This window comes from Arthrobacter sp. MYb213 (assembly GCF_002979915.1).
GTDB lineage: Bacteria > Actinomycetota > Actinomycetes > Actinomycetales > Micrococcaceae > Glutamicibacter.
Window position 1 is genome coordinate 344,627 of record NZ_PCQA01000001.1, and the last position, 230,686, is coordinate 575,312.

The following is a 230,686-nucleotide window of genomic DNA, read 5'->3' on the forward strand; positions in this document are numbered from 1 at the left end:
TCGGGTGTTGGCCCTCGCACCGGCCTAGCGATCTTGGCGGTACACACCCCCGAAGAGGTCCGCGTCGCGGCGAACACCAAAGACACCGCCGCCTTCACCAAGGTCTCGGGCATTGGTCCCAAGGGCGCCAGCCGAATCGTACTGGAGCTCAACGGCAAACTGATCCCCACCGGCGTAGATACCGCCACGGCCCGTACGAGCACCGGATCGGTCTGGGAACCACAGGTCATCGAGGCGCTCACCGGCCTAGGCTGGACCGAAAAGGACGCACAATCTACGTTGAAGGCACTGGGCAAGGCGAACCCTGAAGTTGTCGAAACCGGTAACGTCTCCGAAATTCTACGTGCGGCGCTACGTAGCATGTCCACCGGCACTCGTGCCCGATAGGATAACCCTGTGAATGATTCCTCGCAGCTGACCAACGCCGGCAGTGAACCCGAAGAGCGGGTGATTGAGGCAGCTCTGCGCCCGCGCAACTTAGACGACTTCGTCGGTCAGGGCCGGGTACGCCAACAGCTCTCACTGATGCTTGAAGCGGCGAAGATCCGCGAGCGCACCGCCGACCACGTGTTGCTCTCGGGTCCTCCCGGATTGGGAAAAACCACACTCTCGATGATTATCGCCGCGGAAATGAACGCCCCGCTACGCATATCTTCGGGCCCCGCCATCCAGCACGCGGGAGATTTGGCCGCGATTCTCTCCTCGCTCACCGAGGGTGAAGTGCTCTTTTTGGACGAGATTCACCGGATGTCTCGGCCTGCCGAAGAAATGCTTTACATGGCCATGGAAGATTTCCGCGTGGACATTATTGTCGGTAAGGGCGCCGGGGCTACCGCTATTCCCTTGGAACTTCCGCCATTTACTTTGGTGGGGGCGACCACCCGTGCCGGGCTGCTTCCTGGTCCGCTACGCGACCGCTTTGGCTTCACCGGACACCTAGAATTTTATGCGGTTGAAGAACTCGAACTGGTCCTTCGCCGTTCGGCAATGATGCTTGATCTACGCGTGACTTCCTCGGCCTTCAGCGAGATCGCTGGACGTTCGCGTGGCACCCCACGTATCGCGAACCGCTTGCTTCGTCGCGTGCGGGACTGGGCGCTGGTGAACAAACTTGAAGAGATCGATCACGGGGCTGCCGCTGCAGCACTGGAGATGTACGAGGTGGACCCCAAGGGGCTTGACCGCCTGGACCGCTCGGTACTCGAAGCGCTGTGTCTTAAATTTGGTGGGGGACCGGTAGGACTGTCGACCCTGGCCATCGCGGTGGGTGAAGAAAGCGAAACCGTAGAAACCGTCGCCGAGCCCTTCTTAGTTCGTGAAGGACTCATGGGACGCACCCCGCGCGGACGCATCGCGATGCCAGCGGCTTGGGAGCATTTGGGCCTCGCGGTGCCTAAGGATGCGATCTTTGCCGGAACTCAAAGCTATGAATCCGATGAGGATTAGATGAATACATCTACTCTGCCCGCGTAAATGGCTTGGTGCTTTGCTTCTAGCCATTAGACTGGAGACGCCCGACACACGCCCTGACTTTGGCGTGCCCGGGCGTCTTAGCTCTTTAAACGAATCGTTAGCAGGTATTACAAGTGAATTCCCTCGTCCTTGCACAGGGAGCCGGTGGCGGCTTCAATCCATCCATGATTCTGATGGTCGCGCTCTTCGCAGTGCTGATCATCATGATGATCCGTGGTCGCAAGAAGGTTTCTAAGCAGCAAGAAGCACTGAAGACCAAGTCGGTTCCAGGCGCCAAGGTGATGACCAACTCGGGCATCTTCGGCACCATCATTTCTATCGATGAGCAGGATCGTGTGCTTGTCGAGGTCGCCAATGGCGTGGTGCTCACCTTGCACCGCCAGGCTATCTCCACCTTCTTGGATCCAGAAGTAACCGAGGCTCCTGCCGAAGAAGCCGCTGGCACTCCTGCCGTCGCCGAATCCCCAGAAGAGAGCCTTCGTCGTTTGAACGACCAGGGCAAGGACGACCGCAACGCCTAAGGCAGGCACCATCGTGGTGGCTGTCTAGCACGCCACCAGTTCAAGAAAGCACAATAGATGTCATCAATTGGACCTGTAAAACAGGCACGCAAGGCGTTGCTGTGGTTACTGGTCGTCCTCATCATTGCAACCGGTGTTCTGGTTGCTGGTGTGTCGACGGGCAAGACCGGCGCGGCCCCAAAGCTGGCGCTCGACCTCGAAGGCGGCACCCAGATGATCCTGGCGCCCCGAGTTAAGGGCGACGTAGCTATTAGCCAGGAGCAGCTCGATCAAGCGGTGGAAATTATCCGCCAGCGCGTCGATGGTTCCGGTGTTACGGAAGCCGAAATCACCACCCAGTCTGGACGTAACGTCGTCGTGTCGATGCCTGGAACCCCGGATGCTGAAACGCGTCAGCTGATCCAGGCCTCGGCGAACATGGAATTCCGTCCGGTGCTCATTACCGGTTCCTACGAGGCAACTCCAAAGGAACAGCGCACCGCTGACAAGGACATTCCAGCACCGACGGCAAAGCCGGAGAATCCTTCGGATACCAGCTGGATCACCAAAAAGCTCTATAAAGAGTTCGAGGCCTACGACTGCCCAGTCGAGGTCGAGAAGCGTGAAACTGCGGAGCACGATCCAAAGGCCGCAATGATCTCCTGTGACCCGCGCCAGGGAGTGAAGTACATCCTCGGCCCGCAGGAAATTCCAGGTGACCAAATTTCTGATGCCTATGCCAACTTGGCACGCGGTGTTCAGGGCGCGGTGACCGGCGAGTGGGTCGTGGTGATCGAGTTCAACAATCAGGGCGCCGCAACCTTTGCGGAAACGACTCAGCGTCTCATCGCGTTGCAGGGTTCACAGAACCAGTTCGCCATCGTGCTTGATGGAACCGTCATCTCAGCTCCAACCACCAATGCGGTGATCTCCGATGGTCGCCCACAGATTTCTGGTGGCTTCACCGAGGAATCCGCGCAGGCGTTGGCCCAGCAGCTCAAATACGGCGCACTGCCGATTAGCTTTGATATTCAGTCTGAGCAGCAGGTGTCAGCCACACTCGGTGGGGACCAGCTCAAGGCAGGTATTATCGCGGGCATCATTGGTCTAATCTTGGTGTTCATCTATTCGCTCTTCCAGTACCGTGCGCTGGGTCTGGTCACGATTGCTTCGCTGATCGCAGCTGGCGTATTGACCTATCTTTCGCTTGTACTTCTTGGCTGGGGGATGAATTATCGTCTATCTCTGGCAGGTGTCGCGGGTCTGATCGTGGCCATTGGCTTGATCGCTGACTCCTTCATCGTGTACTTCGAACGTGTCCGTGATGAGTTGCGTGATGGCCGTTCGTTGGCCAGTGCCGTGGATGTGGGCTGGTCTCGCGCTAAGCGAACCATTCTGGTTTCCAAGGCTGTCAACGTACTTGCTGCCGTGGTGCTCTACCTCGTGGCCGTGGGTAACGTGCGAGGCTTCGCCTTCACCCTAGGCTTGACCGCAATCATCGACCTCGTCATCGTTTACGGTCTGACCCACCCAACGCTAATGCTGCTGGCACGCACGAAGTTCTTCGCAGATGGACACCGCCTCTCCGGCCTGGATCCATCGCTGCTTGGCGCGGTACCGCTGTACCGCGGTGCCGGCAAGGTGCGCAGCTTTAATGAAAATGCGCAGGAAAACCGCGGCAAGAAGAACTCTAAAGCGAGCGGTGAGGCAGCCAAGCGGTTGACCATCGCAGAGCGCCGTCGCGCCGAAGCAAACCGGGAGGAGAACAATGAATAATCTCGCAGAGTGGGGCAATCAGCTCTACACCGGGAAGCGCTCCTACCCGTTCACCCAGAAGCACCGCCTGTGGTTCTTGATCGCTGCTATTCTGGTGATCGCCTCGATCCTGGTTCCGGTGGCCAAGGGCGGGTTCAACCTCGGAATTGATTTCCGTGGCGGTTCGGAATTTATGGTCTCTGGTGTACAGAACACCGAGGTCAGCGTCGGCGAAGATGTAGTGAAGAACGCTGCAGATGGTGCCGCCGCTACGGTCACGAATATCGCTCCGGGCACCATGCGCGTGCAGACCGATCGACTCAACGATGATCAGACGCTCACCGTGGCGGGCGAACTGGCCAAGGCTTACCAAGTCGAATCCAGCGAGGTGACCAGTAACTTCATCGGTCCAACCTGGGGCCAGGACGTCTCCAAGCAGGCTCTGATCGGCCTAATCGTGTTCATCGTGTTGGTTGGCTTGCTGATGGCCGCGTACTTCCGCACGTGGAAGATGTCTATCGCCGCAATTGTTGGCCTGTTTGTCGTGATCATCATTACCGCGGGAATCTATTCGCTCTCCGGTTTTGAAATCACGCCCAGTGCGATTATCGGGTTCCTGACGATTCTGAGTTATTCGCTGTACGACACTGTGGTGGTTTTCGACAAGGTTCGTGAAAACACCAAGGACTTCGAGCAGCAGAATAAGCGCACTTTCCAGCAGAAGGTGAACCTCGCGGTGAACCAGACTCTGGTGCGTTCAATCACCACCTCGGTGGTTGCAGTGCTGCCAGTAGCTTCGATCCTGTTCATCGGTTCCTACCTACTCGGTGCCGGTACGCTTAAGGACCTGTCGCTGGCTTTGTTCGTCGGCATTATCATCTCCACCTTGTCCACCTTGTTCATTCAGGCGCCGGTCTACAGCTGGTTGCGTGAACGAGATATCGACGTGGTCAAGCACAATAAGAAGATGGAAGCGCTGGACGCCTAAGCACTAAAAACCTTCTTGGCATCAAGCCACGAGCGAAGTGCCCCGGATCAACCGATCCGGGGCACTTTTTTATAGTAGTGTCGAACGGGTAATTAGTTGTCATCACGCGAATGTGCTATAACGAATGAACTAAAACATTGCACGGCGCCGGCATCGCGAGCTTGGCACCTAGCACCGTTAGGACCGGCAACGGTGGGAAGGAGCGAGGCATGGCTAACACGCCGACCCCAAACAATTCGAAGCGACGCTCTATCTCACGTCTAGTACGCTTTGCGGGCCGAGGTAGCACTCCGAGCACCTCGCCAACTTTGGAACCGTTGCTACGCACGGTCAAATCCAAACACCCCAAGGCTGATCTTGATCTGCTGATCCACGCCTACGAGGTGGCAGAAAAGTACCACGAGGGTCAAAAACGTAAAAGTGGAGACCCCTACATCACCCACCCGGTGGCCGTAGCGACGATCCTTGCAGAAATGGGTATGACAGGTTCGATCCTGGCTGCCGCGTTGCTGCACGACACCGTGGAAGACACCGACTACTCGCTAGAGTCGGTCACCAAGGAATTTTCCGAAGAGATCGCGATGCTCGTCGACGGGGTGACCAAACTCGACAAGGTCACCTATGGGGATGCCGCCCCGGCGGAAACCGTCCGCAAAATGGTTGTCGCGATGTCCCGCGATATCCGTGTGCTGCTCATCAAATTGGCCGACCGCCTGCACAACGCGCGCACCTGGCGTTATGTCTCTGCCGAGTCCAGCTCGCGCAAGGCGAAAGAGACCTTAGAGATCTTCGCTCCGCTGGCGCACCGGCTGGGCATGAACGCGGTTAAATGGGAACTGGAAGACCTTTCCTTCGCAGCCCTGCACCCACTGGTGTACCAAGAAATTGTTCGGATGGTGGGGGACCGCACCCCGGAACGCGAAAAATACCTCGCAGGCATCCGCGAACAGCTGAACAATAAACTGGGCGAACTCAACGTTCACGCCCAAGTCTCGGGCCGACCGAAGCACTATTACTCGATCTACCAGAAGATGATCGTGCGCGGTAAAGACTTCGACGACATTCACGACCTGATGGGCGTACGGATCACCGTGGACTCGGTGAAGGACTGTTATGGCGCCCTGGGCGTAGTGCACTCCGAATGGAATCCGCTGCCCGGACGTTTCAAAGACTACATCGCGCTGCCGAAGCTAAACCTTTATCAGTCTCTGCACACCACCGTAATGGGCCCAGAGGGCAAGCCGGTGGAAATTCAGATCCGCACCCATGAGATGCACCTACACGCCGAGAATGGGGTGGCAGCGCACTTCCAGTACAAGCATGGGGACCGCTCCGATGCGATGCTCTCGCCGGAGAAGAACATGGAGTGGCTGCGCTCCTTGATGGAGTGGCAGGAGGACACCACCGACTCCGAGGAATTCCTCGACGGACTGCGCTACACCATCAACTCCGCCGAAGTTTACGTGTTCACCCCCAAGGGTGACATCATGTCCCTGCCGGTGGGTGCTACGCCGATCGATTTTGCCTATTCCATCCACACCGATGTTGGACACCGCACCATTGGCTCCCGGGTGAACGGCAAACTCGTTCCACTGCATACCGAGTTGAAGCAGGGCGACGTGGTGGAGGTCTTCACCTCCAAGGCCGAAGACGCCGGCCCTTCGCAGGACTGGCAGCACTTCGTCAAGTCCCCGCGAGCCAAGGCTAAGATTCGCGCGTACTTCTCTAAGGAACGCCGCGAGGAAGCGATTGAAAAGGGCAAGGAGCTACTCACTAAGGAGTTGCGCCGCAATCAATTGCCACTGCAGCGGTTGATGACCCATGAGTTGCTGACCACCGTGGCCACCAACCTGCACCACGTGGATATTTCGGCGCTCTACCAGTCGGTGGGTGATGGGCACACCAGTGCGCAGAACGTTATCGAACACCTGGTCTCGCTCACCGGCCCTCCGGCGGGAGAACAGGTCGATGAAGAAGCAGTCGTCAGCACCAGCCTGTCCAAGCCCACCACGGGCAACGACGCCGGCGTCATCGTGCAGGGCGTCGGGGATGTGCTGGTCAAGCTCGCTCGTTGCTGTACACCGGTCCCACCGGATGAGATCCAGGGCTTCGTGACCCGCGGCGCCGGAGTTTCGGTGCACCGCACCGACTGCCTCAACCTCGCACAGCTTGCCCAACAGCCTGACCGCTTGGTTCAGGTATCCTGGGCGGAAAAGCACCACGGGGTATTCCTGGTGGAAATCCAGGTGGAAGCGCTGGACCGCAAGTCACTGCTCTCAGATGTCACCCGGATCCTGTCCGAAAGCCACCTGAACATTCTCTCGGCCAGCGTGCAAACTAGCCGCGAACGAGTGGCGATCTCACGGTTCTCCTTCGAAATGGGCGATCCAAAATTCCTGAGCCATGTGCTCAACCAGGTCCGCCGCATCGATGGAGTCTACGACGTCTACCGCACCACCGCAGGAAGTCGACGCTAAACACCAAACCCTGCGTAACGCCAGCTACAATCTGGGTCGTTACGTGGGGTTTTGTGTACCCTGGGCGGTTTTAGGCAGCACGCGCCTCATAGGACTGCACCAAGCGCAGTGCACGCGCCACAGGGGGACTGGCCTCCAGTTGGGCCAGGCTTTCACCCACGGCGTCCAGATTCAAAAACGGATCACCAAGGCGTTGCACTTGATTAAACACCGAGGTGGCGATCGGCAATGGGTCATAACAGGCCACATCGCAGACCGTGCGCAAGGAACTGCTCAGCCTGACCCGTTTACGATTGACCACATCCGCATCGTCAATCGGCAGCTGCACAAATTCAAAGTGCAGCCCGTTGCCCGGCCGGAAAGGCCGATGATAGAGATCCGATGAAATGCAGACGGTGTTCACATGTGGCAGTAAGCCATGGATCCAGGCGGCGGTCTGCTGGCAGAAAATATCGGTTCTACCAAAATGTCGACCGGCAAGAAACGCGGCTATTTGCGCCCGCGCGGTCGAGTCATAACGAAACCTGCTCTCCACAAAACACCCACCAATGGATTCGCGCAGCAGCCCATGGCTAGCCATGGCGCCAAGCTCATTGCGGGTAAAAGGTTCGCCGACGATAAACAGGTCTTCGGGGATACGCAACGCGGCGACGCGCTGTCCGGTAACTTTTTCCATAAAGCTACTGAACCAGCAAGCGCCGCCGCGTAGGGGGTGTTTGTGCGATCTGTGGATTCTAGTCGAGATCCGCCGCAGACTTCTCCAGGGTGTTCAACCACATCTGGCGAGCCTCCAAGGCCTCCTGAGCCTTCGCGATCCGCTTGGCATTACCCTGCTTTTTCGCTGCTTCAAGGTCCTCTTCCAAAGCTGCAATGGTGTCCTGCAGCTGCGAAAGCATCGAGTTCGAGCGGGCCTTGGTCTCTGGATTTGACCGGCGCCACTGCTCTTCTTCGGCGCCCTTGACTGCCTCTTCCACCTGACGCAATGCCGATTCGACTCGCTGGAGGTCCGCGCGTGGCACCTTGCCAGCTACTTCCCAACGGCTACGAATTGAATCGAGCTTCTGCTTGGTGATGGTCAGATCCTTCACCGGCACCAAGGTGCGAGCCTCTTCAAGCAGCGCCTCCTTGACGATCAGGTTTTCAGCGTATTCGGCATCAACCTTCGCATTTTCCGCGGCACGCGCCTGGAAGAATACGTCCTGCGAAGCACGGAATCGGCTCCACAGCGCGTCGTCATCCTTGCGTGAGGCACGGCGGGATTTTTTCCACTCGTCCATCAGCTTGCGGTACTCGGCGGCGGTGCCTGCCCAGTCGGTGGAGGTTTGCAACGCCTCGGCGCGGCTGATCAGCTCCTCCTTGGCAGACTTTGCCTGCGCGTTGGTGGCATCGAGCTGTGAGAAGTACGCCCGGCGGTGACGGTCAAAGGTGGTGCGCGCAGCACGGAAACGCTTCCAGAGCGCATCTTCGGTGGCACGCGGCAAACGTACGGCCGAACGCTGAGTGCCCTTCCACGTTTCGAACAGTTCGTTCATCGCGGTGGAAGCGGTCTTCCACTGGATCTGCTCGGGACGCTTCTCAGCCAAGGCTTCGGCCTGCTCAACAAGGGCTTCGCGCACCTTGAGCTGTTCGGCACGGGCGGCCTCGGTGACCTGACGCTGTTCGCCAGCCAGAGCACTCACCGCGGTGCGTGCAGCGGCGATCCGCGCTTCCAGCTTCGGAATATCGCCGACCAGATGGCGCTCGGCCACGGTGGCGGCCAAGGTATCCAAGGTCTTTGGCATATCGCCACTTGGTGCCTTCGCGCTCACACGCTGTTCGAGTAGCATCAATTGGGACAGCACATCGTCGTATTTGCGCACAAAGTAGGCCAAAGCCTCATCCTTTGTGGCATCCGGGTACTGTCCAACCGGGTGCTCGGCGCCGTCAATGATGACAAATACATGCCCATCGTCGGTGACGCGGGCAAATTTTGCCGCTTCTTCAAGGGGGGTACTGTGGTCGACGGGCTGAGCCACAACCTGCTTTGCCACTGGCTTATGCGCCTGTGGCAAGGGGATGTTCGGGCTGTCGTCGGATTTCTGACTGGTGGTCACCGCTGAAACTCTTTCGCTTTACTGTTCGCTTGCTTTGCCTAACTCTACCTGTGAGCTGCACTTCTTAGTAAGCCGACGTGCACAGTATTGCTACCTGATGCGTCGTAAGATGGATAGGCAACCATTTTGTATGAAGGAGTTTCATGGCACGCAAGGCCTCATTATCAGGTTTCCCCGAATGGCTTCCCGCCGAGCGGGTCGTCGAACAACATGTGTTAGACACCTTGCGTCGCACCTTTGAACTGCATGGTTTTGCCAACATTGAAACGCGCGCGGTGGAGACCCGCGGGCAGCTGCTGCGCAAGGGCGAGATCGACAAGGAAGTTTACGGCCTCTCGCGGCTAGCGGCTGAAAATGAAGATAAGCACGATCCGAACGCACTAGCCCTGCACTTTGATCTGACGGTGCCTTTTGCCCGCTACGTGGTAGAAAACGCCGGACACCTAGCTTTCCCTTTCCGCCGCTACCAGATGCAAAAGGTGTGGCGCGGCGAGCGTCCGCAAGACGGCCGCTTCCGTGAATTCACCCAGGCAGATATCGACGTGGTCGGCGACGGCACGCTCGCCTTCAGCTACGACGTGGAGCTGGCACTGACCATTGCCGATGCCCTGTCCGCACTGCCGATCGGCGACTTCCGTCTGCGCGTAAACAACCGCAAGCTGGCCGAAGGCTTCTACCGTGGTCTGGGTCTAGATGATCCGGATGCGGTGCTGCGCGCCATCGACAAGCTGGAAAAAATTGGCAACGAGGCGGTGGCCACGATCCTCATCGACGAGGTTGGCGCCACCCGTGAACAGGCCGACGCCGCGCTGGCCCTGGCCGCCATCCGTACGCTGGACACCAGCTTCGTGGAGCAGGTGCGCGCCCTAGGCGTCGAACACGAGCTGCTAGATACCGGGCTCGATGAACTCTTCCAGGTGATTGACGCCGCCTCTAAGCGTGCCCCGGGCAAGGTGATGGCGGATCTGTCCATCGCCCGCGGCCTAGATTATTACACCGGCACCGTGTACGAGACCGTGCTGGTGGGCCACGAATCTTTGGGTTCGATCTGCTCCGGCGGGCGCTACGAATCCTTGGCGTCCAAGGGCAAGAAAAATTACCCCGGCGTAGGACTGTCCATCGGCGTGACTCGTTTGGTCTCCCGGATCCTTGCCGAGGAGCTGGTGAGCGCCGCGCGCACCGTGCCGTCGGTGGTATATGTCACCTTGCTCAACGACGATTCCTGGCACCAGGCCCAAGACGTTGCTGCCGCGCTACGTGGCCGGGGGATCGCCTGCGAGGTCGCTTCGAGCGCCGAAAAGTTCGGTAAGCAGATCAAGTTCGCAGACCGACGCGGAATTCCGTTCGTCTGGTTCACCCAGGAAGACGGCACCCACGAGGTGAAAGATATCCGCACCGGTGAGCAAATTACCGCCGATCCAAGCAGCTGGACCCCACCGGCAGAAGATCTGCACAACACCGTCAACTAGTCACGGTGCACTAAACTCGTCAACGAGAAGAACTGAAGAGATTTCTAGTCTCAACCGACCGAAAGGATCGTAGTGCTACGCACTCATCAGCTGGGCGAACTTCGCGCCGAGCACATTTCACAGCAGGTCACCCTCACCGGTTGGGTTGCGCGTCGTCGCGACCACGGTGGCGTGGCGTTCCTCGATCTGCGCGATGCCTCGGGGTTCGCCCAGGTAGTCGTGCGTGATGAAGAGGACTTCCACCCGCTGCGCAATGAATTCGTGTTGCAGATCAAGGGCACCGTTGAGCGTCGTCCGGAGGGCAACGAAAACCCGAACCTGCCCACAGGCGAGATCGAGGTGATCGCCGAAGAGGTGAGCGTGCTGAACACCGCAGCCCCGCTTCCTTTCCAGATCGATGAGCACGTTGAGGTTGGCGAGGAGGCGCGTCTGCGTCACCGCTACCTTGACCTGCGCCGTCCGACCCCGACCCGCAACCTGCGTTTGCGTTCCGAGGTCAACCGTGCCGCACGTAACCTGCTGCACGATGAGGGCTTCGTCGAAATCGAAACTCCAACGCTGACTCGTTCCACCCCGGAAGGCGCCCGCGACTTCGTCGTACCGGCACGCCTTTCCCCGGGCTCCTGGTACGCGTTGCCACAGTCCCCACAGCTGTTCAAGCAGCTGTTGCAGGTCGGCGGCTTTGAAAAGTACTACCAGATCGCTCGTTGCTACCGCGATGAGGATTTCCGTGCGGACCGCCAGCCAGAATTCACCCAGCTGGATATCGAAGCCTCGTTCGTTGAGGAAGATGACATCATCGAGCTCGGTGAGAAGCTGGTTAAGGAAATCTGGTCGTTGATCGACGTGCAGGTTCCTACCCCGATTCGCCGCATGGCGTACTCCGAGGCTATGGCCAAGTACGGCAGCGACAAGCCAGATCTGCGTTTCGGTCTGGAATTGACCGAAATGACCGAATACTTCGCGAACACCTCTTTTAAGGTGTTCCAGTCCGCGTATGTCGGTTCCGTGGTCATGCCAGGTGGCGCATCCCAGCCACGACGCACCCTGGATGCTTGGCAGGAATTTGCTAAGCAGCGCGGTGCCAAGGGTCTTGCCTACGTGCTGCTCAAGGAAGATGGCGAGCTAGCTGGTCCAGTGGCGAAGAACCTGTCCGACGAGGAGAAGGCCGGCTTGGCGCAGGCGACCGGCGCGAAGCCCGGCGACTGCATCTTCTTCTCCGCGGGAGACAAAACCGAATCGCGCGCACTGCTTGGCGCGGTCCGCGTGGAAATCGGTCACCGCACCGGTCTGATCAAGGACGGCGACTGGGCATTCGTCTGGATCGTCGACGCACCTATGTTCGAGCCAGCATCCGCGGCCGTTGCCTCCGGCGACGTGGCAGTGGGCGCCGGCGCCTGGACCGCCGTGCACCACGCGTTCACCAGCCCGAAGCCAGAGTTCATGGACACCTTCGACACCGATCCTGGTTCGGCGCTGTCCTACGCTTATGACATCGTCTGCAACGGTAACGAAATTGGTGGCGGTTCGATCCGTATCCACCAGCGTGAGGTGCAGGAACGTGTCTTCAAGCTGATGGGCGTGTCCGACGAGCAGGCACAGACCCAGTTCGGCTTCCTGCTGGAGGGCTTCAAGTTCGGCGCCCCTCCACACGGCGGCATCGCCCTGGGTTGGGACCGCGTACTGCAGCTACTCACCGGTTCCGAGTCGATCCGCGACGTCATCGCTTTCCCGAAGACCGGTGGCGGTTTTGATCCGCTGACCGCCGCGCCTGCGCCGATCACCCCGGCACAGCGTAAGGAAGCCGGCATCGACTTCAAGCCAGAGAAGAAGAAGGTCGAAGAGACCGCGAAGGCCGAAGCCAAGTAGGCTTAGGGCACTTCGAGAAGCCGGATGGAACGCACTTGCGCGTTCCATCCGGCGTTCTTTTTTAAAAAATAGGTCAGAAGGTGGATTAAGGCCGATTTTAATACTAGGTTAGTTTTCAACCTAGATATTTCGATCCGAGGAGACCACTTGGCCCCGGCAGAACCCAATGCCATCATCGAGCAATACCCCGAAGGCGATCGCCCGTGGGCGGAGGACTTCAGCCTTGCCATGTGGCTCAATGACCTCAACGATTCGCAGCGCGTCCAAGAACTGGAAAATGCGCTGGCTGCCGTTGGTGATAGTGGCCAAGGCGCGGAAGATCTCTTTGGTGATGCAGATGAATACGGCGAAGTCCGGGCCTACTCTCGATTAACACCACAGCAGCTCGCGGATTCGGAGATGTCTATCAACAGCAGCATGCTGTTGCTCGTTGGTTTCGGGCTTGTTGTTGGCCTACTGTGCGCCGGATTTGGCGCTTGGGTCGGATTTCGCGACGGATGGGCTTCGTATTCGTGGCACTTTTGGCAGCTAGCGGCTTTGAGCGCAGGCTCGGGAATCGCCTTATCCGGGCACCTGTGGTGGTTGTACCGACTCAAAGGAAAATTTGCACGATCATGGTCGCTGGGGTTGTCCGGAATAGCAGTTTCCATCGCGGTGGCCGCGCTTATCGCCACATTCGGCGGTGAACAAGCACTGCCCATGCCTAACTGGCTGGCACCGATTCTCGGTATAGCCCTGGCTGTCAGCGTGTTTTGGCTGCCATTTAATGAAGAGCCTGCGGTACCAGGTGATGGCGCCCTAACATTCGCAGAGCCAGAAGCGTGGTTTGCCGAATCCACGCGTTTGCTACGCGGACGTTATGGAATGCGAGCTAAAGAGGCGGCCTTCGTTATGGCACCGGCCCGCGAACACTGGTCCAATATCAGCATGCTGGGAGAGGAAGCCTCGATTCAAGAAGAATTCGGCACTCCGGGCGAATTTGCCATCGGCCTGGGAGTGAACACCGCAAAGGCGTTGCAACGGCGATGGTTAATGCTCCGGTTGCTGCCACTGGCGCTCGTCGGCCTATACGCCCCCAGCCTCGTGGAAGGGTTACTTGCCCCGGACCGCAGCGGATGGGATATCTTCTTCACGGTTTGTATCGTGATTTATGCGGCGCTTTCTTTGTACGAGTTACGCCCAGCAAATCGCGCAGAATATGTGGAATCAAAACTAGCTCAAAGGCGCGCCCATGCCCGTGGCCTGGAAGAAGGCCGCGATGAGTAAGGAGTCGCCATTTCCCGGCAGCTGGCAGCGAGCCATGCTTCCGATGCTTTTGTTGGCTGAACTATCCACGGGGCCAGCTCACGGCTATGCACTGTCCAAATCCCTGCAGGAGCGAAGTTTCGGGCCGGTCAAGGGCGCGACACTTTATCCCGCGTTGGCGAAATTAGAAGCTTCGGGATTTGTGGAAACTCGATGGGAAGAAGGCCAAGGCGGGCCCGGGAGGAAAGTCTACGAACTCTCCGTTGCTGGTCGTACCGAGCTGGACAAGCAGAGCGCAAACTTCGAAATGCTCGCACAATTGGTGAAAGCTATCGTTCGCTAAGCTAACTCGGCCGAATCAACGATCACCGTGAATGGGCCGGTGTTGGTGAGCGACACGTTCATCATCGCGCCAAATTTTCCGGTCGCAACCGTGGCACCTAATTCGCGCAGATAGGTCACGAAGTACTCGTACAGCGGTTCGCTGACCGGACCGGGAGCCGCGTTAGACCACGAGGGGCGTCGGCCCTTGCGCACCGAACCGTAGAGGGTGAACTGGCTGATCACCAATAGCGGAGCGTTGAGGCCAGCGGCCGAGGTTTCATCCTCCATAATGCGCAGTTGCCAGATTTTCTCTGCAACCTTGCGTGCGGTGCCCTGATCATCGTCATGGGTCACACCCAAAAGAATCACCAACCCCGGGGCATCAAGTTTGCCGACGATTTCCCCTTCGACCTCGACGTGGGCGTTGCTGGCAACCTGGATGACGGCGCGCATAGGGCAGGTCCTTTCAGAAGCTGGTCGGTGGCAGCGGTGAAGTGTTGGCCTGCACCGCGCAACTATCAGAATATCGGTAGGGTGGGTGTGTGAACGATTTGCTGGATGCCCTGGATGAAGGTTCGATCAAGCGGCCGCGCCCACCCCTTGCGGTCCGTATGCGCCCCAAGACGCTGGATGAACTAGTCGGCCAAGCGCATCTGCTGGGTCCCGGCTCCCCGCTGCGGCAACTCGCCGAGCATCCCGAAACCGGTTTGGCCGGGCCTGCCAGTGTGATCTTGTACGGCCCGCCAGGTATCGGCAAGACCACCATTGCGCACGTGATTGCCCGCGCCACGGATCGAAAATTTGTGGAGCTTTCGGCGATCACCGCCGGGGTGAAAGACGTCCGCCGAGTCATCGAGCAGGCCAAGGATGACCGCGATCTGCGCGGGGTCACCACGGTGCTTTTCCTCGATGAGATCCACCGCTTTAACAAGGCTCAGCAAGACTCATTGCTTCCCGGGGTAGAGAACCGGGTGGTGGTGCTGGTCGCAGCCACCACCGAGAACCCCTCCTTTTCGGTGATCTCCCCGCTCCTGTCACGTTCCTTACTGCTGACCCTGCGCCCGCTGACCGATGCAGATCTCGCGCAGCTCCTTGACCGTGCGGTGCAGGACGAGCGAGGTTTTGACGCACAGGTAGTTCTACCCGAAGCGCAGCGAGACGCAATCGTCCGGCTAGCTCAAGGCGACGCGCGACGTTCCTTGACGGTGCTGGAGGCCGCCGGGGCAGTGGCCTGGAACGCGTCCGGGACCAAACCGGAACCGCCGATCGAAATCCAGGACGAACACGTCCAGCTCGCCATGGATCAGGCGGTGCAACGTTATGACAAAGACGGCGATCAGCACTACGACATCATCTCCGCGTTCATCAAATCCATTCGCGGCTCCGACGCCGATGCGGCCCTGCACTATTTGGCGCGCATGCTCTCCGCCGGGGAGGACCCGCGGTTTATCGCCCGCCGGCTGATGATCAGCGCCAGCGAGGACATCGGTATGGCCGACTCCAGCGCCCTGCCGTTGGCGGTGGCAGCGGCCCAATCGGTAGCGTTGATCGGCATGCCTGAGGCGCGGCTGATCCTTGGGCACGCCACCGTGCATCTGGCCACCGCGCCGAAATCAAACGCCGCCTATACCGCAATCAATGAGGCCATCGCCGACGTGAACGCGGGCAAGGGTTCGCTGGTCCCGGACCACCTGCGCGACGCGCACTATCCGGGAGCCAAGCAGTTGGGCCACGGCGTCGGCTACATTTATTCGCACGACGCCCCGCATTCGATCGCTAGCCAGCAGTATTTGCCCGACGATCTGCTCGGCACCAACTACTACCGGCCCACGGCCAATGGCACCGAACGAACGCTCGGTGATCGGCTGGCTAAACTACGCGAAATTATCCGACGTAAAGACAAGAAGAAACGATAGCGAGCTACGTTACAAGAGTCCGTTGTGGGGTTCGCATTCGTGTAGACTTGATCTTTGGCTGGCAAGCCTTGTCGTTGTTGCGAGTAATCGTAGGGTCGGCAGGTTGTAGTGGTCGAGGGCCGCGACGCCCCAACACTCTCCGTCCCGGAGGCCAGTAGATTCCGTCGCTAAAACGAAAAGGACACACTTATGGCTAACGCCCGTGCCCGCCGTACCGTGCGCCTCTCGCGCGCACTCGGCCTTGCCCTGACTCCAAAAGCTGAAAAGTACATGGAGCGTCGTCCCTACGGTCCCGGCCAGCATGGTCGCGCCCGCAAGAAGCAGGACAGCGACTACGCGGTACGTCTGCGCCAGAAGCAGCGTCTTCGTGCCCAGTACGGCATCCGCGAAGTTCAGATGCTTAACGCTTTCAAGGAAGCAAAGCGCCTCGGCGGCCAGACCGGTGACAACCTGTTGGCACTGCTCGAGTCCCGTCTAGACGCTCTGGTTCTGCGTGCAGGCTTCGCCCGCACCATCCAGCAGGCTCGTCAGCTAGTTGTGCACCGCCACATCCTAGTTAACGGCCAGCGCGTGGACCGTCCATCGTTCAAGGTGCAGCCGGGTCAGATGATCCACGTGCACGAACGCAGCGAGACGATGGTTCCTTTCCAGATGGCAGCAGCCGGAGAGCACGCAACCGTGCTTCCAGCAGTTCCTGCTTACCTGGACGTAAAGCTGGAAGCCTTGCAGGCTACCTACCTGCGCACTCCTGAGCGCGCAGAGATCCCAGTGACTTGCGAAGAGAACCTCGTGGTCGAGTACTACGCACGCTAAACTTAGTGTGTGTTTGGTGGCCCGCAACCGACTCGGTTGCGGGCCACTGGCTTAACTACCTTTAATCGCCTTCGGTTCGATAAGGTGGACTGGCAGCAAGCACCCAAAGCAGAAGAGGAAGCACATGTCGGGTTCGGATATTGCAGGGCTCATCGCGGCCGGCGTCTTTGCCATCTTGGTGGCACTGTTGGCCGTACCAATTATCAAGTTGGGCAAGGTGTTTGATGAGCTTCGAAACTCGATCAAAGACATTTCCGACGGGACCACTCCGCTGATCGGCGAGGTTGCTAACACGGTGGCCACGACCAATGACCAGCTCAAGAAGGTCGACGCGATCACCTCAAACGTCTCCGATGCGAGCGCCAACGTCTCCGCGCTGTCCTCCTTGGTGGCAGCCACGGTGGGTAAGCCACTGATCAAGGTCGCAGCTTTCACCTCGGGTGTGAAGGCTGCGATGAACGCGAATGCCAGCGGCAAGGGCCGCCGTAGCCGTTAGGGGAGACTAGAATGAAGAAGCTTTTGTGGGTTGTTATTGGCGTGGGCGTCGGAGTCCTCGCCACCAAGAAATACACCGAAGTATCCTCCGGGGCGGCACTAAACCGTCAGGTCGGTAAGTATGCCGACCGCATCTCGGAGGTTGTGGGAGCATTCCGTGAGGGAATGAACTCCCGCGAAGTAGAACTACGTTCCGCCTTAGGCGTGGACACCGCTAAGTGAAGGGACCATCCGTAACACGATGAAAACGCAGGAAATTGCACGCCGCTGGGTAGACTTCTTCGTCTCCAAGGGGCACACGGCGGTACCCAGCGCGTCGCTGGTCTCATCTGACCCTTCGCTGCTCTTTACGGTGGCCGGCATGGTCCCGTTCATCCCTTACCTCACCGCGCAGGAAGAGCCGCCATACACGCGTGCCACCTCGGTGCAGAAGTGCATCCGCACCGGTGACATCGAAGAGGTCGGTAAGACCTCACGCCACGGCACCTTCTTCCAGATGTGCGGCAACTTCTCCTTCGGCGATTACTTCAAGCGCGAAGCAATCCACTTCGCCTGGGAACTGCTCACCGGTTCGATCGAAGACGGCGGCTACGGACTAGATAAGGCTCGGCTCTGGGTCACCGTCTACGAGGACGGCGACGAAAAAGACACCGAGGCTCGCAGCATCTGGGAAGACGAGATCGGTATGCCTACCGAACGCGTGGTAGGTACCGGTAAGGAAGATAACTACTGGAACACCGGCCAGCCGGGCCCCGGTGGCCCCTGCTCGGAAATCTACTACGACCGCGGCCCAGCCTACGGTGTAGATGGCGGCCCAGCCGTCGACGAGACCCGTTTTGTCGAGATCTGGAACCTCGTCTTCATGCAGTACCGACTTTCCGCGGTACGCTCCAAAACCGACTTTGATGTTGCCGGCGAACTGCCTAAGCGCAATATCGATACCGGTCTAGGTCTGGAACGTCTGGCAATGATCTTGCAGGGCGTGGAGAACATGTACGAAACCGATCAGCTGCGCCCGGTGCTTGACAAGGCCGCTCAACTGGCCGGCATCGAATACACCTCCACCGAGGACCCGGAAGATCCGAACCACGCCAACGACGTGCGCCTGCGCATGATCGCTGACCACACCCGCTCCTCGCTGATGCTCATCTCCGATGGCGTCACCCCGGGTAACGAAGGCCGCGGCTACGTACTGCGCCGACTGATCCGCCGTGCCGTGCGCGCGCTACGTCTCATGGGCGTGGACACCGCGGTACTGCCAGAGTTGCTGCCGGTCTCACGTGACGCGATGAAGGGTGTTTACCCTATCGTCGCCGAAGACTTCGAACGTATTGCACGTATCGCTTACGCAGAAGAGCGCGCCTTTAGCCGCACCATCGCCTCGGGCACCATCCGACTCGACGACGCGCTGAAATCCGCTCGAGCCGAAGGACATAACCTCTCCGGTGATGACGCTTTCGCCCTACATGACACCTTCGGATTCCCGATCGACCTGACCTTGGAAATTGCTTCCGAGGCCGGGCTTGCGGTGGATGAGAAGCGCTTCCGCGAACTGATGACCGAACAGCGCACCCGCGCCCAGAAGGACGCCAAGTCCAAAAAGGGTGGGCACGCTGACCTGAGCGTCTTCAACCAGTTAGCGCAGGCCGGCAAGGTCAACTTCACCGGTTATGACACGCTTGTGGGTGAATCAAAGATCCGCGGCATCGTCTCTAACGGTGCGGTGGTGAACTACGCCGAACAGGGTCAAGAAATTGACCTGGTACTCGACGAGACCCCGTTCTACGCCGAATCTGGCGGTCAAGCCGGCGATATCGGCTTGATCACCGGCGACGGCTTCGTGCTGGAGGTCACCGATGTGCAGGCTCCGGTGAAGGGGCTCAACGTCCACAAGGTGATCGTGCGCGAGGGTGAACTTCCCGCCGACGCACTGGTGCGCACCCAGGTAGATGCGATCCGTCGTCACTCCGGTGAGCAGGCCCACTCGGCCACCCACCTGGTGCATGCGGCCTTGCGTCAATTACTAGGCGACACCGCTACCCAGGCCGGTTCCTTCAACAAGGCAGGCTACCTACGCTTTGACTTCTCCTGGACCGAGGCACTCTCGGCTCAGGCACGCACCGAGGTGGAAGAGGTCGTGAACCTCGCGATCGCCGCCAACCACCAGGTGGTCACCAACGAGATGGCTTTGGCCCAAGCGCAGCAGCTGGGTGCGATGAGCCTGTTCGGTGAAAAGTACGGCAGCGCGGTGCGCGTCGTTGAGATGAACGGCGCCTGGTCCCGCGAGTTGTGCGGTGGCACCCACGTGCCAACCACCTCACGCATCGGCCAGCTCACCTTGCTTTCCGAAGCATCGGTCGGTTCGGGCAACCGCCGCGTCGAAGCGCTGGTAGGCATGGAGGCCTTCCGTCACGGAGCGGCCGAACGTGCCCTCGTGTCCGAGCTTTCCGGCCTCTTCCGGGTGCCGTCAAATCAGGTTTCCGAGCGGGTCAATGACACCGTGGCGAAGCTGAAGGCAGCGGAGAAGCAGATCGCCGAGCTGAAGAGCCAGGCGATGCTCGCACAGTCGGCCAAGCTGTTGGAGAAGGTCGAGACTATCGGCCAAACCCGGCTCTTGGCACACAATGCGGGGGCCATCGATTCGGCCGACGCGCTGCGCACCATGGCGTTGGACCTGCGTGGCAAGCTCGGTAGCGAAGCGGCGGTCATCGTGCTGATCGGCGAGTCAAACTCCCGTCCGCTGGTGCTCGCGGTGACTAACGATGAGGCGCGCAGCAACGGCTTTAAGGCCGGCGCGCTGGTTCGTACCGCAACCGGGGTACTCGGCGGCGGTGGCGGCGGCAAGGACGATATGGCTCAGGGCGGCGGTCAGGACGTGTCAAAGATCGATGACGCGCTGGTAGCAATTCGGGCGGCACTTGCCAATGGCTAATATTGCGTTCGGCGTCGACGTGGGTCTGGCCCGCGTCGGCGTCGCCGTGTCCGATCCCTCCGGAATCCTCGCCACCCCGGTGATGACACTGCGCAGGGACCTGAAGAAAAACTCTGATCGACGCATGTTATTACGCATGATCGTTGACCGGGGGGTCTCAGAGGTATTCATCGGTGAACCGAAATCACTGGCTGGAAACTCAACCGAATCCACAAAAATGGCGCGTGACTACGCGATTGCCTTGGCGGAAGAGGCAAATGAGGCTAATATCGAGGTTGGAATTTTTTTGGTTGATGAACGTTTGAGCACGGTTAGTGCCCATCGTTCATTGCATGCCTCAGGTCGTCGCATGCAAGATCACCGCCAGGTCGTTGACCAGGTGGCAGCCGTCGAAATCCTGCAACAAGTGCTTGAAATGCGTCGCAACTCCGTGCGTGTGCAAGCCAGCCGTATCGTGTTGAAATAACGGCGCGACGCGAGAAACCACTTGGGAGAATTAATGCGAGATGAAGCCCGCCGCAAACGGCAGCGTGAAACCCACTCCGAGCTTTACGCACGTTTTGCTGCCGGGCAACGCTCGGTTTTACCCGATGCATCCAGCCCTGAGCTGACCGGTGGGGGAGTCTATCTTGATGCCGCCGCTGGCGCGCCAGAGCATGCTCCACTTCAATCTGCACCAGTGGCACAGGATTTCTCGCAGTCCGAACCCGAGTATCTCGACGAGACCGGCACGCAGCAGGCGTTGCGTGCCGGCTCGGCGGGCACCGGCGGCAAGGCGCGCAAAAAACGTAGCAAACGCCGCCGTAACCTGGTGATGCTGGCAACTTTCCTCATTTTTGCCCTGGTGGTTGCCGGATCTTTCTACTTCATTCGATCGCTGTACAAGCAGTTTAATCCCGATGATTACCCAGGCCCCGGCGGCCAAACGGTGGAATTCACCGTGGAAGACGGGTGGGGTCCGGCACTGATTTCGCGCAAACTCGACGACCTTGACGTCGTGGCCAGCGACAAACTGTTCATGTCGGCCATCGACAATTCGGATGCCAAAAGCAAACTCATCCACCCCGGCACCTACCTGCTCAAAACGCAGATGCCTGCCGCTGCGGCCGCCGACGAGTTAATCGACAAACGACCAGACAAGGTCTTCTACATCGGGCTGAAGGCAAATATGCGCCTAAGCGCTACCTTGGAAGAGATTGCCAAGGGGTCGGGCCTGAAACTTGAAAGCCTTCGTAAACTGGCTGATCAACCAGAAAAGTTTGGGCTACCCAAGGAATCACCAAACCTTGAAGGCTGGTTGCACCCCGGAGAATACCGTTTCCCGTTGGACACCAAGGCCAACGAGGTACTAACAACGATGGTTGACTCCACCAAAAAGGCGTTGACCGACGCCGGCGTGAGCGACCTCAGCGAAGGTTACCAGGCGCTGAAGATCGCCTCCATTTTGCAGGCCGAAGCCACCCCGAAGGATTACGAGGTCGTCTCCGGAGCCATCCGGAACCGGCTGGACCCAAGTAATAACGAAACTCATGGCCTGCTGCAGACCGACTCCACCGTGATTTATGGGCTGAACCGCTACTCACTGCAGTTCACTAAGGCGGAGAAGAAAGACGCGGGCAACAAGTACAACACCTACGTACACACCGGTCTGCCACCCACCCCGATCGGCTCCCCGGCCAGCTCAGCGATCAACGCCGCGGTGAACCCACAGGATAACGGCTTCTACTATTGGGTCACCGTGAACACCCAAACCGGAGAGACGAAATTTGCCTCCACCTACGCCGAACATCAGGTCAACCACGCACAGTTCAGCGCCTGGTGTGACGCAAACCCTGAGGTCTGCAAGTAATGCGCGCGGCGGTACTCGGCCAGCCGATCAGCCATTCCAAGTCTCCGACCCTGCACCGGGCCGCCTATGCGTTGCTCGGCGCAGACATTGCCTACGAGGCGATTGAGCTAGCTCCGGGTGACGCCGGCGAATTCGCGCAACAGCTGCGTGTTAACCAGTGGGCCGGCTGCTCGGTGACGATGCCGCTCAAAGATGTCTTCGTGCCCCTGATGGACGAGGTCTCGGACCGCGTGGCTCGGCTCGGCGCGCTGAACACCATTGTGGTGCGCAGCGACGGGCGACTCTTCGGCGAGAACACGGACGTTGATGGAATCGTGTTGGCCTTATCCGACGCGGGCGTGAAGCACAGTAACCAGGCCACCCTACTTGGCGCGGGAAATACCGCGTTGGCGGCTATTGAGGCCGCCGGTGAACTGGGCACTACCGAACTGAAGCTTGTAGTCCGTGATGCGGCCCGCGCGATCCGCGCCAGCCACTTAGCCCAAGAGCTCGGAATGCGCGTAGAACTGCTTGAGGTCGACCAGCTCGTCGAGCACGGAATTACCGCCGATCCACTGGTGATCAGCACCTTGCCCCCGCGTGCGGCGGATAGTTGGGTGAATCAACTGGGCGCCGGAGACGGCGTGCTCTTGGACGTCGCCTATGACCCTTGGCCCAGCGCACTGGCACAAAACTGGACTGGAACGGTGATTTCCGGGCTTCACATGCTGGTGCATCAAGCGGTGGAACAAGCCCGATATTTCAGCGCTTTACCCTTCGACGGGCCAACCCGTGAAAACGTCACAAATGCGATGTATCACTCACTTGGGCTTCATCGACGCGGTTAAAGAAGCCATGTCATGGCAAAATAGAATCCATGTTGCGTTGGTTGACGGCGGGCGAATCACACGGCCCGGCACTCGTTGGAATTCTTGAAGGCCTACCCGCCGGAGTCTCGGTGGACAGTGAAGTGGTGCGCGATGCGCTCGCTCGGCGACGTCTTGGCTACGGCCGAGGCGCGCGAATGAAATTTGAAAAGGATCAGGTCAGCTTCCTCGGTGGCGTGCGCCACGGTAAAACCCAGGGTGGCCCGATCGCCATTGAAATCGGGAATACCGAATGGCCTAAGTGGGAACGCGTGATGAACGCGGACCCGGTAGACCTCGACGAACTGGCCTCGATGGCGCGTAACGCCCCATTAACCCGGCCACGTCCGGGCCATGCCGACTTCACCGGCATGCAAAAATACGGGTTCGACGACGCCCGTCCGGTGCTCGAGCGCGCCAGCGCCCGAGAGACCGCCGCCCGCGTCGCCCTCGGCTCGGTAGCCCAAGCGTTCCTCGCGGGCCTTGGCATCGAACTTGTTTCACACACCACCGCTATTGGTGCGATCGCCGCCCCGGTGGACGCACCGCTGCCAACCCTGGCCGACGTAGCTGCACTAGACGCCGATCCACTGCGTTGTTTCCACGGCGAAACCAGCGCGGCAATGGTTCTTGAGGTTGATGACGCGCATAAGGCGGGGGAGACCCTGGGCGGTGTGGTTGAGGTGCTCGCCTACAACCTGCCTCCGGGCATCGGCTCCTACGTACACTGGGATCGCCGCTTAGATTCACGTCTGGCCGGAGCCCTGATGGGGATCCAGGCCATCAAGGGTGTTGAAGTCGGCGACGGTTTCCTTACCGCAGCGCGTCGCGGCTCGGCCGCGCACGATGCAATTATCCCGGCCGAATCCGGCGGAATTAAGCGTGAGACCAATCGTGCCGGCGGCATCGAAGGCGGCATGTCCATCGGCGAGGTGCTGCGCGTACGCGCTGCCATGAAGCCGATCGCCACCGTGCCTCGCGCGCTAGCCACCATCGACACCGCCACCGGTGAAGAAACCACCGCGCACCATCAGCGTTCGGACGTCTGTGCGGTTCCGGCCGCCGGTGTCGTCGCCGAGGCAATGGTCGCACTGGTCCTGGCGCAGTCGTTGCTAGAAAAGTTCGGCGGCGACTCGCTGAATGAAACTAAGCGCAATATCGACAGCTACCTGGCGAATATTCCTAGCTCGCTGGGCTCGACCGGGGTCTAAATGATTTACCTGATTGGTCCGATGGCCAGCGGCAAGTCCACCGTGGGCAAGTCGCTGGCTAAGGCCTTGGGCACCAGCTTTGCCGATTCTGACGCGCATATTGTCGCCCAACATGGGTCGATCGCACAGATTTTCGCCGAACACGACGAGGCTTACTTCCGTGACCTTGAGGTCGAGGCGCTGACACAACTGCGTGCAGGGGTGATCGCCACCGGTGGCGGCGCGGTATTGCGCGAAGAAAATCAACAGCTGTTGCGCGGCGGTACGGTCATCTATTTAGCGATGAATTTGGAGACCGCAAAGCGCCGCCTCGCGGGGGATACGCACCGCCCACTGCTGGCTGGTGATCAAACCCTCACTACCTGGTCTCGGCTCTATGAGACTCGCAAAGAAATTTACAAAAACCTCGCTGATCTGACCTTACAGGTTGATAATTTGAGTCTCGCGCAACTCGTTGAGGCGATCGAGTCTCATGTGATTCACGCCACGAGATAGCAAAACCTGCAACGCTCCCGCGTAGGCTGGATAGATCAGCACCATCAGGAGGAACGTCAAGGATGCCACTCGCACCAACCACACTTCAGGTCACCGGAGCCACTGCGGCGGAGTCATATCCGGTGATGGTCGGTAACGGCTTACTGGGAGAATTGCCCGCACTTTTGGGTCCGGCAGTTAAAAAGGTTCTGGTTATCCATCCTCGTGCCTTGCGCGCCACCGGTGACGTCGTTCGCGACGATCTGGAAAAGGCCGGGCTCACCTCGCTGACCGCGGAAATTCCCGACGCTGAAGAAGGCAAGCACATTCAGGTTGCCTCCTTCTGTTGGGAAGTACTGGGCAAGAACGACTTCACCCGCAGTGACGCAATTGTCGCCGTGGGCGGCGGAGCGGTCACCGACCTCGCAGGCTTCGTGGCTGCCACCTGGCTGCGCGGAGTGAAGGTTATCCACGTGCCAACCTCGCTGTTGGCTATGGTCGACGCCGCCGTGGGCGGCAAAACCGGTATCAACACCGCCGAGGGTAAAAACCTCGTCGGATCCTTCCACCCTCCGGCCGGCGTACTGGCTGACCTCGACGCGCTAGCGACCCTGCCTAAGCACGAGCTGGTCACCGGCCTAGCCGAGGCAGTGAAGTGCGGGTTCATCGCCGATGAGCGCATCTTGGAACTGATCGAAGAAGATCCCGAAGATGCGATCCGCGCCGACAGTGACCGGCTACGCGAAATTATCGAACGCACCATCGCGGTGAAGGTTGAGGTGGTTTCGCGCGACCTGAAGGAAGCGGGGGACCGCGAGTTCCTGAACTACGGCCACACCCTGGCCCACGCGATCGAACTATCCGAGCGCTACAACATGCGTCACGGCGCGGCAGTGTCCATCGGACTGTGCTTCGCCGCAGAGCTGGGCCGCTCCGTGGGGCACACCCCCGACGCGGTCACCGATCGGCACTTCAGCATCCTGAAGTCCTTGGGCCTGCCGACCAGCTACCGCAACGACAAGTGGATGGCGTTGCTAGACGGCATGAAGCGCGATAAGAAGACCCGTGGCGATCAACTACGTTTTGTAGTGCTCGACGCCATCGGTAAACCACGTATTTACGAGGTGCCGGATAACTCGCTGTTATTCGCCGCCTACCAGGAAATCGGAGAGTAAGCATGAGCGAGTTCACCGCATACGCCATTGACGTCGCATCGGTAAACCACGAAGGCGTGGGAACCTCCATCGACGGCGTACTAATCGACCCGAACACGCTGCGCCCTTTCATCAACGATGAGCAGGCCGCCGATCGTTCGATGGCCAACGGCACGCCTACCGACCAAGTGGTGATCCACATGGCTCGTGGCGAGCTCGCGCTGGCCGGTAATCTGATTGCCGAATCACGTTTTGAAGACCCCACCAATGCGCACTTACGCGTGCTGGACACCGAATTGACCCGTTTACAAGGTGATTTCGATCGCGCTATCAACCGCTTGCGCAAGCTGGTGGATGAATTTTCGGGCACCTACTACGAGCCTCTGATGCAGCACCACCTGGGCATGTCATTCTTTGCAAAAGGTGACTACAAGGCAGCAGTGACCCGGTTCCGCACCGCATTGGAGCAGCGTGAGCAGATGGGTTCTTCGCAGCATTTGCTCAACGCGTCGGCCGGTTGTTTACGACTGGCCGAGGAACGTGCACAAAATTAGTCATTAGCGCGGTTTGCTATAGTGATAAATGGATTTTTGATAATGCCGGTGTATGCCGGCAAAAAATAGAGGATTGAGGACCCGTGGCGGATACAACTGACATCAAAAATGGTCAGGTCATCAAGATTGACGGCCAGCTTTTTACCATCATCGACTTCCAGCACGTTAAGCCAGGCAAGGGCGGCGCTTTCGTCCGTACCAAGATGCGCAACGTGATGTCCGGAAAGGTCTTGGATAAGACCTACAACGCCGGCACCAAAATTGAGCTGGCCACCGTTGACCGCCGCGATTACCAGTACCTCTACCAGGACGGTGAAGACTACGTCTTCATGAACCTGGAAGATTACGACCAGATCACCGTTTCCGGAGTTACCGTTGGCGACGCAGCAGGTTACCTGTTGGAGAACCAGGAACTGACCATCGCAATGTACGACGGCAGCCCACTGTACCTGGAACTGCCAGCATCGGTCGTTCTGGAAATCACCTACACCGAGCCGGGCCTACAGGGCGACCGCTCCTCGGCTGGCACCAAGAACGCAACCTTGGAGACCGGTCTGGAAATCCAGGTTCCACTGTTCGTTGAGCAGAACACCAAGGTGAAGGTTGATACCCGCACCGGCGATTACCTGGGACGTGTCTCCTAGTGAGGGCTCGCGCTAAGGCGCGACGTCGTGCACTTGAGTTTCTGTTTGAAGCCGAGGCCCGCGACGTTGATGCGCTTAGTGTAGCGATCGGCCGCCGCGACAATTCTGACATCGTACTTAACGAGTACTCGTTGACGATCCTTGAAGGCGTTATGGCCCACCTGGACCGCATCGACGAGGTCCTTGAGAGCTACGTCAAGGGCTGGACCATCGAGCGTATGCCAGGCGTTGACCGCATGGCGCTGCGTATCGGTGTCTGGGAAATCCTGTACAACGACGACGTTCCGGACGCGGTTGCCGTGGCCGAGGCGGTTGTGAACGTACGTGAACTATCCACCGACGAATCTCCAGAATTCGTCAACGGTGTGCTCGGACGCATTCAGAGCGTCAAGGACACCCTGATCGACTAATCCTCGACTTCATAATCTACCGAGAGCCGGAACCTGCTGGGTTCCGGCTCTCGGTATTTAAGCCGGGCTTACCCGGCGCGCAGCACGAAGAAGACGAAACTCAAAAACGCGTCACGATCCTTTAAATTCTCCGGGATTAGCTCATCGGGCGCGTCCTTGGAGTAGGGCGGCTCGCTGATCAGCTCGATGCTGAACCCGGCCTGCGCAAAAGCATCGGACATCGCATGCAGCGGTCGGTGCCAGTAGCTCAGGCTGCCTGGCTGACCGTTAAATTCGAGTTCATCGGTGTACTTCGTGGTTTTAAAGTACTGGACACCCTGATGAGTGAGCGGGTAGAGCAGTGGGTGGTTCACCGACATCAGTAGCCGCCCGCCAGGCTTAAGCACCCGGCGCATCTCGGTCAGCGAGGGTCCCCAGTCTTGCAAATAGTGGAACACCAATGATGCGCAGGCATCGTCAAAAGTGTTCTCCGCGTAGGGCAGTGGTGCACCAAGGTCAGCGCGTTGCAGATCGACTTGGTCGCCGAGCCTGCGTCGGGCAATATCGAGCATGGCTTCACTAGCATCAAAGCCGTCAACCGTGGCCCCACGCCGGACCAATTCTTCGATGAGCACCCCACCGCCGCAGCCGACATCAAGAATTGTTTTGCCGCGCACTTGCCCGGCGAGCTTCAGCATCGCCGGGCGTTCATAGTAGGCGTTGAGCAGGCTGGTTTCATTTTCGGCGTTGTACACCTTAGCGAAAGTGTCGTAGTTAGTGTCTTGACTCATTGGTGAAACCGGTCCATTCCTCGCAGGTCGCTGAATTTTTCAGGCTAACAGCCATGCCGGTGAGTCAGCTTCGAAGATCTTGCCGGTCAGCTGATAGTTCTTTGTTAGTTTGGGTTTTGTTACGCCGGTGTGTGTCGCTCGTGAACGACAAACCTTGAGGAGCTACATCACACTCTGCGGTCCTCTCTGCCCCTGCCGGTGTGCTCAAAGCGACAGGAATATGCTCATCGAGCACGACAAAGAGCGCGAATTAGCGCACTTTGTCGTGGATCATTGCGGCGCGAACCGTGCGCTGTGAAAGAAGTCATAGGCTATTCACGGGTATGCATAGGTTTCCGCTAGGGAATGATGGGCGGATCGTGATAATTTGAACTAGCAATATTCCTTTAAATCCCGTCCCGTGAGGCGGAGAAGGGAGAGGTGCACACCGATGAATGAAAATTCACAGCACGATGTGGCTCGCACGGTTTTGACCGGCGAAGACATCGAACGTGTACTGACCCGTGTGGCCTTCGAAATTATCGAAGCCAACAAGGGCACCGAAGATCTGGTGCTGCTAGGCATTCCGAGTCGCGGTTATCCGCTGGCCCAACGACTAGCCGAACGCATCGCCGCTTCGACGCCGAACCAGCTAGACCCCGCGTCGTTGGTCGGACAGCTAGACATCACCATGTACCGTGACGATCTGCGTCACTCCACCACCCGCACCCCGGCGCCTACGCGCCTGCCTGCAGGTGGTATCGACGGCAAGGTGGTCGTACTGGTGGACGATGTACTTTATTCCGGTCGCACCATTCGCGCCGCGTTGGACGCGCTCTCGGACTGGGGACGGCCACGCATTGTGCGTCTGGCCGTACTTATTGATCGCGGGCACCGCGAGCTGCCGATTCGTGCGGACCATGTAGGCAAGAACCTGCCCACCGCAAAAAGCGAAAAGGTGCGTGTACACCTGGCCGAAATCGACGGAAGCAACGAAGTGATCATCGAGGCCAGCGCATGAAGCACCTGCTATCCACCGCGGATTTGAGCCGCGAAGAAGCCATCGCCATCTTGGATATTGCCGAAGAAATGCGCGAAACCGGCACCCGTCAGGTGAAAAAACTTCCGGCCTTGCGTGGACGTACCGTGGTGAACCTATTTTTTGAGGACTCCACTCGCACCCGCATCTCCTTCGAAGCGGCCGCCAAGCGGTTGAGCGCCGACGTGATCAACTTTTCGGCGAAGGGCTCCTCGGTCTCCAAGGGCGAATCGCTGAAGGACACCGCGCAGACGCTGCTGGCCATCGGTGCGGACGCGGTAGTGATCCGCCACCCTGACTCCGGGGCGCCGGCACGACTGGCTGCCACCGACTGGATCGGGTTGCCGATCGTCAACGCCGGAGATGGCACCCACGAACATCCCACCCAGGCCTTGCTCGACGCGTTTACGCTGCGCCGCCAGTTAGCGCTGCGCGAGGGCGTCTCTCCGGTAGGCCGGGGCTTGGACGGGCTGAAGGTCGCGATCGTCGGTGACATCCTGCATAGTCGGGTGGCCCGCTCAAATTTGTGGCTACTAAACACGCTGGGCGCTTCGGTGACCATGGTAGCCCCGCCCACGCTCCTGCCGGTCGGCGCGAGCGCTTGGCCGTGCAAAATTAGTTACTCGCTGGACGCGGTGATCGAGACCGGGGTCGACGCGGTGATGATGTTGCGTGTGCAAGGTGAGCGGATGCGGGCAGCGTTCTTCCCAAATCCCCGAGAATACTCGCGCTACTGGGGACTGGATGACACCCGCCTCAAAGCGCTGGAAGCCAAGGGGCACGACACGCTGATCTTGCACCCTGGCCCGATGAACCGTGGTCTTGAAATATCCTCGGCTGCCGCCGATTCGCCACACTCGATGGTCCTGGAACAGGTCACCAACGGCGTTGCGGTCCGCATGGCTAGCCTCTACATGCTGCTTTCCGGCGACCTGATCTAAGGAACCTAAGATGAAGTATTTGATTCGACAGGCCGCCGTTCTCGGTGGTCAAGCTACCGACGTGCTAATCATCGACGGTAAGATCGCACAGCTCGGCGAGGTTACTGACGCCGAGGCCACGGTGATCGAAGCCGCCGGGCTGGTGCTGCTGCCGGGACTAGTTGACCCGCATACGCACCTGCGCGAACCGGGCCGTGAAGACGCCGAAACCGTGGAAACCGGGTCCCAGGCCGCAGCGCGCGGCGGTTATACCGCGGTACACGCGATGGCCAACTCCACCCCGGTGGCAGATAACGCCGGCGTCGTGGAGCAGGTTTACGAGCTGGGCCGCAAGGCCGGCTGGGTGGATGTTCGCCCGGTGGGTGCGGTCACCGTCGGACTGGGCGGGCAGCAGCTCTCCGAGATCGGCGCCATGGCAGATTCCCGCGCGAAGGTGCGGATGTTCTCCGATGACGGGATCTGTGTCTCCGATCCGCTACTGATGCGCCGTGCACTGGAATATGTGAAGGCCTTCGACGGGGTCATCGCCCAGCACGCCCAAGAACCACGGCTCACCGAGGGTGCCCAGATGAACGAGGGCGAGGTGTCTGCGGTGCTGGGTATGACCGGCTGGCCGGCGGTCGCCGAAGAGTCGATCATCGCCCGCGACGTGCTGCTTGCCGAACATGTCGGCGCCCGCTTGCACGTGTGCCACGTGTCCACCGCCGGATCGGTGGAGATTATCCGCTGGGCCAAGGCACGCGGCATCGCCGTCACCGCCGAGGTCACCCCGCACCACCTGTTGCTCACCGATGAAAAGGTGAAGACCTTTGATCCGGTCTTCAAGGTCAACCCGCCGCTGCGCCGCGAAGAAGATGTGCTGGCGCTGCGTGCAGGCGTCGCCGATGGCACCATCGACGTGATCGGCACCGACCACGCCCCGCACCCAAGCGAAGCGAAGGACTGCGAATGGGGTGCGGCCGCCATGGGCATGACCGGGTTGGAAACCGCGCTGTCCATCGTGCAGCACACGCTGGTGGAGACCGGGCTGCTTTCCTGGGCCGACGTGGCACGCATTACCTCGTTCACCCCGGCGAAGATCGGCAGCCTGGAAGATCAGGGCCGCCCGATCGCCGTAGGTGAACCGGCCAACCTGACCCTCGTGGACCCGGCGGCACGCTGGATCGTGGACCCGTTCACGATGGCCACCAAGGGGCGCAACTCACCGTTTGCCGGAATGGAGCTGCCAGGTGCGGTACGCGCCACCTTCTTCCACGGTCACCCCACCGTGCTTGACGGTGCGCTAGCTACCCCGCGGGTGGCTAATGACTAGCGGGGAACTGACCAGCGTGCTGGTCACCATCGGGATCGCGGTACTTTTTTGTGCGCTGATCCTGATTGGCTGGCGCAATATGAAACGACGACAGACCGACATCCCGGCACCGTATGCGCAGTTCGATGACGAACCTGAACACCAGTTCATCGGCATGTACGTGGCCACCACCCGGTATGAAGACTGGTTGGATCGGATCGCGGTCCATCAACTCGGAGTGCGTTCGAACGCCACCTTAGAACTGGGTAGCGCCGGGGTGCATCTGGTCCGTCCAGGCACCACCGACCTGCACATTCCGTGGAACGCATTTGTGAAGGTGGCCCGGTCCGCCGGCATGGTTGGCAAGTTCGTCGAACGTGACGGGCTGATCGTGATCACCTGGACGAAGGATGATTTCACCTTCGATACCGGATTCCGTCCTCGCTACCACGAGGACACCCAAAAGATTTATCAGTTGCTGGCGTCGCACCAAGCCGACGCGGCCGAGCAGGAGACAAACTAAGTGAATTCCCTGAGCAACCTACCAGCAGTGTTGGTACTCGAAGATGGCCGCATCTTCCGTGGACGTAGCTACGGCGCCGTAGGCACAAGCCTTGGCGAAGCAGTGTTCACCACCGGAATGACCGGGTACCAGGAAACATTGACCGACCCTTCCTACGCGCACCAGATCGTCGTGCAGACCTTCCCACACGTGGGAAACACCGGCGTGAACAGCGAAGACCCGGAGTCCACACGGATGTGGCCGGCCGGCTATGTAGTGCGCGACGCGGCCCGACGGCCCAGTAATTGGCGCAGCGAACGCACCCTGGATGAAGACCTGGTCGAATACGGCATCGTCGGTATCCGCAACGTGGACACCCGCGCGCTGACCCGTCACCTGCGTGACGCCGGCGCGATGAAATCCGGCATCTTCTCAGGTGAGGCCGCCGAGAAGTCCGACGCCGAACTGATCGCCGCCGTCAAGGCGCAGCCAGCGATGGCCGGACGCAACATCTCCGCCGAGGTGTCGGTAGCTACCGCGTACACCGTGGAGCCGGCCGATCACGGATTTAGCGGTGCACCGCTGCACAACGTGGCCGCCGTGGACCTGGGCATGAAGTCGATGACCCCGCACCGTCTGGCCGAACGTGGCCTGCGCGTACACGTTCTGCCGTACAACGCGACACTTGAACAAATCAAGGCCACCGGCGCCACCGGTGTGTTCTTCTCCAACGGCCCCGGTGACCCGGCGGCAGCTACCGCACAGGTGGAACTGGTCCGCGAGGTGCTCGACGCCGGCATGCCATACTTCGGCATCTGCTTCGGCAACCAGATCCTAGGCCGCGCACTAGGTTTTGACACCTACAAGCTGCGCTTCGGACACCGCGGAATCAACCAGCCGGTCATGGACAAGTCCACCGGCCGGGTAGAGATCACCAGTCAGAACCACGGCTTCGCCGTCGACGCACCACTAGAAGGCGCCGTCACCGCACCGGTAGCCCGCTTCGGCAAGGTAGAAGTTTCACACTTCTCGCTGAACGACCACGTGGTGGAGGGCCTGTCATGCCTCGACATCCCAGCCTTCTCCGTGCAGTACCACCCGGAGGCAGCATCCGGTCCACACGATGCCGCTTACCTCTTTGACCGTTTCGTTTCCGCGATGAATTCCGCCGCAGATAAGGACAGCAAGTAATGCCTAAGCGCACCGATCTCACCTCAGTACTCGTCATCGGTTCGGGCCCGATCGTCATCGGCCAGGCCGCCGAATTCGATTACTCCGGCACCCAGGCACTACGCGTGCTCAAGGAGGAGGGCCTGCGGGTCATCCTGGTGAACTCCAACCCCGCCACCATCATGACCGACCCGGAATTCGCCGATGCCACCTACATCGAGCCGATCACCCCGGAAGTTGTCGAAAAGATCATCGCCAAGGAACGCCCGGACGCGATCTTGCCGACCTTGGGCGGGCAGACCGCGCTGAACACCGCCATCGCCCTAGACAAGTCCGGCGCCTTGGAGAAGTACAACGTCGAACTGATCGGCGCGAATATCGAAGCCATCGAACTGGGCGAAGACCGCGAGAAGTTTAAGGGCGTCGTCGAACGCTGTGGCGCCGAATCGGCCAAGTCGCAGATCGTGCACACGCTGGATGAGGCTTTTGCCGCCGTCGAGATCCTGAACTACCCGGTGGTAGTGCGCCCCTCGTTCACCATGGGTGGCCTGGGCTCGGGCATGGCTTATGACGCCGAGGACCTGCGCCGTATCGCCGGAGCCGGGCTGCAGTACTCGCCGACCACCGAGGTGCTCCTGGAGGAGTCCATCCTGGGGTGGAAGGAATACGAGCTGGAAATGATGCGCGACAAGAACGACAACGTCGTCGTCGTGTGTTCGATCGAAAACTTTGACCCGGTAGGCGTGCACACCGGCGACTCGATCACCGTCGCCCCGGCGATGACGCTGACCGACCGCGAATACCAGAACCTGCGTGACATCTCCATCGCGGTCATCCGCGAGGTCGGCGTGGACACCGGTGGCTGTAACATCCAGTTCGCCATCGAACCGGACACCGGACGTGTGGTGGTCATCGAGATGAACCCGCGCGTTTCGCGTTCCTCCGCGCTGGCCTCCAAGGCCACCGGCTTTGCGATCGCGAAGATCGCTACCAAACTCTCCCTGGGTTACACCCTGGATGAGATTCCGAACGACATCACGCAGAAGACCCCGGCCTCCTTCGAGCCGGCGTTGGACTATGTGGTTGTGAAGGTCCCACGCTTTGCCTTCGAGAAGTTCCCGGCAGCGGACAAGACGCTGACCACCACCATGAAGTCTGTGGGCGAGGCGATGGCGTTGGGCCGTAACTTCACCGAGGCGCTGCAGAAGGCGTTGCGCTCGCTGGAGCAGAAGGGTTCGGAGCTTTCCTTCGAACCGATTCCAGAAGAAGAGCATGAGGCGGTCCTCGCCTCGATCGTGAAGGGCTCCACCGAGCGCCTCTCGCTGGTCCAGCGTTTGCTGTTCTCCGGGGTCTCCATTGAAACGATCTTCGAAACCAGCGCGATCGACCCGTGGTACCTTGATCAGCTCGCGCTGATCAACGAGACCGCACAGCTGATCTCGGCGAATAAGGACCTGTCCGAGGAGGTCTTGCGCGAAGCGAAGCGTCACGGTTTCTCCGACGCGCAGATCGCGCAGCTGACCGGCAAGCCTGAGGCGGTCATCCGCGGGATCCGTCACGCGTTGGGTGTGCGCCCGGTCTTCAAGACCGTGGACACCTGCGCGGCCGAGTTCGAGGCGTTCACCCCGTACATGTACTCGACCTACGACGAAGAGACCGAGGTTGTCGCCCACGAGAAGCCATCGGTGATCATCCTCGGTTCCGGTCCAAACCGGATCGGCCAGGGTATCGAATTTGATTACTCCTGCGTGCACGCGGTGATGGCCTTGCGTGAAGCTGGCCACGACACCGTGATGATCAACTGCAACCCGGAAACCGTGTCTACCGACTACGACATTTCCGATCGTCTCTACTTTGAGCCGTTGACCTTGGAAGACGTGCTGGAAATCATCCACGCGGAAGAAGAAACCGGCGGAGTACTCGGGGTGTTTGTGCAGCTTGGCGGCCAGACCCCGCTGAAGCTCGCAGCCGAGTTGAAAGCGGCCGGGGTGCCGATCCTGGGTACCTCCCCGGAGGCCATCGATCTGGCCGAGCACCGTGGCGCCTTCCAGCAGGTGTTGGATAACGCCGGGCTGATCGCCCCGAAGAATGGCACCGCGGTGTCCTTCAACGATGCGAAGAAGATCGCCGACTCGATCGGTTACCCGGTCTTGGTTCGTCCTTCCTACGTGCTGGGCGGACGCGGCATGGAGATCGTTTACGACGAGGCAAACCTGGAACGCTACATCGCTAACGCCACCGAAATCACCGTGGACCACCCGGTCCTCGTTGACCGGTTCTTGGAAGACGCGATCGAGATCGACGTGGATGCCTTGTTCGACGGCACCGACCTGTACGTCGGCGGCATCATGGAGCACATCGAGGAAGCTGGCATTCACTCCGGCGACTCAGCCTGCACCCTGCCTCCGATCACCCTGGGCCCAGACGTGCGTGACCGTGTGGCAGCCGCTACGCGCGCCATCGCCGAGGGTGTGGGGGTACGCGGCCTGATCAACATCCAGTTCGCACTCGCCTCAGATATTCTCTACGTGATCGAAGCGAACCCACGCGCCAGCCGCACCGTGCCGTTCACCTCGAAGGCTACCGGCGTGCAGTTGGCCAAGGTTGCGGCCTTGATCGGTGTGGGACACACCATCGCCGAGCTGCGTGGCAGCTCCCTGCCGGCGACCGGAGACGGCACTCATCTACCAGATTCGGCGCCGATCGCGGTGAAGGAAGCGGTGCTTCCGTTCGCTCGTTTCCGCACCCCGGAGGGCAAGGTTGTTGATTCGCTGCTCGGCCCAGAGATGCGTTCCACCGGCGAGGTCATGGGTATCGACAAGTACTTCGATACCGCTTTCGCCAAGTCCCAGGCCGCGGCGAATAATCCACTGCCTACCGGCGGCAAGGTCTTCGTTTCGGTGACCAACCGTGACAAGCGCTCCATCGTGATCCCGGTCAAGCACCTGGCGGATAACGGATTTGAGATCCTGTCCACCGGTGGTACCGCCGAGGTACTGCGCCGCAACGGCATCCCAACCCAGGTGGTGGGCAAGGTCCATGAGGGCGGCGAGTCCATCGTTGATCTGATCAACGCCGGGCAGATCGGCCTGATCTTGAACACCCCAACCGGTTCCGAGGCCCGCGGGGATGGCTACGAGATTCGCGCCGCCGCGGTATCGGTGGGCACCCCAATTATCACTACCGTCGCCGAGTTTGGTGCCTGCGTGCAGGCTATCGACGCGCTACGTGAATACGAGTGGGATGTCACCAGCTTGCAGGTGCACGATCAGAACCTGCGCGGTGCGCGCAATGCCTAACTTCGGAACCCGCCTTCGGGCGGCGATGGAGACGGCCGGGCCATTGTGTGTGGGAATTGACCCACACCCAGCGTTGCTTGAGGCGTGGGGACTGGAAAATACCCCCGCTGGGGTGCGATCTTTCTCACTGACCGTGGTGGAAGCCATGAGCGGTGTGGCGGCAATCTTGAAGCCTCAGGTCGCGTTGTATGAGCGTTTTGGGTCCGCCGGATTTGCAGTTTTGGAGGAAACTCTCAGCTTGGCCAAATCTGCGGGAATATTAACCCTCGCAGATGCCAAGCGTGGCGACATTGGTTCGACCATGGCCGCCTATGCGACGGCGTGGTTGGACGACGCTTCGCCGCTGGCTTCGGACGCGGTGACACTGAGCCCATACCTGGGTTATGAGTCGCTTCGACCGGCCATTGATCTGGCCGCGCAGACCGGTCGCGGAGTGTTCGTTTTGGGTCTCACCTCGAACCCTGAAGGACCTTCCGTGCAGCACGTTGGCGGTAAAAAGTCGGTTGCAAAGTCGATTATTGACCAAGTCACCGCAGAAAATGCGGGCGCTGAAGATATGGGCCACGTGGGTCTGGTGGTAGGCGCAACCATTGGCGATGCACCGGAGAAATTGGGCATCGATCTGAGTGCAACGAAGGCGCCATTGCTCACCCCAGGGCTCGGCGCCCAAGGCGCCACGGCACGTGATATTGCCACCGCTTTTGCCGGTAGTTATTCACAGGTGTTGGGTACCAGCAGTCGGGACATCCTCAAAGTGGGGCCAAGTGTAAACACCTTGCGGGCTAAAGCGGCGCAAGTTCGTGATGAATTATTGGCCGCGGGCTAAATAACTAGCACAATCGCGTTGTGGCTACTACAGTTTCTGGTAGCCACAACGCGATTACTCTTGCAAAATGCGCGTTTGATCGCTATGTTCACTCTCATAGCCTTAGTCCACTACACATGAAGGATGGCTGAACGATGGTACTGCGAGAACTCTCAGACGAAGACCGTATTCGGGCTCGTGCCAAGGCATTGGCAGCTCGCACACGCCGTGCAGAACTTAAAGCCCAGTTCAGTACCGGCAAGATCTCCATCACGGAGGTACTAGACTTGGTATACGAAGACGAGGCTGTGGGACGCATGCGTGTCATGGACCTTCTGGAGTCGGTGCCGGGTGTTGGTGAAGTTCGTGCAGCAAACCTGCTGGAACGTCTTGGCATTTCCCCTTCCCGTCGCTTGCGCGGTTTAGGCCGCAAGCAGCGCACGGCGATCACCGAACACTTCAAGCAATCGCCACCAAAAACGAAAGTGTAGTCAATGACCGCTGCGTCGGTAACTGTTCTAGCCGGCCCCACGGCCGTAGGTAAGGGCACCGTCTCCACCTACATCCGAGATAACTATCCTGATGTCTGGCTTTCGGTCTCGGCCACAACCCGAGACCCTCGGCCAGGCGAAGAGGATGGAGTTCATTACTTCTTCGTTGGGCCTGAAAAGTTCCATCAACTGGTCGATGGCGGTGACATGTTGGAATGGGCTGTGGTGCACGGGCAGAATAGCTACGGGACCATCCGTTCCACGGTTGACGACGCGGTGGCTAATGGCAAAAAGGTCCTGCTGGAGATCGATCTGCAGGGTGCACGACAGGTTAAAGAGTCGTTGCCTGAGGCAAAGTTCGTCTTTTTGGCCCCGCCAACCTGGGATGAATTGGTGCGCCGACTGATCGGTCGTGGCACCGAAACGGCTCAGGAGCAGCAGCGTCGTCTAGAAACCGCTAAACTAGAACTTGCGGCTGAATCAGAATTTGATGTCACCATCGTAAATGATGATGTTTCACGCGCCGCCGAAGAGCTTGTGGCCCTTATGGGCCTGAAGAATGACTAAAGGGAGTCCTGTGTCCAATCTTGAGGGAATCATTAACCCATCGATCGACTCGTTGCTTGAGACCAACGACTCGAAGTACGCGCTGGTGCTCAACGCATCAAAGCGCGCGCGTCAGATCAACGCTTACTACGCGCAGCTAAATGAAGGCCTGTTCGAGTATGTTGGTCCATTGGTTGAGACCAAGTTGAACGAAAAGCCACTGACCATCGCATTGCGCGAACTGGACAGCCAGCTACTGAAGGTCACTCGGGCTGAAGTTACCGAAGACTAACATCTAAGATGGCGCCCCGATCGGGCGCCATCTTTTTTCTTTAACCACCAGGTAAAAATCACCAAAGGATATTTCGCGTGTTGCGTATCGTTTTGGGCGTCTCGGCCGGGATCGCCGCCTACAAGTCCGTGTTGTTGCTGCGCCTGCTCAAAGAGGCCGGGCACCACGTCGACGTCATCCCGACCGCGAAGGTAGAAAACTTCGTAGGCAACGCCACCTGGGAAGCCCTCTCGGGCAATCCGGTAACCTCCAATGTTTTCGACGCGGTGGAGTCGGTGAACCACGTGCGTTTAGGGCAGCAAGCCGACCTGGTGCTGATCGTGCCGGCTACGGCGGACCTGATGGCCAAGGCTGCGGCGGGGATCGCCGATGATTTGTTGACCGGCACGCTACTAGCGACCCGGGCTCCGGTAGTGATGGCCCCGGCGATGCACACCGAAATGTGGCAGCACCAGGCCACCCGCGCCAACGTCGCTACCCTGCGCTCACGCGGGGTGACCATCATCGAACCGGCTAGCGGACGGTTGACCGGAAAAGACTCCGGACCGGGACGACTTCCCGAACCCGAAGATATTTTTGCGCAGATTACCCCGTTACTAAGTACCCCAATCCTGGCCGGACAGCGCGTGTTGATCACCGCCGGCGGTACCCGCGAGCCGCTAGACCCGGTGCGCTTTTTGGGTAACCGATCCTCGGGCCGTCAGGGGGTGGCGCTGGCGCAGGCAGCCCGTGATGCCGGCGCCGAGGTGACGTTGCTAGCCACGCACCTGGAAGTTGCCCCGCCGGCCGGGGTACGTCTGGTGCATGCATCGAGCGCGTTAGAACTGCGCGCCGCGGTGTTCGCCGAGGCTCCAGGCCACGATGTGCTGATCATGAACGCGGCGGTGGCCGACTTCCGCCCGGCAAACATCGAAAATTCGAAGATTAAAAAGCGCGATGAACACTCCGCTCCGGTAATCACCTTGGTGCGCAACCCGGATATTCTGGCCGAGATTGTGCAGGCGCGTGCGCAGGATGCGACGCTGCCCTCACTGATTGTCGGGTTCGCCGCCGAAACCGGTGACGAGCAGGGCAGCGTGCTGGACTACGGACGCTCGAAGCTGGCGCGTAAGGGCTGCGAAATGCTCGTGGTCAACGAGGTGGGTGCGCAGCTGACCTTTGGGCAAGACACCAACAGCATTCAGGTACTTTTTGCCTCGCAGGCGCCGAGCGTGCAGGCCACCGGAAGCAAACTTGAGGTGGCCCGGGTGGTCATAGAGCAGATCGCCAGCGCAATAATCGGACATCCGCACGTCATAAAGTGAGCCGCACCATATGGTGTTTGGTCACGTAACGTCGCAACTAAAGCCAATCGGTCGGTCAGACCAGATAGAGTAAAAAGGTGACTTCAACTACCCCCGAACTTCGTCTTTTCACCTCGGAATCCGTTACCGAGGGACACCCAGACAAAATTTGCGACCAGATCTCGGATGCGATCCTCGACGCCATGCTGGCGCAGGACCCGAACTCTAAGGTCGCCGTCGAAACGCTGACCACCACCGGACTGGTGCATGTGGCCGGAGAGGTGACCACCAACGGCTACGTGGAGATCCCCGAGATCGTGCGCAGCACCATCTTGGACATCGGCTACGACTCCTCGGCCAACGGCTTTGACGGAGCGCGCTGTGGCGTGTCGGTGTCGATCGGACAGCAGTCCCAGGAAATCCACGACGGCGTGTTTAACTCGCTCGAAGCGCGTGAAGGCACCGCCAAGGACCCACGCGATATGCAGGGTGCCGGCGACCAAGGTCTGATGTTTGGCTACGCCTCGGATGAAACCGATTCGCTGATGCCTACCCCGATCTTCCTAGCCCACCGGCTGTCCGAACGGCTGACCCAGGTGCGCAAGAACGGACGCATGCCGTTGCTGCGTCCGGACGGCAAGACTCAGGTCACTATCGGCTACGACGGGGACACCCCGGTCTCCATCGACACCGTGGTCGTTTCCAGCCAGCACGCCTCGGAATACGAATTGGCGACCTTGAAGGCAGACCTGCTCGAAGAGGTTGTCACCCCGATTCTTGAGCGTTCAAATCTGGACACCTCAAGCACCAACGTGATCCTGAACCCTTCGGGTCCCTTCGTGATCGGCGGGCCAGTAGGCGACGCGGGACTGACCGGACGCAAAATCATCGTAGACACCTACGGCGGATTTGCCCGCCACGGTGGCGGCGCGTTCTCCGGCAAGGATCCTTCCAAGGTTGACCGTTCGGCCGCCTACGCGATGCGTTGGGTAGCGAAGAACGTCGTCGCCGCGGGGCTTGCTCGCCGCGCCGAAGTTCAGGTTGCCTACGCCATCGGCGTGGCTCGTCCGGTGGGTCTGTACGTGGAGACCTTCGGCACCGAAACCGTGGACCCGGCCAAGATTACCCGCGCCATCAACGAGATCTTTGACCTGCGCCCACTGGGCATCATCGAAGACCTAGATTTGTTGCGTCCGATCTACCGTAAAACCGCCGCGCACGGCCACTTTGGACGTGACGACAACGACTTCACCTGGGAGCGTACCGACCGCGTGGATGCGCTGCGCAGCTGGTTTAACGTCTAGGACCTAGCGTGCAGCAAGACGCCCTCATATCAGCACCCGAGCCGGCCCGTATTAAGCGGGTTGCTCGGGTGCTGATTGATTCTTCCGTGCCACATCTAGACCGGCTCTTCGACTATCAGGTGCCCGAATCGATGGTATCCACCGCGGTGGCCGGCACGCGCGTGAAGGTGCCCTTTGGGGCGCAACAACTGCCCGGTTTTATCACCGAGGTGCTTGAAGACTACGCCTCGCCGATCAAGCTCAAGGCGCTCTCCAAACTGGTTAGCGACAAGGTGGTGCTACACCGCGAGGTGTATGAGGTCGCCGAACTCGTGGCGCAGCGTTATGCCGGAACCGTGTGGGATGTGGTGCGCTTAGCCGTTCCGCCGCGCGCGGCCAAGGTCGAAAAGGAAGAGCTGCAAGAGGTAGCTCCCACGTTGCCCGAGCATCCAAATCAGCTCGAACATTACGAGTTGGGTCCCGAAACCCTGCAGGCGTGGGCCAACGGGGAAACGCTGCGCGCGGTAGCCACCTGGGTGCCGAACTTTTATGGCTCCTGGCCCGGATTTTTGCTCGATGCCTGCCGGCCGGTGCTGGCCCGCGGGCAGCGCGTGCTGCTGCTGGTGCCCGACGCCAGCGATCTGGCCCGACTGGCCGAACACCTAGACGAGCACTTCGGCAAAGATAGTTATGGGCGGCTGCAGGCCGACGATGGGCCGACCCCACGGTACCGAAATTTCCTGCGTGCCATCGGTGGGCAGGTGCAGATCGTTATCGGCACCCGTTCCGCCGCGCAATGTCATATCCCGCAGCTGGGGCTGATCGTGCTCTGGCAAGACGCGGATCAATCCCACCGTGAACAGCGCGCGCCGTATCAGCATGCGCGCGAGGTGGCGTTGTTGCGCAGCACCCACAGCGACTGCTCGCTACTTATTGCCTCACCGTCGCGTTCGGTGGAGGCCCAGCGCCTGGTGGCTACCGGTTGGGCCACGGAACTGAAGGTGGCCCGAGCGGTGTTGCGCGCGCAGACTCCACGCGTGGTGGCCACCACCAATGATTTTGAAATGGAACGCGACCCGGTGCTCGCCCGCGCCCGGATCCCGTCCCTTGCCTGGCGTGAAGCGACGAAGGCTCTGGAGACCGGGCCGGTGCTGGTGCAGGTGGCGCGCACCGGTTTTATGCCCGCGTTAGCCTGTCAGGACTGCCGTACGTTGGCGCGCTGCCCGGCCTGTCAGGGACCGTTACAACTTGGCGGGTCAAGCCACCATATTTCCTGCAAATGGTGTGGCGAACAGTATCGCGAATACCGTTGTGCCGAATGTAATTCGCCACGGATTCGCGCGGCAAGCATTGGCGCGGATCGTACCGCCGAGGAGTTGGGTCAGGCCTTTGCCAAGGTGCCGGTGATTTCTTCTACCGGGGCTAAACCGGTGCGTCGGCTGGAGCGAAAACCTGCGCTGGTGGTGGCAACCCCCGGGGTGGAGCCGGTGGTGGACGGCGGCTACAGTGCGGTGCTGCTACTGGACGCGGATAAGATGATGGCTCATGATTCCCTTCGTAATACCGAAGAGGTGCTCAGTCGTTGGTTTAGCGCTGCCTCCTTGGCCTCAGCTGAGGGGGTCGTGGTGCTGACCGGCACGCCAAGCCCGGCCGGTGCGGCGCTGGTGCGATATGACCCGGCCAGTTTTGCCGAACGTGAACTGGGGGAGCGCCGTGAACTGGGACTGCCTCCGGCGGTACGTAGCGCGGTGGTCTCCGGGCCCGGGGCCGAAAGGCTGATCGCGGCCATGTCACCACAACTGCGTGAAAAGCTGGCGGTGCACGGTCCGACGATTATTGATGGCCCACCGATCGAACACCGCTATGTGCTGTTCTTTTCCTACGCCGACGGCCAGCTAGTGACCACCTCACTGCGAGCCTTGCGGGCGCGAATGTCCGCGGCTAAAGATCCGGTAGTGAACATCGCGGTGGATCCCGACGAGGTGCTTTAGCTCGAGATTAGCTCGGCAGGTGCTGCAGAAATTTGTCGATCGCCGCCGCGGTGTCGCCGGCCTTTTCGTAGTGAATCAGGTGTCCGACGTTGTCCAGTATGACTAGCCGCGCGTCGGCAAAGCTTGCCCGAAGGTTCTCTTGGGTTTCCGGGGTGCCTAACTCGTCGAGCATCCCGCCGACCATGAGTACCGGAATGTGAATATCTGCGCTGTATTCGCCCACGGTGTGCGCAATGGAGGCCTGATAGGCCTGGGCGAGGCTCACGCGTGAATGAAAGCCGCCAAAGTAGGCGCGGTGCTGTTCGCGAACGTACTGGCGCATGGCGCGATCTTTACTCTTGGTCATCACCACGCTCATGGCGTCGGAGAATAACTTCGAGCGCAGCACCGCCGAACCAAGGCGTTCGGGTAGCTTTGCGCAGACCTCGTAGTAAAAACCGGTGAGTTTGGCCATCAGTGCCTGCGAAGAATCCAACGCTAGCTCGGAGATCGGGTTCAGCAGCACGAGCCCGGAAAAATCGCGTTCGGTGGCAAGTTTGGCAGCCACCAGCGAGCCAAAAGAATGTCCGAGCAAGATGGTGCCAGCTGGCAGGGCGAACTCGTCGGCCAACGTGGATAAAGCCGCCGCATAACCGTGGACGTCGTGGGGTAATTGCATCGAGCTGGAGTGGCCGAAACCTGGCAGATCGGGCACGATGATGGTGTATTGCGGCAGCTGGTCAACGATGCGTTGCAGCCCATGATGATCGCCACGAAAACCGTGGATCGCAAAAATAGTTCCGGCGCTTGGCTGCGTGCTGGCCGGGTAACTGTAGACCTTGGTGGTGGATCCGTGCAAGGTATGGGTGGTGACCAGTTCGGTGCGTGGCGTCATGTATTTAACCCTACCCGTCCAGCAGGGCCAGCGCGGTGCCCTCATCGATGACTAGCTCGGTGATCAGCTGGCCGTTGAGCGCCCCGCGGACGGCTTCTAACTTGCCGCGGCCCGAGACCACGCAGAAGCGCCGTGGAACCTTGCGCAGTTCTGCCAGGGTGGGCCCGGTGGCTCGAGCGTTGATCTCAATGTGTGCGTCGTCGCCGCTTTTATCGAAAAAGACCGTCGCGACGTCTCCCACCACACCCATTTCACTGAGCTGCCGAGTTTCGGCCTTACTGAGGTAACCGCCGCGGTACACCTGTGAGGCGAGGTTAGAGTTGGCAGCTCCCAAGGAGAAGACCGCCAAATTCATTTCACGTTGGATGTTGAGTACGCGGCGTATCGAGGTTTCCTGCCACATCGCCTCGCGGGTGCTGGCTTTGTCGAAAAAAGCCGGGACCGGGAACTGTTCGGTGCGGGCGGTGAAGGCTTGGCCGAAGCGGGTCAGGATTTCGCTGGCGTAGCGCACCCCACTGGAGACCGGGTTGGCCGCTCCATTCAGCTGCACGACCACCGAGTCGTGGGTGGGGTGCCCGGCCAGGGCCGCGGAGACCGCCTGCATGGTCTGCCCCCAGGCGACACCCACGGTCATTGAGGAGGACACGATCGTGCCCAGTAGGTAGGCCGCATGCGCCGAGACGCGTTGGAGCAATTCGGTGTCATCCATCGAACCGTCGGTGGGTACTAAATGCACGTTGATCCCGTATTTTTCGGCTAGCTGGTTACTGACCAATGCCGACAGGTTAGCCGAGGGGTTGATCTTCACCGAGACCATTCCGGTGCGTTTGGCGTGGGCGAGCAACCGCGACACCGTAGACCGGGAGACTCCCAATTCCCGGGCGATCACCTCCATCTTGATGTCCTGCAGGTAATACAACTGTGCGGCGCGCAAGGCGTCCTTGGCTTTCGGGTTCGCCTGCACGGATGTGCCAGGATTTGGCAGCTTATAGGGTCCGGTGCCGGGTGATTTGTGCATCAATCGGACCATTTCTGCACGTTTGTGCATTTTGTTTGACCGTTTTGTTCCATGGTGACAAGACTAACTGTTGACAGATACGAACAGTCAATAAAGGGGCATGCAATCGTGAATCGGGACCAGCTAGAGCAACTACGTGCACGGCCAAAGGCACGGGTGCTCGTTGTCGGCGGTGGCATCAATGGTGTGGCAACCTTCCGCTACTTAGCGATGCAGGGAATCGATGTGGCACTGGTAGAGCGTGGCGATTACTGCCAAGGAGCCTCCGGCGCGAGCTCACATATGATCCACGGTGGGATCCGTTACCTCGAAAACGGTGAATTCCGCCTCGTACACGAGTCGGTCCAGGAACGTAATTCGTTGCTGGAGATCGCTCCGCACTACGTGAAGCCGTTGCAGACCACCATTCCGATTTTCTCCACCTTCTCCGGCATGCTCAGCGCACCGATCCGTTTCTTGACTCACAAGTCCGGGAAGCCTACCGAGCGCGGTGCCGCGCTCATTAAAGCCGGACTGATCATGTACGACGTGTTCGCCGGCATCGGTGGACGCAACACCCCATGGCACAACTTCAAAGGCACCAAGGCGGCCCGCAAGGACCTGCCAGAACTGCGCGAGGACGTCAAATACACCGCCACCTACTTCGACGCCTCGGTGCACAATCCAGAACGCCTGACCCTCGATGTGTTGCGCGACGGTCTGGGTGCCAACGATCAGGCGCGAGCTAGCAACTACGTGGAGCTAGCCACCGTCACCGACGGCACCGCGACGCTGCGCGACGTGCTGACCGGCGAGCAGTTCGACTTCCAAGCCGAGGTCATCATCAACGCCACCGGTGCCTGGGTGGATCTGACCAACGCTGAGCTTGGTAAAAACACCAAGTGGACCGGCGGCACCAAGGGCTCACACATCGTGCTTGATCACCCAGAGCTGCTGGCGGCGACCGGCGGACGCGAAATTTTCTTCGAAAACGAAGACGGCCGCATCGTCTTGATCTACCCAATGCTCGGTCGGGTACTGGTGGGAACCACCGACCTGGAGCACGACATGCGTGAACCGGCGGTTTGCACCGACGAGGAAGTTGCGTACTTCTTCGATTTGATCGGCCAGGTCTTCCCGCGAATTTCCGTGAGCGAAGAGCAGATCGTCTACAAGTTCTCCGGTGTGCGTCCACTGCCGAACCACGACGACACCGCCCCGGGCTTCGTTTCCCGTGATTACCAGGTGAAGGAAACCCGGCTGACCGATTCCACCATGATGCTTTCGCTGATCGGCGGCAAGTGGACCACCTTCCGCGCGCTGGCCGAAAACCTCGGCGGCAAGGCGCTGGACTTCCTGGGCGAGAGCGAAAAGCACAGTACCCAGGGTGTGGCTATTGGCGGCGGCAAGAACTTCCCCACCAATGAAGGCCAGCTGGCCGCCTGGTATGCGGCCCGTGAAGACCGTGCTCCGCATGCGCGGCTTCGCGTACTGCTCGAGCGCTATGGCACCGGAGCGGATCGGGTGCTTGCCGAAGTGGGCGAGCACGAAGAGCTTCTGACGCACAGCAGTGAACTGTCGGTTCAAGAACTTTCCTACCTGGTCTCACACGAGCAGGTCGGGCGCTTGATCGATGTATTTATTCGCCGCACCAACCTCGCCTTCCGCGGGTTGGTCACTAAAGATTTGGTCACCGAGGTCGCCTCGCACCTCGCAACACCAATGGGCTGGAATCAGGCCCAGACCGCAGCCGAGATCGACCATTCGCTCTCGGTACTTGCAGAAAGCCATGGGGTCATCCTCGCGTAACCTGCACCGGCCGGCGGTAGGTTGCCGCCGGCTTTCGAAACCACTAAGAGGTCAACGTTGTCCACTCACGTGTTTCTTGCCGAATTAGCCGGCACTTTCATTCTCATCCTCATGGGCTCGGGCGTATGCGCCAACGTCGCACTCAAGGGCACCCTCGGTAGCGCCGCCGGTTGGCTGGCGATCAGCTTCGGCTGGGGCTTGGGCGTTTACTGCGGTGTCTGGATCGCCGGTATTTCCGGTGCGCACCTGAACCCGGCGGTTACGATCGGGCTGCTGGTGAATCCGGACGTCGCCGAATATGCACCAGGTGTTGCCAAAACATTCGCCAACACCATGCTCTACTTCCTCGCTCAGCTCATTGGTGCCTTCCTAGGTGCCGTCGGTACCTGGTTGGCCTATAAAAAGCACCTCGATGACAAGCAGAACGCCGGAACGCAGCTTGGCGTATTCGCCACTGGCCCCGCGATTCGTGCGTATGGCTGGAATATGGTCACCGAGATTTTCGGTACCTTTGTGCTGGTCTTCGTGATTGCAGGTCTGGGCAAAACCCCGCACCAGCTCGGTCCACTGGCCGTCGCGTTGCTAGTGGTGGCCATCGGCCTATCTCTTGGTGGCGCGACCGGCTACGCTATCAACCCAGCACGTGACCTCGGTCCACGACTGGCGCACGCTATCCTTCCCATCAAGGGCAAGGGATCCTCTGACTGGGCCTACTCGTGGGTTCCAATCGCCGGTCCAGTCATTGGTGGTCTACTGGGCGGCGTCGGCGCCGGCCTGATGTTCTAGAAAGAGAGATGTGAATCATGACTGAAAAATATGTCATCGCCATTGACCAAGGAACCACAAGTTCCCGAGCCATCGTCTTCGATCATGCCGGCGAGGTCATCTCCGTCGGTCAGCTGGAGCACGAGCAGATCTTCCCGGCCGCCGGCTGGGTAGAGCACGATGCGGCTGAAATCTGGAACAACATCCGCGAGGTGATCGGCCAGGCGTTGTCCAAGGCGAACCTGACCCGACACGACATCGAAGTAGTTGGCATTACCAACCAGCGCGAAACCGCCGTGGTGTGGGATAAGAACACCGGCGAACCGGTGTACAACGCGATTGTTTGGCAAGATACCCGAACCCAAGAGATCGTTGACGAACTGGCTGCCAATGGCGGAATGGATCGTTACAAGGACCGGGTCGGGCTGCCACTGGCAACCTACTTCTCCGGGACGAAGATCAAGTGGATTCTGGACAACGTGGAAGGCGCACGGGAACGTGCGGAAGCCGGGGATCTGATCTTCGGCACCACCGATAGCTGGGTGTTGTGGAACCTGACCGGTGGCATCGACGGCGGCGTGCACGTCACCGACGTCACCAATGCCTCGCGCACCTTGTTCATGGACCTGAAGACGCTGGCGTGGGATGAAGAAATCCTTGCCGACTTCGGTGTGCCGGTATCGATGATGCCGCAGATACGTTCCTCCTCCGAGGTGTATGGCACGGTGGCGGGCAACCAGTTGCTGCGCGAAGTGCCTGTGGCCGGTATCTTAGGTGACCAGCAGGCTGCCACCTTCGGCCAGGCAGCGTTCACCGCGGGTACCGCGAAGAACACCTACGGTACCGGTTGCTTCTTGATCTTCAACACCGGCACCGAGATCGTGCATTCCTCTAACGGGCTGCTGACCACGATGGCCTATAAGCTGGGCGACGCCGCTCCGGTCTACGCGCTGGAAGGCTCCATTGCGGTAGCCGGTTCACTGGTGCAGTGGCTACGCGACAATATCGGCATGATCGCGACCGCTCCGGAGATCGAAGAGCTGGCGGCCAAGGTTGATAATAACGGTGGCGTGTACATCGTGCCTGCGTTCTCCGGTCTCTTCGCACCCTATTGGCGGGCCGAAGCACGTGGCGCAATCGTGGGCTTGACCCGCTTTGCGAATAAAAACCACATTGCCCGTGCCGCATTGGAAGCTACCGCATTCCAGACCCGCGAGGTGCTGGATGCTGTTAACGCCGACGCCGAGGTGCCGCTGACCGAGTTGAAGGTCGACGGTGGCATGGTGGCCAACGAGGCGTTGATGCAGTTCCAGGCCGATATTCTTGGGGTACCCGTGGTTCGCCCGAAGGTTACCGAAACCACCGCGCTGGGTGCTGCCTATGCAGCTGGCCTGGCAGTGGGCTTCTGGAAGGACCTTGGCGAGCTGGAATCGAACTGGTCTGAGGACAAGCGTTGGGAGCCGGCGATGGAAGACGCGGAGCGCGAACGTAGCCTGCGCCTTTGGAAGAAGGCAGTGACTCGTACCTTTGACTGGGTAGACGAAGACACCAAAGCTTAATCAGCGTCAACACGCACAAACGCAGACCTCGAACCCCTGAGCAAAGGGTTCGAGGTCTGCGTTTTTTTCGGGTGCCGGCCGGTGGGGGATTGGGGGTTCGGCGGGCACGGTCTGCTGGCTAACTTTCCTCGGGTGGATCGGGTGGCGTTTCCTCCCGGTCGGGGGAGTCTCCTAGTTGCAGGGCTCCCCAATAGGTGTTGCGCCGAGGTTTTTGTTCAGGGTCCAGATGGGCAGGCAGGATCACGTGGGGTAGGCCATCGACGTCGACGATTTTAATCTGATCAACGTGGCGACTGTGATGCCCCTCGGGACACAGTCCTGCCCCGGACTGCACACTGGTGGTCCCGCCATCGGCCCACGCGCGTTGATAGTGATCTATTTCTACGTGATCTGGCGGCGTGGTGCAGTCCGGCACAATGCAGCCGCGATCGCGCGCTAACACTGCCGCCCGGACATACCCCTCGTGATAGCGTCTGGAGCGGCCCAGATCTAGCGGTTGGCTGTTACCGCCCAAGACCACCGGAATGATATTGGCGTCGGCTAAGGTGCGTCGAAGTTCGCCCGGCGGTAAGTTCACCCCATTTGAGGTGACACCGTGAGCTTCGGCGAGATTCTGTAGGTCACTTAGCCACATATAAACGAAGATGCGCGGAATGACTGGCTTGAACTTTCCGCCGGTGGAAGTGGCTGTAAGTACGGCCATGAAGGCGTTCAGTGCGCGGAGCTCCGGGGTGAGGACATCATTGGCACTGCCCACTGGTTCGGGCTGCGCGGTGCAGTGCGCGGTGCCATCGGCTACAGACGGCTCATCGGCCGACTTAGCCCACGCGGGCATCGGGGTCTCGGGCTGTAACCAGGATGGGTCACTGGGCGGGTCGCTGGGTGTTACCGCGGTATCAGCAACTGGCTGCTGCGTGTTCGCTTCTGGCGACGGCGCAGGAGCATCAGTGTCAGGTTCTGCGGTTGCGTTACGAGCGGCTTTGCCTGCTTGGGTGCGCCAGTCTGCCGATTGCACGCGGATCGAACGGATCACCTGAGCGTGGGAGGCCAAGGTGCGCAGGGTGAATTCGTGAACGCCTTGGATGACCGGGCCGATGAATAGACCCAGCGCCGGTGGCTGTTTTTCGGTGTGCAGTTCCTTGTAGATTCCGATCCGAGTACTGATTTCCTTGCGGGCAGCATTGGGACCGAGCTGTGCTAGGGCGCGGGCGGCGTGGACCTCTAAGAGTTGCCCGTCGGTATCCCTGGCGGTGAGCTGGTCCGGGATGCCGTCGAAGGTGGTGTCTTTGGGTTCGAGTTTTTCAAGTCTGCGGGCGGTGGCCGTGATGCTGCGTCGGTCTGCGCCACCCTCGGCATAGAGTCTTGCCAATGCCGGTAAGCGTGGCTCGCAAGATTCACCCTGAGCGGTGCGCCGGCCGATAAGCAGGTAGGCGTCGTCGATGCGCCGTTGTGCCTCGAAATAGTTCAGCCCTAACCACGCGGCCAGCAAGCCTCCGGCAGATTTGTAACAGGTCCGGCCCACGGCGAGTTCCGGTTCACCCTCTAGCGCGCAGGTGCCGGCGCGTAACCGATCGAAACTTTCAAGACTCAGCGCGTGCGCACCGCTGAGCTGGGCATCAAGGGCGGTGGCCAGTTGTTCGTGGTGAACCTGCTGAGCGAATTTTTCCACGAGGTCACAGTAGGCAAGTACGAGGCGTGGATCGCGCTGTTGATGCACTAGTTGACCAATAGCGGTGAACAGGGCGAGGGCTAGAGTGCCTAAGCGCAGCATCATGGCACCGGTGAGTTGCGTCCCGAGCTGAAGCGGGGCGGCGCACAGGGTGTGCAAGGTGGCGATGAGTGCTTCGGTGTTCATGAAGCCATTGTTGGCCCGGCAGCGATGCGTTGGGCCGCCGTGGGTGCCGGCTGTGGATAAGCGGTGTAAGAATTCATCGGACAACGACGTGCGGGTTGTGAGCGATGACATTTCACCGGTGGTGGAGTCGGCATTTCACGGATGCGCCGTTGCGAGTTGAACTGCGATAGAATCGGCGTATGCATTTTCAGCGCAACCTAGGCTAAGCACGGCCAATGGCCGTACCCCCGAGTGGTGATTTGGGGGCTTTTGTTGTGTCTGGACCCGAACCAAGTTTTCCGTCAGGAAATTTTTCCGCAAGTGTGTGAGAAGAGCTCAGTGACATCATCGACGAACGAACCCAGAACCTACGATTTTAAGGACCTCGAGTCCAAGTGGCTACCGGTGTGGGACGAACTTGAAGTGTTCAAGCCCGCCGATGACGGCAGCCGCGAGCGTCGCTATGTGCTGGATATGTTCCCGTACCCCTCCGGTGACCTGCACATGGGTCACGCCGAGGCTTTTGCTATGGGCGATGTGGTGTCGCGTTACTGGCGCTTGCGTGGCTATGACGTGATGCATCCGATAGGCTGGGATTCCTTCGGCCTGCCAGCGGAAAACGCCGCGATTAAGCGCAATGCGCACCCGGCGGAGTGGACCTACAAGAACATCGACACCCAGGCGCAGAGCTTTAAGCGTTATGCGATCTCCGCCGACTGGGACCGCCGGTTGCACACCTCGGATCCGGAATACTACCGCTGGACCCAGTGGCTGTTTAACAAGTTTTACGAAAAGGGCCTGGCCTACCGCAAGGACCACCCGGTGAACTGGTGCCCTACGGACCAGACCGTGTTGGCCAATGAGCAGGTAGTTAACGGTGCCTGTGAGCGTTGTGGCACCGCGGTGACCAAGAAGTCGCTGAACCAGTGGTACTTCAAGATCACCGATTACGCCGATCGTCTGCTCGAAGATATGGACGGGCTCAAGGGGCACTGGCCTGAGCGCGTGCTGCTGATGCAGAAGAACTGGATCGGCCGTTCCGAGGGCGCCCAGGTGACCTTCTCCATCGCCGCGCAGGATCAGCTGGAAGAAGTGAAGATCCCGGTCTTCACCACCCGTCCGGACACCTTGTACGGTGCGACCTTCATGGTTGTTGCCGCCGACGCCAAGCTGGCTGGCGAGCTGGTCACCGACGAGCACCGCACCGCCCTGGAAGAATACCAGGAGCAGGTTAAAGCACTCTCCGAGATCGAACGTCAGTCCTCGGAACGTGAAAAGACCGGCGTGTTCTTGGGTCGTTACGCGATCAATCCACTCAATGGCGAGAAGCTGCAGGTGTGGGCCGCGGACTACGTGCTGGCCGATTACGGTACCGGTGCAATTATGGCCGTGCCCGCGCACGACCAGCGTGACTTGGACTTTGCTCGCGCCTTCGACCTGCCGGTGCGCGTGGTCGTCGAAACCGGTGAAGAGGATCCGGCAGTTTCCGGAACCGCGACCACCGGCGAGGGCCAGCTGATCAACTCCGGTGAGCTCTCCGGTCTGTCCAAGACCGAGGCCGTCGCGAAGGCGATCGAAATCGTTGAGGCCGCCGGCACCGGTGAGCACACGATCAACTACCGGCTGCGCGACTGGCTGCTCTCGCGCCAGCGCTTCTGGGGTACCCCGATCCCGATCATTCACTGCGCCGACTGCGGCGAGGTTCCGGTTCCCGATGACCAGCTACCGGTACGCCTGCCAGATAACCTGCGCGGCGAGCAGCTCGCTCCGAAGGGCACCAGCCCGCTGGCTGCCGTCGAAGAGTGGGTCAACGTGGACTGCCCGAAGTGTGGCGGCGCCGCCAAGCGCGACACCGACACCATGGATACCTTTGTCGATTCCTCCTGGTACTTCCTGCGTTTCGTTTCCCCGCATTACACCGAGGGTCCATTTGACCCGCAGGCAGTGCGCGATTGGATGCCGGTTGGCCAGTACGTCGGCGGTGTAGAGCACGCGATTTTGCACCTGCTCTACTCGCGCTTCTTCACCAAGGTCATTTTTGATCTGGGCTTGATCGACGTGGACGAACCATTTAGTGCGTTGCTGAACCAGGGTCAGGTACTCAACGGTGGCAAGGCGATGAGCAAGTCGCTGGGCAACGGTGTTGACTTGGGTGAGCAGCTGGACAAGTTTGGTGTGGACGCGGTGCGTCTGACCATGATCTTCGCCTCCCCACCGGAGGACGACGTGGACTGGGCCGATGTGTCCCCATCGGGCTCGCAGAAGTTCTTGGCGCGCGCCTGGCGTATTGCCCAGGACGTGCAAAGCACGCAGGACGTGGATTACACCACCGGCGAGAAGTCCTTGCGTCAGGTTACTCACCGCACCGTGCACGAGGCCGCTCAATTGCTGGACTCGGGCAAGTTTAACGTGGTGATCGCCAAGACCATGGAATTGGTCAACGCGGCGCGTAAAACCATCGACTCCGGTGCCGGCGCCAGTGACCCTGCGGTCCGCGAGGCCGCAACGGTCACCGCGCAGCTGTTGAGCATGTTCGCGCCATACACGGCCGAAGACATGTGGGCTCAGCTGGGCTACGAGCCAAGCGTCGTCAACAGCGCCTGGCCGCAGGTTGACGAGTCGTTGCTCATCGATGACACCGTCACCGCCGTGGTGCAGATCAAGGGCAAGGTCCGCGCGCGCCTCGAGGTTCCGCTGGATATCTCCGAGGATGATCTGCGTGAGCAGGCTTTGGCCAACGAAACGGTGATCCGCATGCTTGATGGCAAGGAGCCGCTGAAAGTGATCGTCCGTGCGCCGAAGCTCGTGAATGTGGTTCCGGCACCGTAGGCTCGACCCATGAGCGAACGCACGAAGAGTCCACGCGCGGGCTGGCTGCCTAAATGGCTGGCCCCGCGTGGGCTTTCGCGTACCCGGATCGGCGTGGTGACAGATTCCGCCGCCTGTCTGCCTAGCAGCTTGCTGCAAAGTACCGACTTCGCTTGCGTGAATATCCCCATTATCGTCGACAACCATGTGCACGGCGATGATCTGAACGCGCTGATGATGGGCCTGGCGATGGGCAAATCGGTGAAGACCTCACGCCCAGCCCCGGGGGAATTCACGAAGGTTTACCGGCAACTGCAGGACGCCGGTTGTGAGTCAATTATCTCTATTCACATGTCCGGTCAGCTGTCGGGCACGGTGGACGCGGCACGGCTGGCAGCAAAGGATGTTCAGCTGCCGGTGACCGTGATCGATACGCGTACCGTCGCGATGCCCCAGGGCTTTGCCGTCGCCGATGTGCTGGCCGCCCGGCAGGCCGGCGCACCGCGTGAAATGTTGGCCCAGATCGCGCGCTCGGCCACCCAAAATTCTGTCTATTTTGCGGTGCCAAGCCTCGAGCAGTTACGCCGTGGTGGGCGGATCAGCACGATCTCCTCGGTGCTCGGTAACCTGCTCAACGTCAAACCGATCCTGCACATCGACGAGGGGCTGATTCAACCCATTGAAAAGCCACGTTCTTTTGCTCGCGCCCAAGCCCGACTGGTAGCGCTGGGTACCGATGCGGCCAGCAAGGCTGAAGGGCCGGTACGTATCGGAGTAATGCATTTTGGGGCAGCGGAGTTAGCTACTGAAGTGGCCAACGAGCTAGCTTCGCTCAGCGATGAGCCGGTGCAGATCGAATCCCTGCCGGCAGTGCTCGCCGCACACACCGGGATTGGGGTCCTCGGGGTGGCCGTGGGCCCACTGAATCCACAACCCGACGCCGTGCAGCGCATCAACGACTAAGTCTGGCGCAAACTGTGGCTCATGGGGCGCCACGACTTCTTCTCTAAATTTGCGCCACGGCCGACCCGTTTGCGCTTCGCCGTGTCGCGCGTGGCCGCGCTCGTGTTGGTGCTTGTGGTGCTGGTTTGGGTCGCCTTCTCCATTATTTTTGCCCCGCCACCGGCCGCCGAAGAATTAGAAGCAATCCCGTTGGTCGCCGATCCAGAACATCCTGCCGCGACCCAAGCGGTCAACATGATTACCGTGCATGTGGTCGGTGCGGTCAAAAAACCCGGAGTGTATGAATTAGCCGAGGGTTCGCGGATCATCGACGCCATTAACAAGGCCGGCGGGATGAATAAAAAGGCTGCGCCGGAACTTCTTAATCTGGCGGCCAAACTCACCGACGGGCAACAAATCATTTTGCCCGGTGCCAGCAGCAGCAGCGCGCCGGCCGAAGCTACGAAAGCTCCCGGCGCCGGGGCGAAGATCTCGTTGAACCAGGCCGATGATCAAACGCTGATGACCTTGCCTGGGATAGGTCCAGCGTTAGCCAAACGCATTATCGACTTCCGCAGCAAAAATGGCCCGTTTACCAGCGTGGAGCAACTCGACGCGGTCTCCGGTATTGGGCCGGTACTGCTGGGCGAACTTTCCGAGCTGGTGGTCCCGTGAAAACAGATTTTCGCGGTTTATGGGTGCTTGCCGGTGCATGGCTGACCGCGTATTTGAAACCGGCCTTGCCACTAATGCTGGTGGTGCTGGTGCTCTTCTTCGTGATTCTGGCATTTCTACTGCGCCAGCGTCACGACTCACCCTCATCGGCACCCTGGTTTACCGGGCCGTTGTTATTGCTTTTAGCTGCGATCAGTGTCAGCGCTCTGGGCTCTGGAAACAATGAGTGTTTATTGCCCGGCGACGCTGAACAGCAACGCAAGGTGATCGTCGCCTTCGATGAGCAACCCAGGGTAGGCGCGGATGCTGTCAGCCAAGGCGCTGCGCAGATTCTCAAATACTGGAATGAAGACCAATGGGTTAGCTGTCCACTTGAGGTGTATCTGAGCGTGCCCTACCATCTCGATGTCACGGCCGATCGCTTCGAAACAATCCTTGCTCTGCAAGCCACCGATTCAAATGGTTCGTTTGCCTGGTGGGCTAGGGCGCAGAGTGCGCCGGTCGTGCTCAGCACGCAAGATCTCAACGCCGCCGATTACCTAAAAACACGGTTCTCGTCCAGCTTGCAGGAGCTCAGTGCCGAAGCTCGGGGTTTACTACCCGGAATGCTCTATGGGGACCGGTCGGGGCAAAACGAAGAACTCTCGACCGCCATGAAAAATAGTGGCTTGAGCCATTTGACCGCGGTGAGCGGCTCAAATGTGGCGTTGCTTGGGGCGATGGTGTTGGTGCTCCTGCGACTTTTTACCGTGCCCAGAATCCCTGCGGCCATCTTGAGCATCGCGTTTTTGGGGCTGTTTATTTGGTTTGTGGGACCAGATCCCAGCGTACTTCGGGCCGGACTAATGGGAATGATCGCCACTATCTCGCTGCTACTTGGTCGTGGCCGGGGTTCACTGGGAATTCTGAGCTTGTCCGCGACGATCTTGCTTCATCTGGATTCCTCGCGCGCGGTAGATCCGGCCTTCGCATTATCGGTGCTAGCGACCCTAGGTATCATCGTGCTGACTCCGGCGCTTACCGAGATTTTCTCGCGTATTTTCCCGCCGTGGTTTGCCCAGCTCACCGCAATTTGTTGTGCCGCCCAGTTCACCTGCCTTCCGGTGATTATTGCGTTGAATTCAAACTTTAGTTTGTACTCACTGCCCGCGAACCTTGTAGTAGCTCCATTGTTGCCGCTGATCACTACCGTCGGTGTGCTCTGTTTATTGTTGTGTACTGCTTTGCCCGGCCTAGTTCAGCTGCTGGTGTGGGTGCCTGGATTGCCGGCCGGTTGGATCGGGAAAGTAGCGTTATGGGTGGTGGAGTTACCGGGTGCTTCGCGCCCCTGGCCAGCGGGGCTTGCCGGTATCAGTCTGGCCATTGGATTCTCGGTGGTTTTCACCGTATTGCTTGTGACTGGCCGTGAAAGTGAACATTTGGCGGTGCATCGCGTCGCTGCTGGCGGCTTGATCGCAGCGCTGGTGGCGATGTCTGCGATTGTTGTGCCGGCGACCTTGTTCTATCGTCCAGATCTTGGCGGGGAATGGCACGTTGCAATGTGTGATGTTGGCCAGGGGGATGCTTTTATGATCCATACCGGACCAGGAGAAGCGTGGCTGTTGGATTCGGGTACGCCCGATGGGGACGTGGAATCTTGCGTGAAACGATTAGGAATCACCACGCTGTCCAAGGTGTTTATTACCCACGAGCATGCCGATCATTTTGGTGGAATACCCCAAATAGAGGCTTCCGGAATCAAAATAGGTGAGCGATTAGTTTCTTCTGGTTTCACCCCGGATCTCTGGCAGGGCGCGGAAGTTATCGGCCCGGGGGATAGCGGTGGCACCGACGAAGTACGCTACCGGGTGATCGGCCCTGATGAGGTCAGCGCACGCTACGCAGAGCCTAATGACACCTCTTTGGTGATCATCTTCGACTTTATTTTGGATGGGGGAGTAGTCAGCTTCTTTACTGCCGGGGACTTAGAGGAAGCTGCGATGCATCAGTTGCTGGCGAGCCAGCCTCAACCGCCGGTCCAAGTGCTCAAAGCCTCGCATCATGGGGCGAAGAACGGTGGGGTCGAAATCATCGAGAAACTCAAACCCCAAGTGATTTTGGTATCCGTGGGCGAAGACAATTCTTACGGTCATCCACACCAACAAATTCTTGACGCCGCCACACAGGTGGGCTCGAAAGTTATCAGGACGGATCAGGAAGGTAGTGTTCTGCTCACATTCGAAGCAGACAAGGTGCTGGCCAAGGCGATTGGAGCCGTAGTTCGGTAGGATCAAGGTAACGCACGACGCATAAAGGAGCTCGATGGCACGCGCGCAAGCATCCCCGGGAATATCGTGGAGGGATTTAACTCCTCAACCACTGATCCTACTGACCGGATCCGAACAATATCTGGCTTCCCGGGCGTTCGAACTATTGCGTAGCCAAGCGGCAACACGCGAAGACATTCAACATACGCGACTCAACGCGGCCACCTATGAGCCCGGAGAACTGTTGCTTGCCACGAGCTCCTCACTGTTCTCTAGCGCCAATCTAGTCGAAGTCCATGACCTGGCCAGCATGAACGAGTACTTCCTCAAAGACGCCCTGAGCTACCTCAAAGATCCGGCCCCAGAGAATGTGCTGATTCTGCATTATTCGGGCGGCACTCGTGGCAAGAAACTATTGGACGCCATCAAGGCTGCCGGAGCGTTGATTGTCAATTGCCAGCCAATCAAGCGCGATGCTGAAAAAATCGATTTTGTGCAGGCAGAGTTTAAGGCCGCCAAACGTCGAATCACTAACGACGCGGTGAAGACGTTGGTTGCAGCGGTGGGCAATTCGTTGGCAGAGCTTGGCTCAAGCTGTCATCAGCTGATTCAAGACACCACTGGGACCATCGACCAAGAAGTAGTGGATCGCTATTACGGCGGACGTATTGAAGCAACAGCCTTCAAGGTGGCAGATGCGGCGCTGGCAGGAAATGCGCAGCTCGCCTTAACTACCTTGCGCCATTCATTGGATACCGGAACTGATCCGATTCCCATTGTTGCAACTTTGGCGATGAAAATTCGTCAATTGGCCAAGGTGCTTGGAGTCAATGAGCCTGCGGCATCGTTGGCTTCAGAACTCGGTATGGCACCGTGGCAGGTGCAGGCTGCTCAGCAGCAGGCCCGCGGGTGGAAGCGTGCGGATGTTGCCTTGTGCATTGAAAATATTGCGCAAACGGATCGCATGGTTAAAGGTGGTGGCCGTTCTCCAGGTTATGCCTTAGAACGTGCCATCTTGTTCATCGCGTCCAAAGCCCCAAAACGTTAGTTCGCTTGCTTGGCTTCTGCGGCTAATTCCTCGTAAAGGGACCAAAAGTCTGCCATCGGGCGAGGCGCACCGCAAAGTAGATCCTCGAGATACTGTAGGTGTGTCTGCCAGCCGGTGAGGTAATTAGTAGCTTGATCCGACAGCTGACTGTGTACGAGCGATAACTTGGTACCCGTTGAGTTGCCGGTGAGTCGTAGTTCCAGCATTGAAAGGTTCTCGTCGGGGAACTTCCACGTCATGATCAAGAGTTTCGCTGGATCGCACCGTTGGATAAGACAAGTGCACCAGTAGTCTGGGGCGTGTTGAATTTCCACAACCTGTCCGACTTCGAAATTTGCCAGGCGTGGCTCACCAAGCCACATACTTAGCTGGGTGCCTTGCGTCAATGCGTTCCATACCTGGTCAGTTCCGACCGGAAACTGCCAGTGTTGGATGACCGAGGTGTTCTCGGATCCGATCCAGCTGTTGAGTTGCGGCATGCTCACAGGCTAGCGCAACGATGAAAATGGTGGTTAAAACGCAAGATCCCCGAAGCCCTAAGGATTCGAGGATCTTGCTGAAGTTTAGCGGTGCTTAGAGGGCGTTAACCTTCTTGGCGATTGCCGACTTACGGTTAGCAGCGTTCTTCTTGTGAAGAACACCCTTGCTAACTGCCTTGTCGAGCTTCTTGCTAGCCAAACGCAGTGCGTCAGTTGCCTTCTCCTTGTCAGCGGTGGCGACTGCCTCGCTGACGTTACGGATAAGGGTCTTGACCTCCGAGCGGACTGCTACGTTACGTAGACGAGCCTTTTCGTTGGTAAGGTTACGCTTCTTCTGGGACTTGATGTTTGCCACTTTAATAAACTCTCTCGTTTATCGTCAAATACGGTCGGTAGAGGGTTCATCCTTCGGGCCATCGACTGAGCGGTGTGGGGCACCTATGGCGACCCAAAGGGGGCGTGTCACCCAACCTGCGTGACACACAAGAGTTAACTCTAGCAGAATGGCCGACCAACGACTAACGCCTAGCGCTGCTTATTTAGGGTGTTCACCACATTGCTAAAACGCTGTTCATCAAGGATTGCACCCTCGCGGCGCACCGAACTTTGACTGAGCCGAATAATTCGGTCTAGCTTGACCTCGCTTGGCCGCCGTTCACGATCCCAGTCACCGGTACCAATATCCATGTAGTCCGAATTCTGGTGACCCTCAAAGTTTTTGTCCTTGCTGGTCAACATCAGGCCTAGGAGCCACTGCCCATCGCGTCCGATAATCAATACCGGGCGGTCTTTGCCCTGGTTGTGATCTTCCTCGTAAGGAACCCAGCCCCAAACAACTTCACCGGGATCAGCTTCGCCGTCGAGGCTCGGGTTGTACTCGTAGTGCACGGTACCGTGAAAATCTCCGGGGTAGGCGGAACCAGACTGAGCGGCGGGGCCGTTAGAAGCTGCCTGCGGGTGCCGCGATCGGCTTGGTGCCTGAGTTGGCCTACGGGTAGTAGTTGGTCCGTTGCTACGTGAGGAGTTAAAAAGTTTAACCGCACGCAGTACAAGGGAAAGAATCTTCTGTGCATTCAAAGCCATGATCGACAAACTATCAGGGCGCGCCCTTCCAAATAGGTAGTGACGCGTAAATCATGACAGAATGGAGCCTAATTCCGCGTAAATTCTTAGTTAGTAAATGAGGTCTGTTTAGGTGTCTCCATTGGCCCGCACCGCCCAGGTGCCAGCCGCGACCGATCCGTCGCTCATCCGTAACTTCTGCATTATTGCCCACATCGACCACGGTAAATCAACCTTGGCCGACCGCATGCTGCAGTCCACCGGCGTGGTTTCCTCGCGCGATATGAAGGCCCAGTACCTGGACCGCATGGATATCGAGCGCGAGCGCGGTATCACCATTAAATCGCAGGCAGTGCGCATGCCGTGGGAAGTCGACGGCGTGACCTATGCGCTGAATATGATCGACACGCCAGGACACGTTGACTTCACCTACGAGGTTTCTCGCTCCTTGGCGGCCTGTGAAGGCGCCATTTTGTTGGTTGATGCGGCCCAAGGCATCGAAGCGCAGACCCTGGCTAACCTTTACTTGGCCATCGAGAGTGATCTGAACATCATTCCGGTGCTCAATAAGATTGATTTGCCTAACGCTCAGCCGGAAAAGTACGCCGAAGAATTGGCAAACTTGATTGGCTGTGAAGTTGAAGACGTACTGAAGGTCTCGGGTAAAACCGGCGAAGGCGTTGAAGACTTGTTGGACGAAGTGATCAAGCAGCTGCCGGCACCCCAGGGTGTGGCTAATGCTCCGGCTCGAGCAATGATTTTCGACTCGGTGTATGACACCTACCGCGGTGTGGTTACCTATGTTCGCGTGGTTGACGGCATGCTTCGTCCGCGTGAGCGTATTCAGATGATGTCCACCGGCACTACTCACGAACTACTTGAAATTGGCGTTTCGGCGCCTAACCCGGTTCCAAGTAAGGGCCTGGGTGTGGGTGAAGTAGGCTACCTGATCACTGGTGTGAAGGACGTTCGCCAGTCCAAGGTTGGCGATACGATCACCAATAGCATCAAGCCTGCCACCGAGTCTTTGGGTGGCTATGAAGATCCGAAGCCAATGGTCTTCTCGGGCTTGTACCCGATGGATGGCAGTGACTACCCGGCGCTGCGCGATGCGTTGGATAAGCTCCAGCTCAACGACGCTGCACTGGTGTATGAACCAGAAACGTCGGTAGCACTAGGCTTCGGCTTCCGTGTTGGTTTCTTGGGTCTGTTGCACCTGGAAATCACCCGCGAACGATTGGAAGCCGAGTTTAATCTCGATCTGATTTCCACCGCTCCCAACGTGGTGTACGAGGTCATGCGTGAAGACAAGGTCATGATCACCGTGACCAACCCGTCGGAGTTCCCAGAAGGCAAGATTCTTGAGGTTCATGAACCTCTGGTTTCCGCGACGATCCTTGCCCCGGCCGAATTTATTGGTTCGGTGATGGAGCTGTGCCAGGGTCGACGTGGCACGCTGCGTGGCATGGACTACCTCAGCGAGGAGCGCGTAGAAATGCGTTACACCTTGCCACTGGCGGAGATCGTGTTCGACTTCTTCGATCACCTCAAGTCACGTACCCGCGGGTATGCCTCCTTGGATTGGAAGGCCGACGGTTCGCAAATTGCCGACCTCGTCAAGGTCGACATTCTGTTGCAAGGTGATCAGGTTGACGCTTTCAGCGCGATCACCCACCGCGATAAGGCGTACGCCTACGGTGTCATGATGACCGGAAAGCTGCGTGAACTAATTCCGCGCCAGCAGTTTGAGGTGCCAATTCAGGCAGCTATCGGTTCACGCATTATTGCTCGTGAATCCATCCGAGCCATTCGCAAGGACGTGCTCGCCAAGTGCTATGGCGGCGATATTAGCCGTAAGCGCAAGCTGCTTGAAAAGCAGAAGGCCGGTAAGAAGCGTATGAAGATGGTCGGTCGTGTGGAGGTTCCGCAGGAAGCCTTCATTGCCGCTCTATCCACCGGTGAAGAGAAAAAGAAGTAAATGCCCTCAGTTTTGCCTGACGGCGATCCGGCTCCGGCCGATGGTCTGCTCCCCGCATTATGTTCGCACAATGCGCAGGAGCGGACCATGTCCTTCTATGTGCATATTCCGTTCTGCACTGTGCGCTGTGGATATTGTGACTTCAACACCTACACCGCGAAGGAACTTGGTTCTGGTTCGAGCCAGGCCAGTTATGCTGCCACGGTAAGCCAGGAAATCAGTTTCTCTCGCGGCGTGATGGACAAGTCTGAAATTGCGCATCGCGAAATTGAAACCGTATTTTTCGGTGGTGGTACCCCGACCTTGCTACCTGCTAGCGACCTTGTTTCGGTACTCGGCCGCATTAGTAGTGAATTCGGGCTCAAGCCCGGTGCTGAGGTCACCACCGAGGCGAACCCCGATTCGGTGACCCGTGAAAGTCTGCAAGAGCTTAAAGATGGCGGATTTACCCGTGTCTCCTTCGGGATGCAGTCTGCAGTTCCCCATGTGTTGGCGGTCCTAGAACGCACCCACGACCCCAAGCGTGTTCCACAGGTAGTTCAGTGGGCTCGTGAGGTGGGTCTGGATGTGAGCGTGGACCTGATCTATGGAACTCCGGGGGAGTCGGTTGAAGATTGGCGTACCAGTATCGAGGCCGCACTATCCTACGAGCCTGATCACATTTCTGCCTACGCGCTGATTATCGAAGAGGGAACTAAACTGGCGGCGCAGATTCGACGCGGTCAGGTTCCTAATATTGACGATGATGATCATGCCGAAAAGTATCAGCTTGCCGATGAGATGTTCGCTGCCGCCGGTTATCAGTGGTACGAAGTCAGTAACTGGGCCAAGGGTGAAGAGCACGCGTGTCGCCATAACGTTGCCTACTGGCAAGGTGGCGACTGGTGGGGCGCAGGCCCTGGAGCACACTCGCACGTGGGCGGTTTGCGCTGGTGGAATGTGAAGCATCCTGCCGCGTACCAACAACGTATCGACGGTGGCATCTCTCCGGGACACGGCCGTGAGTTCCCTAATGCGGAAGCGGTCCAGTTAGAACGAACCATGCTTCTGACCCGACTTAGCAGTGGAATGCTTATCGCAGACCTGGACGAGCATGGTCGGAAGGCGGTGGCAGGTTTAATCGCCGATGAGTTGATTGATCCTAAGGCTGCCTTTGCTGGATCTGTGGTGTTAACGCAACGAGGCCGGCTCTTGGCCGACCTGGTTGTTCGAGAGTTATTAGATTTCTAAAGCGTAGAAAAGTTAGTTACTTCATCAAACGCAGGTTAATGAGGTAACGGTATGGGCGTCCCTTGTTGACCTGAATGGCGGCGAGGGCGCCCATTAGCGTCATGTAGACCCAGAGCGCCACGGTGAGTACAGCGAATATCCAACCGATGCCAGGGATCAAGGTCAGCACGTTCAGGACGATTGCCAAGATCGTGAGCGGGAACGTGAAGTTGAACGCTTCCTTCGACTCCTGAGAGGTGAAGGGCCCCCGGTCTCGGTACACCGCGAAGATGATGGCCGATGGGATGCAACCGAGTATGGCGCCGAAGTGCGACATCATTGCCCATTGACGATCCTCAGAAGGAGACAAGGGTAAAGCTGAGACCTTGGAACCTTCGAAACGTGAATTCTCCGGCGGTAGGGTCTTGCGTGTTGTCACGTGGCTCTTCCTTGTCTCGATAGGGTGTTGTTCTAATTCTATAGAGGTTCTAGCGATGTAAAGGCCAACCCGCCCTAAAACTCCAACTATTGGTCAATCGTTAGGAAACCGTAATCTTCACTGGTGAGGAAATCGATCAGCTCTTCAACCTTGCCTAAGAGCTGTGGTTCTAGCTGAGAATAGTGGTCAACGTGGGAAAGGATGCGTTGCCAACCCAGGCCGATGTCCTCTGCTGTGGAGTGTGGCCAACCGAACTCGCGTAATATTCCGGTTTTCCAATCGGTGCCACGCGCAATGACCGGCCATTTCGTAATGTTAAGCGCCGAAGGTTTAACCGCCTGCCAAACATCGACGTACGGATGGCCCAAAATCAATACATGTTGCGCCGCTCCAGGCACCCGCATTGCTTCCTTGACGATGTGCTCTTCTTTGGTTCCAGAAATCAGGTGATCCACGAGGATCCCCAAGCGCCGTTCCGGTGAGGGATTAAACGCTCGGATGGCCCCGGCAAGGTCATCAACCCCGTGCAATGGCTCCACCACAATTCCTTCAACACGCAAGTCATGGCCCCAGACTTTTTCGACTAACTCGGCGTCGTGTTTACCTTCGACCCAGATACGACTGGCCCGGGCGGTACGGGCTTTTAGATCGGTGACCGCGCGAGAACCGGATGCCGAAACTAACTTCTTTGGTGCCGCCGTTTTAGGCTGCGGTTCAACGATCTCTACCGGTTCTCCTTCGAGCAGGAATCCGAACCCGGCTTGAAATGAACGTGTCTTACCGCGACGGTCCTCCAGCACGATGACACGCATGCCACCGGACTTTTCGGTGCGAACCACTTCACCGACCCATCCGCTGTCCACGTCTTCCAATAACAAACCGACGGATACCGGAATTTGACGCAGTTTTTTGGGTGCTGGTGCACTGAGGTCTTGCGCTCCCCAGGAGTAATTAGTCACGTACGGCCTTTCGCTGTGATCGAATACGCTCGAAATCCAATGCTAGCAACCGATGAACGTATTAGACTTGGCACTTGATAGGTTCGAGTGCCAAAACCTTGCGTGGTTTCATAGGAGGTGTTGAGGTGAGTGAGTTTCGACGTCTAGACGTCTTGCGCGCCATTGTGGAGGACTACGTCCAGTCGCATGAACCAGTTGGGTCCAAGGCATTGCTTGATCGTCATAACCTCGGAGTCTCCGCGGCGACGATCCGTAATGACATGGCATTGCTGGAAGAAGAAGGGCTGATCGCGGCTCCACACACCTCTTCAGGGCGTATTCCCACGGAAAAGGGCTACCGTCGTTTTGTTGATCAGATAGGTGAGCTGAAGCCGCTGTCTAGAGCCGAACGCGAAGCGATCAACAAGATCTTGGATAGTTCCCAAGATCTCGACGAGGTGCTGCATAGTACCGTTCGGTTGTTGGCGCGCCTGACAAACCAAGTCGCACTCATTCAAGTTCCGCACTATGACACTGCGTCCTTGCGAAATCTGGATCTTGTGGGCTTAGGTTCCGCGCAGGTACTGATGGTGATGATTGCCTCTAATGGGACGGTAGATCAGCGAATGATCTCCACCGTGAGGGCTTATAGCGACGAGGAACTGCACGCTCTGAAGCTGACTTTGCTTAACGCCCTGGGCGGACGACAGCTTGCCGAGCTCGTGGGAAGCCTAAAGTTGGACATGATCCCGCCGCAGCTGCAAGAAGACCCTTTGTTCGAATCGATCGTGGGTAGCCTGCAGGAAATGGCACGCGCAGCCAATGCGCAACGCATCGTGATGGCCGGTACTGCTAACCTCGCACGTTCCTCGGGGGATTTCCCGTTGACGCTGACCCCAGTTCTGGAAGCCTTAGAAGAGCAGGTTGTTTTGCTCAAACTATTTTCTGAGCTGGAAGCTGACTCACGTGGTGTGGCGGTGACCATTGGTACCGAACATCATTACGGACAGTTATCCGATGCCACGGTGATTGCCACAACGTATGGTTCGGACGCGCGTAGCAAATTGGGCGTGCTTGGACCGACCAGAATGAATTACCCCTCCTCGATGGCATCGGTACGCGCGGTAGCGCGCTACCTATCGAAGATTTTGACGAATTAGTTTTCGTCGCCACTAAATTTTTTTATTTTTACGAAAGGACACGGCGAATATCGTGAGCTCGCATTACGAGACGCTGGGTGTTGCTAAGGATGCGACCCCGCAGGAAATCAAGAGTGCCTACCGCAAACTGGCACGCAAGTTGCACCCAGATGTAAACCCTAGTGAAGGTGCTGCTGAACAATTCAAGCTGGTCACCCGCGCCTACGAGGTCCTTTCCGATGAAAAGAAGCGCGCCAACTTTGACGCGACCGGGGACCTCAACGGCAACGGTCAGCAGGGCTTCGGTGGGGGCGGCGGACAGAACTTCGGTGGCTTCGGCGATATCTTCGAACAGTTCTTTGGCGGGGGACAGGCTCAGGGGCCTGCCTCACGTACGCAGGCTGGCCGCGACGCGCTGATCACCATCACCATTGATTTGGAAGACGCGGTCAAGGGCACCGTCTATCCGCTGGAAATGGAAACCGCCGTGACATGCAAGGCCTGTGACGGTTCATGCTGCCGCCCTGGCACCAGCCCGGTCACCTGTGAAACCTGCCGTGGTGCAGGTCAGATCCAGCGCCCGGTACGTTCCTTCCTCGGACAGATGATGACCGTTGAAACTTGCCCCGCCTGCCGCGGGTTCGGTACAACCATCCCCGACCCATGTAATGAATGTAATGGCGAGGGCCGCGTGCGCGAGCACGTGTCGAAGTCGCTGAACATTCCTGCCGGTGTTGATTCGGGAACCCGAATCCAGCTGCGTGGTCAGGGTGAAGCCGGTCCTGGTGGGGGACCGAACGGTAACCTCTTCGTGGAGATTGATGTTCGCCGCCACAAGGTATTTGAGCGCGCGCAGACCGATCTGCATGCGAAGATGACCATTCCGATGACCGCTGCAGCCCTGGGCTGTGAACTGAAGCTTGAAACCTTCGATGGCGAGCAGCAGATCAACGTGGAATCCGGTGCCCAAGATGGGGATACGATGACGCTGCCAGGTCTGGGCGTACCACGTCTGCGCGGTGGCAAGCGTGGCGACGTTATTGTGCACCTGCAGGTGGAGACCCCAACCAAGCTTGATGCCGCACAACGTGAACTGCTTGAGCAGTTGGCAGAACTTCGTGGCGAACAGCTCACCTCAGGTCGTGTTGAGCAGTCCGGCGGAATGTTCTCCCGGTTGCGCGATAAGTTGAACCAGCGCTAAACATGAGCAATCACAGCTTTGTGATCTCCGCGGAGCAAGGTGCACTGGCCCTGGTGGGGGAAACTATCGAACTCACCGGGGCTGAAGCCCATCATGCGGTGGCCGTAAAACGCGTGTCTTCCGGCGAAGAGCTTGACCTTCTCGATGGAACCGGATTGCGCTTGCGGGTTAAAGTGTTGGACGCGTCCAAGGAGTTGTTGCGCGTCATCGTGCTTGAACGCCTACAGGAAGATGCTCCGGCACACCGAATCGGGTTGGTTCAGGCGTTAGCTAAAGGTGACCGTGACCTTCAGGCCGTGGAATCCGCCGTGGAGCTCGGTGTCTTTACGGTCCGTCCGTGGCAGGCGGATCGATCTATCGTGCGATGGAGCGGAAGTAAGACCGAGAAGGCGATGGCTAAGTGGCGTTCGTTGGTGCGTTCGGCGCAGAAGCAATCACGTCGTGCATTCGAACCGGAAGTCTTGGAAGCGGTTAATACTAAGGCGCTCAGTAGCCAGATTCGCCAGTTGTGTGAAAACGGCGAGTTAGTTTTGATTCTTCATGAGGCTGCGCAACTATCTGTCGCGCAGGAAACGCAGAACTGGCTAAGTCAGGCCTCCGAGCAGGCCGGTGTCACCCTGGTGGTCGGACCCGAAGGTGGTATCAGCGACGCCGAGCTTGAACAGTTTGTTGCTGCTGGGGCCCGCCCAGCCCTGCTGGGACAGCATGTCTTGCGTGCTTCAACCGCAGGGCCGGCAGCTTTAGTTCTGGTTCGGCACCTGCTGGGCGACTTATAAATCGATAAACAGAAAATGTTCAGCATAACCAAGTGGTTGTGCTGAACATTTTTTTGTAGTTAAACGAGCAAAGATTTACTTGATGGTGAATTCACTGGACACCGAAGCGATTTTTTTCGTGGACCCAGTTTCCTGTCCCCAGAAGGTCAGTTTGTAGGAGCCCACTCCTAGCTGAGTGGTGAAGTTGAACGAGCCGTCTTTTTTGATCGATGTTGCTTTGATCGCTTTAGCAGCGGTCAAAACGGTCAGCTTGCCGGTTTTGTCCTTGCTTTCCAAGCTGTAGTAGATACCGTCGGTAAAGTTGGCGGTTCGCCCGGAGAATTTGATTTGCCCGGCCTTATTTGTGGCACCAAATTGTGGATCGATGATCCAAATTGGCGCCATGAAGCTTGCGTCGCGTTCATATGAATCGGCGAGTCGTAAGTCACCGAAGACCGTTGCATTAGCTTGCCCGTCAACCAGGATTTTTACCTTCGGAGGCAATGTGCCGATTAACAGCCCCGCGTTAGAAGCGGCAGCGGTTGAGGTGAAGACTAGTTGCTGAATAGTGCGCTCGGACAGCCCACGGTCGAGTTTAGCGCTGAAGACCTTAGCAGGAAGGTCAAGAGTAATGACGTTTTCCTTGTTCATGGACACGCCAACTTCGCTTGATGGCTTCAGATGTGTGTACCAGACAGGATTTACTGACTTTTCATTGAGCAGGTAGGAGATGGAATCCCCAATGGGCTCGCCAGTCACATTTTTTGTGGCGTATTCACGGTAAAGATATACGCCAAGATCCGTGTTTTCTAGCCAATAGATCGGCAACCGGTCAATAGCTGATTGGTGTTCAACGGAGTCGCTTGCAGCGGGTAGTGCCAGAGAGGCAGCGGCCGAGCTAATCGGCATCTGATGTGATTCCTCGCGCGAAGCAAGACCACAGCCAGCTGCCGCGACGAGACTAAGACTGACTCCAATAACGGCAACCCGCTTTGAAGCCATCCTCGTGAATCTACCCTGCACTACTTACCAATCCGTTGATCAATCGTTTAACGTCGAGCCACTAAATGCCCTGACGCTCAAATAGTTTTGCACACGAAGCTGAGCAAAAAAGCGGAAATCGGTCGTTTCGAGGCATTCTTAACCAAATCTATACCTTGGCCACCAGTGATACTTAAGAAACACTTCAGATGCATTGAGCCCTTGCTCATGGCGAAAATCTTCCCGAAGACTGACCGTCGTGGATAGACTGTAAGGTACGAGAAAGAACCATCGCCAAGCTTTATAAAAGGGGCACTAAGCACTGCATGCAGGTTGAACATAATAAGATACCGGCCGAGTCTGACTCCGCGTCCATGACCATCACCTTCGAGACCCCCGAACTTATGGTCGCGACGCTAGGTCCTAGTGATGAATTATTGCGCATCCTGACAGGTGCCTATCCCTTGGTGCAATTCCGCCCCAACGGTGCAACCTTGACCTTGATCGGTGAACCCATCCAGGTACGCAAGGCGCAGCGGGTTACCGAAGAAGCGCGGGCCTTAGCTAGCCGCGGTTCACGGATGAGCGCCGATACGATCGAACAAATCATCAAAATGCTCTCTGCTGGCGGTGGCGATACACCCACCGACGTGCTGGGTCTGAAGATCCTCTCTGGCCGAGGCCGTTCGATTCGGCCTAAGACGCTGAACCAAAAAAGCTACGTCGACGCGATCGAGGACAACACCATCACCTTTGGTGTGGGTCCAGCCGGTACCGGCAAAACTTTCCTTGCCATGGCGATGGCGGTGGCAGCCTTGCAAGCCAAGGAAGTGAGCCGCATTATCTTGACCCGTCCGGCGGTAGAAGCGGGGGAGAAGCTGGGCTTCCTCCCCGGAAGCTTGACCGAAAAAATCGACCCGTACCTGCGTCCGCTGTACGACGCATTGCACGAGATGATCGACCCGGAGACCATTCCACGGCTCATCGAGGCTGGAACAATTGAGGTGGCCCCGCTGGCCTACATGCGCGGGCGCACGCTCAATGATGCGTTTGTCATTCTGGACGAAGCGCAGAACACCACCAGTGAGCAAATGAAAATGTTCCTCACCCGTTTGGGCTTCGGTTCAAAAATGGTGATCACCGGCGACGTGACCCAAGTGGACCTGCCCGGAAACGCGGTCTCCGGACTGGCGATGGTCATCGAAGTGCTCGAAAATATCGACGACATCAAGCTGTGTCGACTGGATGCTGGCGACGTGGTGCGTCACCGACTGATCGCAGACATCGTCACGGCTTATGACCGTTGGGACACCAAAAAACGTGAACAACACTCCCGGGGACGGACCAAGTAATGAGCGTGGAAGTAAACAACGAAACCGACTATGAAGTGGACCTGCACGATGTGCAGAAACTCGCCGACTCGATTACCGAGGCGATGTTCATCCACCCGGAAACCGAAGTTTCTATCGTCTTCATCGACGAAGATGCGATGAGCGAATTGCACGTGGAGTGGATGGACCTCGAAGGCCCCACCGACGTGATGAGCTTCCCCATGGATGAACTTCGTCCAGGATCCGAAACCGCTCCGTCGGAAAGCGGCATCTTAGGCGACATCGTGATCTGCCCAACCATCGCCGAAGCTCAGGCGAAAGCCGGCGGACATGCGGTCCATGATGAGATTTTGCTGCTCACTACTCACGGCATGTTGCACCTGATGGGCTTCGACCACGAAGAGCCAGAGGAAAAGGCCGAAATGTTCGCCCTGCAGCGCCGCCTGCTCGAAGGCTACACCGGCCGCCCGGCACCGAAAGAAACGGTGGAATAGCCGGTGGGCGCAGTACTACTCATTTTGGCATTGGTCTTCATGGCCAGCGCCGCAATTTTAACCGCAGCCGACTCAGCCTTCTACGCATTGTCGCGTAACGCGGCCGAACGGTTGCGCAGCGAATCGGATTCAAAGTCGCTGAGCCACATCCTTGACGACACCGAATCGCACGCCCAAGCAATCCGTTTCTGGCGTATCTGGTTTGAAACCGCCTCCGCGGTGGCGGTAGCCCTACTGGCGGCGCGCTGGATCGAAAGCCTCTGGTTAGCCGGACTACTGGCCACCGTGGTGATGGCGGCCATTGGTTTTGTGCTGGTGAGCGTGTCACCTCGGCGTTATGGTCGTTCCAATGCGCGCAACGTAGTTCGTGCAACCGCACCGATGGTGCGCTTGCTGCGAGTCTTATTGGGTCCGATCACCAATTGGCTGGCCAGCATCGGTAACGCCATGAGCCCTGGTACCAGCAACGACGAAGACGGCTACCTGGGCAAGGAACGCCTGCGCGACATGGTGGATCGCGCCAGCGAAGGCGAAGACCTGGATGAAGAATCTGCCGAACTGATCTCCTCGGTGATGGACCTGGAAGAAACCAACGTGCGTGCGGTGATGGTGCCGCGCACCGACATGGTGGTACTCACCGGGGAACACACGATCAACAGTGCGTTGGAACTGTTTATGGCCTCAGGCTATTCGCGAATCCCGCTCATTGGCGAAGATACCGATGACATCCAGGGCATCATCTACCTCAAGGACGTGATCTCCGAGATCCACGGCCTGCAGCAGGCAGAGCGTCTAGAAGATTTGGCCCGTCCGGTACGCTTTGTGCCCGAATCAAAAAATGCCGCAGACCTCCTGCAAGAACTGCAACAAGAAGCCATTCACCTTGCGGTAGTCATCGATGAATACGGTGGCACTGCCGGGTTGGTCACACTCGAAGATCTGATCGAAGAGATCGTCGGCGAAATTGACGACGAATATGACCGCTCACGTAACGAGATCATCGAGAATCCAGACGGTTCGCTGTTCGCCATGGCCTCGGTGTCCATCGATGATGTGGCAGATCACTTCGACGTGCTGATCGATGATGAAGATGTTGACACCGTCGGTGGGTTACTCTCGAAGGTGCTGGAATCTGTTCCAGTACTCGGCTCCACCGCCGATGTTCACGGACTACGGCTCACCGTGGTGGCCCTGGCGGGTCGCCGAAACCGTATTGGCAAGATCCATGTAGAGCGTCTGGAAACGGACGCATCCGACCATAATGAGAACAACGAGGTATCCGCCGATGAGCGATAACAAGAACATGATGCCCACCAGTGGCTGGCCCGCGAACTTCCGTTCGGGCTTCACCTCTTTTGTGGGACGCCCAAATGCCGGAAAATCGACGCTAACCAACGCACTAGTTGGCCAGAAAGTCGCGATTACCTCCGCTAAACCGCAGACCACCCGGCACACCATCCGCGGTATCGTGCACCGCGATGACGCCCAGCTGATCTTGGTTGACACCCCCGGTTTGCACCGGCCACGCACCTTGCTCGGCCAGCGCCTCAACGACTTGGTCGCACAGACGCTATCCGAGGTCGACGCCATTGGTTTCTGCCTGCCTGCCAATGAGAAGATCGGTCCCGGTGACCGCTTTATCGCCACCCAGTTGGCGCAATTGCAGCGCAAGCCAATCATCGCCCTGGTCACCAAGGCTGACCTGGTTGACCGTGAACAGCTCGCCGCACAGCTCATGTCGGTGGCCGAACTAGGCGTGGAACAGTTTGGTGAAGATGGTTTTGCCGCCATCATCCCGGTTTCCGCGGTGAAGGAATTCCAGGTTCAAGAGGTCGCAAACGTGCTAGTGGAGCACCTACCAAAGGGTCCACCACTGTACCCGGATGGTGAACTCACCGACGAGCCTGAGATGAAAATGGTCGCCGAACTTATTCGTGAGGCTGCCCTTGAAGGCGTACACGACGAGCTTCCACACTCCTTGGCCGTAGTGGTCGAGGAAATGATCCCACGCGAGGGTCGCAGCGAAGACAAACAGCTGATCGACATTCACGTCTCCTTGTTTGTGGAACGTTCAAGCCAGAAGGCAATCATCATCGGCAAGGGCGGATCACGTTTGCGCGAGGTGGGCTCCAATGCTCGTCAGGGCATTGAAAAGCTTTTGGGTACCAAGGTGTACTTGGACCTGCATGTGAAGGTCGCCAAGGATTGGCAGCGCGACCCTAAGCAACTAGGACGTTTGGGCTTCTAAGCCCGAGTTCCTTCGGAGCGCTCGCCTCGGGGTTTGTCTAGCGCAGATAGATCCCGGGGTTAGCGCCCAGTGAAAGAACCATCATAGCCAACAATTCACTATTTTCGGTCTTAGCCCCCGGCGGGTTGTTGATGCTCACCGGCGCGGCAATGGTCCAGGTTTCCGAGCCTTTCGCACTGATTTTGGCGGGCCTGGGAGTGGTGATTTTTCTTGCGTGGCCAATTTTTACCATGGTGATCGAAATTCGTTGCGCGCGACTTCACAAACGAGGGCTAGAAATTGGGTTAGGACTTGGTCGCGCCCAAACGTTGATTGCCAGGGTTCATGGAATCACCCTGCTGATAGCTCTGCCGGTCGCGGTCTTTGGCGGTCTAGGCACTTACCTGTTGCTCACCGCCGGCGCGGACCCGGAGCAGCGACTCGGGAAAATTGCAATCGCCATCGGATGCTTCGCCCTGCTTGGCGTCGTGCTACTTTTTCTCGCCCGGGGCCGGACGCCGTTGACACTGCGTCTCTCCGGTCTTGCGTTGGTGATCTTTGGTGCTGGCGGGCTTAGTTTGCTGGTGCCTGAGCTGAGCGGAGGCATAGATAGTTTCGGGGATGGGATTATGCTCATTGCCAGCATCCTGCTTGTTGCCGCGGGACTTTGGTTGGCGTTTACCGGACGAAACTCCGTGCTTCGCTCCTAACAAATCCGCGCACTGCAGCAAAGATCCGTGTGATCTTTGAGGGCATCAATTACCCGTTCCTTGAAGACTAAGAGCTGCCTGCTGACCACCGGATCAACAAGGTCATCATCGGAAGTGTCCACTATTTGACACAATCCAGTAGCAAGTCACGGTGCACATCAAAGCGGTGTTATGCTCAAATCGTGCATTTCGAGCTTCTACTACTAATCTGCCGCTGCGAGGATCCAAGAGACCGTTAGTGGTCAATTCGGCCGACCTTCTCGCCGCGGAGTAGCTCATGTCTGGCCCCACACAACTAAGCACCAACATTGTCTAGGGGAAAACCGAAATGCAGAACATGCAAAAATCTTCGAACATGCCAGTCCACAAGTATGTTCCATTCCAGGATCAGATCGAAGTCAACCTTCCCGATCGCACCTGGCCAGATAAGTACATTACCAAGGCTCCGCGCTGGTGTGCGGTTGACCTGCGTGATGGAAACCAGGCACTGATCGACCCGATGAGTCCAGAGCGCAAGCACAAGATGTTTGACCTGTTGGTCCAGATGGGTTTCAAGGAAATCGAAGTCGGTTTCCCTTCCGCTTCGCAGACCGACTTCGACTTTGTCCGTCAGCTGATCGAACGCGGCATCCCTGATGATGTCACCATCCAGGTGTTGACCCAGTCCCGTGAGCACCTGATTGAGCGCACCTATGAGTCACTGCAGGGTGCCAAGCAGGCAATCGTTCACCTGTACAACTCCACCTCGATCTTGCAGCGCGAAGTTGTCTTCCGTCAGGATGAGGATGGCATCGTTGATATCGCTGTGCAGGGTGCACGTCTGTGCAAGAAGTACGAAGAGCAGATGACCGGTACCAAGATCACCTATGAGTACTCACCAGAGTCCTACACCGGCACCGAACTGGCATTCGCCAAGCGAATTTCCGAGGCAGTAGCCGAAGTTTTGGAAGCCAGCCCGGAGAACAAGATGATCTTGAATCTGCCGGCCACCGTCGAAATGGCTACACCAAACGTGTACGCCGACTCCATCGAGTGGATGCACCGCAACCTGGCCAACCGTGACTCGATTATCTTGTCGTTGCACCCACACAATGACCGTGGCACCGGTGTTGCCGCCGCCGAGCTGGGTTACCTGGCTGGCGCGGATCGCATCGAAGGCTGCTTGTTCGGTAATGGTGAGCGCACCGGCAACGTTGACCTGGTAACCCTGGGGATGAATATGTTCGGCCAGGGCGTGGATCCACAGATCGACTTCTCCGATATGGACCACATCCGTCGCACCGTCGAATACTGCAACCAGCTGCCAGTTCCAGAACGCAGCCCTTACGGTGGCGACCTGGTCTTCACCGCTTTCTCCGGATCCCACCAGGATGCGATCAAGAAGGGCTTGGAGGCTATGGACGTCAAGGCCACCGCCGCAGGCAAGGAACTGAACGACATGGTTTGGGCCGTCCCATACCTGCCGATCGATCCGATGGATATTGGTCGTTCCTACGAAGCTGTGATTCGGGTGAACTCGCAGTCCGGCAAGGGCGGCGTGGCTTACCTGCTGAAGAACGATTACAACCTGGATCTGCCACGTCGTGCGCAAATCGAGTTCTCCGGAGTTATCCAGAAGAAGACCGAAACCGAAGGCGGCGAGGTTTCCTCGGCCACCATTTGGAATGTCTTCCAAGACGAGTACCTGCCAGTTAGTGAAGACTCCGGATTGGATGCCTGGGGTTACTACCAGATTGCTTCGGCGACCGCTGCCTCGGCTGAAGATGGAAGCTTCCAGTTGGACGTGAAGCTGATCATCGATGGTGTGGCACATGAGCGTAGCGCTCAGGGTAACGGTCCGGTATCCGCCTTGGTCAAGATGCTCAATGATGATGGAGTAGACCTGCGCGTGTTGGACTACACCGAGCATGCCATGAGCGAAGGCGGCAACGCGCGTGCGGCCTCATTTGTTGAATGCGCCGTCGGAGATCGCATCCTGTGGGGCGTCGGGATGGACACCAACACCAACATCTCAGCACTGAAGGCAGTAGTATCTGCCGTCAACCGCGCGATTCGCGACGCTAAGTAACTACAAATCGCAAGCACAAAAATGCTAGGAACCCTGTGGTTCCTAGCATTTTTGCTTTCGGGGGACGCATATGACAGTCCCAATCTCTGCGGTTCACTTGAATGCTCGGGCGTGAGACGGACGCCGGCAACAAGAACTTAGGCCAAAGAGCGGGACAGAGCGATTGCCATTTGAAAATTCGGTGGGAATGTTCGCTGACACGCCTCACCATCCGGGCTCCGGTTGCTAGAGAGAATTACCGCCCGTGGAATCCGCGGTGTCCACTGGTATCGCTGAGAGAAGGATCCACGGTGGTGAATTGCGATTTTTCCAGTTTCAAGTGGGAGAATTGAAGACGTGTCACGTTCCGGATTCGCTTCTCGCAGTTACCACACCCGTGGGTTGGTGTTGCGTACCCATAAATTGGGCGAAGCAGATCGCATCATCACACTGATCACTCCCAAAGGTTTAGTACGCGCGGTGGCTAAGGGCGTGCGCCGGACCTCTTCTCGGCTCGGTGCCACGTTGGAACCATTTATGGAAGTTGATGCGCTGATCGTGATGGGGCGAAATCTTGATGTCGTCTCGCAGGCTCAGCTACGTCATCCTTATGGGCAGCAGCTAGTAAGCGACTACACCAGTTATACGGTGGGTACGGCGATGGTCGAAATTGCCGAAAGACTACTCGAAGCCGACGCGGATTCAACCGGCAAACAATACTTATTGCTGCACGGCGCGATTGCGCTGTTGTCAAAACATCGGGTTGATTCCGGGGCCCTCCTGGACTCCTATATTCTTCGGGCGCTATCTATTGCTGGTTGGGCGCCATCATTTACCAACTGTGTTAAATGTGGGAAGCCTGGTCCGCATGAAGCCTTGCATGTCCAGTTGGGCGGGGTGGTGTGTGCCGACTGCCGTCCTTCAGGATCATTGGCACCGCATCCGATTACCATTGGTTACCTGCAAGCATTACTCACCGGCGACTGGGACACGGTGGCTGAAGCCGGACCACGAGCAAAAAAACAGGCAGCCGACATTGTTGCCAACTACCTGCAGTGGCACCTGGAGCGTGCCGTGAAATCGCTGAAACACGTGGAGAGAACATGAGCAAGCTTCGTCCGATTACCGGCCGTCCTGGTCCGGTCAAGCCATACCCGCACCCAGATAACCCGGTGATGCCCAGCATCCCTGCGGCCTTAGTGCCTGAGCATGTAGCGATCGTGATGGATGGCAATGGTCGGTGGGCCAATCAGCGCGGATTACCTCGCACCGAGGGGCACCGGGCCGGCGAAGCCGCGCTCCTGGATGTGATGGCCGGAGCCGTGGAGCTGGGTGTCAAACATATCTCCGTTTACGCTTTCTCCACCGAGAATTGGAAGCGAAGCCCCGAGGAAGTACGTTTCCTGATGGGATTCTCACGCGACGTGTTGCGACGCCAGCGCGATACCCTCAACTCGTGGGGCGTACGGATTCGTTGGTCTGGTCGTGAACCGCGATTATGGAAGTCGGTGATCAACGAGCTACGAGCCGCCGAGGAACTAACCAAAGATAATCTGGGCTGTCAGTTGACCATGTGTGTCAACTACGGTGGGCGAGCCGAAATTGGTGATGCGATGTCCGCGATCGCTGCAGATGTTGCCGCCGGTAGGTTGAAGGCCTCCTCGGTGGGCGAGAAGACTTTGGGCAAGTACCTTTATGCTCCGGAGCTTCCAGATGTTGATCTTTTCTTGCGTACCAGTGGGGAGCAGCGCACGAGTAACTTCCTGCTGTGGCAGTCGGCATACGCGGAAATGGTGTTCCTTGATCAGCTGTGGCCCGATGTGGACCGTACTACGCTGTTCACCGCGGTAGAGCAGTATGCGCAACGCGATCGTCGTTACGGTGGAGCCGTAGACAAGCCGAAGAGCTAGCGTTTGCGTTGAAACATCTTTAGCCATAAGGCTAAGTCTCGATATGCCGCAGCCCTGGTTGGTTCCGCGGAGGTGAACACGTCGTGCATGGCCCCATGAATTTGTGACAGTGTCACAAAACTGCCTAATTTGATGGCACGCAATCGGGTCTGCTGCACATCGATCACGGAGTCAGAGTTCTGCATAATGGGGGAGTAGTTGGTACTCAGATGAGACGCATTTGAACTGAGCACCAGAATTGGTTGGGTGAGGTCTAATCCTTTGGCGACGAGCGCATGCCCATCGAGGATGGTTTTCATCCAGGCAGTAGTTGGCTGGAATGCGTAGCGCGGTCGCCACAGCCGGTGAATGTCCCACTCACCGACTCCTTGATCGCTGAGCGAATGCCAGTAGTGATCGCGTTCGGGCAGCACGAGTTTGCGTCGCCCGTTATTACGTCCAATAGCTTCTAGGATCCCGTGCATGGGAACACGCAAAAACGCAGTTCCTTGAAATTCCAGCCAGGGGGCGTTGAGCACTAATGCTTGTACCCGAGCTGCGGTCCGCGCTAACCAGAGGGTGAGGATTAGCCCGCCTTGGGAGTGGCCTTGAGCAATGATCGGAAGATCTGGATGTGCTGCACCGAGTACCTCCATGGAGGCGTTGAGCTCTTCGTCATATACAGCTAGGTCATCGACGTAACCAGGGATTTCATGCTCGGCCCGAAGACTGCGCCCGTAGCGACGAAGGTCAAGTGCGTAGAAGTGATAACCGCGAGCTTCCCAAAATTCGGCCAGCTCCCGGTTGTAAAAGTAGTCGCTCCACCCATGCAAACTCAAGACCACTCCGCTGTATCGTCGCGGGAGCAAGGTACGCCATCCAAGCGGCTTATAACGAACTAAGGTGCCGACTGCGGGGCCTTCAGCATCAACACCGAAATCTAGGGTCGTGTATTCGAATCCTTCGCCCAGTGGATCTGGAACCCATTGACCGGGTTCGGTGCTGACCGTAAAGTCTGGCCATTGTCCGCTGGATGAATACGTTGAGCCCTTCATATCTTGAAGCATACCGATCTCAAGTTGTCTGTTTGGGGACCTTCGCGGGAAACTATTAACCATGCGCATTTATCCTCTGGTCTTTAAGCATGTTTTCACCAAGATGGATCCTGAAAAGGCCCACTATTTTGCTTTTGACGCCATCAAACTCGCGCAGCGTGTGGGTTTGACCAAGGCAGTCCGTAAGTTTTTTGCCCCCGACCCTAAGCTTCGTCGTACAGTGATGGGAATTGATTTTCCTTCACCGTTTGGTCTGGCGGCAGGATTTGATAAAGGTGCCACCGGAATTTTGGCGCTGAGCGACATCGGGTTTGGACATGTGGAGATTGGTACCGTCACCGGTCAAGCTCAACCGGGTAATGAGTTGCCTCGGCTATTTCGCTTGGTCGAAGACCGCGCAGTCATTAACCGGATGGGCTTTAACAATGAGGGTGCCGAAACCGTAGCGGCACGTGTTGCTACTGCACGCCAGCAGTTGAAGAGCGACTACACCGGTACTCGTCCGGTAATCGGTGTAAATATTGGTAAAACCAAAGTGGTTGAACTCGAAGATGCCATCGGCGACTACCTTGAATCAACCCGCCAGCTGGCAAACCATGCTGATTACTTAGTTGTTAATGTTTCCAGCCCCAACACGCCAGGCTTACGGCTGTTGCAGAGTGTTGAGTCATTGCGTCCCCTGCTCAGTGAAGTGGGAGCGCTGGCTGATCAAGTCGCCGGGCGTCACCTTCCGTTGTTGGTCAAGATAGCTCCCGACTTGAGCGACGAAGATGTTGCCGATGTGGCGAAGTTGGCCACCGAGCTTAACCTTGATGGCATTATTGCCACCAATACGACGATTACTCGCGACGGTCTAAGCAGTGACTCTGCACGAGTGGAAGAAATCGGTGCCGGTGGACTCTCCGGAGCACCGCTAAAACGTCGCTCATTGGAAGTATTGCGCCAACTACGTGAATTGGTTCCAGCCCAGATGACTTTGATTGCCGTGGGTGGCGTGGAGAATGCTGACGACGTGAAGGCGCGTTTGGATGCTGGTGCCGACCTAGTTCAGGGTTACACCGCGTTCCTCTACGAAGGCCCATTCTGGGCTCGTGCGATTAATAAGGAACTTGCTCGCACCCTGTAGGGCAGCACCCGTGGAAATGAACGGTCCTCTGAAACTTCGTTTCAGGGGACCGTTTGTCGTCTAACCAGCTAGTCGTTGCCGGGGGAGAAGGTAAATTCTTAATGGACGTCGTGAGCGACTTTGCTGGGGATAAGCATTGCACCATAACAAATCATTGTATGCGCCCCGTGGGACCTTGTAAGTGGCGTTACAAAGGAAAACAGTACGTCGATGGAAGGCATTAAGGCGCAAATATTTTAAAGCTTGTGGAATCAAATACAAATTTATATCTTTGTGCAATCGCTGATGGGTCACTGCCCGTTGTGTTTTGGGCATTAAGAAGGGCGGACCCGTTGGGGTCCGCCCTAGAAGATTTGGACTGCGAGACTAGTCGATATTTGCGCCGCGCTTAACCTGCGGCTTAGGAAGGCGTAGCTTGCGGAACTGCATTCCGCGCATTGCTGCATACATGCGAATTCCTCGGTCCATCGACCCAAACTTGGCGACTAAACGACGCTTGAGTAGCACCGTGGTCACAATGAGTTCGATGATCACCAGTGCGATAACGACCCAGAGCGCACCCTGGACGTACATCTGTACGCCCAGATTCTTGTTGAAGGTCAGTGACAAGATCAAGAACGCGAAGATCACGAACATCATGAATTCACTGAACATCCAGCGAGCATCGATGAAGTTACGGGCGTAACGCTTCTGCGGACCCTGATCACGTGGCATGAGGTAGCGCTCGTCGCCGGTTTCGTTAGCGATACGCAAACGATTCTGCGCCTCGATACGTCGCTGACGATCGGCTTCTTTCGCGGCCTTGCGATCGGTAGGCACCAACGGACGCTGGCGGCTAGCCTGCTGTGCGCTGCGCTTCGGGGTCGGTCCGGTCTTGCGACCGTCCGATGTTTCAGGAGCCGAGGCTGTCGGCTCTACATTTGCGGGGGATTGAGAGTCATCTTTTTTACGTCCAAACACGCCCCTATCCTACCGGGTTGTTGGCGACCTAGTGACATTGACAACCGCGGTCATTGCTAGGCTGAATACATGACAATTAATTCTCCAGTCGACAGCTCAAACCATGGCGTCGATGTTACTGCCCTAAAAAGTCATGTTGAGAAGAACTTTGAGAAGATCCTCGAGGAGCTCAGCTCACTGGTCGCCATTCCCGGCGTTGCTTGGGAATCATTCGATCCGGCCAACCTGGAACAGAGCGCCGAAGCCGTAGCTGCTCTCGCCCGAGATGCCGGCATGGACTCCGTTGAAATTCTGCGTGAAGCCGACGATAACGGTGTCATGGGCGCCCCTGCGGTGGTTGCTCGCCGTAAGGCAGCCCCCGGCAAACCGACCATCCTGCTCTACGCACATCATGACGTGCAGCCTCCGGGAAATGACGAAGACTGGAACACTCCAGCCTTTGAAGCGACCCGCGTAGGGGAGCGACTTTACGGTCGTGGCGCCGCAGATGACAAGGCCGGCATCATGGTTCACATTGCCTCGTTGCGTGCAGTCTTAGAGTCCGTGGAGGACTTCGGCGTGGGCGTTAGCTACTTCTTCGAAGGCGAAGAAGAAGCCGGCTCGCCATCCTTCCGTAATTTCCTTGAGGCTCATCAAGAAAAACTGGCCGCCGACGTGATCATCGTGGCCGATTCCTCAAACTGGGCGGTGGGCACCCCCGCACTGACAAGTTCGCTTCGCGGTATGGCTGCCGCAGAAATCACCGTCCGATCCCTGGGACATGCGGTGCACTCGGGCATGTTTGGCGGCCCGGTACTCGACGCTCCGATCCTGGCAGCAAAGCTCATCGCTTCGTTCCATGACGAGAATGGTTCCGTTGCTGTTTCGGGCCTGGTGGCCAATGACAGTGCGGAAGTTGACTTCGACGAGGCCGAATTCCGTCGCGATAGTTCCGTACTTGACTCGGTGCAACTGGCAGGCACTGGAAAGATCACCGACCGTTTGTGGAATAAACCAGCGCTGAGCGTCATTGGAATGGATATGCCCAGTGTTGATCGCTCGTCAAATACCCTCATTCCGCAGATGCGCTTTAAGGTATCGATGCGTTTGGCACCGGGACAAGAGCCACAACAGGCGCTGGCTGCGTTGGAAGCACATGTGAAGTCGGTGGATCTGCGCGGCGCCGAAGTTCAGTTTGTCGCCACCGAGGGCGGAAATGCCTACCAAGCGGACCTTGAAGCTTCGGCGAATGACACTGCACGGTGGGCGCTCGAGCAGTCGTGGGGAGTGGAGCCGGTCAGTATGGGGCTGGGCGGATCTATTCCGTTTATCGCCGACCTACTCGACGTATTCCCACAGGCGCAGATCTTGGTGACCGGAGTGGAAGATCCTGATTCACGAGCTCACTCGGCTAACGAGTCGCTTCATATTGGGGACTTCCAGAAGGCAATTGTCGCCGAAGCCTTGCTTTTGGCGCGGATTAACTCGACGGGACTATGAACCGCGTCATATGACGAGAAGATCGAAGAGCATTTTTGATCCTCGCGACGTAGTATTGAATCAAGAAATGATGTCGTTTAGCCCGATGTACTTCGGGATGAGGGCGTCACATCAAACAGTATGGGAGGAAAATCATGACTGTAGCCGTTGACCAGACCACGGGTGACTCAACCGAGGTGCCAACCCACGAGGTGGAAATTTCCGACGTGGCTGCGCAGAAGGTACGTTCACTTCTTGAGCAGGAAGGTCGCGACGACCTTCGTTTGCGTATCGCCGTTCAGCCTGGCGGCTGCTCGGGCTTGATTTACCAGCTCTACTTCGATGAGCGCATGCTTGAAGGCGATCACGTACGTGATTTTGATGGCGTAGAAGTAGTCGTCGACAAGATGAGCGTGCCGTACCTCTCTGGCGCTTCGATCGATTTTGAAGACACGATTTCCAAGCAGGGGTTCACCATTGACAACCCTGCTGCATCCGGATCTTGTGCCTGTGGAGATTCCTTCCACTAGGCCACAAGGAACTAACGCCGCTGTTTAAACGTTGAAGAAATTTCTCGTTCAAACAGCGGCGTTTTTCGGCATTCTGGGGTCGAAGAGGGTAAGCTCTACAGTAAGTAGTAAAACTATGTTTCCCCTTCGTGAGCCACCTCACCGTGAACTCGTTTAACCGCGAGGTGACTTATGAAGACCACATTCTGCACCAACAAAGAGGAAGGGCCGTCTGTGAGTTCGCAATACCGAACCGGCAGTCGCGGATCTGCTAAAGCTAAAGTTATTGCTTTGGTCGGCGCCGGCGCATTGCTGCTGACGGGATGTACAGCGGAGGCTAAACGCGGGTGGCTCCCAAACGTGGAGCGCGACACCACGAACCACACTGGAGCAATCCAGGATCTATGGGTTCACTCCTGGATCGCCGTAATCATTATCGGTGTGATGACTTGGGGCCTGATGCTTTGGTGCGTCGTGGCTTACCGCCGTCGTAAGACCGATACTGGCTACCCGCGTCAGCTCAGCTACAACCTGCCATTGGAGATCTTCTACACGGCCATTCCTTTGGTCCTTGTTTTGGTCTTCTTTAGCTTCAATAACACCGTTGAGAAGTCAATCAACGCACCTGTAAATTCCGCGGTCGTCGTTGACGTCCGCGCGAAGCAGTGGTCGTGGGACTTCAACTACAGCTACGAGGGCCAGGAGAAGTACTTCGCTGGCGAACAGGCTCACCTGAATAAGGATGGCTCGGCAGGCGTTGAAGAAACTCTGCCTACCCTGTACCTACCTGCAGGTAAGTCGGTAACTCTCGAGCTTAACAGCCGCGACGTTATCCACTCGTTCTGGGTTCCAGCATTCCTTCAGAAGCTGGACATGATCCCAGGCAAGACCAACTACATTTACCTGACTCCACAGGTTGAAGGTACCTTCGCTGGTAAGTGCGCCGAGCTTTGCGGCGAGTACCACTCGGAGATGCTCTTCAACGTCAAGGTCGTCAACGACGCCGAGTTCAAGGCCCAGCTTGCCAAGATGGAAGATGGCCACATTGGCGAAGAATACGACCGTCAGCCCAACAAGGTTAACTCCGTTGTTGTGGAGCACGGCCATGAAGAGGGAGGAAAGTAGTCACTATGACAACGTTTGAATACGCTACCGACGACGTCAAGTCGATTGCCCCATCTGTCGTGCCGCGGTCAAAGGGTCGTATCTTCGTCGACTACATCACCACGACTGACCACAAGAAGATCGGGTACATGTACCTGATCACCTCGTTCATCATGTTCTGTATCGGTGGCGTCATGGCGCTGCTGATTCGTGCTGAGCTGTTCGAACCAGGTATGCAGATCCTGCAGACCAAGGAACAGTACAACCAGCTATTCACGATGCACGGCACCGTCATGCTTCTGATGTTCGCAACTCCGCTCTTCGCGGGTTTCGCCAACGTCATGATGCCTCTGCAAATCGGTTCCCCAGATGTGTCCTTCCCACGCCTTAACGCGTTGGCCTTCTGGTTCTTCTCCCTGGGTTCGACCATTGCACTGGCTGGCTACCTCACCCCTCAGGGTGCAGCTAGCTTCGGTTGGTTCGCTTACGCACCATTGTCGAACACCACCTTCTCGCCGGGCATCGGCGGAGACCTCTGGGTCTTCGGTCTTGCACTGTCGGGCTTCGGTACCATTCTTGGTGCCGTCAACTTCATCACCACGATCATCTGCTTGCGCGCACCTGGTATGACCATGTGGCGTATGCCGATCTTCACCTGGAACATCTTGATCACCTCGATCTTGGTTCTCATGGCTTTCCCACCGCTAGCAGCAGCGCTGTTCGCACTGGGTGCCGACCGACGCTTCGGGGCGCATATATTCGACCCGGACAATGGTGGTGCGGTTCTGTGGCAGCACCTGTTCTGGTTCTTCGGTCACCCCGAGGTTTACATCATTGCGCTACCGTTCTTCGGTATCGTCTCTGAAATCTTCCCGGTCTTCAGCCGCAAGCCAATCTTCGGTTACAAGGGTCTGGTCTTCGCGACCATCTCCATCGCCGCACTTTCGGTTTCCGTCTGGGCTCACCACATGTACGTGACCGGCTCGGTGATGTTGCCATTCTTCGGCTTCATGACGATGCTGATCGCCGTACCAACGGGCGTGAAGTTCTTCAACTGGATCGGTACTCTATGGCGAGGTTCGATTACTTTCGAAACCCCAATGCTGTGGAGCATCGGCTTCATGATCACCTTCCTGTTCGGTGGCCTGACCGGTATTATCCTGTCGGCTCCGTCGCTTGACTTCCACGTTTCAGATACCTACTTCGTGGTCGCTCACTTCCACTACGTGGTCTTCGGTACCGTGGTGTTCGCAATGTTCGCCGGATTCTACTTCTGGTGGCCAAAGTGGACCGGCAAGTTGCTCAACGAGCGTTTGGGCAAGATCCACTTCTGGCTCCTGTTCATCGGCTTCCACGGAACCTTCCTCATCCAGCACTGGTTGGGCGTTATGGGTATGCCACGTCGTTACGCTGACTACATGCCAGAAGATGGCTTCACCGCCATGAACCAGGTTTCGACCGTGTTCGCCTTCATCTTGGGTATGTCGATGATTCCGTTCTTCTGGAACGTTTGGGTTACACACCGTAACGGCAAAATGGTTGAAGTTGATGATCCTTGGGGCTTCGGCGCATCGCTGGAATGGGCAACTTCTTGCCCACCACCACGTCACAACTTCCACTCGATTCCACGTATCCGTTCCGAGCGCCCAGCGCTTGATCTGCACCACCCAGAACTGAGTGGCCGTGCTACTCCTACTGCTGGTGCCGCAAAGATCTTCGGACCGGCTGACCAGAAGGACCTGTAAAGATGAAAGTTGAATCCTGGATCTTCCTGGGTGGAATCTTCTTCTTCACCCCTATCGCAGTTGTTTACGGTTACATGACTAACTGGGACGAATGGGTTGGCCTATTAGCACTGCTAATGCTGGTTGGCTTGTCCGCAATGGTTGGCGGTTACCTGTACTTCACCGCAAAACGTGTTGGTCCTCGTCCAGAGGATCGCATTGATGGCGAAATCCACGAGAGCGCCGGCGATGTCGGACTGTTCGCACCGTGGAGCTGGTGGCCACTGGTTCTTGCCAGTGCCGCAGCAATCGGCTTCCTTGGCTTAGCCCTTGGATGGTGGGTTATGTTCATCGGTGTTGGACTGTGTGTTATCGGTCTTGTTGGCTGGGTTTACGAATACAGCCGCGGCGATCACGCTCACTAAGTAGTTCTCCTAGCGGGGTGACAAGTTTTCACTTGTCACCCCGCTAGCATTTTAACTAGCATTACCGTGTCCAAGGAGATCAACATGCGCTACTCACCGACGCCACCGGTCACCGGCACCATCGATGCCCAAAGCAAGACCAGCAAGTACCGACAGATCCGCGACATCCTCAAAACGCACGCCCGTGAAGCGTGTAAACCGGGATACAAGCTCCCCCCGGAACGCGAACTGGCCACGCACTTCGGAGTTGCTCGGAAAACTATCCGGCAGGCAATCGACGCCTTGGTAGACCAACAGGTCCTCAAACGTGTGGTGGGTATTGGCACGTTTGTCGTTCCAGAGAAAATGGATCTACGTGTCCGGTTGCACTCCTATTCCGAAGACATGATGCGTCGCGGTATGGTTCCAGACGCTCGCGTTCTGGAATTTGACGAGGTGAAAGCTTCCCCCTATCTCAGCACCCAACTGATGGTCGATGAGGGAGCTGGGGTAGTGCGCTTCAAACGCCTGCTCCTTGCCGATGGCACACCCATGAGCTTGGATGAAAACTACATGCCAGCTGACCTGGTACCCGGCTTCGTTGACGGACCTCCACCTTCGAAGCTCTACCAGGCGCTCCACGAGCGTTACGGCATCCTCCTTGAATGGGGAGAGGACCAGGTGGAAAGTACGGCTGCCACCAGCGCACAAGCGTTACTGCTAGGTGTTGAGCAGGGATTCCCGCTCTTGCAGATCACTCGCTATGCGTATATCGGCGAACGCCTGGCCGACTACTCGGTCTCGTTGTACCGTTCGGACCGTTACAAGCTCTTTGTACCGCTTCAACGACTCGGAACACGCACTCCACGCTATACAGACAATTTCTAGCCTTAGAAGCGATCCTGTCGTGTGCCAGTAATGCCGAGAGTGGAGACCTCGGAAGCATTGAGAATCGCGAAAATTTGCATTCATTACGCCCTCTAAGCGTCGGTGTTTAAGGGGGCACAAGGGCTGCGGTTCTATCCCGACTGATTACGCCGTGCCAATGTCATGCGCTTTCTGTCGTTCCTCCCATGCTCAGTCCCAATATGACATCGACGGCTTCAGCCTTGAGGTCTGAGAAGGATCGGAATGGAAATTCACGTTTAGGGCTGTGGCGATGCAAACTACTGTGATGATTTCGGGTGTCGACGTCAAATACGGGCCGCGTCACCTGCCCTTGCGGCATCGGTACAGCCTCCGCGAAGAGACGAAGTAAACTGAAGAAAATTCGGTACAAGCAAAAAGAAGATCACATGCATCTCCGCAATTTCACTTCCGAGCCTCCACCACTTGGCAGCAAACCAATCATGAGTCAACGTTGGAGCGAAGTGACTTTCCTACATTGGCGGGTTAGCCCTGAGTCAGTCGCTCCATATATGCCCGAGGGATGCACACCGGACGTCATCGATGGCAGTGCGTGGGTTGGGCTCATCGCCTTTCAGATGTCTCGAAGCGCCTTCTTCGGCGGCCCGCGTATCCCATGGCTTGGTGATTTTCCCGAGGTCAACGTGCGCCTCTACTCAGTTGACAGCCTGGGGCGCCGAGGAGTGGTATTCCTGAGCCTTGAAGCGTCACATCTTATTCCGATTCTCCTAGCGAGGACTGCCTTCGGACTCAAATATCAGTGGGCTTCCATGAAGATACGCCAGGAAAAGAACAAGATCAGCTATACAACCCGCCGTCATACGAACCCTCAGGCCTGTTCGCTGATTTCGATCCGTCCCATAGAAAACAGTGAAGCTCCGGTGCAGAACCATGACTCGCAGATTGCACTTGCTCTCACAGCACAGTGGGCCTTTCACCAACGGCATCTCGGACGAACACTGTATTGCAGGAACATTCACGAACCGTGGCCGCTGCAGCCGGCTGAACTACTGCAACTGGACGACAGCCTCTTAGCCACTGCAGGATTCAAGGACCTGACAGAACGAACACCGGATTCTGTGCTCTATGCCAAATCAGTGACGACGAACTTCGCGGCACCTTCAATAGTGCCCTATACCCATCCGTAGACTTCGTGGTTATCGGGGCCTTGGTAGTCATCGAGCAGCATTACATGATGGCCTGTTCGATGGTTCTAGTCGTTGCCCTGGCTAGTCGGTTGTCGCAGCTCTGCCGGCAGCGTGGCAGCAGCAGATCGCCCGGCACCACACGACCAAGCCTTTTGCATCTTCCGCTGTTCGTCCTTTTGCACGTGCGACCTTGCCGGTCGCGAGTCTGTCGTCGATATCAACCGGGTCCGAGAGCGGGCAGGGAAGCCGACCGTGCTAATCGGGAGCTTCCTGCTTCAATGACCGCCTGATTCCGCCGTAATCCGGCGGCACTTTTGATCGGAATGCGGTGGAGTTCCGCTTCAACGTCTGGTTCGAGTGCAACCAACAGTCGGGTCGCCGCGGCCTAGGGCTAGCGAAATTTTCGGCTGATCGCGCTGCCGGTCTGGAACAAGGTGATCCACACCAGGAACTTTTGGAATGGACGTAAGGGCAATGCGACAAGTCCACGCCACCCTTGACGTCGCGACCAGGACCTACTTATCCGTACCTGTGTGCCACCGGTGGCGTTCACTAAGGCGAATTCAGTCAGCACCGAATTACTTTGAGCGACGTCGGGATATCCGAAGCTCCATGCAATCCCGTCTGGTTGGTGAATTGCGATGAGTTCGACGCTACGTCGTCGAAACTGAGGCTTAATCTTCACTGGCTTGCCGTCTGGATAGCTTGCAGGTGCAACGCCCTCCCAGACCGTGCCTGGAGTCGCTTCTTGACTGGCCTGATCGAGGATGCCGATGCTCGGTTCCCACTCGGGGATACGTGCGGGATCTTTTAGGAACGCCCACACTTCGTCTAGCGGTGCAGATACGAAAGTCTCAGTCGTTCCCTTGGTCCGCCCCTTCACTTTCGTTGCGACGGGCATGGACTTCGTAGGGGACGAGTCGGCCCGATCGAGCTGTTCGATCAGCACATCGGATGTCGTGCCAAGGCGACCGAGGATATCAGTGATCAGACCGCTGGGTTCTGCGACGAGTTCCCGCAGAACGGCGGCAGCGTCGCCTGGCTTGCCTTTGCTGCTGGACTTCGCGATGAGATCCCGAGCACGAGAAGTCCACTCATACCCATCCGTCTCATGGAACACGATGCGCCCGGCCTCGGGGAACGACGCTTCGATGCCGAGCGAGGTCAGCTGTGCATCACGTTGTTCCTCGACGGCGAGACGGGCGCTATCAATGTCGATACCCAGCTCGCGCAGTACGCGGCCGGCGGGCTGGTCGTTGATTACCAATGCGAGGAACAGGTGGTCGATGTCGGCTTCGCGGAGCCCGAGCCGGGAGGCTTCCTCCATGGCTGCCAGGGAAAGCGATTGGCTGGTTTGAGCGGCGCGGACGAATTTGTTCATTTGTTCCTCCTGGGTGTCGAGATCGCGGGGTCAATTCTTTTGGAGTGTTTCTTGTGGGCGGCTTGTCGCGTCACTCCGAGCGCGTCGGCGATCTGCTGCCAACTCATGCCTGAATGCAACGCGGCCTCGACCTGCCGAAGTTCCAAGGTGTCCGCGAGTACACGTAAGGACGCTACGGCCCGCAATCCTGCTTTCGGGTCGCTGGTATCGGCTGCTACTGTTGCGATCCGTGGAGACTCCATGCAGTCAACCTACGTTGCTAAGTGACGGACTGTCAACCTGGGTTGCTTCCGCGCTTGGCGAACTCGATACCGCAGGGCCAGGACAAGGGCGGCACTTTGGAGAATTCACCATATTCTCAGAGGTTGGTACCGCGCTGCGACGTCGTGGAGCTCCGCTTCAACGTCAAGCCATCGACGCCTGACAAACGAACAGGTGACGACATCTGCCTGCTGTGGCCAGAGCATCGTTCAGTCCTGCGCGCTTTTCGAGGACGCCTCGCGTTCCGGTCTGAGAACGGCTGCGATAAGTATTGAAAAACGTTGTTGGAGGTCGCAGTAACTGAACTCGCACGCATCAAAGCTACCCAACAGAGCAGCATCACCGGGCCTATCGTGTAATTCCGTTCCATTACTGTCAAGGGTCCGGCGACGAAACTAAACACAGGGGAGGGGCCGGCGTAAAGCCTGCTTAACCCAGAAGAGGGACACACCAGTAGGTGTGTCCCTCTTTCTGTGACTAATGCGAGTCGATGTTACTTCTCGATTGAGTCTTGCTTTTCACCTTCGACCTCATGGTGGCCGTGGGCTGCATGCGCAGCTTCCAGCTCCGATGGCGTCACTGGTGCAACGCGATCCTCGAAGAAGAACTTCGACAATGCTGCGCGACGCTTCTCCGTACCGGAGACGTGTCCTGCGGCATCCGGCTGAGCCGGGATGTACTTGTTGTCGTTGTAGCTGGTGAGCAAGAAGCGCTTGTACACGTCAACTTCCTCATGCTTCTCCGAGAAGCCACCTTCAGGGGACATCTGGATAATGCCAGCTTCACGGCCGTGCAGCACGATCTCGCGATCCTTACGCTGCAGCGACAAGCAAATACGGCGGGTAATCCAGAAGGCGAAGATTGGCCCTAAGAAGAAGAGGATGCGTAGCCAGTAGGCAACGTCGTTCAATGCCACGTGGAAGTGGGTTGCAATCAAGTCCGAGGAGGCAGCTGCCCACATGACGGAGTAGAAGACAACACCAGCTGCACCCATGGCGGTACGGAATGGAGCGTTACGCGGGCGGTCCAACAAGTGGTGCTCGCGGTTATCCTTGGTGACCCAACGTTCAATCCATGGCCATGCGAACATCACCATGAACAGTGCACCGGCAGGAACCAGCGCAGGAAGCAGAACGCTCAAGACCAAGGTGTTATCGCCCCATGGGAATGGGATGATCCATTCGAAGCTGAAGTTACCAAGGTAACCAGGCATCAAACGCAACGCGCCATCAACGAATCCGATGTACCAGTCCGGCTGAGTACCAGCAGAAACAGGTGATGGATCGTATGGACCGTAGTTCCAAATCGGGTTGATCTGGAAGAGACCCGAAATGAACGCCACGATACCGAAGACGATGAAGAAGAATCCACCGGCCTTCGCTGCGTAAACCGGACCAACTGGGAAGCCAACAACGTTGTCGTTGGTGCGACCTGGGCCAGGGTACTGGGTGTGCTTGTGAGTCACAACCATGAACAAGTGGATGACCAACAGCAAGATGATTACTGCAGGAACGATCATGATGTGCAACGAGTACAGACGAGGAATGACGTGGACGCCAGGGAACTCTCCGCCGAAGAAGAACATCGAAAGGTAAGTACCAACGATTGGTAGAGCCTTCATCACGCCGTCGATAATGCGCAGACCGTTACCGGAAAGCAAATCATCTGGCAGTGAGTAGCCGGTGAAACCAGCAGCAAGACCCATGATCAGTAGTACGCCGCCGACAACCCAGTTCAGTTCACGTGGGCGACGGAAAGCGCCGGTGAAGAACACGCGCAGCATGTGCACGGACAGCGAAGCTACGAAGAGCAGCGCCGACCAGTGGTGTACCTGACGCATGAACAAACCACCGCGAACATCAAAGGAGATGTCCATGGTCGAAGCCATAGCCGCCGACATACCAATGCCCTTCAACGGGACGTAAGAACCGTTGTAGGTAACGTGAGTCATCGATGGATCGAAGAAGAAAGTCAAGAAAGTACCGGAGAGCAGCAACAGTACGAAGGTGTACAGCGCTACTTCACCGAACATGAATGACCAGTGGTCAGGGAAGACCTTACGGCCAAATTCCTTGACCATGCCCGAAGCACCGACGCGGGAGTCTACGAAGTTCGCAAGACGACCGGTCGTAGTTGACGGGGTGTATTCATTCGTTGTTGCCATGATTATCCACGCTCCCAGTAGCTTGGGCCTACAGGTTCGTGGAAGTCACTCTGAGCTACGAGGTAGCCGTCAGCGTCCACGGTAATAGGCAACTGTGGAAGTGCGTGACCTGCCGGGCCGAAGACAACCTTGCACTCATTGGCAAGGTCGAAGGTCGACTGGTGGCATGGGCACAGCAGGTGGTGGGTGTGCTGCTCATACAAGGCGATCGGGCAACCCACGTGGGTGCAGATCTTCGAGTAAGCAACAATGCCATCTACGTGCCAGTCTTCGCGGCCCGCGGAAATATTCATTTCCTGTGGGTCCATGCGCATAAGCAGTACAACTGCCTTAGCCTTTTCGTTCAGCATGTTCTCTGCATTTTCCAGACCCTCAGGGATCACGTGGAAAGCGGAGCCAAGCTGGACGTCCGAAGCCTTGATCGGAGTACCCGATGGGTCGCGAGTCAGACGAACACCGGTGTCCCACAAAGTGTGACGCATCTGTTCGATCATCTGATGCGCGGTCTTACCGGTACGGTCAAGGTCGCGGAACATGAAGATTGCTGGAATCGGTGCCAAAGCGATGGCACCAATCAAAGTGTTGCGGATCAGCGGACGGCGCTTGATACCGGTTTCTTCGATCACGGTGTCGATGATATCGACTGCATCCTGGCGATCTTTTTCGGAGCTGATCTCGTGACGTTGTTCAACGAGTTCGTGGTCCGGCATCAGAGTCTTAGCCCAGTGAACGATACCCACACCAATGCCGAGCATCGCGAATGCGGTGCCCAAGCCCAGTGCAGCGTTCTGCACACGCAGTTCTGCGAAGGTCATTTCGCCCAGGTGACCCAGGACGAAGTAAGCCACGAAGAAGAACAGCGTGCCAATGATGGAGATGGTAAATAGCAGCGCAACTTGGCGCTCGTGTCGCTTGGCTGCGCGCGGATCGCGATCTGCGAGACGCGGACGATGTGGGGGGAGTCCTGGATCCGGGAACCGGTCCTGAGCTACATCGTCAGCCTTAGCAACGGTGCCCGATTCTTCGGGACTGCCGTGACTATGGTCGCCCATGTTTCTCTCTCATCCTTCTGTTAGGAATTTATGTACGTAGTGATGTGTGCGGTTTTCACCGCGAAAGCCTTAGGAAGGACGCGAGGTCAACCAAATGGTGAAGGCGATAATGATGCCCAAACCGGCGGTCCAAACGAAGAGACCTTCAGCCACTGGGCCAAGGTTTCCAAGAGCAGCGCCACCGGCAGAACCATTAGCTTCAATGGTCTTCAAGAAGGTGATCACATCACGCTTCTCATCGGGGGTGATGTTCGAGTCGTTGAACACTGGCATGTTCTGCGGACCGGTAGCCATCGCTTCGTAAATGTGCTTCTCCGAGACGCCAGCTAGCGTCGGAGCAAACTTACCGCGGGTCAACGCGCCACCACCGGCAGCGGCGTTGTGGCACATTGCGCAGTTCACTCGGAAGACGGTGCCACCGTGGGCGGCGTCGCCCTTAGAGGCATCCAGGGCTTCTTCGTCTGGAATTGCTGGACCTGCACCGAGGCTCGCAACGTAGGCCGACAGCTGGGAGATCTGATCATCGTCAAACTGTGCTGGCTTTGCCTGAGCCTGTGGCCCCTGCATCTGCATCGGCATACGGCCGGTGCCTACCTGGAAGTCAACTGCTGCTGCGCCGACGCCGATCAACGATGGGCCGTCTGCGGTGCCTTCGGCGCTCATGCCGTGGCAGGTGGCGCAGTTGGCTACGAAAAGCTTCTGGCCTTCCTCTACATCGGTAACCGATGCAGAAGTAGTATCCGCTGCCTTCGCTTCGCTTACGCTGCCTGCTGCAGTGTAGAGACTGCCGGTGACCAGCAATCCGAACAACAGCAGGGCCACAGCGGCGAGCGGGTGGCGGCGCTTTTTCGAAAGAGCCTTCACTTGCTGGTTCCTCACTTAGTTTCTTGGTGTGGTGTTGCCATACTTCCGTGGAGGCAACTGATGGATATTAGTTACCTATTTTAGGAAGTAGATGATCGCAAACAGCGCGATCCACACTACGTCAACGAAGTGCCAGTAATAAGACACAACGATGGCGCCGGTCGCTTCGAAGTGACCAAACTTCTTAGCCAACATTGCTCTACCTATGATCAGCAAGAATGCGATCAGGCCACCGAGCACGTGAATGCCGTGGAAGCCAGTAGTGATGTAGAACGATGAAGCGTACGAGTTCGAGTTCATTGCAACGCCTTCGCTCACGAGCACGGCGTATTCATAGGCCTGAACAGAGACGAAGATCGCGCCAAGAATGAAGGTAAGGATGAACCATTCAATCATTCCCCATTCCTTGAACTTAAAAAGTCCGCCGGAACGGCGAGGCTTGAACTCTTCGGCTTTGAACACGCCAATCTGGCAGGAGAACGAGCTGGACACCAGAATCAAGGTGTTAACCAGCGCGAACGATACGTTCAGCTTTGAAGTTTCGGTCGCCCAAAGCTCGGGCGCGGCAGCCCGAAGGCTGAAATACATGGCGAAGAGGGCGGCGAAGAACATGAGCTCGCTGGAGAGCCACACCATCGTTCCCACCGACACCATGTTTGGGCGGTTCGGCGCATGTGGCGCCGTCGTATTTGGGGCATGAGTCGCAGTTGTCACACTGTCATTATGTCTCTAAACAGCCCTCAGATACCAATGCAAACCATGGTTCTTTAGGGTTTGCTACGCCACACTATGAAAACAACCGCGGAAACATGCGGAAGTAGCCCAAAAACTCTTTCTACAATTTGTAGAGGTTGGGTCGGCGCGCCGCGCGAAACAATCGCTTAAGCAACACAAATGTTCCCTAATTGAAGTCTTTTTTGACCTAAAAACGGTCTATTGGCCTCGCATCACGTGACGACATGAACTAGCAGTGTGGGGGAGCCGTGGATAGGCTTATATACGTGTCAACGAGCCTTGCAAACGAAAAGTTCCCAACGTGGCCAGATCTTTTGGCCTCCCTAATTAGCGGCCAGAACCTGAGCCGTGAAGATGCCGCCTGGGCCATGAATCAAATCATGACCGGTGAAGCCAGCGATGTGCAGATCGCCGGCTTCCTTGTCGCGCTGCGCGCCAAGGGGGAGACGGTGGCAGAGCTCACCGGTCTTGTTGACTCCATGGTGAGTAATGCGCGTGAACTTACCATCGATGCACAAACTTTAGACATTGTGGGGACCGGCGGCGATCGACAGAACACCGTAAACATCTCCACGATGTCGACCCTAGTGTGCGCCGGCGCCGGGGTGAAGATTGTCAAACACGGAAACCGGGCCTCGTCTTCGTCTTCCGGGTCGGCGGATGTCCTGGAAGCCTTAGGCGTTCACCTGGACGTACCAATTGATCGCCTTGTAGAGGTGTACGAAAAAGTCGGCATCGCCTTCTGTTTTGCCAATATCTTCCACCCATCGATGCGCCACGTCGCGGGGGCTCGTCGCGGGCTGCGAGTACCTACTGCCTTCAACTTCATGGGCCCATTGACTAACCCAGCGCTTCCCAGCGCCTCCGCGATTGGTTGCTCGGACCTACGAATGGCTCCGATTATGGCCGGTGTACTAGCCAGCCGAGGTGTGCGTGGCCTGGTATTCCGCGGAAATGATGGTCTTGATGAAATGACCACCACCGCGCCGAATATGGTCTGGGAAGTACGAGACGGAAAAGTAGAAGAGTTTACCTTCGACGCTCAAGAAGTCGGCATCGCTCGAGCGACGCTAGATGATTTGCGTGGGGCTGATGCTGCGTACAACGCCAGCGTCGTTCGAGACATTGTCTCCGGGGCCAAAGGTCCGGTGCGTGACGCCGTGGTGCTTAATTCAGCGGCTGGAATGGTCGCATTTGATCAGGATGCCCGTGGTAGCTTTGCCGATCGAATGCGGGCAGCAATGCGTCGCGCGGAAGAATCCTTAGATTCCGGCGCCGCGGCCAAGGTCTTGGACGCATGGTCTTCGACGACTTCGGCGATTGTGGGAAAGTAGCCCCGTAATACAACTAAGGGAGCTTGCCTCAGGTGTTCAATCACCTGAGACAAGCTCCCTTCGTTGTACTCTGAGCGCTAGTCGTCCAAGCCCAATGAAAAGGCAGCTTCTAGGTCATGAGCCGAGTAGGCGCGAAATGCAATGTGAGTCTGCGTCTGGCGAATACCAGGAATCTTCGATAGACGATTAGCGATAACTTCCGCCAGGTCTTCGTGCTTGTGGACCCGTGCCACAGCGATCAAATCCCAGTCTCCGGCAACGGAGTAGACCTCACTGATTCCTTCGATTTCTGAAATCTGCTGCGCCGACTCAGGAATACTGTCGGTTGCCGTCTGAATCATGACGAATGCGGTGACCATGAAAGCCTCTCAACGTTGAATAGTTCCCCCATGTACAGGGATTGCTTCACTTAATAACTCTAGTGCACCCGGAGTCTGACTCCCATGCGTAAGACGAAGATCGCCTCTCCATTAAACAGGACTTAAAGTTTGTTTAACTAAGTACAATACTTTAGGCTTGTACCATGATCGTTCTGACAATCGACCAGCGACGCTCTCGTCAGGGAGAAGATAAAGTCGAGGCGCTGATTAATCAGGCCAATAATACAGTGACCCACGTGCGTCCATTTCAGCGTACAGCTGGCGACGAAGTGCAGGCAGTATTTGACGACGCTATGGAGGCCATCCATCTTGCCGTCATGATGGCCGCCTCCGGAGACTGGAGCGTAGGTCTCGGATACGGGGAAGTGGAGCTTCCCCTACCAAAGGAAACCCGTGCTGGCCGCGGGCCCGCCTTCGTTTTTGCACGTGAAGCGGTAGAGCGTGCAAAAAACACCAACGCTCACCTGTCAGTGGCAGGGCCCACCGAAGAAGCCAGTCGTCTTGAAGCCGAACTTCAGCTCACCGCTTGCATCGTATCCAAGCGACGCGCTACGGCGTGGGAGGCCGGAACGCTCGCTGACCAAGGGCTGACTCAACAGCAAATCGCCACACGCCTTGGTATTACACAACAAGCGGTGTCATCCAGGCTCTCGGCTGCCCTATGGTTTGAAGCTAACCGAATGATGGAAGAGGCTACTAAGTCTCTATCCAGACAATTACGTAAATTGGGGGAGTGAACTTGGCTTGGACGGCGTGGTCGCTACTGGTACTAGCGGTGCTTATTGCCAGCTGTGCAACTTTCCTCGCTGGAAAGAACGGTACTAGGGCGAAAGTTCGTAACCTTCTCACCGTTGGTGCAGGTGTAGTTTCCCTCGGGGCATTGATCATTGGCCTACTAGCCAAGTCCTCTGATCTATCGGCTGCAGTTCCCGACGTATTGATCATCGCCGTGAGTGTCCTCTTTGCGGTGAGTTTCGGTGGTCCACTAACCGAATTAATTTTCCATCTGGCATGGCGACACGATCAAAGGCAGGATCGACAAAAGACCGACCCATCACCACTGCGGGGTGGTTTATGGATCGGTCTGCTGGAGCGAACGGCTATCGTTGCGACACTTTGGGCTGATTGGCCCGAGGGCATCGCAGTAGTGCTCGCGGTGAAGGGGCTAGGTCGTTTTTCGGAACTGAAAAATCATCAGGCAGCCGAGCAGTTTATCCTCGGCACCTTCGCTAGTTGCCTTGTTGCCGCCGGCGGATACGGACTAGGCGTTTTGTTGCTTCGCTGATCGCTTGGAAAGTAGCGAGCAGATTAATCTGCGACCTAAGAGGAATATGCCTAGGACGATGATCGTGACGATGACAAATGCAATGGCTGCAGTTGAACCCATCGCAATTCGAAGCGCCATTCCCACGGCTACAGTTCCGAGCCAAACAAGTAGACCTGTAGGCCAGACCCGGTTGATGGTCAGCCACGGACGCGATATCAAAGTCATCACTAGGTAGGCGGCCAAGAACGGAACGGCCGTTTCGAAAATTCCACCAATGTCTAATGCATGTTCGTGTTCGCGCCGACCTAAAATGGCAAAGAGAATGATCAGCGCGAGGTCAATAACGGCCCAGAGCGGCCAATTGCGAATACGTTCTTTCATGACTCCATCATATGTACCGCCATCCTCTAAGATCCCATTCAGCGGGCAAGTGTATGTTGAATCACTTGTCCAGCTGCGGAGCTCAATTGGCTGACGTGCCAATGCTCGTGACCCCTTGTAGCGAGCTGTTCTCCACTAGCATTAGATATATGAGAATTTGGCCAGGGGCATCCTGGATGCAACGACATCAAATTGTTTTGTACCTGGTCGCTATCGTGTTCGGCGCAGTTATTGGGCTTCAAGTCCCTGATGTTCGCTCGACCCTCGAGGCCTCGATCAATCCGTTTCTTGGCCTTCTGCTTTACGCGACATTCTTAAGTTTGCCGCTGACAAAACTACTCGAGTCGTTCCGCGATCTGAGATTTATGGCGGCCTTGGGTTTGGCCAACTTTGTACTGGTGCCTGTCGTCGTTTTTATTCTGACCAGATTCATCGCCGATGACCAAGCCTTGCTCTACGGCGTGCTCTTAGTGTTGCTAGCGCCGTGTATCGACTACGTGATCGTGTTTGCAGGACTGGCTGGGGGAGACAGTACAAAGTTGTTGGCGGCTACACCGCTTCTCTTGTTGTTGCAGGTGCTTCTAGTCCCTGCATACATGTTCCTTATAGCCGGCCCAGAAACTCTGGCATTAATTGACCCAGAACCCTTCTTACGCGCTCTACTCGGGCTGATAGTGCTCCCGTTTATCGCCGCCTTCTTAACGCAGGTGTTAATGAAGAGGTTCACATTCGCTGTCAGGATCGGCTCATGGGCCGATTATCTGATGGTGCCTTTAATGATGGGCACATTACTTAGCGTCGTGGGTTCCCAGACCTACGCAGTAGCAAGTCAGTTTCCAAATTTGGCTACGGCCATCGTTATTTTTGTCGTATTCGTGGTCGTTATGGCAGTGCTCTCAACCGCCATTGGAAAACTCTTTCACCTGGAAACCGCTCCAATGCGTGCCGTGACCTTTAGCGGGGTGACCAGAAATTCTCTGGTTGTATTACCCCTTGCGTTGGCCCTGCCACCGGAGCTTTCGCTGGCTTCCGCGGTAGTGGTTTCACAAACATTAGTTGAGTTAGTTGCCATGCTGGTTTTGATCCAGCTAGTCCCTAGATTCGTCTCAGCAAAAAGCGGTATAAACGATCAACATGGCTTGGCTTGATCGGCACTGAGCAATAATGAACGACTAGGTTTGGCGCTCAGACTGAGCTTGCGCAGCAATTGCAGGTCGCTTCAGCTCCTAGCTACGTCCACCGGGAGGGCCTAGGAATAACATGGTAGAAAATACTGCGACAATTGCTACGAACAACAGGACGGCAGTTAAAACCGGTCGGGCAACGAGCCAACGCATAGTTGCATCGGTCCATTTTCTGTCGCCAGGGTGATCAGAAGCTGCAGTACGCCAGTCGCCGACTAGTTTTCCGTTCTTTTCCAACCACTTATCAAACGGGATGGTCAGGTACGGAATGATCGAGGTTGCTGCGGCACCGACAATCAGCCGCTTACTCCAACGTTGGTTCATACCGACAAGTATCGACATGACCACGTACGACAAAAATACAAAGCCGTGAATAAATCCAGCGACCGATACCGGCCAGTCTCCAACTTTTACACCGTATTTTAGAATCATTGCAATGATGAGCAATGTCCAGGTGACGGCTTCGGCCCGGGCTACGGTCCGATACATAACGCTTGGCGACATGAGCTGTTTACAATCCTTGCTGTGGTGGGGGAGAGATATACCCAAAAAGGGCTTCCTGCATCAAGCTTATCGGGTCAACCGCTAACAGTCTGAACAGCTCTGCTCAGTCACTGTTCAAGGTTGCTAAATGCACCAAGCTCACCGATGGGCAATCTTGATAGACATTCTTTCGCTCCGATGCAGGGGAGTACAAGCAGTTGCATACACGCACGCTGATGAATTGCTCATCTTCAGCTAGTTATGATCATTCCGCTGGGTTGCACTAGCTTCAAGTCCCGCAAGCTTCTCGATAATCGACAGTCCCGTGGCGGTTCCCGGCCAATGCCGGTGAAGTAATTCAACACCCGCAGAACGGACAACCGAGCGTAGAACTAGGGCCAAAATGATGACATCATCAGCCTGTCCAATAATCGGAATGAAATCTGGGACAAGATCAACAGGGGACAACAGGTAGACCAGCAGCAGTGCAAGTTTTATCTTGACCGCACGTGGCGCAGATTTATCCGCAGCCATCCGTCGAATCAATCTGATGAGATCAGGTAGCAGGCGGAGTGCTTCAAGTACGCTAACTGTTTCCGGATGGCGTCTGGCATATAACCAGAGCGCGATTAAAAGTACGAGATAAACGACTAATAGTCCCGCCAGCGTTCCTGCAATTGCTTCCCACATGAAATCCACTCTAAGCTCACATACTCTGATTTTTCTTTGAACCCACCACCGGAACAATGTTAGAAGGTGAACGGATAGCGATTCGCCCTAGGCCCATATTGCTGGACTAGAGAACAGTAAGAGAGATAGCCGTTAGTTGGCACATTGGGGAGCGTTGGATTTCAACAACTTGACATAATGTAGATTATCGGCTCAATACCAAAGTAGCTGAAAGTGGCGGAAGTTAGCCAACGATCAGGAATACATGCACTCACAGCTAGCTGCTGGAAACCTGACTCACAGACTCATCCTGGTTGCTGACGGCAAGGCGGTACTCGGCAAAATCTAGGGCTTGGCCAATGAACAGTTTGAGGCGTTCGTCTTGCATCGAGTAGATTACGTGACGACCAGATTTGCGGGTTTGCAGAACACCAGTCGTTCTGAGCCTGGCGAGTAACTGCCCAGCGACTGTTGGGCTGACACCAACATATTGTGCAAGCTCAGACAATGAATGCTCGGCTCTACTGAGCGCCCACAACATCTGTAGCCGAGCAGGATCTGACAGGGTCTTGAGAATCGTCATCGACATGTCCAGTAAATCATTGGAAATGATCTCTTCGCGTGTTGGCGATCCAGCATATTCACTGGTCATCTTCCTCGACTCCTCTGGCTCAGCGATAATTCGGACTCAGTGCTCCCAACGCTTCACCGCACTTGCAGCCCTCGGTGCAACCATTATGGACACGCTTAGCTCCAAAGCGATAGTAAAGATACGAAGTTGCCACTATCAGGGCTACATGTGTTGGTGAAATTAGCACTACTCCCCCTTTAATACTTGATACTTCAACTTAGACGTTTCTCGATCTACCTGCGTGTTTTCAAGATGGTTTCCCTGCTTTCACAGGCCGTTGGCTGAGAAAGCAATTAGCAATCTACTCGGCGGATAGGCAAGTGAATTGGCAGTCAGTCCTGCTAATGGGAAGATTTGTACATGCCTTCACTATTGCCTTCTCGACTGTTGCGCGCCCGTAGCGCCGCAAAGCGTAGGCGCCGAGTAGTTTCCCACCTTCAGCGACAAGGACTTACACTCGATGATCGCCAGAACGAACTCATAGGCTTACTGTCCCGAAATCTTGCACACCTTAGTGAACAAGAGCGGCGTGGAACGTATATTTATGGTCCGCCAGGCCGCGGAAAATCCATGCTAATAGATGCTCTCTGCGCGGACTTAGATCAGCAGACTACCGCACGTTTTCACTTTCATGAGTTCTTTCAAGCGATCAATAATCCAAGCAAACGTAGCAACGACCAAAGCTTGGGATCAGTCTTTACCGAAGGCCTCCACCGCGAACTGCAGGGTTTAAAGGTTCTGTTCTTTGATGAGTTCCACTGCGTCGAACCAGGGGACGCAATGTTTATGGCGAGGATGGTGAATTACTGCCAAGAGCATGGAATCTTCATCATCACGACGTCAAATTATGCCCCAGAAAAATTACTGGATGACGAATATTTCCATCATCTGATCGAGCCGACCATTACGAAGATTCGGTCGTCCTTCGAAGTATTTGAACTAGACGCAGCGGTTGATTACCGAATGCTAGAGACGCCGGATCAAATGCGGCTTAACGGCTACCGATCGGGCACGCTAAACCCCGGATACTCCCCCATTGATGAAACAGACTTCACTGAACAGCTCCCCATTGGCTACGACCACATAGGCCCTGTCCGGCTCTCCGGAACGAGCATTGAAATATCGTTTAGTCAGCTATGCCGTACCCGACGCAATACCGCTGACTACCTTGAACTAGCTTCTCGTTTTAACTGTTGGCATATAACTTCCATACCCTCCAGTGAACACATGCCAATGGACCAGGAACGCCGATTCGCTAATCTCATAGATGTTTTCTATGACAAGGACATCGAAATTCACTTATACACTCAGGACCGGCTGGAATTTCTTGGGCACCAATTACACGACACAGAGAGCGCACGGCTGAAGTCTAGGTTGGCGCAATTAACACACACCTTTGATACAACTGATCGGATCATGAAGTGAATTCACCTCAGCCTCTAACTTCCGAGGACCTGACCGACCTCGTCGTGACTATTCTGGCCCAGGCCGAGAATCAGGTCGTACCGATCGTCCAACTGGGTCATCCGGTGCTTCGCCAGCAAGCGCAACGCTATACAGATCAGCTGCCCAAAGAACTGCTTGAAGAACTATTAGATGTCATGCGAGCGACCATGTACGCGGCGCCAGGTGTCGGGCTTGCGGCACCACAGATTGGAATTCCGCTACAGATCGCTGTTTTGGAGGATCTGTATCCCACGGAGCCAGAAGTAGCGCAGTTACGAGAACGAGCACCGTTGGAGTACCTCGAAATCTTCAATCCCACCTATCGTTCCGTCAGCGAACGACAAGCGACATTCTATGAAGGCTGCCTGTCCTTCGATAATTTCCTAGCCGTAGTGAATCGTCCGGCAGATATCGTCGCCGACTTTGAAGACCATGAGGGAAACAAACTGAGCCTAGAGTTTTCTGGCTGGCAAGCTCGGATCATCCAACACGAAACAGACCACCTTGCTGGCACCGTCTATATCGACAAGGCTATTACTCGGTCGCTGATTGGGCAGGATGAGTTATATCGCTACCCGGGCCTTGAAATTGCCCAAGCCCGAGAGGACCTGAACTTCTAATGGACATTAGCACCACGGCTCAATGTCCTGTCTGCGAACAGAGCCTCAGCCTCACCATGCAGCCGCGGCGCAGCCTGAGCTGCCCTGAGGGACACCGTTTTGACGCTGCTAAACAGGGCTATTTCAATTTCCTTACCGGGCGTGGAACGAACTTTCTCGAAGATACCGGGCCAATGGTTCTCGCCCGCGAAGAATTCCAGCACGCAGGGCACTACGAACCCCTGGCCGAATTACTCAGTGAATCTATCAGCGGACATCACCCAGATAATTCAGTAGATCTCTTAGACGCTGGCGCCGGCACCGGTTACTACCTGAACATGATCATCGAGTCCCTACCCGGATCCAAAGTTGATGCACTCGCCCTAGATATTTCACGCTACGCCATGCGACGAGCCGCGAAGGTGCCTCATACGCTGGCAATGGTGTGGGACGTTTGGCGCCGGCTACCGTCGGCCAATGAGTCACGCGATGTAGTACTCAACTGCTTTGCACCGCATAACCCGCAGGAGTTTCATCGCGTTCTACGGGCTAATGGTGTCTGCATAGTCGTCACCGCGGCGGCAGATCACCTCCAAGAAGTCCGCGAACCACTGGATATGCTCGGCATTGCGGAAAACAAAGAATCCTCGCTGATCGAGAAATTTGCAGCTCATGACCTCGTGCACCAGCAGAGCCGTCAGTTGAAGTACTCGATGGAACTGAGCGTCAACGACTTGTTCAATCTTGTATTCATGGGTCCTGCTGGGCACCATCTCTCCCCCGAAACGCTACGCGCTAAAACTGAATCCCTCGGGGCGCAAAGTGTCAACGCATCCTTTGGCGTACATACTTTCGTCCGTAAGGGCTAGAAAATACCCCAAAATGACTACCGCTTTTGTTCAGGTCTTACGGCAGAATAGAGAAAAGGCCACTCGCAATTGGCCCTTGCTCATTTGAACAGAGGTGGATGCCATGACAACGGCAGAATGGATTGTCAGCAACGCGTGGGTCATTTGGCTCGCGCTATTTCTGCTGTTGGCCATCATTGAGATGATTTCGTTAGATCTGTACTTCATCATGCTCGGTGTTGGTTCCCTAGGCGGAGTCGCCGTCGCATTACTTGAAGGACCCGTATGGCTGCAGGTAGTTATTTTTTGCCTGCTGTCACTTCTGATGATTTTCTTAGTCCGGCCAATCGCCATCAAACATCTAAAAAAATCGCCCGAAGGCTTTAGGACGAATATTGAACGGCTTATCGGCCAAGACGCGCTGATTCTGGAGCCAACCTCACGCCTGTCTGGTTCCGCCAAGATCGCCGGTGAAATCTGGACCGCCCGTGCTGAAGCTAATGCTGCGACGATGTCGCCAGGTTCCTATGCGGTGGTAAGCCGTATTCAAGGGGCTACCGCATATTTGAATCCCGCGCCGCCTACTGAGTCCTAATAGATTCAAAGACTTTTTTACCTCATTACTACGCACAAGGAAAGAGAGTACACACCATGGAAAACGGCTTTGGCCTGACCATCGTACTTGTCGTCCTGGCGATCTTCGTGATCGTCGCACTGTTGCGCAGTGTTCGAATCGTGCCTCAAGCACGAGCCGGCATTGTGGAGCGCCTCGGCAAGTACAACAAGACCCTGAACCCAGGGCTTACGATCCTCATCCCATTTGTGGATCGACTTTTGCCACTTCTCGATCTTCGTGAGCAGGTTGTTTCCTTCCCACCTCAGCCGGTGATTACCGAAGATAACCTCGTGGTTTCGATCGATACCGTGATTTACTTCCAGATCACCGAAGCACGCGCGGCAACTTACGAAATCGCTAACTACATTCAGGCAGTCGAGCAGCTGACCACCACGACGCTTCGTAACGTCGTCGGTGGCTTGAACTTGGAAGAGGCTTTAACTAGCCGCGACCAGATCAACGGTCAGCTTCGCGGAGTCTTGGATGAGGCTACCGGCAAGTGGGGCATTCGTGTTTCACGAGTCGAGCTGAAGGCCATCGATCCTCCGGTATCGATCCAGGATTCGATGGAGAAGCAGATGCGTGCCGACCGAGATCGCCGTGCAGCGATCTTGACCGCAGAAGGCGTTAAGCAGTCCTCGATCTTGACCGCAGAAGGCGCACGCCAGTCCTCCATCCTGAAGGCCGAAGGTGATGCTCAGGCATCGATCTTGCGCGCTGATGGTGAAGCACAAGCGATCCAGAAGGTCTTTGATGCAATTCACGCCGGTAAGCCGGATTCTGAATTGCTTGCTTACCAGTACCTGCAGACCTTGCCTAAGCTGGCCGAAGGTACGAGCAACACCTTATGGGTTATTCCAAGTGAACTGACCGAAGCGCTCAAGGGAATCGGTAGTGCTTTTAGCAACACCGAAAACCCAGCCGCGGGTTCGGTTCAGCCACCACAAAGCGGTTCGGGAATCTAATTTCCACTCTTTAGGGTGAAACTCATCAGCTCGATGGCGGGGTGCGCATGACGTACCCCGCCATTGACGCGTATAATGGATGTTTTGGTGTCCAAATTATTCCTTGGGAATTATCTTGTGCCATCAATCGTTGATACGTTTGTAGCGAATTCTTTTTAACATCGCGGAGGGAAAACATGAGCGATCGCAGCCTACGAGGAATGCGCCTGGGTGCACAGAGCATGGAATCTGAGGCAGGTGTGGAGCCGGCTGCCCGTCAGCGTGTGGAGTACCGTACCGAAGCAGGTGAACGTGTTTTCATCATCTTTGCAGCCGAAGCCGAAATTCCTGCTACTTGGCTCACCAAGAACGGCACGGAGGCAAAGCTCGTCCACGGCGAAGCTAAAGCCCCTGAAGCAACGAACGAAAAGCCGGTACGTACCCACTGGGACATGCTGCTTGAACGTCGTAGCGTAGAAGAACTTGAGAAAATCTTAGGTGACCGTCTGACCCAACTGCGCACTGCGCGCGGCGAGGCCGTCTAGGTTTCTAAGCTTTAGAAAAAAGAGTGGTGGTTTCCAACCCTAGGGTTGGAAACCACCACTCTTTTGTTTCGCCTCGGAGAGGTTACTTCTTTGAGGTCAGTTTCTTCCAGCGTGCGCTCATGCCCCAGCGGGTCACATTCCACATAGCTTCAAAGACGATGTTTCCACTCATCTTTGAATCACCGAGTTCGCGCTCTACGAAGGTCACCGGAACTTCTACGATCTTCTTACGCAGCATCGCTACACGGAAGGTCATATCGACCTGGAAACCGTAACCGCGTGACTCTACGGCATCAAAATCAATGGCTTCGAGGGTGGAGCGTTTGAAGGCGCGGTAGCCTGCGGTGATATCGCGCAAACCCAAACCGAGCATGGTGCGAGCATAGAAGCTGCCACCTCGGGAAATCAGCTTACGGTGCAGCGGCCAGTTCACGACCTCGCCGCCCTTGACCCAGCGCGAACCAATAACTAGGTCAGCGCCTGCTGCGCTGGCTTCTAGCAAGCGTGGGAGCTGTTCTGGCATATGTGAACCGTCGGCGTCCATTTCTACCAGGACGTCATAGTCGCGCTCGAGCGCCCAGCGGAAACCAGCAATGTACGCGGCGCCAAGCCCGTCCTTGCCGGTGCGGTGTAGAACGTGGATCGATGAGTCCTCGGCTGCGAACTTATCGGCGAGCTCACCGGTGCCGTCCGGGGAGTTATCGTCCACGATCAGAACATCCGAATCCGGAACGGCCTGGCGAAGACGCCCCACTGTCAGCGGGAGCGACTCCAATTCGTTATAGGTCGGAATGATCGTAATGACGCGCACGCAGCGGCACCTTTCTAGATATACAACAGAAGTTCCATCCGGCGAACCGGTGGAGAGTCAAGCCAAACTTAAATTATAGACACCCATGAATCGGGCGGCACCATCAGACACAGCAATCCCCGGTGACTTCGGCCCAATCTCACATCTATGAAGAACGTGAAATGTTATCTAATGTCACCGGGGATCGCGATCGTACTGCGTCGTTTCGAACGCAATGCTACTGCATCACGATGAGGCGCTATCCCCCAGCCTAACCGTTTACCCACCCCGACTGTCAACCATAAGATGACTACAATCTTCATCAAATATTTACATGTCAAAGGCTAGATTCGTGATAACGAAGAACTTCCAAGAAGGACGATTACGCTGTCGGCTCATTTAGTTGATCCAGCTGATCGAACAGCAGAACACCGGCACGTACGGTACGCAAACAGGTAGGAATTTCCTGATCAACCACCGGCAGCATCGGCGTTCCGGCTCGCGCATCGGTACTCCACGAACTAATCCGCTCATCGGGGGTTTGGATGGCCAGTTCGGAGGCACTCCAGATCGCGAACGTTGCCGGAGCACCAATCAGCAGCTGCCCAGCGAAGGGATTCATCTCCCCCATTGCGCGGTACGTCGAACGAGTTTGTCCCATAAACCCGGCTCGAGCCGAAATTCGACCGGCCTCATTGCTCATGCTCATGGCGGCGCGCACCACGGCCCAACCGTTGACTTCGGTCACCGGAGCGTCTGAACCGAGAACCAATGGAACGCCGCTGGAGAGCATCGCGGAGAGATTGTTCATCGTTGCCGCGCGTTCACCCAAGCGTTGCTCGTACATGCCTTCAGACCCGCCCCAGAGGGCATCAAAGCCAGGTTGCATGGAAACAGTAATCGAATAGCTCAGCAAGCGCGCACGGGTGGCCTCGTCAACCATCTCGGCATGTTCTAAACGGTGCCGGGCAGCTTGCAATTTAGCGACGCCAATCTGTTCGGCTGCCCCATCAAATCCGTCAAGTAACAAGTCCAACGCTGCATCCCCAATGACATGGAAGGCTGCTTGGATTCCCTTGCTCGAGCAGGCGACCAAATGCGCGGTGATTTCTTCGACGCTCAAGTAAGCCAGTCCGCGGTTGCCGGCATCATCGGCATAATCTTCGCGGAGCAGTGCCGTGCGCGAACCGATCGAACCGTCGACGCACAGATCTCCACCCAAGCCAAGTACTCGGCCCTGGGGGAAGGAACGAATTAGTTCCTCCGCAGCGGCTTCTTCCTGAACTAACTCGCCCCAGTAGGCATACACCTGAGGAAGGTTCGCTTGATCAGCGGCTAGTAACTGGTCCAACGCTTCGCGGCCCTCAAGGTGTGGCGCTGCCATTTCCACAACAGTCGCAAAACCGCGAGCCGCGTAGTGTTCTAAAGCCACGCGCTGGAATTCTTCAACCCCAGGACCTTCGGCCAGCAGTGCTTGGCGCACCTGATCATGCTCAGCACCGCGCACCACTCCGGAGGCAACTGAACCTAAACCTAAGCGGTCTAATAGTTCACGGTTGACCAGAGCACTGTGTACATCACGGCGTGCAAGGTAATACGGCCGGCCGCCGGCAGCTGAACTCAAATCAGTTTCGCTCGGCAGGCTCGAATCCACCCAGGTGGTTTCATCCCAGCCCTGGGCAATGATGACCGATTCTGCACCTTTGGCCCGGGCCGAGAGCAGTTCAAGCAATTGACTGCTCGAAGAAGCTGTACCCAGGTCCGCTCCCCCAAGGTTTCGGCCCAAGGCGGCTAGGTGCGTGTGCGATTCAACGAATGCTGGGGTAATCAACGCACCAGCAAGATCAATGACCTCGTCTGCCTTCTCTACATATCGCTCGGCGGCTTCTTCACCGCCAAGCCACGCGACGGTATCCGAATCAATAAGTAGCGCCGTTGCGAAGGGGTCAGCGGCCGAATAGATAGTTCCATTGCGATACAAGGTAGTTGCCACGAGTTATTTCCTTTACTCTCTGAACATTGCGGTTGATCAGAGGACGTTGGAGTAGGCGACGACGCCACGCTTGACGAGGTCCACTGCTTGGCGCGCGGACTTCACCAGCTGGACCGGGAGGTCCGTGTTCTTGCCAAATTGATCTAGGGTGTCAATGACCTGCTTAGCCCAGCGCACAAAATCTCCAGGGGCCATGTCTGAACCGCGCAGTGAGCTGTTCAGCGAGGATCCGCGGGACCACTTGTACATGGGCCAGATCAGGCCAGCTTCCGGTGGCGCCGTTTGGTTCAGCGACATAGCTTCTTCGGCGTCCGAGAGTTTGCCCCAGATATTTATTGTCTGAGTCCAAATATCGCCAACACGAACCGTCGGCATCTTAGGATCTGGACGGTCATAGTCACGCCGGCCCTGGTAGACCAGAGCCGCGACCACTGCGCAGAGTTCTTCGGGATTAAGACCGTTAAGTTTACCGGTTTCTAGTACCTGGCTGGTGAGCAAATCACGTTCACCATAGATCCGGCGCAGTCGGCGGCCGGAGTCGGTAATCTCGTAATCTTCCCCGTCATTGCTCGGCACTAGGTACTCAAAGAGCTCGAGCACCTTACAGACTTTATCGAATTCTGTGGCGATGGTATTGGTGCGTCCACGGATGGCTCGGCGGGCCTTATCCGTATCTTTCTTAAGCTTCCAATACCTATCGGCCCAGCGCATATGTGCGTCACGGTCAGAACAGGCGTGGCAAGGGTGCTCTTTCATCGCTTCACGCAGCGTAGCGATCTCCCGTTCGAAGGAGTCCGCCCCCTCAAAATTAAAGCTCGGTGCATCCTGTCGAGGTGGGCGCTGCTCCTCAATCGCAGCACGTAAGGAGGCTGCCAGCGCGCGTCGTTCCTTGGGGCTATTGCCGGTGAACCCCTTGGGGATGCGAATGCGTGAAACAATTTCCAGCGGTCCATTCAGATCTTCCACCGAAATTCGGCGCAGCTGACCTTCTTCGGTGAGCACGGTGTGCCGGGGATTGTAGAGCGACTCGTCCAATGCCACGATCACGCCACGTCCGAAGCGCCGCGCGCCGGGCAGGTCGATAACATCTCCGCGAATCACTGACTGCAATGAAGTTTCAGCCGCCGAGCGTCGCAACGTCTTGCGATCTTTTGCTGAGCGTTTCTCCGCTTCGGAGATGTTGCGCTGTAGTTGAAGGTATTCGCGGAAGTCCCCCACGTGGCATTCCATGGATTTTTCGTATCCAGCCAGGGATTCTTCGCGCGAACGAACCTGACGCGCCATGCCAACTACCGAGCGGTCCGCTTGGTACTGCGCAAAGGAAGATTCAAGAATCTGTCGTGTCTGCTCACGTCCAAACTGAGCGAGCAGATTGGTAGACATGTTGTAGGTCGGGCGGAAGGACGAATTCAACGGATAGGTACGTCGCGAGGCCAGACCGGCTAATGCCTCTGGTTCAATATCCGGATTCCACAGCACTATGGAGTGGCCCTCTACGTCGATTCCTCGTCGTCCGGCACGCCCGGTGAGTTGGGTGTACTCCCCCGAAGTGATCTGCACATGGGATTCGCCGTTAAATTTCACCAGTTTTTCAAGCACCACAGAGCGCGCTGGCATGTTGACACCCAAGGCGAGGGTCTCGGTAGCAAAAACCACCTTGATCAGATTTCGTGCAAATAGATCTTCCACGATTTCTTTAAAGATTGGCAACAGGCCAGCATGGTGACTAGCAAAACCACGTACTAAACCGTCACGCCAAGACCAGAATTCTAAGACGTCGAGGTCTTCACTGGGGATCCGGTGGGCCAGCTCATCGAGTACCTCGGCGATCTGGCCTGCTTCTTCGTTGGTCGTCAGCCGCAAGTCTGCCATGGCGCACTGCTGGACCGCCATATCGCAGCCCTTACGCGAAAAGATAAAGAAAATTGCGGGGAGAAGTTCGGCTTTTTCCAACCGCGAAATGACATCGCGGCGGCTCACTCGCAGGCTTTGGCCTGGACCCTGGGCTCGACCACGTTGTGGTCCTCTCCCGCCTCGGTGTGGGCGCCCAGCCGGGCGGTGCCCGCGCACGAGTTTGCGCAGTTCTGGATTCACACTGATTTTGGCGTCTTCATCGGCGGCTTGCTCGAAAGCGACGTCTTCGGAAAACAAATCAACGAGCTGCGGGCCAACCATGACATGTTGGAAAAGTGGCACCGGGCGATGCTCAGAGACGACGATGTCGGTTTGTCCGCGGACAGTATCTAGCCATCCACCAAACTCTTCGGCGTTCGATACGGTGGCTGAGAGCGATATGGTCTGCACGTTGGACGGAAGATGGATGATGACTTCTTCCCAGACTGCACCGCGGAACTTATCGGCCAGATAGTGCACCTCATCCATGATCACGTAGCCCAGGCCGTCAAGGGTTCTTGAATCGGCGTAGAGCATATTACGTAGCACCTCGGTGGTCATCACGACCACCTGCGCCTCGCTGTTGATCGAGGTATCGCCGGTGAGTAGACCCACCGTTTCCGCTCCGTAGCGTTTAACCAATTCGGAGTACTTCTGATTACTCAACGCTTTAATTGGCGTCGTGTAGAAGGCCTTACGGTTCTCCTGGATTGCTTGGTAAATGGCGAATTCGCCTACAACGGTTTTACCGGCTCCGGTAGGTGCCGCTACGAGGACACTATGTCCCTTTGCCACTGATTGGCAGGCTTGGGACTGGAACTCGTCGAGACTAAACGACATGCTGGCGCGGAAGTCAGGCAAATAGGTGCCGCTCTCGACCTGTCGCGCCTTGGAATTCGCGTATCGTTCCGCGGGTGAAGTCACTATCGGCCGTTCACTTTCTGGAACGGGGTTGCCGTTCCGAAACACATATTTAGAGGGGCGCTAGACCTCGGTGCTAGGGGTATCGATCGAGGAGGCTGACCCGGCTGCCATGTTTTCGTTGGCAGCGTCTTGTTCCGCCTGTTTCTTGGCGCGTTTTTTATCGTTGATATAGCAGAACAGTGTGGCTGCCGCGAAGGTGAGGAAGAGCGGGCCTGCGAGGGCGAACATGGTGATTGCGTCGCCACCTGGAGCTGCCATGGCTGCCACCAAGGCGATGATGAACACCGTGATGCGCCAATTTTTGAGAATCACCTTAGAAGGCAGCACACCAACCATGTTTAGCCCGACCATCAGTACTGGTACCAACATGGCTAGGCCGAAGGCGAGCAGCAGGCGGAAGATAAAGGGCAGGTAGGTGTCGATGGTGAAGAGTGTTTCGGAGTTTGCCGCAGCAAGGCTCACGAAGAATTGCAAAGCAAAGGGCAACACGAAGTACGCCATAGCTATGCCAAAGAGGAAGAGCGGTGCGGCTACCGCAGCGAAGGAGTAGCTGAGCCGGCGTTCCTTCTTTTTCAATCCCGGAATGATGAATGCCCAGATTTGATAGATCCAGACCGGAGACGAAGCGACCACACCAACAAAAATGGCTACCTTAAGCATGATGTCAAAAGGTGACATCACGGAGGTATAGGTGATCGACCCACCTGCGGCACGTACCGGTTCGATGAGCAACGCCAAGAGCTCGTCGTAGAGGAAGAACCCGCCTACGGTGCCTATCACTAGGGCGATCAACGACTTAAAGAGTCGGTTACGAGCCTCAATCAGGTGAGATTTGAGGGACATCCGCCCCTCGGCGTCTTTAGACCGCGACTTCTTTTTAGTGCGCGGTTCTTTATCTTTGCTATTTACCACTGAAGAGGTCTACGAGTTGTTCTTTTCATTGGGATTAGGCTCGTTGACGGTACCGTCAACAGTTTCAGGCTTGTCGTCGTCTTTCATCTGACGAACCTCAGACTTAAAAATACGTAGCGACTGGCCCATCGAGCGTGCCAGCCCTGGAAGCTTCGGCGCACCGAAAAGCAGCAGTGCCAAAACAATAATGATGACCAAGTGCCATCCCTGTAAACCACCCATGTGATTTCCCTTCTCTCAAACTTAAGTCTACGTCAGAACAGATTCAGATCGCGCATGTTTTGCGCCTGTCCCCTATTACTGCGACGGGCCACACGTTTGACCCGACGTGCCTCAATTCGCTCAGCCTTACCAAGGTGGCGTAACTCGGAAATTTCTTCCCGATCTCCATGTGTCGCATCGGTTCCGTGCGGGTAACGTCGAACCACCGGTTCATAAGCCACCACCGTTCCAGGTTTGGCAAATTCCCCGCTGATATGGTCCGCCGCATCAGAGGCGCTGTCGAGCACGGACATGGCTCGACGGAACAGACGGAACCCTGCAAGCACCGCCAAGAGCAGTGTCGCGAGAATCAGCACGGTCCATAAGAGAACCCAAAACCACCAAGGAAGCATCTATCAATCCTCATACATTCTGATAGCGTCGTCCAACCATTTCTCCACGCGTTCGCGTGTAGCGTCAGGACCGACAACAACAATCTTACCGCCGTGGCGAGCAACCCATGGAGCAGCCACCAGGTGGTCGGAAAGTCGAACTTTTGCTAAGTGACCTGATTCAACCTTGGATTGAGACCATGCTATCGGGTTGAAAGCCTCAATAACCGCCACGGCTTCGGCAGCTACGTAAAATTCAACTTCTAGATCATCACTGTTTGCCGAATAGCTGAAATCAAGATTCTCATTGTCCTGATGACGTTCGCCAAGAACAAATGTTTCCTCGGTGAGTTTCACGTCGAGAACACGGTCCACGCGGAAGGTAAGGATGGCTTCTCGCTTGCGGCACCACGCACGTAAGTACTGCACGGGCCCGTCCTCGATCAGCCTAATCGGTTCAATCTCACGTCGTTGATGAGTCTGGGATTTCGCCGAGTAGTAATCTATGTCTGCCACTACATTGCCCCGTAGCGCCTGAATTAGCTGGGCAGGAGTGTCGTGCTCACGTACCTGGGTCAGCGCAAAACCGAGCGCCCCGTTCCAACCATCAAACCGTGCCACGGCCGCATTGATTTTTTGTAGCGCGCTGCGCAAGACCTCGCGGTGTTCAAAGGCCGGGATGCTGTCTAAAGCGTTCAGGCCACCGAGCACTGCCACTGCTTCCAAGGGAGCAAGCTTTTGCGGTTCGGCAAGGAACGCGGCGTTGGTGATGGTGACTTCATCCGAGTCGAGGTCTCCATCATTGACGTTGATCAGTTCATCGTGTTGCCCATTGGGCACTCCACACATCATGATCATTGCCAGTTCATCGCGAACTTTGGCTTGGGTCATCGAATAACGTTCACAAAGTTCGCCAATCGTCACCGAACCCTGGGCAACAACATATTGGATCATGTCGATATTACGCATGACCTGTTGGGCCGTCGAGCTACGTCCTAGGGCGCGATGTGGCTTGAACTTGACGTCTTTGAGCGCTGGAAGCTGTGGAATATCGTGCTGTGCTGCCCGGGCGTCTTTGAGGGTTTTAGCCACCTGTAACGCCAATTCGCTCGGCTGCAGGACCTTGACTGCAGGGCCAAAACTGGCCAATTCTGCGGCGAATGAGTGTTGGTCTGCGTAACCAATATTCAGGGTGGATGAGCCACGAGTACCGTTGATAGCTTGAGCGCGCAAAGGCGTTGCCGAGTCATCGAGCAGTTCTACGACTGCTAGGTGACCAGGATTTCGCAGATCAAAATCTTGGAGCACTTCGGTCATTGAAAAATCTTGCGGACGCGGGCGGTATCCGGTGTTGGAAGCACCCTCACGCCGTACCTGAATGGTGAAGTGACCTTGCAGCCGGTTCAGCCGGAACACGCGTTGGGCCTGGCGGTTATGATCCCACCCGGTGAAGTACCAATTGCCGAAGCGCTGTCCGATCCCCCACATATCCACAACACGTTTAGTGATATTTCCTTGGGCATCTTCATAATCAAACTTCAGTGTTTTCTTATTAAAGACCGCAAGTGCGCACGCTTTAAAGTTTGGATCATCCACCGAGAGACGTGGCAGCATGGCTCCGGTGTAGGGGGCAATACTGGCATTGTTGCTCTGGTTGCCGGTAATCCGCGCGGCAGCACTCAAGGCCAGAGCCTGGACTTTGGAGTCCTTCCAGAGACTTGCGGCCAAGGCGATCATGGAAGATTCCGCCACGGAGAAGTCGATGGCCGGCAGGAACCAGTCGCTGGTATCGATCCGGTAATAAGGAACATCGTCAATAACCTCGGTGATCAGCCGCAGACCGAACTCGTTGCGGATGTCATCCTTAAGCCGTTCGATGGCCTTGTCACGCGCTTCGGTATTCCCTGTTGGATTGAGGTAGTCACCGATACGCTCGGCACTAAACCGTCGTTCGGTGGTTGCCAAGGCGTAGATGAGGCTTGTTAGGCGTTCGGCCTTGCTCGGTCCGTCAGTCTGCTTTATGCTCACGTGCCTACCCTAACGAACTTCCGCACTGATCTATGACTTTGAAGACAAGGAAAGCCCCAAGATTTGCCAAATTGCAATCTTGGGGCCTTCTTCAAAGTCTTACTTGGTGCCCATCAGGTCAACCACGAAGATCAATGCCTCGTTAGGTGCGATAGCACCAGGAGCACCCTGCTCACCATAGGCGAGGTGGGAAGGAATCTCTAGGCGGCGGCGTCCGCCAACCTTCATTCCCAACAGTCCCTGGTCCCAACCCTGGATGACCATGCCGACGCCCACTGGGAAGTCGAGGGTCGAGCCACGGCCCCATGAAGAGTCAAACTCTTCGCCGGTGGACCATGAAACGCCCACGTAATGAGCCTGCACGGTGGTGCCCGGGGTGACTTCTGCGCCGTCACCCTCGATCAGATCATTGATGACCAATTCGGTAGGTGCATCGGTGCCTGGGAAATCAATTTCAGGCTTGGTGCGCTCGTAATTACGTTCTCCAAAAGACATGTTTATGGCCTTTCTGTTACTTGCTGGTAGTTACCTTGTCTAATTCTACGTAAAAGACCAGTGGTCCTGCAGGCTGACCCGGCTGCGGGTTCTTGCCGTAGGCCATATCGGCAGGAATGCTGAGCAAGACCTTGCTGCCTTCCTTCAAGCCCTTAAGACCTTCAAGCCATCCCTTGATGACGCCGCCGGACATCTTCATTTCGAACCCCTTGTCCGAGCCGAAGTTGCCATCAAACTTCTTGCCGTCTTCCCAACGCACGCCGTGGTAGTGAACGCTGGCGCTGGAAGTATCGGTGGTTGCCGGTCCGGTACCTTCTTCAAGAACATCAACCGCTAGGCCTGCAGGAGCCTCAGTGTCCTTAGGGATGCTGATCGCTGGATCGCCCTTACCGGTCTTTACGGTAGGTAGCTTGCCCTCGTCCTTCAGCTTCTTGACCTCGTCCTGGCTCAACGCCTTGCTGGCGCTGACCGAATCAGCGATCTTGATGACGATCAGGCGCTCGGCACGGGAACCAGCCTCTGGTTCCTTCATGGTTCCGTCTGGCTGCTGCACTCCATCGATGGCGGCGTAAGCAATCCAGTCGCCCACCTGGGACTTGAGCAGAGTGTCATACAGTGCCGGCATCTGTGTCTTAAGCGATTCATCGACCGGCATCGGGGTGGTGGAACCGGTGAAATTCTCGTTGGTCAATTTACCGTCGATGGTCTTGTAGAGGCCCGACTGAATGTCGATAGTGTCGCCATCTTTGATGTCCGCACCATTACCCTCAACGACGGTGACCGCTTCTTCTTTATCGGTCAACAAAGGGGCGTCGAAGCTGACCTCTGGTGCGGTCTGCTCGTCAGCCGCCGGCTTTACATCAACTTTGCTTAGTGAGGTGGTTCCTGACCCACAAGCGGTCAGGGCCAATACGGACGCGGTTACGCAAACTGCCAAAACTTTTCGCACGAATCTTCTTTCCGATAAGAACTAATGGTTCTACTACACGCACCGGGACGGGACCCGGTCGCAACGATCTGCATCTAGCTTAGGGGTATTTACTGTGTAAATACTTGTTTTCAGCTGGTCATACGGGGCGGCGCATCATTTCAATTAGCTCATCAACCGCAGAATTTGTGGTGGCAAAGGGATCCTTACACAGGACAACCCCGCCTTCGCCTTCTTCATATTTCATATGAACCCAGTCGGTGGAATACCGTCGACCCGTCTCTCTGGCGGCCCTGATGAATTTACTGCGCACCGCCGCGCGGGTGGTAGCTGGCGGATTTTCAACTGCATCCGCAATTGCCTGCGGGTCGAGAACCGAGCTAGCAAGTCCGCGCCGACGCAGTAAATGGAACAGACCACGCGTCGGGTCAATGTCATGGTAGGTCAAATTCAACTGCGCAATGCGATGGGAATCTAGGCTCAGATTGTTCTTCGCAGCGTAACCAGTGATTAGTTTATGCTTAATCGCCCAGTCAATATCTTTGTCGATTAACGAGAAATTCTGGCTCTCAACGGCAACCAACACGCGTTCCCACAGTTCAAGCACCCGATCAACCTGGTCGTGGTGCGCACCATGACGAGCGACAAATCCCTTGACCAGCTCAAGGATTTTCCACTGCAACTGCAGGGCGGTTGGTTCATCTCCGGACATCAACCGCACCACGGTTTGCCCGGTAAATTCATGGGAGATACTGCGAATTGAACGAATCGGGTTCTCCAGGCGCAGATCATGATAGATCTCCCCGGATTCAATCAGTCGCAAAACCAGATCGGTTGCACCGATCTTCAGCAGTTGCGTGGTCTCACTCATCGAGGAGTCCCCCACGATCACGTGCAGACGACGGTGATACTCGGCATCCGCATGCGGCTCGTCACGAGTGTTGATAATCGGACGGGACCGTGTGGTCGCTGAGGAAACACCTTCCCACATGTGGTCTGCGCGCTGGGAGAAGACAAACTTCGTTTCATCTTCAACCTGGACCAGATGACCGGCACCGCACAGCAGCTGACGAGTTACTAGGAACGGGATGAGCATATCCGCGAGTCGCTTAAATTCGACCTTGCGCGGGATCAAGTAGTTTTCGTGACATCCATAAGAATTGCCAGCGGAATCCACGTTGTTCTTGAACAAGAACAATCGGCCTTCGTGACCTTCTTCGAGCAGCTGCTCTTCGGCTTGTTCAACCAGATCCAGCATCACCGTTTCACCGGCGCGGTCGTGAGCGATCAGCTGCAACAACTGATCGCATTCCGCGGTGGCGTATTCGGGGTGCGACCCAACATCGAGGTAGAGCCGTGAACCGTTGTTCAGGAAAACATTGGAGCTACGTCCCCACGCAACAACTGGCCGAAAAAGATGCCGGGCTGCGTCTTCTGGAGTGAGTCGTCGCCCATCAGATGGCACATAGTTCAGTCCAAATTCGGTCTCTAAACCGAAAATCCTGCGATCCACCGGAAATTACTTCCCCTCATTGGTGTTGCCAGAGTTCACCAGCAACATGTTGGTCATGCCCGTGACTGCAACTAGGTTACTGGCCACCCTTTTGAATGAAACCACGCACGAATTCTTCGGCATTCGATTCAAGTACTGAATCGATCTCATCCAATAAATCATCAACGCCGGCACTGGTACCGGTGGTATTTACCTGTACCTGTTCGGTTTCTACTGGCTGGGCTTGGTTTTCACGGCGAGCCGAGAAGTTTTCCTGAGTCATTTTTTGCTCCTCAAATCTTTGGCGGCAGGTAATGCACGCCTAGTTCTCATTCTGCGCTGTTTAGCGATGCCGTGCCAACTGATCAATGAACTCATTGATTTCTAGTTGCGCATCAAAGAGTTCGCCCACCTGCGCACGACTACCTGCTAACGGTTCGGGCATGTGGAATCGGCTGATTTTCCTTGCGCCCGGGACCGAGAATGACAGTGCATCCCAGTTAGCAGCCACCACATAGGGTGCATAGCGTTGCAGCGTCATTCCTCGCAGGTAGGCACGGGTGTCGTGAGGTGGGTTATCCACCGCCGCATTGATTTCTTCCTGGCTGAAGATGGTTTCCATCAGGCCGCGCGCGGCCATCCGATAATACAATCCTTTATCCAGACGCAGGTCGGCCCATTGCAAGTCCATCAGCGCAATGCGCGGATCATCAAGCCCCACACCGTGGCGTTCGGTAAATGACTTCATCAGCGAATATTTGGCTACCCAGTCGACTTGGCCTGCCGCCTGCATTGGATCTTGTTCCAGGGTGTCCAAGATGGCACGCCAGCGGTTAAGAATTTCACTGGTGTCGGGATCGGTAAGCTCGCGCTGGGCACAATAGGTTTCAGCCGCTTCCAGATAGCTGCGCTGGATCTCGATAGCGGTCATTCGGCGCCCGCCGCGAAGGGGCACGGTGGTTTGCAGGGTGGGGTCGTGACTGATCTGTTGAAGGGCGGATACCGGATCTGCCAACTCAAGCTTTGGCGACATTCCCGCTTCGATCAGGCTGAGCACCAAGTTTGTGGTGCCAACCCTTAACAGGGTGGAGATCTGACCTAGGTTTGCATCACCGATGATCACATGTAACCGGCGGTACTTATCCCAGTTGGCGTGCGGCTCGTCCCGAGTATTGATGATCGGACGGTTGACCGTGGTTTCCAGGCCAACTTCCGCCTCAAAAAAATCGGCACGCTGAGAGATTTGGAATTCGGCTCCGCGCCCAAGCATTCCGCGGCCCACTCGTCCGGCCCCACAAAAAATCTGTCGGGTAACAAAAAATGCGGTCAACCCGTCAACTAACCGGGAGAACTCCACATCACGCGGGATCAAGTAGTTTTCATGCGACCCGTAAGACACCGACTTATTGTCGGTGTTGTTCTTGTATAACAGCAGTTCACCACCGCCCAAACTGGCAGCCGAGGCTGCGGCCCGGCGCATTACCTGATCACCTGCTTGATCCCAGAGCACCGCGTCACGCGGACTGGTCACTTCCGGACTGGAGTATTCCGGATGCGCATGATCAACATAGAGTCGGGCACCGTTACCGAGCACCATATTCATGACTACGTCGGTGGCATCATTTTCCTGATACAACGTGGCACCAACGCGCGCGTCATTTCCATCCAAGGCAATTGATTCGGCGGTCCAGACCTGATTTTCGGCTTCTAGGGTGGGTTCAGAATCGGTGAGTTGACTCGGGTGTGCTTCCTCGCGGGACACCGAATGACCCCGAGCATCATTGAGCGGAGTCTCATCAGCATAATCCCAGCGCGCGGCGCGGGTCGCGGTGTCGGTGTCACGTACTAATTGCGCGTATCCGTCCACAATTTGAGCGGAGAGCACCGTGGAGTTCGCCTTGGGCATGGACGGCCGAATGATTCCGTACTCGGTTTCTAGGCCCACTAGTCGACGAGCACTCATTTGCTGCCCTTCTGATTAACTAGCGAACGGATATGGCTGATTCGTTCGCCCTTGCGTCCGGAAATACGCGCCCAATCATCGGGATTGGTGGTGTTTGGCATATCTTCGTGCTCGGCGAATTCTTCGCGCACTGCACGCAACAGATATTCCATTTTCAGTCCACGTTCACCGGTGGTGATCAACGACTTAATCGCATGTTTTTTTGCTCGGTCCACCACATTGTGAATGACCGCCCCGGAGGCGAAGTCCTTAAAGTAGAGCACCTCTACTTGACCGTTGACGTAAGTGACTTCCAAGAATTCGTTGATCCGTTCGGTGGAATACATCGCTTCCACTGTGCCGCTGATCATTCTTGCGACGGTCTTTTGGCGCTCTCCCCCATCGGCGGTGACTTCCTCCTCATGCAGGGGTAGGTCTGTGGTCAGATACTTATCAAAAATTTCTGCGGCGCCCACAGCATCTGGGCGGCGAATTTTGATCTTCACGTCCAAACGTCCAGGACGCAAAATGGCCGGGTCAATCATGTCTTCTCGGTTTGAGGCACCAATGACGATGACGTTATCCAAGCGCTCCACACCATCAATTTCGGCAAGCAGCTGTGGCACTATGGTCGTTTCAACGTCGGAAGAAACGCCTGTGCCACGCGTTCGGAAGAGCGATTCCATCTCGTCGAAGAACACCACGACTGGGTCGCCATGCAACGCTTTTTCGCGGGCTCGTGCGAAGATCAGGCGAATATGACGTTCGGTCTCACCGACGTACTTGTCCAGCAGTTCCGGGCCCTTGATGTTCAGGAAGTAACTTCTGGATTGGGTATTACCGTTGCGTGCCGCTGCACGCTGAGCCAGTGAATTTGCCACGGCCTTAGCTATCAAGGTTTTGCCGCAGCCCGGAGGACCGTAAAGCAGAATGCCTTTAGGGGCGCTCAGTCCGTGTTCTCGGTAAAGCTCTGGGTGTGCGAAGGGCAGTTCGACCGAATCTTGGATAGCTTCAATTTGAGAGTTCAATCCGCCGATATCCGAGTAATCGATATCCGGTACTTCTTCGAGAACTAGCGACTGCATGTCAGTGAGCTGTACCCGGTTGATCGCTAATCCGGTCCGCGAATCGATCGTTAGCTGATCTCCCACGCGCAGGTGTTCCCTGCGCAGTGGCTCGGCAAATTCAATGACTCGCTGGTCATCGCCTCGGGTCATCACTACCGCTTGGTGGTGATCCAGGATTTCCTTGATCGTCACCAAGTCGCCAGTTTGTTCATAGCCTAGGCCTGCCACAACAACGAGCGCCTCATTGAGCAGCACCTGCTGGCCAATATGGAATTTGTCGAAATCCAGCAACGGACTAATGGATACACGCATTTTTCGTCCGGAGTAAATCACGTCGACGGCCTGTACCGCGGTGGTTTCGATTCCGGTGCCTGGTTCCGGATGTTTACGCGGGTGTTTAGCGACGATGGTTCCGCAGCTAAATGGCGTATCACCGTCTTTTTCAAGCGCAGATTTGAGGTTGATAATTTGTTCGCGAGTCTGCTCTAACAAGGACACCAGGCGCTGATTATTGCCACTGATTCCGGCTAACTGCTTGTCTAGGTTGCGATTTTTATCGCGAAGCAGGTTGACCTGACGTTCGGTTACCTGAAGACGCTCGGCGACGCGTTGCGCCTCGTTGTTTTCGCTCACGGTTATTCTCCCAACCTTTGCAGTTCTCCTCGCGTACCCACCAGAGGTGACTACCTTGCGCGGCACTCTGATTCCATCTTAGGAAGCTAAAGCCCCGGGAATGAATTTCCCAGGGCTTTAGTTCACATATTGAAACGTTAGTTCTCGGTATCCGAGACGTTGTCACCTTCGCGGACACGATTCGGACGGTTGGCGTCCTTGGCTGCACGGCGAAGTTTCTTAGGCGAAATACCACGTTCTCCGAGTGCGGATTCGGTCCACTGCTCGGCGTCGTGTTCGCGGGTCCACGCGTTCAGATCCTCGGCAGAGTAGCCGTGCTCTTTCATCCGCTTGGCTTTCGGGATGCCCTCCTGGGCGTCGGCCAATCGGCGGGTGGTGATCAGGAACGCCGTGTGCGCCACCATACGGTGATCCGGGCGAACCGCTAAGCCGTCAACATGCCAACCGCGCACCATGGTTTCAAAGCAATCGGGCTCGGTAAACTGGCCCGAGGCGCGAATTGCTTCCACCACGCGGGACATTTGGGTCACCGTGGCGACGTAGTTCGTCCACACTCCGCCAGGTGCCAACACCGTAGCTACCGCGTCTAGGCATTCCCACGGAGAGAGCATATCGAGCACTACGCGGTCTACGCTGCCGGGCTCCTCAATTTCCAGTACCTTCTCTTGGAAGTCACCAATTGAAAGGTTCCAGGCAGGGTGCTCGCCACCAAATACGGTAGCGATATTGCCACGGGCAATATCTGCGAACTCTTCACGACGCTCATAGGAGTGCAGGTATCCCTGGTCGCCTACCGCACGCAGCAGTGAAATCGACAGCGCTCCGGACCCCACACCGGCCTCAACTACTCGTGCGCCGGGGAAAATATCGCCAAACTGAATAATTTGGGCGGCATCCTTGGGGTATACCACTGCAGCACCTCGAGGCATGGACAGAACAAAGTCCTTCGCCAGCGGACGCAGCATCTGATAGCGCACGCCTTCAACGTTTTCCACTACCGAACCTTCGGAGGTACCGATGATCAGATCATGGCTCAGCACGCCCTGATGCGTGTGGAACTCTCCGCCGGCTTCAAGGGTGATGGTGTTGATGCGACGCTTTTCGTCGGTCAGCTGGACACGGTCGCCGACGCGGAACGGGCCACGACGGGCATTCGCGCCATGCGGCGCTGCGGTGTTCTGAGCACTCACTGAGTTTTCCTTTGTTGTAGAACTTTTTAGGCTTTGCGGCCGGTGACGGCCGAAATAATCTTGCGTTGGTGCAATAACCCGACCACGGCACCCCGGGCATCAATGACCGCGTACTCTGCGCTAGCCACACTGGCCAGGTAATCGATCAGTTGCCTTCCATCGGCGTCAGCAGCGACCACGGCTCCGCGACCCAAAGCCCGCGAAACGGCCAAGGCGGACACCTCGGCAGCCGCCTCAGGAGCTACCCGGCTCAGCGCTTGTTCGTCCACCACTCCGCACGGCATGCCTTGCGGGTCAATCAAAATGATCGATCCCCCACGGTTACGTTTGCGGGTGTGCACGTCAGCTACTGTGGCCACGGACATCATTGCGCTGGCCGGTGACATCAGATCCCCGGCAATGACCTTGGGCAGGTTCAGCATCATTTTTGCGTGATTGATCAACTGCGTTGTGGCCTGCCACATGAAGACTGCCACCATCACGCCAACCACCATGGTGATCAGCTGCGGCTGTTGGCCCTTGAAATATGGAAGCACCGCAAACCAGAAGACCACACCGATGACGATAATGCGGCCCACCCAGGAAGCGGCGATGGTGCCTTTAAACTGTGATCCGGTGAGTTTCCACACCGCAGATTCAACGAGGCGCCCGCCGTCTAGCGGAAGCCCTGGCAGTGCATTAAACGCACCAAGTAGCAGGTTCGCGTAGACGAAGAAATTCAGCAGCAGTCCCGGGTACAACCCGAGGCTTGGAATTTGCATGGCCAGCCAGGCTAGGCCGGCGAGGACAAAGTTCGATAACGGACCGGCCATCGCCACAGCCAAAGAGGCTCCAGGCTTAGCTTTGAAGGAACCGAACTGTGTGTGTCCGCCCATCAGGGTGAGCACAATGTGGGCATCTGGCCATTTGAAGGCACGCGCGGTGAGCGCGTGCGCTACCTCGTGTACCAGCACGGCTAGGGCAATCACTACGGCGCAGGCAAACCCCAAGAGGTACGCGACAACCGGTGGGATCAACGCGTTATTTGATAATTGCATGCCAATGGCCACGGTGATGACCGCGGTAATAATGAACCACGAGCTAGACAGGTACACCGGTACTCCGCCGATGCGCCCCAGCTTCAGTCCTGGGGCCTTTTCAGTTACTTCGCTCACGCGTTAACCTGCACCAACCAATCGGTCATGGTTTCTACTTCCACATCAACTAGCGACGTGATCCGGCGCCAGTTCCCCACTCCGGGGTCGGTGGCGTTAGGAACTAATACCGCGTGTAGCTCGGCGGCCGAGGCGGAATGAATCCCGGGTTTTGAATCCTCGAAGCCAATGCAGCGGGCGGCTTCAAAATCTCGACCCAACTTTTCACTCAATAAGGTGAGTCCGCGTCGGTAGGGTTCGGGGTCTGGTTTGCCGTGGGTGACTTCCTCACCGGTAACGCTGACGGTGAAGATACCTTCGGGCAGTGCTTCCATTAGCTTGTCCACGATGCTGCGTTCACTCATCGTGACCAACGCTTGAGGAATACCCGCGGCGTGGACGGCAGTGAGTAGTTCTAAAGCCCCGGGGCGCCACGGTACTTCCTGGCTCAACCCGGCAATGACCTTGTCTGATAAGTGGTCAATGATTTCGCGGATACTGAGATCAACTCCGGCTTCCTGAAGGATCTTGGCACCATTAGGCAACGCTTGTCCGACGAGGTTAAATGCTTGTTCCTCACTCCAGCTACCACCATGGGATTTGACGAGTTCCATCTCGGCATTGATCCAATAGGGTTCGGTGTCGATGAGGGTCCCATCCATATCCCACAGCACCGCTTGCGGGCCGTGGGATGAAACTTTTGTATCGAACGCTGATCTGGTGCTTGGCATGACTCCATTCTAGATGGAAGAGTGGGGCTAAACCGCTTCGGTGGATACCTTGGGTCGGTGAAGTGGCAGGAAAGAGGTTTGTGATGAGCGAGGAATACCAAGCACCAACGCTGAATGGCTTCGTTGGGCAAACCGAACATGAGATGCGTCCCACCATCTTAATTTCGGCGTTTGAGGGCTGGAATGATGCTGGCTCGGCCGCTAGTGATGCGGTTCGACGCATTTTGAGTAGCTCCTCGCCCGAACATGTAGCCACCGTGGGCTCGGATGATTACTACGACTACCAGTTCACTCGCCCGCATTCTCGGCTCACCGATACCGGACGTGTGATCGACTGGCCGGTCACCAATGTTTATCGCATCAACCTCGAACAAGCCCCAGCAGATCTGCTCATTGTTGTGGGCGTGGAGCCCACGTTTAAGTGGCAATCCTTTTGTGCGCAGGTCGTACGGTCGGCGCAAACCCACAATGTTCACGTGGTACTTTCCGTCGGTGCCCTGTTGGCTGATGTGCCGCACACCAGGCCGGTGCCTACGGTGCTGAACAGCGATCATCCTAAGCTGCAGGAGTTCTTTAATATCTCCGCGTCGCGCTATGAGGGTCCGACAGGGATTCCTTCAGTACTCAGCGCGGAATTCGACAAGCATGGGATTCCTACTATGTCGCTCTGGGCTCAGTTATCCCATTATGTAGCCCAAGCGCCAAGCCCGCGGGTGGAATTAGCCCTAGTTGAAATGCTCGAGGAGCTGGTTCCGATGACTGTGGCCTCAGAAAAGTTGCGTGAAGACGCGATCGCCTGGAAACGCGGGGTCGATGAGCTATTGGCAGCGGATTCGGATGTCTCAAAATATGTGGAGCAACTTGAACGAGCCTCGGATGCCAGCGAATTACCTGAGGCCAGTGGCGAGTCTATTGCCCGCGAATTTGAACGATACCTGCGAAGACGCGGCCGCTCACGAGGAGATGGTCAAGGCCCGGACTTTGAGATCTGAGCCGAGGGTACAAAAAATCCTCATGCGAAGAAATTCGCATGAGGATTTTTTCTTGCTTAGAGCTTCAGGCCCAAAAGAGCATCAAAGCCGCGGGTTAGCAGTTCGCTACCTTCACCGCTGCCTTCAGCCTCGGTGGCCGCCCACTGGTCGATGGCTTCCAGCGCTGCTGGAGCGTTCAGATCATCGGCCATGCGTGAGCGAATGCGGGTGAGCAGTGCAGTGGCTTCTGCCAGGCCGCTAGCGGTGATCCGTTCCCTCCAGGTGGCTACGCGCTGCTGTGCAAGCTGCAATAGGTCATCTGTCCAAGACCAGTTGGTTCGGTAGTGCTGGGAGAGCAACACCGCACGAATCGCTACGGGCTCCACCCCGGCCTCACGGAGTTTGGAGACCAACACCAGGTTACCTAGGGACTTGCTCATCTTCTCGCCGTCCAAGCCAACCATGCCGGTGTGCACGTAGCTCTGCGCCAATTCGATCTGATCATCGGCAGCAGCGTGTGCGGCAGAAAATTCGTGGTGCGGGAAGATCAGGTCTGAGCCGCCACCCTGAACGGTAAACGGCGCAGGCAGAGTCTTTCGGGCAATCACCGAACATTCGATGTGCCAGCCCGGACGACCGGTGCCCAGTTCGCCACCTTCCCACGAAGGTTCACCTTCACGGGCCATCCGCCAGAGCAGTGGATCGAGTTCATCACGCTTACCAACTCGCTGTGGGTCTCCGCCACGTTCGGCGAAGAAGCCGAGCATCGTTTCACGGTCGTAGTTTGATACCTGACCGAGCTTCCATGCATCATTCTGCGAGGCCATGGTGTCAAAGTACACGTCACCATCTACCCCGTCTTCACCGGCAGGGACTCGGTAAGCCAAGTCTGCGGCCAGCAGTCGTTCGACGACCGGTACCAGCCAACTGACGGACTCTACGGCACCGATGTAGTTGTGTGGGGCGATGACGTTCAACGCTTCCATGTCGGTGCGGAACAGCTGAATCTGGCTCTCGGCCAGATCTCGCCAGTCAACACCCGTCGCGGTGGCGCGCTCGAGCAACGGATCATCCACGTCGGTGATGTTCTGTGTGTAGCTCACCTTACGGCCGTTATCCAACCAGGTGCGGTGCAAGAGGTCAAAGGTGACATAGGTAGCCGCATGACCCATATGTGTGGCGTCGTATGGGGTGATGCCACAGACATACATGCTGGCTGGACTGTTGGCTTTATCGGCCGGCGCGGTGGCCCGCTTGGTTCCGCTGGAGGTATCAAAAATCTCCAAAATGGGTGCGGATCCGACAACATGCGGTACTTCCGGGGACTTCCACGCGAGCACTGAGTACATCCTTTCGCAGATGTATAGACGATCTTCTCTTAAGAGCAAGTCAACGGGAACTTAGTTTATTCCCGTTGACTCTCTTGTCGTATTAGGCGTTGATCACACCGAGGCCAAGAAACACGAACAGTCCTAGGCCCAAGAGCAAGCGGTACCAAACGAAGAATCGGTAGGAGTGGGTGGAAACAAACTTCAGGAACCAGCCCACGATAAAGAATCCGACGACGAAGGCCACCAAGGTGGCCACACCGGTTTGCGCCAACGTGTATACGCCAGGTTCGGCAAATGACTTGTAAAGCTTGTACAGTCCCGAGGCGTAAACCGCTGGAATGGCGAGCAAGAATGAGTATCGTGCCGCGGCTTCACGGGTGTAGCCCATCAGCAGGCCGGCGGTGATGGTGCCACCTGAGCGTGAGACACCGGGAATCAAAGCCATCGCCTGAGCCAAACCGTAAAAGATACCGTGTTTGACCGTTAGCGTTTGCAAGGTGCGTTCTTGTTTGCCGTAGTGGTCAGCGATCGCAAGGAAGACGCCAAAGACCACTAGTGTGGTGGCCACTATCCATAGCGAACGGAAGTTCGTATCGATGTAGCTTTCCAGCAATAAGCCTAAGAAAGCGATGGGGATCGAGCCGACAATAATCAGCCAACCCATTTTCGCGTCCGGATCCGAATGCGGAATCTTGCCGGTGATCGCCTTAAACCAGGCTCCGATTATTCGTACAATATCGCGCCAGAAAAACACGATGACCGCAGTTTCAGTACCCAATTGGGTAATGGCGGTGAAAGCCGCACCGGGATCTTGCGCATTGGGCAGAAGTTCGCCCACAATGCGTAAGTGTGCCGATGAGGAGACGGGCAAGAACTCTGTCAGGCCCTGTATTAATCCGAGAAAAGCTGCTTCAAACCAATTCACCCCTTGACACTACGTCACGTGGACGGCCGACACGGTGATTAACGGACGTTTGAAAGAAAAATCAATCCGTGGCCGTACTCACTCGTCATCGTCGTCATCCGTGGGTATGGTGAACGGAAGTAGTTCGGAAAATTGGTCGTAGAGGGCATCCTCATAAGTCTGGAACGCGTCGGCTAACGATCCAAAAGCCGCGTCAACGGCTGCGTCGGCCGATCCCCGGCTCTGGGAAACCACCGTCAGGTGCTGCTCAAGTCGTGAGATCAGCTGTTGTAGCGCGTAGCTCGGTTCGATGCTCATGAGACACACGCTACAACCGAATGCCATCTTTCGATAGAGGTGAAATGCTTCAGGAACTTATCAAGGCCCCGCTGCACTTGAATAATGATGACCGGTACGAATATTTGGTGATCACTTCTTTCCCTACGGAATCCAAACACGTCGCCCGAGCAGCCTTGCGAGAACACTCTGACAACGGAAAGTGGGAGCATATTCGCACCCTGCGCTACGAGGGTGGAGCCAGCAAATATTGGATGCGACGCAAGGTGATCCGAGTGGTCAGCACCCTTGGGCGCTCAGGACTCTAGCGGGCCCACCAGCCAATTAGCCACGGTGTTTTCCGCCGAGGCGGCATTTGATGGGTGATACCAGCTGGCCTGTACATCTCGGTAGAGACGTTCAAATTCGCTGCCGCGGAAGTATCCGCCGCCACCTAATAGTTGGCCGGCGGTTTCCATATTCTCTCGCGCGGTTTGTCCGGCCAGAGTTCGTAAGGTGACTAGCCGCGGGAACCAGCTCACGCCATGATCAACCCGGGATTCCAAATCGCTGGCTACCGCGTGTTGCAGCGCATCAAGGGTCAGCATCCGCATCCCTGATTGGGCTAAGAGACCACGAGCGCGAACATCTTGCGTGTAACTACTACCGTCGTGGTGGGTGCGTTTGGTCAACGCGTTTTGGCTTAGCTGTACCGCACGTTCAGCCATCCCGACATACACACTGGCCGTGAGCGTGAGGAACGAGGCGAAAATTCCGAAGATTAGCGGGTCAGCATTTGGTCCCGCCGGTAATCGGGAATGCACCCACTGAGCTGGTGCTACGGCACCCTCCAATTTGGTGGTGTGCGATTGACTCGCCCGCATTCCTAAGGTGTTCCAGTCCCCCAGCGAGCGAACCTTTTCTCCGCGGGCTACAAAGCCATGAACTAATTCCCCGGTCTGCTCATCCTTGCCAAAGATTCCCAGCCGGGTAAAGGCCGGAGACAGTGAGGTGAAGATCTTTGCGCCGGTAAAGGCCACCGAACCATCGCTCGCGGTGTGCGCCACGGTATTTGAATCAAAAAGCACCGAATCGTTGCCGGGTTCCGAAATGCCGAAGGCCATTACTTCTCCTTCTGCGATCCAGTCCGTGACCATGTTTAGCCGTGCATCTCCGCGGGCGGCAAGCAAGTATGCGACACCGGCCCACACGTGGTGCATGTTGATTGCTAGTGCGGTACCCGGAGCCGCTGTGGCAAGCCGCCGCTGAGCCAACACCACTTGGTCAAAGCTCCATCCCAGCCCGCCGGCAGACTCAGGCACCAGGGCCTTCAAGTACCCTAGCGACACCAGCTCATCAAAGTCTTCGGTGGCGAAACTGTTTTCCGCATCGTATTTCGCGGCACGTTCGCGCATCCGCGCGAGTAGCTCGTCGCTGAGAAGAGTTTCTATAGTCATGCAGGATGCCCCTAATAGTTGCGTAGTAGTCGGTCAAGTACACGGGTTCCGAACTTCAGTGCCGAGATCGGAACCCGCTCATCCACCCCATGGAACATACCGGTAAAGTCGAGGTCTTTGGGTAGCTGCAGCGGAGCAAATCCGTACCCGGTGATATCAAGCTTTGCCAACGCTTTGTTGTCGGTGCCACCGGAGAGCATATAGGGCAGTACTACTGCCTGCGGATCTTCGGCTTTTAATGCCGCAATCATCGATTCGACTAGTTCGCCGCTAAACGGAACCTCGAGCGAGGGCTGGTCTTGCACCAGGCTGAGCTCAACATGCTCGCCAGCCAGTTCCCGCAATGTCGCCAGTGTCGATTCATGTTCCATGGGCAAGGTGCGGCAATCGATCAGCGCCTCAGCGTAACCAGGCAGCACATTGTGCTTATACCCGGCTTTGAGCACCGAAGGATTTGACGTGTTCTGCAAGGTGGCGCCAACAAAGCGGCTGGTGCTCCCTAACGCTTCCAGTAGCCCCTCGGGATGATCTTCGTTGAACTCGATCCCGGAGATTTCAGAGAGTTCTTCGAATAGCGCCCTGGTGGTTTTTGTGTAGGACAGCGGCCACTGATACTCGCCAATACGCGCAACTGCCGAGGCCAAGCGAGTGACCGCGTTATCTTTATTTAGCTGTGAACCATGACCAGCCACGCCATGAGCTGCAAGTTTGATCCAAGCGATCCCCTTCTCAGCGGTCTGCACCAGATACGCGCGTTGCCCGGCGATTTCGGTAGAAAAACCACCCACTTCGCTGATCGCTTCGCCTGCTCCGGCAAAGAGCTCTGGATGCTGTTCAACCATCCATAAGGAGCCATAATCACTACCGGCTTCTTCATCCGCGAAGAACGCGATGATGAGATCTCTACGTGGGCTGATTTGCTCGCGTTTCAGGTGCCGAATAACGGCGATAATCATTGCGTCCATGTCTTTCATATCCACGGCGCCACGGCCCCAAATCATGTCATCAATGATTCGCGCGCCAAAGGGGTCTACTGACCAGTCCTCGGCGATGGCCGGAACGACGTCCAGATGCCCGTGGACAACTAGTGCGGGCAGGCTCGGATCGCTACCGGGGATACGGGTGATCAGGTTTGCGCGTCCCGGTGCAGACTCATAGATTGTTGACGCAATACCAACTTCGCTGAGCAATTGGGCAATGTAGTCCGCCGCTTCGCGTTCTCCTCGGCTATTGTTATCGCCGAAATTTGTGGTGTCTATGGAGATCAGCTTCTGGCAGATCTCCACCACTTCTGTTTGCATCAATTCATAAGAGTGCGTACTCGACATTATTCAAACCTCTATTCAATCCAGGAATGGTTGCCGTTATCCATGGAGCCTGCGATACGTTTCTAGCGCCGCCGGGTGCAATGTCTGACCGCCAGTTGAGATCAGTGTATCGGGGGTCAAATATTGTATTCCGGCGCTGTTACGTGGGATGAGTTCGGGAGCATGATTAACCAGCAGCTCAACAACCGCGGAGGCCACCCGATCTGGCAAGGACACGTTGGCCATCAATAGGTTAGCAACACCCACGGTATCGACCTGGTCGATCCCTCGGTACGTACCTTGCGGGATAATCACATGCTCGTAGAGTCGCGGGTATTGTTCCCGCAAGCTTGGGAGCACCGAAGACATATCGATCAAGCGCAAAGGAACGCTTTCTCCCAATTCGGTAATCGAACTGACCGGGATTCCGCCAAACAGAAAAAGCGCCTCGATCTCGCCTTCGGATAAGGCTTTGAGGCCACCCACATAGCCCAACTGCCGTTCTCGTGGACTTCGCTGAGTGCTATCAAGCCCAGCAGCTTTCAAAATCCGCTGTCCGGTAACCCAGGTGCCCGAACCGGGAGCTCCGGTACCCAATTGGCGCCCACTGAGATCAGCTAATGTCTTGATGCTGCTGTTTTCAGGGACCAGACAATGGTAATAATTTTGATATACCCGCCCTAGTGCTGCCAAAGACTTGTCGCGTGGTTTCAATTGCGCCACCGTATCAGCCAAGGCCAGCGAAAGACCGGCACGGCCGCTCTTTATCAATCGAAGATTCTCTACGCTGGCCTCGGTAACCAACGCTTCGGAGCTTTCAGCAATGTTGTATTTAACCAGCGCTTCGCACAACAGGTTTGCGAACTCAAAATACATGCCGCCGCTTTCGCCGCCGGCAACATCCAACCGCCCGATAAGTGGCCCGGTCGAGCAGGCAGTCATTCCGGTTGCCAGCATTGACAGTCCGCCCCACCGAAGTAGTTGCCTGCGTCCTATCTTTCGCGGCGCAAGGTCCAAAGCTTTAGACACCGTGAACCCCTTCCCTCGGTGCAGCGCCGCGTAGAAGCGACAAGCTCATTTGCAGTCCACCGCCAGGGGCCGATTCAACACTGAGTTTGCCTCCATTAGCCTGAGCAAGACGATCCACAATTGCCATGCCCAACCCGGTTCCAGGACTTTGGCTGGCGGGATCCGCACGCCAAAAACGTTCAGTCACCGAGGCTAGATCTTGCTTGTGTAACCCTGGTCCGTGATCCCTGATAATGATCTCCACATTTTTCTCCGTGGCGATTATGCTCGTCTCTATCGGCGCCCCCGGCGCATATTTCAGACAGTTTTCATATAGCTCGGCGATTATTTGTTGCAACTCAAATTCATTGCAGTCAACCCATACTTCGCTTTGATGTTGCGCGCTAAGCAACAATTCGGTACCAGATTTCCGGGCACTCTCTGTTCGCCGTTCTATTTCTTCGACGAGCAGTTCTCGAACTGGAACCGCGGTGGAGTCGGCGAGGCTTGTGGCTAGGGTACTTCCAGCGGCCAGTTCCGAGAGACGGTGGTCGGCGCTGGCTAGACGCAAAACAGCTTCCAACAGTGTCTCAACTCTGTGAAGTTCCTTCTCGACCGCTTGCACTCCTTGCGGGTCAACGTTTTCGCCTAAACGCATTTTTAGTAGATCGACGCGAAGCCGCAAGGCCGCAACCGGGTTGCGTAATTGATGTGAGGTTTCGGCGATCAGTTCGCGCTGCTGTGTCAGGCTGGCGGTCATCACCTGCGCCATAGTGCTAAAAGAACGCGCCAACTCGCGCAGTTCCGGTGGACCGGCAACTTCTAGAGGTGCGGCCGTTTTTGTCGCGGCCAGTGCCTTGGTCGCTTCGTTGAGTCGGTGAATAGGGCGTAGTACCCACGTAGTTACGCGGTCTGCCAGCAGTAGTAGTGCGGCCCCCGCGGTCAAACTAACTAACACCACCAAGACCCAGCGTTGCAACACCAGTTGCCGCGCGGAATCGAGATTCACCTGCATTATTACCGAACCCAAAACCTGAGTGGAATTTCCAAAGGGGCGTGCAATCAGCGCCTGATCGGTGGATAAGGGATTGACCGCAGGAATATCAGTGTGTTCCAGATTCAGTTCGGTATTCGCGAGCGCTTGAACCACTTGTGGGTCGCGCGGATCAATATTCCCGGAGGTGAAGATCTGATCATCCATCCTCACCAGAAGTCCCTCATGGTAAATCCGCGAGTAGGTGTCCATTTCCTGCTGGAGTTTGCCGTGGTCTGCTTCTGTGGAAGCAGCTAGTTGAATAAAACGATTCAACGAAGCGGCACGGGACAAGCGCAATTGCTGGGTAGCGTCAACACTCGCATTTTGCATGAGAACCGCAGAAACGATCATCACTAATAAGGCCAACAACGAACCTAGGATCAGAATGACGCGGCGTCTCACGAGGACTCGATGCGGTAGCCGACTCCGCGCACGTTGATGATCATGCCGGGGCTGTCTAGTTTCGCGCGGAGTCCGGTCAGGTGCACATCCAAAGAGCGCGATACCGCCAGGAACGCGTCGCCCCACAGCGCGTCAAGTAGTTGTTCGCGGGTGACTACCGAGCCAGCATGTTGGGCAAGCAAGGTGAGCAAATCGAATTCCTTGGCCGTGAGATTCAGCAACCGCTGCCCCATATGGGCGGTTCGCTTATCGAGGTCGATACGAAGCTCACCAATCTGAAGTTCACTGCTGCTTCGAGAACCTAGCTGCGTGCGTCTGGCCACGGCTTCAATGCGCGCCAAAAGTACCGTCAGGCCAATGGGTTTAACCAGATAGTCATCTGCGCCTTGCCGAAGTCCGCGCACCACGCTGCGTTCATCATCACGGGCACTGAGAATCACTACCGGAACACTAGTGATCAGCCGCAACTTGCGCAGTACCTCCAGCCCGTCCATGTCCGGCAGACCCAAATCGAGCAAGATCATCTGTGCTTCACGGTGGCGTAGTAACGCATCTGCTCCGCGAGTGACACAGATTGCTGTATGCCCGGCAGCTGCAACGGCGTCGGCAAGAGCCGTCGCGACGGCGTCGTCGTCCTCGACGATGAGCAGCTGCAAGGTCACGTCCTTTCAAATTGCGGTGCACCATGCACTGAGAGCACTTTATCAGCTGGGCAAATCGCTTGACCGACCGATCGGTTTCCTAAGACAGTGTTAAGACTTGGCTTACATCTTGGTTATGTCACGAGTCACGCATACATTAGATCTGACTCTCATGTTGGCGTGATTAAGATCAATGTTGCTTTTTGATCACGCGTGCAGATCTTAGACACCGGTACTCGCACCGGACTCGAGCAAGAACTTTTAAGGATTACATTCATGGCCGAACAAAATCAGCCCGGCATGCACGACGCCGCGATACAGGGTGACCGCGACGGTGGCGGTCCACCAAAATGGAAGATTATCGGGCCGGGACTGGTTGTTGCGGCAACCGGTGTAGGCGCTGCCGATATGGTCGCCACCCTCGTGGCGGGCAGTCAGTACGGTTACGCCCTCCTGTGGGCCGTAATTTTGGGTGTCATCCTCAAAATTGTTTTGGTCGAAGGCGCCGGACGCTACACGCTGGCCACCGGAAAGACCATCTTTGAGGGTTGGAAGACCCTTGGTAAGTGGACCACCTGGTACTTCGGTCCGTACATCATCATCTGGGGCTTCGTATACGGTGCCACCGCGATGAGTTCGGCGGCTATGCCGCTGGCAGCACTATTCCCGGCTGTGGATTTGAAGATCTGGGCCATCGTGATGGGCCTAGCCGGCTTTGCCATGGTTTGGTTCGGCAGGTACTCCTTCTTCGAGAAGGTCACCGCGGTACTGGTGGGCATCATGTTCATTACCGTTGTTGGTCTGGCAATTATTGCTGTTCCGAACTTCCCGGAGATGATCAAGGGACTCGTTCCGATGATTCCTTCCGGCGGCGTGGTCTACACGCTGGCGCTGGCCGGCGGTGTCGGTGGCACTATTACCCTGGCTGCTTACGGTTACTGGCTGCGTGAAAAGGGCTGGTCCACCCCGAAGTGGATGCGTGTGATGCGTATCGACAACTCGATGGCATACGTCATGACCGGCATCTTCGTGATTGCCATGCTTATTGTGGGCGCCGAAGTAGTTCAGGCTGCTGGCGTTTCCTTGTCCGCTGGTGACCGCGGTCTGCTGGACTTGGGTGATGTGCTCAACGAACGTTACGGCACCTTTGTAGGCACCGGATTCCTTGTGGGCTTCTGGGCTGCTTCCTTCTCCTCGATTATCGGTGTATGGAACGGCGTTTCGCTGATGTTCGCTGACTTCTGGGGCCACATGCGCAAGAAGCCAGCTGGCCACCCAGACACCCTGACCGGTGGCAAGTACTTCAAGTTCTACGTACTCTGGCTGACCTTCCCACCAATGGTTCTGTTCTTGCTGGACAAGCCAATCGCACTGATCTTGGCCTACGGCGTGCTTGGCTCGCTGTTCATGCCGTTCTTGGCGATTACCTTGCTTGGCCTGCTTAACGGCAAGCGCATTCCTAAGGGCTGGGCCAACCGCTGGCACACCAACACGGCTCTTGCTATTACCGCGATACTGTTCATTGCGCTGGGTATTCAGCAATTGATCAAGAACCTCGCACCGCTCTTCGGCGGTTAGCGAGTTGCGTCTAAAGAGGCCTTCACCCCGAGCAATACGGGATGAAGGCCTCTTTTTGTTCGTCAGTATGGTCGCAACGACTACGCTGAAGGCAATGACTACCGAAGATAAGAATTTGAGTTCCCTGCAGGGAGATACGACGCCTTTCACCGACCGCATTGGCATCCTAGGCGCAGGGCGAGCTGGCACCGCTTTGGCGCGTGCAGCGGCGACTGTCGGGGTTCCGGTGAACATCGCCTCTTCGCGATCACCGAGCCAGATGAAATATCACCTGGCTCAATATGCCCCACAGGCTACCGCCGTAGCAGCCAAAGACATTGGCACCGACGTTTCCTTAGTCGTGCTCATGGTGCCGCAAGACGATCTCGATGATGTGGACCCTGAATCTTTGGCTGGACTGACACTCATCGATGCAACTAACCGTTGGGACGATATGCCCCTGCCCATCTGGCTGGAAGACGGACAATCCGCTGGGCTTTCTAGCTCCGAAGTTATTGCGGAACATTTCCATAGTTCACGACTCGTCAAGGCGTTGAACCACATCAGTCATTGGGACCTAGATTCGGACAGCTCCACGCGTCAGGCTCAGCAACGTGCTTTAGCCGTCGCATCGGATCATAAGGCTGAGGCGGTTCTTGTAGCTCGGCTAGTGAGTACTTTAGGCTTCACTCCAGTTCTAGTTGGGAAGCTGGCCAAAGGTAGTTTGCTGGAGCCTGAGGGAGAAATTTTCAATCAGGTACTTAGCGTGGCACAGTTGCGCACACTACTGCACGAAAGCTAATACCAAGGCGGATCCTCTTTTGGTCAATACATACAGAAATTACCTGTGACGCTTGACACGGATTATGGCATTTGGCTTCCGAAAGCACTACTCAACTGCGATTTATCCGCAAGATTCCGGGAAAATTGCTACTCCGAGGACCTAAGCTTGCCGAATTGGAGTTCATGAATATCTGATGGTAGAGTTTTACTTCGTTGCCAGCGGTAATAACGCAGACAATGCATAACCTGCGCGGGTGGCGGAATAGGTAGACGCGCTAGCTTGAGGTGCTAGTCCTCGCAAGGGGGTGGGGGTTCAAGTCCCCTTTCGCGCACAGGTAGAAACCCCGGTTGACTTCGGTCAACCGGGGTTTTCTTTTACCCATATTGACCGGAACGCCAAATCCGCTGACATGGGTTGACACCACGACGGCTTGACCAGCCCGGAGGTGGTGCGGACTCTTTGTTGGAGTCTTTCTCTTTTAAGCTACCTGAGCCCGATACTCAGCTCACCGAGCGAAACCTTGACTCGTTCATTGTTGTAAAACTCGGCTTATTCGTTGACCGCTGCCTCCAACTCGGCAGCGTCTGGCCACGAACGGAAGTAGAACATCTCGGTCTTGAGCCTGCCGAAGAATCCTCCAGACGCCGAATTGTCCGGCGAGCACCCTTTCTTGGACATTGATCTAGTCAAATTCTCAGTGCGTGTCATCGTAATCCAGGAGTTGGACCGATAGTGCGTTCCTCGGTCAGAATGTATGACCAGTTCCCGCTCGCGATCTGGTCGCTAAAACGCCAAGGCATCTTTCAACGCGTTCTCGGCAAGATCCATTGTGGGATGCCTTCCCGTCTTCCAACCCACCACCATACCGTCGTAGCAATCAATAATGGCTGAGAGATACAGCTTGCCGTTGTGGGCCGAGAATTCGCTGATGTCGGTCAGCCAAAGTTCTCCCGGATTGGCGGCATGAAAATTGCGTCGGACCAAGTTCTCCGGAGCAGGCGTTGTTTCACCCTCATAGCTGGAATACCGGCGCTTTCTGGCAGCGAAGCGCACCTCGATACATTCTTCATGCATCAAACGCCTCACGACCTTCTCACTAACGGCCAACCCCTCGTGACGCAATGTCCACCAGATGCGCCTATACCCATAAGTGAAGAAGCTACGTTTCGCGTGATAATGGATCCGATCGCGCACGTGTGCGTACGGGTCTGGCCGGCCCATGGCCTTGACTTGGTAATAGAAAATCGAGGTGCTCAACCCGATTGTTTCAAGGAGCATGGGCAGAGGATATGAACTTCGCAGAGCGTCAACTACCAGGGTTTTCTGACGATTGTTCAGATGCCCGGGCAGGATGCTCTCGTCTTTTTTATCAGCGTCAGCTCCTCATCGAGCAGAGCCTTGTCCAGCAGGACTTGTGCTGCCAGTTTTCGCAGCTCTGCTGGGTCCTTGGGCAAGGAAGATTCTAATGAGGACCGGGTTGGGAACCCCGGTCTGTTCTGCGTTCTTTCTTGCTCATCAATCCCCACCGACCTGATTCACGGAAGATTTGCGCCCACGCATACACATTCATATGGCTCTTGAAGTTCAAGCGTTCAGCTATTTCTGGTGGGCGCAGGCCTTCGCTGAGCAATTGGACTGCTTCTAACTTAACAGTCCAAGGTAGCGACGTAAGGTCTTGGACTGTTTCTTGGGTTTACTGCCACTTTTAAGTGGCTCGCGAATTCATTTATGCAAGGTCCAGCGTCCGGGGTAACCGAGGTTTCGGACGGGCTTCGTGATGGACTTAGTCCGCCGGAACTCGGCAACCGCTGCTTTGCGTTCTTCGAGGGTGTATCGACGATTCATGGGATCAAACCTTCCAGGTTTCGGTCTGCACCCCCCCATACTTATGCACCGTCTAATTCAGATCCCCGTTTGATCAAATAATTACGCGTCGAACTTCCCGGATAAGAAATCGGAATCGATGCGCTCAGCTGTTTGCCTAGTTGCCCGAATGCGCCGTGTATCCAAGCACTTTCGTACATCGTCCACCAATCTCGATAAGTTTGCGCGATAGCTGACCTTCGATCAGCTAGGAGTGCTTCGAACTGATCCATCGGAACGCCTAACGGAATCTGGCTTACATTATCTTCAAGCTCCGACCATTGATCTTCCGGCGCCGGATATTTCGATCCTCCAACCACTGCATCCAGATAGTAAAATCGCCCACCTGACCCATAATTTTTCAAGATAGAGAATAAGTCTGGAAGCCATACTTGAGATTCAACTTGCCCGACCCAAACAGCTAGCGCTTGTTCCTTTCCGTGGCTTGGTGGGAAGTTATGAAACGCCGGGCTTTGGGTTCAAGTTCGTCGAGTTTATGACTAAACGCTTTGATCTTTTTCGCTGGCCATTCGCCTGTCTCGTAGTGAGTCCCCAGTCCATACGCGATCTTGATTAGTTTTTCGGCAGCTAATGCCAAACAAGCGAACATGCCGGCGCTATCATAGTGCTGGTCTTTCATTTCTTCGAGCAGCTTGAGCCCCGCTTCTGCCAATTGCACAGCGTTGTTAGCTTCTTGGGTTAGGGCAGGCATGTTGATAGATTGCATCTAATGTGATTCCGAATCGTCTAAATTATCTGATGTTTCGTGTTCACGATAACGGCCATCTGCAATATGGAACCACCGGTCATGCTTTTTACGCACGCGATCTCCAAAGTCGCCCAACGATACTGTGAATTGGTCCATATCGATTTCTCCGCGTGAAAGTTCCGCGACCCAGTTGCAGAATTCAGAATAGCCGGCGTCTAGTACTCGCAGAGCGCCTTCAATTTCGAGGTCTTTGTATGATGCTGCCCTTGCCAGCAGTACAAGGCTGGTTGCGAAACGGTCGATTCTGCGTCGTTCGTGAGTTTTGAATTCCCAAATGAGATTATATTGAACCGTTGCTTTTCTTACGGTCGATGAAACGCGAATAACTTCGTCCTGGGATTCTTTGGTTGCCGTTATTAGGTCAGCGAACGCAGAAACCATTCCCATGGTGGCCGTGTCAACTCTTACCTGATGTGCTTGGTTTTCCTTCTGGGTGACTTCTACGTCGAATCGTCGCAGGGACTCTACCTGGTCATCTTTCAATGCCTTGAATGATTTAGCTGCATATGCGCCCGCGACCACGGCGGCAGCCAGAAGTCCAAGAGTGAAGAAGGCTGTCATCCACGTTGCGAGATCACCCAACACCAAGTAATTGTCTGGTGCTGTTCCTGCACAATAGAGCACACTGTCTTTGACAGAAGTAGCACCGGGAATTTGGCATTCGAATTGTTCAGCAGTGGTCATTCCTACATCTTATGGTTTGATCGACACATGGTCCTTTAGTTAACGTGCTTTATCTGTATACGATTTCTCCGGAAATTTAACAGTAAACTTATGAATTGCCTTTAGTCATGGGGCTCGCCAAACTAAGAGTTGGTACTCACTCGCAATCCTTCAGAAGGACTCATGGACAACTTTCCTAGCCCCATCGCGCCCGATCGACCGACAAAACAGAAGAAGCCCGGAATGGGGAAACTAGGTTGGATCGTCTTGGCCGTAGTCATCGTAGCGGTCATCGCACTTATGATCGCCCTACCAGAGCTAGTCTTCGCACTGAGTTTTCTCGGCATCATCGCGGCATTAATCGGCATCATCATTGGACGCCTCCCTTGGCTACGAGGACGTAAACGAAACGCGAAGTTCGGCGGCTTAATGGTTTTGCTGTTCGTCGCGTCCGCCATCACCGGCTCGTCCCAGTATGCTGCTAAGAATCCCGCGCCTGCTGTTGCAGAGACGATGGTAATTAGCAGTGAGTCACCTAGTCCTACCCCCTCAGAGCCTCCTTCCCCTACCGCTATTGCTGATTTTGTCGGTCAGGAGTGCAAGGGTGACGAGTTGGTCATGGAACAGGGTGCTGAAAAGCTCTATTGCGACGCAAGTGCGACTGGTGTTCTTGCCTGGGCTAACCAGGATGATCATGACAAAACTATTCTGGCTGCTAAGAAAGTAGCCGAAGAAAAAGCGGCGAAGGAAAAAGTGGCGCAGGAAAAAGCAGCTGCCGCAAAGAAAGCCCAAGAAAAAGCTGTAGCTGACAAAAAAGTTGCAGAAGAGAAAGCAGCGGAAAAGAAAGCCACTGAAAAAGCCGCAGCTAAAAAGGCAGAGCAGAAAGCCGAAGCAAAACGCATTGCTGCGCAGGAGGAAGCTGCTCGTATCGCTGAGCAAGAAGCCATCGAAGAAGCCTACGAAGCACCAGCCCCGGCACCGGTCAGCGCGTACTACGCTAACTGCAGTGAAGTACGATCGGCTGGAGCAGCGCCTATCTATAGCGTTGATCCAGGTTATTCACGCAAACTGGATCGTGATGGTGACGGCGTAGCTTGCGAATAAAAAGTCGCTTTATCGGGCTCGCTTTGGTGAGTTTGCTGTTGGTTGGTTGCGGGTCAACCGCCGGCAACGCACCGTTAGTGCCGGAAGTTTCAGCTGATGTGGTCAAACCGGCTGAGATTGTCATTCGTACCGAGGCGCCGCCGATCATTGTCAGGACGGAAGCGCCTACTGTTGCACCGGAAGCTCCGAAGACGGAACCGGATCTTCCCAGCGCTTCTGTACTGTCCAAGCCTCATGCACCTAAGGCGAAGAAAAACAGTGCAACTTCCGGAGCACTCGGACTGTTGGATGAGATACCGGTAAAGGGCCGCGCGCCCAAGACTGGTTACGACCGTGACCTGTTCGGAAGTGGTTGGGGTGATCCGGACCGGAATGGTTGCGATGCTCGTAACGACATTCTCGACCGTGACCTTGATGTGCACACCTATAAGGCTGGCACCAGGGAGTGCGTTGTTCTCACCGGCAACCTTCTGGACCCTTTCACTGGGAAGACTATTGAGTTCCAGCGTGGGCAAGGCACGAGCAATGCCGTGCAGATTGACCATGTTGTGGCGCTCTCTGACGCGTGGCAGAAGGGTGCACAACAACTCTCGCCAGAGCGTCGAGTAGCGTTCTCCAATGACCCCTTGAACTTATTAGCAGTGGACGGTCCAACCAACGCATCCAAAGGCGACAGCGACGCCGCAACGTGGCTACCACCAAACCGCGGGTACTGGTGCGAATACGTCACCCACCAGGTCGAAGTAAAACACAAATATGACCTCTGGATGACCAAAGCAGAACATCGGGCATCTCAGCAAGTCCTCTCAGACAAATGCAAGTAGGCACACTCCCTATTTGACACGTGGATAGCTATCGAACGTAACTCAACAACAGCATCAACTACGCACGAACTCCTAAATATAATCAGAAAGAAGCTTGCTCATGGCAAATCCAACACCAACCTCTCAGCCTAAGAAAGCCGACGCGACAAACGATGTGGGGAAGACTAAATCTGTGTTCGTGATTTCGCCGATCGGTTCGCAGGGAACTGAAGGTTACAGAAAGGCCAAGCTGTGTTTGGATTTCATTATCAAGAAAGCCTTGCCTGAGTCAGTTTGGGAAGTTACGAGGGGTGACGGTTCGCTGTCTCCAGATTCAATTGGTCACGACATTATTGAACGGATCGACAAAGCGGATTTGATAATCGCTGATTTGACTGATCAGAATCCCAACGTGTTTTACGAACTTGCAATAGCGCACGGCTGGGAGAAGCCTGTTATTCACATCATTGAAAGCGGTCAGCCAATCCCTTTCGATGTCGCTGACCTTCGGACGATTCCCTACGATCTGTCAGACCCAGAGTCCGTGGATTCAGCAATAACAGCAATTTCGGGTATTGCAGCCAATATATTCTCTACTGCTTACCAACCGAAAACTCCACTGACACAATTCAACGCGTTTAAAAGGGCCAAAGGATCATTAGATCCAGAATCAGCTCAGGCCGAGATCAACGAGCAAATATTAAGTCGCTTGGTTTCGATTGAACTTTCGTTGCGTCCGAATCTGGGAACTCGAGCCATGGATAGTTCAGGTCGAGTTTTGTCATCTGCAAAATTCGCTAAAAGACTGCAAGGCGAGTCAACCTTTATGTCCGGGCCTGATCATGGGATGAGGGAGTTTATTGAGCTCTCACGTGAGCTCGACCCGCGTCATCCTGATTTCGACATGATGTCGTCTACGGTTCCAGCAAAGCTCAAAAAATGGCAGATCATGTGGGAGTTATTGTCCGTTCAAGAACAAGAAGCCGTCAAGAATATCCTTGAGAAGTCTGGAATTTCTGTTCCCCCTTTCCGTCTCAGCAAGGACTAGACCATTCCATGTCCGTTAGCTTAGAGGCATCGACTTTATGCGACGTGTAGGACTGGTAACTCACGATGCGATTAAATACGTGTAGTGGGCGAGGTATACCACCCCGCCCACTGTTAGTTAGTTGTTAGTTCCAGTCGTAGGACAGCAACGGGGTGTACCCGTCGAGTTCGTTGGCGCCTGGTACGCGGATGATCTTGATCTTTTCTCCTTCGTTCTCTGTTCCGTTGTCGGTCCAGTCGAGTTTGAAGCTGTACACGGCTACGTTGAGGCCGGCTGGTTCGGTGCCGTTGATTTCTTTGTAGTAGCGTTTCGCCGCGTCTAGCGCTTGGGCGCTGTCGGTTGTTCCGGCGATGCGTAGAACGTTGTCGTCGTCTTCCCATACTTGGATGCCGATGGTGGCTCAGGCGCTGCTGATGGTGTGGCATGAGCCGAGTTCGGTCCGGGTGTGGATGTGTCCGTTGAACGCGTCGTCGTTGGGCTGGATCTTTTCGTTGCAGTTCGAGCAGGTAATGAACAAGGTAATCACCTTTTGTTTCAGGGGTCCCGCAGGATCGGTTTCTGAGCTTCCAGGTTGGGGCTCTGAATGTATGTGTGGGGCACTCGAAAGCCCGCTCACGCGAAAAGCCGTATTTCATCGTGATTACGATCACTCTGAAATCACATTCGGGCACCGAACAGTCCACAACTCATCCATCAGCTGACCATGGGGCCGGAAATACTGACACCTGTGACTAAACCTGTGGATAAAGTCAGACGAAAACTTCAACTATTGGCACACGTGACTCAACAGGAACGAGATTTAGATTGGTCAAAATCTGCAGGATGCATACTTCTCAGACCTGCAAAACCCCAATTTTCGAAGAAACAAGGGCTCAGGTTGGGATCCATGGCACGAACGATGAAAAGGGACATCATCAAACTTTTTATGCTGCCGGGGTTTCGTTGCACAGTTCGGATACCTGGTCGAAAAAGGTACGTTATCTCGGAGTCGAACGTGCCATGATTAACGAATCACTTCACCGCTTCGTAATGAATGGGGACCAAACTTTGACGCACGGTGCATTTATTGACGAATCAGAAAAGAACACGTCTCATTATTTTCTTGGTGCTTTAGTAATCACCCAACAGCTATATCGGTCCTTGGCAGAAAAGATGACCGCGATCCACGAGCAGGTCCTTCGCGACTACCCAAAGCTTCCAATGGACTTCGAATTTCACGGATGGGAGTTCATGAGCGGTAAGAGAGTATGGCGCGGAGTACCCATCCGGTACCGTGTGGGCATTATGAACAAGATACTTACCGCTGTGGCCGAGTCCGGCGGGTGTGTTCATATTGAAGGTATTGACCGTGCGAAACACGCTGCACGTAAGTACAAAGATGAATTTCCGCCACGGGAAATTGCGTTCAACTACCTTTTTGAACGAATCGATGCTTGCCTTATTACTCGGTCGTTAGTTGATGGTGAACGGCCAGGCACTCGGGTTTTTGCTGACGAACACCACACCAAGACTGAAAGTACTTCTAATTTTACGGATTATCAGCTTTATGGGACGTGGGGTTATAAATCTTCAAAACTCGGCTTACTACACCCCGAGATGACTTTCATGGATTCGAAGACAACTTACGCTCTTCAAGCCATTGATTGCGTCACCTACATTTACAACAGGGTTAAAACGCATAAAGAAACTGATGAACGCGCACAACAGACAAAAAACAATTTTTGGGCTCTGATGCAGCCCATGTTCGTAGGTTGTGGATCACACCGAATTTGGCCTTAAGCACGAAGACCCCGTCAATGACAGGGCCTAAGGCAAGGTGGGAAGTTTCCTCCCTACACAACAATCCTCGCACATTTTTTTGGCACAACACAATGTGACTTTATCTACTCGTGGGTATCTTTGACTCACGTTGCGAGCATTACCTTGGATCAATCCCGGCAATTTATCTATTGCACCGAAAAGTCGACCCCGAACTTCTTGAGGGAAGGTTCGGGGTCGACTTGTATGTACGGGACTGATGGCTCGGTTTGTTGGTTTCTCACTCGCATGGCGGAAATCACCGAATTGGCGGCATCCCTGAACACCAACACTTATCGTAACCCACCTTTAGGGGCACTGTACTAGTTGTTGACACCTCATTTTGCATACGCCTGACACAGTACCGCTTACTATTCGTTACAGGTCAGCGACTGGATTGGTTATGAGTAAACTCTTCTTAAGTGGATCGCGAATCTAACCATTTTGCGGCCCTCGTCTACAATTCCACACCGTCCAGTGGTAGGCAGGGCTCTAACCTGTCTATCGTTATTGTGTCCACCAATTCATGAATGTAACTGATCATTTTATCAAAATGTAGCCTCTAGCCTCGTCAAAAAAGAGAATTAGCAAGGCCACGAAATCCAGTCCATAATTAACGGACTCACTCGATAAATTAGCGTTCTAAATAGAGGAAGAATGTCCACACACCCACTAGTTCGACTCGCCGAAGTCTACGAGCATCTGTATCTCGCGGCTCAGGACAATGAACCGTCATACACCAGCCTGACCTACAAATGCCAACAAGCTTTAGGTCTACGAAATAACGAAACCATTTCGGTTGCAGCTGCTCGTAGTGCCCTAGAGGGCCAGTTAGTACTCGAAGCTTTTGTGACTGAACAGCCTATTGCTTCGAAATATTTGGATGCAGGCCATTTACTTGCAATCATGTGGGAAGCCACCCGTCTTCTGCGTACGGTCGAATCTCGACAAATTCTGGACGATGTAGAGATCAGCGACGCCAAACTACTGAGAATGGCGGCGTCAATGATGACCATGGGTGAGACGCTAGCTCCTCCTGAGGCTCACCCCAATTTCGATTGGTTATTGGCGATACTTCAAGAAGTACAAACCGACCTGGATGAATCGTCTATTAGCGAGCAAATGAAGTTGTCGATAAGGCGTCAGATTAATCAAACCGAGTTAATACTCGAACAAGATCCTGTGTCGCCAGAGTTGGTCATTCGTTACCTTGCCACATTGTCCGGTTTACTTAGCGCGGCTGCGCAATCAGAGCCCACGCCCTCGAAAGCTCGGCAGTTCATGAAGTGGTCTGTTCGTATCGCTGGCGGAATCATGATCGATGCTTTAACTGGCGTTCCAGCCGTGTCGATCACCAATGCGATTCTGCTAGCCATTGATTCATCGGCTGGTACCGGCTTGGATGTTGAGCTTGAGGACCTAGGAGAAGCGTCCGGAGTATAGCGGCATCGGATAATTCGGGCCGGCACCTACGGAGTCTTCCACGACAGGATGTCTCCTGGATATTCTTGCTGTGTAGGTGCCGGTCATTAGTCTAAGTTGTGTTCAATGAATCACCCGGTAATCCGTGCGATCCCTATTTCGGTGCTCCTATCCGCGAGTTTCGAAAACTTTCCACCCGCCACCTCTCGATAAAAGTGGCTTCATGCGCGGGTTGCGGATTACCGCGTTATCCCGGTTATCTATCAGGTCGTGGTACCGGCAGTGGCCGTGGTTCAGCATCATTCGCCATTCGGCGTATCGGTTCGTGTTTATCCATTTCGACCGGTTCCTGAACTCGCTCGCACGCTGAAACTGGTACAGGAGCCTAGGCATGCTCCCCTCCCCGGCGCAAGAAGTTGGATAGCTCGTCGCAAGCTGACTGACACTCGTCGCAGGTGTCGTAGTTGCCTGGTTCGCAGCCACATGTCCAACCCTTGATGTTCAGCACTTACGGGGTAAAAGCTTCGACCACAGCGGGGGCAGGGGTGAAGCGTGCACGCAACCCTGGCAGTGCCGCCACGATGCAGTCACGTGATGCGCGGTAGTTTCGGACTGCCTCAGAGTCACTTCTCGCGCCCATCTTCACTCCGGCGATCACGGCAGCTTTGAGCGTTGGAGATCCTTGGACGATTTGCTCAGGGGTTAGTGGGTTGTCACTCACTGGGATTCACTTCCTCGTATTTCCAGAGCACCGCGTCGGGGTATTCGTTTATTAGTTCAACTGGCGCGCATGGCTTCGGCGTGATCTGGTACTTGTCGAAGTCGTGATAACTGTCTTCGAGCCCGGAGGCGTTGACCCAATTGATAAGCCAGCAGTCATGACCCGCGGTGAGTTTGTGCTCCCCGGCGTGGTCTCGGCAGCCCTTTGCGCTCCACTCTTCGGGCTCGCAGCTTGGTCTCATGCGACACTTGGCATCTGTCGGAGCGGTGCACTCAACACTGAGCCCATCGACGCTGATCTTGTGCTCACTCGTTCCCCTGGCCCCATTCCTAATCTCTTGTAGATGGTTTCCATGTCGTAGTCAGTGTTGGAGTTCGCGGTGAGAGTTGCCAACGCGATTAGGTTCGCTGACCTCTGCTCGTATGCGAGTGCGAGGGTGGCTTGGGCGATCGTCCAGTCTCCGTCGTTCTCACCCTCGTGTGGGCTGACGTGTGACGCGGTACCGCACGGGTTGCCGGGTAGGTTGCTCATTTGGTTTCCTCGAAATCGATTGGTTTGGACTTCTCCACGGTGACTTCAATGACCCAACCTGCAGCGATTTCTTCGACAATCTGCAAAAGGGGCGACTCCCCGAAAGGTCAACCTTGCCGGAGTACCAGTGCTTGCGGTTGCCTACGAGGACTTCGGCGAGGTCGTCAGGTACATCGGCTGTGCCGGTGAGGTTGATTTGTTCGGCGAGGTCGTGGACAGCGGTGCCTCGTTTGGCTGCGGCGTCGCTGGGTTCAAGCTTGGCCACCAGAACGCTACAACATGAAACCCAAGGGTACGGAGTTGATCATTGCCCGTCTGCACGTTTAGAGGCATTGAAGTCCGGCATGTAGAAGACCCAAGTTTTCGGTCTTGACGCTGTCAACCAGAAACGCAACAACGGGCAACACACGTCAACAGTTTCCACAAGGAATCAACAATTAAATAGAGTCGTAACCGGCATGACTAGGCGAAACAGTGGTTCAAATCCCCTTTCTCGCACAGGTAGAACCCCGGTTGACTTCGGTCAACCGGGGTTTTTCTTTTTACCCACATTGACCGGAACGCCAAATCTGCTGACACGCTGCTACTAGCAAGGCATGAGCAACCGAGCCGGCCTCACCTTGCAGATATCACCAGGGCTCTCAGGCCACTTCACTGCCGACCGTAGTTCCAATCTGAGTACTGGGACATAACCCATGAAGTGTAAAGGCCAGACCTACTGGGTTCCAGCAGATTCCTCCACCGTAGGAAATCGACGAGCGAAGCTCAGCAACGTTAATTCAAGTTCTGATTAGGTCGCTCACTCCCTTGAATAATGCTTCGAATCGTAGGCATATTCTCTCGCTGATCTGCCCGAAACACTGTGACCTTGGTCCCTGTAACCCACACAACACAGGTCAACAATCGGGGAGCTCTCCATAATTATCCATTGCATGTTTACAACCATGAAACCAAAGTTGACTAGTATTGTCATCCAGATATTTAGGCTCCGCACCGGATCAAACTTAGCCATCCAATTCAATGGAAAACCATCCAACAACACGTATTTACCGCTCGCGTGGACCCAATGACAGGACCTACACAGTTCCTGATTAGTAATCACTGCTACTCATCGGTAATGTTCTGCGAGTGCATCTCAGTCCAGATGCTGAACGAAGTCACTTATAACTTGAAAGAGGAATAGTCATGGGTTTCATTGGTTGGATTGTCTTGGGTCTTATTGCCGGTGCGATTGCAAAGGCAATCAAGCCAGGTAAGCAGGGTGGCGGCTGGATCGCTACGTTGGTACTTGGTGTTGTTGGCGCCATTGTTGGCGGCTGGATCGGCTCCGCGCTGTTTAGCGTTGACATTAGCTCGTTCTGGTCGTTGTCGACATGGCTACTTGCAATCGGCGGTTCGTTGATTGTTCTCATTATCTGGGGATTCTTGACTCGCAAGAAGGCGTAATTACGCATAAAGAAACGGCCTCGTTCCTATGGGAGCGAGGCCGTTTCTATATCTTGGGTGGCTGGCCACAAAATGCAGCGGCCTGACGGATTCCAAGCAGGTGAAGATTCAGGTTTCCCAGCGTCAATAGCCGGGAAAATTAGCAACCTAACTGCTTCCGATCACAAGAAACCGTTTTGTAAGCGCACTAAGTCATCGCTGAGCTTGGTACGATCGGTGATGGTCATCAATTAGTAAAATGACGATTTCGTCCGCCAGCTTTGGAGCCTTCATGCGTATCGCCATGCTCTCCCTACACACCTCGCCCATGGAACAACCAGGTTCCGGCGACGCCGGTGGCATGAACGTGTACATTCGAAACCTCTCCTTAGCCCTCGGGGCATTGGGCCATGAGGTACATATGTTCACTCGTACCGCCGATGAATCAACGTCGAGCGAAGTGAGCCCGACCGTATTCATGCATCAGGTACAGATACGTCCTGGGACAAAGCTGTCCAAAGAAGAACTACCCAAGATCATTGATGAAGCAGCATCGCTGATCGGTGAATATGCATCTGAATTACACTTTGACATCATCCACGGCCACTACTGGCTCTCCGGAATGGTCGGTTTACAACTAGCCGAAGCATGGAACATTCCCCTAGTTGTTTCGCTTCATACCTCCGCTGCTGCCAAAGAGTTTGAGTCTGGCATCCCCGAACCCGAAGAGCGTAAGGATGCTGAGTGCCTTCTACTCGCCGGAGCAACTCGCATCATCGCTAATACTCCGGTTGAGGCCAGACAACTTTCCCGGTTCTACAGCGTAGATAAAGAAAAACTTGATGTGGTGCTGCCCGGAGTTGATCACAAGATTTTCCACCCCGACCAGAACAAGCTGCGCCGCCCACTGGGTGCCGATGATCTACATCTGGTTTACGCTGGCAGGCTCCAACGACTCAAGGGTGCCCACGTCCTGATCGAGGCGATCGCAATCGCCCGCGCCGAGGACCCGTCACTGAAAATCACCGCGTCATTATTCGGAGCAAATTCTGGCTCCGCAGATTATGATCTGCCAGCCCTTGCCGCGGAACTTTCGGTTAGCGACGTGCTGAGTTTTTTCGGTCCTTTGCAACCCCACGAACTTGCCGCAGTCTTCGCCAACGCCGACGTGGTGGCAGTACCCTCGCTATCAGAAACCTTTGGGTTGGTAGCTGCTGAGGCTCAGGCTTGTGGCACCCCGGTGCTCGCAAACCATGTGGGCGGATTGGCCTATGCGGTCAACGACGGTGAATCGGGCTGGCTGATGGAGGATTGTTCTCCTCATCTGTGGGCACAACAGCTACTGACCCTCGCGCGCAATCCGGCCATGGTCACCCAAGCTGGACACGCTGCCCTCGAGCACAGTGGCGAATTCACTTGGGAACGAGCAGCTGTAACTTCGTTAGCCAGCTACCGCATGGCGAGCACCCCGGCGCCGACACTATAGCAACAATCTTAGGGACCACATGCGCACCCCCTTTGCCTGGCTGGAACATCGTTTCCCACTAGAACGTCGCCCTCTACGTAGCGCATCACTCGCCGCGTTGATCGCAGCGATCCTGATCATTCTTGGCGGCGGTGTAGTCCGAGTGACTGGTTCGGGGCTCGGTTGCCCTGACTGGCCCACCTGCGTGGGTGGATCAATAGCGCCGACCGCTGAGATGGGACTGCATTCCGTTATCGAATTCGTCAATCGACTACTGACCGTTGGATTATGCATCGTGGTGGGCTGGGTGATTATCGCCGCTCGCCTGCAACGCAAGCAGGCGCCGGAGGTGACCCGATGGGCATGGATGCAGTTCTGGTTTGTAGTCCTCAACGCCGTCATTGGCGGAATCACCGTATGGGTCGATCTGAATCCTTACGTAGTGGCTGGACATTTTCTGGCGGCCACTTTGCTGCTCACCGCTGCAACGATTACCTGGCAGAAAACTCAAAACCTCGATAAGCCAGAGCTGCCGGCCAGTTCGCTGAAATCACGTACGCTAGCTCGTTGGCTACTTGCCCTCACCGCGGTACTGCTCATTCTGGGCACCACGGTGGCTGGAACCGGTCCGCACGCCGGAGATTCGGCTCAGGTGCCACGGATGCCATTCTCATGGATCTGGGTGACGATTATTCACGGTGCCGCGGCGTTGGCTTCGCTAACCTTTGCGGGTTTGTTGTGGCGTAGTGCCAAGCTCGCCGGAGAGCAGATGCTTGCCCAGAAGGCGCTGTTATTTATTTTTGTTTTCTTGGGACAAGGAGCTTTGGGAATCATCCAGTCCCTGACTCATCTGCCCGAGTTGATGGTCGTTTTGCACCTTGTCGGTTCGGCGTTGGTCTGGATCGGTGCCGTACGCGTACTGTTGGCAGCCGAAGGAAACCATCGCGCTCCAACGCGAAGTCCCTCACTGGCCTTAAAGAAGTAGCGGCCCGTAGATCAAAGCTACGGACCACTACATTCTATTTTTCGCGAGTCAGGTCTAGTTCAAAGTGCGGTTTGAGCTTGCGCGGGTTCCACCCTTGCACTTTGTACCCGTTGCCGGTCGCTTCAAATCCCAGATCTACGGTGCCCGGTAGGAGCACCGGAGTTTTGAACTCAATGCTCCACGCATAGTTCCCGGTAGCTGGTTCAATTCCTGCCAACGCGCGTGCCGCTAGATAAATACCGTGGGCAATGGCCCGAGGCATTCCTAGCGCCTTCGCACTGAGCGCGCTGAGGTGAATCGGGTTGTAGTCCCCGGCCACGGCAGCCCAATCTCGTCCGGCGCCTGCTCCCAGTTTCCATTGTGCGGTGCGCTGCGGCGCAGTAAACTCGCTGTGCTCCACGTTCGACGGCGTCTGGCCATCAATTTTGGCGCCTTTAGCCAGGAAGGTGCTGCGCAACAACATACGCGTTTGCCCGTCCACCACAATCTTTACCAGCAGATCGCAGCAGACCCCCTTGGGGTGTGCAACTAAGTTCTCGGCATTGACTTCCACGTCGAATAACTCGGTTTCCCCTAGCGGCTCGGTGACTTCCACCTGGTTGGTCAGGTGAATCATGCCCAGCAACGGCAGCGGAAAATCATCGCGTAGCATCAAGGACATCGCCAGCGGGAAAGCCAGCGAATGTACGTAGAGGCTAGGCAATTTACCGTTGGCCGGAGCCTTGACCGCACGGCGAAATTCGCCGAGCTTGTCCCGATCGGCTCTTGCCCCGTGGAAGACCAGCGTCACCTCGGGCAACACCGGGTTCTTACTCTTACGGTTCAGCGTTTTGACTGCGCGCGCATACACCGATCCCATCGACGGGATCGCGGAAACTACCTCGGCACCCATTTAGGCGCCCACTAGCGACTGACCGCAGACGCGCAATGTCTGACCGTTAAGGCCAGCGGCTGCGCCGGAACCAAGGAATCCAATCGCCTCGGCGACGTCTACCGGCAACCCACCCTGCATGAGCGAAGGCAGCACCAAGCGCGCCACGGTTCGGGTGCCCAGCGGGATCTTTGCGGTCATTTCGGTTTCGATAAAGCCCGGTGCCACGGCGGTGATCGAGCCACCGTTTTCAGCGAATAATGCGGCGCTGGCTCGTACCATGCCGATGACCCCACCCTTACTGGCGGCGTAATTTGTCTGGCCACGGTTACCGGCAATGCCTGAGGTGGAAGCCAGGCTAACTACGCGTAGCCCGGGTAGTTTTGCGGCCAAGAAGACCTCATTCATGCGTAGCTGCGAGGCGATATTAACTGCGATCACCGAATCCCAGCGGGCGGCATCCATATTTGCCAGTAGCTTGTCCCGGGTGATCCCCGCATTGTGTACTACCAAATCCAGCGAGCCGTGACGGGTCAGCGCGTGATCCATGATTCGTTGGCCAGCATCCTTGGCGGTGACATCTAGCTGCAGCGTCGTGCCACCGACTTGGTTGGCCACCTTTGCCAGCGCGTCGCCGGCCTGTGGCATGTCAACTAAGACCACCTTGGCACCGTCCCGGGCCAAGGTGCGGGCAATCTCCGCGCCGATACCGCGGGCGGCGCCGGTAACTACGGCGACCTTACCGGCCAGTGGTTTCCGGAAGTCTTCGGGTAGCTCTCCAGCTTCGGTGCGGACGGTCAAAAATTGACCATCCACGTAGGCGCTGCGTCCCGAGAAGAAGAAGCGTAGAGCTCCCAATGCGCTCGGGCTGACGATACTAGTGTCGCCGGCTAAGACGATGCCGTTGGCGGTGGCCCCGCCACGCATTTCGCGTCCTAAGGAACGCATCGCGCCATCAATTCCTTGGCGTACCGCGGCGAGGGCAGGCTCGTCATTTGCCAACGCCGGCTTGGAGACGGAAACCACGCGGGCGCCGGGCACCAGTTTGCGTAGTGCAGCGCCGGTGGCAAGCATTAGGGCGGAGAGTTGTTCGGGATGACTCAGCTCGTCGAGGAGCAATACCAGCCCGCCGAGTTTGCTCTCCCCCGCGTCGTGGCGGCGCACATCCAAGCCCCACGAGACCATCGTGTCACTGAGTTCCTGAGCGCGGGCGGAGGTGCCTAAGACCAATACCGGACCGGGAAGTAGCGGAGTGTCCACCCCAAAGCGGCGCAGGCGCGGTGGGCGTGGAAGTCCCAGTAGCTTCGCAAGCTTTTTGGTCATCCCACTGTTTACTAGTTCTAGGTACTTATCAGCCATTTACTTTCGTGCCTCCAAGATTGCGACAACACCCTGGCCGCCGGCGGCACACACGGAGATTAGTGCGCGGCCGGAGCCCTTTTCATGCAACATTTTTGCGGTGCTGGCGATCAAGCGTCCGCCGGTGGCGGCGAATGGGTGACCTGCGGCCAGCGAGGAACCATTCACGTTGAGCTTGGCGCGGTCCACGGTGCCCAGTGGTCCGTCTAGTCCCAGCTTTTCGCGGCAGAATTCTTCGGACTCCCACGCCTTGAGGGTGGCTAGCACGGTGCCGGCAAAGGCCTCGTGGATTTCGAAGAAGTCAAAATCTTCGAAGCTGAGGTTATTGCGCTTGAGTAGTCGGGCGGTGGCGTACGCAGGAGCCATCAGCAGGCCTTCGCTGCCGTGGACAAAGTCCACCGCTGCGGCTTCGAAGTCCACGAAGTTCGCCAACATCGGCAGATCGTTTTCCTGCGCGTAATCTTCACTGCCCAAAAGCACTGCCGAGGCGCCGTCGGTCAGCGGGGTGGAGTTCGCGGCGGTCATTGTGGCCTGCTCCCCTAGCGACTTGCCGAAGGCTGGCTTAAGCTTTGCCAGCTTGTCCATGGAGGAATCGGCGCGCAGGTTATTATCCTTAGCTAGGCCATTAAACGCGGTGATCAAGTCATCGAAGAAGCCACGGTCATAGGCGGCTGCAAGATTCTTGTGGCTTGCCAACGCGAGTTCGTCTTGAGCTTCGCGGGTGATGCCCCACGCGTGGGTGGTGATTGCTTGGTGTTCACCCATCGACATTCCGGTGCGTGGTTCCCCGGTACCCGGAGCGCTGGGCGCGAGGTGTGCCGGGCGGATCTTTGCCAAGGCGCTGAGCTTGGCCTTGGTGCTGCGTGCCCGTGAAAGTTCCAGCAGGATTGCGCGCAAGGACTCGGAGACCACAATCGGCGCGTCACTGGTGGTATCCACGCCGCCGCCAATGGCCGAGTCGAGCTGGCCGAGCTTGATCTTATTTGCCAGCGAGCCGATGGCTTCCATGCCGGTGGCGCAAGCCATCTGTACGTCGTAGGCCGGAGTAGCCGCGTCCAATGAGCTACCCAGCACGCACTCGCGCATCAGGTTAAAGTCCTTGGAGTGCTTGAGTACCGCTCCGCCGGAAACCGCGCCGATGTGCTGTCCCTGCAGGCCAAAGCGGGCTACGAGGCCTTCCAATGCGGCGGTGAACATGTCCTGATTGGAGACGTTAACGTAGGCGGTGTTTGACCGGGCAAAGGGAATACGGTTGCCACCGATGATTACCGCGTGGCGCACTGGCTGATCGGCCATGGAAGAACTCCTAGGGTTGTGAGAAGTATTACTGTAACCAACAGTACATGATACTCTGAGTTACGTGAACAAGATCACCCAAGATATCGACGCGGTCACCGATGGTCGTTCGGCCCGCTGGCAGGCGCATCGCAGCCAACGCCATACCGAGCTACTCAAGCTCGCCCGCAAAGCGGTGCATAAACTGGGTCCACAGGTGTCCATGGAAGACATCGCCGCGCACGCCAAAACCTCCAAACCGGTCTACTACCGTTATTTCGGAGATAAGGAAGGGTTGCGCCAGGCGCTGGGCGCGGTAGTTATCGCAGACTTCCGCGATTCCATCATCGCCGCGGGCTTAGCCGAGGGAGACGAAGCCGGGGCGCTACGCGCAATGGTCACCGCTTACCTGGAGCTAGCCAAGGGCAGCCCGAACCTTTACTTTTTTGTCACCGCCCAAGCTCCGGATGTGCTCACCGCACCGGACCGCACGGCAACCGGCTCCCTAGGAGTGCTCAATGCCTTCTTCGACGAGGTCACCGCATTGATGAATGAGCGGCTGACCGCGCACCTAGCGGGCAATACGCACAGTGTCTCCAGAGCCACCGGCTTGTGGCCACGCGCCGCCCTCGGGATGATCCGCTCCGCCGGAGAAATCTGGTTGCGTCAACCCGAAGGCGAAGACAAAGCAACTTTGAATGAAATGGCCCAGGCCCTCAGCTCCTGGCTCACCCACGGCATCTCCACCACACAACGCAGCGCATGAAAGGCACACAAATGAACAGCATCAACGTTAATGCCCTGGCCGAACAGCTTCTTGGCCCCTACGCGGAAATCCGCAAGGCCTCACGCGCTCGCGCCGCGGACCCGCAGCTACAGCGTGACCCAATGTGGTCCATGGATGAACACCGTGAGCAGGTGTTGCGCCAGCTGAAGGTCTTAGTCGATCAAAAAGCGGTACAGCGCGCCTTCCCGAAGAAGTTTGGTGGGCTCGATGACCACGGTGGCTCCATCGCCGCGTTCGTGGAACTTGTCGCCGCTGACCCTTCGCTGCAGATCAAGGCCGGCGTGCAGTGGGGCCTTTTTGCCGGCGCCATCATGCACCTAGGCACCGAGGAACACCACGCCAAGTGGCTCCCGGGCGCAATGAACCTAGATGTACCTGGCGCATTTGCCATGACCGAGATCGGTCACGGCTCCGACGTGGCTGCGGTAGCCACCACCGCCACCTATGACCCGGAAACTGAAGAGTTTGTCATCCACACCCCCTTCGCCGCCGCCTGGAAAGAATTCTTGGGCAACGCTGCCCTGCACGGCACCGCAGCGACGGTCTTCGCGCAGCTGATCACCAACGGGGTAAACCACGGGGTGCACTGCTTCTATGTGCCGATCCGCAACGAAGACGGCAGCTTCGTCGAGGGCATCGGCGGCGAGGATGACGGGCTGAAGGGTGGACTGAACGGTATCGACAACGGCCGTTTGCACTTCACCAACGTACGCATCCCACGCACTAACCTGCTCAACCGCTACGGCGATGTAGCGGTCGATGGCAGCTACAGCTCCCCGATCTCCTCCCCCGGCCGGCGCTTCTTCACGATGCTCGGCACCCTGGTCCAGGGCCGCGTTTCGCTTGATGGCGCGGCAACTGGCGCCTCGAAGATGGCCCTGCAGATCGCGGTAACTTACGGCAACCAGCGCCGCCAGTTCAACAGTGTCTCGGATACCGAAGAAACCACGATCTTGGATTACCAGCGTCATCAGCGCCGGTTGATCACCCGGATGGCACGCACCTACGCCGCGTCTTTTGCGCACGATGAACTTTTGACGAAGTTTGACGCGGTCTTCTCCGGCCGTGAAGACACCGACGAGGATCGTCAAGATCTAGAAACCCTGGCCGCGGCGCTGAAGCCGTTGAGCACCTGGGATGCACTGGACACCATTCAGGAGTCACGCGAAGCCTGCGGTGGTTCGGGTTATATCGCCAAGAATCGTTTCACCCAGCTCTACCAAGACCTGGATGTCTACGTGACCTTCGAGGGTGATAACAATGTGCTCTTGCAGCTGGTCGGCAAGCGTCTGCTCACCGATTACGCTGCGGAATTCCGCAAGCTAGATACCGGTGCAATGGCCCGTTACGTGGCTAAGCAGGTCGGTACCACAGCGCTTTACCGTTCGGGGTTGCGCAGCGTGGGTCAGGCCTTCGTGGATGTCTCCGACGAGCGTAAGAGTGCGAACTTCTTCAAGGATCCAGCGAACCAGCGCGAGCTGTTGACCGACCGGGTCAACGCCAAGGTTGCCGAGGTGGCAAACGCCTTGCGCACGGCAGGCAAGGATAAGGTCAAGGGCGCTAAAGCTTTCAACGAGAATCAAGAGCTGTTGATTTCGGCCGCTCGTGATCACGGGCAGCTCTTGCGCTGGGAAGCTTTCACCGCGGCACTAACCAAGGTTGAGGATCCAACCACCGCCGAGGTGTTGACCTGGTTGCGTGATGTCTTCGCGCTGAGCTTGATCGAAGATGACCTGGGCTGGTTCTTGGCCCACGGCCGACTGTCCATGCAGCGTGCGCGCACCCTTCCGGGTTACCTCAACCGCCTGCTAGACCGCCTGCGCCCACATGCTCAGGATCTGGTTGACGCGTTTGGATACACCCAGGAGCACCTGCGCGCGGAGATCTCCACCGGTATCGAGGCCACCCGCCAAGATGAGGCCATGGAGTACTTCCGCAAGCTACGTGCTAGTGACAATGCTCCGGTCAGCGAGAAGTCTTTGAAGAAGTCCAAGGCGTAAGTTCACTTCAGGGCCGCGGCTACCTACTTGGTGGTCGCGGCCTTTGCCGTATCAAGTAGTCGATAAGCGTTGATCAGTGCACAGATTCGGCTAGCCGTAGCGACGTCCGGCATCGAGATGATCTGCTGTTGGTAGTAGCCCATATCGATCACAACAGCCGGCCCATTGCCGGTCAGAAATCCCTTATGCGAGATGTCCGAGCGGTAGCCGAATCCACCGTATTCCAGAGCCCTTACGTCTTTAACGTGCACGGCTTTGATATCCGAGTACTCCAACTTCATGACCTTGAAGCATTTGGAAGCCACTATCCGTGTGCCTTGTCCGTCGACTTCAAAGACTCCAGCAAAGAAAAACCAGTAGCACAGGCCGGCAGCCAGAGAGCCGAATATCACCACGAATTGGTCAGCGTACCAACCGATCAGCATCAGTGATATTGCAACCGCTGCAATCAACAAACGCGCTCCAGTTACTTTTAGCTTGACCTGCGTTTTCTCGTTGCGCTGCGCGAGCTGTGCTTGGCTAAGTGCCACAGCAGAGGTCGGGTCGTTAGCTTCCAGATCCGCGGCGATAATCTCGCGTGATTGTTCGTGAATGACTTCCCGCGGACGGTAAGCGAAGAATACGACGAGGCCCAACAGCGCGGACCCGATCAAAGATAGTGCAAGCGTCAGCCCGTGCACCGAGGCGGACTGGGTATTGTCAAGACCCAATTGGCCCACAACCAAGGCAATACTCAAACCGTTGATCATCAGTCCAAGCACTACCGCGAATCCGAGACCAATCCGGGCCAGCATGATCGACTGAATGCGGGTCATGATCGCCGCGCAGCCGATAGCTCCGGCAACAAATACCGAGAAAAAGCTCATCGCCAGCACGTGACCTAAGAGAGAGTCATAATCATCGACCTCGCCGCGGCCATTCCAGTGCGTCGCGAGTTCCGCCGGCAATTGCTCCCTGACCGAAAACATCCAGACGCCTGCCAACAAGGCAAGCAGCACTAGTCCACCAATAATGCCGATGATCCAATTGCGGTTATATGTCCGGTCTTCTTCGAACACGACGACCTCTCGTGAAATTTGCCCAATGAGGCATGAATTATCTAGCTACCAGATTTAAGGTTACCAAATCAGCAGGGAACCCTCTATCGATTACTGGAATCAAGGGCGAGAATTTCGATCCTATTGCCAAACGGGTCACGGCAGTGGAACCGCTGGTAACCCTCGAAGCTATGCCGTTCCACCCAGGACAGCTCGTACCCACCCACTTCAATCCGTCGGGCCATCGCTTCTAATCCAGCAATATTCTCGACGAGAAATGCCGGATGCGCCTTGTCGCTCGGGACAAAGCCCGGATCCAAACCAAGATGAACTTCGGCGAGCACGCGGTCGCCTTCAAGCTTTCGAAACCAGCACCCTCCGCGCTGCTGCAACGATGGAGGTTTGGGCACCTCGGTGAGCCCTAAACCGTCTACATAAAAATTGCGAGCAAGCGCTTCTTTTTCTGATCCCATCGAAAGCTGTACATGATGCAAGAACAACTTGTTCACCGTCCTATCAATTGATGATTTACGCCAAGTTTGTCACGCAGGTTTTTGGTAATCACCCTTGCGACCTGACCATAAAAGAATATAGCTGCTTGTCCACAGACAGTTCCCGGGGAGCCTAAAAAGTCGGTCCAACGGCGTAAAGTGAAACTATGTACGAAGAAGAATACACACCAGACAAGGAGTTCGAAGCTCCACCACCCACGAGACCCCCTACCTCCGTGGTACTCGATTGCACCGCGCTCAGCGAGCAGGAGATAGATGACGGCATCGACCATGCCATCGCTCGCCATGATAATTCTTTACTCGCCCAGTATATTGACGAGATTGAACGTCGCAAGGCTAGCTTTTGTGCCAAGCAGGCCAGAATGGCTTACTTTTACGAGAAGCAAATAGTCCGCCAAAATGAAGACCGCGGAGTGCACATACACCGGAGTGAACGAGGCGCCGCAGCGGCCGTTGCCATCAACCGTCGGCAAAGTACCAATGGGGCCTGTAGTTATCTCAGAGCTTGTCGGATTCTTCTCGAAGACACCCCAAACCTCTACGATTGGTTTGCCCGCGGCCATCTGACGGAGCGTCAGATCAAAGCCATTACCGAACCTCTTGAAGAAGTTGATGCGAATGGCCGTCGTGAATTTGACGCGATTTTCGCTGACCACACAGATATGTTTGAGAATCTTGGCGTGCGGGCCATTAGCGACCTCGTTAGAAAATTCACTGAGCGCTTTCAAAGCAGTGAAAAGGCCGTCAAGATTGAAGATGAAGCCGCGAAACGTTATGTCCGCTTCCGCAAGAGCAAGGACTGCGTCATGCTCAGCGGGAAGCTGCCCTTAGTCGAAGGTATCGCCTTAGCAAAGTCGATCAAAAAACGGGCCAAGGCGATCTTCCGCTTGGGCAACGACCCACGCACCAAGCAACAGCTCCAGGCCGACATGCTGATCTGCAGTCAATTAGAAGGTTTTCCGCCGAAAGTTCCGCTGTTCTTGGACGTCAAACTCATCATGACCGACAAGACACTGTTTGCAGGCAGTCATGAGCCGGCAAACCTACCGGGCTACGGAATCGTACCGGCGCAATACGCTCGTGAACTAGTCGCTGGGGCGAAGGTGGACCTCGAAGATCCATTCCACCTGACGCTGAAAGACGATGAATTGAACCGTAGAATTTTCACTTTCCCGGAAATTCAGAGGATCTACACCGCACCCGGCAATCAAGACCTCATTGCCATGGACTCAAAAGCTCGTGAATTCCCTGAGTCACTTAAAGAGTTCATCCGAATTCGCGATTCCCATTGCATGACGCCTTATTGTGACGGTGTTCCCGAAGAGATCGACCACGTAGTGCAACGCCATCTGAATGGACCAACCTCGGTACATAACTCCGGCTATAGGTGCCGCTTTTGCAACTTGGCGAAAGAGCTGCCGGGTTGGTACGAAAAGTAGAATACTCGATTCCGCATTCCATCGTGATCAACACCGGAGACGGGCGGACGTATCGCTCGCTGGCTCCGCCAGCCACAGGCATTGTGCGAGAATTCGACCCGCCGGCGAACGTGCCGCCCCGCGAGTAAGAAATCTTTACTGACACCTATTCTGTCGGTTGTTGACGAGCTTGAAGTTCTTCCAATTGCCCTTTGGGCAGCGCCACCACGTAAATGATCGAGGCAAGAATAAAGACGATCACGAACGACAAAAGCCCCAAGCCCACACTTTGAGAACTGGTGCCGTTTGACTCCACACCTAGGGTGCTCATAACCGAGCCCAGCCCAACACCGAGCACAGCATAGGCGAAAGCTTCAACGCTAATCACGATGGCCTTTTCTACCTGGTACCAATGGCCCGCGACTAAGAAACCTCGCGCCGTTATTCCGCCAACAACAAAAGATACAGCGGCGATAACTGCGCAAACCACCAGCATCCGCAAAGCGGATCCGTAACCGACACCATCGGGTCCCATATGGATTGCAACGTGTCCGGGAATAAAAGGGCTGGCCAGCCAATAGCCGACGAAGGTCAGCACAAGGGCCAAAACTGGAGCAACGAGAAAAAGACGACGAGTGCCGGCAGGACAACTTAGCTTTTCGTTTGCGCTACTTGGCAATTTTTCCGCCTTCCCCCTAGGTCACGAGCTGAAACCATAAACTCAATCAAACACCACGCTTTAGACTACCTGAGTGAAAAAGAGTTTGCTAGCTAATCCATGATTCTATAAATCTTGCATACACAAGATGGGTTTAACACAGATTGCCTGAGACACACTTCTGCACCTAGCCCTGAGCCTGCACAGGTCAGTACATCCGTTAGATACTTGAGTGAACGCCACATTATCAAGCGCCCATATTTCGGGGCAACGATCCAGATAACTGGCCATTCAAAACCTGTCCAAAAAGCGTGAATAATTCGGTGCCTGCTACCGCAGCTGCATTCGACACGTTGTCCAGGCTCAAGAACCCATGCACTAAGCCCGCATGGTCCAGTAATTGAACGTCTACTCCAAGCAGCTTCAGTTTCTTGGCCAACTCCGCGCCTTCATCATGAAGCGGATCATGTTCTGCAATCGCAATCAGTGTTGTGGGTAGCGATTTTAGGTCTACGTGGAGCGGGCTATATTTCCCTAACGTTTCCGGCTCCAGATCTTGAACCCATTGTTGGATGAACCACCGCATGTCTGCACTACTTAGACCCCAACCCTGGCCCTTGTTCCGTATGCTGGGGCTGCTCAACGTTAGGTCAGCATTTGGGCAGGCAAGTAGCAGCGCGGATATGAAGCCCCCGGAAGAAATGTACTCATTCGCTGAGAGGATGGCAATGAGTCCTCCAGAGCTATCCCCGGCAAGAGCCACCGGCATGGGTGGCCGATTTATCTGCTCTTGCTCACGTGATGCCCAACGCAAAACATTAACCACGTCTTCAATTGCTGCAGGGGCAGGATGTTCGGGCGCCAGCCGAAAATCTACTGCCATAACGTTGACATCACCGTGTAGTGCTAATCGTCGACACGTTCGGTCGTGCGATTCGAGATCACCAAAAGCAAAGGCACCGCCATGAACGTAAACCACCAAGGGCCGTGGCTGCTCCCCTGCCTGGTAATACCGAACCGGAATTCCCTTTTGGCTCGGGATTTCAAGGTTCCGCACGGAATACAGATCGGGACCTGGACCACGGGTACGAGGCGACCGTAAACTTTCCAAGTCTGGGGGTGTTGTAGTTTTGGGTGTCGAGCGCACCGTGGACAGCCATTGTTGAAGTCCCGCGTCTGCCACGCGGTCATCTCTGGTTGATGCCTCGGTCAATTGTTCTTCGCGATACTTTTCCATAGGATCAAGTAGTTTACCTCTTGAGGAAAACGAAAAGCTTCACACGATTCATTTTTGACACTACGGTGTGCCAGAATCCAAATTAGAAGCATTCCTCTCACTTGGAGGCGTCGTGAATAGTGTCGGAGATACCAAAGGAAGTGCTCTCAACCGCATCTTTCGCGTGACCTTGTACCTGAAGGGACTCGACGGTTTACTCGAGCTAAAAGGCGGCGTGCTTTTGTTGCTGGTTCCACCGAACCAGATTGGCACCCTTGTCCGGATTCTCACCCAGCACGAACTGTCTGAAGATCCTCAAGACCTTGTAGCCAACGCTCTGATTAACGCGGCTCACGGGTTGACGCTCTCCGCGTCCTTGTTTGGCGCTATCTACTTGCTTCTGCATGGGTTCGTGAAGGTTATTTTGGTTTGGGCAGTGCTTCGCGACTTCCTCTGGGCGTACCCATGGATGATGGCCTTCTTACTAATTTTTATTGGCTATCAGGTCTATCAGCTCGTCGTGAAATTTAGCCTAGGCATGGCGTTTCTAACAGTCTTTGACCTGATGATCCTCGGGTTGACTTGGTATGAGTACAGGATGCACAAATCTCGGAAGACAATGCGAGGGAAATAGACATCCGAGCCATGGATCAGCTGGAATCAAAAGCTTCTCCCTGATCGAGCATCGTCAGGAATTTCAGAAGTCCGAATAATCCGTTGAAACGTTGATGGCCACAATCTCGTTCGAGGTTGTGGCCATCAACGTTGGTTTTGGTCAGCCGCGCATTGCCGCATCAAACCAGCCGGTAATAGTGGCTGGATGAGTAATCGCGGTGCCCACAACCACAGAGAACGCTCCTGCGTCCAAGGCCGCACGCGCTTGGGCTGGCGAATGTATCCTGCCTTCTGCGACTAACGGTTTACCAAGTTTGGCGTCCGCGATTGAGGCAATGAGTTCCAAATCGGGCCCGACGGTTTTGTTCCGTTCTCCCGTATAGCCAGCCAAGGTAGTACCAATCAGATCCGCACCAGCTTCGGCTGCTGCCAGCGCATCATCAAGAGATCCGCAGTCTGCCATAACCAAGGCACCAGTTTGTTCATGCACCGCAGAGATGGTCTGGAGAAGAGTCTTGCCGTCCGGACGTTCACGGCGGGTGCCGTCCAATGCGACGATATGTGCGCCGGCCTGTGCCACCGCCAAGGCGTGATGAATTGTTGGGGTGATAAATACCCCCTCATGTCCATCCTTGAACAGACCAATCACCGGCACTTCTACGGCGCAACGGGTGAACTGAATGTCGGCTAAGCCTTGCACACGTATGGCCGCAGCACCGCCGATGACCGCTGAGGCGGCGACCTGCGCCATTGTCTGCGGGTGACGCATCGGCTCACCTGGATATGCCTGCGCCGAAACGATGAGTCGTCCACGCAGACTTTCTAGTTGTGCATCGCTCAGCAACATGTTTATTCCTTTTCCTTGGACGACCAGAACAAACTGGCAGCCCCATAAAACGCAGCTTCATTACCGAGTTCCGCAGCGACAATTTTGGTCTTGGCTACAGGTCCGATTACTGATTCGGCAAACCCTTGACGTAAAGAATCCCACCAGATTTCCCCGGCACCTGACATGCCTCCGGAAACAATAATGAGTTCGGGATCCAGAACGTTGGCGAGGGAAGCGATGGCTCGCCCGGCAGCTTGCGCGCCGGTAACTAGAGCCTGGATTGCCAGTTGGTCACCGGCCAGAGCTAACGCGGTGACAGCCTTGGTGTCATTAACCCGCGTGTCTCCGCCTAGACGTAGGTAGTGACGATGAATGGCCGTTCCCGAGGCGATCGCTTCGACATGTCCGGTTTGGCCACAGGAGCAGGGTAGCCCAGCGGCATGGATGGAATCGATATGTCCCACGTGGCCGGCAACGTGATGTGCACCAGTCAACAATTTTCCGTGGACTAGGTGTGCTCCCCCGATGCCCGTTCCTACGGCAAAGAGTAATACCTCTTTAGCCTCGCGACCGGCTCCGTACAAGGCTTCGCCTAGTCCATGTGCATGCACGTCATTAACCGCACGGACCCCTAGCGAGGTTCGCGCCAATAATTCTGCACGCAGATCGGTTCCGGCCCACCCAGCGATTGTGTCGGTGGCTGAGCTGACTTTCACGTTTACCGGGTCAATGACTCCAGCGACTCCCAGTCCCAAACCAGAGATTGCTTCGCTGGTTCGTGCCCGTAGTTGTTCAACCACGCCGGCCATCGCATCAAGCACCGCAGGCGCACCCTCGCTGGCGGGGGTGCGTACCTGCGTGCTGGCAATGATCTGCCGATGCGCATCAAAAAGGGCGCCGGCAATCTTAGTGCCTCCGACATCCAGCGCGATGACAGCGCCCGAGTGCGCAACGACCATGTTTAGCTGGCCACCCGGGTCTGCAGTCCGGCATTCTCCAGGATGGCGCGGATTGCTGCTGATTCGCTATCGTTCAGCGCTTCCATGGGAATACTCATCGCATTAGAACTGATGACACCAAGTTCCACTAGTGCGGTCTTGAATGCGCCAAGTCCCGCCGCGCCACCTGAAACACGGGAGGAATCTGGGGTGTACACAATGTTGAATAGGGAGGCCAAACGGTCTTGTTCTGCGGCCGCTCCAGCCCAGTCACCGGCGACAGCCAGATCGAATAGACGGCGGTATCCGGCCGGATCAACGTTGCCTAGACCTGGAACCACACCGTGTGCGCCGCCAAGCAGTGCGCCATCAACAACCACTTCGTGGCCGGTGAAGACCGAGAAACCTTCAACGTCTTTAGTCGCAAGCAAGAGCTGACGGAAGGACACATCATCACCCGAGGAGTCCTTCACTCCGGCAATGATTCCATCTTTGGCTAGGCGGACCGCCACGTCTAGTGGAAGCTTGTGGTGGGTGCGTACCGGCACATCATAAGCGAAAAGGTCCACGCCCAGCGCCTTCTTGATTTCGCGGAAGTGCGTCTCGATTTCCGCCGCGTTGCTCAATGCGTAGAACGGGGTGGTCACTACTAGAGCGTCGGCGCCTAGGGCAATGAGCTTTGCGCCTTCTTCGATGGTGCGCACGGTAGTCTGCTCGCTGGCACCAGCCAAAACTGGAACACGGCCGGCGTTCACTGCCACAATCTCGCGGGCTACCTGCTCGCGCTCGGCATTAGATAGGTAAGGCACTTCGCCCGATGAACCAAGGATAAATAGCCCGGAGACTCCGCCGGAGATCAAGTGCTCAACGACCTGGTGTAGCGAGGCGATATCGATGGATCCGTCGCTGGCGCGCGGGGTGACAACCGGTGGGATAACGCCGGTGTATTTAGGATTATTGCCAAAAGCCACGAGAAAATTCCTTCATAATTGTTGGTTTAGAGCTGGAGCAGCGAGGGTGCTGCGCCCAGTAGTGTACGGGTGTAGTCATTGGTCGGTGCATCAAAAACTTGCGCCGCGTTGCCCTCTTCGACCAGCTGGCCGGAGTTCATCACGCAGATCCGGTCCGAGACATAACGCACTGTCTGAATATCGTGGGAGATAAAGACCATGCCGAGGTTCAGCTGATCTTTCAGGTCGGTCAGCAGGTTCAGCACCTGGGCGCGGACCGAGACGTCCAACGCACTCGTTGGTTCGTCCGCGATGATCACCTCCGGTTCCAGGGCTAACGCACGGGCGATTGCCACGCGTTGGCGCTGTCCGCCGGAAACCTGGTTGGGTAGTGCGGTAGCTGCAGAGGCTGGCAAACCGACCACTGAAAGCAGTTCCAGTGCGCGGCTGCGCCGTGAGCTGGCATTACCAATACCGTGTACCCGTAAGGGGTCGGTGAGCGTGTCCATAATGCTCATCCGCGGGTTCAGCGCAGTGGCTGGATCCTGGAAGACAACGCCCACGGCCCGACCAAATTCTTTACGGCCGGCCGCATTTCGCTTGTTGACCGGCTTGCCAGCAAAAAGCACCTGACCGCTGGTTGGTTCTTGCAAACCCACCAGCACCGAGGCGAGAGTCGACTTTCCACAGCCAGATTCGCCCACAATGCCCACGGTCTCACCGCGCGATACCGAGAAGTTAACCCCATTGACCGCTTTGATCAGGCGTGGGGAGAAGAGCTTGCCGCCACGAATCTTGTGGTGCACGTGAATATCTTGCAGTTCAATGATCGGTGTCATAGCTTGACTCCTTCGTGGCTGGCCCAGTGGTGCTCGGTGTTTTCGGCCACCGCAACAAACTGCGTCGCTTGGGTTGGATCCGCGTCCAGCCGCTGGCTGCGTTCAGCGAAGCGATCTCCGCTGACAAAGTCATACGGGCTAGGCACGGTGCCAGGAATCTGGTGCAGGCGATCGGCCTGCGATTCGATGGAAAGCACCGCTCCGAGTAATCCGCGCGTGTATTCGTGATGCGGGTTTGCCAGTACCGAACGGATTGGCCCTGATTCAACCACTTGTCCGGCGTACATGACGGTGACTCGGTGTGCCAGTGAGGCGACCAAGGCCAGATCATGGCTGACGAAAACCATGGCAAAGCCGAGCTGTTCACGCAGTTCATTGAGCAGTTCAACAACCTGCTTTTGCACGGTGACATCTAGCGCCGTGGTCGGTTCATCACAAACCACCAGCTTCGGACGACGCGAGAGCGCCATTGCGATCAGCACACGTTGGCGCTGTCCGCCGGAGAGCTCGTGCGGGTATGAACGCATGGTGCGCGCCGCATCCAGCTTGACCAGGGTGAGTAGTTCTTCCGGTGTCTTGCGTCCACCGCGGCGGGTTAGTTGACGCAGCTGTTCGCCGATGAGCATCGAAGGATTTAATGAAGACAGCGCGTCTTGGTAGACCATGGCAATTTGTTCGCCGCGCAAACCCTTATAGACCTTGTCATCTCCGGCTAACGTGCCACCCTCAGCGGTTGCCGGCAGCAGTTCTTTGCCCTCGAAAGTGATGGAACCGGAAAGTTCCGCGCTTGGACCGAGTAGGCCCATGATTGCCAGCGAAGTAATCGACTTGCCGCAACCGGACTCCCCCACCAGGGCCATGGTCTCGCCTTCGCGTACGGTGAAGGACACGTTTTGCACGATGTCCGTCTGCCCATATCGATCGGGGAAACGGATCGAGAGGTTCTTGACCTCCAAGATGGTGCGAGCTTGGGAATCTTCGAGCACTAATCGGTCGGTGCGTTTAGCTTCGGTGTCTGCCAGTAGGTTCAATTCGCGGCGCAAACGCTCGTGTGCGTGCTCGTCTACTGCCTGCTTGGCCACCGCTGCTTGCTCTTCACTCTTGGCACGCTTTTTGCCGCCGCCCCTGACGTTGACCAGTGCATCGGTCATGCCTTCGGCGAGGATGTTCAGTGCCAACACGGTCAGCAAGATTGTGAGACCGGCGAAGGTGGTGGCCCACCACGCGCCGTTGAGTACGAGGGTGCGTCCGTAAGAGATCACGTTGCCCCAGCTTGGTGCGGGATCTTGAATACCTGCGCCAAGGAAGGAGAGTGATGCTTCCAAGATAATCGCGTCGGCAACCATTACGGTGGCGAAAACCAGGACCGGGGCGGCGCAGTTTCGTAGCACGTGGGTACCGAGGATGAAGAAGCGTCCGGCTCCGATCACGCGTTCGGCACGCACGTAGTCCTCGCCCCATTGGGCCAGCACGTTGGCGCGCACCACTCGAGCGATCTGCGGGGTGTAGATAATCGCAATCGACAAGATGATCACCGGCAAGGTGTTGCCCAGAGAGGCGAGCAGCGCGGCCGCCAAGGCGATACCAGGAAAAGCCATCAGCATGTCCATAATGCGCATAATCGTCTCGTTGGCCCACTTGGAGCTGGTGGCTGCGAGAGCGCCCAGCAGTCCGCCAAGGACTAACGCCAGCGCGACGGATCCAAGACCCACTAACAGCGAGGCTTGGGCACCGTGAAGTAGCCGAGAGAAAATGTCGCGGCCCAGCCGGTCGGTGCCAAAGAGGTGTTCGGCACCGGGAGCTTGGGCAGGAATACCGGTGGCCAGCGGGTCATGCGGGGAAATGAGCGGTGCTAGCACCGCCATCACACCGATGATCACTAGAAAGACCAGGGCAATTTTGGAGCCGAGGTTCAGCGAGCGGAAACGTGTGCCTCCGGTGCTGAGTCGTTGCACCAGATTGTTGCGTGGGGCCATGATGGTCATCGCTACACCGTCCTAATACGTGGGTTGATCAGCAGGTACAACAGGTCCACTGCGATATTCACCAAGACAAAGGTGATCGCGATGGTCAGCACTACGCCCTGGACCAGATTGGTGTCGTGGTTGGTGATGCCGTTCATGATTAGTTGGCCCATCCCCGGCAGGGAGAAGATCATTTCAATGACCACGGCGCCGCCGAGCAGGTAACCGATGCGTAGACCCAGCACGGTGACCGGGGTGACGAGCGCGTTACGTAGTACGTTGCGACTAACGACCTCGTTGCGTGGCACGCCGTTACCAATGGCGGTGCGCACATAATCGCGGTCCAGTTCTTCAACCATCGAGGTACGAACCACTCGGGTGAGGCCGGCAGAGACCGGGATGGCCAAGGCCAGAGCAGGTAAGGCCATATGGGTCAGCCACGGGACAAAACCGCTGCCCGGTGCTGCTGCACCGCCGGAGGGGAAGAGCGGGTTGGCGCCTAGTGCAAACCACTGGATCAGCAAGATGCCCAACCAGAAGGATGGGGTTGCGATGGCTGCGATGGACAGAATGCGAACCGCTTGGTCTGGCCAGCGATCACGGTAGAGGGCACCGAGTACGCCGAAAACTAGCGAGATGACGACGGCAATAATCACGCCTAAGAAGGTCAACTGCAAGGTCAGCGGGAAAGCGCCCTGAATCATGGTGCTCACCGACTGGGCCGGCGGGGTGGTATAGCCGAAGTCGAGGCGGATCAGGCGGGCGAGGAAAGCAAAGTATTGGATGAAGATCGGATCGTTGAGCCCGCGTTCTTCACGGTAGGCTTCCTTGGCGTCCTGTGAGGCGCCTTCACCGAGGGCACTGGTTGCTTCGTCGCCCGGGGCGAGCTTCAAGATGATGAATACCAGCAGCGAAATGCCCAGAATCATCACGGGCAGCGCGGCTAAGCGCCGCAGCAGCAGGTTAAGAAAATTTCCCACGCAATTACTCCGTTGGGTTGGGAAGCGAATGGTCAACTGGTTTGGTTGGCCGCACCTGGTGGTACGGCCAACCGAAAGCAGGTTATGCCTTAGGTGCTACGCCAATGAAGGACATACCGGTGGTCGGCAATGGGGCGAAGCCTTCCAGCGCGTCGGAGTTCCATGCGGTAGGCAACTGGCGGTGAAGTACCGGGTAAAGCGGAACCTCGGTAGCAATCAGGTTAATTGCCTTAGCCCAGATTTCCTTGGCCTTGGCTGGGTCTTCGGACTTAACTGCCTGGTCCAGCATCTTCTGCAGGTCCTTGCATTCCTTGGTTTCGCTCCAGCGGAAGCGGGCCTTTGGCCACACGTCTCCGCGGTAGAACCAGGAGAGCAACAGATCAAGGTCGTTGCCGAATACCGAGGGGTCACCGGGTGCAGCAACAACGGTGAACTTTCCTGCGTCAACGTTGTCTGCATACAAGGCACCGGACTGCAGGTTCTGCATGGTGACCGAGACACCTGGGATCTTATTCCAGGATTCGAGGATCAGCGGAGCAATGTCCTTGACCCAGGAGGTGTCGGTGGTCTTCAGCTCGAACTTTAGGTTGCTGACTCCAGCTTCCTTCAGCAGTGCTTCGGCCTTTGCCGGGTCATAGCCGTAGACGGTGTCGGCCTTGACGTATTCCGGGTGAGTGTCCTGAACGTACGAGGTCGCGGCCTTAGCGTTACCCAGCAGTGCGGTCTGGATGATTGACTCGGTGTCCAAACCATAGTGCAGTGCCTGACGGACCAACACATTATCGAATGGCTTCTCGGAGCAGTTGAACATCAAGAAGAGCAATCCGAAGGACTGCACCGATTCAACGTTGACCTTTTGCTTGAGACGGTCCACGTCGAGGTATGGCACATCTTCGATGGCCTGCACACGGTTAGATTCCATTGCGGTGACGCGCGCTGCTGCATCGGAGAGCAAGAACCAGGTCATCTTGTCGGCCTTGGCAGTTTGGCTGCCGTTGTAGCCCTCAAATTTTACGAATTCGATCTTGTCGTCCTTGGTGGCGGAGACAAACTTGTACGGGCCCGAACCTACCGGAGCCGCGTCAAATTTAACCTGATCCTTGCTGGCAACTGCCTTCGGGACCACCTTGACTACCGAAATACGCGTTGGGAACAGTGGGAAGGCGTAGTTCAGCGTGAAGGATAGGGTGCTCTTATCCTTGGCCTTGACCGACTTGATGAACGGGATGAACTGCGCGAACAGCGAAGCATTCTTCGTGTCGAGCACGCGTTCGAAGGAGTAAACCACGTCTTCTACGGTGACCGGAGTATCGTTATGGAACTTCGCGTCCTTGCGTAGTGCCACTTCCCAGGTGGTGTCGTTGACCTGAACCGGCTGCGCAGCAGCCAAGGCGAGGTATGGTTCGCGGGTTGCAGGGTGCAGATCAACAAGACCTTCGAAGATGTGCATGTTGGCCGCAAATGGGGTTGCGCCCGAGGAAGTCATCGGGTCAAACCCGGTCGATAGTGCGTAGGAAATTCCGGCGGTCAGCGTGCCTGCAGCCGCTGCACCTCCGCTGGATCCCGAACCGCTGGTGCCGGTGTCGCCCGAGGAACAGGCAGCAAGGCTGGCAGAGAATGCCGCGGCCGCGCCCACCATGCCGGTAATCTTCAAAAAGTCTCGACGAGCAAAGGGCTTGTTTGCCACTTCATTAAGTGCCATCGATGCCACCTCCAAGGAAATAAAGTGAGTTCGTCGGACGTAGGATGTCCGATCTATAGACTAGACTGTAATCGGAGTCACTAGCTATGGTCAACTGGCTCACATATGAAATTTTGAGAATCTGGAGAAGCTCATGGCAATAATCGGGCCGCGACGCCTAGACGCGAAGGCACGCCTGCGGGCGCTTACCTCCGACATCACCGCACTGATCTTAAATCGCGACCTACTGCCCGGGGATCCCCTACCCACCGAGCAAGAACTTATGGCCGAACTAGGCGTCGGGCGCAATTCCTTACGCGAAGCGGTGAAGGTGCTCCAAGCCCTCGGGATTATCGACACCAGGCACGGCTTTGGCATGTTTGTTGCCGAAAATAATCTCAGCGCGCTACATGATTCCTTGGCATTTCGCGGCCAGATGTCCTTACGCCATCGCGGACATGAGGCGGGAGAATTAGTAGAAGTTCGCCAGGCATTGGAAACGGGACTCATTGGCCAGGCAATTCGCGTGGTCAGCGAGGAGCATCTTCAAGCCCTCGAAGCTACGGTGATTCGCATGGAGCAATCGGCGCAGGAGGGTGACATGTTTGCCGATGCAGACCGCGACTTTCACCGAATCCTCTTTGAGCCGCTCAACAACACCTTGTTATCAAATCTCTTAGGCGTCTTCTGGGAGGTCTACCATTCCATCCATGATGTGATCGGTGAAGAACAACCAGACAACCCGACACTGGTTGAAACTGCTGCGGCACACCGTGCAATTTTTGACGCAGTTCGCGCCAAAGACATCGATGCCGCACGCCTATTACTTGCAGATCATTTCCAAGGAATACGCCAGCTACTTGCCGTAATGCGTGGCCGGGCAAATTAATTTTCGCCTCGCTCAGCATTATCAAACATTCATTTCACAGCTAAGCTGTAAGGGTGGACACATTAGAACGCTATGCACCCAATGAGAACCTTCGACGTGATGAGGCCGCTTGGCGCGCCGCAAACATCAGCTGGCACTACGCAGCCGTAGAGCTTGATCTGAGTAACGCCACCCAAGCGCAGGAAACTTCCTACACCGCGATCACAACGCTGAACTTCTCTTCAAAGTCACCGCAGACCTTCATTGACTACATTCACGAGTCAATTGAAAGCATCGTAGTTAATGGAGCAGAAATCTCCGTCGCGGACGCTGTACTCGACGCCCGCATCTACCTTGATGGTTTACGGACGGACGCGGCTAATACCGTGCGTGTTACCGGACGCTCCAGCTACTCACGCTCCGGCGAGGGACTGCACCGCTTTGTGGATCCACAAGACGGCCAGACCTACCTTTACACACAGTTTGAGCCCTCGGAAGCACGCCGTGTTTTTGCCTGCTTCGAACAGCCGGATCTTAAAACCAGCTACCAATTCACTCTTACCGGCCCCGAAGACTGGCATCTGGCCAGCAACCAGCAGATCATCGACGAGACGAATCATGGCGATGGCACTAAGACCGTCGCCTGCGCACCGACCGGCCCGATCTCCACCTATATCACCGCGGTCCTCGCCGGCCCGTACCACGTGGTGCGCGGTACCCACGTGCAAAAACTTGCAGATGGCGAATCGCTAGACATTGAAATGGCAGCCACCTGCCGTGCCTCGTTGGCAGAGCACTTCGACGGCGAAGAAATTCTCAAGCTCACCAGCCAAGGCCTGGATTACTTCCACGAGCTCTTTGACTACCCCTACCCATGGGGCAAATACGATTCGGCGTTTGTTCCCGAATATAACCTCGGCGCCATGGAAAATCCTGGCCTCGTCACCTTCACCGAACGTTATGTATTTACCTCCCACGCCACCGAAGCCCAGTATGAGCAGCGTGCTAATACGCTCATGCACGAAATGGCGCACATGTGGTTCGGCGACCTGGTGACCATGACCTGGTGGGATGACCTGTGGTTGAAGGAATCCTTTGCGGACTACATCGGAACGCTTGCTAACGATGAAGCCACGGAGTTCACCACCGCGTGGACTACCTTTGCCGCGCGCCGCAAGGCGTGGGCCTACGTGGCAGATCAGATGCCAACCACCCACCCGATCGTGGCCGATATTCCAGATCTGTTGGCCGCAGACCAGAACTTCGACGGCATCACCTATGCCAAGGGCGCAAGTGTGCTCAAGCAGCTGGCCGCCTTTGTCGGGCCAGAAGCCTTCCGTGACGCGGCGCGGGCGTACTTCCGTCAACACGAATACGCCAACACCTCCTTGGAAGACTTCCTGCAGGCACTAGAAAAAGCCAGTGGACGAGATATGCGCAGCTGGGCTGATGCTTGGCTGAAGACCAGTGGCGTGCCTAAACTCGCGGTGAACTACACCGTGGATGACGCCGGAATCCTCACCGCTGCGAATCTTGAACAGCATGGCGTAGATCCAATTAGCGGCCAAGCAATTGTGCGACCCCACGTGCTCACCGTCGGTGCCTACACGCTGACCGATGGTGTGCTCAAGCGCACCGCAACGCAGCGTGTAGAGCTGACCGGAGAAAGCGTCGAGCTAGATTTCCTGGTCGGTCAGCGGTTGCCCGATCTAATCTTGCCCAACGTGGGAGATGAAACCTACGCGCTCATTGAATTTGATGAAAACTCACTGAAAACGTTGCTGGGAAACCTTGGATCGTTGCAGGAATCTTTACCACGTGCCACCAGCTGGGCCTCCCTATGGGACGCGGTGCGTCAGTCCAAGCTCGCTTCGCAGACCTATGTCAACGCCATTTTGGAACATGCGCACACCGTGACCGATTCAGGTGTCTTTGCGATGCTGCTTGATCAGCTGGTCACTTCGATTTCCAAGTATGTCGCCCCGGAATTGCGAGTTACGATCCGCGAACGCGCTGCTGAAGTTCTTACCGGCTGGCTGGTGAATTTCGACGCTGGTAGCGACCAGCAGACCACCACCGCGCGCACGCTAGCTCGGTTGGCGCGTTCCGGTGTGGCACGCGAGGTCATCGATTCCTTCTTGGCAGAGGAAGAGAATCCTTACCGGGTCACCGTTGACGAGCAACTGCGCTGGGCAAGCTACATTGCATTGGCGGCCGCAGGCGGAATCGACGCACAGGCCGAAGCGCGCATGCATGAGGCTGCGAAGCTCAATCCTACGAGCGTGGCACAAAACGCGGTCCGCACCGCGTTGGCTGCCCGTCCGGATGCGAACGTAAAAGAAGCTGCTTTTGACACCGTTTTGATGGGCCACGATGCACACGGCCCCTTATCAAACGATGCTCTTTCGGCGATCGCCGACGGTTTTGCGATGGGCTCGGCCAGCCTATTGGCTGGATTCCAGTCGCGTTACTGGGCTGCAATCCTGCCGGTCTTTGAAACGATGAGCATGGAATTTGCTACTCGCGTCATCGAGGGCCTTTACCCGGGTTCGCAGGATCTGACCGGCGAACCGGAAGAAAATCCAACCTTGCAGGCCGGAAACATCTGGATGGAACATCATCAGGGGGCTCCGGCAGCACTGCTACGCATTCTCCTCGAACAGCGCGCGGAGCTTGAGCGAAGCCTGAATGCGCAGCAACACAGCCGCGCTAGCCGGTAGTTTTAGGGAACGCGAGCCGTCCAAGCCTCGGTATCAAACTTAGTTTGAGCCAGGTCTTGGGCGGCTTTTCGCGTTGCGTTATCTAATTCAACAACGGTGGCGTTAGTCCGAGCTGCAAAGGTGTCCATCATGGTGGAAATGATTTGCGCCCGATTCTCACTGGTCTGTGATTTTAGCGGATCCACTCGCTTGACCGCCGAGGTAATACCTTTATCCGAGATCTTCTCGCGCCCAATGCGCAACACCTGCACCATCTTCTGCGCATCGATGTCATAGCTCATGGTGACGTGGTGCAGCAACGCGCCCTTAGCCAATCGTTTTTGGGCCGCTCCCCCGATCTTTCCACTCGGCGTGGCGATATCGTTTAGTGGCTTGTAAAAGGCATTGATGCCCAATGAATCCAGCGCCTGCATGACCCACGCGTCAAGGAACGGGTAGGAATCGGCAAAGCTCATCCCATCCACCAGGGAATCGGGGGCGTACAGGGAGTAGGTAATGCAGTTTCCGGCTTCCATGAACATTGCCCCGCCACCTGAAATGCGGCGCACCACTTTAATTCCGTGGTGTGTGGCTTGTTCCATGTCCACTTCGTTTTTTAGTGATTGGAAGGAGCCGATAACGACCGCCGATTCGTCCCAATCCCAGAAACGGATCGTAGGCTTTCGCTCACCGGTGCCGATTTGCCGGGTGAGCACCTCGTCCAGAGCAACCTGTTCGGCTACTGGAATGATTTCTGGGCCGAGAATTTCCCACTGGTGATCTTCCCATTTGGTGGCGTGACCCAGGCTTCGGCGGACCGCGCGCGCCACCGCGTCGGCATCAAAACCGAACATCACCGCACCTTCGCGCAAATTGCTGTTGACCGCATCGCGGATGGTGCCATGGCTAGCATCGGTAGGCAGACCGTTCAGTGCCGCATTGAGGTCTTCGAGTGCCTCGTCCGGTTCAAGGAAAAAGTCGCCGTTAAGCGAAGCGTTAACGATCACTCCGTTGTCACTATCGAGATCAACAACGACTAATTTGCCGCCGACTACTTTGTATTCGCCATGATGCATCATAAGTCGATTCTATCGCCTTGGCACCCGGGCTTAAATGCAAACGGCACGATTTCAGTTGAACTGAAATCGTGCCGTAAAAAGCTTGCGAGGGGCGAAGAATTACTTCTTGCCGCCGAAGCCCTTGAAACGGGCGTTGAAGCGCTCGACACGGCCAGCGGTGTCCATGATGCGCTGCTTACCGGTGTAGAACGGGTGCGATGCAGCCGAGATTTCGACGTCGACCACTGGGTAGGTGTTGCCATCTGCCCACTCGACGGTCTTGTCCGACGAACGGGTCGAACGGGTCAGGAACTGCTCGCCGGATGCCAGGTCGTTGAAGACAACTGGACCGTACTTTGGATGAATATCAGCCTTCATAGCTATACACCTTTATGTAGATAGGCCACTGGATTTTGCCAGCAACCACTTGCTCGGAAATTTTACTGCGTCTTGAACCCCAAAAGGTCGACACACAGACATTCCATCCTATCTCACGCAAGCACGCTGCGTGAAACTCAATTGGGTGTCGAAGAGCACAGTTCCCAGAAGGCGATTGCGCTGGCCGCTCCCACGTTCAGCGATGACACCTCACGGTGCATCGGGATCATCACCGCTTGGTCCACCAGGCTCAGGGTTTCTTCGGTTACTCCCCTACCTTCGTTGCCCAAGATCATCGCGAATTTTTTACCCTCAGTCATTTCAACCTCGGCCAGGGACACCGCGTCCTCGGTGAGCTCCATGGCCAGCATGGTGTAGCCATGAGATTTAAGAATGTTGATGTCTTGGGGCCAGGAGGTGAGCCTGACCCACGGCAGGTCAAATACGGTGCCCATTGAGACGCGTGCACTTCGCCGATACCAGGGGTCCACACACTTGGGGGTAATCAATACCGCGTCCACGCCCAGCCCTGAGGCCGAACGCATAATGGCGCCTAAGTTTGTATGATCGGCGATGTCTTCGAGGATAGCGATCCGTGAACTCTGCTCAAGCACTTCACTCAAGTCCAGTGGATCTGGACGGTTCATCGAAGCCATCGCACCGCGGTGCAGATGGAAACCTACCAAGTCTTGAAGTTGCTCATCGCTACCGACAAAAATTGGGACGTCCGGGAAACGCGCAAATTCTTCGGTCAGCTGATCCAGATGCTTTTCGGCCAGCAAGAAGCTGCGCGGTACGTGCCCGGCGTTGATTGCGCGGGAAACTACCGTGGTGCTCTCGGCAATATACAGGCCGTTTTCCACGTCACTGCGCATCCGCAGGTGCGCTTCGGACAGTCGCAGATACTCATCGAGGCGTGCATCTTGCAGGTCTGCAATATGCATGATGCGTTCGGGATTAACGATCTCAGGCACCAGCGACCAACTTGTACACCATATTCACTAGCGCGATACTGCCAAGAATAACGATGATGACTCGTAGCCACCCCGGCGAGAGCTTGCGCCCTACCTTGGCACCAATAAATCCACCGATCAACGAACCCACGGCGATCAGCAGCACCACAATCCAGTGAATGCGTTCCGGGGCGATCAGCAGGTACATGGCGGCCGCCACGATGTTGACCATCAGCGAAAGAATGACCTTGATCGCGTTGGACTGTTGCAAGGAAGCCTGCAGGAAAACACCGAAGACTGCCATCAGCAAGACACCCTGAGCGGCGGTGAAGTAACCGCCATACACGCCGATAACAAAGACCAGCACGTAGAGAATGGTGGGGATCTTGGCCCGGTCTGCCTCATCGGGATCGTTTCCGCCGCGTTCTGACTGCCGGGTTTTAGCCCATGCGGAGAGTTTGGGTTGGAAGATCACCAGCACCAGCGCGCAGATCAGCAAGACCGGAGCCACCACGCCGAACACCGATTCGGGCAGGTTCAGCAGCAAGAGTGAACCGATCAGTCCGCCAATGAGGGAGACCGGGACAAGTTTGAGCAAGGTCTTTTTGACGCTGGCAGCTTCTCGACGGTAGCCCCAGGCGCCGGAGAATCCCCCGGCGATCAGGCCCATTGCGTTGGAGACCACCGCGTTAACCGGCGCAAAACCTAAGGCCACCAAGATGGGGAAGGTTACCAGCGTGCCAGAACCAACCACGGTGTTGATGGTTCCGGCCCACAGGCCGCCAAGCAGGATTAACGCTTCACGCCAAAATTCGATCACGGTGTGGTGTTACCCCTAGTTCGCTCGGCGTGCGACGGCGCTATAACGACCGTCCACTTCGCGCACGCTCAAATCCATCCCGTAGGTTGCCTTGAGGTTTTCTTCGGTCAGGGTGGAAGCGATCTCGCCGGCGGCGACTACCTCACCTGCGTTGAGCATCAAGATATGGGTGAAGCCCGGTGGAATTTCTTCCAGGTGGTGGGTCACTAAAACCAAAGCCGGAGCTTCTTCATTCGCCGCAAGCTCGGTCAGCTGGGCGACGAGTTCTTCGCGTCCCGCCAGATCCAGCCCAGCGGCTGGCTCGTCAAGAATCAGCAGTTCCGGGTCGGTCATCAAGGCGCGAGCAATCAATACGCGCTTGCGCTCACCTTCGGAGAGCTTGCCAAATGGCTGGTTCATGAAGGTGGACATGCCCCACTGGTGGAGCATCGAGAACGCACGGCGCTCGTCGAGCTTCTCGTACTTCTCACGCCAGCGTCCGGTCATGCCGTAGGCGGCGGTGAGAACCACATTTAGTGCGGTTTCATTAGCCGGGATGGCGTTGGCTACCAGTGAGGAGCTCAGGCCGATCAACGGTCGCAGTTCGAAAACGTCGACCTTACCCATGGTTTCGCCCAGAATGCCCGCGGTGCCGCGGGTGGGGTGCAGACGGGTGGCTGCAATATTCATCAGGGTTGATTTGCCGGCGCCATTCGGGCCCAGCACGATCCACCGCTGGCCTTCTTTGACTTCCCAGGACACGTCCTTGAGCAGGTCTTTACGCCCGCGCACCACGCTGACATCGTTGAAAGTTAGCACTTCGCTCATGGTTTTTAAGCCTAGACTTTCGTTGCCTGATTCACTAATTGAAAACACCATTACCGATGTGGATTAAGACTCGTTGCTCTTTTGTTTGCGATAAAAGAAGTGAACGGTCAGCGCCAGACCGAGCAAAATACAGCCAATAGCGCTCACTGCAAAGGACAAAGTGACGCCCTGACCCGTGGTGGCACCGAAGGAATCTGCGTGCATGGCGATGATTGCGGCGGAGACCGCGGTACCGAAGGAACTACCCACGGTACGTAGCACCTGGTTGAAACTTACCGAGCTACCCAACTGTTCGGCCGCGACGCTGCGCGCGATAAGTGCTGGCATGGCCGCGTAGCTGGCACCCATGCCTAGTCCAAAGACCAGCATTCCCAGCAGAAGCTCCCATAGTGCGCCGTGCGCTAGCCAGAGGAAGGTTGCAGCCGCCGCAAAAAGTACCGCGCCGATGGGTAACAATGCTGGGTATCCCACTCGATGCCCGAGCCGGCGCACCAGACGGTTAGCGACCAGGCTGCCTACCGATAGCGGCATGATGACAAATCCAGCCCATAAGATCGGTAGTGCGAGCCCGAAGTCGGTGGTTTCCGGGGCCTGCGCGACAAGACTGGCCACGGACATGCCGATATAGAGGGCCGCGCCGAGACCGATTGCGGCGAAGTTTGCCAGCAGTACTTCACCTTGGCGTAGCGTGCGCAGGTTGATCAGCGGGTGAGTTATCCGCAACTCGGTTTTCACCCAGATGAACAGCAAGATAACTGCCACTGCAAGAACTAGGACGGTGCGAGCAGAAATCCAACCCCAGTGCGAGCCTTCACTGATGCCTAGTAGGAGCAGGCCCAGTCCGGCAGCTAGGAGCATGGCTCCGGCAAAGTCGAATTTTGTGCGTGGTGCATTCTCATCGGGTCCGTCGGGCACGATGCGTAGCACCACGAAGATCACGATGAATACAAACACCGCGGCAAACCAGAAGGCCCACTGGAAGCTAAACATCCCGGCAATGACACCGGTCAGTGGATATCCGATGCCGATACCGGTGGCAACGGTAACGGACAACGAGGAAATTGCATGGTGCACGGTTTTGGGATCCGAATATCGCCTTGCCAGGGCAATCGTCACCGGAACGATGCCGTAAGTCAGACCCTGCATGGCGCGTCCGATGAGGAATATCCCGAAGGTTGGGGCCAGTGCCGCGAGGATGGAGCCCAACAAAATGATCACCAGGGAATAGAGCAAGAGCTTTTTCTTGTGTGGCCCGTCGCTGAGCCTGCCCATCACCGGGGTGGCGACCGCACCGGCTAGGAGGTTGACCGTCAACATCCATTGGGCTGCACTGACCGAAATTTCGTAGGTCGCGGCGATGGAAGGAACTAAGAGCATCCCTAAGGAACTGACAATCGCGGTGGATAACGCCGCAAAGATTAATGTCGGGACAAGATTGGAATTAGTTTGCTTCATGCCCACCTCGCGAAATATGAGTTAGTGCTGTCAGTGCGTGGCGGATCGATTCTTGCTGTGTGGGAGCGAGGTTTTTGTTGATCATCTCAGCCAGTGCCGTCCGTGCCAGTTGGCGTTCAGCGTGAAGTTTTTGGGCCCCGGAGTCGGTTAGTGCGAACCAGGTGCGGCGCAGGTCTGCCGGATCCTTGGTACGCACCAGAAGTCCCATTTCGACTAACTCCTTGGCTGCCAAGGAAATCGCTTGTTGGCTGACCCCGACCTTGTCTTTCATGGCGGCCGCCGTAATTTTTCCTTGTTCCTCAGCCAAACTCAGAATGCCAAGCTTCCCAGCGGAAATACTTCGAACCTTATTGAGCATTCCGAATAACGGATAAATGGCGTCGAGTAGGTCATCTGCAAGGTTGGGATCTGCTGGCGATGAGGTCATTTAACTATTCTACAACTAACTTGTACAAGTGAGTTGATGTTTTATCTCACCTGCTTTACTACGACGTCATGTTTGGTCGTACTCGCTTGCACCACCGAAAATAGTTTCATGGCTTCAACTTTGACCCTCGTATCCCGCCCAGCACTCCCCCGTGAACGTTTTGATGAACTCCTTGCGCAGCTAGGTAATCAACTGCCTGCCGCCACGGCGGCAATTTTTAGCGTGCACGAGTCGGCTACCCGCTGGGTCGCCAAGACCCGGATCGAAAACGTCGACACCCTGGACTTGCGCACCAAAGCATTAGCTAGCTTTGATGCTTTGGTCGACTCAGGAATTTTCTCCGCCGGCGAAGCCTGTGTGACGGTTCTGGACAGCGCGCTGACCGATGCCAAACGCATCTTGCTCTTGATGGACGTTGATTCAACACTGATCAAACAGGAAGTCATCGAGCTTCTCGCTGCCCACGCCGGACGCGAACAAGAGGTAGCAGCCGTCACCGAGGCCGCAATGCGCGGTGAACTGGACTTCGCCCAGTCCTTAATCCAACGCGTAGCAACGCTGAAAGACCTACCGGAATCGGTCTTATACGAGGTCATTTCTCGAGTTATTTTCTCCGACGGAGCACGCGAATTAGTTCAGCGGATGCACGCAGCCGGTCACGTAGTGGGTGTTGTTTCCGGCGGATTCCAGCAAATCCTTGATCCCCTGGCTCAAGAGCTGAAGTTGGATCACGCGTTGGCAAATACGCTGGGAATTACCGACGGACTGCTTGATGGCACCGTGCACGGGCAAATAGTTGACCGCGCGATGAAAGAAAAGATGTTGCGCGCGTGGGCTGCCGAACACGGCATCAACATGTCAGCAACTATTGCCGCCGGTGATGGCGCCAACGACCTAGACATGGTCACCGCAGCAGGACTGGGTGTAGCGTTTAATGCGAAACCAGCCTTGCGCGAGCAGTCCGGTGCACGCATTGATTTTAGTCGCCTAGATGTGATCGCCGACCTAGTTTTAGACGACTTTGACGCTTGAAATCCAACAAGTCGATAACAATTTCGGTGTTTACCCCCACAACGCCATGCATCGGTTGTTCCAACAGTTAGTATTTCTTTTGGTGCACCGATGCGCGGCGAAGTAAAAATTCGCGTCTCGGGCCCGGCCCCAATCGCTTTTCGAAAGAGCTAACAGACAAGTGCAGACCCCCTCCCCGGACAGTTCCTCCTCGCCATCGCCAAGCAAACGGTCTAAGGACCAGAGCCGAAACAAAGCCAAGCCTTGGATCATCACTGGTTCCTGCGTGGTGGCGGCAGCAGCACTCTACTTCGGTGGCGCCGCTCTTATTAGTGCCCAAGTTCCAGCGAACGCCAGCATTGCTGGGGTGAGCATCGGATCAATGAGCCAGGATGACGCCCGAGCTGCCCTGAACAAGTCTGTTGTTCCGATAGCTTCGAAGCCTTTCGACGTGCAGATCAACTCGCAGAACTACAAGATGGACCCAGTCAAGGCTGGGCTGACGCTCAACGTTGACGACACCGTCGCAGATCTGACCGGCTACGAGGCAAATCCGGTAGAACTCATCGACCGTCTGACGGGCAAATACACGGCCACCGCTAGCATCGACGTTGATCAGGACAAGCTGACTTCGCAGCTGGCGGCGTTAGCGAAAAAGGCTGACGCTAAGGTAACCGAAGGCGATATCACCTTTGCCGAGGGCAAAGCCAAACTGGTCAAGCCCGTAGATGGGGTGAGCCTGAAACAAGATGAGGCTGCGAAGGTCCTCACCAGCGACTGGCGAATCGGCGCACCGGCAATCGAATTGCCTAGCGAAATTGCCAAGCCTGAAATTTCCGAGGATACCTTGCAGTCTTTCTACGACGACAAGGTCAAAGCCCTGTTGAAGGACAAAGTCAGCCTCACCTCGGATAAGAAGAAGGTCGATATTTCGGCTGCAGCCATCGCGGCGACTGCAAGTTACACTCCCAAGGATGGCGCACCAGCGATCACCTTGGATGATAAAAAACTGTTTAAAGCAGCCACCACGAATTCTGAGTTCAGCAGCACCGCAAAGAACGCACGAATTACCCTCTCCGGCGGCAAGCCAACCATCACCAAGTCGACCACGGGTCTGGCCTTGGAAACTAAGGGACTGGGCGCAAAGGTCTTAGCCGCCACCGAAACTAAAGAACGCACCGCACAGGTTGTTCTCAAAACTTCCGAGGCTGAATTCACCACCGCGGATGCTAAGAAGTTGGGTATCAAGGAAGAGATCGTTGAATTCTCTACCCCGTACCCAACCTCCGATAGGGTGCGCACCAAGAACCTGCATGCCGGATCAGATCGCATCAACGGAACCGTGATCAAGCCCGGAGAGAACTTCTCACTGCTTCAGGCACTGGGCCCAATTACCGTGGCAAACGGCTACTTTAGCTCCGGTGTGGTCGAGAGCGGTTTCAGTACCGAGGCAGTTGGTGGCGGGCTCTCACAGGTTTCCACTCAGCTATACAACGTCGGCTTCCTCGCCGGATATGACGACGTCACGCACAAGCCACACTCCCGTTGGTTTGACCGCTACCCAGCAGGTCGTGAAGCCACCCTCTGGGAAGGCCAAGTTGACATGGTGTGGAAGAACAACACCCCTTACGGCGTGATGATTCAGGCGTGGGTCAGTGGCGATCGTGTTCACACCCGCTTGTGGAGCACGAAGTACTGGAAGGTTAGCCAGAAGAGCTCGGGCAAGTACAACATGACTAACCCTGAGACCCGGTACAACCCAGCCGATAAGTGTGTTTCGGAAAGTGGTGGGCAGAAGGGCTTTAGCATCGACATCACGCGTAACCGCAGCACGATTGATGGCTCCAAAACTCTTCCACCAGATGTTAAGAGCTGGACCTACCAGCCTTGGCACAAGGTAGTGTGCGGCAAGAAGCCGTAACTCAAAATTTCAAGGCGCCTTTTGATTCATTCAAGAGGCGCCTTTTTTGAACTCGAAACCAGCAGGAGAATTTGTGCGTGAAAGTTTAGCCAGCCCATACCTTAGTTACTATGACGGGCAATTACGTACCGATGCGGAGACTCCCAGCGCCGTAAAGGTTCAGCGTCTAGGTCCCCTACGGCTGATCAATTTCACGGGCGGTCAGGGGTTTATCACCTATGCCCACATTGCTCCGACCGATGACACCAACCTGGCATCTCTGGTCGGCGAATCGCTCGCTTACTTTCGAGAGCAACCAGAAATCCACGACGTCGAATGGAAGAGCCGGGGTCATGACCACGCGCCGGGTCTGCACGAGCAGTTACTTGCACACGGTTTCGCAGTCGACGCTAGCGAGTCAATCATGGTCGGGCGAGCCGCCGATCTGAGTGCCGAAACGCCGCTACCGGCTGGTGTCAGACTTCGTCAGATCTTCTCCGAAGCTGATGTTCGCGCGATGACCGCGATGCAGGACCTGACCTTTGGAGAAGCGGTATCAGCGCATCACGCCGAGGCGATTCTTCGTCGTTTGGCCACCGCGGATGGAATGCAATTGTGGGTGGCGGAGAACAGTACGGGAGAAATACTCAGTGCAGGTCGCCTCGAACCGGTTCCTGGCACGGATTTTGCAGGCATCTGGGGTGGCGCAACCGTTGCGGCCTACCGTGGGCAAGGAATTTATCGGGCGCTGACCGCCGCTCGGGCACGAGCCGCCCTGGACCTGGGCAAAACTCTGATCCATAGTGACTCAACTGAGTATTCCAGACCCATCTTGGAGCGCTACGGCCTGCTGAAGGTCTCCACCACTACGCCTTACCGCTGGAGCCGGACGCAGCTCTAAAGGGCGCTTACGGTGCAGCATAAAGGCCTGCCGTTCGACTCCTGTGCGGGAGCGAACGACAGGCCTAAAAAAACTACTTGGCGAACAGGTTCTTACTGCTCAGCTTGCTTCAAGAAGTCACCGGCGCCACCAACAAGTTCGGTGTGTCCGGTTTCCACGTCAGCGAAGACCATCTTGGCAACTTCGGCACCAAATTCTTCAACCGAGTACAACTTACCGGCCGCTTCTCGACGCGCGTCAATAGCGCCTGGCTCCATGCGATTAAGCAGTGTGGCGGTGATGGTGCCCTCAATCATGTCACCGGAGACCACCACAAAATTGATGTTCTTCTCGGCCAGCTTTGGAATGAATTCACGCAAGGCATCTTCACCGGCGCGCTTGGACTGTGCAACCTGGTCGTAGGCTTCCATGGTGGAGACCTGCTTGATGAAGTGCGCCTGGTGGCTGGTCACGAAGACCACACGGCCACCCTCGCTCATTGCTGGCAAGGCAGCCTCGAGCATGGCGACCTGAGCGTCGCGGTTAAGTCGGAGCGCGTAGTTCTCCCCCATGGAGGTTTCCATGCCACCGGAGGCGTTGAGCACCAGTACGTCTAACGTTCCGAAGTTCTCTACGGCCGCGTCAACCAATGCCTGGGGACCCTCGGTGGTGGTCAGGTCGGCACCTACAGCAACGGCCTTGCCGCCCTTGTCTTCGATAGCTGCCACGATCTTGTTCGCACGTGGCGCCTTGGCGCGGTAGTTGATAACTACTCCCAGGCCTTCTGCTGCCAGTTCCTGTGCGGTGACCGCGCCGATGCCGCGCGACGAGCCGGTGACGATTGCACCCTTGTATTCGCTCAACTTTTTACTCCTTAGGTAAATCAAAAATTGGGGGTAGTTTTAGTGGCCCATGCCAAGGCCGCCATCAACCGGGATAACCGCCCCGGAGATGTAGGCTGCTTCATCGCTAGCAACCCAGCGCACCACGTTGGCGACCTCTTCCGGCTCGGCAAAGCGGTTGGCCGGGATGGAGGCGAGGTAAGACTTCTGAGTTTCTTCTGGAAGTACCGCGGTCATTTCGGTGTTGATAAAGCCTGGCGCCACCACGTTTGCGGTGATATTACGTGAGCCAAGTTCGCGGGTCAGTGAGCGAGCAATGCCCACGAGGCCGGCCTTGGACGCAGCGTAATTGATCTGGCCCGGTGAACCGTAAAGCCCAACCACCGAGGAGATCAGCACAACACGGCCACGCTTGAGGCGAAGCATGCCCTTGCTGGCTCGTTTAATCACGCGGAAGGCGCCGGTGAGGTTAGTGTCGATCACCGAGGTGAAGTCATCTTCGCTCATGCGCAGCAGCAGCGTGTCTTTAGTTACACCGGCGTTAGCGATGAGTACTTCGACCGGTCCGTGGGCCGCTTCAACCTCTTTGAACGCCGCATCGATTGATTCGGCGTCGGTAACATCGGCCTTCACGCCGAGCAGTCCTTCGGGAACCTCACCACTACGGTAGGTGATGGCAACCTTGTCCCCGTTGGCTTCGAAGGAACGCGCGATGGCTAGGCCAATTCCGCGGTTTCCGCCGGTCACCAGTACGCTGCGGCCGTTGGTGGTTTCCGTGCTCAATGTAATTCTCCATCCATGCCGTCGGCGCACTCCGTCGGTTACGGGGCGCCAGAACAGACACTTTGCTTAGGTCAGTAGCTAGTCTGAGAACAATCCTATTAGTTACCACGCAGTATTACAGCTTCGACGGCATGTAGAAATTCGGTTCTCACAGGCACAAGTGAGAGAATGAAGGCAGAAATAGCCCCGTTGAGCGAAGTTCGAAAGCTATGTCACACCAGCATGCGAACCATGGTCCAAAGGACCAGCCGGTTCACCGAATTACCGAAGCGCGCGAGTCTCACACCTCGGAGCGTGACCTGCGCATACGCAAATACACGATTTCTATGACCGTGCGTATGCTGTGCTTCATCTTGGCGTTCTTCTTTGAAGGCTGGGTCCGCTGGGTACTTCTCGCCGGAGCGGTGATCTTGCCCTATATCGCCGTAGTCATCGCCAACGGCGGGGCAGACCTGACAAGGCGCGAACCGCCCGCAGAATTTTTTACGGCCAAAGATCCGGAGCAGCTAGAAAACACGGTCCGACCTACCCCGGTCAACGAACCAGAGATCGTGATCATCGAGGGCACACTGACCGACCCTGCTCCCCCATCCGACGTACCTAAGGAGGCATAAATGGATCTTCTCGGTTCATTAGCAGGCGCGAGTTCTGCGCCTACCGAAGTTCAATGCTCGCGTAAGGGATGCCGGGCGCCGGCAGCTTTTCAGATTTTATGGAATAACCCCAAGATTCATACCCCAGAGCGCCGAAAGATCTGGTTGGCCTGTACTGAGCACCGCGAGTGGTTAGAAACCTATCTGAAAGAGCGTTTGCTCTATAAGGACACCCTGCCCATGGGCGAAGGAGCTAATCAGTAAATGTATCGTTTTTTGGCCAGCACCCGCTGGGTTGGCTGGTTGCTACTGGTCGTCATTTTTGCTGCAGCCTGCGCCGGGCTCGGTAAATGGCAGTCTGATCGTCGCACCGAGGTACTCACCGGCATTTCCCACGTGAACAACAACTACGACGCCACACCGATTTCCGGTGACCAGGCGCTGGAGAAGTTCAAGTCATTGCCTGAAGAAGACACCTGGATGACCGTTGAGCTCACCGGTCAGTACCTCAGCGAAGACACGCGCATCGTACGCAACAGGATTAAGGCTTCCCGCCCGGGATATGAGGTGCTGGTTCCGTTCCGCACCGAATCCGGTACCACGGTAGTTATCGACCGCGGGTTCCTCCCTATCGGCAACTCCGAAAACGGTCGCCCCGATGCGGTTCCCGCCGCTCCTGCTGGAACGGTCACGGTGGACGCACGACTGAAGGCCGGGGAGATCAAACTGGATCGCGGGGCCCCCGATGGCCAGCTCGCCTCCATTCATCTGCCCACATATGCCGCGCAACTTCCCTACCCGATCTCCGAAGGTGCCTACGGCATCATGTATGAGGAAGACCCAGCTCCGGCCACAGCACCACAGCCCTTGGATGCACCGGACACCGATGAAGGTCCACACCTTTCCTACGAGTTCCAGTGGTACTTCTTTGGGATCTTATCCTTCGTAGGCTTCTGGTACGCGGCGAAGCAACAGCGCAAGATCAACGCCGAAGACGCCGCCGAGCTCGCCGAGGCCAAGGCGTTGGGCTTTGATGAACCAATTCACCGGGTCCGCAAGCTACGCGCGAAGGAAGAGAAGAAGTTCCGCCGCGACGGGTCGCTGACCGATGAGGCCTATGAGGATCTCATGCTAGATGAAGATTCGCCCAAGGGCGGCGACAAACCCCAGTAACGCAACAAGCCCACGGCCGGTGGCCGTGGGCTCTTCTTTAGGATCAGCAAAGCCTTGGGCCACCATCCTCTATGGATGGTGGCCCACGGCTTTTAAGCTGTACTGGCTTAGGTCAGTGAGACCAATTCCAGGTAGCCCTCGTTGAACAAGTCCTCGTCGCCGTCAGGCAAGATGACCACGCGCTCGGGCTTCAGTGCCATCACTGCGCCCTCATCGTGGCTGACCATCACTACGGCGCCTGGGAAGCTGGACAGTGCACCAAGTACCTCGGCACGCGAGGCCGGGTCAAGGTTGTTAGTAGGCTCATCGAGCAGCAGAACGTTAGCGCTGGAAGCCACGATAGTAGCCAAGGCCAGACGGGTCTTCTCACCACCGGAGAGTACTCCGGCTGGCTTCGAGACGTCGTCGCCAACAAACATGAAAGAACCAAGAATCGAACGCACGTCGGCATCGCCGAGGTGTTCCGGCGCGTTGCGGCGCATATTTTCAAGCACCGTCGCATCCGGATCCAGGGTGTCGTGCTCCTGGGCGAAGTAACCGATCTTCAAACCGTGTCCCGGAATGATCGTTCCGGTATCTGGTTGCGAAACGCCGGCAAGCATCCGCAGCAAGGTGGTCTTACCCGCGCCGTTCAGGCCCAGGATGACTACCTTTGATCCCCGGTCGATAGCCAGCGATACATCGGTGAAGATTTCCAAGGAACCGTAGGCCTTCGATAGGCCCTCGGCCATCATTGGGGTCTTGCCACAAGGGGCTGGATCCGGGAAGCGCAAAGCTGCAACACGATCGTTCGCGCGTACTTCTTCCAGGCCCGAGAGCATGCGGTCAACACGCTTGAGCATCGATTGCGCGGCGGAAGCGCCGGAGGCACGAGCCTTCATCTTGTTGGCCTGAGCCATCAAGACCGAAGCCTTCTTCTCAATGTTGCCGCGCTCGCGCTTACGAGCACGCTCATCGGTTTCGCGCTGAGTCTGGTAACGCTTCCAGTTCATGTTGTACACATCAACCGTGGCGCGGTTAGCGTCAAGGAAGAGCACCTTGTTCACGGTGGCATCCAACAGGCCGGTGTCGTGACTGATCATCAGCACGCCGCCGGTGTAGTTCTTGATGAAGTCACGCAACCAGGTGATGGAATCGGCGTCCAAGTGGTTAGTTGGCTCATCGAGCAGCAACGTTTCGGCGTCCGAGTAAAGGATGCGGGCAAGCTCCACACGGCGGCGCTGACCACCGGATAGGGTGCGCAATGGCTGCTCAAGAATACGTTCTGGCAAATCTAGGTTAGAACAGATGGCCGCGGCTTCGGATTCGGCAGAGTAGCCGCCGGCAGCCATAAACTCGGCTTCCAGACGGTCATATCGGCCCATGGCCTTGTTCGCTACGGACGCGTCATCGCTAGCCATCTCATCGCGGGCCTTAGCCAGCTTATTGAGTACAACGTCTAGGCCACGAGCGGCGAGAATGCGATCCTTCGCCAGCTGCTCCATGTCCTCGGTCTTCGGATCCTGTGGCAGGTAGCCAATGGAACCCTTCAGCGAGACGTTACCGCTAGCCGGCTGGGATTCTCCGGCCAAGACCTTGGTCATGGTGGTCTTACCGGCACCGTTTCGACCCACCAGTCCGATCTTGTCGCCCTTGTCGATGCGGAAATTTACTTCGTCCATCAGCAAGCGGGCGCCGACGCGTAGCTCAAGGTTGGCTACGGAAATCATATGGTGTGGCCCTTTCAAAACGGGGTAAGGAAAAACTATTCGCCCTTATAAAGGGCAACTTGTCTATCCTACCGGTCGTATAGGCGGGATCAGGCTTACTGTGTGCGAACCAACATCTTAACGCTCACTGCCCGGCACCCAATATGGGGTGCCGGGCAGTTGCGCTAACGACGCTGTGTGGAGCGGAAATCTTTCATTTGAATCAGCCTGCGACGAAGCGAAGCCTCGCGTTTCAAATCCGAACCGCTGGTCTTATCGATATGGGCTTTGCCAAAACGCCAAAGCAACACGTCGTCAAGCAGCCTATCTGGCCCCGGAGAATACCGGTGATCCAATGCGGCGCGAACCTCGGTGACCACATTTGCATCCAAAAGTTCGGCCAGCTGCCAGGTCTGATCGATGCCATGGGAACCGAGCAATTCGGCGGCCCAAGACCAGTCATCGTCGCGCTTGCGGTCCACGTGTGGGAGCAGGGTCTGCCAGATTTCGCCGATTTTTTCGCCGGTCAGCTTCTGCGTGCCTACACCTTCGCGGTCGTGATAACCGTTCATCCGATGGTAGAGATCATCAATGTCGGTGAAGTAGTTTTCCACGGTTTCGAGCATGGCCGCGGTGGCGGTGAAATGCCTGTCGATCTGCGGGTTCCACGCGGCTTCACCCGGATGCTTAAAGCGGATGTCATGTTCCATCTCGCTCCACGCATGCTGGAGTACCGTACGGATCTGCACCTCAAAGACGAAGTTTCCACTGGGTACCACCGGTTTGCCCAAAGCCGTTTGGAACTTTGACACGCTCGGTTCATTGCGGGTTTTGAGCAGCAGGTGACGAGAGGAGTAACCATAGGTTCCGGATTCCACCGAACCAATGTCTTTCTCTCGGTCGCTGCGGCAATCAAAGTCCTCGCGGTGCGCCTTGATGAGCGTGGCTACCTGCTGGATTTCATGGGGAAGCATCACGATAATGCGCAAACCCACCATGTCGTGGATTTCCCGTAGCGGGTTAGGGAACTCCAAGACCGGGTTTGAATCTGGAGTTTCCTGTAACTGGCGCGAAGCCTTTGCTCGGAAGGACTCGGCGGTCTTCACTCGTCCGGTCACAAACAAGGGTTGGACTTCACTATCGATAAACAGCGAGCGAATTTTTGATTTCATCGCCCGCAACACCTCATCAAGTTCCTGACCCACGGTTCCAAAACGAGACACCGCCTCGTCGATTTGTTCGCTGAACTGTTCCGGTTCGGTGTTGCTGGTCAATTGATCCATGGTGGTGCCTCCTAATGTAATGAAATGCCGTGGGTGATCGATGCGGTGCGCGCCCTAACTATGGGCGGGTCAGGCGCTTAGCCATATCCTCGTACAACGGGGCCTTATCTTCGCCAGCCTGCTTAGCAGCGGTAGCTGGTTTAGCGGCTGCCGGAGCCACTGCTGGAGCCTGCTTCAGCGGGGTAACCTTTTCCGAGCGCGACTGAGCAATAGCCTCGGCCCGAGCTCGGGCGATAGCGTCCTGGTGTTCTTGTTCTAGCTGAGCCACGCGCTCGGCTTCTGCCTGCTGTGCATCAGAAAGGGCGGAGTTGTAACCGTCGTCGTAGGCGACGCCGTACTTCTCGGCATTGATCTGCTCTTCGTCATAGTCGAAGGCAGCGCGAAGCTTCGCAGCTTCAGACTTCTTCTGGTACATGTGCACGGTCAGGTGGGTGATGGCCAACAACACGATAGGAGGCATGGCCGCAACGAGTGCCGATACCAGCGGTGGCACACCGTTAACAATGGAATCCACGGTAAGGATCGCGTGCGTGGAGTTTGCTGCGGTCGAGACGATCGCGCCAAAGAACAGCAGGGACCACGGGTAGATCATTGCTTTACGGTTGAAGCCGTTAAGCGCCACGATGGCAACGGTGGCCGCCACGATCATGCCGTCAATGATGATTGGCCAGATCCAGGCCAGGTTTGCCTGAATGCCGGAGCGTTCAGCCAAGTCGGTCAGCGCCGCGAAGGATAGTACGAATGCACCAATCGCGATCAGGACCGTGGCTCCTACGGCGGTGCCAAGGACGGCGCGGTGCGGTTCGTGCGGAATTTCTTGCTGAGTATCCATGCTGCGGGGCAGGCCTAACTTTGGAGAGATGAATCGGAACGTCTTTTAAGCGAATGTGGTTGCCAGTTGTATCGGGTACCGGCCACCGGAACTATTTTAGCCCCATCAGCTGACAGCTTGGTGGTGAACGATTAGTGAATTCGCCGATCAACGAATCTGGTGCCGGTGAGCCTACCGGCTATTCCGCGGCCGGTTGGATCGCATAAGAGGAAGATTGAGCTCAGGATGAGGTAGCCAAATACCAACGCGCTGAGCCAGGCCCAGGGGCTTGCAGCCCAGATGCTGTCGGCAATTTGGAAAGCAAAAGAGATTCCCCCTAGACCCAGAATGCTGCGCACAAGGCCCTGCCATGCAGGTACTTGTAGTGTGTCTTTTCCAGCCACCCGAATCCAGGCACAGCGTTGTCCTAGGCTGGCGCGTCCTGGCATGAGCGTGGGAAGCAAGAAGACCAGCAATACCGAGATCGTGGGAATCCAACGTTGGGTCAGGTCATAGGACGCTGGCGGGGCTCCAAGTTTTTCGGTGATCTCCAGCACGAAGGTGGTGAGCATCACCAGTCCAAGGGCAAAAGCGATATCGAAGCCGTTGGCCATAAAGCGCCGTAGCCTAGTCACCTTACGTGGCCCAGCCTTCAAGGCACTTTGTTCTCGTGGCCCGGTGAGCCACGCAAAGATTGGCAGGTACGCCACGATGGATCCAAGCAGTGCGCCGAAGGTGTTCATCAAAAGATCATCAACATCGGCAACCCGGTAGGCACAGGTATACAGGCCCCAAATCCCGGTGTACTGAGTCAGCTCGATAGCCAAGCTGGCAGTGAGTCCGATGAGGGTTCCCAGAAATACGTTCCCGCGCAACCAGCGGACCGCTAGGATTCCGAGCGGCATGAACAAGATCACATTAAAAAGGACCTGCCATAGCGTAAAACTGGTCAAAAAGTGACGCATTCCCAGTTCATAGGAGAGCGCAAAGTCATTGAGGAAGTTCAGCGGTTGTAGCTGAGGAACGGCCACTCCGGGCCGACAAAATGCGTTACGTGTATCGGGTAGCGGCAGCATGGTGTAGCTGAAGAGGCCAAAACCGTAGATTACTGCGGCACCGGTGGTCAGCGTACGGCGCCAAGATAGGCGCCCATGGCGGTGATACTGGATGGCGAGTAGGAAAATACCTGCTGCGCCTAAGAAGAGGACACCGCCAAGCATGGCGATCGTCGCGGGCCAAAACATCGTTTGCATATTTCTATCTAAGCCGAGAAAAATACGCGCAACCTGTGACGTCTGGTGTGAGACCAGTAATTGTTAGCTGGATGCTTACTGAATGGGAGCTGGTCCCGTGTCTCCGCTAAGTACGGTGCGCGTCTTCCGGTCGAAGCGGAAAAGACCGGCAAATAAACCAACCGCCAGCACCGCCGCAAACACCCGCAGCAACCACACAATATGCCATTGTTCAATCGAGAGTTGATCCACAAAGACCACCACAAGGATCAAGCTGGCCAAATAGATCATCAGCTTCTCAGAGGCCCAAGAAACACGGTGTGAGATCGCGAAGAGCGCGATCATCCACAAGATATACCAGGGCTGGATGATCGGGGCAAGCAAAATCACTGCAGACAGTGCCCAGGCGGCCAGACGCACTGGCCGAGAAATATCTTTAGCCAGTGCAAGCCGCGCAACGATCGCCACAGAAACGAGCTGAAAAACGAATACCACGATGCTCTGTGTCAGGCTGGCCGAGCCGCCCAGTGCTCCCACCAGCATGCCAAGCAACCAACCAGTCAAGCCCACCGGAGCATATGGGAAAGCTGCATCCCCGGCGGTAAACATGGCCGGCAGCCATCCGAACCAGAGGTTAGTCACCGCGCCGATGATAGTTAACCAGATCAGGCAGTAGCAGAACACCTTCAGCCAAACTATGCATCTTGCGCGCAAGGACTTATCGCGGCCTAACAAGATCAATCCAATAAATGGCAGCACCAAGAGCACAATCGGTTTCACGGATACCGCGATAGCTAAAGCCAACGTGGCCGCCATGGGTCGACGGTCATAGGCCAGCGCGAATGCGCTAAACACTCCAGCAATCATCAACGCGTCATTGTGAGCGCCGCCGATCATGGTCAACAAGAACAGTGGATTTCCCACGATGGCCCAGTTAGCCCACTTTGGATTTTGTCCCATTTTTTTCGCCAGTTTGGCGGTGAAATGAAAACAGCCGATAACCCCAAGTAACGCGGTAATGCGCAGGAGCCCTACTCCAATTTCAGGCACCCCGTTGGAGACAAAATAAATGATGCGCGAAAGTACTAAGAAGAACGGACCGTAGGGGGACGGCGATTGGGCCCAGAGCCCATCCGAGCCACCTTCAAACCAACCAGGCAGAGCCGAAATACCTTCACGATACGGAGACTTATCGGCATGAAGCATCCGACCTTGGGCAAGATACGAGTAAACATCACGACTGAGAATTGGGAAGGAAAACATCAATGGTGCCGACCATTTAATGAACAGCTGCGCCAGCTGTCGTGTGCTGATCAGTTGTGCAGTATCAACTAGCGGGCGAGCCAGAATCCAAACTCGGGTCAACCACGCCAAACCTGCTGCCATTAAAATAATGCAGCTAATAACTCCCCATGCTTCGGTGCGGAATTCGATAAAAAATCCGCTCCGGGCCAGCGGAGAGAGCTGACTACGCGGAAACCAACCGATACCCCAAGACGCTACGGTGATCATCACCGAAGCGGCAAAACCTTGCCAACCTAGGGCCTTCAGCGACACTCCACGTCGCAATAGTTTTTGCACCAGCAAACTCACTTGACTTTCTTTTTCAGCCAGTTCGTGGAGCTCAGTAGCTCGGGACAGATTTTTTTAGTCTTGGGATCCAAGAAGACCAGGTACAGCGCACAGAGAATCGAAATTCCCCAGGAGATAAGTTGCACCCGTGGAACTAAGTCTTCTTGAAGGAACTGCCAGACGAAAATTTGATCCGCTGCTTGGTAAGCCAAGAAGAATATCGTGGTGATGTGTAACCAGAGCATCTGCCAGTCATCGCGCAAGCCGGTCGCCGCGAAGAACGGCAACAACCACAGCAGATACCACGGCTGGATTACCGGAGAAAGCACCACAATTGCCGCATACGCGATACCCATGCGTTGGACGAGATGTGAGTATTTCCCGCGGAACATCAGCACAATGGCAAGCCCCACACCGAGCAATCGTCCACCGGTTTTTATGATCGATAGTACCCAGTCGGTTTCCATGCCAAATGAGCCAAAAATGCCTTGCAACGCGATGGTTAACATTCCCAGTGGCGCAACAACAGAGACACCGGTACCGGTGTAGTTCAGCAGCACGCTGAGCCAGCCAAACCAGTAGCCGTTTAGCCAGCCCACGAGGGTCATGAGAACCAAGAAGATGGAACCGGAGTAGAACCAATACAGGAATCGGCGCGGCCATTTGGCTTCCGGTCCGGCCCACAGCAAACCGATAAACGGCAGCAATACCAGGGTTATTGGCTTGACACCGATCGAGGCCGCGAGCACCACAATCGCCCAAAAACCGTGTCGTTTACAAGCCAAATACACGGCCCACACCGATAGGCCAGTCATCAGCGCATCATTATGTGCACTTGCCACAAAGTTCACGAGGAAGAGCGGGTTCGCCACGGTCATCCACGTTGCCTTGGCGCCGGAAACCGAATGAAGCTCGGCCAGTTTGGGAACATAACGCAGGCACAGTAGGACACCGATGACCGCGATGGCGCGGAAGGCAAGAACAGCCGCATCGGTAGACCCGCCAACGATGTTGACCACGATGTATTCAATGGTCAAAAACAGTGGCCCATAGGGAGTGCCATCTTGAGCCCACATGGTGTCAGCACCTAGCTGGAACCAATTATTCAGGCTTGAAATGCCATCTACATAAGGATCTTGACCGGCATCGACTAAACGACCTTGCCCAATGTAAGCAAAAACGTCGCGGCTCATGATGGGAAGTGCGATAAGCATTGGAATGCTCCAAAGCATCACCGCGCGCTGCACAATCTTGAGCGAGCCGTCGCCCCAGGTTTTTAGCTTCTGCCCTAGGCGCCACCACGCACGGAAAAGCAACCAGCAACCAAGTGCCAACAAGATCACGCAAATGGTGACGCCGGCGGTCTCGGTTCGCACCATGATGAAAAAAGGATCACGGTTCAGCGGTGAAACGCTGGCCAACCAACCCGTACCAAAGGATCCGAAGAGGATCATCGAGGAGCCGATTATGCCGCTAAGCAATGTCTTATTAACACCCGCGTATGGCTGGGGAGCTAGAACTTCTGCCTTACTAGCGGACACCGTGACACCTCGTGCTGGATTGGACAAAAAGTTCGTTTAAAAAGAATGACGTTGCATCCGGTTAGCCAGTACGTAGGCACATCGTTCAACGTCATGAAATCTCCCATGATTTTAGCATCGCACGCTATGCGCTTACCGGTGTGACACTGAGATGCCCGAAGCTTTCATGCCGTGCGCTGCCCCACAAGCTATCCAGAGGGTAGATTGGTTCCGTGGCTAGTAATTCAGAGAAAATTGTATGGATCGATTGCGAAATGACCGGTTTAGACCTGGTCCATGATGCGTTGATCGAGGTAGCGGTACTGATTACCGATTCGGACTTAAACATCATCGACGAGGGTATCCAGGTGGTTATCAAGCCTAGCGATGCCGCTTTGGCACAGATGGGTGACTTCGTTCGCAATATGCATCAGGTCTCCGGCTTGTTGATGGAGTTGGACGGCGGTATGCAAATGGAACAGGCCCAACGCCTGGTAATGGACTACATCCGAAAACACGTCCCAGAGCCGAACAAGGCTCTACTGGGAGGAAACTCGGTAGGCACCGATAAGAACTTCTTGGCACGCGATATGCCAGAAATCATTGATCACCTGCACTACCGCATCATCGACGTTTCGACCTTGAAGGAACTAAGTCGGCGCTGGTTCACCAAGGCGCACTACGCTGCTCCTGCCAAGACCGGCAACCACCGCGCGTTGGGTGATATCCAGGACTCAATCGACGAGCTTCGTTACTATCGAGCCGCCATCATGGTTCCCTCCCCCGGACCAACAACCGATCAGGCGCGCAAAATAGCTGCCGAGATCAGTACCACCGACGAAAAGTAAGCACTAGTCAGCCCCTTAAACCGCAGGTGATACACAACACAGCGACTTAGGGGGCTTTCAAGTTGGCACTCACCCCCTGAGTATGTGTATAGTATTTCTCGTTGCCAGATACGAAATCAGCTCGCAAAAGCGGAATGACTAGTATCGAAGCGAACATGGTGGGTATAGCTCAGTTGGTAGAGCGTCTGGTTGTGGTCCAGAAGGTCGCGGGTTCAAGCCCCGTTACTCACCCCAGACAAACGGTCTGATTCGAAACGTAAGTTTTGAGTCAGACCGTTTTTTGTTTCCCTGCGGACTTCATGACCTCAAAGGTCACCCGATTATTAGTTTCACTCCAGATGCATGTATAGTATTTCTCGTTGCTTGAAATCAGTTTGAAGGCTCTAGCCGTCCGACTAGTCACAAAGTAATCATGGTGGGTATAGCTCAGTTGGTAGAGCGTCTGGTTGTGGTCCAGAAGGTCGCGGGTTCAAGCCCCGTTACTCACCCCAGACAAACGGTCTGATTCGAAACGTAAGTTCCGGATCAGGCCGTTTTTTGATTTCCAAAGCTTTTTTGCGCACCGATTTAGCGTTAGACCGTTTCATTTCGCGCTGGTGCCGATGTTTACACAAGGTGCAGACGCGGTGATGGCCTTCATTTCTGCATGAGTTGTGGATACTAAACCAGGCAAGCGTGTGCTGTACAGCAATTTCGCTACCTGTATTTGATTTTTAGCTACTTGACCAGACTCTTAACCAGGTACAAAATTAGGCTTATGATCGGCCCGTCCAGCGAACTTCCCACGGAGTTGCCCTCACTTCACAACGCATACCAACAAGCTCGCGCAACGGTATCGCGTGGTGCTCCCATATTCATTGTGGGGCAGACCGGTAGTGGCCGTACAACATTTGCTCGACAGATCCTCTCAAAACATCCGGGAAAGACATACTGGATCACCGCAGCCAAAGCACTAAAGCAGGTTCCCTTTGCCCTGCTAACAACCTTAACCGCACAGTTGCCGACACCAACTAGCAGCTTTGCTCCGGCAGAAATGCTTGCAGGATTAGTGCGTTACACCGGACAGCAAAGCGTTACCCTGTTTTTGGACCAGGCCCACTACGCCGACGAGCAAAGCGCTGCGATTCTTGGGCAGTTGTCACTAACGCGAAACATTCACCTCGTAGTGACCACCACCGCGATTCATGAACTGCCCCAATCGTTGAGGGATTTACGCACCAGCGCCGACGCTTTTCGTATCGAACTGGAACGACTGAACTTTGCTGACACGGCCACGATTTTGGAAGATGTATTGGGTGGCGCCGTGAACTCCAGCACCGTGGACACGCTACTGGAATTTTCTGATGGAAATGCGCTCCACCTGCGCGAGCTCACCTTAGACGCGCAAAATGCGAAGGTCCTCACCAAACAGGGGTACTACTGGACTCTTGATCGGCTTTGGAACCCTCAGGGGCCACGAATCTCAGATTTGATTACCTCACGATTGCGCGAACAGCCCCGATCTATACGTGAGGCCATAGAACTTCTGGCGGTAACCGGCAGACTGCGATACCCCTTTGCCCAGCAACTACTGGGCGCCATACTTCCTCAATTACTCGATACCCGTCTGGCAAAACTGGTAACGCTAACCGAAGACGAAGCAACCGGCGAGCGCGAGCTTGCGGTCGTGCTTAGTTCTGGTCTTGCCCCGCACACTGTGTTGAGTACTTTGACCGAGACGCAACTGCGAGATTACCTACAGCGCGCCTCGGATACTTTTCCCAGAGAAGTTCTCACTTCTCATGCGCGGGCTTGGTTCACCAGGCATCGGGTGCAACTGGGTATCAAGATCCCTGCAGCCGAATTGTATGAAGATGTCGTTGGTTCGGCTCAGGCGCGCAAGTTTGCTCAGGTAGTGGCGTTGACCGATTCCTTAGATCGGGAGTCATTCACCGATCAGTCAATGTTGGAGCACGTATTAGTGATGCGTGCCGATGCGTTACATGAGCTGGGTAAGCCGGAGGTAGCTTTATCTGTGCTTGAGCCGTTGTTACGTACCGGTAGTCCTGAGCTTCGCGGGGTTGCGGCTAAGATCGCATTCGCCGGTTTGGGTGATCCCGAGTTGGCGACGCGAATTATTGATTTCGGTCCTCAAGATCCAGTTGATAGTCAGGCACAGCGACTGCTCGTACTTTCTCGTGCCGGGCAGGTGGTTGATACCGAGAGGTTGCGAGACTACGCCTCTCATAGCGACATCTCGCCAGCGCTACGTGCAGCATGTTTGGCACATGTGCTGATTGAGGATTGTTATGCGGGACGCCCGGTCGATGCTTTTGAAGAGTTCCTTGGGTTTGCTACAGGTGATTTTTGGGCCTCGGCCACACCGGCGACCCAGGCTGAGCTACTTTTTGCTTTGCCGGTTTTGTCTTCCTGCTTAGGCGGTGTGAGTGCTGAGCTGGCAGAGGTACTGTCGGGACTCGATTTCACAAACTTGGCGATCAACCATGCCAATTATCTGACTGGTCATGGGCTTGAACAACTTGAGCAGGGCCGTGCGTTGGATGCCCTGGAAGCATTTGAACAGGCCTTCGCCCTCATAGTTGCCTCAGACCCATACTTATCGACTGGGTTCATCGCCTCTTTGGCGGCGAGCGCTGCGGTGATGGTTGGCGATTTGGAGAAGGCCGGAAGCTATTATTTTGTGGGTAAGTCTTCCTCGGTGGTATCTGGCCAAATTATGCGCCCTATTGCGCAACGTAATTTGTTGCCTGTCATTTTGGAATTTGAGGGTAAAGAGGCTGCGCAGGATCATCTTCAGCAGTGCTTGGTGCAGGCCGATAAATTTGATCGCAAGCTGGTTCGCATGCGGCTGTTACACGATGCGTGGCGTTTAGGTTTGTTCGTTGGGGTGGACGAGGTCAGTGACGCCGCAGGCGTAGTACAAGGCCCCCTGGCGCAGACTATTGGACAATACGCTGCGGTAATCCAAGACCCGACGCTAGAAGCCGTACAGGCGCTGACTGCCGCTCACGTATCTTCGCAACGTTTGCTCTATGCTGCCGAGGTTGCGCAGCGTGCCTCGGGCGCTGCTCGTGAGCTGGGTCAGCGTACATTGGCGTCTCGATTGTTATCGCTGTCTACGGAGTTGGCTGAGCCGCTTGAACAAGTCAACACTCCGGCCTTAGGTCGCGGACGTATTGTTCGGTCCTTACTCACCGAACGTGAGTACGCTACCTGTGTTCTTGCAGCGGGTGGGGCGAGTAGTCATGAAATTGCTGACGAACTATTCCTCTCCCGACGTACGGTGGAGGGTCACTTGCAGCGTTCATATACAAAGTTAGGTATCGTCGATCGTCGTCAGCTGCTTCCAAGCGCCGATGGAGATATCGATTTGGCTGAACCTCTTAATGCGCGGTTGACGTCGCTACCTGTATCCGGGCAAACCACTACCTAGTCATCGATTTCGAGGCTACTTTGGCGTTCTATCGCCCTAGAATAGGAAGCGGGGAATCGAAGTTTGTATTGTGAATCTTGGGGGATTCAGAATTCGATTTATTGGGATAAGGCTTTTAGACACTCGCAAATGTCTGAGCGGCTATGAAGCTCACCAGAAGGCTAACGTCATGGGGACGTTAGCCTTTCCCATTTAAAACGCCCATTAGAAGGTTTGTTCTAATGGGCTATTTTTCGTATATCGCGTCAGGCAACCACAATAAATGCCCGATTGACGGTGAAGTGCATCTCAGTGCGAATCTTCAATTCAGTTCCACGTCGCCTGTACGTCAGACGCGGTCTGCGCGATTAAGGCCGAAGAACAGCGATTTAGACTAGTAAACACGCATAATTTCTTACATACCTACCCTCACCAACACGAGCTTGCGCATTGACGGGCCCTAACCACCGCCGGTACCCGCAGTGGCGAAACTAGGATGAGCCGTGAAACTATTGGAGAAGACTTCTTAGCACCTTGGAAAGGACCGATCACGTGCCCATTCGGCAGATCACCGTATATGGAGAACCAGTACTGCACCAACGCGCAGCTGAGGTCACCGAATTTGATGACCAGTTACGCCAGCTCGTTGCTGATATGCATGCCACCATGGATGCGGCTCACGGTGTCGGACTAGCGGCACCACAAATCGGTGTCGGACTGCGTATCTTTACCTACATCTACGCTGATCAAGATACGGCTCCTGAACGCGGCGTGCTCATCAACCCTGTACTGACCCTCTCTAAGGTCTCCCAGGCAACGCCTGACCCGGACGAGGAAGCCGAGGGGTGCCTTTCCGTGCCTGGCCTGAACTTCCCACTCAAGCGGGCTGAATACGCCAAGGTGGAAGGCGTTGATGAGTTTGGTAAGCCGGTCTCCTTCGAGGCGACCGGATGGTTTGCGCGCATCATGCAGCACGAGTTTGATCATCTGGACGGTTTCCTTTATGTAGACAAGCTGGTGCCGCGGTGGGATAAGCGTTGGCTCAAGGCGAAGAAGTCTTTGGGTTGGGGCGTTGCCGGCATTACCTGGCTGCCGGGTACCGATGAGGATCCTTTCGGACACTAGAGCCTGAAATTTATATACCGCTGATGCAGCGCCGTACCGAGTGAATCGGTCGGCGCTGCTTTTGCATTCCAGAGTAGTTGGGTTATTCCCTGTCCCCCGGCGATGTTTTCCGGACAGCGAATGATCCGCCCACCATCCGCATAGCGCCTCTTAGGCCCTCTGTGCCGATAGACATTGCGCCACTATGCAGCCTGCAGCAGAAACTCACGACTGGCCCTGTGCCTGGCACTCATAAAAGGGCCCAACGCGAACGACTACAGGCCCATAGGCTTGCAGGTAGCCCCGAGCTGGGCCGGGGAAGAACCTACTCCCCTATTGGCGCGCGGCAAGGCGTGCTCAATGCCAGAATAAGAACCTTCTTGGCTGGATGAGCGCGCATAGGCCCGCGGTCGTGTGGCAGGGATTGCTCAGACCCACAGGACGGTTGGCTTAGCATCTGCCACCGGCGGGAGACCGCAGCGCAAACATGATTAGAACATACTTTCGAATCACGTTCGTTGTGACTAGTTACTGCCCGGCCGGCTCGGATGTGTGGCGCGGAAGGACTTGAACTACAAAGGCTTCGCCCGTCGATTGGCACTTGTTCACGGCTTCGGCATCCTGCTCAGAGAGCTGATGAAAGCCGCCGCCAATACTCAGATGGTCCCCCACGCGAAACTCTTCATCGGCAATCTTCATCCCAGGCCACCCATCAGACAAGACGTGAGCCTCGGAGGGGAATATTAACAAGGTCGGTTGACCCTTCGGATCACGAAGTTCGAAGCATTGCCCCGCACTGAGTAGCAGCACTCCGCTGGCTTCAACTGAGTTGCTCGCTTCCTCATCTATGGAGTGCGCTCCAACCACGGCTCGTGGCTCGCCTGCCGTCAGTCCAAGCTCACTACCGTCTGTAGCGCAGGAACTTAGCGCTAGCGTACATATGCCGAGCGCTGCGAACACGCCGGTCACACCAATTTTAATACGCCTAGCCATAAGGGAAATCTTAGCAAGTCAGCCGAAGTTTAAAACGCAGCACCCCGACCCTTAGACAAAAGGATCGGGGTGCTGCGTGAATGCGTTAAGACTTAGGCGTTAGCTACCTGAGCCGCAACGGCTGGAACTGCCACCGGGTGGGTGCCGGCGATTGATTCAATCACACGCACTACCTGGCAGGAGTAACCGAATTCGTTGTCGTACCAGACGTAAACGATAGCGTTCTTGTCCGAGACGATGGTCGCCAAACCATCAACGATGCCCGCACGGCGTGAACCGACGAAGTCGGTAGACACAACCTCAGGGGAATCGATGTAGTCGATCTGGCGGTGCAGGCTAGAAGTCAGCGAAGCCTCGCGCAGGTAAGCGTTCAATTCTTCCTTGGTGGTCCCGTTCTCAAGGCTGAGGTTCAAGATCGCCATGGAGACATCTGGGGTTGGTACGCGGATCGCGTTACCGGTCAGCTTGCCTTCGAGCTCTGGCAATGCCTTGGCTACTGCCTTGGCGGCACCGGTCTCGGTGATCACCATGTTCAGTGCTGCCGAACGGCCGCGACGCTCACCCTTGTGGAAGTTGTCGATTAGGTTCTGGTCGTTGGTGAACGAGTGAACGGTCTCAACGTGCCCGTGGATGACGCCGAACTTGTCGTTCAGTGCCTTCAGGATCGGGGTGATCGCGTTGGTGGTGCAGGAGGCCGCGGTGACGATCTTGTCATCTGCGGTGATCCAGGAATCATTGATGCCGTGGACGATGTTCTTCAGATCGCCCTTGCCCGGTGCGGTCAGCAGTACGCGGGCAACGCCCTTAGCCTGCAGGTGCTGGGACAAACCAGCCTCGTCGCGCCAACGGCCGGTGTTGTCCACCACGATGGCGTTGTTGATGCCATGCTCGGTGTAGTCAACGGTGGTTGGATCATTCGAGTAGATGACCTTGATCAGGGTGCCGTTAGCCAAGATGGTGCTGTTGGCTTCGTCTACGGTGATCGAACCGTCAAAGCGGCCGTGAACCGAGTCGCGACGCAGCAGCGAAGCACGCTTGACGATGTCGTCATCCGAACCCTTACGCACCACAATGGCACGCAGGCGCAGGCCGTAGCCGCCGCGTTCGATGAGGATACGTGCCAATAGGCGGCCGATTCGACCGAAGCCGTAGAGCACGACGTCCTGTGGCTCAATGTCGGTGGCGCCAGCCTGGCCGACCTTCTCACCTAGCTCTTCGGTGAGGAATGCTTTCAGGTCCTTCGAACCGGAGGTGACGAACTTCTTGTTCAGTCGACCCAAGTCAACGGAAACCGAACCAACGTTCAAAGATTCAATTGCTTCGAGCATTGGCATGGTGGTGGTCAACGCCAATTCTTCGCCATCAATCCGGCGCACTACGCGGTGAGCCTTAATGATGTCGATGGCGGACTGGTTGATCATTTTACGGCCGTAGATCGAGGTCACCACATTGTTATTGCGGTTAAGACGTCCGATCAGTGGAATCATGGCCTCGGCGAGCTCTTCGCGCCCGCTCCATTCTTCCTGGGCAACGACAGACTGCTGGGTCACAGAAAATCCTTCCATTTCAGCCGACTTCCAGATCCATAAAGTCGGTTGGCACCGTGAGAAGCACCATTGCTTTTGCGGTGGCGCGGGGTAACAGGATCATCCCCGCAAGTACGTATCTAGTCTAGACGGTGCACCCGCGAAGCGGAGCCTGACGCCTGTGAATCATCTCACCAAGGGAGTGAGTGAATGGGATGACCGATACGCCGGGTTCTGTCCGCTTGCGCGAAGACGATCATCTATCTACGACTGCCGTTGCCGACAGCCTCTAGCGGTCCACCCGACCGCATGGGGCGAACAGCCCTCATAACGCGGTCTGTATGACCTTGCTCCGGGTGGGGTTTACCAAGCCATCTCGGTCACCCGAGATGCTGGTGGTCTCTTACACCACCGTTTCACCCTTACCAGGAAAACCTGGCGGTCTATTTTCTGTGGCACTAGCCTGCGGGTTACCCCGAGTGGGCGTTACCCACCACCCTGTTCTGTGGAGCCCGGACGTTCCTCGGGCCGTTTGCACGGCACGCGATCGCCTAGTCATCCCATTCGTTAACCATTCTAGCCCCGCCAGTTTCTTTACACCGACTTCGGCTTAAGAGCCGCTGGCCACATTTGAGGCGGGGAAATGATATTCCTCCATTAAGCGCAACCAAATTTCACTAATCGTCGGGTACGCGGGAACCGCATGCCATAACCTGTCCATAGCTACCTCGCCAACAATCGCGATAGTCGCCGCATGGAGCAGCTCTGCGACATCGTGGCCGACAAAGGTTGCCCCGATAATCACCTGACGCGATTGATCAACGACCAACTTAGCTTGGCCCTGGTAGCCGTCGGCGTGCAAACTGGCGCCGGCCACGGCACCCAGCTCGTATTCGACGCAGCGAACGTTGAGTTCTTTGGCGCGCGCTTCGGCTTCGGTCATTCCGACGGCTGCGACCTGCGGGTCACTAAAAATTACTCGCGGTACGGCCACGTGATCTGCGCTCGCCACGTGGCTACCCCACCGCGCGGACGAGAGCGGTTCGCCGTTGCGCCGAGCAGCGATTGCCTCACCGGCAATGCGCGCCTGGTATTTTCCCTGATGGGTCAGTGCGGCGCGAGAATTCACATCGCCCACCGCGTAGAGCCAGTCGAAACCCTCTACGAGCATGCTGTCATCCACATTCAGCTTTGCTGTGGGGTCCAGATTCAGTGCCTCCAAACCAAGATTGGCGGTATTAGCCCGCCTACCGGTGGAAACCAGCAACTGCTCGGCGAAAATTTGCCTACCGTCGTTCAACTGGACGCTCACCACACCAGCTGCATCGCGGTCCACACGATCCGGGGTGAGGCCTTGAAGAATCTGAACGCCCGCATCCGCTAGTGCTTTTGTCAGATATTCACCCACAAATGGTTCTTCGCGGCTCATCAAGGATCGACGGGAGAGCATCGTGACCTGTGACCCCAGGGCAGCGAAAGCGAAGGCCAGCTCGGTGCCCGCCACCCCTGCACCAATGATGGTCAAGCGCGCCGGAATTTCTTGAGCCGCGGTAGCTTCTCTGGTGCCCCAGGGTTTGGCCTGCACTAATCCGGCAATGTTTGGCAGCACCGGCACCGAACCGGTAGCAAGTACCACGGCGAGCGCCGAATACTGGCTCTTCCCCACCTGGACAAGATGCGGACCGATAATTTCACCGCGGCCGCGTATCAGCTCAATCTCTGCCGAGGCTAACCACTTGGTTTGTCCCGAGTCATCCCAGTGACTGGCGAATGAATCGCGCCGCGCGAGTACCTGCGGTGCGTTGATGTCTCCGGTGATTGCCTGCTTTGCTCCTGGTAACCTGCGTGCCGCGTTCAACGCTTGCCCACTACGTAGCAGCGCCTTAGACGGCATGCACGCCCAATAAGAACATTCGCCGCCAACCAGTTCAGACTCGACGATTGCGACCCGCAATCCATGTTTGACCGCGTAATCGGCCGCGTTTTCCCCTGCCGGGCCGGCGCCAATGACTATCAGGTCAAAATCGTACTCAACAGGCGAAGAGCTATTCATGGTGTTTCCTCACTGCAAAAATCGAGTTCGGGCTACTGTGTTCAGCGTAGCTAGCCGCTTGCGATTCGTACATGATGAGCTATTTGTTCCAGGCAGCGCCCTGCGCCGAACCCCGGTTGATCTCCGATAAGCTGGAAGGCGTGCTTATTTTGTTGCCACCTTCCGAAGGTAAGACCGCCCATGCTCACGGCGCACCGTTTGTTTCCGGTGAGCTTTCCTTTGCGCAACTGACAGATGATCGGGCTGCGGTGTTAGCCGCCCTGTCCGAAGTCTCGGCCCAGGAAAATGCCATGGAGGTTCTCGGGGTTGGCGCCACGTTGGCGCACGAGGTCGCACGCAATATCCGCTTACACACCGAACCGGCGGCCAAGGCTCATGACATTTATTCGGGCGTTCTTTTTGAGGCGCTGAACTATGCCACGCTAGATCCTGCAGCGCAGCAACGAGCAGATCAGTCCATCATCGTGGTGTCCGCACTGTGGGGCGCGGTACGCTTCGGTGACAGCATTCCGCCATACCGACTGTCCATGTCGGCCAAGCTTGAACCACTGGGTAAGTTGGCCAGCTGGTGGAAGAAGCGACTGACCCCGGTACTCGATCAGGTAGCCGGCGATCAGTTAATCGTCGACGCCCGGTCAAGCACCTACGCGGCGGCATATAAGCCAAGTAACGGCAATAGCGTCGCGGTGAATGTCTTCCAGCTGCGCAACGGCGTTCCGAAGGTGGTCTCGCACTTTGCTAAACACACCCGCGGCGAGGTTGCACGCTTCTTGATCCAGCAACCGGTCGCTGCGCAGAACCCAGAAGAACTGCTTTCCTTGGCGCAAACCAAATGGGATGCGCAGCTGGTGGAAGATAAGAAGGGGTTGGCACTGAATATCCTGCTGGCCGAAGACCATCAGTTCACTACGGCTAAGTAGTTCCGCTTTTTCATAGAGTTCCACGGACCAAACTGTTCTCCACACGCTAACCGTGCGTTCGACCGTTCAGTCTAGAAATCCTTGGTTCATTTGGGGTTCTCCTTCCAGACATTCTCTTGGCGTTAGCTGTGTACATCAGCCACTTTCACTGGCCGATCACACACTCACAGCTCAAAGGTAGAGATGTCTCCAAAACTGAATTCAACGCCTAGTTGGCGCCGCGGCGTGACCACCACGGCAGTTCTTGCCTTGCTGGCAAGCACAATCATTCCTGCACACGCAGCCCCCACCGATGCTGAAACCAAACCGGATAATACGGTGGTAATTTCCACCGACAGCACTCAATGGAATTACCTAGATGATGGCACCGACCCGGCATCTGGAAATCCAGATCTGGATTCATGGGCTGCAACAGACTTTGACGACAGCACATGGAAAACTGCGCAGGGTAGCTTCGGCGCCAAGAATGGTTCGCTGGGCGCGGTAGGCCCGTATAACCCACAGACATTGCTCAACCACTACCTTGGTGGGCAAACCGGAACTGCTACGCCGACGTATTTCTTCCGTACCCAGTTCGACCTGCCTGAAGGTAGCGCCGATGATTTCCTGAACATCACCGGCGATGTGGTTTATGACGATGCCTTGACCATGTGGATCAATGGCACAAAAGTCGCTGGTTTTCTCGACGACAGGCTCACCGGCAAAAGTAATCAGGAGTACGCAGGGAGCAGCAACGGCAACCCGGTTTCTTCCAGTTTCGAAATTCCTGCAGACGTCCTCGTTGACGGCGTGAACACGGTCGCGATTAGTTTGCACAATGACCGCGCCAGCAGTTCAGATATCTACCTGGACGTTCCCGAGCTCAGTTTAAATGTCACCGAAAACATCGACCCGATTTCCCGGGTGATTCTTACTCCGACCGAGACCCCAGAAACTTCGCAGTACGTTTCATGGATGGCAGGTAGCTCCGACGCTGACGCCGGAAATGTCGAATTCCGCAAGCTGGACGGAAGCGAAATCACTACCGTGTCTGCAGACTTCGTTGAGCCTGTTAATGGCAATCCGTTGCCGCATTTCTCCGCCGAACTCAAGAACCTGTTGCCCGGGACCGACTACACATATCGAGTCAGCAATGGTTCCAATTCGAGCGAGTGGAATACGTTTACGACTGCCGACTCAGCGATCACCGATTTCCAATACATTTACTACGGAGATGCGCAGATCGGTCTCGACACCACGTGGCCAAAAGTCGTCTCGCAGGCTGAACGTACAGCCCCGAACGCCGTAGGCTCCGTTCACGCCGGTGACCTCATCAATACCGGAAGCAACGAGAGCGAGTGGAACAACTGGTTCAAGGGAATGGAGCAATCTGCCGCAACGTCAAACGTCATGGCAGCGCCGGGAAACCACGAATACTCCGGAGATAACAAGCTTTCCGCGTGGAAGGCAAACTTTGAATACCCGCGAAACAACCCGTCGGTCGAGACAGCCGGAGACCTGGCCAAGCTCACCATTGGTGACAGCGAAGCTGCCGCACAATACCGGGCGCTCTTTGATCACTGGACAACATTCGCCGAAGAAACCGTCTACTACACCGATTACCAAGGCGTCCGGTTTATCACCATAAATGCCACACGGGATAAAGGATTCCTGACGCCAGATAACCTGCCCGCATGTTCAACCGACGATTGCCCAGAAAGTAAGATCTCTACTCTTTGGGTCCAGTTCCAAGCCGCGTGGATGGATCATATCCTCGAGGACAGCACCTCCAAATGGAACGTGGTCACTTTCCACCAGCCCGTCTACTCGGCTTCATCCGGGCGCAACGAACCGGTACTTCGAGAAGAATGGGTTCCAATCTTCCAGAAACACAACATCGATCTTGTGCAGATGGGTCACGATCATGTGTACTCACGAGGTTACAACAATGAGAACAAAACCGACTTCGAGGTCGTTACCGATGGCCCGGTGTACGTCGTGTCAAACTCTGGCGCGAAGCACTATGACCTCGCGGATGAAAACGACAACGTCTGGACACAGAACAACGCCACGCAAGTAAAGCGCGGTGAGGACTTCACTACCTATCAGGTCATCGACGTTACTGAAGACAGCTTGACCTACAACTCCTACCTGGCTGAGAAAATCGCATCGTCCACCACGGACTTGGCGATTGGCGACGTCTGGGACACCTTCACCGTGACCAAAAACGATGAAGGCATCAAGTGGGTCACCGAAGCTGGAGTAGACATACCGGTCATAGAAGAAGATCTTGACATTGAACTGAGCGTGACGAGCCGTTGTATAGGCAAAAATACGATGCTCAACGTGAATGCCCAGAACACTGAAGATTCACCCGTTACCTTGCACATCACCAGTGAATTCGGGAACAAGAAAATGAATAACCTGGGTTCGGGCAAGTCCGCTTCTGCTCCACTAAACGCAGGAAAGGCACCCCTGGCTGCTGGTTCCGTCACGGTCGAAGCTTCCAATGGTTCTGAAAACGTCACCAAGGAAATTTCCTACGAGGCTCTGAGCTGTAAATAAGAACTAAAAACTAACAAAGAATAGTTGTGGTTGGTGCCCCTATAGCAGGTACCAACCACAACTATAACCTTCGCATCACAATTACCGCGTACCTAATAATGGCGGTTCAACTTGTTCTCAAAACACTGGTGGGTCGCAAGGTTTGTCCCAGAGCAGACTCCGGTGCTCGGATACCGACGAACTCAAACATTCACAAACCAAAACTGTTCAACCCAAGGTTGCAACCAGTTCAACTTCGAACCCGGCCGCATCTTCCAGGTACGTAGCGTAGTGCGCAGCTCCCCCGGCGAATGGATGTTGCTCGGCAAACAGCAGCGTAAAACCATGCTCTTGCGCCTCGATGGTTAGCTCGTCGAGTTGCTGGCGTGTTCCGGCGTGGAAAGCCAAGTGATTCATCCCGGGTGCCTTACGTTGATGCACCGATTCGCTTACATCCGGGCCCGACTCAAGCACAATATAAAAGTCATTGTGGCGATAGCTAATACCGCTTGGCCAGGTGGAATCCACTTCGAAGCCAAGACGTAAGAATAGCCAACCCAAGGAACCAATACTGGCGCTCAGGTCGGCTACCCAAAGTTCAAGATGATGCAACATGTTATGGAGTCAGCACGAAGTCCCAAGGGTCGGAGTTCACCTGAGACACCTCGATCTGTACCTCATGGCCCAAATCCTGCAAGACATTTTCCAATGCGCGGGCGCCGGCGGAAAGCCACACCCACTCGGAGGCAAAGTGCGAGACATCGATTAGGAATGGATGTCCGCCTTCGGCAGCCTCGCGTGCCTCACTGGCAGGGTGATGGCGCAAATCTGCGGTGACGTAAACGTCTGCCTTGTGGGCACGGACCGCATCAAAGAGCGAGTCACCCGCTCCACCGCACAGCGCAATCTTGCGCACTATGCCCAGGCGGTCACCGGCCACCCGAACACCACCGGCAACTGCCGGAAGCACGGTAAAGACGCGTTCGGCAAAATCTTCGAGCTTCATCGGCTTATCTAAGAAGCCAACGCGGCCCAAACCTTCTTCGGGCAATCCATCCTTAGATTCAACCAGCGGGACACAGTCTTTGAGACCAAAGGCATCGGCCAGTGCATCATTGACGCCACCAATGGCGTTATCTGCATTGGTGTGCGCGGTCAGCAACGCGGTACCGGATTCAATCAACCGGTGAATCGCCTCGCCCTTAAAGCTGGTTCCGGCCACTTGGGTGACACCACGCAATAACAACGGGTGATGGGTGATCAACAGATCAGCCCCGCGGGTGATCGCGTCGTTGATGACCTCTAGGGTTGGATCCACCGCCATCACGATCTTCTTCACCGGTGCGGTGGTGCGACCGGTGACTAGCCCAACGGCGTCCCAGTCTTCGGCCAACGATTGTGGCCACAGTTCCTCGACCGCTTCGAGCACCGCGCCCAGCGTGGTGGGGCTGGCGCTAACTTCGGTCTCTGCGCCTTCCGTGGTCTCGCCGTTAACGGCGGAGAGGTTCGCGGACTGCGCAGCCGGAGCTTTTGCTGTCGGATTCTGCGGGGTATTAGCCTTGCTCTGCATATTTCTACCCTACGCGTTGAAACTGGGTGTGGAACATAATGCAACGCCGCGACGTTATGAACTCTGTGAGTACTCTCAGATTAGACACGCCCCATCATTTTTCCGCCTCGTTGACCGTCGAGGGCACCAAACTGACAACCTTCGTTTTAGCTGGCGGTTGTTTCTGGTGTTTAGACGCCGTGTATCAGCGCACCCGCGGAGTGCACGCGGTGCTCTCCGGCTATCAGGGCGGACACACCACAAATCCGGATTACCGCCAGGTCTGTACCGGAACCAGCGGTCACGCGGAAGTTGTCGCGGTGATTTTTGACGAGCAGGTCGTACCGGCGGAAATTATCTTGGACATGTTCTTCACGGTGCATGATCCAACCACATTAAACCGCCAGGGCTACGACGAGGGTACCCAGTACCGTTCGGCGATGTTCCCGCTGGACGAGGCACAGCGTGAACTCTTCCAGAGCGCGATTAACAAGTACACGGCACTGTACCCGAACCCGATCGTCACCACGATTGAGGAGTCCAAAGATTTCTACCCGGCCGAGCAGGTTCACCAAGATTTCTACTCGGAGAACCAAGAAGTCGGTTATTGCCGAGTCATTATTGACCCGAAGCTCGTAAAAGTCAGGAAATATTACGCCCAATGGCTTAACGAGTCCTGAGCGCTCAGCGAGCCGATTAGGCTTAGTACTGAAACTTAAGCACCACACGCCGGACAACAGCGGCCTGCATCAAGTCACGTAAGGATTGCATACAAATGGGCAAGATCTACAACAACGTCACCGAGATCATCGGTAAGACCCCTCTCGTTAAGCTGAACCGTTTGGGCGAGGGCCTGCCAGGTAGCGTCGCAGTGAAGCTGGAATTCTACAACCCAGCCAACTCGGTCAAGGATCGTATCGGTGTAGCCATCGTGGACGCAGCAGAAAAGTCCGGTGCGCTCAAGCCTGGCGGAACCATCGTGGAAGGCACCAGTGGTAACACCGGTATCGCCCTGGCCATGGTCGGCGCCGCTCGCGGTTACAAGGTCATCTTGACCATGCCAGAGACGATGTCCACCGAGCGCCGTGTCATGCTCCGCGCTTACGGTGCCGAGATCGTGTTGACCCCGGGTGCCGACGGCATGCGTGGCGCGGTCGAAAAGGCGAAGGAAATCGTCGCTACCTCGGATAACGCTATTTGGGCCCAGCAGTTCGCCAACACCGCGAACCCACAGGTTCACGCGGACACCACCGGCCCAGAGATCTGGGAAGACACCGACGGCAAGGTTGACGTGCTCGTGGCAGGTATCGGTACCGGTGGCACCATCACCGGCGCCGGACGCTACCTGAAGGAAAAGAACCCTAACCTGCTGATCGTTGCAGTGGAGCCGAAGGATTCACCAATCCTCAATGGCGGCAAGCCAGGCCCACACAAGATCCAGGGTCTGGGCGCAAACTTCATCCCCGAGGTTCTGGATACCGAACTGTACGACGAGGTTCTTGATGCGTCGATCGAAGACTCCGTTTCGGTGGCTCGCGCACTGGGTGTGAAGGAAGGCATTCTTGGCGGTATCTCCGCCGGCGCCGCGGTATGGGGTGCGTTGCAGATTGCTGCCCGTGAAGAGTACGCAGGCAAGCAGATCGTCACCATCGTTCCCGACTTTGGTGAGCGTTACATCTCCACCTTGCTCTTTGATGACATCCGCGGCTAATAACTAGTTTTCAAAGTCGTGAATAAATCGGCGTGACGCGCTGTTGGATCTATATAGGTCCTCCAAGCGGCTCACGCCGATTTGTCATGTTCCCTGTTTCAGGGCACGTCAGCTTGCTGCAAGCACAAAGGTTGTATTTATGAGTTTTTTCTCCCGGTTACGCGAAGATCTCGCCACCGCTCGCTCCCACGACCCGGCAGCCCGTAGTGATACCGAAAACTTCTTCGTGTATTCAGGACTGCACGCGATCTGGATGCACCGCTTGGCGCATAAGATGTGGCAGAACCCGTCGCTCAAATGGCCGGCACGCCTGCTCTCACAGGCTAACCGTGCAATCACCGGCATCGAGATCCACCCCGGTGCCACCATTGGACGGCGCTTCTTTATCGACCATGGCATGGGCATCGTGATTGGCGAAACCGCCGAAATCGGCGAAGATGTGATGCTCTATCACGGGGTCACCCTCGGCGGACGCTCACTGGCTAAGGTCAAGCGCCACCCCACCATCGGGGACCGCGTGGTCATTGGTGCCGGTGCGAAGGTACTCGGCCCGATCACCATTGGTGCGGACTCCGCGGTAGGCGCCAACGCAGTGGTAGTCAAGGATGCTCCAGCAGGATCCATTGTCACCGGCATCCCGGCGCAGAACCGCCCGCGCACTCCCGAGGAACGCAAGCCTGCGGTGGACCCGGCCGAATATATTGATCCCGCCATGTGGATCTAAATAATCGTGTTAAATCAATGAAGGACCAACGTTGTAAACGTTGGTCCTTCATTGTTTTTTGCGGTCTTTAAGCCTAGTTGGCTAGGTTATGCTCGTCGTTCTCGCCTGCAAGAACTTCAACATGCTCATCTTCAGGGTCCTGGGCCTGAGCGCCCAGCTTGCCGTGAGTGAGCTTGTTCATGATCATGGCAATCGCGCCGTCGCCGGTCACGTTGGTTGCGGTACCGAAGCTATCCAGCGCAATGTACGCGGCGAACATGAGGCCCACCTCGACCTCGCCGAAGCCAAGCATCTGCACCAGCAGACCAGCGGCGGCTGCAATGGCGCCACCTGGAACACCAGGAGCTGCGATCATCATGACGCCGAGCATCAAGATGAATGGGAAGTACGCGCCGAAACTGACGTCTCCGCCGGTAAGCATCAGAACTGCGATCGAGAAGCAGGTAATCTTCACCATCGAACCGGACAGGTGAATGGTGGCGCACAATGGCACCACAAAGCCTGCCACCGAATCGGAAACACCGTTCTTCTTGGCCGAGGCCAGAGTGACCGGGATGGTCGCCGCCGAGGAAGAGGTACCCAGCGCGGTGAAGTACGCGTCACGCATGCCCCACAGTGCCTTGAGCGGATTACGTCCAGACATCGAACCTGCGATGGTGTACTGAATCAGCAGAACGACCAGGGTCAGAGCGAAGGCGACTACTGCAACCAACAGGAACTTGGTGACCACGGTGATTGCTGAACCACTGGCCGAGAGGTCAAGGAAGATGCCGAAGATGAACAGTGGCAACGCTGGCACGATGATGCGGCGGATGACCATTTCGATGATGGTGCGGAACTCAACCGCTCCACGGAATAGCACGGTGCTGCGGAACGCGGTGAGGCCAATGCCGATTACGAAGGCCAGAATCAGTGCGCTCATCACGCCGATGATCGGTTCAAGCACAATCTCGGTGGCACCGTCGCCTGCGGAGGTTACCAAGGAAACGAATGGTTCGAAGCCGGATCCTTCACCTTCACCAATTTCTTCAACACCGCCGCCGGTTAGCGAGGCGGTGAAGAGCCAGCGGCTCACAAAGTATGCCAGCAGGCCAGCCAAGACGGTCGAGCCGTAAGCGATCAGTGCGGTCACACCCAACCATTTACCTGCACCCTTGCCCAATTCGGCAATTGCCGGCATGACCAAACCAAGGATGATCAGCGGAACAATGAAGCTCAGGAAGCCCGAGAAAATCGAGTTGTAGGTCAGGAAGACGCTACCGAGCCCCACCGGCATGACTGGGCCGAGCAAGATGCCGAGAATAATGGCAACGACGATCCACCCCAACAGAGGGATCTTTTTCAAAACGTTCATGTTCTTCCTTCAGGATGACGAGTGATGAGCGCTGTGCGAGAGATCGCACGACCCTGTGGCCTACGGCACGCCTTCATAAGCGTAAGGGCTCAAAGACCGTTCACAGAAATCTGTGGGTTGACTTATGGATACCAGAGCGCTCTTCAAGGCGAACTTGTACCTTTTGTCCACGGTTTATCGGGTCTGCAGGACATTCTGCACGGATCTCACGGTTAAGCACCGGTTAAACGCTAGCGCGGCAAGCCCCAAACGCTGTGCTCATGACATTGCCTGCGTCATATTGCCTACGGCGAGCGCGAGCATTGTTGCTGGGTAGGATTTAGCCTATGAGCCAACACCCTGCAGATACCCATGACATGATCCACGTCCGTCAAGCACGGGAAAATAATCTCCGCGGGGTGGACGCGGACATTCCTAAGCGACGGATCACCGCCTTCACTGGAGTATCTGGCTCAGGTAAATCCTCATTGGTCTTCGGTACCATCGCCGCCGAGTCCCAACGGCTCATCAACGAAACCTATACGGCGTTTGTGCAATCCTTCATGCCCTCGATGCCACGCCCCGATGTTGAGGTGCTAGATAACCTCTCGGCCGCGATAGTGGTGAATCAAGAACGTATGGGCGCGAATTCACGATCCACCGTAGGAACCGCCACCGACGCCTACTCGTTGCTGCGCGTGCTCTACTCGCGCTACTCAAGCCCAAGTGCTGGTGGCGCTGGCGCCTACTCCTTCAATTTAGGAGAGGGCGCGTGTAGCGCCTGCGAAGGTTTTGGTACCGAAGCAAGTATCGATCTTGATGAACTGTTGGACTGGGATAAAACCCTGAACGAGGGAGCCATCAAGGCCCCAAACTTTGCTCCTGATGCTTGGCTCTGGCAAACCCTCACCGCCGGCACCGAGCCAGATCTGGATCTGAAGCTCAAAGATATGCCCCAGGAAATGTTGGACCGGATGCTCTATGCACCCTTGGGCAAGGTCAAACTCAACGGCGCGAACATGAGCTATTCGGGGTTGATCACCCGCATCAAGACCAGCTACATTCACTCGGGTAAGGAAATTAAACAAGCACATATCCGTGATTGGATCGCCCGCATTTCTACCACGGCGCCGTGCACGGTCTGTGCCGGAACCCGTTTGAGCGAGAAGGCTCGCGCCTCAAAAGTCGCTGGCCTGGGTATCGCAGAGATGACAGCCATGCAGGTCAGCGACCTCTTGGAGGTCTTAGACAAGCTGGACATCGTTGACGCCGCTCCGCTACTGGGAAACCTGCGCGGCATCTTGGCTTCGCTCGTGCAGATTGGGCTTGGTTACCTCTCCTTAGATCGACCGGCCGGGACCCTGTCTGGCGGCGAAGCACAACGGGTCAAGATGATCCGGCATCTAGGTAGCGCACTGTCCGATGTCACCTATGTCTTTGATGAGCCCACCGTGGGACTTCACCCCCACGATATCCAACGCATGAACCGTTTATTAGCGGACCTACGCGATAAGGGCAACACCGTACTGGTAGTTGAGCACAAGCCCGAGGTGATCAAGATTGCCGACCACGTGATTGATCTTGGTCCGGGCGCCGGAATCCACGGCGGCACGGTAACCTACGCCGGAGATCTTCAGGGACTCTTAGCCAGCGATACCGTGACCGGACGGCACTTCTCAGCTCGTGTGCCTTTAAAGTCGGAAGTACGTCCGGGGAAAGAGCCGTTGCAGATTCGCGGGGCAAACACGCACAACCTGAAAAACGTAGACGTGGACATCCCTCGCGGCGTACTTTGCGCAATTACCGGAGTGGCAGGTTCAGGTAAGTCCACACTCATCCACAGCACCATCTCCAAACGCGAAGACGTTGCGGTGGTGGACCAGTCAGCCATTCGTGGCTCTAGGCGCAGCAACCCGGCTACCTACACCTCGATCCTTGACCCTATCCGCGCGGCGTTCGCCAAGGCTAACGGGGTCAAACCAGCATTGTTCAGCGCCAACTCCGAGGGTGCCTGCCCAAACTGTAACGGCGTGGGATTCACTTATACGGATCTGGCGACCATGGCGGGCGTGCAATTGCTCTGCGAACTCTGTGAGGGAAAGCGCTACACCGCGCAGGTACTGGAATACCGATTGGACGGGCTGAACATCGCAGAGGTCCTCGACCTGAGTATCGAAGAGGCATTCGAACAGCTGAACATCCCCAAGGCAAAAACCACCTTAGAACGCTTAAACCAGGTGGGACTTGGCTACATCAAGCTCGGACAACCGCTGAACACCCTTTCCGGCGGCGAACGCCAACGCCTGAAACTAGCCATCAATCTGGGCAAAGGCCAAGGAACCTACGTATTAGATGAGCCAACCACCGGCCTACACATGGCAGATGTGGACCGATTGTTGGGACTACTAGATGAAATGGTGGACGAGGGAAATACTGTGATTGTCATTGAACACCATCTAGCGGTCGTTGCTCATGCAGACTGGGTGATCGATCTGGGACCCGGAGCCGGCCACGACGGCGGAACCGTCGTCTTCGAGGGAACCCCGGAACAACTGGCGACCTCGGGCACGCTCACCGGTCAACATCTTGCCGATTACACCGTAGGCAAGTAATGGACTATGAGTTGCGCGCTCCCCTACCGAAAGATGCAGCTGCGCTCGCCGAGCTGCATGTGCACTGTTGGAAGGAAACCTATGCCAAGCAACTGCCCGACGACTACTTCACCGAGGAGCATTTGGTCTCCTGGCGCCAACTGTGGGAACGACTGACACAAGACGAGGACCGCAACTTACGCCGCGTCGTAGCCGAAGGCTCCAAAGGATTTCTCGGCTTTGCGCTCGCCGGAGGAAAACCGGGAGGCGAACTGCAACTTTTTAGCCTGTACGTAGTTAGCTCGAACCACGGCACCGGACTCGGGCAGCAGCTATTCAACGCGGTTTTAGGGCTGCAACCGGCTTCGTTGTGGGTGGCGCAGAATAATCCGCGGGCCACCGCGTTTTACCGACGCAACGGTTTTGAATTTGATGGGGCTCAAAAGGTAGACCCCAAGACGCCGGGGCTGACCGAATTGCGGATGTTCCGCACTTAGCCGGCGGTGAGCAGCTTGAGGATTTCCGGGTCGCTCTCACGTCCGAGCTTCGCATCAATCTTTAGTACCAATTGTGCTTGTCGCAGCAGCGTGTCGTATTCGGGGCGTACTTCCGGGTTCAGGCGGATCCCCATGGAACTAAGTCGCTTGGATTGGGACAGTGCAAGATCTTTGACAATACCGCGAATCAGCAGCAGGTCCTCGGGTTGCACGCTCCAACGCATCTTGTTGATTCGTTGCCACTCGCGTTGCTGGGTATCATCCAGGCCCTCGGGCATTTCGCCCTGTGCCTGGAGGTGGTCGAGCATGGTTGTGCCTAGATTTTGTTCTCTGCTGTTGTCGGCCAGGCAGTGGTCTATGGCGTTCTGCACGCGTGCCCACCACTGCCCGGCACTATCAACTTTGGTACGAAATTGCATAGTTCTGACCGCCACATAGGCGCCTATGGCTGCAATGATGACGGTCAGTAGCGGGGCCAGCCATAATAGCCATGCCAACGCCGAAGAACCTGATTCGTATCCGTTCATGAGCCGAGTCTAGCCCGGTGATCTTTCCTCCAGATAACGAACGGGTTTGGGATCTTGGAATGTGCTCCATCCGAATGCCTGCCGCTGCCATTAAAGTCAACAGTCCGCGCCCCAGTTTCATCCCAAACCTATGGTTCAACGGACGAAAGTGGGGGCGCAGACTTTTGCTATTGGGGTTAGCCAGTAATCAGTACTTGCTACGAAACTACGACCTCTGCATGGGCGGCAACCATTCCCAGGATCAGGAGGATCCATAGTGCAAGCCAGGCATAACCGATGATCAGGCCTGCTAACGCCATTCCGCGACCCGACTGCCCCGTTCGTTGGATTTGGTTTAGCGCAAGATGCCCAAAAATAATGCCGAAGAAACCGGTGAGGATTCCTAAAATAAGTGCCAGAATGGCGAAGACATTCGTCTCAGGTTGAGTATTTTGTTGATAAATCGGCTGTCCATCCATCGCGTACCCGACCTGAGGTCCGGGTATTGGCTGACCGCTGACCCCAGCCTGTGTTGCGTTTCGGGCCGAAGATTTTGAACCGAGCGCAACGACAACAACAATGATTGCCACAATTACCGCAGCGACAACTAGCAACACCAACAAATGCCAGCCTTGTATCCCAACCATAAAAACTCACTCTCCGAATTCTTCTTATCCCATGAGTCTTGTCTACAAAATTTGATCAGACAAGTGATGATATGGGCAAACAATTATCCTTATACTGCTTTCAAGGCTTTGGTTTCGTCAACCAATCTGCGTCACAGGCCGATATTTGCAGTCGATAAAAATTGAAGATCCGGCATTTTTATGGTCGGGACACCTAAGCAACGCCAGTGAAGTTCTCAACATGCGCTGTGCTAATCACTAGATGCGCACGAGCATCTTTCCGGTGTTAGCTCCCTGCATCATGTTCAGGAACGCCTCTACGGTATTTTCGATGCCGTCAACAACGGTCTCGTCGTACGCGATCTTGCCCGCGGCAAACCATTCGCCCATCTTTGCACCGAATTCTTCGGACAGGTGTAGGTAGCTGGAGAGGGTGAACCCCTGAAGCTTGAGCCCACGGGTGATCAGGTTGGCCATATTGTCAGGCCCAGCTAGCTTCTGTGTGGAGTTGTATCCGGAGATCGCACCGCACAATGCTGCACGTCCACCGTTGTTAAAGGAGGCCAAAGCTGCCTCTAGGTGTTCTCCACCCACATTATCGAAGAATACGTCGATACCCTCGGGAGCTGCAGCTGCTAGTTGACCGCGCACGTCGCCGTCTTTGTAGTTGAACGCTGCGTCGTAGCCGTATTTGCTGGTAAGTAGTTCTACCTTTTCAGCACTACCTGCCGATCCGATAACTCGCTTGGCTCCAAGCAGTTTCGCAATCTGGCCAGCTGCGGTACCCACGGCGCCAGCCGCACCGGAAATAAAGACCGTGTCGCCTGACTTCATCGAAGCAATCTGCGTCAATCCCACATACGCGGTCAGTCCGGTCATGCCAAGGATGTGCAACCTTAGGGACAACGGCATTCCCGGAACTTCTGGAATCTGATTAAAAGTAGCTGCATCATCCTGAATAGTGTCAGACCAGCCGTGCTGGTGCAGTACTACGGCACCTACAGGCACCTGATCCGATGCCGATTCTACGACTCGTCCGACTGCTCCGCCGGTGATCGGTCCACCAATTTCGTAGGGCGCTACATAGGAGCGAGCATCACTCATGCGTCCACGCATATAGGGATCAACAGAGATAAATTCGTTTTTTACTCGAACTTGCCCGGCTTTTAGTGGACCGTAGCTGGTGTTCGTGACGTTGAAGTTTTCGGCAGTGGGCCACCCTGTGGGACGGCTAGCAAGCTGAATCTGGGTACTGGTAAATTCACTCATGGTAATGAGCACCTTTCTTAGTTTTGCTTCTGGAACGAAAAATTAGTTGCTCAGGCCAATGATCATGAAAACCACCGCGAACAACGGGAAAACGCCTTGCTTGAGGGCCGATGATTTTTTATCTGGGCTGGACAAGAGCAATACCGTGGCGGCTAACAACATGGAACCAGCCCCCGTGAGCAGTAGAGTGGCGCCGATGGTCTGCTGTCCGAGGAAGTAAAACACCACGCCGAGTGCTGCCGCGATGCCGAGGAACAGGTTGTAAAAACCTTGGTTAAAGGCTAATTCCTTAGTGGCTTTCGCTTCCGCTTCGGTGGTACCGAATGTGGCACGTGCCCGCGGGGTGGTCCACCACATGGATTCCATCAGGAAAATGTATACGTGAATTAGTGCTGCTAAGACACCAAATACGAGTGCGGTAATGATCATGGCTTCTCCTGAGTAAAGTTTTTCGAACCACGTCGTTTTGTAACGACCATTTCAATATATACTGGAATGGTCGTTACCGAAAGAGGGAGGTTATGTGATGGCAAGAACACTAGCTTTTAATCGGGCGCAAGTCATCAATGGTGCACGGACGGTTTTTTGGTCCAAGGGATTCGAGGCCGCTTCCATACCGGAGCTTGAAGACGCCACTGGTCTGAGCCGTTCAAGCATCTATAACTCGTTTGGTTCTAAGCGAGGACTCTTTGATGCAGCAGTAGAGAGCTATCTCGAAGAAATCGTCCGTCCCCGGCTTCAGCCGCTGTTGACCACCCCGGTCAATCCCACTGCGGTGAGTGAGTATCTCGAGAGACTCGCCGAAGCCTTTGAACGCACCGAATCCTTGCCCGCAAATCACGGCTGTCTCTTGATCAATACGGCCAACGCTCCAATTTCCCAGGACCCTGAGGTAGCGCGGATTATTGGCGAATATCGGGCCGAACTTCAGTCGGCATTACATCGCGGAATCCTCGCGGCCCTGCCAGCAGTGGATGCTGCACAAACGCAAATGCTCGCCACGGCCATTACAGGACTCGTGGTAGCGTCGTTCACCTTAGTGCGTATCGCACCGTCCGAAGCCGTGCAGCTATTGCGCACCGCGCAGTCATTGCTTAACGATCAAGACTGACACCTGGCTCGATAGCCACAAACACGGAATGCAGATGATCAGAATTTGTCGACGGACATAAATCTGGCTCCGATGTGACTCCCGGTTGATCGCTGAGCCGTGACGCTCGCCGAGGGGCTGGCGAAAACTTCGGTTTGCTACCAAGCCTGAGGTTGCGAAATGTCCTCTACGCACGCTTTCTTAGGGTCAATCACCAGCCACAGTTTCGGGTCATCCCCATTGTATAGGCGATCAAATTTCCCTGACTATTCACCGCTGGCTTTCACGATCAGAGGATTTAACGGATATAAGATCGGCTCGTAAAGCTCCCTTTCGGGGTACACGTTACGGTGGCGACAGGACAAGCTCAGATGCATGAATATCTCGACCAGCCACTATCTTTTTGGATACTGTACGGCATCTTGCTCGTGGGTTTATGCGCTGCAGGATTGTTCCTGTTGAGGCGATCCAGGCTGAACAGAAACGGTCGATTTCTCGCGGGATCCGCCGTTTTACTCTCTGCACTTTCCTTTGCGATTCTGCTTTATCCGGTGCAACTAGATGGAGTCTCGTGCGGAATTGGGGCTGGCGCGACTGGATGGAGCAAGGAAGATCTCCAGCCGTGGTTCGGCGCTACGGATGCAGAAATGCAAGATTTCCGAAGTTGCAGGGCTGCTCAATGGAGGTTTTTTGCAATAGGACTCTCGGTGTTTAGTCTGGGGATTGTTGCCATGTTTACCTCATTGATTCCCCGATTTAGGGCCCATTCAACTTCTTGTAAGTGACCTGATCCGCGCCGCGCAACGTAGAAAACTCAGAACCCGCTTCTTAAAGACAACGCCCGCAGGTTCAAAACCTGCGGGCGTTTGAGTAGCTTGCGAAGACTAGTGGGTGTCCACTGCTTCGATCTCGGTGCGGTCACCGCTCCACTGAGTGTGGAAGGTGCCTTCCTTATCGGTGCGACGGTAGGTGTGTGCACCGAAGAAGTCACGCAGACCCTGAGTCAGGGCAGCTGGTAGACGGTCGCGGCGCAGACCATCGTAGTAAGCCAGCGATGAGGAGAACAGTGGTGCTGGGATACCCAGCTGTACTGCAACCGACACTACGCGGCGCCAAGCCGGAACGGCCTTAGCAATAGCCTCGGAGAAGGCTGGTGCGAAGAGTAGATTGACCGGCTTCTCATCTGCCGAGTAAGCAGCAGTGATGTCCTTGAGCAGTGCTGCACGAATAATGCAGCCTTCGCGCCAGAGGCCGGCAATTTCATCCAGCTTTAGATCCCAGTTGTATTCACCGGCGGCAGAGGTCAGCATGTCGATGCCCTGCGCGTAGGAAACCAGCTTGGAAGCGAATAGTGCCTGACGTACATCTTCAATGAAGTTCTCCGGCAGGGTCACCTCGGTGGTCTGTGCTGCCAGAACCTGCTGGCCGACGGCGCGAATGTCGCGCTGGCTGGACAGTGAACGAGCGAAGACCGACTCGGCGATGGCCGAAACAGGTGAACCCATATCCAGACCGGACTGTACGGTCCAACGACCGGTGCCCTTCTGTCCGGCGGAGTCCTGGATGACGTCTACCAGTGGCTTACCGGTGGAAGCATCGGTGTGACCGAGGACCTCTGCGGTGATTTCAATCAGGAAGCTGGACAGTTCGCCCTTGTTCCAGTCAGCGAAAATCTCTGCCTGCTTAGCTGGCTCGATGCCTGCTGCGTGGCGCATCAGGTCGAAAGCTTCGCCGATGACCTGCATGTCGGCATATTCGATGCCGTTGTGGACCATCTTTACGAAGTGGCCGGCACCATCGGTGGAAATCCATGCGCAGCATGGGGCTCCGTCGTCAGCCTTAGCCGAAATCTTTTCCAGCATTGGGCCTAGTGACTTGTAGGACTCTGCGGAGCCGCCTGGCATGATCGATGGGCCAAGCAGTGCGCCCTCTTCGCCACCGGAAACGCCGATGCCAACAAAGTGCAGACCCTTTTCGGCCAATGCAGCTTCGCGGCGACGAGTGTCAGTGTAGTGCGAGTTGCCGCCGTCGATGACGACGTCGCCTTCTTCGAGCAATGGCACCAGCTGATCGATGACCGAATCTACCGGACCGCCAGCCTTCACCATGATCAGGACGCGGCGCGGAGTTTCAAGATTTGCAACGAGCTCTTCGAGCGATTCGGTGCGGATGAAGTCGCCTTCATCGCCGTGGGCCGCAAGCAATGCGTCGGTCTTTTCGATCGAACGGTTGTGCAGGGCGACGGTGTATCCGTTGCGGGCGAAGTTACGGGCTAGGTTAGCGCCCATCACGGCCAGACCTGTGACACCAATCTGTGCAGGCATAAAAATAAGTCTCCATCAGTTACCGGGGAGTTGTACCGTTTTTGGAAACCGGGAACTCACGGCCTCCATCACGGCCATGTGACGCTTACTAGTCTACGCGCGCTGGGCCACCGATTCCCAGACCTAAGCAAGGTTTAAAGCATATTTATTTCGTACCTTTGTGGTGCCCGAGCAACGTGACCAGCAGTTATTGGCTAAACTGGCGCCATGGCAACTAGTCTCCACGCTCATGTGGTTGAGCATCTCGGATCCCGCATCGTCGGCGGCTCCATCCCCCGCGGGTCCATCGTTCTCGCCGCAGATCTAGAGCAAAAGCTCCAAGTCTCACGTTCCGTGATCCGCGAGGCGGTACGTGTTCTTGCGCAATGTGGCCTAGTCACCAGCACTAAACGCGTCGGCATTAGGGTTTTGGGTCCCGAAGAGTGGAACCCGTATGACGAGAACGTGATCCGTTGGCGCCTAGCTAGTGATCAGAAGGGTGCGCAGCTTCGTTCACTGACCGAGCTACGCATTTCGGTGGAGCCAATGGCCGCCGAATTAGCCGCCGAGGTAGCCCCGGAAGCCATGCGTAAAGAACTAATGCTGATCTCGGCACAGATGAATCATTACGGCCGACAAGGTGACCTGCGTCGTTTCTTGGAACTGGACATCCGTTTCCATGCGTTGGTGCTCGCAGCTTCCGGTAATGAAATGTTCGCCAACCTCGCCACACCTATTGCCGCGATTCTGCGCGGACGCACCGAACTTGGGTTGATGCCAGAACGTCCTCATGAGGAAGCGTTGGCGTGGCATCAGTCGGTGGCCGACAGCATCTCAAATATGGACGCGCAGGGAGCACGACGCAATATGGAAAGCATTATGCGCCGCACACACAATGAGATCTGCAGCCTCTGGGAAGGTGCTCCACGCGTATTTGTGGATCCCATCGCGAAAAAATAGGCTGACCCGACAAGCATTCCCAACAGATTTAGTGCAACGGCTCGCATTTAATCACTAATCAGATACTAATCAGAGATTCTTTCCTTTTGCTAAGTCGCGCCCAAAAACTATTTTCGTTCCGCCCCACCTCACGTATGGTGGGTGGCACGCGAGAAAACACCGCGAACAACTAAATAGTCTTCCGAACACTCGTAACTGGTATTTCCCGGACCTTCGTCGGTGTGATCCGAACCGGTTACGTATGGAAACCCAGGGGCGCGATAGCCGGGTCTACGACTCCCCAACGCAAGGTGCCATGTGTTGTGCACGCGGGCACTTGAACTGGTTTTGTTTGGTCTTGCTCTTGAGGCCCAAAACCACGTGCCGAAGGGTAGAGAGTCCATGTATCTCGCAGCAGCGGTGGACAATAATTCCACCGACATTCTCGCCGTAGCCAATTCGCCGTTCCTCTGGGCCTGCGCCATCGGAGTATTCCTGGTCATCATCATCCAGAGCGTGATCTATATGAAGGCCGCTCAGGTCGCCGCCCCACATATTGGCATGACTCACCAGGAGATTAAGACAAGTTTTCGCGCCGGCGCAATTTCGGCTTTGGGCCCGTCGCTGGCAGTAGTCATGGTGGCCATCGCTTTGCTGACGGTCTTTGGCACCCCCGCGGTGCTGGTTCGTATCGGTCTGATCGGCTCGGTCTCCTACGAAACTGCCGCCGCCGCGATTGCCGCGAATTCGGCCGGAGCCGAACTTGGTGGCCCCACCTATACCCAGGCGGTCTTCGGCTTGGCGCTGGCCGCGATGAGTCTGGGTGGTGCCATGTGGATGATTGCCACACTGATCCTCACTCCCCTGCTCAAACGCGGTGACTCAGCGTTACGCAAGGTCAACCCGGCCATCATGTTGGTCGTTCCCGGCGCGGCAATGGTTGGAGCCTTTATGGTGCTCGGACTCGGTGAGCTGCCCAAATCCTGGATCCATGTGGTCGCCTTCGGATCCTCAGCGCTGATCATGACGGTACTCATGATTATCGCCAAACGTGTGGACCGGCCTTGGATCAAAGAATGGGCCCTAGGTATCGCCATCATCTTGTCGCTAGTCATCACCCACCTGGCCACCCGAGCCTAGGTCACCTACGGATTTAAGGAGTACGCCATGCCAGAGTCAACTCAAATCCACGATGCGCTCGGAGCCTTCGACAAGACCACCTCGCGCTGGGGCCGAATCACCATGATTATTGGCCTGTTCTTCTCGCTCGCGGCGCCGACCTACCTAGTCTTCTTTTCTGGATTGGACATTGAAATATCCGGAATCCTCACTGCCTTCGCCGCGCTAGCTGCGGTGTTCGGAGTGATCTGGATTGTCGAACCACTAACCTACTACCCCATCTTGGGCGCCTCCTCGATGTATCAGGCGTTCATGATCGGCAACATTTCCAATAAGCTTCTGCCCGCGGCAATGATCGCCCAGTCGACCATCGGGGTAAAACCCGGCACGCGCAAGGGTGAGCTCGCCTCCGTGGCGGCTATCTGCGGTGCCGCGGCAGTGCACTTGACCTCATTGTTCATCTTTGTCGGGTTGCTCGGAACCTGGTTAGTCAGTGTGATCCCCGCCGATATCGTCCAGACCGTGCAGCTGTACATCCTGCCCACGGTGATGGGCGCCGTGCTTATCCAGGCAATCGTTTCGCAGAAGTCTCCGCGAGCGGCGGTCATCGCACTGGTGGTTTCGCTCATTGTGGTTTTCGTACTTTCGCCACTCTCACCGAAAATGGCCTTGTTCTCCACCGCGATTGCAGTGATTTCCACCGCCGTGCTGGCCTGGGTGCTACGCGACCGTCAAAGCACGGATGTGGCAGAGCGAGCCGAGGACGAAACCCCGCCCGAGGGTCCCGTCTACTAAATCTCAAGCCAACTGAGCCGGAAGGTACACAAGGACAATGAGCAAACTCCCAAAATCGTTAACCATGACCGAGGCGATGACCGCCGATCTGCAAAAAACCTACAAGCATCTACACGCTCATCCCGAGCTTTCCATGCAGGAGAAGCAAACGGCGGATTATCTCGCAGGGCGATTGGAGGCCCTGGGCCTTGAGGTATTTCGTTGTGGCGGCACCGGAGTCGTCGGCGTCCTGCGCAACGGGGATGGTCCGGTGATTGGGTTTCGCGCCGACACTGATGGACTGCCGGTACTGGAAGACACCGGATTAGATTACGCCAGCACAGACACCGGCCATCTTGAAGATGGCACCGAAGTTCCGGTGATGCACGCCTGCGGTCATGACACCCATATGGCCACCGCGTTACAAACCGCCGAGCTTTATGCCCACGGAACCGATGACTGGGCAGGAACGATCGTATTCATCTTGCAGCCCGGTGAGGAAGTCGGTGCCGGCGCCAAGGCCATGGTCGAGGACGGGCTGTGGGAGCAGGCTCCCAAGCCGGAGGTGATCTACGGACAACACGTGATGAACGGGCTGGCCGGGACCGTGACCATTATGGAAGGGGCTGCGATGACCACCGCCGATTCCTACCGCGTCACCGTGTACGGTCAGGGCTCACACGGTTCGATGCCGGAGCATTCCATTGATCCAATCGTGCTTGGTGCGGCCATGGTGATGCGCCTGCAGACTATTGTTTCCCGGCAGGTGGCACCACAATCCGCGGCGGTAGTCACCATTGGTTCTTTCCATAGTGGGTTGAAGGAAAACGTGATTCCGGATCGGGCAGTCTTCACGCTCAACGTGCGAACTTTTGAACCTGAGGTCCGCGAGACCGTACTTACCGCGATCCGGCGGATCATCTTGATGGAGGCCGCAGCGTCCGGGGCGCCAGAACCACTGTTCGAGGAACTATCGCATTTCCCACCGTTGCATAATGACCCGGTCGAGACCGCGGCACTGACCGAGCAATTCCGCGAAGAATTCGGCGCCGAGCAAGTTCATCCGGGCCACCCGGTGATGGGCAGTGAGGACTTTGGTGCATTAGCTTCGGCAATCGGTGTGCCGAGCGTGTTCTGGTTTTTCGGTGGCAATACGGCGCAGACTCTTGCCGCCGGCACACCACCGGCAAATCACTCACCGTTTTTTGCTCCGGTTATCGAGCCGACGCTCAGCACCGGCGTCCAAGCCGCGGTGTGTGCTTTATATTCTAAGCTTCGAAAATAGGTGCAAAAAATCCCACAGCCCCCGTTAGAACTCGCGCCGGGTGCTGTGGGATTCTTGCAGTGATACTTAGGAAATCATCTTGGCGATGGCGTAGAGCACCATCACGCAAGCGAAACCGACCAACGAAACTAATGCCTGGCCAACGGTCCATACCCGCAACGTGGTGGGTACATCCATCTGGAAGAACCGTGAAATCAGCCAGAAGCCCGAGTCGTTGACGTGGCTGGCGAAGACCGAACCGGCGGCCAATGCAAGCACCATCGTGACAACTTCGAAAGAACTGAGCGAAGAATCGGCCAGCACCGCAGGCTGAATAATCGCCGCAGCAGTAGTCAGTGCGACAGTTGCTGAGCCCTGAGCCACGCGAACAATTGCGGCAATCAAGAAGCCCGCAATGATCAGTGGCAGACCGACCGATTCCAGCGAGGAGGCGATCGCGTCGCCAATACCACTGGCTCGCAGTACTCCACCGAACATGCCACCGGCACCGGTGATCAAAATGATCGAGCATACCGGGCCCAACGCCGAATCGACGATGGTTTCAATCAGCGTCTTTTCTTTACCCTTACGGAAGCCCAGCAGGTACATGCCCAGCAGAACGGTGATGATCAGCGCTACCGGTGTTTCACCGAGCAGACGCAACCACTGAACCCATGGGGCCTTCGGGTCGACAACCCCGGCCGAACCGAGCATGTTCAACCCGGTGTTCAGGAAGATCAAAACCAGCGGCAGCAATAACAGGCTAAAGACCGTGCGTACCGAGGGGGAAGATTTGAAGTGGTTCTTGTCCTGACCGTCGCCTAAGGCGGCATTCAAAATATCAGGAACCGGAATGTCGAACTTCTTGCCCACAAACTTGCCGAAGAGGTGACCGGCGAAGTACCAGGTTGGGATCGCAACGATGAGACCAAAGACCAGTACCAGACCGACGTTGGCGTTTAGCAGTCCCGCTGCGGCTACCGGGCCTGGGTGTGGTGGGACAAAGATGTGCATCGCGGAGAATGCGGTCGCGGCTGGAATACCGTAGAACAGCAACGAGCCGCCCAGTCGGCGAGCGACGGTGAAGATGATCGGCATCATGACTACCAGGCCGGCGTCGAAGAAGATCGGGAAACCGAACAGCAGCGAGGCTACAGACAGTGCCAGCGGTGCACGATGTTCACCGAACTTCTCGATCAACCAGTTTGTCAGTACTTCAGCGCCACCACTGGTTTCCAGCATTCGCCCGAGCATCGCACCCAGTCCGACAAGTAGCGCCACACTGGCTAGTGTGCTGCCAAAACCGGAGGTCATCGTGGTGATGATCGAGCCTGCCGGAATACCCGCAGCGACCGCGGTGAGCAAGCTGGTGAGCACCAACGCGACAAAAGCGTGCACGCGGAAGCGGATAATCAGCAGCAAGAGCAGCGCAATAGCTGCCACCGCCACACCTAGTAACGCTGGGGTGCCCAGCGTCCAGTTCATTTCGAGCTCAGTAGTCATTGTCGTCCTTGATCAATGGAAGTAAGTATTTCGCTACGGGTTTAAAGCTTCGAGAAGATCACTGACGATCTGCTCAGGGGTGTGTGCGATCTCTGCGAGCAAAACATGTTCGTCGCTGCTAGGTTCTTCCAGCGTCGCCAACTGGCTGGTGAGCAATGAGGTCGGCATGAACTCGTGCTTGCGTGCCGCCATACGTTCGCCAATCAACTGCTTGCCACCGGTGAGGTGTACAAAGAGCGTGTCTGGTTCGTGACTACGAATTAAATCTCGGTAAGAGCGTTTGAGTGCCGAGCATGCAATGATGACCGGTGTTCCCGCCTTGTTGCTGGCCGAAAGTTTTTCGCCAATATTGTTCAGCCATGGCGTGCGGTCCGCGTCATCCAGGGCGATCCCCGCCGCCATTTTGATGCGGTTTTCTTCTGGATGCAGGGCATCGCCATCAATGAATTCCTGCTCCAATTTCTCGGCAAGCAGGGCACCGATGGTTGATTTACCGGAACCGGAAACTCCCATTACGATGATGGGCGTTTTGTTAGTCGTCATTTATCCACTCCGTCGTGCGCGAACCTAATATCAGCTTTTATGGAACTTGTGGTTCATAAAAGCAGATTTAAACAGCCTAGAACCGACACGCCACGCTGTCAAGGAATCAGAAACGGACAATTTGCCGATATTTTCTTATCCCTTGTCAGCTAAGGAATAGGCATTTTTCCGGTGTAACCTTCACCTTCAGGTTGAATCTTTCCTGAAAATTTCATTAAAAATCATGGGAACTCGTGGAACTACTACTCAATGTCGAGTATTGTCACCATCAAGTAGGTCAAACCCGACCACTTCTGATAGCTAGACCATTGGAGAGAACCATGGGATTTATTGGATGGATCGTTCTGGGCTTGATTGCTGGCGCTATCGCGAAAGCAATTTTGCCAGGTAAGCAAGGCGGCGGCTGGATCGCAACATTGGTCCTCGGCGTCATAGGTGCCCTCGTTGGCGGTTGGATCGGCCAAGCCGTCTTCAACGCCGATGTCGACAAGTTCTTCTCGCTGTCTAGCTGGTTGCTTGCCATCGGTGGCTCACTGGTCGTTTTGGTCATCTGGGGCTTCATTACCAAAAAGAGAGCTTAGTTGGTCATGGAGGTAAGCATTTCGCCTCGATAACAGCAAAAAGGATGGTCCGCCGTCCGGCATATGCCGGTCTGCGGACCATCCTTTTTGCAGTCTAGACTCGCCAGCGCAAACGACTGTCGGTTTTGGAACTCTTGCAGGTGTAGGTCTTACCAGCTTTGGACTTACCCTTTTTGAACTTATCTACGCTCTTGCAGAAAGCTCCTGGATGTACGGAGCCCTTAACATAATGGCTCTGGATTTTCTTCGGGGTTTTCGGCTTAGAACTGTCTTTGCTTCCACCAGGTTTGATCGTCTTCACCTTGGCGGCCTTCTGGTTCTTGCAGGTGTTGAGCACCTTTTTCATCGCGTTCTTCTCGGCACTGGTCACCGAAAGCGCGTACTTCTTCTTGACGCTCACCTGAGTAGCCACATACTGGCAGCGGAAAGATTTATTCTTCGGCAGCCACTCGGCAGTGTTCTTAGCACCCTTCTGACGATTCGCAGAAGCCGAGGAAGCCATCAGATTTAGCGGGTCGTTAGCTAACGCCTGACGTTGCGTCTGCGAGAGTTTCTGCCCACCGGAGATCCAGGCGTTTTTCAGCGCGACCACGTGGTCGATATCAACCGAACCAGAATTCACTTTCCAGTTAATGCGCTTACCGCTGTAGCTATCTTGCAAGGTTCCGGAGCGCACAGTGCATTTCTTACGGTCTTTGAACTTCACCTTGGACATATCGCGCGACAACGTATCTTGGCGTTCGTCGCACTTATCCTTATCAAAGTCCTTCCACCCGTTGCCGAACTTCTTATTTCGGTTATATCCGGTAGCCGGAGCCTTACCTTTAACCGGCAACGAGTTCAGGACGGTCATTGCTTTCGGCCCGGTGAGTTTTGCGCCCGGCTTGACCTTCTTAGAGCCCG

At 56.2% G+C, this 230,686-nt stretch carries 218 protein-coding genes, 3 tRNA genes, 1 other RNA gene and 1 pseudogene (2 of these 223 cut by a window edge); 119 read left to right on the top strand and 104 right to left on the bottom strand.

What is annotated here, in order from left to right:
- From ruvA to CQ011_RS01655, 6 genes are all read left to right on the top strand, one after another.
- Window positions 1-387: the 3' portion of a Holliday junction branch migration protein RuvA gene (gene ruvA, locus CQ011_RS01630; RefSeq protein ID WP_105674026.1), read on the top strand. It extends 231 nt beyond the left edge of the window; 387 of the gene's 618 nt are visible here — the last part of the coding sequence; its start codon lies off the left edge, out of view; the stop codon is at window positions 385-387.
- 9 nt (window positions 388-396) lie between these two features.
- Window positions 397-1,446 carry a Holliday junction branch migration DNA helicase RuvB gene (gene ruvB / locus CQ011_RS01635; RefSeq protein WP_096257789.1) on the top strand — a complete coding sequence of 350 codons (1,050 nt, stop codon included), beginning with the start codon at window positions 397-399 and terminating at the stop codon, window positions 1,444-1,446.
- Window positions 1,447-1,586: 140 nt separating this feature from the next.
- Window positions 1,587-1,994: a preprotein translocase subunit YajC gene (gene yajC / locus CQ011_RS01640; protein WP_105674028.1), complete on the top strand. Its 408-nt coding sequence runs from the start codon at window positions 1,587-1,589 to the stop codon at window positions 1,992-1,994.
- Between the two features lie 57 nt (window positions 1,995-2,051).
- Window positions 2,052-3,749, top strand: coding sequence for a protein translocase subunit SecD (secD, locus tag CQ011_RS01645; protein WP_105674030.1), 1,698 nt, complete (start codon window positions 2,052-2,054; stop codon window positions 3,747-3,749).
- On the top strand, window positions 3,742-4,716 hold the full coding sequence (secF, locus tag CQ011_RS01650; protein ID WP_105674032.1) for a protein translocase subunit SecF: 975 nt from the start codon (window positions 3,742-3,744) through the stop codon (window positions 4,714-4,716). The genes secD and secF overlap by 8 nt, the downstream gene beginning before the upstream one ends.
- 209 nt (window positions 4,717-4,925) lie before the next feature.
- Entirely contained in the window at window positions 4,926-7,193 is a 2,268-nt protein-coding gene (locus CQ011_RS01655; RefSeq protein WP_105674034.1) for a RelA/SpoT family protein, read from the top strand.
- A 70-nt stretch (window positions 7,194-7,263) separates the two neighbouring features.
- Here CQ011_RS01655 and CQ011_RS01660 read toward each other — a convergent pair whose 3' ends face one another.
- Complete coding sequence (locus CQ011_RS01660) at window positions 7,264-7,869, bottom strand: hypothetical protein (RefSeq protein ID WP_105674036.1); 606 nt, start codon at window positions 7,867-7,869, stop codon at window positions 7,264-7,266.
- A gap of 58 nt (window positions 7,870-7,927) precedes the next feature.
- A complete protein-coding gene (locus CQ011_RS01665) occupies window positions 7,928-9,286 on the bottom strand; it encodes a DUF349 domain-containing protein (RefSeq protein ID WP_105674038.1) in 1,359 nt (452 codons plus the stop codon).
- 143 nt (window positions 9,287-9,429) lie between these two features.
- Here CQ011_RS01665 and hisS point away from each other — a divergent pair, with 143 nt between their 5' ends.
- The 4 genes from hisS to CQ011_RS01685 all read left to right on the top strand — a co-directional run bounded on the left by hisS (window position 9,430) and on the right by CQ011_RS01685 (window position 14,212).
- A complete protein-coding gene (gene hisS, locus CQ011_RS01670; protein WP_105674040.1) occupies window positions 9,430-10,755 on the top strand; it encodes a histidine--tRNA ligase in 1,326 nt (441 codons plus the stop codon).
- A gap of 72 nt (window positions 10,756-10,827) precedes the next feature.
- A complete protein-coding gene (aspS, locus tag CQ011_RS01675; RefSeq protein ID WP_105674042.1) occupies window positions 10,828-12,624 on the top strand; it encodes an aspartate--tRNA ligase in 1,797 nt (598 codons plus the stop codon).
- Window positions 12,625-12,771: 147 nt separating this feature from the next.
- Entirely contained in the window at window positions 12,772-13,890 is a 1,119-nt protein-coding gene (locus tag CQ011_RS01680; protein WP_105674044.1) for a hypothetical protein, read from the top strand.
- A complete protein-coding gene (locus CQ011_RS01685) occupies window positions 13,883-14,212 on the top strand; it encodes a PadR family transcriptional regulator (RefSeq protein WP_105674046.1) in 330 nt (109 codons plus the stop codon). The genes CQ011_RS01680 and CQ011_RS01685 overlap by 8 nt, the downstream gene beginning before the upstream one ends.
- Here the strand turns inward: CQ011_RS01685 and dtd are convergent.
- A complete protein-coding gene (dtd, locus tag CQ011_RS01690; RefSeq protein WP_105674048.1) occupies window positions 14,209-14,646 on the bottom strand; it encodes a D-aminoacyl-tRNA deacylase in 438 nt (145 codons plus the stop codon). The genes CQ011_RS01685 and dtd overlap by 4 nt on opposite strands.
- 158 nt (window positions 14,647-14,804) lie before the next feature.
- Here dtd and CQ011_RS01695 point away from each other — a divergent pair, with 158 nt between their 5' ends.
- The 14 genes from CQ011_RS01695 to nusB all read left to right on the top strand — a co-directional run bounded on the left by CQ011_RS01695 (window position 14,805) and on the right by nusB (window position 27,490).
- The gene (locus CQ011_RS01695; RefSeq protein WP_105674966.1) at window positions 14,805-16,109 is read left to right on the top strand and encodes a replication-associated recombination protein A; all 1,305 of its coding nucleotides are present in this window, start codon (window positions 14,805-14,807) and stop codon (window positions 16,107-16,109) included.
- Window positions 16,110-16,298: 189 nt separating this feature from the next.
- Window positions 16,299-16,922: a 30S ribosomal protein S4 gene (gene rpsD / locus CQ011_RS01700; RefSeq protein ID WP_105674050.1), complete on the top strand. Its 624-nt coding sequence runs from the start codon at window positions 16,299-16,301 to the stop codon at window positions 16,920-16,922.
- A gap of 124 nt (window positions 16,923-17,046) precedes the next feature.
- The gene (locus CQ011_RS01705; RefSeq protein ID WP_105674052.1) at window positions 17,047-17,418 is read left to right on the top strand and encodes a DUF948 domain-containing protein; all 372 of its coding nucleotides are present in this window, start codon (window positions 17,047-17,049) and stop codon (window positions 17,416-17,418) included.
- An 11-nt stretch (window positions 17,419-17,429) separates the two neighbouring features.
- Window positions 17,430-17,639 (top strand): hypothetical protein, encoded by a 210-nt coding sequence (locus CQ011_RS01710; protein ID WP_096257770.1) that lies wholly within the window; start codon window positions 17,430-17,432, stop codon window positions 17,637-17,639.
- 19 nt (window positions 17,640-17,658) lie between these two features.
- Window positions 17,659-20,349: an alanine--tRNA ligase gene (gene alaS, locus CQ011_RS01715; protein WP_105674054.1), complete on the top strand. Its 2,691-nt coding sequence runs from the start codon at window positions 17,659-17,661 to the stop codon at window positions 20,347-20,349.
- The gene (gene ruvX / locus CQ011_RS01720) at window positions 20,342-20,815 is read left to right on the top strand and encodes a Holliday junction resolvase RuvX (RefSeq protein WP_105674056.1); all 474 of its coding nucleotides are present in this window, start codon (window positions 20,342-20,344) and stop codon (window positions 20,813-20,815) included. The genes alaS and ruvX overlap by 8 nt, the downstream gene beginning before the upstream one ends.
- 33 nt (window positions 20,816-20,848) lie before the next feature.
- Window positions 20,849-22,198 (top strand): endolytic transglycosylase MltG, encoded by a 1,350-nt coding sequence (gene mltG / locus CQ011_RS01725; protein WP_105674058.1) that lies wholly within the window; start codon window positions 20,849-20,851, stop codon window positions 22,196-22,198.
- Window positions 22,198-23,025 carry a shikimate dehydrogenase family protein gene (locus tag CQ011_RS01730; protein ID WP_105674060.1) on the top strand — a complete coding sequence of 276 codons (828 nt, stop codon included), beginning with the start codon at window positions 22,198-22,200 and terminating at the stop codon, window positions 23,023-23,025. The genes mltG and CQ011_RS01730 overlap by 1 nt, the downstream gene beginning before the upstream one ends.
- A 29-nt stretch (window positions 23,026-23,054) precedes the next feature.
- Complete coding sequence (gene aroC, locus CQ011_RS01735; protein ID WP_105674062.1) at window positions 23,055-24,254, top strand: chorismate synthase; 1,200 nt, start codon at window positions 23,055-23,057, stop codon at window positions 24,252-24,254.
- Complete coding sequence (locus CQ011_RS01740; protein ID WP_105674064.1) at window positions 24,255-24,749, top strand: shikimate kinase; 495 nt, start codon at window positions 24,255-24,257, stop codon at window positions 24,747-24,749.
- 62 nt (window positions 24,750-24,811) lie between these two features.
- The gene (aroB, locus tag CQ011_RS01745) at window positions 24,812-25,903 is read left to right on the top strand and encodes a 3-dehydroquinate synthase (RefSeq protein WP_105674066.1); all 1,092 of its coding nucleotides are present in this window, start codon (window positions 24,812-24,814) and stop codon (window positions 25,901-25,903) included.
- 2 nt (window positions 25,904-25,905) lie between these two features.
- A complete protein-coding gene (locus CQ011_RS01750) occupies window positions 25,906-26,436 on the top strand; it encodes a tol-pal system YbgF family protein (RefSeq protein ID WP_105674068.1) in 531 nt (176 codons plus the stop codon).
- Between the two features lie 83 nt (window positions 26,437-26,519).
- Window positions 26,520-27,080 carry an elongation factor P gene (gene efp / locus CQ011_RS01755; RefSeq protein ID WP_096257761.1) on the top strand — a complete coding sequence of 187 codons (561 nt, stop codon included), beginning with the start codon at window positions 26,520-26,522 and terminating at the stop codon, window positions 27,078-27,080.
- Complete coding sequence (gene nusB / locus CQ011_RS01760; protein ID WP_096257760.1) at window positions 27,080-27,490, top strand: transcription antitermination factor NusB; 411 nt, start codon at window positions 27,080-27,082, stop codon at window positions 27,488-27,490. Before efp ends, nusB begins: the two co-directional genes overlap by 1 nt.
- A gap of 68 nt (window positions 27,491-27,558) precedes the next feature.
- Here nusB and CQ011_RS01765 read toward each other — a convergent pair whose 3' ends face one another.
- Window positions 27,559-28,260: a class I SAM-dependent methyltransferase gene (locus tag CQ011_RS01765; RefSeq protein ID WP_105674070.1), complete on the bottom strand. Its 702-nt coding sequence runs from the start codon at window positions 28,258-28,260 to the stop codon at window positions 27,559-27,561.
- A gap of 430 nt (window positions 28,261-28,690) precedes the next feature.
- On the opposite strand from CQ011_RS01765, the gene pyrR reads away from it, so the two are divergent.
- The 13 genes from pyrR (at window position 28,691) to CQ011_RS01830 (ending at window position 43,172) form a co-directional block, all read left to right on the top strand.
- Window positions 28,691-29,260 carry a bifunctional pyr operon transcriptional regulator/uracil phosphoribosyltransferase PyrR gene (gene pyrR / locus CQ011_RS01770; RefSeq protein ID WP_105674072.1) on the top strand — a complete coding sequence of 190 codons (570 nt, stop codon included), beginning with the start codon at window positions 28,691-28,693 and terminating at the stop codon, window positions 29,258-29,260.
- Window positions 29,257-30,219, top strand: coding sequence for an aspartate carbamoyltransferase catalytic subunit (locus CQ011_RS01775; protein WP_105674074.1), 963 nt, complete (start codon window positions 29,257-29,259; stop codon window positions 30,217-30,219). The genes pyrR and CQ011_RS01775 overlap by 4 nt, the downstream gene beginning before the upstream one ends.
- A 10-nt stretch (window positions 30,220-30,229) precedes the next feature.
- Complete coding sequence (locus tag CQ011_RS01780) at window positions 30,230-31,531, top strand: dihydroorotase (RefSeq protein ID WP_105674076.1); 1,302 nt, start codon at window positions 30,230-30,232, stop codon at window positions 31,529-31,531.
- Window positions 31,524-32,033 (top strand): PH-like domain-containing protein, encoded by a 510-nt coding sequence (locus CQ011_RS01785; protein WP_105674078.1) that lies wholly within the window; start codon window positions 31,524-31,526, stop codon window positions 32,031-32,033. The genes CQ011_RS01780 and CQ011_RS01785 overlap by 8 nt, the downstream gene beginning before the upstream one ends.
- Entirely contained in the window at window positions 32,034-33,203 is a 1,170-nt protein-coding gene (gene carA, locus CQ011_RS01790; RefSeq protein WP_105674080.1) for a glutamine-hydrolyzing carbamoyl-phosphate synthase small subunit, read from the top strand. It abuts the gene before it with no gap.
- The gene (gene carB / locus CQ011_RS01795) at window positions 33,203-36,481 is read left to right on the top strand and encodes a carbamoyl-phosphate synthase large subunit (RefSeq protein ID WP_105674082.1); all 3,279 of its coding nucleotides are present in this window, start codon (window positions 33,203-33,205) and stop codon (window positions 36,479-36,481) included. The genes carA and carB overlap by 1 nt, the downstream gene beginning before the upstream one ends.
- Window positions 36,474-37,307 carry an orotidine-5'-phosphate decarboxylase gene (pyrF, locus tag CQ011_RS01800; RefSeq protein ID WP_105674084.1) on the top strand — a complete coding sequence of 278 codons (834 nt, stop codon included), beginning with the start codon at window positions 36,474-36,476 and terminating at the stop codon, window positions 37,305-37,307. Before carB ends, pyrF begins: the two co-directional genes overlap by 8 nt.
- A gap of 134 nt (window positions 37,308-37,441) precedes the next feature.
- Window positions 37,442-37,777, top strand: a complete 336-nt coding sequence (gene mihF, locus CQ011_RS01805; protein WP_096257752.1) for an integration host factor, actinobacterial type — start codon at window positions 37,442-37,444, stop codon at window positions 37,775-37,777.
- Window positions 37,778-37,780: 3 nt separating this feature from the next.
- Entirely contained in the window at window positions 37,781-38,344 is a 564-nt protein-coding gene (gene gmk, locus CQ011_RS01810) for a guanylate kinase (protein ID WP_105674086.1), read from the top strand.
- Complete coding sequence (gene rpoZ, locus CQ011_RS01815) at window positions 38,337-38,615, top strand: DNA-directed RNA polymerase subunit omega (RefSeq protein ID WP_096257750.1); 279 nt, start codon at window positions 38,337-38,339, stop codon at window positions 38,613-38,615. The genes gmk and rpoZ overlap by 8 nt, the downstream gene beginning before the upstream one ends.
- 80 nt (window positions 38,616-38,695) lie before the next feature.
- Window positions 38,696-39,919, top strand: coding sequence for a bifunctional phosphopantothenoylcysteine decarboxylase/phosphopantothenate--cysteine ligase CoaBC (gene coaBC / locus CQ011_RS01820; protein WP_105674968.1), 1,224 nt, complete (start codon window positions 38,696-38,698; stop codon window positions 39,917-39,919).
- A 77-nt stretch (window positions 39,920-39,996) separates the two neighbouring features.
- Entirely contained in the window at window positions 39,997-41,202 is a 1,206-nt protein-coding gene (gene metK, locus CQ011_RS01825; RefSeq protein ID WP_105674088.1) for a methionine adenosyltransferase, read from the top strand.
- A gap of 8 nt (window positions 41,203-41,210) precedes the next feature.
- Window positions 41,211-43,172, top strand: a complete 1,962-nt coding sequence (locus CQ011_RS01830; RefSeq protein ID WP_105674090.1) for a primosomal protein N' family DNA-binding protein — start codon at window positions 41,211-41,213, stop codon at window positions 43,170-43,172.
- A gap of 7 nt (window positions 43,173-43,179) precedes the next feature.
- Here the strand turns inward: CQ011_RS01830 and CQ011_RS01835 are convergent, their stop codons facing one another.
- Together CQ011_RS01835 and CQ011_RS01840 are read right to left on the bottom strand one after the other, a co-directional pair.
- Window positions 43,180-44,046 carry an alpha/beta fold hydrolase gene (locus CQ011_RS01835; protein WP_181147951.1) on the bottom strand — a complete coding sequence of 289 codons (867 nt, stop codon included), beginning with the start codon at window positions 44,044-44,046 and terminating at the stop codon, window positions 43,180-43,182.
- A gap of 10 nt (window positions 44,047-44,056) precedes the next feature.
- A complete protein-coding gene (locus tag CQ011_RS01840) occupies window positions 44,057-45,064 on the bottom strand; it encodes a sugar-binding transcriptional regulator (protein WP_146112540.1) in 1,008 nt (335 codons plus the stop codon).
- 51 nt (window positions 45,065-45,115) lie between these two features.
- Here CQ011_RS01840 and CQ011_RS01845 point away from each other — a divergent pair, with 51 nt between their 5' ends.
- Genes CQ011_RS01845 through glpK form a run of 3 tightly spaced genes read left to right on the top strand, consistent with a single transcriptional unit; the run spans window position 45,116 to window position 49,176 of the window.
- Complete coding sequence (locus tag CQ011_RS01845; protein ID WP_105674094.1) at window positions 45,116-46,852, top strand: glycerol-3-phosphate dehydrogenase/oxidase; 1,737 nt, start codon at window positions 45,116-45,118, stop codon at window positions 46,850-46,852.
- A 57-nt stretch (window positions 46,853-46,909) separates the two neighbouring features.
- Window positions 46,910-47,638, top strand: a complete 729-nt coding sequence (locus CQ011_RS01850; protein WP_105674096.1) for an MIP/aquaporin family protein — start codon at window positions 46,910-46,912, stop codon at window positions 47,636-47,638.
- A gap of 17 nt (window positions 47,639-47,655) precedes the next feature.
- Window positions 47,656-49,176 (top strand): glycerol kinase GlpK, encoded by a 1,521-nt coding sequence (gene glpK / locus CQ011_RS01855; RefSeq protein WP_105674098.1) that lies wholly within the window; start codon window positions 47,656-47,658, stop codon window positions 49,174-49,176.
- A 118-nt stretch (window positions 49,177-49,294) separates the two neighbouring features.
- Here the strand turns inward: glpK and CQ011_RS01860 are convergent, their stop codons facing one another.
- A complete protein-coding gene (locus CQ011_RS01860; protein ID WP_181147952.1) occupies window positions 49,295-51,031 on the bottom strand; it encodes a DUF222 domain-containing protein in 1,737 nt (578 codons plus the stop codon).
- A 318-nt stretch (window positions 51,032-51,349) separates the two neighbouring features.
- Between CQ011_RS01860 and leuS the strand changes: the two genes are divergently transcribed.
- Genes leuS through holA form a run of 5 tightly spaced genes read left to right on the top strand, consistent with a single transcriptional unit; the run spans window position 51,350 to window position 58,729 of the window.
- Entirely contained in the window at window positions 51,350-53,839 is a 2,490-nt protein-coding gene (leuS, locus tag CQ011_RS01865) for a leucine--tRNA ligase (protein WP_181147953.1), read from the top strand.
- 9 nt (window positions 53,840-53,848) lie between these two features.
- Complete coding sequence (locus CQ011_RS01870) at window positions 53,849-54,781, top strand: DegV family protein (protein ID WP_105674102.1); 933 nt, start codon at window positions 53,849-53,851, stop codon at window positions 54,779-54,781.
- Between the two features lie 21 nt (window positions 54,782-54,802).
- Window positions 54,803-55,435, top strand: coding sequence for a ComEA family DNA-binding protein (locus CQ011_RS01875; RefSeq protein WP_105674104.1), 633 nt, complete (start codon window positions 54,803-54,805; stop codon window positions 55,433-55,435).
- The gene (locus CQ011_RS01880) at window positions 55,432-57,702 is read left to right on the top strand and encodes a ComEC/Rec2 family competence protein (RefSeq protein WP_105674106.1); all 2,271 of its coding nucleotides are present in this window, start codon (window positions 55,432-55,434) and stop codon (window positions 57,700-57,702) included. The genes CQ011_RS01875 and CQ011_RS01880 overlap by 4 nt, the downstream gene beginning before the upstream one ends.
- Before the next feature lie 34 nt (window positions 57,703-57,736).
- Complete coding sequence (gene holA, locus CQ011_RS01885; RefSeq protein WP_105674108.1) at window positions 57,737-58,729, top strand: DNA polymerase III subunit delta; 993 nt, start codon at window positions 57,737-57,739, stop codon at window positions 58,727-58,729.
- Here holA and CQ011_RS01890 read toward each other — a convergent pair.
- The 3 genes from CQ011_RS01890 to CQ011_RS01900 all read right to left on the bottom strand — a co-directional run bounded on the left by CQ011_RS01890 (window position 58,726) and on the right by CQ011_RS01900 (window position 60,291).
- Window positions 58,726-59,208, bottom strand: a complete 483-nt coding sequence (locus CQ011_RS01890) for an SRPBCC domain-containing protein (protein ID WP_105674111.1) — start codon at window positions 59,206-59,208, stop codon at window positions 58,726-58,728. The genes holA and CQ011_RS01890 overlap by 4 nt on opposite strands.
- A gap of 94 nt (window positions 59,209-59,302) precedes the next feature.
- Window positions 59,303-59,563 carry a 30S ribosomal protein S20 gene (gene rpsT, locus CQ011_RS01895; protein WP_096257737.1) on the bottom strand — a complete coding sequence of 87 codons (261 nt, stop codon included), beginning with the start codon at window positions 59,561-59,563 and terminating at the stop codon, window positions 59,303-59,305.
- A 170-nt stretch (window positions 59,564-59,733) separates the two neighbouring features.
- Entirely contained in the window at window positions 59,734-60,291 is a 558-nt protein-coding gene (locus CQ011_RS01900) for a type II toxin-antitoxin system PemK/MazF family toxin (RefSeq protein WP_105674113.1), read from the bottom strand.
- Window positions 60,292-60,403: 112 nt separating this feature from the next.
- Between CQ011_RS01900 and lepA the strand changes: the two genes are divergently transcribed.
- Together lepA and hemW are read left to right on the top strand one after the other, a co-directional pair.
- The gene (gene lepA / locus CQ011_RS01905; protein WP_105674115.1) at window positions 60,404-62,248 is read left to right on the top strand and encodes a translation elongation factor 4; all 1,845 of its coding nucleotides are present in this window, start codon (window positions 60,404-60,406) and stop codon (window positions 62,246-62,248) included.
- Complete coding sequence (gene hemW / locus CQ011_RS01910; RefSeq protein WP_105674117.1) at window positions 62,249-63,478, top strand: radical SAM family heme chaperone HemW; 1,230 nt, start codon at window positions 62,249-62,251, stop codon at window positions 63,476-63,478. It abuts the gene before it with no gap.
- Window positions 63,479-63,494: 16 nt separating this feature from the next.
- On the opposite strand, the gene CQ011_RS01915 is transcribed toward hemW, so the two are convergent.
- A complete protein-coding gene (locus tag CQ011_RS01915) occupies window positions 63,495-63,896 on the bottom strand; it encodes a DUF4870 domain-containing protein (RefSeq protein ID WP_105674119.1) in 402 nt (133 codons plus the stop codon).
- 86 nt (window positions 63,897-63,982) lie between these two features.
- On the bottom strand, window positions 63,983-64,855 hold the full coding sequence (locus tag CQ011_RS01920) for a DUF3097 family protein (protein WP_105674122.1): 873 nt from the start codon (window positions 64,853-64,855) through the stop codon (window positions 63,983-63,985).
- 125 nt (window positions 64,856-64,980) lie between these two features.
- Here CQ011_RS01920 and hrcA point away from each other — a divergent pair, with 125 nt between their 5' ends.
- The 3 genes from hrcA to CQ011_RS01935 are packed head-to-tail and all read left to right on the top strand — an operon-like array spanning window position 64,981 to window position 67,950.
- The gene (hrcA, locus tag CQ011_RS01925) at window positions 64,981-65,994 is read left to right on the top strand and encodes a heat-inducible transcriptional repressor HrcA (RefSeq protein WP_105674124.1); all 1,014 of its coding nucleotides are present in this window, start codon (window positions 64,981-64,983) and stop codon (window positions 65,992-65,994) included.
- Window positions 65,995-66,046: 52 nt separating this feature from the next.
- Window positions 66,047-67,174, top strand: a complete 1,128-nt coding sequence (dnaJ, locus tag CQ011_RS01930) for a molecular chaperone DnaJ (RefSeq protein WP_105674126.1) — start codon at window positions 66,047-66,049, stop codon at window positions 67,172-67,174.
- Window positions 67,175-67,176: 2 nt separating this feature from the next.
- Window positions 67,177-67,950, top strand: coding sequence for a 16S rRNA (uracil(1498)-N(3))-methyltransferase (locus CQ011_RS01935; RefSeq protein WP_105674128.1), 774 nt, complete (start codon window positions 67,177-67,179; stop codon window positions 67,948-67,950).
- Between the two features lie 75 nt (window positions 67,951-68,025).
- Here CQ011_RS01935 and CQ011_RS01940 read toward each other — a convergent pair whose 3' ends face one another.
- Window positions 68,026-68,838 (bottom strand): GerMN domain-containing protein, encoded by an 813-nt coding sequence (locus tag CQ011_RS01940; RefSeq protein WP_105674130.1) that lies wholly within the window; start codon window positions 68,836-68,838, stop codon window positions 68,026-68,028.
- Window positions 68,839-69,236: 398 nt separating this feature from the next.
- Between CQ011_RS01940 and CQ011_RS01945 the strand changes: the two genes are divergently transcribed.
- The 8 genes from CQ011_RS01945 to CQ011_RS01980 all read left to right on the top strand — a co-directional run bounded on the left by CQ011_RS01945 (window position 69,237) and on the right by CQ011_RS01980 (window position 77,629).
- Complete coding sequence (locus tag CQ011_RS01945; RefSeq protein WP_105674132.1) at window positions 69,237-70,262, top strand: PhoH family protein; 1,026 nt, start codon at window positions 69,237-69,239, stop codon at window positions 70,260-70,262.
- The gene (gene ybeY, locus CQ011_RS01950) at window positions 70,262-70,735 is read left to right on the top strand and encodes an rRNA maturation RNase YbeY (protein WP_105674135.1); all 474 of its coding nucleotides are present in this window, start codon (window positions 70,262-70,264) and stop codon (window positions 70,733-70,735) included. Before CQ011_RS01945 ends, ybeY begins: the two co-directional genes overlap by 1 nt.
- A gap of 3 nt (window positions 70,736-70,738) precedes the next feature.
- The gene (locus CQ011_RS01955; protein ID WP_105674137.1) at window positions 70,739-72,031 is read left to right on the top strand and encodes a hemolysin family protein; all 1,293 of its coding nucleotides are present in this window, start codon (window positions 70,739-70,741) and stop codon (window positions 72,029-72,031) included.
- On the top strand, window positions 72,021-72,983 hold the full coding sequence (gene era, locus CQ011_RS01960) for a GTPase Era (RefSeq protein ID WP_181147954.1): 963 nt from the start codon (window positions 72,021-72,023) through the stop codon (window positions 72,981-72,983). The genes CQ011_RS01955 and era overlap by 11 nt, the downstream gene beginning before the upstream one ends.
- A 131-nt stretch (window positions 72,984-73,114) precedes the next feature.
- Window positions 73,115-73,672 (top strand): hypothetical protein, encoded by a 558-nt coding sequence (locus tag CQ011_RS01965; RefSeq protein WP_105674139.1) that lies wholly within the window; start codon window positions 73,115-73,117, stop codon window positions 73,670-73,672.
- A gap of 328 nt (window positions 73,673-74,000) precedes the next feature.
- Complete coding sequence (leuA, locus tag CQ011_RS01970; RefSeq protein WP_105674141.1) at window positions 74,001-75,740, top strand: 2-isopropylmalate synthase; 1,740 nt, start codon at window positions 74,001-74,003, stop codon at window positions 75,738-75,740.
- Window positions 75,741-76,076: 336 nt separating this feature from the next.
- Entirely contained in the window at window positions 76,077-76,826 is a 750-nt protein-coding gene (gene recO, locus CQ011_RS01975; RefSeq protein ID WP_105674143.1) for a DNA repair protein RecO, read from the top strand.
- Entirely contained in the window at window positions 76,823-77,629 is an 807-nt protein-coding gene (locus CQ011_RS01980; protein WP_105674145.1) for an isoprenyl transferase, read from the top strand. The genes recO and CQ011_RS01980 overlap by 4 nt, the downstream gene beginning before the upstream one ends.
- On the opposite strand, the gene CQ011_RS01985 is transcribed toward CQ011_RS01980, so the two are convergent.
- The gene (locus CQ011_RS01985; RefSeq protein ID WP_181147955.1) at window positions 77,626-78,663 is read right to left on the bottom strand and encodes an alpha/beta hydrolase; all 1,038 of its coding nucleotides are present in this window, start codon (window positions 78,661-78,663) and stop codon (window positions 77,626-77,628) included. The two genes, CQ011_RS01980 and CQ011_RS01985, sit on opposite strands and share 4 nt — an antisense overlap.
- Window positions 78,664-78,724: 61 nt before the next feature.
- Here CQ011_RS01985 and CQ011_RS01990 point away from each other — a divergent pair, with 61 nt between their 5' ends.
- On the top strand, window positions 78,725-79,789 hold the full coding sequence (locus CQ011_RS01990) for a quinone-dependent dihydroorotate dehydrogenase (protein ID WP_105674147.1): 1,065 nt from the start codon (window positions 78,725-78,727) through the stop codon (window positions 79,787-79,789).
- A 366-nt stretch (window positions 79,790-80,155) separates the two neighbouring features.
- On the opposite strand, the gene CQ011_RS01995 is transcribed toward CQ011_RS01990, so the two are convergent.
- Complete coding sequence (locus tag CQ011_RS01995) at window positions 80,156-80,749, bottom strand: DUF3043 domain-containing protein (RefSeq protein WP_105674149.1); 594 nt, start codon at window positions 80,747-80,749, stop codon at window positions 80,156-80,158.
- A 69-nt stretch (window positions 80,750-80,818) separates the two neighbouring features.
- Here CQ011_RS01995 and CQ011_RS02000 point away from each other — a divergent pair, with 69 nt between their 5' ends.
- From CQ011_RS02000 to CQ011_RS02030, 7 genes are all read left to right on the top strand, one after another.
- Window positions 80,819-82,228, top strand: a complete 1,410-nt coding sequence (locus CQ011_RS02000) for a dipeptidase (protein ID WP_105674151.1) — start codon at window positions 80,819-80,821, stop codon at window positions 82,226-82,228.
- A gap of 134 nt (window positions 82,229-82,362) precedes the next feature.
- Entirely contained in the window at window positions 82,363-82,737 is a 375-nt protein-coding gene (locus tag CQ011_RS02005) for a HesB/IscA family protein (RefSeq protein WP_096257717.1), read from the top strand.
- A 213-nt stretch (window positions 82,738-82,950) separates the two neighbouring features.
- The gene (gene ctaC / locus CQ011_RS02010) at window positions 82,951-83,841 is read left to right on the top strand and encodes an aa3-type cytochrome oxidase subunit II (RefSeq protein WP_105674978.1); all 891 of its coding nucleotides are present in this window, start codon (window positions 82,951-82,953) and stop codon (window positions 83,839-83,841) included.
- A 5-nt stretch (window positions 83,842-83,846) separates the two neighbouring features.
- Window positions 83,847-85,565, top strand: coding sequence for an aa3-type cytochrome oxidase subunit I (ctaD, locus tag CQ011_RS02015; protein ID WP_105674153.1), 1,719 nt, complete (start codon window positions 83,847-83,849; stop codon window positions 85,563-85,565).
- Window positions 85,566-85,567: 2 nt separating this feature from the next.
- Complete coding sequence (locus tag CQ011_RS02020; RefSeq protein ID WP_105674155.1) at window positions 85,568-85,969, top strand: cytochrome c oxidase subunit 4; 402 nt, start codon at window positions 85,568-85,570, stop codon at window positions 85,967-85,969.
- Window positions 85,970-86,053: 84 nt separating this feature from the next.
- Window positions 86,054-86,836 carry a GntR family transcriptional regulator gene (locus CQ011_RS02025; RefSeq protein WP_105674157.1) on the top strand — a complete coding sequence of 261 codons (783 nt, stop codon included), beginning with the start codon at window positions 86,054-86,056 and terminating at the stop codon, window positions 86,834-86,836.
- 461 nt (window positions 86,837-87,297) lie between these two features.
- Complete coding sequence (locus CQ011_RS02030; protein WP_286161046.1) at window positions 87,298-88,002, top strand: YqjF family protein; 705 nt, start codon at window positions 87,298-87,300, stop codon at window positions 88,000-88,002.
- 391 nt (window positions 88,003-88,393) lie between these two features.
- Here CQ011_RS02030 and CQ011_RS02040 read toward each other — a convergent pair whose 3' ends face one another.
- The 6 genes from CQ011_RS02040 to ctaE form a co-directional block, all read right to left on the bottom strand.
- Window positions 88,394-89,383, bottom strand: a complete 990-nt coding sequence (locus CQ011_RS02040) for a Clp protease N-terminal domain-containing protein (RefSeq protein WP_105674162.1) — start codon at window positions 89,381-89,383, stop codon at window positions 88,394-88,396.
- The gene (locus CQ011_RS02045) at window positions 89,380-89,625 is read right to left on the bottom strand and encodes a hypothetical protein (protein ID WP_105674164.1); all 246 of its coding nucleotides are present in this window, start codon (window positions 89,623-89,625) and stop codon (window positions 89,380-89,382) included. Before CQ011_RS02045 ends, CQ011_RS02040 begins: the two co-directional genes overlap by 4 nt.
- 512 nt (window positions 89,626-90,137) lie before the next feature.
- Window positions 90,138-91,808 (bottom strand): cytochrome bc1 complex cytochrome b subunit, encoded by a 1,671-nt coding sequence (gene qcrB, locus CQ011_RS02050; protein ID WP_105674166.1) that lies wholly within the window; start codon window positions 91,806-91,808, stop codon window positions 90,138-90,140.
- A 2-nt stretch (window positions 91,809-91,810) separates the two neighbouring features.
- Window positions 91,811-92,860 carry a cytochrome bc1 complex Rieske iron-sulfur subunit gene (qcrA, locus tag CQ011_RS02055; RefSeq protein ID WP_105674168.1) on the bottom strand — a complete coding sequence of 350 codons (1,050 nt, stop codon included), beginning with the start codon at window positions 92,858-92,860 and terminating at the stop codon, window positions 91,811-91,813.
- Window positions 92,861-92,929: 69 nt separating this feature from the next.
- Entirely contained in the window at window positions 92,930-93,724 is a 795-nt protein-coding gene (qcrC, locus tag CQ011_RS02060; protein WP_105674170.1) for a cytochrome bc1 complex diheme cytochrome c subunit, read from the bottom strand.
- Window positions 93,725-93,799: 75 nt separating this feature from the next.
- A complete protein-coding gene (gene ctaE / locus CQ011_RS02065; RefSeq protein ID WP_181147957.1) occupies window positions 93,800-94,438 on the bottom strand; it encodes an aa3-type cytochrome oxidase subunit III in 639 nt (212 codons plus the stop codon).
- A gap of 287 nt (window positions 94,439-94,725) precedes the next feature.
- Between ctaE and trpD the strand changes: the two genes are divergently transcribed.
- Window positions 94,726-95,793: an anthranilate phosphoribosyltransferase gene (trpD, locus tag CQ011_RS02070; protein WP_286161047.1), complete on the top strand. Its 1,068-nt coding sequence runs from the start codon at window positions 94,726-94,728 to the stop codon at window positions 95,791-95,793.
- Between the two features lie 77 nt (window positions 95,794-95,870).
- Here the strand turns inward: trpD and CQ011_RS02075 are convergent, their stop codons facing one another.
- Entirely contained in the window at window positions 95,871-96,152 is a 282-nt protein-coding gene (locus tag CQ011_RS02075; RefSeq protein WP_096254034.1) for an Lrp/AsnC family transcriptional regulator, read from the bottom strand.
- Between the two features lie 164 nt (window positions 96,153-96,316).
- On the opposite strand from CQ011_RS02075, the gene CQ011_RS02080 reads away from it, so the two are divergent.
- Window positions 96,317-96,910, top strand: coding sequence for a sigma factor-like helix-turn-helix DNA-binding protein (locus CQ011_RS02080; protein ID WP_105674174.1), 594 nt, complete (start codon window positions 96,317-96,319; stop codon window positions 96,908-96,910).
- Between the two features lie 2 nt (window positions 96,911-96,912).
- Window positions 96,913-97,458, top strand: a complete 546-nt coding sequence (locus CQ011_RS02085) for a hypothetical protein (RefSeq protein ID WP_146112542.1) — start codon at window positions 96,913-96,915, stop codon at window positions 97,456-97,458.
- Here the strand turns inward: CQ011_RS02085 and CQ011_RS02090 are convergent.
- Window positions 97,435-97,821, bottom strand: a complete 387-nt coding sequence (locus CQ011_RS02090; RefSeq protein ID WP_105674178.1) for a DUF3054 domain-containing protein — start codon at window positions 97,819-97,821, stop codon at window positions 97,435-97,437. The genes CQ011_RS02085 and CQ011_RS02090 overlap by 24 nt on opposite strands.
- A gap of 149 nt (window positions 97,822-97,970) precedes the next feature.
- On the opposite strand from CQ011_RS02090, the gene CQ011_RS02095 reads away from it, so the two are divergent.
- Complete coding sequence (locus CQ011_RS02095; protein ID WP_105674982.1) at window positions 97,971-98,969, top strand: arsenic resistance protein; 999 nt, start codon at window positions 97,971-97,973, stop codon at window positions 98,967-98,969.
- 78 nt (window positions 98,970-99,047) lie between these two features.
- Here CQ011_RS02095 and CQ011_RS02100 read toward each other — a convergent pair whose 3' ends face one another.
- The 3 genes from CQ011_RS02100 to CQ011_RS02110 form a co-directional block, all read right to left on the bottom strand.
- A complete protein-coding gene (locus CQ011_RS02100) occupies window positions 99,048-99,509 on the bottom strand; it encodes a DUF3817 domain-containing protein (RefSeq protein WP_105674180.1) in 462 nt (153 codons plus the stop codon).
- Window positions 99,510-99,743: 234 nt separating this feature from the next.
- Window positions 99,744-100,178 (bottom strand): YkvA family protein, encoded by a 435-nt coding sequence (locus CQ011_RS02105; RefSeq protein WP_105674182.1) that lies wholly within the window; start codon window positions 100,176-100,178, stop codon window positions 99,744-99,746.
- Window positions 100,179-100,434: 256 nt separating this feature from the next.
- Window positions 100,435-100,809 (bottom strand): ArsR/SmtB family transcription factor, encoded by a 375-nt coding sequence (locus CQ011_RS02110; protein ID WP_105674184.1) that lies wholly within the window; start codon window positions 100,807-100,809, stop codon window positions 100,435-100,437.
- A gap of 339 nt (window positions 100,810-101,148) precedes the next feature.
- Between CQ011_RS02110 and zapE the strand changes: the two genes are divergently transcribed.
- The 6 genes from zapE (at window position 101,149) to CQ011_RS02140 (ending at window position 105,786) form a co-directional block, all read left to right on the top strand.
- Window positions 101,149-102,213, top strand: a complete 1,065-nt coding sequence (gene zapE / locus CQ011_RS02115; RefSeq protein ID WP_105674186.1) for an AFG1/ZapE family ATPase — start codon at window positions 101,149-101,151, stop codon at window positions 102,211-102,213.
- On the top strand, window positions 102,210-102,854 hold the full coding sequence (locus tag CQ011_RS02120; RefSeq protein ID WP_105674188.1) for a peptide deformylase: 645 nt from the start codon (window positions 102,210-102,212) through the stop codon (window positions 102,852-102,854). Before zapE ends, CQ011_RS02120 begins: the two co-directional genes overlap by 4 nt.
- Window positions 102,854-103,702 (top strand): putative RNA methyltransferase, encoded by an 849-nt coding sequence (locus CQ011_RS02125; RefSeq protein ID WP_105674190.1) that lies wholly within the window; start codon window positions 102,854-102,856, stop codon window positions 103,700-103,702. The genes CQ011_RS02120 and CQ011_RS02125 overlap by 1 nt, the downstream gene beginning before the upstream one ends.
- 103 nt (window positions 103,703-103,805) lie before the next feature.
- Complete coding sequence (locus CQ011_RS02130) at window positions 103,806-104,276, top strand: NfeD family protein (protein WP_105674192.1); 471 nt, start codon at window positions 103,806-103,808, stop codon at window positions 104,274-104,276.
- A 56-nt stretch (window positions 104,277-104,332) separates the two neighbouring features.
- A complete protein-coding gene (locus tag CQ011_RS02135; RefSeq protein ID WP_286161048.1) occupies window positions 104,333-105,262 on the top strand; it encodes an SPFH domain-containing protein in 930 nt (309 codons plus the stop codon).
- Window positions 105,263-105,438: 176 nt separating this feature from the next.
- Entirely contained in the window at window positions 105,439-105,786 is a 348-nt protein-coding gene (locus CQ011_RS02140; RefSeq protein WP_105674194.1) for an RNA polymerase-binding protein RbpA, read from the top strand.
- A gap of 82 nt (window positions 105,787-105,868) precedes the next feature.
- Here the strand turns inward: CQ011_RS02140 and CQ011_RS02145 are convergent, their stop codons facing one another.
- From CQ011_RS02145 to CQ011_RS02220, 16 genes are all read right to left on the bottom strand, one after another.
- Window positions 105,869-106,597 carry a polyprenol monophosphomannose synthase gene (locus tag CQ011_RS02145; RefSeq protein ID WP_096253956.1) on the bottom strand — a complete coding sequence of 243 codons (729 nt, stop codon included), beginning with the start codon at window positions 106,595-106,597 and terminating at the stop codon, window positions 105,869-105,871.
- 361 nt (window positions 106,598-106,958) lie between these two features.
- The gene (locus CQ011_RS02150) at window positions 106,959-108,569 is read right to left on the bottom strand and encodes an amidohydrolase (RefSeq protein WP_105674196.1); all 1,611 of its coding nucleotides are present in this window, start codon (window positions 108,567-108,569) and stop codon (window positions 106,959-106,961) included.
- Between the two features lie 36 nt (window positions 108,570-108,605).
- Complete coding sequence (locus CQ011_RS02155) at window positions 108,606-111,386, bottom strand: DEAD/DEAH box helicase (RefSeq protein WP_105674198.1); 2,781 nt, start codon at window positions 111,384-111,386, stop codon at window positions 108,606-108,608.
- A gap of 60 nt (window positions 111,387-111,446) precedes the next feature.
- Window positions 111,447-112,298 carry a twin-arginine translocase subunit TatC gene (gene tatC, locus CQ011_RS02160; RefSeq protein WP_286161049.1) on the bottom strand — a complete coding sequence of 284 codons (852 nt, stop codon included), beginning with the start codon at window positions 112,296-112,298 and terminating at the stop codon, window positions 111,447-111,449.
- Between the two features lie 9 nt (window positions 112,299-112,307).
- Window positions 112,308-112,520, bottom strand: a complete 213-nt coding sequence (tatA, locus tag CQ011_RS02165) for a Sec-independent protein translocase subunit TatA (RefSeq protein ID WP_105674202.1) — start codon at window positions 112,518-112,520, stop codon at window positions 112,308-112,310.
- Window positions 112,521-112,552: 32 nt separating this feature from the next.
- The gene (locus tag CQ011_RS02170) at window positions 112,553-112,912 is read right to left on the bottom strand and encodes a hypothetical protein (protein ID WP_105674204.1); all 360 of its coding nucleotides are present in this window, start codon (window positions 112,910-112,912) and stop codon (window positions 112,553-112,555) included.
- 3 nt (window positions 112,913-112,915) lie between these two features.
- The gene (locus CQ011_RS02175; protein ID WP_105674206.1) at window positions 112,916-114,919 is read right to left on the bottom strand and encodes a helix-turn-helix transcriptional regulator; all 2,004 of its coding nucleotides are present in this window, start codon (window positions 114,917-114,919) and stop codon (window positions 112,916-112,918) included.
- Window positions 114,920-115,018: 99 nt separating this feature from the next.
- The gene (locus CQ011_RS02180; protein WP_105674208.1) at window positions 115,019-115,414 is read right to left on the bottom strand and encodes an FKBP-type peptidyl-prolyl cis-trans isomerase; all 396 of its coding nucleotides are present in this window, start codon (window positions 115,412-115,414) and stop codon (window positions 115,019-115,021) included.
- A 16-nt stretch (window positions 115,415-115,430) separates the two neighbouring features.
- On the bottom strand, window positions 115,431-116,363 hold the full coding sequence (locus tag CQ011_RS02185; RefSeq protein WP_105674210.1) for an FKBP-type peptidyl-prolyl cis-trans isomerase: 933 nt from the start codon (window positions 116,361-116,363) through the stop codon (window positions 115,431-115,433).
- Window positions 116,364-116,481: 118 nt separating this feature from the next.
- The gene (gene pafA, locus CQ011_RS02190) at window positions 116,482-117,855 is read right to left on the bottom strand and encodes a Pup--protein ligase (RefSeq protein WP_105674212.1); all 1,374 of its coding nucleotides are present in this window, start codon (window positions 117,853-117,855) and stop codon (window positions 116,482-116,484) included.
- A 76-nt stretch (window positions 117,856-117,931) separates the two neighbouring features.
- Window positions 117,932-118,117: a ubiquitin-like protein Pup gene (locus tag CQ011_RS02195; protein WP_096253966.1), complete on the bottom strand. Its 186-nt coding sequence runs from the start codon at window positions 118,115-118,117 to the stop codon at window positions 117,932-117,934.
- A gap of 60 nt (window positions 118,118-118,177) precedes the next feature.
- Entirely contained in the window at window positions 118,178-119,797 is a 1,620-nt protein-coding gene (gene dop / locus CQ011_RS02200) for a depupylase/deamidase Dop (protein WP_105674214.1), read from the bottom strand.
- Window positions 119,794-121,476 carry a proteasome ATPase gene (gene arc / locus CQ011_RS02205; RefSeq protein WP_286161050.1) on the bottom strand — a complete coding sequence of 561 codons (1,683 nt, stop codon included), beginning with the start codon at window positions 121,474-121,476 and terminating at the stop codon, window positions 119,794-119,796. Before arc ends, dop begins: the two co-directional genes overlap by 4 nt.
- A gap of 137 nt (window positions 121,477-121,613) precedes the next feature.
- Window positions 121,614-122,666 carry a tRNA (adenine-N1)-methyltransferase gene (locus tag CQ011_RS02210; RefSeq protein WP_219844170.1) on the bottom strand — a complete coding sequence of 351 codons (1,053 nt, stop codon included), beginning with the start codon at window positions 122,664-122,666 and terminating at the stop codon, window positions 121,614-121,616.
- 26 nt (window positions 122,667-122,692) lie between these two features.
- A complete protein-coding gene (locus tag CQ011_RS02215; protein ID WP_105674218.1) occupies window positions 122,693-123,820 on the bottom strand; it encodes a site-2 protease family protein in 1,128 nt (375 codons plus the stop codon).
- Window positions 123,817-124,530, bottom strand: a complete 714-nt coding sequence (locus CQ011_RS02220; protein ID WP_105674220.1) for an HAD family hydrolase — start codon at window positions 124,528-124,530, stop codon at window positions 123,817-123,819. The genes CQ011_RS02215 and CQ011_RS02220 overlap by 4 nt, the downstream gene beginning before the upstream one ends.
- Before the next feature lie 83 nt (window positions 124,531-124,613).
- On the opposite strand from CQ011_RS02220, the gene CQ011_RS02225 reads away from it, so the two are divergent.
- Window positions 124,614-125,522, top strand: coding sequence for a proteasome assembly chaperone family protein (locus CQ011_RS02225; protein ID WP_105674222.1), 909 nt, complete (start codon window positions 124,614-124,616; stop codon window positions 125,520-125,522).
- A gap of 56 nt (window positions 125,523-125,578) precedes the next feature.
- Here CQ011_RS02225 and mshC read toward each other — a convergent pair whose 3' ends face one another.
- From mshC to CQ011_RS02240, 3 genes are all read right to left on the bottom strand, one after another.
- A complete protein-coding gene (gene mshC, locus CQ011_RS02230) occupies window positions 125,579-126,841 on the bottom strand; it encodes a cysteine--1-D-myo-inosityl 2-amino-2-deoxy-alpha-D-glucopyranoside ligase (protein ID WP_105674224.1) in 1,263 nt (420 codons plus the stop codon).
- A 91-nt stretch (window positions 126,842-126,932) separates the two neighbouring features.
- Entirely contained in the window at window positions 126,933-127,757 is an 825-nt protein-coding gene (locus CQ011_RS02235; protein ID WP_105674226.1) for an undecaprenyl-diphosphate phosphatase, read from the bottom strand.
- Window positions 127,758-127,835: 78 nt separating this feature from the next.
- Entirely contained in the window at window positions 127,836-128,054 is a 219-nt protein-coding gene (locus CQ011_RS02240) for a hypothetical protein (RefSeq protein ID WP_105674228.1), read from the bottom strand.
- Window positions 128,055-128,098: 44 nt separating this feature from the next.
- Between CQ011_RS02240 and CQ011_RS02245 the strand changes: the two genes are divergently transcribed.
- A complete protein-coding gene (locus CQ011_RS02245) occupies window positions 128,099-128,341 on the top strand; it encodes a DUF5703 family protein (RefSeq protein WP_105674230.1) in 243 nt (80 codons plus the stop codon).
- Here the strand turns inward: CQ011_RS02245 and CQ011_RS02250 are convergent.
- Genes CQ011_RS02250 through CQ011_RS02270 form a run of 5 tightly spaced genes read right to left on the bottom strand, consistent with a single transcriptional unit; the run spans window position 128,330 to window position 133,878 of the window.
- The gene (locus CQ011_RS02250) at window positions 128,330-129,469 is read right to left on the bottom strand and encodes an acyl-CoA dehydrogenase family protein (protein ID WP_105674233.1); all 1,140 of its coding nucleotides are present in this window, start codon (window positions 129,467-129,469) and stop codon (window positions 128,330-128,332) included. The two genes, CQ011_RS02245 and CQ011_RS02250, sit on opposite strands and share 12 nt — an antisense overlap.
- A gap of 11 nt (window positions 129,470-129,480) precedes the next feature.
- Window positions 129,481-130,797: a M20/M25/M40 family metallo-hydrolase gene (locus CQ011_RS02255; protein ID WP_105674235.1), complete on the bottom strand. Its 1,317-nt coding sequence runs from the start codon at window positions 130,795-130,797 to the stop codon at window positions 129,481-129,483.
- A gap of 36 nt (window positions 130,798-130,833) precedes the next feature.
- Window positions 130,834-131,805 (bottom strand): TAXI family TRAP transporter solute-binding subunit, encoded by a 972-nt coding sequence (locus CQ011_RS02260; protein ID WP_146112543.1) that lies wholly within the window; start codon window positions 131,803-131,805, stop codon window positions 130,834-130,836.
- Window positions 131,798-133,222 carry a sensor histidine kinase gene (locus CQ011_RS02265; RefSeq protein ID WP_105674240.1) on the bottom strand — a complete coding sequence of 475 codons (1,425 nt, stop codon included), beginning with the start codon at window positions 133,220-133,222 and terminating at the stop codon, window positions 131,798-131,800. The genes CQ011_RS02260 and CQ011_RS02265 overlap by 8 nt, the downstream gene beginning before the upstream one ends.
- Window positions 133,219-133,878, bottom strand: coding sequence for a response regulator transcription factor (locus tag CQ011_RS02270; RefSeq protein ID WP_105674986.1), 660 nt, complete (start codon window positions 133,876-133,878; stop codon window positions 133,219-133,221). Before CQ011_RS02270 ends, CQ011_RS02265 begins: the two co-directional genes overlap by 4 nt.
- A gap of 285 nt (window positions 133,879-134,163) precedes the next feature.
- On the opposite strand from CQ011_RS02270, the gene CQ011_RS02275 reads away from it, so the two are divergent.
- The 3 genes from CQ011_RS02275 (at window position 134,164) to CQ011_RS02285 (ending at window position 136,535) form a co-directional block, all read left to right on the top strand.
- A complete protein-coding gene (locus CQ011_RS02275; RefSeq protein ID WP_105674988.1) occupies window positions 134,164-135,441 on the top strand; it encodes an Nramp family divalent metal transporter in 1,278 nt (425 codons plus the stop codon).
- Between the two features lie 94 nt (window positions 135,442-135,535).
- The gene (locus CQ011_RS02280; protein WP_105674990.1) at window positions 135,536-136,222 is read left to right on the top strand and encodes an NADPH-dependent F420 reductase; all 687 of its coding nucleotides are present in this window, start codon (window positions 135,536-135,538) and stop codon (window positions 136,220-136,222) included.
- A gap of 229 nt (window positions 136,223-136,451) precedes the next feature.
- Window positions 136,452-136,535, top strand: a tRNA-Leu gene (locus CQ011_RS02285).
- Between the two features lie 218 nt (window positions 136,536-136,753).
- Here the strand turns inward: CQ011_RS02285 and CQ011_RS18000 are convergent.
- The 6 genes and pseudogenes from CQ011_RS18000 to CQ011_RS02305 all read right to left on the bottom strand — a co-directional run bounded on the left by CQ011_RS18000 (window position 136,754) and on the right by CQ011_RS02305 (window position 139,520).
- Window positions 136,754-136,882, bottom strand: coding sequence for a hypothetical protein (locus tag CQ011_RS18000; RefSeq protein WP_286161051.1), 129 nt, complete (start codon window positions 136,880-136,882; stop codon window positions 136,754-136,756).
- A gap of 105 nt (window positions 136,883-136,987) precedes the next feature.
- Window positions 136,988-137,557 (bottom strand): IS3 family transposase, encoded by a 570-nt coding sequence (locus CQ011_RS02290; protein ID WP_105674242.1) that lies wholly within the window; start codon window positions 137,555-137,557, stop codon window positions 136,988-136,990.
- Between the two features lie 109 nt (window positions 137,558-137,666).
- Window positions 137,667-137,843: pseudogene (locus CQ011_RS18120) on the bottom strand (terminase gpP N-terminus-related DNA-binding protein); the annotation flags it as partial.
- Between the two features lie 83 nt (window positions 137,844-137,926).
- Window positions 137,927-138,049, bottom strand: coding sequence for a hypothetical protein (locus CQ011_RS18005; protein ID WP_286161052.1), 123 nt, complete (start codon window positions 138,047-138,049; stop codon window positions 137,927-137,929).
- A 439-nt stretch (window positions 138,050-138,488) separates the two neighbouring features.
- Window positions 138,489-138,794, bottom strand: coding sequence for a hypothetical protein (locus tag CQ011_RS02300; protein WP_105674244.1), 306 nt, complete (start codon window positions 138,792-138,794; stop codon window positions 138,489-138,491).
- Window positions 138,795-139,520: a hypothetical protein gene (locus CQ011_RS02305; protein ID WP_105674247.1), complete on the bottom strand. Its 726-nt coding sequence runs from the start codon at window positions 139,518-139,520 to the stop codon at window positions 138,795-138,797.
- Window positions 139,521-139,766: 246 nt separating this feature from the next.
- Between CQ011_RS02305 and CQ011_RS02310 the strand changes: the two genes are divergently transcribed.
- From CQ011_RS02310 to CQ011_RS02320, 3 genes are all read left to right on the top strand, one after another.
- Window positions 139,767-140,603 carry an excalibur calcium-binding domain-containing protein gene (locus CQ011_RS02310; RefSeq protein ID WP_286161053.1) on the top strand — a complete coding sequence of 279 codons (837 nt, stop codon included), beginning with the start codon at window positions 139,767-139,769 and terminating at the stop codon, window positions 140,601-140,603.
- 26 nt (window positions 140,604-140,629) lie between these two features.
- Window positions 140,630-141,427, top strand: coding sequence for an HNH endonuclease family protein (locus CQ011_RS02315; protein ID WP_286161054.1), 798 nt, complete (start codon window positions 140,630-140,632; stop codon window positions 141,425-141,427).
- 100 nt (window positions 141,428-141,527) lie between these two features.
- The gene (locus tag CQ011_RS02320) at window positions 141,528-142,454 is read left to right on the top strand and encodes a hypothetical protein (RefSeq protein ID WP_105674251.1); all 927 of its coding nucleotides are present in this window, start codon (window positions 141,528-141,530) and stop codon (window positions 142,452-142,454) included.
- A gap of 124 nt (window positions 142,455-142,578) precedes the next feature.
- Here CQ011_RS02320 and CQ011_RS18010 read toward each other — a convergent pair whose 3' ends face one another.
- Window positions 142,579-142,710: a hypothetical protein gene (locus CQ011_RS18010; RefSeq protein WP_286161055.1), complete on the bottom strand. Its 132-nt coding sequence runs from the start codon at window positions 142,708-142,710 to the stop codon at window positions 142,579-142,581.
- 566 nt (window positions 142,711-143,276) lie between these two features.
- On the opposite strand from CQ011_RS18010, the gene CQ011_RS02325 reads away from it, so the two are divergent.
- Together CQ011_RS02325 and CQ011_RS02330 are read left to right on the top strand one after the other, a co-directional pair.
- The gene (locus CQ011_RS02325; RefSeq protein WP_105674253.1) at window positions 143,277-144,233 is read left to right on the top strand and encodes a DUF3800 domain-containing protein; all 957 of its coding nucleotides are present in this window, start codon (window positions 143,277-143,279) and stop codon (window positions 144,231-144,233) included.
- 675 nt (window positions 144,234-144,908) lie between these two features.
- The gene (locus tag CQ011_RS02330; RefSeq protein WP_105674255.1) at window positions 144,909-145,694 is read left to right on the top strand and encodes a hypothetical protein; all 786 of its coding nucleotides are present in this window, start codon (window positions 144,909-144,911) and stop codon (window positions 145,692-145,694) included.
- A 487-nt stretch (window positions 145,695-146,181) separates the two neighbouring features.
- On the opposite strand, the gene CQ011_RS02335 is transcribed toward CQ011_RS02330, so the two are convergent.
- The 3 genes from CQ011_RS02335 to CQ011_RS02345 are packed head-to-tail and all read right to left on the bottom strand — an operon-like array spanning window position 146,182 to window position 146,925.
- Entirely contained in the window at window positions 146,182-146,394 is a 213-nt protein-coding gene (locus tag CQ011_RS02335; protein ID WP_105674257.1) for a hypothetical protein, read from the bottom strand.
- On the bottom strand, window positions 146,387-146,635 hold the full coding sequence (locus tag CQ011_RS02340) for a hypothetical protein (RefSeq protein WP_105674259.1): 249 nt from the start codon (window positions 146,633-146,635) through the stop codon (window positions 146,387-146,389). Before CQ011_RS02340 ends, CQ011_RS02335 begins: the two co-directional genes overlap by 8 nt.
- Window positions 146,632-146,925 (bottom strand): hypothetical protein, encoded by a 294-nt coding sequence (locus tag CQ011_RS02345; protein WP_105674261.1) that lies wholly within the window; start codon window positions 146,923-146,925, stop codon window positions 146,632-146,634. Before CQ011_RS02345 ends, CQ011_RS02340 begins: the two co-directional genes overlap by 4 nt.
- Window positions 146,926-148,110: 1,185 nt before the next feature.
- Here CQ011_RS02345 and CQ011_RS02350 point away from each other — a divergent pair.
- From CQ011_RS02350 to CQ011_RS02360, 3 genes are all read left to right on the top strand, one after another.
- Window positions 148,111-148,371: a GlsB/YeaQ/YmgE family stress response membrane protein gene (locus CQ011_RS02350; RefSeq protein ID WP_105674263.1), complete on the top strand. Its 261-nt coding sequence runs from the start codon at window positions 148,111-148,113 to the stop codon at window positions 148,369-148,371.
- A 238-nt stretch (window positions 148,372-148,609) separates the two neighbouring features.
- Window positions 148,610-149,836 carry a glycosyltransferase gene (locus CQ011_RS02355; protein WP_105674265.1) on the top strand — a complete coding sequence of 409 codons (1,227 nt, stop codon included), beginning with the start codon at window positions 148,610-148,612 and terminating at the stop codon, window positions 149,834-149,836.
- Window positions 149,837-149,855: 19 nt separating this feature from the next.
- A complete protein-coding gene (locus CQ011_RS02360) occupies window positions 149,856-150,800 on the top strand; it encodes a COX15/CtaA family protein (protein ID WP_105674267.1) in 945 nt (314 codons plus the stop codon).
- Between the two features lie 34 nt (window positions 150,801-150,834).
- Here CQ011_RS02360 and CQ011_RS02365 read toward each other — a convergent pair whose 3' ends face one another.
- Genes CQ011_RS02365 through CQ011_RS02375 form a run of 3 tightly spaced genes read right to left on the bottom strand, consistent with a single transcriptional unit; the run spans window position 150,835 to window position 154,326 of the window.
- Entirely contained in the window at window positions 150,835-151,692 is an 858-nt protein-coding gene (locus CQ011_RS02365; protein WP_105674269.1) for a MaoC family dehydratase, read from the bottom strand.
- The gene (locus tag CQ011_RS02370) at window positions 151,693-153,030 is read right to left on the bottom strand and encodes a 3-oxoacyl-ACP reductase (RefSeq protein WP_105674271.1); all 1,338 of its coding nucleotides are present in this window, start codon (window positions 153,028-153,030) and stop codon (window positions 151,693-151,695) included.
- A complete protein-coding gene (locus tag CQ011_RS02375; protein WP_105674273.1) occupies window positions 153,031-154,326 on the bottom strand; it encodes an acetyl-CoA C-acetyltransferase in 1,296 nt (431 codons plus the stop codon).
- 64 nt (window positions 154,327-154,390) lie between these two features.
- On the opposite strand from CQ011_RS02375, the gene CQ011_RS02380 reads away from it, so the two are divergent.
- On the top strand, window positions 154,391-155,071 hold the full coding sequence (locus CQ011_RS02380; RefSeq protein ID WP_105674275.1) for a TetR/AcrR family transcriptional regulator: 681 nt from the start codon (window positions 154,391-154,393) through the stop codon (window positions 155,069-155,071).
- 11 nt (window positions 155,072-155,082) lie between these two features.
- Complete coding sequence (locus CQ011_RS02385) at window positions 155,083-157,092, top strand: acyl-CoA dehydrogenase family protein (protein ID WP_286161056.1); 2,010 nt, start codon at window positions 155,083-155,085, stop codon at window positions 157,090-157,092.
- Window positions 157,093-157,115: 23 nt separating this feature from the next.
- Here CQ011_RS02385 and CQ011_RS02390 read toward each other — a convergent pair whose 3' ends face one another.
- Window positions 157,116-158,150, bottom strand: a complete 1,035-nt coding sequence (locus tag CQ011_RS02390; RefSeq protein WP_105674279.1) for a DUF1648 domain-containing protein — start codon at window positions 158,148-158,150, stop codon at window positions 157,116-157,118.
- An 83-nt stretch (window positions 158,151-158,233) separates the two neighbouring features.
- On the bottom strand, window positions 158,234-158,602 hold the full coding sequence (locus tag CQ011_RS02395) for a VOC family protein (RefSeq protein ID WP_286161057.1): 369 nt from the start codon (window positions 158,600-158,602) through the stop codon (window positions 158,234-158,236).
- A gap of 185 nt (window positions 158,603-158,787) precedes the next feature.
- Here CQ011_RS02395 and CQ011_RS02400 point away from each other — a divergent pair, with 185 nt between their 5' ends.
- Complete coding sequence (locus CQ011_RS02400; RefSeq protein ID WP_105674281.1) at window positions 158,788-160,080, top strand: HNH endonuclease signature motif containing protein; 1,293 nt, start codon at window positions 158,788-158,790, stop codon at window positions 160,078-160,080.
- A gap of 145 nt (window positions 160,081-160,225) precedes the next feature.
- Here the strand turns inward: CQ011_RS02400 and CQ011_RS02405 are convergent, their stop codons facing one another.
- Window positions 160,226-160,738, bottom strand: a complete 513-nt coding sequence (locus tag CQ011_RS02405) for a hypothetical protein (protein ID WP_105674283.1) — start codon at window positions 160,736-160,738, stop codon at window positions 160,226-160,228.
- A gap of 226 nt (window positions 160,739-160,964) precedes the next feature.
- A complete protein-coding gene (locus CQ011_RS02410) occupies window positions 160,965-161,954 on the bottom strand; it encodes an alpha/beta hydrolase (protein ID WP_105674285.1) in 990 nt (329 codons plus the stop codon).
- A 67-nt stretch (window positions 161,955-162,021) separates the two neighbouring features.
- Here CQ011_RS02410 and CQ011_RS02415 point away from each other — a divergent pair, with 67 nt between their 5' ends.
- The gene (locus CQ011_RS02415; RefSeq protein WP_105674287.1) at window positions 162,022-162,567 is read left to right on the top strand and encodes a DUF2127 domain-containing protein; all 546 of its coding nucleotides are present in this window, start codon (window positions 162,022-162,024) and stop codon (window positions 162,565-162,567) included.
- Between the two features lie 141 nt (window positions 162,568-162,708).
- Here CQ011_RS02415 and CQ011_RS02420 read toward each other — a convergent pair whose 3' ends face one another.
- The 7 genes from CQ011_RS02420 to CQ011_RS02450 form a co-directional block, all read right to left on the bottom strand.
- Window positions 162,709-163,395: an N-acetylmannosamine-6-phosphate 2-epimerase gene (locus tag CQ011_RS02420; protein WP_105674289.1), complete on the bottom strand. Its 687-nt coding sequence runs from the start codon at window positions 163,393-163,395 to the stop codon at window positions 162,709-162,711.
- A 2-nt stretch (window positions 163,396-163,397) separates the two neighbouring features.
- A complete protein-coding gene (locus CQ011_RS02425; RefSeq protein ID WP_105674291.1) occupies window positions 163,398-164,336 on the bottom strand; it encodes an ROK family protein in 939 nt (312 codons plus the stop codon).
- A 2-nt stretch (window positions 164,337-164,338) separates the two neighbouring features.
- Window positions 164,339-165,286, bottom strand: coding sequence for a dihydrodipicolinate synthase family protein (locus tag CQ011_RS02430; protein WP_105674293.1), 948 nt, complete (start codon window positions 165,284-165,286; stop codon window positions 164,339-164,341).
- Between the two features lie 26 nt (window positions 165,287-165,312).
- Entirely contained in the window at window positions 165,313-166,104 is a 792-nt protein-coding gene (locus CQ011_RS02435; protein WP_105674295.1) for an ABC transporter ATP-binding protein, read from the bottom strand.
- A complete protein-coding gene (locus CQ011_RS02440) occupies window positions 166,101-168,089 on the bottom strand; it encodes a dipeptide/oligopeptide/nickel ABC transporter permease/ATP-binding protein (RefSeq protein WP_502692869.1) in 1,989 nt (662 codons plus the stop codon). The genes CQ011_RS02435 and CQ011_RS02440 overlap by 4 nt, the downstream gene beginning before the upstream one ends.
- Window positions 168,090-168,091: 2 nt before the next feature.
- A complete protein-coding gene (locus CQ011_RS02445) occupies window positions 168,092-169,048 on the bottom strand; it encodes an ABC transporter permease (protein WP_181147959.1) in 957 nt (318 codons plus the stop codon).
- Between the two features lie 82 nt (window positions 169,049-169,130).
- Window positions 169,131-170,750, bottom strand: a complete 1,620-nt coding sequence (locus CQ011_RS02450) for an ABC transporter substrate-binding protein (RefSeq protein ID WP_105674297.1) — start codon at window positions 170,748-170,750, stop codon at window positions 169,131-169,133.
- A 133-nt stretch (window positions 170,751-170,883) separates the two neighbouring features.
- On the opposite strand from CQ011_RS02450, the gene CQ011_RS02455 reads away from it, so the two are divergent.
- Both CQ011_RS02455 and pepN read left to right on the top strand, forming a co-directional pair.
- Entirely contained in the window at window positions 170,884-171,618 is a 735-nt protein-coding gene (locus CQ011_RS02455; protein WP_105674299.1) for a FadR/GntR family transcriptional regulator, read from the top strand.
- Between the two features lie 53 nt (window positions 171,619-171,671).
- A complete protein-coding gene (gene pepN, locus CQ011_RS02460; RefSeq protein WP_105674301.1) occupies window positions 171,672-174,317 on the top strand; it encodes an aminopeptidase N in 2,646 nt (881 codons plus the stop codon).
- Between the two features lie 2 nt (window positions 174,318-174,319).
- Here the strand turns inward: pepN and lplAB are convergent, their stop codons facing one another.
- The 7 genes from lplAB to CQ011_RS02495 all read right to left on the bottom strand — a co-directional run bounded on the left by lplAB (window position 174,320) and on the right by CQ011_RS02495 (window position 180,194).
- Window positions 174,320-175,375 carry a lipoate-protein ligase LplAB gene (gene lplAB, locus CQ011_RS02465; RefSeq protein ID WP_105674303.1) on the bottom strand — a complete coding sequence of 352 codons (1,056 nt, stop codon included), beginning with the start codon at window positions 175,373-175,375 and terminating at the stop codon, window positions 174,320-174,322.
- 99 nt (window positions 175,376-175,474) lie between these two features.
- On the bottom strand, window positions 175,475-175,732 hold the full coding sequence (locus CQ011_RS02470) for a type B 50S ribosomal protein L31 (RefSeq protein WP_105674305.1): 258 nt from the start codon (window positions 175,730-175,732) through the stop codon (window positions 175,475-175,477).
- Between the two features lie 137 nt (window positions 175,733-175,869).
- Window positions 175,870-176,706, bottom strand: coding sequence for a TrmH family RNA methyltransferase (locus tag CQ011_RS02475; protein ID WP_502692870.1), 837 nt, complete (start codon window positions 176,704-176,706; stop codon window positions 175,870-175,872).
- Window positions 176,699-177,505 carry a sulfite exporter TauE/SafE family protein gene (locus tag CQ011_RS02480; RefSeq protein WP_105674307.1) on the bottom strand — a complete coding sequence of 269 codons (807 nt, stop codon included), beginning with the start codon at window positions 177,503-177,505 and terminating at the stop codon, window positions 176,699-176,701. The genes CQ011_RS02475 and CQ011_RS02480 overlap by 8 nt, the downstream gene beginning before the upstream one ends.
- 15 nt (window positions 177,506-177,520) lie before the next feature.
- Window positions 177,521-178,312 carry an ABC transporter ATP-binding protein gene (locus tag CQ011_RS02485; RefSeq protein WP_105675002.1) on the bottom strand — a complete coding sequence of 264 codons (792 nt, stop codon included), beginning with the start codon at window positions 178,310-178,312 and terminating at the stop codon, window positions 177,521-177,523.
- Between the two features lie 63 nt (window positions 178,313-178,375).
- A complete protein-coding gene (locus CQ011_RS02490) occupies window positions 178,376-179,767 on the bottom strand; it encodes an MFS transporter (RefSeq protein ID WP_105674309.1) in 1,392 nt (463 codons plus the stop codon).
- On the bottom strand, window positions 179,754-180,194 hold the full coding sequence (locus CQ011_RS02495) for a MarR family winged helix-turn-helix transcriptional regulator (RefSeq protein WP_105674311.1): 441 nt from the start codon (window positions 180,192-180,194) through the stop codon (window positions 179,754-179,756). The genes CQ011_RS02490 and CQ011_RS02495 overlap by 14 nt, the downstream gene beginning before the upstream one ends.
- A gap of 108 nt (window positions 180,195-180,302) precedes the next feature.
- On the opposite strand from CQ011_RS02495, the gene serB reads away from it, so the two are divergent.
- From serB to CQ011_RS02510, 3 genes are all read left to right on the top strand, one after another.
- Entirely contained in the window at window positions 180,303-181,226 is a 924-nt protein-coding gene (gene serB / locus CQ011_RS02500; RefSeq protein WP_105674313.1) for a phosphoserine phosphatase SerB, read from the top strand.
- A gap of 160 nt (window positions 181,227-181,386) precedes the next feature.
- Window positions 181,387-183,126 (top strand): VanW family protein, encoded by a 1,740-nt coding sequence (locus CQ011_RS02505; protein ID WP_105674315.1) that lies wholly within the window; start codon window positions 181,387-181,389, stop codon window positions 183,124-183,126.
- 46 nt (window positions 183,127-183,172) lie between these two features.
- Window positions 183,173-184,006, top strand: coding sequence for a GNAT family N-acetyltransferase (locus CQ011_RS02510; protein ID WP_286161058.1), 834 nt, complete (start codon window positions 183,173-183,175; stop codon window positions 184,004-184,006).
- Between the two features lie 92 nt (window positions 184,007-184,098).
- Here CQ011_RS02510 and CQ011_RS02515 read toward each other — a convergent pair whose 3' ends face one another.
- Together CQ011_RS02515 and CQ011_RS02520 are read right to left on the bottom strand one after the other, a co-directional pair.
- Window positions 184,099-184,848 (bottom strand): SDR family oxidoreductase, encoded by a 750-nt coding sequence (locus CQ011_RS02515; RefSeq protein WP_105674319.1) that lies wholly within the window; start codon window positions 184,846-184,848, stop codon window positions 184,099-184,101.
- 39 nt (window positions 184,849-184,887) lie between these two features.
- Window positions 184,888-185,610 carry a beta-ketoacyl-ACP reductase gene (locus tag CQ011_RS02520; RefSeq protein ID WP_105674321.1) on the bottom strand — a complete coding sequence of 241 codons (723 nt, stop codon included), beginning with the start codon at window positions 185,608-185,610 and terminating at the stop codon, window positions 184,888-184,890.
- A gap of 209 nt (window positions 185,611-185,819) precedes the next feature.
- On the opposite strand from CQ011_RS02520, the gene CQ011_RS02525 reads away from it, so the two are divergent.
- From CQ011_RS02525 to CQ011_RS02535, 3 genes are read left to right on the top strand one after another with little or no spacing between them, the layout of a single operon-like run.
- On the top strand, window positions 185,820-186,224 hold the full coding sequence (locus CQ011_RS02525; RefSeq protein ID WP_105674323.1) for a DUF3099 domain-containing protein: 405 nt from the start codon (window positions 185,820-185,822) through the stop codon (window positions 186,222-186,224).
- Complete coding sequence (locus CQ011_RS02530) at window positions 186,225-186,467, top strand: acetone carboxylase (RefSeq protein WP_105674325.1); 243 nt, start codon at window positions 186,225-186,227, stop codon at window positions 186,465-186,467.
- A complete protein-coding gene (locus CQ011_RS02535) occupies window positions 186,468-187,376 on the top strand; it encodes an SURF1 family cytochrome oxidase biogenesis protein (RefSeq protein WP_105674327.1) in 909 nt (302 codons plus the stop codon).
- A gap of 107 nt (window positions 187,377-187,483) precedes the next feature.
- On the opposite strand, the gene CQ011_RS02540 is transcribed toward CQ011_RS02535, so the two are convergent.
- From CQ011_RS02540 to mptB (CQ011_RS02565), 6 genes are all read right to left on the bottom strand, one after another.
- On the bottom strand, window positions 187,484-189,085 hold the full coding sequence (locus CQ011_RS02540; RefSeq protein WP_105674329.1) for an ABC-F family ATP-binding cassette domain-containing protein: 1,602 nt from the start codon (window positions 189,083-189,085) through the stop codon (window positions 187,484-187,486).
- A gap of 164 nt (window positions 189,086-189,249) precedes the next feature.
- Window positions 189,250-190,347 carry a GTP pyrophosphokinase gene (locus CQ011_RS02545; RefSeq protein ID WP_105674330.1) on the bottom strand — a complete coding sequence of 366 codons (1,098 nt, stop codon included), beginning with the start codon at window positions 190,345-190,347 and terminating at the stop codon, window positions 189,250-189,252.
- A 58-nt stretch (window positions 190,348-190,405) separates the two neighbouring features.
- A complete protein-coding gene (locus CQ011_RS02550; protein WP_105674333.1) occupies window positions 190,406-191,179 on the bottom strand; it encodes a DUF2637 domain-containing protein in 774 nt (257 codons plus the stop codon).
- Window positions 191,180-191,310: 131 nt separating this feature from the next.
- Window positions 191,311-192,411 carry a VanZ family protein gene (locus CQ011_RS02555; RefSeq protein WP_105674335.1) on the bottom strand — a complete coding sequence of 367 codons (1,101 nt, stop codon included), beginning with the start codon at window positions 192,409-192,411 and terminating at the stop codon, window positions 191,311-191,313.
- Window positions 192,412-192,486: 75 nt separating this feature from the next.
- A complete protein-coding gene (gene mptB, locus CQ011_RS02560; protein WP_105674337.1) occupies window positions 192,487-193,983 on the bottom strand; it encodes a polyprenol phosphomannose-dependent alpha 1,6 mannosyltransferase MptB in 1,497 nt (498 codons plus the stop codon).
- Window positions 193,980-195,503 (bottom strand): polyprenol phosphomannose-dependent alpha 1,6 mannosyltransferase MptB, encoded by a 1,524-nt coding sequence (mptB, locus tag CQ011_RS02565; RefSeq protein WP_105674339.1) that lies wholly within the window; start codon window positions 195,501-195,503, stop codon window positions 193,980-193,982. Before mptB (CQ011_RS02565) ends, mptB (CQ011_RS02560) begins: the two co-directional genes overlap by 4 nt.
- A gap of 212 nt (window positions 195,504-195,715) precedes the next feature.
- On the opposite strand from mptB (CQ011_RS02565), the gene orn reads away from it, so the two are divergent.
- From orn to def, 5 genes are all read left to right on the top strand, one after another.
- Window positions 195,716-196,330: an oligoribonuclease gene (orn, locus tag CQ011_RS02570; protein WP_105674341.1), complete on the top strand. Its 615-nt coding sequence runs from the start codon at window positions 195,716-195,718 to the stop codon at window positions 196,328-196,330.
- Between the two features lie 158 nt (window positions 196,331-196,488).
- Window positions 196,489-196,564, top strand: a tRNA-His gene (locus CQ011_RS02575).
- Window positions 196,565-196,745: 181 nt separating this feature from the next.
- Window positions 196,746-196,821 (top strand) — tRNA-His (locus CQ011_RS02580).
- Between the two features lie 266 nt (window positions 196,822-197,087).
- Entirely contained in the window at window positions 197,088-199,763 is a 2,676-nt protein-coding gene (locus tag CQ011_RS02585; protein WP_105674343.1) for a helix-turn-helix transcriptional regulator, read from the top strand.
- 531 nt (window positions 199,764-200,294) lie between these two features.
- Window positions 200,295-200,867 (top strand): peptide deformylase, encoded by a 573-nt coding sequence (gene def / locus CQ011_RS02590; RefSeq protein WP_105674345.1) that lies wholly within the window; start codon window positions 200,295-200,297, stop codon window positions 200,865-200,867.
- A gap of 507 nt (window positions 200,868-201,374) precedes the next feature.
- Here def and CQ011_RS02595 read toward each other — a convergent pair.
- The 4 genes from CQ011_RS02595 to CQ011_RS02610 form a co-directional block, all read right to left on the bottom strand.
- Window positions 201,375-201,839: a hypothetical protein gene (locus CQ011_RS02595; RefSeq protein WP_105674347.1), complete on the bottom strand. Its 465-nt coding sequence runs from the start codon at window positions 201,837-201,839 to the stop codon at window positions 201,375-201,377.
- A 92-nt stretch (window positions 201,840-201,931) separates the two neighbouring features.
- Window positions 201,932-203,389: a glyceraldehyde-3-phosphate dehydrogenase gene (locus tag CQ011_RS02600; RefSeq protein ID WP_286161059.1), complete on the bottom strand. Its 1,458-nt coding sequence runs from the start codon at window positions 203,387-203,389 to the stop codon at window positions 201,932-201,934.
- Window positions 203,390-203,572: 183 nt separating this feature from the next.
- An RNA gene (gene rnpB / locus CQ011_RS02605) (RNase P RNA component class A) lies at window positions 203,573-203,928 on the bottom strand.
- A gap of 47 nt (window positions 203,929-203,975) precedes the next feature.
- Entirely contained in the window at window positions 203,976-205,418 is a 1,443-nt protein-coding gene (locus tag CQ011_RS02610; protein ID WP_105674351.1) for a dihydrolipoyl dehydrogenase family protein, read from the bottom strand.
- 71 nt (window positions 205,419-205,489) lie between these two features.
- Between CQ011_RS02610 and CQ011_RS02615 the strand changes: the two genes are divergently transcribed.
- Together CQ011_RS02615 and CQ011_RS02620 are read left to right on the top strand one after the other, a co-directional pair.
- Window positions 205,490-206,338: a YaaA family protein gene (locus CQ011_RS02615; protein WP_353616154.1), complete on the top strand. Its 849-nt coding sequence runs from the start codon at window positions 205,490-205,492 to the stop codon at window positions 206,336-206,338.
- 183 nt (window positions 206,339-206,521) lie between these two features.
- The gene (locus tag CQ011_RS02620; RefSeq protein WP_105674353.1) at window positions 206,522-208,882 is read left to right on the top strand and encodes a purple acid phosphatase family protein; all 2,361 of its coding nucleotides are present in this window, start codon (window positions 206,522-206,524) and stop codon (window positions 208,880-208,882) included.
- 207 nt (window positions 208,883-209,089) lie between these two features.
- Here CQ011_RS02620 and CQ011_RS02625 read toward each other — a convergent pair whose 3' ends face one another.
- Together CQ011_RS02625 and CQ011_RS02630 are read right to left on the bottom strand one after the other, a co-directional pair.
- The gene (locus CQ011_RS02625; RefSeq protein WP_105674355.1) at window positions 209,090-209,476 is read right to left on the bottom strand and encodes a VOC family protein; all 387 of its coding nucleotides are present in this window, start codon (window positions 209,474-209,476) and stop codon (window positions 209,090-209,092) included.
- 1 nt (window position 209,477) lies between these two features.
- Window positions 209,478-210,431 carry a Nif3-like dinuclear metal center hexameric protein gene (locus CQ011_RS02630; protein ID WP_286161060.1) on the bottom strand — a complete coding sequence of 318 codons (954 nt, stop codon included), beginning with the start codon at window positions 210,429-210,431 and terminating at the stop codon, window positions 209,478-209,480.
- A gap of 131 nt (window positions 210,432-210,562) precedes the next feature.
- Between CQ011_RS02630 and msrA the strand changes: the two genes are divergently transcribed.
- From msrA to epsC, 3 genes are all read left to right on the top strand, one after another.
- A complete protein-coding gene (gene msrA / locus CQ011_RS02635; RefSeq protein WP_105675006.1) occupies window positions 210,563-211,090 on the top strand; it encodes a peptide-methionine (S)-S-oxide reductase MsrA in 528 nt (175 codons plus the stop codon).
- Window positions 211,091-211,185: 95 nt separating this feature from the next.
- A complete protein-coding gene (gene cysK / locus CQ011_RS02640; RefSeq protein ID WP_105674357.1) occupies window positions 211,186-212,121 on the top strand; it encodes a cysteine synthase A in 936 nt (311 codons plus the stop codon).
- 139 nt (window positions 212,122-212,260) lie between these two features.
- The gene (gene epsC / locus CQ011_RS02645) at window positions 212,261-212,845 is read left to right on the top strand and encodes a serine O-acetyltransferase EpsC (RefSeq protein ID WP_096253942.1); all 585 of its coding nucleotides are present in this window, start codon (window positions 212,261-212,263) and stop codon (window positions 212,843-212,845) included.
- A 73-nt stretch (window positions 212,846-212,918) separates the two neighbouring features.
- Here the strand turns inward: epsC and CQ011_RS02650 are convergent, their stop codons facing one another.
- Entirely contained in the window at window positions 212,919-214,199 is a 1,281-nt protein-coding gene (locus tag CQ011_RS02650) for a dicarboxylate/amino acid:cation symporter (RefSeq protein ID WP_105674359.1), read from the bottom strand.
- 326 nt (window positions 214,200-214,525) lie between these two features.
- On the opposite strand from CQ011_RS02650, the gene CQ011_RS02655 reads away from it, so the two are divergent.
- The gene (locus tag CQ011_RS02655) at window positions 214,526-216,790 is read left to right on the top strand and encodes an ATP-binding cassette domain-containing protein (protein ID WP_105674361.1); all 2,265 of its coding nucleotides are present in this window, start codon (window positions 214,526-214,528) and stop codon (window positions 216,788-216,790) included.
- Window positions 216,790-217,266, top strand: a complete 477-nt coding sequence (locus tag CQ011_RS02660) for a GNAT family N-acetyltransferase (protein WP_105674363.1) — start codon at window positions 216,790-216,792, stop codon at window positions 217,264-217,266. The genes CQ011_RS02655 and CQ011_RS02660 overlap by 1 nt, the downstream gene beginning before the upstream one ends.
- Here the strand turns inward: CQ011_RS02660 and CQ011_RS02665 are convergent.
- The 4 genes from CQ011_RS02665 to CQ011_RS02680 form a co-directional block, all read right to left on the bottom strand.
- Window positions 217,263-217,793, bottom strand: coding sequence for a hypothetical protein (locus tag CQ011_RS02665; protein ID WP_105674365.1), 531 nt, complete (start codon window positions 217,791-217,793; stop codon window positions 217,263-217,265). The two genes, CQ011_RS02660 and CQ011_RS02665, sit on opposite strands and share 4 nt — an antisense overlap.
- Window positions 217,794-217,990: 197 nt before the next feature.
- The gene (locus CQ011_RS17960) at window positions 217,991-218,419 is read right to left on the bottom strand and encodes a DUF4190 domain-containing protein (RefSeq protein ID WP_219844172.1); all 429 of its coding nucleotides are present in this window, start codon (window positions 218,417-218,419) and stop codon (window positions 217,991-217,993) included.
- 237 nt (window positions 218,420-218,656) lie between these two features.
- Entirely contained in the window at window positions 218,657-219,667 is a 1,011-nt protein-coding gene (locus CQ011_RS02675) for an NADP-dependent oxidoreductase (protein ID WP_105674367.1), read from the bottom strand.
- Window positions 219,668-219,709: 42 nt separating this feature from the next.
- Window positions 219,710-220,096, bottom strand: coding sequence for a DUF1304 domain-containing protein (locus tag CQ011_RS02680; protein WP_105674369.1), 387 nt, complete (start codon window positions 220,094-220,096; stop codon window positions 219,710-219,712).
- A 97-nt stretch (window positions 220,097-220,193) separates the two neighbouring features.
- Here CQ011_RS02680 and CQ011_RS02685 point away from each other — a divergent pair, with 97 nt between their 5' ends.
- Window positions 220,194-220,778: a TetR/AcrR family transcriptional regulator gene (locus CQ011_RS02685; RefSeq protein ID WP_105674371.1), complete on the top strand. Its 585-nt coding sequence runs from the start codon at window positions 220,194-220,196 to the stop codon at window positions 220,776-220,778.
- Window positions 220,779-221,641: 863 nt separating this feature from the next.
- Here CQ011_RS02685 and gnd read toward each other — a convergent pair.
- Complete coding sequence (gene gnd, locus CQ011_RS02695; RefSeq protein ID WP_105674375.1) at window positions 221,642-223,081, bottom strand: NADP-dependent phosphogluconate dehydrogenase; 1,440 nt, start codon at window positions 223,079-223,081, stop codon at window positions 221,642-221,644.
- Window positions 223,082-223,288: 207 nt separating this feature from the next.
- Here gnd and CQ011_RS02700 point away from each other — a divergent pair, with 207 nt between their 5' ends.
- The 4 genes from CQ011_RS02700 to CQ011_RS02715 all read left to right on the top strand — a co-directional run bounded on the left by CQ011_RS02700 (window position 223,289) and on the right by CQ011_RS02715 (window position 227,177).
- Window positions 223,289-224,020: a FadR/GntR family transcriptional regulator gene (locus tag CQ011_RS02700; RefSeq protein ID WP_105674377.1), complete on the top strand. Its 732-nt coding sequence runs from the start codon at window positions 223,289-223,291 to the stop codon at window positions 224,018-224,020.
- 381 nt (window positions 224,021-224,401) lie between these two features.
- Window positions 224,402-225,139, top strand: coding sequence for a DUF5058 family protein (locus CQ011_RS02705; RefSeq protein WP_105675010.1), 738 nt, complete (start codon window positions 224,402-224,404; stop codon window positions 225,137-225,139).
- 27 nt (window positions 225,140-225,166) lie between these two features.
- Window positions 225,167-225,913 (top strand): hypothetical protein, encoded by a 747-nt coding sequence (locus CQ011_RS02710; protein ID WP_105674379.1) that lies wholly within the window; start codon window positions 225,167-225,169, stop codon window positions 225,911-225,913.
- A gap of 37 nt (window positions 225,914-225,950) precedes the next feature.
- Window positions 225,951-227,177 (top strand): amidohydrolase, encoded by a 1,227-nt coding sequence (locus CQ011_RS02715; protein ID WP_105674381.1) that lies wholly within the window; start codon window positions 225,951-225,953, stop codon window positions 227,175-227,177.
- A gap of 66 nt (window positions 227,178-227,243) precedes the next feature.
- Here the strand turns inward: CQ011_RS02715 and CQ011_RS02720 are convergent, their stop codons facing one another.
- Both CQ011_RS02720 and CQ011_RS02725 read right to left on the bottom strand, forming a co-directional pair.
- Complete coding sequence (locus tag CQ011_RS02720; protein ID WP_105674383.1) at window positions 227,244-228,659, bottom strand: GntP family permease; 1,416 nt, start codon at window positions 228,657-228,659, stop codon at window positions 227,244-227,246.
- A 33-nt stretch (window positions 228,660-228,692) separates the two neighbouring features.
- Window positions 228,693-229,202 carry a gluconokinase gene (locus CQ011_RS02725; RefSeq protein WP_105674385.1) on the bottom strand — a complete coding sequence of 170 codons (510 nt, stop codon included), beginning with the start codon at window positions 229,200-229,202 and terminating at the stop codon, window positions 228,693-228,695.
- Between the two features lie 320 nt (window positions 229,203-229,522).
- Between CQ011_RS02725 and CQ011_RS02730 the strand changes: the two genes are divergently transcribed.
- Window positions 229,523-229,783: a GlsB/YeaQ/YmgE family stress response membrane protein gene (locus CQ011_RS02730; protein WP_105674387.1), complete on the top strand. Its 261-nt coding sequence runs from the start codon at window positions 229,523-229,525 to the stop codon at window positions 229,781-229,783.
- Window positions 229,784-229,877: 94 nt separating this feature from the next.
- On the opposite strand, the gene CQ011_RS02735 is transcribed toward CQ011_RS02730, so the two are convergent.
- Window positions 229,878-230,686: the 3' portion of an HNH endonuclease family protein gene (locus tag CQ011_RS02735; RefSeq protein WP_286161061.1), read on the bottom strand. Its footprint extends 187 nt past the window's final position; 809 of the gene's 996 nt are visible here — the last part of the coding sequence; its start codon lies beyond the right edge, outside the window; it ends in the stop codon at window positions 229,878-229,880.

Coding starts and splice junctions, on each gene's coding strand:
- CQ011_RS01710 (WP_096257770.1), top strand. CDS start 17,430: ATGAAGAAGCTTTTGTGGGTTGTTATTGGCGTGGGCGTCGGAGTCCTC.
- CQ011_RS02535 (WP_105674327.1), top strand. CDS start 186,468: ATGTATCGTTTTTTGGCCAGCACCCGCTGGGTTGGCTGGTTGCTACTG.
- CQ011_RS02140 (WP_105674194.1), top strand. CDS start 105,439: ATGAGCGATCGCAGCCTACGAGGAATGCGCCTGGGTGCACAGAGCATG.
- mltG (WP_105674058.1), top strand. CDS start 20,849: ATGCGAGATGAAGCCCGCCGCAAACGGCAGCGTGAAACCCACTCCGAG.
- CQ011_RS01890 (WP_105674111.1), bottom strand. CDS start 59,208: ATGCCGCAACTCAACAGCTGGATCGGATCCGAGAACACCTCGGTCATC.
- CQ011_RS01685 (WP_105674046.1), top strand. CDS start 13,883: ATGAGTAAGGAGTCGCCATTTCCCGGCAGCTGGCAGCGAGCCATGCTT.
- zapE (WP_105674186.1), top strand. CDS start 101,149: ATGCCTTCACTATTGCCTTCTCGACTGTTGCGCGCCCGTAGCGCCGCA.
- CQ011_RS02630 (WP_286161060.1), bottom strand. CDS start 210,431: ATGCAGAGCAAGGCTAATACCCCGCAGAATCCGACAGCAAAAGCTCCG.
- CQ011_RS01660 (WP_105674036.1), bottom strand. CDS start 7,869: ATGGAAAAAGTTACCGGACAGCGCGTCGCCGCGTTGCGTATCCCCGAA.
- CQ011_RS01750 (WP_105674068.1), top strand. CDS start 25,906: ATGAGCGAGTTCACCGCATACGCCATTGACGTCGCATCGGTAAACCAC.
- lplAB (WP_105674303.1), bottom strand. CDS start 175,375: ATGATGCATCATGGCGAATACAAAGTAGTCGGCGGCAAATTAGTCGTT.
- CQ011_RS02245 (WP_105674230.1), top strand. CDS start 128,099: ATGCTTCAGGAACTTATCAAGGCCCCGCTGCACTTGAATAATGATGAC.
- carB (WP_105674082.1), top strand. CDS start 33,203: ATGCCTAAGCGCACCGATCTCACCTCAGTACTCGTCATCGGTTCGGGC.
- CQ011_RS01705 (WP_105674052.1), top strand. CDS start 17,047: ATGTCGGGTTCGGATATTGCAGGGCTCATCGCGGCCGGCGTCTTTGCC.
- CQ011_RS01965 (WP_105674139.1), top strand. CDS start 73,115: ATGCTCACCGGCGCGGCAATGGTCCAGGTTTCCGAGCCTTTCGCACTG.
- CQ011_RS01935 (WP_105674128.1), top strand. CDS start 67,177: ATGAGCAATCACAGCTTTGTGATCTCCGCGGAGCAAGGTGCACTGGCC.
- CQ011_RS01845 (WP_105674094.1), top strand. CDS start 45,116: ATGGTGACAAGACTAACTGTTGACAGATACGAACAGTCAATAAAGGGG.
- CQ011_RS18005 (WP_286161052.1), bottom strand. CDS start 138,049: ATGAATCGTCGATACACCCTCGAAGAACGCAAAGCAGCGGTTGCCGAG.
- ybeY (WP_105674135.1), top strand. CDS start 70,262: ATGAGCGTGGAAGTAAACAACGAAACCGACTATGAAGTGGACCTGCAC.
- CQ011_RS02625 (WP_105674355.1), bottom strand. CDS start 209,476: ATGTTGCATCATCTTGAACTTTGGGTAGCCGACCTGAGCGCCAGTATT.
- CQ011_RS01860 (WP_181147952.1), bottom strand. CDS start 51,031: ATGAACACCGAAGCACTCATCGCCACCTTGCACACCCTGTGCGCCGCC.
- epsC (WP_096253942.1), top strand. CDS start 212,261: ATGAGTTTTTTCTCCCGGTTACGCGAAGATCTCGCCACCGCTCGCTCC.
- CQ011_RS01940 (WP_105674130.1), bottom strand. CDS start 68,838: ATGCCGATTAGCTCGGCCGCTGCCTCTCTGGCACTACCCGCTGCAAGC.
- CQ011_RS02240 (WP_105674228.1), bottom strand. CDS start 128,054: ATGAGCATCGAACCGAGCTACGCGCTACAACAGCTGATCTCACGACTT.
- CQ011_RS02130 (WP_105674192.1), top strand. CDS start 103,806: ATGACAACGGCAGAATGGATTGTCAGCAACGCGTGGGTCATTTGGCTC.
- CQ011_RS18000 (WP_286161051.1), bottom strand. CDS start 136,882: ATGTCCAAGAAAGGGTGCTCGCCGGACAATTCGGCGTCTGGAGGATTC.
- aroB (WP_105674066.1), top strand. CDS start 24,812: ATGCCACTCGCACCAACCACACTTCAGGTCACCGGAGCCACTGCGGCG.
- CQ011_RS02005 (WP_096257717.1), top strand. CDS start 82,363: ATGACTGTAGCCGTTGACCAGACCACGGGTGACTCAACCGAGGTGCCA.
- CQ011_RS02525 (WP_105674323.1), top strand. CDS start 185,820: ATGTCACACCAGCATGCGAACCATGGTCCAAAGGACCAGCCGGTTCAC.
- CQ011_RS02280 (WP_105674990.1), top strand. CDS start 135,536: ATGACTACCGAAGATAAGAATTTGAGTTCCCTGCAGGGAGATACGACG.
- CQ011_RS02195 (WP_096253966.1), bottom strand. CDS start 118,117: ATGACTCAGGAAAACTTCTCGGCTCGCCGTGAAAACCAAGCCCAGCCA.
- CQ011_RS02025 (WP_105674157.1), top strand. CDS start 86,054: ATGCGCTACTCACCGACGCCACCGGTCACCGGCACCATCGATGCCCAA.
- CQ011_RS02720 (WP_105674383.1), bottom strand. CDS start 228,659: ATGACTACTGAGCTCGAAATGAACTGGACGCTGGGCACCCCAGCGTTA.
- CQ011_RS02365 (WP_105674269.1), bottom strand. CDS start 151,692: ATGGGTGCCGAGGTAGTTTCCGCGATCCCGTCGATGGGATCGGTGTAT.
- CQ011_RS01945 (WP_105674132.1), top strand. CDS start 69,237: ATGCAGGTTGAACATAATAAGATACCGGCCGAGTCTGACTCCGCGTCC.
- leuA (WP_105674141.1), top strand. CDS start 74,001: ATGCAGAACATGCAAAAATCTTCGAACATGCCAGTCCACAAGTATGTT.
- CQ011_RS02420 (WP_105674289.1), bottom strand. CDS start 163,395: ATGTTGCTGAGCGATGCACAACTAGAAAGTCTGCGTGGACGACTCATC.
- CQ011_RS02650 (WP_105674359.1), bottom strand. CDS start 214,199: ATGAACGTTTTGAAAAAGATCCCTCTGTTGGGGTGGATCGTCGTTGCC.
- CQ011_RS01740 (WP_105674064.1), top strand. CDS start 24,255: ATGATTTACCTGATTGGTCCGATGGCCAGCGGCAAGTCCACCGTGGGC.
- tatA (WP_105674202.1), bottom strand. CDS start 112,520: ATGGGTGGTTTACAGGGATGGCACTTGGTCATCATTATTGTTTTGGCA.
- CQ011_RS02040 (WP_105674162.1), bottom strand. CDS start 89,383: ATGAACAAATTCGTCCGCGCCGCTCAAACCAGCCAATCGCTTTCCCTG.
- qcrB (WP_105674166.1), bottom strand. CDS start 91,808: ATGGCAACAACGAATGAATACACCCCGTCAACTACGACCGGTCGTCTT.
- CQ011_RS01900 (WP_105674113.1), bottom strand. CDS start 60,291: ATGGCTTTGAATGCACAGAAGATTCTTTCCCTTGTACTGCGTGCGGTT.
- rpsD (WP_105674050.1), top strand. CDS start 16,299: ATGGCTAACGCCCGTGCCCGCCGTACCGTGCGCCTCTCGCGCGCACTC.
- holA (WP_105674108.1), top strand. CDS start 57,737: ATGGCACGCGCGCAAGCATCCCCGGGAATATCGTGGAGGGATTTAACT.
- CQ011_RS17960 (WP_219844172.1), bottom strand. CDS start 218,419: ATGGTTGGGATACAAGGCTGGCATTTGTTGGTGTTGCTAGTTGTCGCT.
- cysK (WP_105674357.1), top strand. CDS start 211,186: ATGGGCAAGATCTACAACAACGTCACCGAGATCATCGGTAAGACCCCT.
- CQ011_RS02550 (WP_105674333.1), bottom strand. CDS start 191,179: ATGGATACTCAGCAAGAAATTCCGCACGAACCGCACCGCGCCGTCCTT.
- CQ011_RS01985 (WP_181147955.1), bottom strand. CDS start 78,663: ATGAAGGGCTCAACGTATTCATCCAGCGGACAATGGCCAGACTTTACG.
- CQ011_RS02615 (WP_353616154.1), top strand. CDS start 205,490: ATGATGAGCTATTTGTTCCAGGCAGCGCCCTGCGCCGAACCCCGGTTG.
- mihF (WP_096257752.1), top strand. CDS start 37,442: ATGGTACTGCGAGAACTCTCAGACGAAGACCGTATTCGGGCTCGTGCC.
- CQ011_RS02410 (WP_105674285.1), bottom strand. CDS start 161,954: ATGGAAAAGTATCGCGAAGAACAATTGACCGAGGCATCAACCAGAGAT.
- ruvX (WP_105674056.1), top strand. CDS start 20,342: ATGGCTAATATTGCGTTCGGCGTCGACGTGGGTCTGGCCCGCGTCGGC.
- CQ011_RS02370 (WP_105674271.1), bottom strand. CDS start 153,030: ATGGCTGATAAGTACCTAGAACTAGTAAACAGTGGGATGACCAAAAAG.
- CQ011_RS02495 (WP_105674311.1), bottom strand. CDS start 180,194: ATGACCTCATCGCCAGCAGATCCCAACCTTGCAGATGACCTACTCGAC.
- gnd (WP_105674375.1), bottom strand. CDS start 223,081: ATGCCTGCACAGATTGGTGTCACAGGTCTGGCCGTGATGGGCGCTAAC.
- pyrR (WP_105674072.1), top strand. CDS start 28,691: ATGAATGAAAATTCACAGCACGATGTGGCTCGCACGGTTTTGACCGGC.
- CQ011_RS02555 (WP_105674335.1), bottom strand. CDS start 192,411: ATGCAAACGATGTTTTGGCCCGCGACGATCGCCATGCTTGGCGGTGTC.
- secD (WP_105674030.1), top strand. CDS start 2,052: ATGTCATCAATTGGACCTGTAAAACAGGCACGCAAGGCGTTGCTGTGG.
- rpoZ (WP_096257750.1), top strand. CDS start 38,337: ATGACTAAAGGGAGTCCTGTGTCCAATCTTGAGGGAATCATTAACCCA.
- era (WP_181147954.1), top strand. CDS start 72,021: ATGAGCGATAACAAGAACATGATGCCCACCAGTGGCTGGCCCGCGAAC.
- CQ011_RS02360 (WP_105674267.1), top strand. CDS start 149,856: ATGCGCACCCCCTTTGCCTGGCTGGAACATCGTTTCCCACTAGAACGT.
- CQ011_RS02610 (WP_105674351.1), bottom strand. CDS start 205,418: ATGAATAGCTCTTCGCCTGTTGAGTACGATTTTGACCTGATAGTCATT.
- CQ011_RS02400 (WP_105674281.1), top strand. CDS start 158,788: ATGTACGAAGAAGAATACACACCAGACAAGGAGTTCGAAGCTCCACCA.
- CQ011_RS02705 (WP_105675010.1), top strand. CDS start 224,402: ATGTATCTCGCAGCAGCGGTGGACAATAATTCCACCGACATTCTCGCC.
- CQ011_RS02485 (WP_105675002.1), bottom strand. CDS start 178,312: ATGAGCGAAGTGCTAACTTTCAACGATGTCAGCGTGGTGCGCGGGCGT.
- CQ011_RS02730 (WP_105674387.1), top strand. CDS start 229,523: ATGGGATTTATTGGATGGATCGTTCTGGGCTTGATTGCTGGCGCTATC.
- dop (WP_105674214.1), bottom strand. CDS start 119,797: ATGAGTGCTCGTCGACTAGTGGGCCTAGAAACCGAGTACGGAATCATT.
- CQ011_RS02435 (WP_105674295.1), bottom strand. CDS start 166,104: ATGACACCGATCATTGAACTGCAAGATATTCACGTGCACCACAAGATT.
- CQ011_RS02725 (WP_105674385.1), bottom strand. CDS start 229,202: ATGACGACTAACAAAACGCCCATCATCGTAATGGGAGTTTCCGGTTCC.
- CQ011_RS02330 (WP_105674255.1), top strand. CDS start 144,909: ATGTCCACACACCCACTAGTTCGACTCGCCGAAGTCTACGAGCATCTG.
- CQ011_RS02540 (WP_105674329.1), bottom strand. CDS start 189,085: ATGATTTCCGTAGCCAACCTTGAGCTACGCGTCGGCGCCCGCTTGCTG.
- CQ011_RS01990 (WP_105674147.1), top strand. CDS start 78,725: ATGCGCATTTATCCTCTGGTCTTTAAGCATGTTTTCACCAAGATGGAT.
- hemW (WP_105674117.1), top strand. CDS start 62,249: ATGCCCTCAGTTTTGCCTGACGGCGATCCGGCTCCGGCCGATGGTCTG.
- ctaD (WP_105674153.1), top strand. CDS start 83,847: ATGACAACGTTTGAATACGCTACCGACGACGTCAAGTCGATTGCCCCA.
- CQ011_RS01980 (WP_105674145.1), top strand. CDS start 76,823: ATGAGCAAGCTTCGTCCGATTACCGGCCGTCCTGGTCCGGTCAAGCCA.
- serB (WP_105674313.1), top strand. CDS start 180,303: ATGGCTTCAACTTTGACCCTCGTATCCCGCCCAGCACTCCCCCGTGAA.
- CQ011_RS02110 (WP_105674184.1), bottom strand. CDS start 100,809: ATGACCAGTGAATATGCTGGATCGCCAACACGCGAAGAGATCATTTCC.
- CQ011_RS02345 (WP_105674261.1), bottom strand. CDS start 146,925: ATGAGCAACCTACCCGGCAACCCGTGCGGTACCGCGTCACACGTCAGC.
- CQ011_RS02090 (WP_105674178.1), bottom strand. CDS start 97,821: ATGAAAGAACGTATTCGCAATTGGCCGCTCTGGGCCGTTATTGACCTC.
- CQ011_RS02340 (WP_105674259.1), bottom strand. CDS start 146,635: ATGAGACCAAGCTGCGAGCCCGAAGAGTGGAGCGCAAAGGGCTGCCGA.
- CQ011_RS02220 (WP_105674220.1), bottom strand. CDS start 124,530: ATGCCAAGCACCAGATCAGCGTTCGATACAAAAGTTTCATCCCACGGC.
- CQ011_RS02595 (WP_105674347.1), bottom strand. CDS start 201,839: ATGGCTAGGCGTATTAAAATTGGTGTGACCGGCGTGTTCGCAGCGCTC.
- dtd (WP_105674048.1), bottom strand. CDS start 14,646: ATGCGCGCCGTCATCCAGGTTGCCAGCAACGCCCACGTCGAGGTCGAA.
- CQ011_RS02125 (WP_105674190.1), top strand. CDS start 102,854: ATGGACATTAGCACCACGGCTCAATGTCCTGTCTGCGAACAGAGCCTC.
- CQ011_RS02170 (WP_105674204.1), bottom strand. CDS start 112,912: ATGCTTCCTTGGTGGTTTTGGGTTCTCTTATGGACCGTGCTGATTCTC.
- CQ011_RS02375 (WP_105674273.1), bottom strand. CDS start 154,326: ATGGCCGATCAGCCAGTGCGCCACGCGGTAATCATCGGTGGCAACCGT.
- CQ011_RS02675 (WP_105674367.1), bottom strand. CDS start 219,667: ATGAGTGAATTTACCAGTACCCAGATTCAGCTTGCTAGCCGTCCCACA.
- CQ011_RS02000 (WP_105674151.1), top strand. CDS start 80,819: ATGACAATTAATTCTCCAGTCGACAGCTCAAACCATGGCGTCGATGTT.
- CQ011_RS02425 (WP_105674291.1), bottom strand. CDS start 164,336: ATGGTCGTTGCGCACTCGGGCGCTGTCATCGCGCTGGATGTCGGAGGC.
- aroC (WP_105674062.1), top strand. CDS start 23,055: ATGTTGCGTTGGTTGACGGCGGGCGAATCACACGGCCCGGCACTCGTT.
- CQ011_RS02225 (WP_105674222.1), top strand. CDS start 124,614: ATGAGCGAGGAATACCAAGCACCAACGCTGAATGGCTTCGTTGGGCAA.
- CQ011_RS02305 (WP_105674247.1), bottom strand. CDS start 139,520: ATGACCACTGCTGAACAATTCGAATGCCAAATTCCCGGTGCTACTTCT.
- CQ011_RS02095 (WP_105674982.1), top strand. CDS start 97,971: ATGAGAATTTGGCCAGGGGCATCCTGGATGCAACGACATCAAATTGTT.
- CQ011_RS02450 (WP_105674297.1), bottom strand. CDS start 170,750: ATGGCACTTAATGAAGTGGCAAACAAGCCCTTTGCTCGTCGAGACTTT.
- CQ011_RS01780 (WP_105674076.1), top strand. CDS start 30,230: ATGAAGTATTTGATTCGACAGGCCGCCGTTCTCGGTGGTCAAGCTACC.
- CQ011_RS02620 (WP_105674353.1), top strand. CDS start 206,522: ATGTCTCCAAAACTGAATTCAACGCCTAGTTGGCGCCGCGGCGTGACC.
- CQ011_RS01765 (WP_105674070.1), bottom strand. CDS start 28,260: ATGAGTCAAGACACTAACTACGACACTTTCGCTAAGGTGTACAACGCC.
- CQ011_RS01870 (WP_105674102.1), top strand. CDS start 53,849: ATGAGCGAACGCACGAAGAGTCCACGCGCGGGCTGGCTGCCTAAATGG.
- CQ011_RS02700 (WP_105674377.1), top strand. CDS start 223,289: ATGGCAACTAGTCTCCACGCTCATGTGGTTGAGCATCTCGGATCCCGC.
- CQ011_RS02395 (WP_286161057.1), bottom strand. CDS start 158,602: ATGGGATCAGAAAAAGAAGCGCTTGCTCGCAATTTTTATGTAGACGGT.
- CQ011_RS02080 (WP_105674174.1), top strand. CDS start 96,317: ATGATCGTTCTGACAATCGACCAGCGACGCTCTCGTCAGGGAGAAGAT.
- CQ011_RS02135 (WP_286161048.1), top strand. CDS start 104,333: ATGGAAAACGGCTTTGGCCTGACCATCGTACTTGTCGTCCTGGCGATC.
- CQ011_RS02585 (WP_105674343.1), top strand. CDS start 197,088: ATGATCGGCCCGTCCAGCGAACTTCCCACGGAGTTGCCCTCACTTCAC.
- CQ011_RS02545 (WP_105674330.1), bottom strand. CDS start 190,347: ATGGATCAATTGACCAGCAACACCGAACCGGAACAGTTCAGCGAACAA.
- CQ011_RS02250 (WP_105674233.1), bottom strand. CDS start 129,469: ATGACTATAGAAACTCTTCTCAGCGACGAGCTACTCGCGCGGATGCGC.
- CQ011_RS02665 (WP_105674365.1), bottom strand. CDS start 217,793: ATGAACGGATACGAATCAGGTTCTTCGGCGTTGGCATGGCTATTATGG.
- CQ011_RS01875 (WP_105674104.1), top strand. CDS start 54,803: ATGGGGCGCCACGACTTCTTCTCTAAATTTGCGCCACGGCCGACCCGT.
- CQ011_RS02715 (WP_105674381.1), top strand. CDS start 225,951: ATGAGCAAACTCCCAAAATCGTTAACCATGACCGAGGCGATGACCGCC.
- CQ011_RS01775 (WP_105674074.1), top strand. CDS start 29,257: ATGAAGCACCTGCTATCCACCGCGGATTTGAGCCGCGAAGAAGCCATC.
- CQ011_RS02100 (WP_105674180.1), bottom strand. CDS start 99,509: ATGTCGCCAAGCGTTATGTATCGGACCGTAGCCCGGGCCGAAGCCGTC.
- CQ011_RS02350 (WP_105674263.1), top strand. CDS start 148,111: ATGGGTTTCATTGGTTGGATTGTCTTGGGTCTTATTGCCGGTGCGATT.
- CQ011_RS01785 (WP_105674078.1), top strand. CDS start 31,524: ATGACTAGCGGGGAACTGACCAGCGTGCTGGTCACCATCGGGATCGCG.
- CQ011_RS01840 (WP_146112540.1), bottom strand. CDS start 45,064: ATGCACAAATCACCCGGCACCGGACCCTATAAGCTGCCAAATCCTGGC.
- glpK (WP_105674098.1), top strand. CDS start 47,656: ATGACTGAAAAATATGTCATCGCCATTGACCAAGGAACCACAAGTTCC.
- CQ011_RS02455 (WP_105674299.1), top strand. CDS start 170,884: ATGGCAATAATCGGGCCGCGACGCCTAGACGCGAAGGCACGCCTGCGG.
- pyrF (WP_105674084.1), top strand. CDS start 36,474: ATGCCTAACTTCGGAACCCGCCTTCGGGCGGCGATGGAGACGGCCGGG.
- CQ011_RS02385 (WP_286161056.1), top strand. CDS start 155,083: ATGAACAGCATCAACGTTAATGCCCTGGCCGAACAGCTTCTTGGCCCC.
- CQ011_RS02655 (WP_105674361.1), top strand. CDS start 214,526: ATGAGCCAACACCCTGCAGATACCCATGACATGATCCACGTCCGTCAA.
- CQ011_RS02300 (WP_105674244.1), bottom strand. CDS start 138,794: ATGCAATCTATCAACATGCCTGCCCTAACCCAAGAAGCTAACAACGCT.
- CQ011_RS02490 (WP_105674309.1), bottom strand. CDS start 179,767: ATGAAGCAAACTAATTCCAATCTTGTCCCGACATTAATCTTTGCGGCG.
- CQ011_RS02470 (WP_105674305.1), bottom strand. CDS start 175,732: ATGAAGGCTGATATTCATCCAAAGTACGGTCCAGTTGTCTTCAACGAC.
- CQ011_RS02045 (WP_105674164.1), bottom strand. CDS start 89,625: ATGGAGTCTCCACGGATCGCAACAGTAGCAGCCGATACCAGCGACCCG.
- CQ011_RS02075 (WP_096254034.1), bottom strand. CDS start 96,152: ATGGTCACCGCATTCGTCATGATTCAGACGGCAACCGACAGTATTCCT.
- CQ011_RS02680 (WP_105674369.1), bottom strand. CDS start 220,096: ATGATCATTACCGCACTCGTATTTGGTGTCTTAGCAGCACTAATTCAC.
- CQ011_RS02180 (WP_105674208.1), bottom strand. CDS start 115,414: ATGTCTTTTGGAGAACGTAATTACGAGCGCACCAAGCCTGAAATTGAT.
- CQ011_RS02275 (WP_105674988.1), top strand. CDS start 134,164: ATGCACGACGCCGCGATACAGGGTGACCGCGACGGTGGCGGTCCACCA.
- CQ011_RS02320 (WP_105674251.1), top strand. CDS start 141,528: ATGGCAAATCCAACACCAACCTCTCAGCCTAAGAAAGCCGACGCGACA.
- CQ011_RS02685 (WP_105674371.1), top strand. CDS start 220,194: ATGGCAAGAACACTAGCTTTTAATCGGGCGCAAGTCATCAATGGTGCA.
- CQ011_RS02020 (WP_105674155.1), top strand. CDS start 85,568: ATGAAAGTTGAATCCTGGATCTTCCTGGGTGGAATCTTCTTCTTCACC.
- CQ011_RS01835 (WP_181147951.1), bottom strand. CDS start 44,046: ATGACGCCACGCACCGAACTGGTCACCACCCATACCTTGCACGGATCC.
- alaS (WP_105674054.1), top strand. CDS start 17,659: ATGAAAACGCAGGAAATTGCACGCCGCTGGGTAGACTTCTTCGTCTCC.
- CQ011_RS01655 (WP_105674034.1), top strand. CDS start 4,926: ATGGCTAACACGCCGACCCCAAACAATTCGAAGCGACGCTCTATCTCA.
- gmk (WP_105674086.1), top strand. CDS start 37,781: ATGACCGCTGCGTCGGTAACTGTTCTAGCCGGCCCCACGGCCGTAGGT.
- hisS (WP_105674040.1), top strand. CDS start 9,430: ATGGCACGCAAGGCCTCATTATCAGGTTTCCCCGAATGGCTTCCCGCC.
- CQ011_RS02255 (WP_105674235.1), bottom strand. CDS start 130,797: ATGTCGAGTACGCACTCTTATGAATTGATGCAAACAGAAGTGGTGGAG.
- secF (WP_105674032.1), top strand. CDS start 3,742: ATGAATAATCTCGCAGAGTGGGGCAATCAGCTCTACACCGGGAAGCGC.
- CQ011_RS02710 (WP_105674379.1), top strand. CDS start 225,167: ATGCCAGAGTCAACTCAAATCCACGATGCGCTCGGAGCCTTCGACAAG.
- CQ011_RS02105 (WP_105674182.1), bottom strand. CDS start 100,178: ATGTGGGAAGCAATTGCAGGAACGCTGGCGGGACTATTAGTCGTTTAT.
- CQ011_RS02030 (WP_286161046.1), top strand. CDS start 87,298: ATGAGTCAACGTTGGAGCGAAGTGACTTTCCTACATTGGCGGGTTAGC.
- CQ011_RS02355 (WP_105674265.1), top strand. CDS start 148,610: ATGACGATTTCGTCCGCCAGCTTTGGAGCCTTCATGCGTATCGCCATG.
- CQ011_RS02530 (WP_105674325.1), top strand. CDS start 186,225: ATGGATCTTCTCGGTTCATTAGCAGGCGCGAGTTCTGCGCCTACCGAA.
- qcrA (WP_105674168.1), bottom strand. CDS start 92,860: ATGGGCGACCATAGTCACGGCAGTCCCGAAGAATCGGGCACCGTTGCT.
- CQ011_RS02440 (WP_502692869.1), bottom strand. CDS start 168,089: ATGACCATCATGGCCCCACGCAACAATCTGGTGCAACGACTCAGCACC.
- CQ011_RS02325 (WP_105674253.1), top strand. CDS start 143,277: ATGCATACTTCTCAGACCTGCAAAACCCCAATTTTCGAAGAAACAAGG.
- CQ011_RS02660 (WP_105674363.1), top strand. CDS start 216,790: ATGGACTATGAGTTGCGCGCTCCCCTACCGAAAGATGCAGCTGCGCTC.
- CQ011_RS01730 (WP_105674060.1), top strand. CDS start 22,198: ATGCGCGCGGCGGTACTCGGCCAGCCGATCAGCCATTCCAAGTCTCCG.
- CQ011_RS01695 (WP_105674966.1), top strand. CDS start 14,805: ATGCGCCCCAAGACGCTGGATGAACTAGTCGGCCAAGCGCATCTGCTG.